Source organism: Salinibacillus aidingensis (assembly GCF_055393355.1).
In genome coordinates, this window is sequence record NZ_AP043759.1 from 969,279 (window position 1) to 1,199,964 (window position 230,686).

Consider the following 230,686-nt stretch of genomic DNA (forward strand, 5'->3'; position numbering starts at 1 on the left):
TATCATGAAGCTTTGGGCGATTTCCATCAGACGCTCCTCAAAAGTAGGGTCCCCGTTTTTACTTAGAAGGGTTTGAAACATAAATTGGTTTCTTGTGATATATTCCAGCAGTTTTTGTGTCATCTGCAGGGACTCCTCGTCAATGGTAAAGCTGTAGCTGTTTAAGTATTCACTTAAATCCTCAATGATTTCCTCTTCTATTTTTTCCATTAAATCATAATGATCGGAATAGTGAGTGTAGAATGTCGAACGATTAATATCTGCTATTTCGCAGATTTCTTTTACAGTAATGGAAGCTATCGGTTTTTCAGCCAGTAATGAAATAAAGCTTTCCTTTAATACTTTACGTGTATATTTTTTTCGACGGTCCAATTTTTCACTCATCGTTTTAGCCCCTTTTGAATCATTTTTCGTGAAATACAACACAAATGAAAAATGTGTTGAATAGCTGACGGAATTTATAAAACTGTTTGTTGATTATCCAACACACTGTCTATTATAATATTAAAATGGATAAAGGGGATATTGCAAGAGAGGATGAGGCCTTATTGATTTGTCAGCAAGAATAATTAAACATAAAAAACCTATTGTCATCGTGTTTATTTTCGTTGCGCTCATTAGTACAATTGCACAGTTCACTGTATCTGTGAATTACAATATGGTTGATTATTTGCCGGATGATACGCCTTCTATGGAGTCCATGGATGTTATGGAAGAAGAATTTGATGATCCGATTGCAAACGCCAGAGTGATGGTCCGTGATGTTTCCTTAACAGAAGCCCTGGACTATAAAGAAAAACTGGAAGCCATTGATGGTGTATCAAATGTCAGCTGGCTGGATGATGCCATAGATGTAAAAACACCAATTGAAATGGCCGATCCGGATACAGTTGAATCTTATTATAAAAATAAAAATGCGCTATTTTCGATTCACGTCCGTGAAGGGGATGAAGTCGCCGTTACGGATGAAATATACCAATTGATTGGTGAAGAAAATGCCATTACAGGAGAAGCGGTTGATACCGCAACATCACAGAAAATGGCTGGTCAGGAGTCACTAAATGCAGCCTTAATCTTAGTTCCGATTATCATCATTATTTTAATTGTATCCACAAACTCCTGGATGGAACCGTTATTCTTCTTAACAGCGATCGGAATTTCTGTGTTAATCAACTTAGGCACAAATATTTTTATTGGGGAAATTTCATTTGTTACCCAGTCTGTAGCACCTATTCTGCAGCTGGCTGTATCCCTGGACTATGCCATTTTCTTACTGCATAGTTTTTCCGATTATCGAAAACAGGTGTCCAATCCAAATGAGGCAATGCAACTAGCTGTTAAACAATCATTTCCGGCCATTGCAGCCAGTGCATCCACAACATTCTTTGGATTTATTGCCCTGACTTTTATGGATTTCGGAATTGGTGCAGACTTAGGGCTTAACCTGGTAAAAGGAATCGCACTAAGTTTTATCAGTGTCATCCTGTTTCTGCCTGCATTTACTCTGATGTTTTATAAGTGGATTGACCGTACCCAGCATAAGCCTATTGTTCCGGAATTAAAAAACATTGGGAAATGGGTTATGAAATTCAGAATTCCGAGTTTCATTTTATTGTTACTCTTGATTGTCCCTGCATTTTTAGCTCAGGGCCAAACCAACTTTATTTATGGTACAGGGGAGCAGCCTGAAAACACACGTGCTGGTGCAGACGCGGCAGCTATTCAGGAAGAGTTTGGGAAAAACACACAAATGGTTGTTCTTGTTCCAAGAGGAGATATGGCAAAGGAAGAAGAACTCGTTCAGCATTTAGAGGGCCTTCCGAATGTGTCAAGTGTCGTTTCCTATGTGAATACGGTCAGCTCGGCCATTCCACCGCAATATCTGGAGGAGTCAACAACAGAGCAATTTTACTCGGATCACTATGCTCGAATCATTCTGAACACTGAAACGGATTCTGAAGGGGACGAAGCCTTTACATTAGTAGAGGAGGTTCGGAATACGACAGAATCCTACTACGATGAGGTCCATTTACTTGGAGAGAGTGTGACCCTGTATGATATGAAGAATACGGTTGAACAGGATAATACCGTAGTAAATTTGTTGACCGTTATTACGATAGCCGTTGTTTTACTCGTCACATTCAAATCGATTTCCATTCCAGTCGTCCTGTTGTTAACTATACAATCAGCTGTCTGGTTAAACCTGTCTGTTCCTTACTTTATGGATACACCACTGGTTTATGTGGGATATTTGATTGTCAGTACGGTACAGCTGGCGGCGACGGTTGACTATGGAATCCTGTTTACAGAGAATTATGTGAAAAACCGTCGGGAAATGCCGGCCATGAAGGCTATTAAGAAGACCATTGATGGAAAGATTTTTGCGATCTTTATTTCCGCATCCATTCTTTCCAGTGTCGGGTTTATATTATCCTTCACATCAACAAATCCAATTGTGTCATCGATCGGATTACTGCTAGGCAGAGGTGCGCTCCTTGCGTTTCTTATGGTCGTGTTCGTTCTGCCGGCTATGCTGGTGCTGTTCGATCGGGTCATTAGAAAAACAACATTCAGAGCAAATTTTGATAAGGGAGAGGAATGATGATGAAATTAAAACGGTTTACGGCCATATCTATGGCGTTTCTCCTGATTTTACCGACAACACTTGCTTCAGCAACATCAGGCGATTCTTCTTCAGATAATAACAGGGAAGCAAAAGCTGGCACCTATTCTGAGAAAAGTGAGGTTGTCTATGCTAATTTAAGTGCGAATGGTGAACAGGAAGAAATATATGTGGTCAACAACTTTTCCGTTGATCAGCATGGAAATTTGACAGATCATGGTCCATATACAAGTGTGGAAAATTTAACGAATTTAAAAGAGATTCATCTGGACGGTAACAAGGTTGAGTTTGAAGCAACAGAAGATCAGTTTTATTACCAGGGAAATTTAAATGAAAAGCCTCTGCCATGGGATATCAATATTTCCTATAAATTAGACGGAAAAAAGGTTAACCCTGAAGACATTTTAGGTGAGGATGGAAAACTTGCCATTCATATTGAAACAAAGAAAAATGAGAAGGCCGACTCTGTCTTTTTCGAAAACTATATGCTGCAAATTTCGCTTCCATTAGACTCGGAAATCTATCAGAATATCAAAACAGAAAACGGCATGATTGCGAATGCCGGGAAAAACAAGCAAGTGACTTTCACAGTAATGCCGGGTAAGGAAGAAAGCTTTGTGGTGAAAGCTGATGTTACTGATTTAGAAATGGCCGGCATCGAAATAACGGGGATGCCATCCTCAATGTCCATTGAAGAACCCGATTCAGGTGAAATGACAGAGGATATGAAATCACTATCTGATGCCACAGCTGAAATTAATGATGGTGTTGCCGATCTGAATGATGGAATTTCAGAATTAAATGAAGGTGCTGCCAGTCTGCAGGATGGTTCGGCTGAGTATAAAAAAGGCATTAAAGAGCTGGATAGTGGCTCGTCTGATATGATTAAAGGATCAGAAGAGATTAAAAATGCTCTGAATCAGATGAGTAAGTCATTAGAGAGCGGTTCTGGTGAGGATAATTCCGCCAACTTAAATGAATTAAAGTCCGGACTTCAGCAAATTGCTGGAGGATTGGAAGAAACCGAAACCGGATTGTCACAGACGAATCAGCTGCTGGGCCAATTAATTGGAAATATTCCAGACTATGATATTAGTAAAGCAGAGATTGCTGAGTTGAATAGAAGTAATGCAGATTCTCAAGTTATTAATCAACTGGTCGAAACTTATAAGGCAGCTCAAACGGTTCGAACCATGTACTTTGAGGGTAATGGGGAGAAGCAGCCAGCTATAGGTCCGTCTATAGAAAAAACGGTTAAATCATTACAAAAGCTAAAAGATGAAATAGATGGTATCGTGAAGAGCCTGGAAAATTCAGATATGAATAAATCCATGCAAGAATTGCAGCAAGGATTAAGTCAACTATCATCAAATTATAAAGAGTTCCATTCCGGTCTGATTGAATACACAGGTGGTGTGTCCGAATTATCTACTTCATATGGTGAATTGCACGGGGGCATCACAGATTTAACAGATGGAACCAGTGAATTGGAAAATGGCGTGAGTGAGCTTCATGAAGGAACATCTGAACTCGCTGAATCAACACGTGATTTGCCTGACGAAATGCAAAACGAAATTGACAGCATGATGAATGAATACGATAAATCAGATTTTGATCCTGTATCCTTTGTTTCACCTAAGAATGAAAAAGTAAGCAACGTTCAGTTTGTTATCAAAACAGAAAGTATTAAAAAAGATGACGATGAACAGGAAAACGAACAAGAGGAACAGGAAGAAGAAAAGGGATTCTGGGATCGCCTGTTAGATTTATTCAGATAAGAAAAAAGCCCCTGTATTTTAATAGGAATACAGGGGCTTTTGTATCTAGTATTTATCATTCGACAAAATTCGGGTCGTGACAGGCACCTTGACTTTTTTTATTTTTCCTGCAATAATAGTGAAAATTACATATTGGTACCTTTAAGAGCAGTCCAGTGAGGCTGACAAGGGCGTCGGATAATTGGAATAGTGGGTGAAGTCTATTCTTTCGCAGGCATAAGTATGCGTTTATGTTTACCTGTGCATACCTGTGCATACCTGTACCCATCGGAAAAGCTCCTTGTCAGATAATGGCAGGGAGCTTTTTTTATGGCCATTATTAAAAAGGATTTATATTCTAGTTGTCCGATTACATGGTACCAATTCTACTAAATCATTTAGGAGGAATTGGTTATGAAACAAACAGATCATGAATTTTCATTACAGGCAGTGCCTGGCAATCAGCGTAATGGATTTTGGAAGATGTTTGTCGTGATGCTGGGATTTACATTTTTCTCCGCCAGCATGCTGTCAGGTGGTGAACTTGGAGCAGGACTCACAATGGAGCAGTTTATTTGGATTGTTTTAGCCGGAAATTTAATTCTGGGACTTTATACAGGTGCACTCGCCTATATTGCGGCGAAAACTGGTTTATCCACCCATTTATTGGCCCGCTATGCTTTTGGTGAAAAAGGGTCTTATCTAGCGTCTTTTCTGCTAGGTGGAACACAGGTTGGCTGGTTTGGGGTAGGGCTTGCGATGTTTGCCGTTCCTGTACAAAGAGTAACAGGTCTTGAAATGTGGCCGATTATAATCATGGCCGGTTTGGTTATGACAGCATCTGCTTATTATGGAATGAAGGCTCTGGCCATTTTAAGTTTTGCAGCGGTTCCGGCCATTACCATTTTGGGAAGTCTCTCTGTGTTTAAAGCCGTAGATACAGTGGGAGGAGTCGCCGGCCTGATGCAATATGAACCGGCTGAGACGATTAGTCTGGCGGCTGCCCTTACGATTTGTGTGGGCTCCTTCGCAAGCGGAGGAACTTTAACCCCTGATTTTGCCCGTTTTGCAAAAACACGACGTTCTGCGGTTATTACCACTTTAATTGCATTTTTTATCGGAAACACGCTGATGTTTACCTTTGGAGCCATCGGGGCAATGGCAACCGGGTTTTCGGATATTTCTGAAGTCATGTTCACACAGGGACTTATCGTTGCGGCCATCATTGTATTGGGATTAAACATCTGGACGACAAATGATAACTCATTATATGCCTCAGGGCTGGGCTTTTCAAACATTACAAAAATCAAAAAAAGCAAGGTAGTTATCTTTAATGGCATCACAGGTACGATATTTGCTCTTTGGCTATATAACAATTTTGTGGGATGGTTAACGTTGCTCGGGGGAGCATTACCGCCGATTGGAGCTATACTCCTTGCTGACTTTTTTCTCTTAAACAAAGGAAAGTATGACTCATTCGAAAAGATGACTTTTAAAACCGTCAATTGGCCAGCCATTATTGCCTGGGGATCAGGTTTTGCTGCAGCACAATTATTGCCGGGAATTCCCCCTCTGAATGGAATGATCGGATCCGTCATCATTTATGCTGGATTATCTATTTTAATAGAGAAGGTAAACCAAACAGCTTCATCAAATGTAAAAAAAGGTGGCCTGAAATATGATTATTAAAAATGCTAAGCTACGAGGAAAAGAAGGTCAATGGCAGCTTATCCTGGAAAATGGATTCATTAAAACGATAACGCAAGAAATAGTGGATAATCAAAATCATCAAATAATCAATGCGGGTGGAAGGCTCGTTCTTCCGCCTTTCATCGAACCGCATATCCATTTAGATACGACCTTAACAGCGGGTGAACCAAAATGGAATAAAAGTGGAACACTATTTGAAGGAATTGAAACCTGGGCTGAAAGAAAAAGGACTTTGAACGTTGAGGATGTAAAAATCAGGGCCGAAAAAGCTCTGAAATGGCAAGTCGCTCAAGGGATTCAGCATGTTCGTACTCATGTGGATGTAACCGATCCGGACTTAACCGCCCTGAAAGCTCTTTTGGAAGTCAAAGAGGAAATGAAAGACTTTGTGGATTTACAGCTGGTGGCTTTTCCCCAGGAAGGAATTTTATCGTATCAGAATGGGAAACAACTCCTGGAAGAGGCACTTAAAATGGGCGCCGATGTGGTTGGAGGTATACCACACTATGAATTTACCAGGGAATATGGTGTTGAATCATTGAAGATTGCTTTTCAGTTGGCTGAAAAATACCATCGCCTGATAGATATTCACTGTGATGAAATTGATGACGAACAATCCCGTTTTGTTGAGACAGTAGCAGCAGAGGCCCACCGGTATGGACTGGGAAGCCGGGTGACAGCCAGTCATACGACAGCTATGCACTCTTATAATGATGCTTATACTTCAAAACTTTTCAGACTCCTTAAGCTGTCGAATATGAACTTTGTTGCCAATCCTCTGGTGAATATCCACTTGCAGGGGCGGTTTGAATCCTATCCAAAGCGCCGAGGAATCACAAGAGTGAAGGAAATGCAGGAAGCAGGTATAAATGTGTGCTTTGGTCATGATGATATATTTGATCCCTGGTATCCTCTTGGGACGGGGAATATGCTGCAAGTGCTTCACATGGGCATTCATGTGACGCAATTAATGGGGTATCAGCAGATTGTGGATGCTATGGACCTCATTACCAGCAATAGTGCTAGGACGTTAAATATTGAGGACCAGTACGGTATAGAGGAAGGAAAGCCTGCAAACCTGATTGTATTGGATGCTGGAAATGAATATGAAGCCATTCGAAAACAGGCAACAGTTCGTTATTCAATCCGAAATGGAAAACTCATCGCTGAGACTAAACCGAGTGACAGCAGACTAATACTGGAGAATAATGAGGAAAAAGTAACGTTTTCAAAATAAGCATATTCTTATAATGAAGAGGCTGGGATAAAGTACCTGGGCAGGCTTAAGCACCAATCTATTGTTTTTCCGAAAACACTCATGTCCCAGCCTCTTCAATTTTTCATAGAGCGTTCTTTTTGTAATCTATTAAATATTCCAGCACTTCTTCCAAAGATAGTCTGTGGATTTGATAGACTGTCAAGTTTTCAGTCTGTAATACAGCCTCTATGCTAGCTCTGTGATTGGTAACAATTTGCGGTGGGGAAGTTTCAAGCTTCAAAACATTAGGGTGGTGTTTCAGGTTATCTGATAACTCCGAAACCCAAATTCTTGCCCAGCTTTCATAGATGTCATCTTTATTAAAGGAATGAACGATCTTACCTGATTCCAACACCTTAATCTCATCACAAAGCTGATGAACTTCGTCAATGGTATGTGTAGCCAGAATTACACTTTTCTCTTCATGCTCCATAAACGTAAGAATATCTTCTTTCATTTTTCTTCGTGAAACAATATCTACTCCTGCTGTTGGTTCATCTAACAGAAGCAGGGATGGATGGTGACATAGAGAAAGAATAAAATCAATTTTTTTCTTTGTACCCTTTGAACATTTTTCATATTTTTCATCCAGATCAATGTCGTACCGTCTGCTTAGCTGTTCAAATTGCTCATGATCCCAGGCTGGATACCAGCGGGAAATCAGCTTTGCCAGTTTTCTTATTGTTAAAAAATGATACCCACTCAGCAGTTCACCTGCGTAACCGACTTGCTTCTTCCATTCGTCCTCATTTTTTGACCAGTCCTTTCCGAAAACTTTCCCTTGTCCGGAGTCCTTTTTTAAAACCTTCATCAGCAAACGAAAAAATGTTGTTTTTCCTGAGCCATTAGCACCCACCAGTCCGGTTATCGATCCTTGTTCAACCGTCAAGTTCAGTGGACCAATCTTAAACTTCCTAAAACTTCTGGATAAATCTTTTACTTCTAAGGCATGCATCATAATCCCCCATTGTTAAATGTTTTGTTTACGATATTTGAAAAAATAACGTTCAATTCCTCACTCGAACAGCCCATTTGTTTTCCCTGCTGAACCACCTTTTCAAATGCATCATGAAGAATCTGTTGTCGGGACTGACTTATTTGATTATTTTTTATTTCACGGACAAAAGTCCCTTTACCTTGAATCGTCTGAATGAAGCCATTCATTTCTAAATTTTGATATGCCCGTCTGGTGGTAATAACACTGCAGCCCAAGTCACTTGCTAAAGCCCTTATGGAAGGAAGTGGGGTCCCAGGAGGAAGCTTACCTCCCACGATAAGTGTTTTGATTTGCGTTTCGACTTGATAATATATAGGTTCTCTGCTTTCATTGGATACTTGGATAGGTATCCTCATAGGAGAGGACACTCCCTTCTACAAGAAATCTTTTTTTGCCATTCGTTGTTGCAGTAATCGGTTCCAGCCATAACAGCTTGTTATCCCGACAGTCATTGACAATAAAGCTACAGGCCATCCGACTGTTTTTACTAATCCGACGATATTCTCTGCAATTCCACTTGAGAAATATTGATAAAAAAGGATTACAGCGATAACGATGATGGCTGCATAAATGAACGGAATGATATGAAGGGTTTTTCCACTGGTGCCGTATTCCAGAAAGGGGCTCAAACCACCTACTGCAAGCATGAATCCAAACCACACAATCATTAATAGAATCAGTTCAGAAATTGTGAATAGGGTTAAAACGTTATCCGGTATCACAGCAATTAGGACACCTATGCTTCCAAAAAATGCAAAGGACATCGTTAACAAAGTCAAAATCATAAATATGGTCCGACTTAATGTTAATACGGAAAGCGTAATGGGTAAGGTACGAAGCGCTGCCATTCGCTTTAAGTATGGATTTTCCTTTGCTGATTTATAGCTTAAATAAGGTTTGGACATGAAAAGTGAACTGAAAGCGGGGGCAGTACCAATAATCATAAAGTCAAGTAAATAAGGTGTTACCGAAGTGGATCTAATATTTATAATGATATTATCAGAATTCGCGAAGAAGCCCCCAAGAGCAAAGCCAAGTATACTGCTTGCCAGAAATGTAATAAAAACTGCTGTTATATTCTGTTTGTATTCATTTGTGGCGAGCCAGATTGCATCCTTCAACAACGTTCATCACCTCTCTTTTATTCGGCTGGTTGAAATACATTAATAAGACCACGGTCCTCAAGATTTAAAAAGTCGATACCGTATAGGAGTAACACTGTAAAAGCAATACTCCATGTTGTAATACTTGCTGATGTCCAAATGAAGGCCTTCTTCTTTGTAGCTCCTAATGTCATGCTGATTAATGCGGTTAAATGACTGCCAACGAATAAAGGACCAAGCATAGCTAATCCAGGCAAACCGTATTTCTTCCATATATTTTGGGCTCTCACGGAACGTTTGCTTTCTCCTTTGTCTTTATCTTCCCGGCGTCTTTTTCGCCATGATTTTATTTGATGCACAAACATGATAACCAGAAACACCGTTACAATATTTCCGGTTAATCCGAGTAGCATAACAGATGTAATGGATAGTCCGGCTATGGAAGCAATTGGTATGACGCCAAAGGCTTCAAAAAACGGAATAGCAGATAAAATAAATACAAGAGTATATGCCCAAAGCAATTTCACTGATATTTCCCCCTTTAACTGTTAAGGTGTATATATTTATATATACAGTATAACAATAAAAAAATCAACCGAAATTAATAAAAATTCTGAAAAATATGTTAACCTCATGGCTAAAGTGAGGAAGGTTCAAGTGGAAAAGAAGGAGGGATTGATTTTTGGAGAATATTATAGGGCTGTTACTCGGCGGATTAAATTATCAGTTGCTTTAAATATGGAAAGGAAAAAAGGAAACATCTGCAATCATGCAGATGCTTCATCATTCTTATGCTTGATAAATTCTCCCCGATCCGCTGCATCAGGTGGACGTTCGAGCCATTCTTGGTTAATCATGATATTTGCTCCGTCCTCAGCAAATTGACCAATCTTAGCCAACTGCCTGGAATATTCTGATGTAATATCCCAGCACATAGACATGGAGATGGCTGCTCCATAATTTATGGATGTCCTCCTCTTTTATAGGTATTTTTTACAGTTTAAATTGCCATTATCCATCCAAATAAGAAGCAAAAAACATTAAAACATGAAAGCTATTGTGGCCAAAAAAATTCTATAAAAATAGTCATTGACATCTCTACAGAAGGGGAGTAGATTTTACTAGTAATAACAAATCAATCTCATATTTTACTTCTATTGAGGGGACGGTTCTTTTGTTTATGTATCGAAAAATAAATCTATCAGCTGCTCAAAGTATTGCGTTATTTTATGTCTTTGCAGTTATGGTATCGATTAGTTTGCTCAGTTTACCATTTGCCTTAAAACCCGGGGTAAATTGGAGCTTTGTAGATCTCCTTTTTACAGCAGTTAGTGCGGTAAGTGTTACTGGGCTTTCCGTTGTATCCATTGTTGACACATTAAGTACACCAGGAATCTTTATTTTGTTGTTTATCCTGCAGTTTGGCGGAATTGGAATTATGACCTTGGGCACTTTTTTGTGGTTATTAATAGGGAAAAAGATCGGGCTTAAAGAAAGACAGCTTATAAAAACAGATCAGAACCAGTCTACATTTTCAGGTCTGGTTAATCTGATGAAACAAATACTGCTCCTCATCTTAATGATTGAAATGTTTGGTGCTATTATATTAGGAACTTATTTTCTTACCTATTTTGATACATGGCAGGAAGCTTATTTACAGGGGCTGTTTGCTTCAGTCAGTGCTACAACAAATGCTGGATTTGATATTACTGGAAGCTCCCTGGTTCCTTTTGCTCAGGATTATTTTGTTCAGTTTATAAATATTATTTTATTAACACTGGGAGCAATAGGGTTTCCGGTACTCATCGAACTAAAGGAATATATAAGAAATAGAGATCGGAACTACGGATCTCACTTTTCCCTGTATACGAAATTAACAACCGTTACCTTTTTTTCATTAATGGTTGTAGGTACAGTTATGATTATACTGTTTGAATTTAATCATTTCTTTGCAGGGAAAAGCTGGCATGAGTCTTTTTTCTATGCATTTTTTCAGTCATCCACAACTAGGAATGGCGGATTATCCACCATGGATGTCAGTCAGTTTTCTAATGCGACATTATTGGGAATATGCTTTTTAATGTTTATCGGGGCTTCTCCCAGTTCAGTTGGAGGTGGGATAAGAACAACGACTTTTGCTGTCATTGTATTGATGATTATCTCATTTGCGAGGGGACAAAAAGGATTAAAAGTATTTAAACGGGAGGTACATGAAGAAGATATCAGAAAGTCAGTTGTTGTCACTTTTCTGGCTTTAACATTGTGCTTTACAGCAATCATGATACTGGCAAAAACGGAAAATTTTACTATGATGCAGATCCTGTTTGAAGTAAGCTCTGCATTTGGTACGACCGGTTTGTCCATGGGTATAACTCCTGAATTAAGTATGATTGGTAAAATTGTGATTATCGCATTGATGTTTTTAGGGAGAATTGGCATTTTAACATTCTTATTTTTATTTAGTAGAAGTAAACGGGAGGCAGCATACCATTATCCAAAAGAACCACTGATTGTTGGATAATCAAGAAGGGGGATAAGGAGAAAGAGGTATGTATCCATAAACATTTATGGTTGCATGCCTTTTTACATTTAAAGATTGGCACCTTATCCGATTAAGTTGATATTCCTTTCTAATACTCTTATTTTTTCATTTCATAGCTAGCGTGATGTTCAATATCCGTACTCTATATGAAATAATGCAGAAATTTTTTGAAAACTGGGGAAATAACCGTTTAAATATTCTAAATTCTGTACATGCTAGGTAAAAATAAAAAAATTAAGAGGTGTTTGAATTGAAAAAATCTATGTTTCTCAGTTTCCTGGGAATATTTGTTGTCCTGGGAATTGTCGTTATAGTAAATGTAATGAATAATGAACAGACGAATGATAATGCAGAAACGGATGGACAGACTCAGACTGAGGATCCGTATAATCAGGATGCTGTTGAAGTGTCAGAGGAATCAATTGAGGTTACGGCCACCGATGATGGCAAAATAACAGCCAATAACTTATTTATTCCATGGACGATTAACAAAAACGGAGGAACCTTCTATCTGAGTCAGCGGGAAGGATCTGTTATTGAAATTAACGGGGAATTAGGTCTGGTAGAAGTGCAGGATGTTCAAGTATCCGAGAATATTCTTCATGAAGGACAAGGTGGATTTCTTGGCTTTGCACTCGATCCGAACTTTAAGGAGACAAACAGGGCGTATGCCTACCATACCTACTCTAAAAATGGAGAGGTTCTAAATCGCATTGTCTCTTTAACATTAAAAGATAACACTTGGGAGGAAGAAAATGTTCTTCTGGAAAACATCCCTGGTGGAGAAGTAAATAATGGCGGAAGACTGAAAATTGGTCCGGATGGCTTTCTTTATGCAACTACTGGAGATACAGGACAGGCGGAGTTAGCACAGAATCTGGACAATTTGGCAGGGAAAATCTTACGGATGAATCTAGAAGGAGAAGTTCCACAGGATAATCCATTTGAGAATTCGTACGTCTATTCCTATGGTCATCGAAATTCTCAGGGACTTGCCTGGGATGAACAAGGAAATCTTTATAGCTCTGAGCATGGTGAAGATGGCCATGATGAGATTAACCTGATTGAAGCAGGTCAGAATTATGGATGGCCGGAAATTACTGGAAATGAGGAAGAATCCGGGATGAAGGCACCTGTTGCTCATTCAGGTGAAGATACCTGGGCACCAGCCGGAATGGCCTATTCTGATGGTCGACTATATGTAGCATCTTTGGCAGGCAAGCAGATATTCACCTATGACATCGAAAGCAGTGAAACGACTGAATTCTATGACGAAGCAGGTAGACTGCGCGATGTACTGGTTGAAAATGGAAGTATCTTTACGATAACTAGCAATAATGACCAATATGGTGAACCAACAGCCAAAGATGACCGATTATTACAGCTTTCCTTAACCAAAGAGGTTTCCGCTGATTAATGAAACGATGAAAAGGGAAAAGGTAATCGCCCCTATAAGGGAACGATTACCTTTTTTCGTCTGGCTCCAGCGCCCGGCGACTAGCGAGACTTCCTTCACCTCCGTCCGATAAGTCAACATCGACTCACACAGTTCGTCGTGTTTCCTTTTCCGCGTGTTAACTGGCTGTAAGACCCCTGTTAGAAATAAGTGAGGGTCAACAGCCCGTAGACACCCGATTTGTTCAACTAACAATCAGTGGGGGATGCCCCCCACTGATTGAAGTTTCACTTTATCTCCTCCGGCTCAGTCCAGTCCGTACGTCGCTAATAAGAAAAGCGGAGGCGACCGTTTAGGCCCGACGGCATAAGCAGAATATCCGGAGTGGCCGCTTTTTGGCCATGTAGGGTATTCTGCTTATGACCGCTTGGGCTTGGGAGCCGCAGCTGGACAGAGAAAAGCGGAGGCGACTGTTCAGGTCATGCGGGATAAGACGAAGTCATGTAGTGGCATGGGTTTGGCCACGGAATGGCTTTGGCTTATATCCGCCTTGACCTAGGAGCCGCAGCTGGACAAGAAAAGCGGAGGCGCCCGTTTAGGCCCGACAACTTAAGCAGAATATCCGTAGTGGCTGCTTTTTGGCCATGTAGGGTATTCTGCTTATGACCGCTTGGGGGCCTGGGAGGAGCAGCTGGATAAACGGGCGCTTCCGCCTTTGTTCATTCCTTATTGGCTAGTTTTTCCATAATATAATCGGAAAGGACATTGATTTCATCCTCGGATAATGTACCTCCAAATGGTGGCATGCCTCCACTTCCGTTTTTGATTTGCTCAATTAGCTTTTCCCGATCCTTTGTGATGTCACTATTTTTGATGCTTGGACCGTTATGACCACCTGCTCCCTGATCTCCATGACAGGATAAGCAGTTGTTTTCATAAATGGTACGTCCCTGATCCAGAGAGGCATTGCCTTCATCCTGAGTTTCGGTTGAATCCTGCTCCTCATGTTCTTCATGCTCTTCACGTTTCTCGGCTAAAGGAGACGTATTGATTTCTTCCTTTGGGATGTCCTCTGCCGAATTGTACTGGCCTTCCAGGGAAAACGTATAAATTTTATCTCCATGTTTTGTACCAGCCAGGGAATTTCCTGCGGAGAATATAGAAATATATTGTTTTCCGTCAATTTCATACGTAATAGGTGGCGCATTTGCACCTGCGTCTGTTTTGAACTCCCATAAATGATCTCCTGTTTTTGCATCGTAGGCAATGATTCGTCCGTCATTGTGACCGACAAATACAAGGTTTCCTTTCGTTGTTAGAACACCACTGTAGGCAATGGTGTCCCAGTTTTTCTGCCATACGATTTTATTGGTTTTAATATCAATGGCTGTGACAGTACTTCGCATTGGCGAGTTTTCAACAGGCTGCCATACACTGCCCAAATACTCTTTTCCCTGTTCATAGGTGTTTTCTTCATCATCGGCATAGTGAGCGTAAGAAAAATAGTTGTCATTCCCAAGAACATAAAAATACTCTGTATTCGGATTGTAAGCGGACGGCGGCCAGTTTCCACCACCTTGAGGCGATGGTTTTACAGTCATTGGTTCGTCCCAGAATGGTGTAAATAACTTCCCATATTTCCCATCAAATTCTTCTGGTAAATCATTTTTTACGTCTTCTTCAGTCACTTCCTGTGGAACAAAATTATCTCCTTTAGGAAATGGCTGAGTAGGGGATGTTTTTTGTTTATCCAGTTGCGGAACCTCTTTCTCATCAATCCCTATCAGAGGCTCACCGCTTGTTCGGTCAAGAATATATACCCATCCGGTTTTACCGGCCTGTGCAATTCCTTTTTTCATTTCGCCATCCATTTCCACATCAAATAAAACAACCGGATTTGCTGCATCTAAATCCCAGATATCATGGTGAACCTCCTGAAAGTGCCAGTTACGTTCACCAGTATCTGCATCAAGTGCAACCACTGAGTTGGCAAAGAGATTATCCCCCTCACGATTACTTCCATCTAAGTCAGGGGATGTATTTCCGGTTGAAAAGTAAATCTGTCCTAATTCCGGATCTATCGCTGGTGTTTGCCAAACAGGTGCCCCGCCGGTAAGCCAGCTGTTATTGTCCTGTGGCCAGGTTTCGTGGCCTTCTTCGCCAGGGCCGGGAATGGTATAGGTTCTCCAAATTTGTCTGCCCATTTCTGCATCATACGCTGCAACATAACCCCGAATACCATATTCTCCACCTGCAATTCCTGTATAGACTTTCCCATCATAGTAGAGTGGGGCACTTGCAATGGTATGGCCTTTTTCCCATTCATCCACTTCTGTTTCCCATACTACTTCACCGGTTTTCTGGTCTAAAGCCACTAGCCTTGAGTCCAATAGTCCAACAAATACCTTTCCTTCACCTATGGCCACACCTCTACTGGTCCATCCGCAGCACACAGTATCCAGACCATCCGCAAGCTCAGGCTGGAACTCCCAGATGATTTCACCGGTTTTGGCGTTTATGGCCTGTACATCATTTGCTCCTGTAATATTGAACATGACTCCATCATAGACGATTGGAGTTGACTCACCTGAATATTTAAACTTGAAGCCTGAGCCCATGCTTGTTACCCATTCAGCCTTCAGGTCAGCAACATTGGAAGCATTAATTTGATCCAGCTGTGAATAGCGTCCATTGGAAATATTTCCTCCATTTGTAATCCAGTTTGCAGATGGAGGAGAAGTTAATTGTTCCGCAGAAAATTTGGGAGATACTTTTCCCGGATAATCCATATGCTGAAAGGATTGATGTTCCGCTTCAAATTGAGTTTTTTTGTCTTTTTCTTCATTACTGTCTTTCTGTTGCTCTTCTTGATTATTCTGATCATCAGGTTTTTTTGCGACATCGTCCGGGCCGGTGAATTGACTAATGATAACAATGGCAATGATAACAGCAGCCAATACCGCAACACCTGTAATGATCCAGGTATGTCGTTTCATTCTGCGAAGCTCCTTTCCTAATATAATCAAGTTTTCTTCAGTTGTAATTTACCCGAATATGAATAAATTACCCAAAATGTTATGGAAAGGGGAAGATAAAGAAATTTCAGGAAAATGGAGGTGCGGGGAGACTAAAATCAGAGGAATTACCCAGGTTCGCTCAAAAATAGGGATTATGAATAGCTAAATGCAGAGACAACTTATCTATAGTATTCGAGGCCGGAACATCCCAGCCTCATAACCTTATTTTCCAAATTCATTTAATCGTTCATAGGTTTTACGGAGAAAGCGATAAAACAATTCTTCTGTTGGCAATAATTTGCGTTGTGCCGGATAGATGACACCTACAGAACGTGTTAAATTCGGGTCTGCTATCGGTACAACAACGGTTGAACGTGGAGTGTTATCCACCATGGTCATTTCAGGCATCAACGCTACACCTAACCCTGCTGCCACAAGTCCCTTTAATGCATCAATATCCTTTCCTTCAACACCTATGTCAGGTGTGAAGCCTACATTATCACAGGCATCCATGACCTGCTTACGAAAGACAAATCCTTCCGGCAGAATAACAAAAGAATCCTCTTTAAGTTCCTGTAACATAATGGAGGAACGGCTGGCTAACCGATGATTCATAGGAAGAAGAGCTACAATCTTTTCACTGAACAATGTAGTCCCTTTAATTTTTTCTGATTGTTCCCGTTTAGGCATAGGTGCAATCATGGCCAGATTAAAGGTCCCATTAATGACACCATCCATTAATTCGGAATAGAGACCATTACTCATTTGAAATTTTGCCTCAGGATAGTACCGGCGAAATGCAAAAATAATGGAAGGAACGATATAAGCAGCCATACTAATAGGAAAAGCAATTCGTACTGTGCCTCTTTCAGGATTTAAGTATTCCTTGACCTCCCGTTTTGCTTCCTCCATCATATTCATGACCTGCTTCATCCGCTCTAAAAAAACCTCGCCGATAGGAGTTAATTTAACACGTCTTCCTTCTCGTATAAAAAGCTGAACACCCAGTTCATTTTCAAGATTAAAGATTTGTCTGCTGACTGAAGATTGAGCAACATGCAGGGCATTCGCTGCGTCGGTAACATGCTCTCTTTCAGCAACTTCCATAAAATACTTAATTTGACGGTGTTCCATTTCTATTCACCTCATTTAATGCGTTTAATGCATTAATTTCATCTATTATTAATATTGAAGCTATCATTTAATTAATTATAAAATGAAAACATGACAATAAAAAGAGATTATCTAAATTTTTAAATAAGTTACAGGGGTGGATGTTCATGAAAACCATGGAGGATGTGAAGGATATACAGAAACAAAACGTCAGGGATTATGTACAGCAAGTATACCATAGAGTAGAGAAACGAAATGAGTATGAACCGGAATTTTTGCAGGCCGTTAAAGAAGTATTTGATTCGTTGCTGCCTGTGCTTGTGAAAAATCCAACATACATTAATAAGGGAATCCTGGAAAGAATAGTTGAACCTGAGCGTTTCGTGTTCTTTCGTGTCCCGTGGCTGGATGACAAGGGAAATGTAAGAGTGAATCGGGGCTTTCGGGTTCAGTTTAATAGTGCTCTTGGACCATACAAAGGCGGTTTACGGTTCCATCCTTCCGTCAATACGAGTATTATCAAATTCTTAGGCTTTGAACAGATTTTCAAAAATGCATTAACAGGGCAGCCCATTGGTGGAGGAAAAGGTGGATCTGATTTTGATCCAAAAGGGAAATCTGACGATGAAATTATGAGGTTCTGTCAAAGCTTTATGATAGAGTTAAGTAAACATATAGGACCAGATATCGACGTACCTGCCGGGGATATAGGTGTTGGTGCCCGGGAGATTGGCTACATGTTCGGTCAGTATAAGAGAATGCGCGGAGCCTTTGAAGCAGGTGTTCTCACTGGAAAAGGTCTGGATTATGGAGGAAGTCTCGGACGCACAGAAGCAACCGGTTACGGTACGGTTTATTTTGTAGAAGAAATGCTGAAGGATAAAGGGTACGAGTTCGAGGGAAGCACAGTAGTTGTGTCCGGTTCCGGAAATGTATCCATCTACGCCATGGAAAAGGCAATGGAGTTTGGTGCGAAAGTCGTTGCCTGCAGTGACTCCAGTGGCTATATTTATGATCAGAACGGAATAAACCTTGACACCATTAAGCAGTTAAAAGAAGTTGAAAACAAACGAATTTATGAATATAAAAATGAACATCCGGATGCCGTGTTTGTAGAGGGATGTTCAGGTATATGGTCCATCCCTTGTGATATTGCTCTGCCATGTGCTACTCAAAATGAACTAGACCGGGAATCTGCGGAGCTGTTAATTTCCAACGGAGTTAAGGCAGTTGGAGAAGGAGCAAATATGCCGTCAACCCAAGACGCTATTGATTTATTTATTGATAACGACGTCTTATTTGCTCCTGCAAAGGCAGCGAATGCCGGTGGAGTATCTGTGTCTGCGCTTGAAATGGCACAAAACAGCACGAGAATCATGTGGACCAGGGAAGACGTGGATAGCAAACTTCATGAAATAATGAAAAATATTTACCAGGATAGCATCCAGGCGGCAGAAGAGTACGGCGACCCCGGCAACCTGGTAAAGGGCGCAAATATTGCTGGCTTTATAAAGGTGGCCGATGCCATGGTCAGCCAGGGTGTGGTTTAAAAGAGATTGATAAGCGTTTCGATGAAGCATTAGGTCAGATTACGACCTAATGCTTTTTAATCATTTGCTGCTGGTTTCCATTACGTGCCACTTTTTACTTGAATGAGTGTGAACGTTAAGTTTTTTAGCGAAGGTTTCTGCGCTAGATTGGTCAAGAAAGATTTTGTAGGACGGACTGGTTGTATCTTTAAGGATTTCTGTTTTTCCATTTATTTCTCTTGCAATGACGTACATAATGGATCAACCCCTTATTTATAAGTCAACTCCATATTTTCCTAATATTATATCGTAAGGTCGAAGTTTTTGGATTACAGTTTGGTTAAGATTTTGTTTCAGATTATTGCTATATGTTAAAAACATATATGAAACCCGCTCAGATAAATTTTCGAGCGGGTTTGTTCATTCTTTATTTAAGAAAATCTGGTTCAAGGAAGGCTGGATTTGGGTATTTGTAGAAGCCTTCTCCTGTTTCCACACCAAGCTTTCCTTTATCAAGATATTCTTCTTTCAGGAATTTTGCGAGCTTTTCATACATAGGATCGCCGGTTTTATTGGCTTTGTCCTTTACAACATTATAGGCAGTAGTAATTCCAACAATATCTAATATTGCAAAGGGTCCATTTGGTGCACCAGTGGCTATCATCCATGTTTTATCGATGGTTTCCACATCAGCTACATCGTTCACAAGCAGTTTTTCGGCGGCATCCAATAATGGTACAAGCAGAGAGTTTAAAATATAGCCTGGTTGCTCTTTATGTAATGGCAGGGCTACCATGCCAATGGATTTGGCAAATTCGATCACATCTTTAAATACACCTTCATCCGTACCAGGATGCTTCATAACCTCAGCCGTATTATTTTTCCATATCTCATTAGCAAAATGAAGCGCCAGAAACTTCTCAGGACGACCGGTTGCTTCGGCGAACTGGCTCGGCAGTAGTGTGGAAGAGTTCGTCGCAAAAATCGTTTTTTCCGGTGCGGCTTTTCCTAACTTATTGTAGAATTCTGTTTTAATTTCAATAACCTCAGGCACTGCTTCAATGACAAAATCGGCATTTTCCACCGCCTTTTCCAGGTCTGAATGAAAAGATATACGGCTATAAGCTTGATTCACTTCTTGCTCAGTAGCCTTTAAATCTTTTTGATAACGGGTCTTTAGCTTTTCAATTCTTTCTTTTGCTTTTTCAACAGCTTCCTGATTCATGTCGTAAACGGATACATGAAATCCTTTAAATGCTGTCTGATAGGCAATTTGGCTCCCTAATACGCCGCTGCCTGCGACTGTGACGTTTTGATAGTTCACGTAAATTCCCCCTGTTGTATATTTTTTCTTGGACTGTTTATTTGTGATGGAAGTTTCACTTTATGTCAGTCAATATTCATTATATATGTATTCTGAGAAAACAGGAAGGAAAATGTTTTTAATATAGTAAAAGCTCAGGGTTAGTGGCGGCAGAAACTAAAAAAATTGCATAAAAGAAAAGCTGAGGCGTAAATCCTGAGTGGATTTTTACCTCAGCTTTCTATTAATAAATTCCCGGGAACCATCCAGGCGTATTTGTGATAATATTCCATAAAGGATCAGGTACGACTAATTCTTCCTGATGATTTTTATTGAGTTCAGTTATAATTTCTTCTTCTTTCCCCTCTGAAATTTTTTGAACCCAGTCAGGATCAATAATCAGTTCACGGCCAAGCGCAAGAAGGGGGACGCCAGTCTGAAGAGCCTGTATAGCATCGTCTGCAGAGTAGATGGATCCTACTCCAATGAGAGGGACACGGTGATTGATGACTTCCAATAAGTATGCAATTCGTGACTTATTATGGTCCTCTACTCCTCGTCTTGGTTCGGACCGGAAATCCGTTAGCGACACATGTAAATAATCCAATCCCTGATCTGACAGCTTATCAACGAAGGCCAGTGTATCATCCATCGTAATTCCATGTGTTTCCGGCTCCTCAGGAGAAAAACGATACCCTGTAATAAAGGAAGAGTCAGCGTGTTCATGAACTACCCGTTTCACTTCCTGGATAACCTCTAAAGGAAAAGTCATTCGCTTTTCAAGGGATCCACCAAAGCGATCTTCCCGACGATTGGAATGAGGGGAGAAGAATTGCTGCAGTAAATAACCATTTGCTCCATGGATTTCAACACCGTCAAAACCAGCTTCTATGGCACGACGAGTGGTTTCACCGAACGCTTTTATAATTTCCTCCACTTCTGATTCCTTTAACGCACGTGGAATTGGATGATCATCCCCTTCTGCAGGAATGTCACTGGCACTCACCACATCTTTGTTGGGGACCAGATAGGTAGGACACATTCTGCCGCCATGGAAAATCTGAAGAACAGGTTTAGCTCCTTGCTCCTTAATTCCATTTGCGAGCTTTCGGAGACTTGGAATCATTTCATCACTGTCGGCACCGAATTCACCAGGAAATCCTTTTCCGTTTGGTGTAACATATGTACAAGCTGTAACCACCATGCTTACACCACTGGAACGCCGTGCATAGTAATTCACTTCAGCATCGGTAACGGTTCCATCTGAATTTGATGAAAAATTGGTCATAGGGGCCATAATGATTCGGTTTTTCAACTCAGAACCATTGGGGAGTGTGTATGTGTCAAACAGTTTTTCATATTTTGGATTCATATAGACGTTCCTCCTTAAATAAGTTACGAAAGATATCTTAAATGAAGAAAACAGGGAATGTACATTATTTTGCTTTACAAATCGGGAATTACTACAAAAGTCCCGTAAATCTTGTTAATATTCAGACATGGGTTTAAAATAGGTAAAACTTTAACTACCCTACAGAATGTTAAGTCATGCCCAATGAATCACATGCGGATATTGAAGTGGTGAGCGGTACAGAAGTGAGAGTTTGACAGTCTGAGCATAGGAAAAAGGTTGGTCAGTATGCATAAAATAAATCTGAAAAAATTAATCGTGCTCATCTTCCTGCTATTTTTTCTTTTCCTTTGTTTTACCGGCTACAGTATCTGGAGTTTTAGCAGGAAGGATCAAACAGCCCCTGCCGATGCAGCTATTGTGCTGGGGGCTGCGGCATGGGGAGAGAAACCATCACCGGTTCTGCAGGGAAGAATAGACCACGCCATTTCCCTTTATGAGCAGGAATATGTAAATAAAATTATATTTACAGGCGGTCAAGCTGAAGGGGCTTCCTATGCAGAATCAGAAGTAGCGAGAGACTATGCAGTTCCCCATGGCATCCCGGAGAAGGATATTTTAATTGAAACACAATCTGAAATAACTGAGGACAATCTGATTTATGCGGCAAAAATTGCTCAGGAAAATGGTTTGGAAAGCTTCCTGATTGTGAGTGATCCTCTGCATATGAAAAGAGCAATGCTAATGGCGGAGCAAACGGGGCTTGACGCTAACTCTTCGCCAGCAGAGAACTCAGCGTACGAGACACTTGAGAGTAAAATCCCCTTCTTTTTCAGAGAATTATTTTTTTATTCCGGATATATTGTAAGTTTACCGTTCAGGCATATTTTATCACGCATTAACTGGCCGTAATACCCCACTTCAAGTCTTGAGGGTAACCCAACATGGCTAAGTGGGGATAAACGGCCAGTAAATTCCTAATAAGTTCAACTAACCATCAGTGGGGCATGGAGTAACCCCCCACTGATGGAAGTTTCACTTTATAAACAATAGAGATTGGACAGGGGGGATTCAATGAATAGAGTTCTTGCGCTTGCAGGATCTGTTATCTTTTTTGCCATAGCCTTTTCCATTTATTCTTATGTTCCTGAGTCCCAGCGTGAGCCTAATGTATATTACTTTGGATTTTTTGAGACATTTGTCTTTGTGATGATTTATTCGGGTCCTGTTTATTTGATCGCAGGTTTACCGGTATCACTTCTAATTGATCAGCTGTTGAAGAAAATAAAGGGAAGATTGCCCTATTTGCCGCGCATGACGATGTATTCTATCGCTGGGATTATAATTGGTTTTTTATTCCATATATGGATGACAAAAAATCATATCGGTTCACTATCGCTTGTTATCCGCCCACTAATATACGGGTTTACCGCTGCGAATATCTTTCTTCATTTATTATTGTTGATTTCGTGGTATAGAAAATAAGGATATTCTTAGAAGGTAAATAATAATTAGGCTGCTGCGCGTTCATATAATGGTTGCTGATGTTCATCGTGGGTATTAGACCTAGTGGAAATGGGATGAAAAGTAAAACGCAAATGAAGAGGTATGCAAATTCATCAACCGAATTCGCATACCTCTTTTAATTGGAGTACTTTCTCATATGATTATGAATGAGTGAATGACCCTTCAAAGATTGATTCTTTTATTGGACGTCGATCAGATGGCTGCTCACGATCCTGTAAATCTGCAGGCAGCGTGCTTTTATCTCCCTGATATCCAATGGCTAGAAGTGCCTGGATGTCATATTCATCAGGGATATTTAATACTTCTCTGGCTTTATCTTTATGAAAACCGCCCATTGGATGGGTAATAAGTCCTTTTCGGGCTGCCTCTAAAGCGAGGAATCCCCATGCTGCACCTGCATCAAATGCGTGTGAACCATCCTGTTTATCTGAGATGATGACGGTGAGGACAGGTGCTGTTTTACACCATTTTAAATTCCCCTCCATAATAAAGGAATGAAATTTATCCCGATCTTCCTGATTACGAGCAACGATAAAGCGCCACGGCTGCATATTCATAGCAGATGGAGCCCAGCGAGCAGCCTCAAACAGACTCATTAACACTTCTTCAGGCACTTCTTTCTCTAAAAAGGAACGAGGAGACCACCGATCTAAGTAGATAGGATCAATATCGTAATCGGCCTTCCGTTGATACTTCATATCTGTAGTACTCATCACTTAACCTCCTGCTTACAATAATTCCAGTAATAGTATAGGGAATATATGCTTCGGTTTCAAAGTTTCTGTTTCGGGACTGTCCCGCTGTACGTTAAAGCGTTAACTCTTTAATGCTTTAATGCTTTAAATCGGAGCGGGACAGTCCCTGAGAAAATTCCAATACATTCCCGTTGACATTTTTGGTGAAAACTATTAGTATACATAAAGTGACTTTTGAGTCAGATAGTTTGACTGCCTGGTCTGGAGGGGTTTGATGCTTAAAAAAAATGAGCTCATGAATCGGGCCATTCAGCTGTTTTCCGAAAAGGGATTTTATCAGACATCTGTACAGGAAATTGCTGAAGCAACCGGAATTTCAAAGGGTGCATTTTACAAGTATTTTGATACGAAAGAAAGCTTACTGATTGAGATACTAAAGCTGCAGTATGAAAACATGATAAAGCAAGCATCCTCTATGAGTCAGCTTGAAGGAATGACCAGGAGAGAAGCCTTTATTGAAAATATGAGTCATGAATTAGAGCAGTGGATCAATAATCGGGATTTTTTCACAGTATTATTCAAAAACTTCCCTCCAAATGAAAACAAACAAGTGTCTGAAATTATGAGTAAGCTGAAATCATCGCTGGTGAACCTGCACCGGGAGACGTTAATAGACACTTATGGAGAAAAAATAGAGCCATTTATAACGGATATCGTTATTATTTTTGAAGGGATTTTGAAGGAATATATCATAACCGTGATTTTAAGGGAAAAATCTGTTGATGTATACCAGTTGGCTTCTTTTATTGCGACAGTTATGGATTCAATTGTTAACTCTCTTCCTTATACAGAACCGGTGTTAACAGATTATCTGAATCCGGCTAATCCAAAGGAACGTATTTTGGACTGTTTAGACATGATTGAAGATAAATTGAATAATACTAACAACATCACAACAGATAAGGAAAAACTTTTAAAGGCAGTTCAAAGGTTAAGAAAAGAAATGAAAACAACAGAGCCACAGCAATTTTTATTAGAAGCACTTATCTCCTATTTAAATAATGAAGAAATCCTCAAAAAAGAGGTTGATGTACTGGACCGCCTGTATAAAAGGCTGGTTCAGGATGAATAAAATATAATTGGCACGGTCAGTTTAATTGACCCACGTTTGTACGAAACACATTAGATTGAGGTTGGAAAGAAGGGTAATAACTTATGAGTGAACAGGAACATACAGAACAAACAGAAAAAGACTATAATAAATGGGTCATTATGATTGTGTTGCTTTCAGGAGCCTTTGTAGCTATCCTGAACCAAACGTTATTGGCAACAGCTTTACCAAAGATAGCTGCTGATCTGGAACTTCCTTATAGTGTTGCTCAGTGGCTGCAGTCCATCTTTATGCTGGTTAATGGGATCATGATTCCTATAACAGCTTTTTTAATTGGTCATTTCACAACAAGGAGATTATTTATTTCGGCGCTTGGATCGTTTGCCATTGGTACGATAATTTGTTCGATTGCACCGAACTTTACAATCCTTATGGTAGGCCGTATCTTTCAGGCTGCAGCAGCAGGTATTATTATGCCGCTTATGCAAACCATTCTGTTCCTGACTTTTCCACGTAACAAGCGGGGAACAGCGATGGGGATGTTTGGTTTAGTTATTGCGTTTGCGCCTGCAATTGGACCAACTCTTTCAGGATGGATGGTTGAACATTTTCCATGGAGAAGTTTATTTTATTTAATCTTACCTATCATCCTGATTGACATTTTAATTGCTTACTTTGTTCTAAAAAACGTGACAAAGCGAACTTTTCCAAAACTGGATCCATTATCAATTGTCTTATCTACATTTGGTTTTGGAGGCTTGCTTTACGGATTCAGTGTGGCTGGTGGAGAAGAAGGCTGGGCAAATATGAATGTCTACATCTCCCTGGCTGTCGGAGCAATTACTTTAACCTGGTTTATTTTAAGACAGTTAAAACTGGAAGAGCCTATTCTTGAATTCAGAGTCTTTCAGTATAAAATTTTCACATTGACAACTGTTTTGGGTATGGTTGTCTTTCTTGCCATGATAGGTTCCATGGTTGTCTTACCGCTATTGATGCAGGATATGCTAGGATTTACGGCCTTTGAATCAGGGCTGGCACTCTTGCCGGGGGCTGCCACGATGGGGTTAATGAACCCTGTTACAGGTAGGCTGTTCGATAAATTCGGTGCCAAATGGCTATCCATTGTCGGCTTAACCATCTTAGTTATTACGACATTTATGTTTGCAACCATGACTACAGAAACGACATTTGCCTATATTGCCGGATTAAATGCGGTAAGAATGCTTGGAATTGCAATGGTCATGATGCCGGTAACAACTGCAGGCTTAAATGAATTGCCTCTGGACATCATTTCGCATGGTACAGCGATGAACAACACCATGCGACAGGCTGCAGGTGCAATGGGAACCGCACTCATGGTAACGGTTATGTCGAATACCACCATTGAATCCCAGGGAGTACAGGGGGCGATACACGGGGTTAACATGACCTTTATCGTAGCCGGTGTATTTGCTCTCATTGGGCTTATCCTAACCTTCTTTATAAAACACAGACGACCAGAAGAAGAATAATGGGGACTGTCCCGCTCTCCGCTAACGCGCTAACGCGTTAAAGCGGTGCGGGACAGTCCCTATTTCTTTATAATCCCCCATTTCCATTCGGCGCAATTTCCTTTATAGTTATAGACAAGTTTATTCAACGACAAGGGGGATTTGGAGATGGTCCTTGAACTTAAAGGGGTTTCGTTAAAACGTAATGGCAAGTGGATTCTTGAGGACATAAACTGGAGTATTGAAGCAGGTGAACACTGGGTATTATATGGATTGAACGGAGCCGGAAAAACAGCTTTATTGAACTTGTTAAACGCTTACTATTTTCCAACAACGGGAAGGATGAAGGTTCTCGGCAAGGAGTTTGGAACGGATCCACTTGCTGAGCATTTACGTACAAGAATAGGATTTGTATCTTCCTCTCTTCAGCAGAAGTTTTATCCGGGAGATAACGCTTTTGAGGTTGTACTAAGTGGCTCTTTTGCGTCTATTGGTCTTTATGAAACACCCACAGATGAGATGAGACAGAAGGCCATTTCCCTTTTAAAGGAAATGGGATGTCTGGATTATGCCAATCAGACCTATCATACCCTGTCCCAGGGGGAACGACAGCGTGTTTTAATTGCCAGAGCATTAATGGCTGATCCTGAACTTTTGATTTTGGATGAACCAACGAGTGGTCTGGATTTCATAGCAAGAGAGCAGCTATTAGAAGTGATTGAAAACCTAGTTGACAAACAGAATGGTCCAGCTATTATATACGTAACCCATCGATCGGATGAAGTTTTGCCTGTATTTTATAAAACCCTGCTGCTGAAAAAGGGGAGAGTTTTTTCTTCAGGGTATACAACAGACTTGTTCAAGGACGAGGGTTTATCCGATTTTTTCGAGATTCCTGTGCATGTTCATTGGCATGAAGGTCGGCCTGTCCTTTCCAAAAAAGAAAATATAACATCCCGACATTAAGGAGAGAGGTATATTGAGGCGTATAGGAATTATAGGTTCAAGCGGCTCTGGAAAATCAACATTGGCAAGGAATCTCGGGGAAATTTTGCATATTGATGTGTACCACCTTGACCAATTATTCTGGAAGCCGGGCTGGGTATTAGCGACTCTCGATGAACAGAAACAAATTCAGCATGAGTTAACGAGTCAGGAAAATTGGATCATAGATGGAACGTATTCAAGCACGATGGATATTCGTCTGAAACAGGCGGACACGATCATTTTCTTAGATTTGCCGAGACTGCTATGTGTGTATCGGGTCGTAAAACGGCGAATTCAATATCGAAACCAGACACGTCCGGACATGGGAGAAGACTGTGAGGAAAAACTAGACTGGGCGTTTTTAAGCTACGTTTGGAATTTTCCCAAAACCAAAAAGCCGAGGATTCAAAACTATTTACAGAATAGGAAAGCGAATCAAGACGTTATCGTTCTATCCTCACTAAGAGAGATCAGAATTTTTTTGGAAAAAATCAGAAAGACTGTGCAGAACCGATGAAAACAGTGGTTATCTAAGGTGATGAAAACAGAGAGCACCGTCTTTAAACTCATCACCACCCCCATTTTAATTTGACATTATTTTATATTACGTTATCATTAAGATTGTTAAGAAAAAATTTAATTTATTGAATAGGGTTAACGGAGGTTATTTATATTGGATACACCCCAGGACAAGAGGGTAAATGAAACTCGAAAATACTGAGGGTGTGTGATTCAATCTATATCAGGAAAATGGACTTGTTCCGATCGTCAGGAAGAGTTAAGAGCTTTTATCAGAGAAACCAATGATACAGGAAAAATTAGACAAGGGGAGTTTTCATTACATGTTTTTTAAAAAACGTATTCTGTTTATCACAGCAATCATTTTTGCAATGCTATTAAGTGCTTGTGGAGAAGGAACGACTGAAGAATCTTCATCAAATGCTAAAGAAAAGAGCAGTTCAGACAAGCCTGCCATTGAAATGGGACAAATCAACTGGGCAGAAAATGTTGCCGTAACGAATATGTGGAAAGCTATTCTGGAAGATAAAGGATATGACGTGAATTTTAATTTAGTAGACATGGGTGCACAAATGTCTGCGTTATCAGCCGGGGAACTGGATGTGAACTTGGAAATCTGGTTACCTGTTCAGGACGCTAAGTATTTAGAGGAATATCAGGATGAAGTGAATTTCTCTGAAGAAACCTGGTATGATAAGGCGAAAGTCGGACTGGTTGTACCAAGCTATATGGAAGATGTCAATAGCATTAAGGATTTAAACAATCATAAAAAAGCCCTTGAAGGTGAAATTACCGGATTTGATCCTGGTGCAGGTACAATGATGGTAACCAAGGATGTTATTAAAGAATATAACCTCGATTATGAGCTGATGCCAAGCTCTGAACCAGCGATGTTAACGGCACTAAATGAAGCTGTTGAGAAAAAAGAGCCTATTGTTGTTCCATTATGGAGCCCGCACAGTATCTTTTCTCAGCTGGATCTGAAATATTTAGAAGATTCTAAGAAGGTCTATGGTGGCGTGGAAAAAATCCATCATGCAACCCGTCAAGGCTTTGCAGAGGATTACCCTAAAGTAAGCAAATGGCTGAAAAACTGGAAGATGGATGACCAGGCCATTGGAGAATTAATGACAGCTGTCAAAGAAGCTAAAGAGCAAGGGAAAGAGCCTATAGACGGTGCAGAAAAATGGGTGAATGAAAACCAGGACTTAATTAATGAATGGATCAAGTAATCAACCAGAAAAACTGCACCGGGAATCATCCTGGTAACCCTATTTAAAAAAAACAGAAAGTCCCGTGGTCTATCAATAACGGGGTGACACATTCATCGATTTCGTGTTCACAGATATGGCCACGGGACTGTATTTAACCATCCCGTTCATCTACTTAGAAAACGAATCCCTCCATTACATTCATCAACGAAAACGAGACGTATTTAATTAAAATATCTTCTTTTGCTTTGACAAACATGGAAATCCATGTTAAATTAATTTTGTTCTAAACATTAAATTTTTTCTTAACAAATTTAATTAATTGAATCTAACTCATTGCATTGTTATATTGTAACAATATGGGTGGAAGTCTGATAAAATCGCGTGTCCTGCTGTTAGCCCTCCATGAGAATGCCCTATTCAGCAAAGGAAGAGACTTACAGCATGTCATGCAGTTTAAAAGGAGGGAATGAGATGGAAACAAAATTACAATTCATTGGTGGTGAATGGGTACCAGCTCTCTCTAAAGAAACAAGAGAAATCATTAACCCATTTAACCAGGAAGTGATAGCCGTTGCTGCTGAAGGTAATGAAAAGGATGCAAAGGAAGCAATTAAAGCAGCACGTAAAGCTTTTGACCAGGGAGATTGGTCCAACACTTCAGCATCCGATCGTGGCGAAATTGTAATGAACATCGCAAATCTCATTAAAAGAGACAGAGAAGAACTGGCAAGACTGGAATCCCTTGATACAGGAAAAACCGTCGAAGAAAGTCGTGGCGATATGGACGATATTGCCGGCGTTTTCCGTTACTTTGCAGAAATTGCGGATAAAGATGGTGGTGAACTGATCGATTCCCCGCTCCCAAATTCAAATAGTAAAGTAGTAAAAGAGCCAGTAGGAGTCTGCGGACAGATTACACCATGGAATTATCCATTATTACAGGCATCCTGGAAGTTGGCGCCAGCACTGGCCGCAGGTAACACGCTCGTTATGAAGCCAAGTGAAATTACCCCGCTTACAACCGTAAAAGTATTTGAACTAATGGATGAAGCCGGAGTACCAAAAGGAGTAGCTAACCTAGTGCTCGGAGCTGGTGCTACTGTAGGTGCTGAGCTGTCATCAAATACAGATGTAGATCTCATCTCCTTTACAGGTGGAATCGAAACCGGTAAGAATATCATGAAGGCAGCAAGCGTAAATGTGAAAAAACTGGCGCTTGAGCTGGGTGGCAAAAATCCAAATGTCATTTTTGCTGATGCCGATTTCGAAACGGCTGTTGACCAGGCTCTAAATGGAGTGTTCTTCCACGCAGGTCAAATCTGCTCGGCTGGCACAAGGATTATCGTTGAAGATAAAATTCATGATCAATTTGTAGATGCCCTTGTAAAACGAGTCGCCAATATTCGTCTGGGCAGCGGGTTTGATGAAAACACTCAAATGGGTCCTTTAATTTCCAAGGAACATCTAAGTAAAGTTATGGATTATGTGGAAAAGGGTAAAAAGGAAGGAGCCACAGTTGCTGTTGGTGGAAAACAACCGGAAGATCCGGAGCTGCAAGACGGATTTTTCTACTTACCAACCGTTCTTACCGACTGCACCACCGATATGAGTGTTGTCCAGAATGAAGGATTTGGTCCTGTTATTACCATAGAAAAATTCTCGAGTGAAGAAGAAGCAATTCAACTCGCAAATGATTCCATTTATGGTTTAGCAGGTGGTGTCTGGACATCTGATATTGCCAAGGCCGAACGATGCGTAGCAAAAATGCGCATGGGCACCGTATGGATTAATGACTTTAACTTATACTTCCCACACGCACCATGGGGCGGCTTCAAACAATCAGGCATCGGCCGCGAATTAGGAAAGCCCGGATTAGATGAATACCAGGAAACTAAACATATTTTCCATAACCTCAAACCAGAGCCAATGAACTGGTTTTAGATGATTTATGGAAATAGATTAGATAAAGCCTATCAGACACATTAGCTGTGTTTGATAGGCTTTTTTATGAGAATGGGGGGGATGATGGGTGATTTATGTGGGGATTGATGATGAATCAGCCGAGAGCGGAGTAGTTTCGGCAGATTCAAGAGGGAATTGCAGGTGAATCGGCCGAGAGAGGTGTGGTCACGGCAGATTCAAGTGGCAATTGAAAGTGAATCGGCGGAGAGAAAGCACATCCCGGCTGATCCAAGTAAATGTCGTGAATTTCTATAACTCCCTTAATCTATTAAAAACTAAATATCCAAAGAAAACCATCTGCCATGCCCCTCTGTTTCTCCAATCATTTGCCGATTCTTTTCACCATTTAAAACATAGTCCAAATGAAGATAGTGGTCTTGAATATTATTATATAGGTGAAAAATGTCGCGCTCTTCACCAATCTTTGAAATCACATTCAGTAGTTTTTCCTTTGATTCATATGAAAATTGGTTTGCAACGTGTGTATGGAAAACGCCAATAACAGTATCATTTGGAATTCTTTTCATGATTTCAGGCAGTAAATCCACACCATCTCCTTCAATAAGTTCTAAATGATTCTTATTGACAACTTGAGATGCAGCTTCAAAAAGTTTTCTTCGTTCTTCATGCTCCGGCCAGATGAGTGCTTTCAGCCATAGCTTATCTTCATCATTTGATAGTCTGTTGATATGTAAATCTACACCAATCCGTTTTACAACGGGCGGACTACTGGACAGTAAAAAGGGGATGGCTCCTCTGACTTTGGAATCAATATGAACTTCAGCCTGTGGATTTCCATATACCTGGGTCGTTCCATATGAATAGCTATATTGATCCCACAACAATTGAATTCCGGCACTCGTCCCAATTTCAATAAAGGCTAAGGGCTTTTTTGTTTTTTCATACATATAGCAAAAGCATGGGTATAAATAGGCGCATCGTCTCACTTCATTGGTCTGTACGTTTTTGTTTTGAAGAATTGACTTGATTTCCTTGCTGTGTTTCAAACAGAAATCCTTAAAATGAGTAAAACTTTGGGTGATGTCATCTTTGGGGTGGTCCGCTATGCTAGCATAAAAGTTTCTAAGTGGGTGTTTCTGTCCCTTAAATAATAGATATTGAACAGCGGCGAAAAGTAAATTTGGTATTGGCTGGCCATTCTTTGCATGAGTACATAATTCGAGAATTTGTTCATCATCAGCAATTTTCAAAGATAACTTTTCATATAATTCAGATGAACCGTGACATTGTTCAGCAAAATTCATAAATCTTGCGGCTATGGAAGAATCCAAAATTATACACCACCTTTAAAATAATATGAACTATAACTGCTGTAAATTGAGTTCTTTGTTAATTTTTCTCACCATACACTCAGCAAACTTTTTTAACAAATTAGGATCAAAATCCTCACCTGAGTTTTGTCCTGTATATTGATTTAAAGCCTTAGAAATTAACTGGTCATAGGGAGTTGACACAAGAGAAATCGCCCATTCACCTCCTTCTTTTTTGGAAGCAATGGCATTCTCTTTTAAATAGTAGAGGGTGCGGCAAAGATTTAATGAATAATAAACTGGATCTTCTGTTATTTTCATAGAAACTTTGTCAATATCCTGTAATAGGGAATGGGTGAAATGTCTCTTTTCGACTTTAGGTATTTCAGAAATACTCGCTCCATAGAGAGTTATTCCTCTATGTTTGGTGACAACAAGGTGTGCCGCTAAATCCGGGTCCAGCTCATTTTCGGATAAATAATCCGGATTTTCCTGATATAACGGTTTGTGGAGTTTTGAATAATGCAGCTCAAAAGGTGTCGGGTACTTAAAATCCTGAAGATGATTGTGTGCGATAATGCTCATTTCAACTTTAATTTCCGGATAGGTTTTCTCCAGTTGCAGTATTTCCTGGATAAGTTTCTTTTTCTTATTTTGCGAAATCTTTTCATGTATGACTATAAGGATGTCGATATCACTTTTTCCTGGCTGATAACAGCCCATAGCCAAAGAACCGTGTAAGTATATACCTATAAGATTGGTTTGCAAATGAGTTTGATAGATTTGAATGAACTGGTTTAAAAAGGATTGAACATACATGTGTATTTCCTCCCCCCCTTATCATTTTCATTAAGGTGCTATTACTCTGTCACTTCCCGTTGATTCATGGAACCTTTAAAAAGATACCGAATCCCTTTACCTGCCAAAGGTTCGTCCTTGTACCTCGGAATCACATGAAAATGGGCATGAAAAATATGCTGTCCACCCACTTCGCCACAGTTCTACCCCAGGTTATATCCTTGAGGCTGGTGATTTCGATCCAGATAATCCTTCACGTCCTGAAGAAGATCATACGTCGCCATCCATTCTTCCTTCGTTAAATCAAAAACGGTTTCACGATGTTGCCTCGGGACAATTAACCCTGCACCTTCCAGTTGACATCCTTTCGTTTGCACATCTTCCAACTGTACAAACATACAATACTCATTACTCATAATGACCCGCTGCTTAGGCTCCAGCTCAGGATAACAAAAAACACACATTGAAAATCCTCCTTTGGGACTGTCCCCACATGCTTTAAAGCGATAAAGCGTGTGGGGACTTTTCTCGAATATAATAATAGTCTAATATAAAGCTATGTGAATGAAAAATAGAAAGCGAATGTAATCCAGGAGGTTGAAAGTTCTAGCTATTAAAAGGGAGGTATCCTTATGATCTATGAGTTTAAACAAATGACACAGGAGCAGGCAGAACAAATCGCTTACAACTGGCATTATGAAGGGATTTATTCCTTTTACGATATTGAAGCAGATAAGGAGGATATGGAAGAATTTCTGGATTCTGAACAGCGGGGCCAATCCATGTTTGCGGTAACTGGAAATAATGAATTAACAGGCTTCTTCAGTATTAACCAGGTAAACAACGATACCATTGATATTGGATTGGGATTGCGCCCCGATATTACTGGCAAAGGTTATGGTTTAACATTCCTGAAAGAAGGGCTAAGCTTTGCAGAAAAGAATTATAATCCTGGAATGATTACTCTATCGGTCGCCACCTTCAATCAGCGTGCAATTAAAGTGTATAAAAGGGCAGGTTTTACAGAGGCTGGAACATTTATTCAGAATACGAATGGTGGACAGTATGAATTTCTCAGGATGGTATATAAGTGTTAGAATTTTTGTCCATTAATCATTGCTCTCCTTCAGCCGCATAATAAAACGAGTTAGCCAGTATGCAATCAGTACAATCCCCATATCGATAAGAAATACATAAAATTGATTCATCCCTTTATTAAAGGATATAAGGCCCATATATTTCTCCAGCGTTGCAAAGCCAAAAGCAAATATGGCACTGGCAATAGCTATGTACAAATAATAATTTTTATTATGGTTAACACAATATTGATATACGAGCATAAAACCCACAGGTAGAACGGCGGCATTCAGACTTAAAGCAAAAGGCAACAATGGAAGTAGAAAATAATGATGAACAAAGTGAGAGGTAGATCCTAAAATGGTATCCGTATAACCCCATAGCATATGAACCGTAAACCCAAAAAACAGGATTTCAAAAATTCGTGTGCGATCGATGGATAAGAATAAGATGATTAAAGGTACCACCAGCATGGCTGCAACAAACCAGAATTGCCACGTATCAAAATAAGAATATTGCTTCCAATATTCAATAAGAGTGGAATTTAATTTTTCATCTGTTTCATATATAAGAGTCCAATATTCCTGAAATTTCATGTTTGATATCCTCCAGATTATATATCCTAATCTTATTTTTCTTAATAATCCCTTATTTATTCAGTGAAATCATCCTGACAGACATTTTTCTTATGACATAGCTATCATGCACACTACAAAAGGTGCAGCATGATTTATTTTTATTAGGTTAGGATAATATGCAGATAGAAACTCAGAGGCACAAGTCATGAAACCAACAGGAGTCTTATGTTACTCTACAGGAGATAATGAAGTTGCATAACAAAGGAGAGAAATACATGGCTAATCTGAACATTCCATTGTCTGTTTTAAACCTTGCCCCAATTCGACAAGGGAAGGATGAAAAGGGAGCCATCGATGATATGGTTGACCTTGCTCAGGCAACAGAAAGCATGGGTTATAGACGTTATTGGATCGCCGAGCATCATAATACAAAAACCCTTGTAAGCTCAGCAACCACGCTTTTAATGAAACATACATTAGAAAATACAAACAATATCCGGGTTGGATCTGGTGGGGTCATGCTACCGAATCACTCACCATTGGTTGTCGCTGAACAATTTGGAACGATGGAAACCATTTATCCGAACCGTCTTGATTTAGGTCTGGGACGCGCCCCTGGGACAGATATGCTTACGGCGAGTGCCCTTAGACGTTCACAGAGTGATACCGTTAACTCCTTTCCCAAGGATGTGCAATCCCTGCTTACATACTTTGGTCCGGAAGAAAATCAGGGTTTTGTTAAAGCCCATTTAGCGATTGGCACAAACATTCCAATATATATTTTAGGATCATCACCGGACTCTGCGGTGTTAGCGGCAAGATTGGGGCTTCCGTATGTATTTGCTGCCCATTTTGCTCCAAGATATTTAGAGGATGCCATTAGTATATACCGGGACCAGTTCGAGCCATCGGAATACCTGGATCAACCGTATATGATGGTTTGCCTGAATGTGATTGCCGCTGAAACAGACGAGGAAGCTAAATTGGAATCGACAACGATGGAACAGTTTTTCCTCAATGTTGTCCGGGGCTCACAAAACTTTTTAAGTCCGCCGGTTAAAAATATGGATGATCTGTGGAGTCCACAGGAAAAAGCCGCCGCTTCGTCCATGTCGAGTGTCACTCTTTTAGGAAGCAAGGATTCCATCAGAGACCAGTTAACCAGCTTTCAGGAAAAGTATGATGTTGATGAGCTGATGGTTGTTTCCTACATTTATGATACGGATAAACAAAAACGGTCCTACGAAATTTTAAAAGAGGTAGTAGATGAGAGCTGAACATGAGCTTGTCATGATAAAAGATCGGCATAAATGTCGATCTTTTTTTCGTTGAATAAGATGCCTGATTTGGTGATTTTTATTTAAAAATTCAAAAAATGCATAGTCAACCTCCAATATTTATGTTAACTTATATCAATAAAAGGTTAACAATTAGGAGGCGTTTTTATATGGAGAATGTTAATCCGAAACTAAGAGCCGTTGTGATTTGTGGTTTGTTCGCAGCTATTACCGCTATTTTAGCTCAGGTAGAGGTACCTTTACCTATCGTTCCCATAAGTGGACAAACCTTAGCTGTAGGATTGACGGCAACGATAATTGGAAGTAAGTTTGGTGCTGTTGCGATGATTTGTTATGCTTTATTAGGAGGCATTGGGCTGCCTGTCTTCGCGGGATTTAAAGGGGGAGCGCAAGTGTTAATCGGTCCAACAGGTGGATATATTTTTGGTTTTATTCTAACCGCTTATGTCACAGGATTAATTCTGGAAAAAACAACATTTAATTTATGGATGGCCATGATCGCGAATACAGTGGGAATGATGATTACTCTTTTGTTTGGCACCATTCAATTAAAAATTGTGCTGGACATGACATGGAATCAGGCGCTTGCAGCAGGGGTATATCCTTTTATTGCCGTCGGACTTATTAAAGCATTTCTGGCAAGCTGGCTTGGGATTACCGTCAGAAAACGTTTAGTTCAGGCTAGTTTAATCCATCAAGTTGATCATAGAGCAGCATGAAAGTAGGAGGGATTTAATTGGGCAACTGTAAATGGAGGAGAATCGCTGGATTAATCGGTTCTTTCTTACTCTTCATCTTTGGTACATATCAATTGGTACTGGATGGACCATCATTCATACCTATTTTATTTGCTATCAGTGGATTGGCAGGGTTTCTAGGAGGACTGCCTGGACCTGAGAGGCGCAGTTAGACCATACCCTGTGTCGAGAAGGTCCAGAACTTCCTGAACGAGCACTGGAGTGGGATCAACACTAAACGTTAACAGAGCCTGAAAATAGGATCTTTTAATATGAAGGTTGAATAAAGACATTATTCAGCCTTTTTTATAGTCCAGGAAATTATAAAATAAGCGATTTGTGGATAAGAAAAACAGGTAAGGCCACGTCCGCCTTTGTTCTTTGTAACCTATAATCAAGTATGTAAATATTGAATATAATATACTTATTACAATGTTCAACTTAAAAAGAAAGGGATGTTTGTTATCGACTTTATCATATTTTTCTTATTCGCAGTTTTTGGATGGATCGCATTAATGGGACTAAGTCATACAGAGAAAAAATGGCTGGGTGGATTTGGCGGATTTTTAGCTATTGTGTTTATCGTTGTTAGTCAAATCATTAAGTTTCAAACAGACTATTTTACGGAAAGCAGTTTTGGAAATGCAGAACCCGTTGGCCAATGGGTGGTTCCCGGTTTTATCGTTTTAGGCATTTATCTTCTTGGGTTGATTAATTATCGACTGATTAAAGCCGCAGTAAAAGCAAAATCGTGGCAACGTTGGGGTCTTGTTGTGCTGGATATTGTTGTTACAATCATCTATCTATGGGCCGGAAGTGTTACATTGTTTTTTGTGGGATTTAGCTATTTTCCATTTGCACCTTAATTTTTTGCAAAAGTAATTAGAAAATTATGTTAATATTGTGGCTGATATGCTTCTATATGTGTTTACCATCATGTCATACTTGAAATGCTTATGGCTGGTGTGCACTTTATATATAAAAAATAATATTATAAATGAACAGTCTATACCTTATTGGATGGTTAATCGTTCCCTTATCTGTACATACTTTAACTGCACTAAAAATGGAAAATGAGGGTCCAAATTGAAAACCATCAGAAATTGGGCGAAAAAACTAAAGCAAAGAATTATGGTTCTATACTTTTCCTGTAAGGATCAAAGAATCCCCTGGTATGCAAAGCTTTTTACAGCATGTGTAGTTGGCTTTGCTTTCAGTCCAATAGATTTAATCCCAGACTTTATTCCGATACTTGGCTTATTGGATGATCTCATTTTAGTCCCATTGGGAATAAAAGCAGCTATAGGGATGATCCCTGAACAAGTCCTTCAGGATAGCGAGGCAAAGGTAAAAGCAATGCAGGGAAGTACTAAACCTAAACCCGGAAATTGGGTTGCAGGTCTTATTGTTATATTGATATGGCTATTAATTCTTAATTGGATTATTTTGGAGTTATTTGTTAGTTAAAAAGAGGATTAGAAGGGAGAGGATGTATATTTGAAACAATTGAAGATTATAAATTACAGCTGTTCATATGCGCAGAGATTTACTGGAAAGCTTTACTTAGACTGCTGGGCAGGTAATCAAAAACTAAGAGTCTATTATCCTGCTCAAGGACTTACATATTTAGGGTATTTTCCTGAAAAGGATTATTCTATCAGTGTGTTTACTTCCACAGATTGTAAGAAATTAGATGGAGGTGACAATGGTGGGGATTGATTTTCATAACGATAGGAATCGTTTTAAATACGCCTTCCGTCATGTGGATTCTTTATGGATGGATTTAGTCAAAAGTCTAGTTCCAATCGAGAATACTTCAAGTGCCGCCGATATTGGCTGTGGAGGGGGAATCTATACTAAGGCACTTTTGAAGCTCGGAGTGAACTCTGTAACGGGTGTGGATTTTTCTCTCGCTATGATTGAAGGGGCAAAAGAAGCTTCCAAAGGTTATCAAAATTTATCCTTTCAGCATGGGAGTGCGTACGAATCGGGGTTGAAGAGAAATGCCTATGATTTGGTTTTGGAGCGGGCCCTTATTCATCATATAAAGGATCTTTATTCCTGTTTTCAGGAAGCCTATCAACTCTTGAATAATGGGGGGAATTTAATTGTACAGGACCGGACACCTGAAGACTGCTTACTACCTGGCAGTCAGGATCATGTTAGGGGATATTTCTTTGATTGCTATCTAAAATTAAAAGATATTGAATTAAAGCGCAGATATACAAGTACATTTGTCACAGAAAATCTTAAAAGGGCAGGCTTTAAAGAAATCGAAGAAGTGACATTATGGGAGACGAGAAGAGTCTATGAAACCAAACATGAATTATTAAATGACATTAAAAATCGAACAGGACGAAGTATTTTGTTTGAATTAGAAAATGATGAATTAAAGTCCCTAATCGACTATATGGATAAGTCATTGCCTATGAATAAAAAAATTACAGAAAAAGACCGTTGGACCATTTGGAAAGCCGTTAAATAAGAAAATGGTTCTTGTGAGGAGCACGAGAAAAATAGGAATGAGTCTCATATGGGGCCATCCAGATTAATCCCCAAATCTCGAATCATCAATATGAATCTCATTAAATATATAAATTTATCGGAATATTTGTTAAAATATATGGAAAATGATGTTAAAATAATTTTGTGTATGATTATAACTATACCGAATCAGTGAACAACTATTTGATTTTCAACCGTATGGAATAGATTATGGTATAAAATTCCGGACTTTTCGGAGCTGATCAAGTGAAGAAGCAATCAAATCTAATCTTTAGAAATCAAACATTTTTCCGGCTTTGGATGGCACAGAGCGGAAGTAGTCTGGGTGACTGGTTTAATCACGTGGCTTTAGCGGCGACCACACTTCGTTTAACTCAATCACCAACAGCAATGGGACTTGTACTGATATGTCGGGACCTTCCCCAGGTAACGTTATCTTTTTTGGCTGGTCCTTTCGTAGACCGATTTTCTAAGCGAATGATCATGTACATATCTGATTTCATACGTGCTGTTGTTGCTGTAATGTTTATCTGGGCAGCTTTAGAACAGCAGATGTGGGCCTTTTATCTGGGTTCAGTCCTTATGGGAGTCGCAAGTAGTGTCTTCGGACCTGCTAGAAACGCGGCGATTCCAGCTGTTGTTGCTGAGAAGGATATCACAGCTGCAAATTCGTTAACTGTTGCTACATCTGGAGTACTTTCCGTTGTGGGGGCTGCATTTGGGGGTCTGGTTTCAGCTGTTCAGCCAGCACTTGCTTTTGCCGTTAATGCACTTAGCTATATTTGGTCGGCTGGATGGGTTTTGGCAACAAAATGGAAGGAAGGAATAAAAAAGAATAATCAAGGATCATCACCTTCTTATTTTAGAGAATTGAGTGAGGGCTTTGGTATTTTAAAAGAAAATCGTTTAATCATGGCTCTGATTTGTACAAGTGTAGCCTTCGCAATTATGTCAGGCCCTTACTTTGTCATGATTCCTGTATTGGGTGATCTTACATATAATCTTGGAGGAATTGGGATAGGATTGCTATATGTTGCGGATGGGTTGGCATTTATTCTATCTGCAATGTTTGTGGGACGGGTTGTAGGAAGTCAGGTGAAGTCTGCCCACAGATGGTATGGCTGGGGATTTTTCATTCAGGCTGTATTTTTTGTTGCCTTCGCTTTTTCGACAAATGTCTGGACGGGAATGATTTTTATCTTTTTATCCCAATTAGGAGCGGGTATTTTATTGACATTAGGGACCACTATTTTGCAGATGACGGTTTCATCTGAAGTACTTGGAAGGATCTTTGCAATTGATCACACGGTGGATTCAGGTATAAAGCAGCTTTCTTTACTCATTTCAGGTCCCGCTATCTCCTTACTCGGTTCGCCTGTTGTTGGAATTATTGTGGGGCTGATTGGCAGTCTTGCAGGTGTCGCATGGTGGTATGTGAGCTATCGGGAAAGAAGGAATGTTGCATATCGATAAACTCACAGGAAATGGCTGGCGGGTGATTTCAAAAGAAGAATTAGAAAAGATGTAAGAATGGATATTGTTACAGGTTATGAAGATACAAATTCTATGAATCTAGTCATTTGTTAAAGGTGATACATATGAAAACATTCCCTGAAAATATTAAGTTTTGCTATCCTTGGCGCAGCTACCAGGCAGAGGTGCTTGAGCATTTAGACCATCACCTGGAAAATAAGCACCTTCATCTGGTTGCCCCGCCTGGTTCCGGGAAAACGGTTCTGGGCTTGGAGGTCATGCTTCGCTTAAATAAACCTACCTTCATTGTGGCACCAACCATTGCGATTCGAAATCAATGGGTGGATCGATTTACGGAGCTGTTTTTACAAGCAGACGAACAACCAGACTGGATGACCACAGATATTAAAAATCCCCAATTTATTACAGTGACTACTTATCAGGGTTTACACAGCCTATTTAAAGAAGACAACGAGAAAGAAGAAGAGCAAGACCATATTGATGATGAAGAAGCAGAAGAAGAGCCTGCACTGGAGCTTACCGAAAAAGAAAAAGCACAGCAACGCCTGTTTGAACAAAACTATCAAACCTTAGTTTTGGATGAAGCTCATCATTTACGTACCAGCTGGTGGAAAACGGCAATGGCCTTCCGTGACGAACTTAACGATCCATCCATTGTGGCTTTAACGGCGACACCTCCCTATGACGTGGGCCAGTCAGAATGGGATAAATATATTCAGTTATGTGGTCCTATTGATGAGGAAATTGAAGTGGCAGCTTTAGTTAAAGAGGGTGACTTGTGCCCGCATCAGGATTACTTATGGATGTCCATGCCGGCGAAAAAGGAACGGGAGCCTATCGAAACCTTCCATGAAGAAGCGGAAAATCTCCGAGAAAGCCTGCTGCATAACCAGTCCTTCCGGGAGCTTATTGAAACCCACCCATGGATGCAGTCCGGGGAATATGTAGAGGAGAAACTCAGCCATTATCGTTATTTTATCAGTATGATGGTGTATTTAAAGGAAGTCGGAAGTGATGCCTGGGAGCTTCCGTTTCAGCTTATTGACGAAAAAGCTAAGCATTTACCTTCGTTTGACTTAGAATGGGCAGAGGAATTATTGACTTCCATGCTGTACCGGGATGAGCTGGTCAATGAAAAAGAGGAGCCCTTGAAAGGGATTAAAAAACAGCTGTCCGGAATGAAGGCTTTAGAGCATCGTAAGGTTAAGCTGCGAGCCACCCGTAAAATGGAGAGAACATTATTGCACAGCACATCTAAGCTGGATAGCATTAATCAGATTGTTTCCTTGGAAAAACAGGCACAGGGGGATGACCTCCGATTAGTGGTGCTCGCTGATTATATTTATGCCGGTGACTTGCCTAAGAATCCGGATGAGGAGCAGCCGTTAATCCGGCTTGGCGTTGTGCCTGTTTTTGAAAACATACGTAGAGAGCTGGGGAACCGGTGCAAGCTTGGTGTTTTAACAGGCTCCGTCGTGATTGTACCCAAAAAGGTCGTTTCTCTATTACAGGAACAGGACTTACAATTTCAAACGGAGCCCCTGGTACATGCTGATCAATATGTAAAAGTCGAGGTACAGGGGGCATCCAGACAACATATGGTAAGCGCAATTACCGAAATTTTTTCGAGTGGAGGAATTGATGTTCTGGTAGGAACAACTGCACTGCTTGGGGAAGGGTGGGATGCACCAAGTGTGAACACGCTTGTTCTGGCCTCCTATGTGGGGACCTTTATGCTGACGAATCAGATGCGAGGCCGTGCCATCCGGACAGAACGAGGGAATGACGAGAAGGCAGCTAACATCTGGCATTTAGTTTGTATGGATCCATATGGTCCGGATGGTGGTTATGATTTTAAATCGCTTAGACGTCGCTTTCGTTCCTTAACGGGTCTGGATGAGGAACTTCCGTTAATTGTCACTGGACTTGAGCGCTTAAGGCTTCCGGACACGACATTTAACCAGAATCAAATCTCGCTCATTAATCATGAAATGAGCAAACGGGCAACGAATCGTAAGCGTCTGTTTGACCGTTGGGAAGAGGCTGTACAAAAAGGAGAGAAAAAACGGGAGGAATTTCAAACCGATACATCCTATGTGCCGAAGCCGTTTGTGTTTAGAAATACAGTGAAATCATTACTCATTATAAGCGCATTTGTATTTTTTAATATGGCTCGTGCAATTGGAGAATACGGATACTATCGGGATGCCTGGGAGCTGGTCGTTCCATTATTTATTGGACTGGGCCTGGGAGCCATTTTTTCTGCTCCGTTTTTATGGAAAGCAATGAAAATTTTCATCTTTAATCCGTCGATTGAGTCAAGTATGAAGCAGGTGGGAAAGGCTGTCTATCACACCCTTTATGATATCGGGCGAATCCAGACCTCTCCCGCTCACAATAAAATAAATGCGGAAAAAAATGAATGGGGAGAAATTGTCTGTTATCTGGAGAAAGGCACGACCCATGAACAGAAATTGTTTTTGCAAAGTGTTCAGGAGCTTGTTGATCCGATTGATAATCCCCGCTACATCATCCACCGAACATCAGGAAAAAGGTTTTGGATTCGGCATGATTATCATGCGGTACCGGAAGAAATAGGCCGGAAAAAGGAATATGCACAAAAACTGTTAGAACAGTGGAAAAAACGAATCGGGGAAGCGGAACTGATTTATACACGTACACCAGAAGGAAGAAAAATACTATTAAAAGCCCGGATGCGTGCGATGTCAGGGCAGTTTGTGAAGCGGTCGGAGCGAAAAAGTGTGTGGAGATAAAGGCTTAGATTTTAATCTCTTTAAGGAAAAAAGAATACATGGGGTGTTATTGTGGAATCTTTAATAGATTTGCTTATCATTATCATTTTTTATACCCTGATTATTCCAGCCTGTGTCCTGCTTCATGAATTGGGTCATGCATTCGGTGTTGTTTTATTTAGTAAGAAACGGGCGACGGTTTATCTCGGGCACAACAGGAAAGGAAAAGAAACATTCAGAGTCGGAAGGATCTCCTTTTGTATTAAATGGTCTTCGGTTGGATTTTGTGGCTGGGAGCATAAGGAAGCTTCCGTTTTTCAACGGGTCATGGTATTTGGAGGAGGGCCCCTGGTTTCTTTTGTTTTATTTTCCCTGTTTTTTATACTTACTTTTCATCATACTCTTCACGAAGATTTTAACCTTTTATGTAACGGAATATGGATTTTTAATCTCATTAATTTTGCAGTCACTGCATTTCCCTTCATATATCCAAAATGGTGGGGACCCTATGCAGGACTTCCATCTGATGGATATCAAATCTATCAGACATTGAAAAGAGCAGAACCTATTCAATAAAGACCTTATTTCCGTAAAACTCTTGATCAAGAATAGCATTAAATTCACTATGCATGACTCGCCGAATAAATGCAAAGTCTGAGAGTAAGCAACCTTGTGAAACGTTTCTCATCGCCCGGCCTTCTGATATAATAGTAAGGTTAACTTTGTTTTGTATGAGAAAGAAGTGACAAACATGACTGAACAAACACCAAGGAATTCTGAACTCCTATCGGTTATGAAACAAGCGTTAAAGGTCAATAAAAAGCCATTTCCATGGGTGAAGGCTTTTTCGGCAGGCCTGGCAGCATCTCTTCCTATCTTGATTGGGCTGTTAGCTGGCCATTTGGACTATGGCTTGATTGCGGCAATGGGAGGCTTTACGTATTTATACGTATTCGATGTACCCTATGCCCAAAAAGCGAAGAAACTCCTATTTGTTATTTTGGGACTGACTCTGGTTACGGCACTGGGGACACTGGTTGCTCCTTATCCGCTTGCGATTGCGTTAGTTATGGGGCTAATCGGCGCTACAGCAATTTTTATTTTTGGTGCTCTCCGTATAGCCGGTCCGTCGGCTATTTTTTTCGTACTGGTATTTGCCATGACTACTGGAATGCCTGTACAGCCTGAAGATGCTCTCTTGCGGGCAGGACTCGTTTTTTCCAGTGGGATACTGTCGTTTATGATTGCCATGCTTGGCTGGTTCTTTAACCCACATGGACCAGAAACGAATGTTGTCAAAAGACTTTATGAAGAATTGGCATCATTCCTTGAATCTGTAGGAACGAAAACCTTTAATGAAGCAAAACATCGTGTTATGTCTGCTTTGAGAGAAGCGGATAACTCCCTTGCAGCAGGGTACATTCCCTGGCGAAAAACCGATTATTTCAAGCGTTTATACTTATTAAATAGTCAGGCTCATCAAATATTTCTGTACATTGTTGAAAACTTTTCGGACGATCATCGGGAGCTGCAGCCTGAATTAGCGAAATCCGTTCACCACATTGCAAAGACTTTAGATCAGAAAAATCCAATGGTTCAGGATTATAAAAATCTCCGGCAATCATCGGATAAAAATGATGAAAAAATTGAATTATTGCTGGAGCGAATTTATGATGCCGACGCAATTATGAATGAACCAGCAAGCCGAATTGATCAGGACATCCCTGTCAACAAGCAATCCATCCGTCAAGTATTGGGTGGGGGCTTTGATAAAAATTCCATAGTATTTATTACAGCCCTGCGATTTGGGTTTGTGACCATTATTGCAGCAATCATTGCCTATGAATTCGGTTTTGCGAGATCCTACTGGGTGCCATTATCCTCTGTAGCGGTAATGTCCGGTTTTTCCATTGTTGCCACCTATCATCGTGGGATCCAACGGGCTTTCGGGACATTCGTGGGGATTTTGATTGCCAGTCTCATTCTGTCTATTCATCCCTCCGGCTATTTGATCGCTTTATTGGTGTTGATTCTGACCTTTATCACAGAGCTGTTTATCGTGAAAAATTACGGTCTGGCAGCACTGTTTTTCACTCCTAATGCACTTCTAATGGCAGAAAGTACAAGTCAGGGGGGCTTTAGCTTTTCGTATTTTGCTTCGGCAAGAATCATTGATGTCATCATCGGAAGCTTAATTGGTCTGATTGGTGTCTGGATGATGGGAAGAAAATCTGCATCGAGCAGACTTCCTCATTTAATTACGAAAACCATTCGCAGTCAATCGCAATTATTACTGGCTTTATTTTCGAATCAGGGAAAAGGATTTGATGCAACGCAGAGTCGGGAACTTCGAAAAATGCGCACCAATCTTAACAATTTAAATATTTTATATAATACAGCGGCCGGGGAAGTGCCTGTAGATCGAAAAGCACTGGATTATTACTGGTCTGTCCTTTATTCCATGAATAGCTTGAGTTATCTTCTGGAAAATTGTGCTACAGACAATCGGCCCGAACTTTCAGATGAAACACTTTCTCAGCTGTTGTATGTCTGCGAATCCATGGCTAATGCAGCCAGTCGAAAACGCATCCCGACGTTAAAAGAGGTACCTCATATAGAAAAATTCCCAAGTATACAGAAGGAACTCATTGCTTTACAAAAATCATTGCGCAATGAAGCTTCCATCTAGCTCAGATGCATCTCTGCCAGTTTAGAGATGCATTTTTTAATTTTAAAGAGGTGTGTGGAAAGGATAATGCGAATATACTCTTGAATAGGTAATGAGTAAGGATAGGAGGTAAAACCATGCTGAATGTGTATGAAAAGGAAGAGGTAACCTGTGTGGAGGCTGTCATTGAAAACTCTAAAGTAAAAGTGGGGAAGGTCTTTTTGTTCTTAGTTGATGGAATGTTAGTAGATACTGGACCTCAATCTATAGAGTCGGAATTACTTGGTTTTCTGAAAAAGCAATCCTTTGATTTTGTCACGTTAACCCATTCCCATGAGGATCATTCCGGTTTAGCGCCGTGGATCCAGCAACACCGAAACGTTCCTATTTATATTCATGAAAAAGGAATTCCGATATGCCGACAGTCCAGCCCGTATCCGGAGTATCGTAAAATGGCCTGGGGATTCAGGGATGCTTTCAGGGCCCTGCCACTTGAAAATACCATTCAGTCACGCAGTCATGAATGGGAGGTTATCTATACTCCCGGTCATGCAGAAGACCACGTTTCACTGTTACATAAAGAAACCGGACGATTATTTACCGGGGATTTATTTGTTTCACCAAAAACAAAAGTAATCATGGAGAGTGAATCGATTCCGACGATTGTGAATTCGCTCCGTAAACTGCTGACCTATGATTTCCAATCTATTTTTTGCAGTCATTCAGGGTACTTTGAAAATGGGAAAGAAATGTTGAAGAAGAAGATAGATTATCTTGAAGACTTAAGGGAAAGAGTGATAGATTTACATAGACGAGGGATGTCTGTTGCAGAAATTAAACAAGAGCTGTTTCCCAAACCCTATCCGATTATAAAGACTTCCGGTGGAGAATGGGATTCCAGGCACATCATTTCCTCGATTTTGTCAGCTGAAGATTCATGGTAAATCGCAATTACGTTAACATGTCAGGAGAGTTTTAAGTGCGGAACAGAACGTATAAACGAATATGGCCGGTTTTCATCATACTTGCTATTGTCGTACCACTTATCTATTATACGCAACAGCCGGATGAAGTATATGGGAATGATCGAGCGTCCATTGTTAAGGTTATCCATTCTATTGAAGGGTATGAAAAGAAATCGATTGAAGTTCTGGATATTAAGGATAAAGGGAAACAAAGACTGGTGGGTTTCCTATCTGACAATCAGCCAGGCTATATGAGGTTCACAAGAAATCCAGAGGGGAATTATGAGTGGGATCATATCGAAGTTGATCGGCAGGATTCCTTCCATATGTTTCTTCCAGTGACTTCGCATCAAACGGAACAAATGATGTTTGTCATGAATCATCATAATGAAGTGGCAAAAATGACGATCGAAATCAATGGTCAGCAACATGAACTGGAGTTTCCAGCGAATCAGACTGCAGTAAAGTGGATGGACCTGCCTGAGTCCTCGGACGGTAGCTATTCCTTTCAACATTTTAAGTACTACGATAAAGAAGGAAATCTGCTGGAGGATTTATAACAACACGAACAGATAATTTTACATAGGATGGTTGGCGATGATTTTCTAAAATTGGAGTGATATCTGTGTCCAAACCCATTTATTATATCGTGATCATAGGTTTTCTGTTCATTGCAGGATGTACCAGCAATCAAGGGAGTGACAATGAGGAAATTGCCGCAACGGTCAGAGGAGAAGAGATTCCCTTAGAGGAAATGCAGTTTCTTTATAAAAATGAACAGATTCCTGATAAGATTGAAGGGACCATAAAAGCAAAACTAGCCATGCAGGAAGTTAAAAAGATGGGTCTTGATATTTCGAGTAAAGTTCAGGAGAGAATGGAGAATCTCCCAGAGCTTCCGCCAAAGGATACTAATCACGCAAGAACAGAATCTGAAAGAGCATTTTACGATTCACAAGCGGAAAAACTTGGCATGGAACCGGAAGAATACTATAAACAGTATCAACAAAAAATGTCTGAAATGAGCGTAGCAGTAATGACCTACATAGAAGAAAAGCTTGGGGAACCATGGGATGATACAGAAGAAAATCAACAATATACGAAACAAGCGAATCAACTATTGGATGACCTTGTAACAGAACATGAAGAAGAGATTCAAATCTTCATCGATCATAACTAACTAGTGAATTGGGGGATTCAAATGTTCAGGAAAATATTCGTATTCGTCATCATACTCGTCTTTTTCATTACCGGCTGTTCCAATGAAGATCCAGATATGTATGAAGTAAGCCGGTCAGATATGACAGAAAAGCTGGTCAATATCAATTTTGACTATCAATTGCCGGCAAAATTACCTTTTGAAGTTCAAAGCATTCAGGCCAATCGTCCTCCAACAGATCAGGCGATGTTCAGTTTAGCCTTTTATGGTCCGGATGGAGAATATCTATTTCTGGATGTATCCAATTCAGAGATAAAGCAAAAATCGGAAAATAATATGGAAGAAGTGAAAATCGGCGATAAAAAGGGATCCTATTTGGAAAATGATCAGGGAGCAAAGATTCTTTTCTGGAAAACGAATGGAGTTTCCTATCAGTTATCCTTAAAAGAGTCTGAAGAACAGCAAGGATACACGAAGGAAGATTTGGTTCATATTGCTAGGAGTTTTGAGTAAAAAGAGAACAGGTTATCTATCACATTTGATGGAATACAAAAATATACGTAATTGAGCAGTCCAATGAGAATATCAAGGGCTGCTTTTTTTAATAGAAGAGGAATTTTGTGTAATGTCTCGAATATTGTCATAGGAAGAGCAGGTTGCAACTTTATATCGTGAAAAGGAGAAAATTCAGTTGGACAAGATAAAAAATATAACGATTCCGAACAATTCCAGAATCATCGTTATCTCTGATATTCATGGAGAAATAGAACTTTTTAAAGAGCTGTTAAAGAAGGTACATTTCAATAAGGAAGATTACTTAATTATTAATGGTGACCTTTGTGAAAAAGGCAGTAACAGTGAAGCGGTTGTAAAATATATTATGGAACTTTCCTCAAAAAGCTTGAAAGTTCATGTGACAGAAGGCAATTGTGATACTTTGGCTGAAGATCTTTTAGATGGAAATCCCGATTTAATAGAATACTTATATCATCGACCTCATTCTATTTTAAATGAATGGCTTGATCAGCTTGGTATGTCATTGAATGAACGATTGAATATTCAGGAAGTAAAGGAATTATTAACAAAGCATTTTTCTGAAGAAATGAAATGGCTAACAAATTTACCAACAGCTATTGAGACAGACCGGTATATATTTGTTCATGCCGGATTAGAAGATAAAAAGGATTGGAAGAACACAAAACGGGATAATGCCATTACGATGTCTTCTTTTTTAGAGAAAACACATAGCACAGACAAATATGTGATCGTGGGGCATTGGCCTGTTGTGAATTATTCATCAGACACCCCGTCTCATAACCCTATCATAGACGAAAAGAAGAAAATCATAGCAATCGATGGTGGGAATGTTATCAAAGAAACAGGACAATTAAATGCATTAATCATTGAAAGAACTGTCGATGCAGAGTCATTTTCATACGTTTATGCTGATCCTTTTCCCACATGTAAGGTCGTAAAAGATTTTTGTAAAGATCCCAGAATGAAAGGATCTATTGAATATCCATTCTATGAAATTATTCCTTTAGAGGAAAACAATGACTTCACTTTATGTGAACAGACTGAGACAAACAGGCAAGTCTATGTTAAAAATGAATATATTAGCCGGAATAAAAAAGGACGTTCTACGGTTAAAACAGATGTATCATGCACACAAATCAATGTAAACGCAGGTGACATCGTGTCAGTGATAGATGATACGTGTTCAGCCTATGTCCTAATTAAAAAAGATGGTAAAGTTGGCTGGGTTGCGAAAGAGTGTATTCGTTAAAATCAAACACAACTGTTAATCCAATAGTCATAGTAAAAATAACTAAATGACATATGGCTGCTGAAGATAACGTTCGATAAACTCGGCTAATCCATCGTCTTCATGATGTCCTGTAACAAAGTCAGCAGTTGCTTTAACCTCTTCTCCAGCGTTTGCCATTGCTGCCCCAATACCGACGTGACGAAGCATTTCTATATCATTGGGGCCGTCTCCTATGGCTGCAACTTCATGTGGATGAATTCGAAGCAGATCTAGAATGGATTTAATACCTGACCATTTGGAAACGTTAGGAGCTACCATTTCAAAGCCGTCGCTCCAATTAATCACTTTTGCTTCCTCTTTAAATAAAGCCGATAATTCAGGACTGGGTGCTCCTGTTTTAACGCTATATTTTAGAACATCCTGATAATTTGCATGTCTTAAATCACCGATGTAGCGTGGTGGCATTTGCCCAACTTTTGTCCAATGATCCACTTCTTTATCTGTATTCTTACAATAAAGCCCATTTGCTGTATGGATCAAAACGTTATATGCGTTTTCCGCTGTCAGTTGATGAAATCGTTCCTCGTTTACCTGCAGGGTGTGAGTTTTCACGGCCTTCCCTGTTTCTGCATCATGAATGGCTGCACCATTCAGGCAGATCATCGGAGTTCGTAATCCCATTTCTTTATGGTAGGGAGCGGTTATTTCATAGTGTCGACCAGTGGCCAGAAAAACCTTCACTCCCTGATTAATGAGCCTGTTTATTGCTACTCTGTTTCGACGGGAAATGATATTTGAGGAGTTTAGAAGTGTTCCATCCATATCAATAAATATCGCACGTACATTCATTTTTATTGCCTCCTTATTTGTTGGTAAATCAACCATATCATCTGAATATTAAGGAGTGGTTAACTCAATGTTCAGATTGGATGAAGTATTTGAAAGCGAGTAAGTTTTATGGGAGGATGTGTTTAAATGAGGCTGGTTTAGTTGTACAGATAATATAATGGTGCAGATATTTTTTAGAAAAAGGAGTAATCTTATGAGCACGGATGATGAAATTCGCTGGAGACAGATATTTGATAATTATGAGAAAGCATTTCGGGAGTTAAAAAAGCATAAAGATACGGCATTTGATAGTAAACTTCAAAAAGCAGGTTATATTCATTATTTTGAAGTAGCGCTGGAATTTGCGGAGAAGGTGATGTATGCCTATTTAGATGCAAAAGGTCATTCCGCAGACACACCACGTAAAGCTGTGAAGGAATTATCGAAGCTCGATATCATTCAAAATCCGCAAGTCTGGTTCAAAGCACAGAACCGCAGGAAGTTACCTTTGTTCATACACAAAAATGATAAGCTATTTGATGAACTCATCATTGATATCGAGGGTACATATCTTCCGGAGTTGGAATTATTTTGGGAAACTTTAAATGAGATAAAATGATGATTCACCAATTATATTTAAGGTATCATTAGTAAAATTAATGTATTTAAGAAGAAGCTGGCGGGAGTCTATTACTCCTGCCAATTTTATTTCTTAATAAGTGAAACCACTGTCTAAGATATTCCTATGTTATTTAAATAGTTTAATGTTAACTTTTGGAGGATTTTGGATAAGTTAGTCGAATAACTTCCTATATATTAGATAGGAAATTTTACTTCCTGGGTAATCAGTCTTGAGACTTAGGATAATTCCTTCCTTTGAATGTTTCATTTGTATAATCAGGAAGTAACAATGGAGATAGAAAATAAAGAAGGTGAGTGTTTCCATTGTGGACTTTATTCAAAAATGGTAATTTCACACGATTATTTATTGGCCGTTTAATCACAAACGCAGGGGACAGCTTGTATGCAGTAGCAGCAATGTGGTTAGTCCATCAGTTGGGAGGTTCGACGTTCCATACAGGCCTCGCTGGATTTTTAACGATGCTACCCACGTCACTCCAATTTCTGGTGGGACCTCTGGTGGATCGCTGGGAGCTAAAGAAGACACTTATTGTGACACAGGTTATTGAACTATTGTTTATTCTGTTAATTCCGGTATTTTATTATGCAGGGATACTTAATGTTACGGTTGTCCTTGTTGTGATGCCTATCGTTGCTTTTGCAAGTCAGTTTTCGTTTCCAGCTGAACGGGCAGCCCTGCCAAGTATTCTGGAACCAGATGAGCTTGTTAAAGGAAATTCGGCATTTTCATTCGCTTATCAAGGATTGGATCTGGTTTTCAGTGGATTAGCAGGGATATTGGTAGCGATGTTCGGAGCGGTTACTTTGTATCTGATAGATTCGTTAACATTTGCAATAGCTGTTTTACTGTTTGCTACACTTCAATTTCCTGGAAAACAGAAAACCCATGAACCAAAAATGAGTGTGAGGGAAAACGTTAAAAAATACGGAAGGGACCTTAAGGAAGGCTTTCGTTTTGTAATGGGATCTATTATTGCAAAATTTTTCATCGGAGCTGTTGGGGCTAATTTTACGTTTGGTGCGGCAATGGCTGTCCTGCCTGCTTATGCAGACGTAAGAGGGGACGCTTCGTTCTATGGATATATGATGGCTGCACTTTCTGGTGGATTTCTTGTTGGTGCACTTTTATCACCGTATGCAGAAAAATTTTCATTTGGAAAGATGGGGATTGCCGCCTATAGCTTAAGTGCCTTTTCATGGGTGGCGTCTGTATTCGTTCCCTGGAACATCCTGAGCATCATGTTATTCGGGGCGGCAACGATCCCGATTGGAGTAACTGAAGTGCTTCTTGCTGCGGTTATTCAGCGCATTGTGCCACAGCGTTTACTGGCACGGACATTCTCGGTGATGACGAGCGTTTCCACATCTGCAATGCCACTTGGAGCATTGATTGGCGGTGCAGTGGGTGCAAAGATTGGAAGTGTAGCTACTTTCGGTGCAGCCGCTTTCGGTATACTGCTTGTTTCAGTAGTATGGTTTTTAGTTAAAGACCTGCGGGAGTTGCCAAAGTCAAACGAAATTGATCCCGGGAAATACGGATTGAGCGAACAAAATGAAGCGGGAGTATGATGCAAAGATATATAAAGGAGTGCAGAACTTATATGCCCTTACGTAAAAAAGAAAAAATGGCTACTATGATAGGAATGATTTTTTTCATCCTTTTTATAGCAGGTTTGGTATTGGGTATTTACTTTTTGGGGTTCGCCGGGATTTTTGAATTACTCGGTGTTCAATATCATTCAATTTGGTCTTTGTTTGTTTTTGCAGTTTGTTTCTTTATGGCTGGTTTTATCATTGAATTATTTTCCAAGCCAATTTTTGAAAGGTCCACCCGGAATGTGTCGGGAAAAATAAAACTGGTTTTTATACAGATCTGTTTTGAATCTGTATCTAACTGGCTCGTTCTATTCACCGTTGATGAGTTTATGCAAAAAATTAATCTTTCTTCTAAAACAGAGTTGCTGATTGCTCTATTTGTTTCAGTATTTGAAATTATACTTGAGAATAATAATGACGATGATGGAAATAAAAAGAATCCAATTTGATTCATAAACAAATTGGATTTTTTCTATTCAATACGGTGACATTAAAATATATCAGCAAGTGAAAACCTCCAATCATTTTAAACTTTTTGGAAGTTAAATAGCGGAAACCACTTTGATTCTATATTTAGGACACATTATATTATTAGGATAATTTTATTTTGAGGTATAGGTTATAATTTGAGATATTTTGAAATTTGTGAAGTGTTATGATCATATGTGAAAATTAATGTAGTTTCGTCTTAGAGGGTTCAAAGGCTCTACATACAGAGATTTATACGCTTTAAAGCACTATATTTGGATTTGTATACCATTATTTTCAGAGAGATTGTTTCTGGAATGAACCAATCTATACAAATCGAATATTATTCTGGTGCTTCAAGAAGAAACTAAGGAGGAGAAATAGAATGATCAGAAAGCTTCTATGGGTAACGCTAACATTCGCTTTAGCAGTTACGTTAACAGCATGTGGAGGAAATGAAAGTCAAGATCAGAACCAGGGTCAGAGTGATGATACAAATAATGAAAGCACTTCCGTTGGTGAAAAACTTGAATACACGATTACCGGAATTGATCCAGGTGCAGGTATCATGGGCCAGGCTGAAGATGCATTAAAAGAATATAGCCTTGATAACTGGGAGATTCAATCAAGTTCCGGTGCGGCCATGACGGCGGCATTAGAGAAAGCAATTGATGAAAAGAAACCAATCATTGTCACAGGATGGATCCCACATTGGAAATTTATGCGCTTCGACCTGAAAATGCTGGATGATCCCAAGGGTGTTTTTGGAGGAGAAGAACAAATTAACACCCTTGTACGAAAAGGATTAGAAGAGGATATGCCTGGTGCGTATAAATTCTTTGATCAGTTCAACTGGGAGCCGGAGCACTTACAAGATGTAATGCTGAGCATTGAAGAAGGAAAAGAAGAACAAAAAGCAGCTGAAGAGTGGGTTAAGGAGCACGAAGATCTGGTTAGTACGTGGACGGAAGGTGTAGAATCTGGAAATGGCAAGGAAATTAAGATGACTTATGTTTCCTGGTCCGATGTCATTGCCAGCTCCAATGTTGTAAAATACGTACTGGAAAATAAGTTAGATTATAATGTTGAATTAGTTCTGGTGGAGCCAGGCCCAATGTTTGCCAGTGTTGCAGAAGGTGATGCAGATGCAATGATTGGTGCATGGTTGCCTTCCACACATAAGTCTTATCTGGAACAGTATAAAGAAGACCTGGTAGATTTAGGAGTTAACCTGACAGGTACACGAAATGGTCTTGTTGTTCCTTCCTATATGGATATTGATTCCATTGAGGACTTAAAAGCTGAATAACACTTCTACTGGAATGATAAATAAAATCCGCAAACGTGCTTGTTTGCGGATTTTTTCGATTTATAAGGGTTATTCATCCAGAATAAGTTTAACGCTATTCAGTTTGAAGTATTGTAAATGTTATAGTGGAAATATCATGAAATAATGAATAGGGAAGGAGAATTGAAAATGGATGTTAAATTCCCAATTGGCCAGTTGGAAGTTCCGGAGAAAATAACACTGGAAAATATTCAGGAATGGGTAAAGCAAATCGAAACGTACACGGAACGATTAAGAGAAACGGTTGACTCATTAAGTGATGAGGAATTAAGCAAAACGTACCGGGATGGAAGCTGGAACGTTCGACAACTGGTTCACCATATTGCTGATTCTCAGTTGAATATGTATCAGCGTTTGAAGCTTGCTCTAACTGATGAGAGTCCAACCGTACCCGCATTTGATCAGGATAAGTGGGCTGTTCAACCGGATACAGAGCTTCCTGTTGAAAGTTCGATTAAAATGCTGGAAGGTATAAATGAGCGCATCGTATCTTTAGGTCACCGTTTAGCGGAAGAGGAATTAAATCGATTTTTTGTTCATCAGACAAACGGTGACATAACCGTGGGAACAAAAGTGGCAAAATTAGCCTGGCATGAAGAGCATCACTTAGCCCATATAAAAATCGCATTATCAAAATAGTAAAATGAAGCGGGCTCAAATTATAAGATTGTATCCCATTTGACTCCAAGCACTTGTTTTGAATCCCTCCTGAATTTATGCTAAAAATTAAAGTGTGAATAAAAATAAGCATGTGACACATATTATTTGTGTTACATACTTACCAGGGAGGTATAAAAATGGCAAAAAAAATACTTATGGTAGTAACCAATCATACAACGATTTCCGATGATCATAAAACAGGACTTTGGCTCGAGGAGTTTGCAGTCCCTTACTTAGTGTTTAAAGAAAAAGGATACGATGTAAAAGTGACCAGTATTGCAGGTGGCGAAGTAGCATTGGATCCAAACAGTATTGAAGAAAGAGCGGAATGGAAAGAAGCAGAAGAAGAACTGAAAAATACTGCAAAGCTGACAAAAGATGATGCAGACGGCTTTGACGCCATTTTCCTGCCAGGTGGCCATGGAACAATGTTTGATTTTCCTGACAACGAAACGCTGCTGTATGTTCTCCAGCGTTTTGCGGAGAAAGGAAAAGTTATTGGTTCTGTCTGTCACGGACCAGCAGGATTAGTGAATGCGACCTATGCAGATGGAACACCTATCGTGAAAGGGAAAAAGGTTTCTGCCTTTACGGATGATGAGGAAAGAGAAATGCAATTAGACCAGCATATGCCTTTCCTATTAGAAACCAAACTGCGTGAAAAAGGTGCCAATTTTGAGGGTGCAGAAAAATGGACCGATCATTCAGTGAAAGACGGCAATTTAGTCACAGGCCAAAACCCGCAATCCAGTAAAAGTACGGCGGAAAAAGTAGTAGACGCATTAGAAGCATAATCAGGGATATATTGGTTTCACAGAAAGCATAGAAAAGAAAATGACTGCAAGCCTAAAGCGCGTGAATGGATCTTTTATCCATTCACGTGTTTTTTATCTTATTGACAATTGGCACCATTCCTGTAAAATGATGGCCAACCAAGTTGAAGAATACTAAGGGAGAAAATAATGATGGATAAGGTGAAGAATCATTGTAATTGGGGGTGTCTTAGAAATGACCAATTTTATAAGAAAATCTTTTATACTTCTTTTTTCTGCTTTCATATTTCACATCGTCTTAAAATTCAATGATTGGCTGAATGTTAACTTTGGAAATCTATCAATCTTCATTCTTATTATGACAGCATTTACGGCTGCTGTTATATGGACAGCTCTTCAACTGGATAAATGGCTGGCAGCACGGCGGTTTCAGATTCTGATTAAATCTATAGTGAACAGCTTAATCATCCTGTTTTTTATTTATCAATTATTTACTCCTTACTTCTATACAGATCAATACTTACAAACAGCAGGATTGGAACAAATCGAGACGTATTACCAGCTTTCAAACGAAGAACTGACAGACCAGGATCGAAGCAGGATGGCTGAGTCCTCTCTGGTTGAAGGTATGGCTTTTGCCACACTGACTACGAATCATTATCCGAAACAACCATTAAAAGATGTGAAGCCGATGGATCTTCAGCGGAGCTATTATCACTATGATATGATTGTTGAATTGAAGCAGAAGAATGCTCAAACGAAGGTTTACCAATTTACATTTGCAAGGGAAGAGGGTAAGTTTAAAATCAAGGGGATCACACAGTTAAAGGCTGAAGAATGAAAATATCAACTCAAAACCATTTAGTGATCGGGCAAAAGGAGGATACATATGGCCAAACATAAGATTTATTCAATGAGTGTCGCAAGCGTCTATCCCCATTATATTAAGAAGGCGGAGAAAAAAGGACGTACGAAAGCAGAAGTCGATGAAATTATCCGCTGGCTGACAGGATATAGCCAGAAAGAACTCGAAGCGGAACTGGAAAAACAGACGGACTTTGAAACTTTCTTTAAGGAAGCCCCCCAATTGAATCCTTCACAGGCTTTCATCAAAGGTGTAATCTGCGGTGTCCGAGTAGAGGATATAGATGAACCCACAATGCAGGAAATTCGCTATCTGGACAAGCTGATTGATGAATTAGCAAAAGGAAAAGCGATGGAGAAAATCCTGCGGGAATCTTAAGTAAAGAACTACTTCTCGTCGTCTGCAGAGGTCAATGAAAGGATAAGATAAACCGACAAAATAGTGCATAAAAAGTCGGACTAAACGTTTCGATTCCTGCTATTCTATTGATGAAAGGAGGTCATTAAGTGGATTTGCTTAAGAGCATGAATGATGCAATGAGCTATATCGAGGCTAACCTTACTAAAGAAATAGACTTTAAAGAGGTGGCAAGGATTGCTCAATGTTCTGAATATCATTTTAAAAGAATGTTTTCATTTCTTGCCGGTATCACATTATCAGAATATATTCGCAGCAGACGACTGAGTTTGGCCGCATTTGAGCTTACAAATACTAATCTAAAAATCATTGATATTGCGGTTGAATTTGGATACAATTCACCAGACTCTTTTGCCAGAGCTTTTCAAAATCTACATGGTGTAACGCCATTAGAAGCAAGAAACAATGGACAGCAATTAAAAGCCTTTCCACCCATGACCTTCCAATTATCAAGTAACTGAGGGACCCGAAATTTTGTCGATTAAAACGAATGACTTGACTTCACCATCTGTAAAAAGTGAAATTTGGATTCCGGTTTTGAAAAATAGTTAAAGATAGGAAGCATGAAAAAAGGTACTTGGACTTCATTCCAAGCACCTTTTTTTAACATAGGAAAAGGTGGAGAACTTCCCGCCCCTTATTTTTCCTGATCTTCTTTAGTTGGCCCCATAACGCCTGGAACATTTAATCCTGCCTGGCGCAGAAGCACCGTCATTTGACCGCGATGATGGGTCTGGTGGTCAATTAAAGTACGCAGCAGTGCGCCACGTGGAGTTGGCGTACCATGGGCGTCCACTTCTTCCACGATTTGTTCGTCTGTTAGTTCTTCCGCCTGACGCTGAATGCTTTCTGCAACGTTTTTATATGTATCAGCGATGGTGCTTGCCTTGTCTGGTACCTTATTTGGATCACCGGAAATATTGATATCGAACCCAACCAGTCCCCCAAAATAAGCAGGCGCAGTTGCCAGGTGCCATCCAAGCCATCCTAATGTATTATGACCTTCTACAATCGCCTGGTCCAATGTTTCATCGGTTAGAGATTCAAGCACTTTCATCGTACCTTTTGATGCTTTTGACCATTCAGCTGCAAAATCCTCAGCTTTACGATACATGGAATCACTCCTCTATTATTTTTGATATCATTGTAACATGTGGAGATAGAGAATTAAAAAATACGAAACTATGGGTGTGATCAGGTGTTTTATGCCATGATTTTATTTATTATTGCAGGAATAGCTGAAATCGGTGGAGGTTATTTGATTTGGTTATGGTTTAGAGAAGGAAAGCCATTTTACTGGGGAATTGGTGGTGGCCTGTCACTAGCCTTGTACGGCGTAATCGCTACGTTTCAAACCTTTCCTTCTTTTGGGCGCGTTTATGCAGCATACGGAGGTGTCTTTATCATCCTGTCTGTTTTATGGGGATGGGGAATTGATAAGAAAACTCCGGATATGTATGACTGGGTTGGGGCAGGGATTTGTCTCATCGGAGTTTCTGTGATGCTTTTTGCCCCGCGGCAATGATGGCTAAAAAAGTTTCATTATAATTTAGGATACATCATCTTAAAAAAGCGCTATCAAAAATAGCGCTTTTAAATAGGAAAGGTTATGTTGTGGTTATTTTTTCAAAGCTGGTGACAACTTCCAAAAATTTATCTTTATATTTAGTCAGATCGGACACTTTGTCTATGTTATATGTATTTCTATCTTTATCATTAAATTGGACGTATTTTTTATTTTGATCTAACCCCAATCTACAAACCCATCTTCTAATATTATTATCTAACAGGATATTAAAATAGCTTTTGTTATCTCTGTAAAATATTCGTTCTTCATCTATTAGCTCAGAAAGGATGAGTTGGACAATTGTGTACCCTTGAATTTCCTCTTCAGTTGTAATGATACCGTCATCTTCGTCTTCTGATTCTTTCCCTTCCTCTTCAATTACGTTTTCTTTATCTTGGTCATTTGAAGTGGAATCCAAAGCAGCATTTAGCTTTTCATTTACCAATTCGTTAATAAATTGCTTTAGAGATTTTTTTACAACTGGTGTAAATTGATTGATAACATTCTTGGTTTTTCTTCCATCATACACATTATTGAGAATATATGTTATGAAGTCTTCAGTTGGCTCTTCCCAAATTTCATATAAGAAGGATTTGATTTTGTTGGTGTACTTCAAATCGGATGCTGTGCTGAAAATATTCTCAAGATCAAAACTGTCTTTTTTAAATTTAGCCAACTCAGTAACTTGGCCATCTTTAAAATCTAAAATATTAAATTCAAAAAACGGAGAAGTATCCATCTTATTTTGTTCGTCAAGATCAGTGTAAAACCTGTATAAAATTCCGTTAGTTAGAATAGAAAATTTGGCTGAGGATGTTCCAAAATACCTAAATAATTGAGAGTCATGTTTATTTAATTTTTCTGTTATAGCTTTAGCTTCGATCAAAATAATCGGATTTCCCTCATCCATTATTGCATAGTCAACCTTTTCTCCCTTTTTAATCCCTACGTCTGTTATATACTCGGGTGTAAATTCCTCTGGATTAAAAACATCATAACCAAGGAGCTGAAAAAATGGCATTATTATACTTGTTTTTGTAGCTTCTTCGGTTGAAATAGAATCCTTCATCTTCTCTACTCTCTTTGACAATGAAACCAAACTTCCTTTGAAATCAGACATCCTTTGTTCTCCCCTTTTATTAAATAATATTAAAACACACCTTTAAAGGTACTAACGAAACAAATTATAGTGGGATTAACATCTGGAGTGTCGGCTGTTTAATGTCATGTATATTAGAATTAATTTACAATTATACTGCTATTTTGATGAGCTTTAAGTGTAGGGGATGTTGTGAGAGAAGGAAAAAAGCTTATTTTATTGAATAGTATAGTATTAGAATAATAATTCAATTTAAATGGGGGAATTGATTTGGAAATCTACTTAGACCATGTAAGAGCGAATGTGTCGGACTTACAGAGATCGATTCAATGGTATGAGGACACCCTGGGTTTTAAAGTCACAGGTCATTGGCCACCTGAAAATCCGAATTATGCACATTTTGAAACTGAAAAAGGAGCTATTTTTGCCATAATGGAGCATGAGGAAAATCCTTCCCGGGGGCGATTTAATTTTAAGGTGGAGAATGTAGACGCCTTCTGGGAGGAACTTAAAGATAAGGTTGAAGTTGTGGAGGAATTATTCAACACACCATATGGCAGTAGAAAATTTACCATTAAAGATATTGACGGAAATGAGCTTGGGTTTGTACAGGTATAAAATAGAACAATAAATATGGAAAAGAGGAAGCTTCAATATGAAAATCATAACCGTTACAGGATTCATTGTAATTTTCTTGGTTTACATATTTGTCGATCAATATCTGCTTAAAAGAATACTTGGTGTAAAAACAAAGAAGTTCTGGTTATTTTCTAAGGATAGAAAAGTATTTGCGATTGTTATAGATGTGATAATCCTTATCCTTTTTGTGATAAGCTATTGGACTTTAAATAGTGGTGAAAATGTCATGCAATATTCAGCGATTGTTAGAACAAGTCCTATGTTTGGTTTATTCTTTCTGTTGTTTGTTAACCGTGGTATTGAGGAAAGATTAGTCAATCCTGCTGAGAAAGCCTACTACCGTGATTGGCTGGGTGCATTGCTTATTTTGTCAGCATTTTTCGTACTATCAATCTTTGAATAGCCTTGGAACGGAGGGATGAGATGTATATCAGTTTTAAGTCAGTCTTCGTTTCTTTTATTGGTACATCAATAGGTGTAATTCTATTTACGATTCTAAAAGGACTATGGACTGATTCTTATGACTGGGATCAATGTATAGCGATGATCATAGGCGGTCTAATCGCTCACGTTTTGCTAACAACGTTGATTTACTGGCAAGGTAAAAAGAATGCCGGGAACGATGATTAGTTATTTTTTTAGAAAGAACAGGCCCGCCAGCAGCTAATGAAAGTGCATCATTTACATGCAAGGATTGACGAACCTCACAGACAGCGTTATGATTTCTCTTATGAAGTTTTAAGTCTGCGAATAGATTTATAGAGTAAGGAGAAATCATCATTGTCCAGTTTTAATCATCAGTTTTTATATTCTATTATTATCATCGCATTAGGTTATTTATTGAAGCGGACGAATTTTATCAAAGAACGGGACGGCGAGGGGCTCTCCCGCATTATATTTAATTTAACGCTGCCTGCACTTATTCTTGTGAGTTTTCATGATATTACCCTGGATACATCTTTGGTTTTACTGATTATTATAGGTCTGGTTTACGGACTGATTATGGGTGCGGTGGGTATTTTTATTTTCCGGAAACAGGAACAAACGACAAAGGGTATGCTTACCATGATGGTGCCGGGATTTAATATTGGTCTTTTTGCTTATCCTCTGGTCGAAGGAATCTGGGGAAGCAAAGGAATCCAGTATTTTGGTATGTTTGATATGGGAAATGCCTTTATTGTCTTTGGTCTTATCTATGTCATTGGTGCGTATTATTCAGATTCGTCCTCGTCACTGGATGTCAGGACGATTTCCAGACAAATGACCCAGTCGATTCCTTTTATGACCTTTATTGTTACCATTTTCATCAGTTTGGCCAGCATCCCGCTCCCGGAAGCACTGATCGAAACGGCGAATATTATTTCCGTGGCCAATATGCCATTGTCCTTACTGCTATTGGGGATTTATCTGAACTTCACGTTTGAGAAAGGATACCTGAAGCTGATTATGCAGTATATGGCCGTTCGGTATCTCATCGGAATCGTGGCTGGCGCAGGATTATTTATCCTCTTGCCATTTAATGACATGTTCAAATATACAGTGTTAATTGGACTTATCCTTCCATCGTCCATGTCTGCACTCCCGTATGCCGTGGAGTTTAACTATGATCGACGGTTTGTAGGCACTGTGACAAATATGACCATTATTATCAGCTTTCTATTGATGTGGCTGATTGCAAATTTTGTGATTTAAAAAACAGAACAATATCTACTGTTGTTACATTTAAATGGTTTACCTCCTTTATTTGCGGATGTTTGTTTCATTTTATTTAGAATTCTACTGCACCTGAATATAAGTGGGGACAGAGGGAAGTATATACCCTGGAAGGAGGTAATACCATTATGAAACAAGATGATATTGAAACTCTATGGGAGTTAATTAAAAATGTAGATACGGCAATGTTGACTACAGCTACTGAAGAAGGACTTGTTTCTCGTCCTATGAGAACCCAGGAAGTAGAGTTTGATGGAGACTTATGGTTTTTCACTAAAAAAGAGACGGATAAATATGATGAAATATTACATAATCAAGATGTTAATGTAGCATATGCAGGTAAATCCTATGTTTCCGTCCGTGGAAAAGCGGAAATCGTTGAAGATTTAGACAAGAAAAAGGAAATGTGGAGCAAAGTACACGAGAAAATTATGCAAACTTCTTATGATGATCCGAACATTATCCTGATAAAGGTAAAAGTGGAAGCAGCCGAATACTGGGAAGAAGGAAATTTCATAAAGAAGGCTGTCTTCTACTATAACCGTATGACAGGGCAAAATTCTAAAACTACAGATATTAATGAAACGATTGAATTCAATAATTAACATCAAAATGGGTTGTCTGTTTATAGGACAATCCAAATTATTTGTTAGATCACTGAATGGAACAGGTAATAAAGTGAGACTTCTTGTTGAGGTATTTCTTCAATAATTTTAAGTAAACGTTCCTTGGCTGTATTCATATTGAATTCATCCTTCTTAACGATTTTCTAGGTTTAAAATAATCTTAAAGATAAGCCTACGTTGGTTGAATAATATCTACTAATTATTTTTAGAACAATGAAAAGTACCAATTAGCATTAACACAGCCATAGAGAACCCAACTGTAAAAACAGGTATAGTTATAAGTCTTGAGTAAATTATACCCATTGTCCCTAACATTCCTGACAAAATAAACCAGTAAATGAATTTTGTGTCTTTGGTTTCTTTTGTGTTAATTACTGCATCCAACACAACCAATACATAAAATCCAGGATAAAACATCGCAAATTCATAATTCACTACGGCTAATGCTTCCTTGTGTAATCCATTCATATCTAAATAGAGTGCCTGATTTATATGGGATAGACGATTTATAAAATGTTCTATAATTAAAAATGTGATGGCTTTAATATATTGAAGATTTAATAACTGACCAAGCCCTGGCATCACTATACTTATTAAAGCAGTTCTTATTCTCATGTTTATCACCTATAATAGCTTACCCTACAAGGATAGAACATACATTTTTTTACATTGCTGCCTCTTTAATTTAAAAGAAATATTATTCATCGATATACATCACGCTTTCATTTTTTATTATTTGTTCCTTCTATTTATCGCTTACTAACTGGCGGTAAGACCCCCTTATAAAAATAAGAAATCAGTGGGGATCCCCCACTGATTGAAGTTTCACTTTGTCTCCTCCGGCTCAGTCCAGTCCGTCGTCGCTAATAGTACAGCTGGATAAACGGGCACTTCCACCTTTGTTCATTACTGTACCCTGTACCATGCAAACCATCCATCTTCCTTGCTTTTTGCTAAAAACAGCTGACCATTTGCAGCATTTTCACTTTTTCCTTCCCAAAGTGGAAAGTGCAGCTTTACTAACCATGATTGTTCCGTCACATCTTCCCCGCAGGCTTGTTTCGCCTGGTTATAATATTCTTCATTTTGCTGATCATTTTCAACAGCTTCAGCAAAAGGCAGAGCTGAAGTCACTTCCCATTTGGAGAAGTAATTTCCATAGTCATTTTCCCCATATGTATCCGGTACAATATTGTTCAGTGCTTCACTCAGCTCGTCCTGATCATCTATTTTCGTATTCAGCAGATTCTTTGTACTCGGACAATGAACATCCGATTCTGCACTTAATTGTACGGGGAAAATGAGAAGGAATGTAATGATACATATCAAAACTGTTTTTTTCCTCATAAAATCACCTCACTATTACTCTTCCTAATCATGTTTAAATTATTCACTTTTCGGACTATCCTTTTTTGTGAACTTAGCGAGCGGCATGAATCGTCGTTTAAGAAAAAAAGTTTTAATCGATAATGACTTCAGAATTACCTTATTAAATTTAAAAAAATATTCCAAAATATTACAGAAAGATGTATAATGGTATTTGGATTTTCATACTTTGCATGAGATTTTGAAGGGAGGAATGATGTGAGGTATTTAGTCCTCTTGTTGGCAGGGCTTGTGTTAGGTGTGATCCTTCGTTTTATCGAAACGAGAAGTGTGTTTTTAAAGCAGTGGATGAGAAGGGTACTGAATTATTTATTCCTTGTGTCACTCATTACAATCATAGTTGGATATGGAATATTCCTTAATGTATATCTACTGGATGCAGGACTTTTTATTTTTATCCCAGCATTTGCTGTATTTCTTGTTAGACAGACGTTTATTTATGTTAAAAGGAAAAGGTGAGCGCTCTCTTAAATGTTGAAGAATCAATTGACATAAGTTCATTTAAAACATAACTCTCGGAGGTTTTACTATTAGAAAGAAAAAATGGCTGGCAGTTGTCCTAATAATAGGAGTACTAGTATTGAGCTTTCAGGTGTATTTAACCATTCAGAAGAAAACACAATTAAAAAAGGACACAATTAACTATTTAGTTGAAAAAGGATATGACGAGGAAACTGATATAAAAGAAATTGAGGTTGTGAAACTCCTGGAATTAAACGAGGATGATGAAGCCGTACATAATGGCAAATACCAAGCTGTTGTAAATTTTAAGGATGTACCGGAGACAGCCTATTTTTATACTTATAAAAAAGATACGAAGGACATTATCCGGATTGACACGGTTGATGAGGGATTAGATTAACTTATGAGGATGGTGATGTTATTTATGTGCTGAAGGAGGAATGGGACTCAGTCATGGGAAAGCTCGCTCATAAACCAAAAGTAATGGTGCTGGGAACTTTTCATATGAGAAATACACCAGACATACACCATGTCGAAGTGAATGATCTAATTGAAGAACATTACATCAAAAAACATCATGAAATGTATTTGCAGGTTTCACGGATTGGAAAAGGAACAGAATATGTTGGAATCGATTGGGTTCGCTGGTGGTATCAGCGGAATCTCATTATCTACTCCAATATTGCAAAACTTGCTCAATCTTCATCGGATCGTATTCTTTTAATTATAGGAGCTGGACATGCGTATATACTATCTCAACTTTTAGCGGATAGCGGGTTGTTTGAGGTTATACCTGTGAATAAATACTTGAAATAACTGATTCTAAAAGGGGTTGATTAAATGGAGATTCAGGTACATGAATGGGGGGACAAGGAAAGTCGAACACTGGTATTGCTCCATGGGATGGGAAGCACAGGCTTGAATTTTAGTGAATGGACCCAGCATTTGAAAGAAGATTTTCATATTGTGGCATTGGATTTACCTGGACATGGACGTACGCATCCTTTTCCTGACGAAGAAGATTATCATCCGAGCTATATAGCAAATCAATTGGGTAAACAAATAAAAAAGGCTGAAAAATCCGGAGTCATCCTTGTGGGGCATTCCTGGGGCGCACATTTAGCTTTATATATAGCCAAAGCCTTTCCTGAACTGGTGGACGGTGTTGTTTTACTTGATGGGGGCTATTTGCAAATAGATAAAATATCCAAATTAGAGGATGAATTAGAACAGGTGGAAAAGGTTTATAATCAGGTTCGTTTTCCTTCATGGGAAGCTTTCATCGAGGCAGAAAAGAGTGAAACCAATCATTGGTCTGATGAACTGGAAAAAGCAGCAAAAGCCCAAATGACAGAAAGAGATGGAGAGGTTCGCCTGGCAGCAAGTGTTCCAACAACACGTGGCATCATAAAAGGGATTTTTTCTGAGCCCACTCGTGATGTCTTTTCCTGTATAGATTGTCCAGTGTTGCTACTTATAAGCACCATACCGGAAGAATTGGAGGAGCTTAGAAGAGAAGCCATAGGGGAAATGAAACAAAAAATGATGAATCTCAACTCCATTGCCATTCCTGATACAACCCATAACATCTATGTTGACGCACCTGAGGACGTGGCGGATAAACTGATTACCTGGGTGAGGGACGAACTTACAAAGGGAAAGGTGTGAATACGAATCAGAGAAGGTAGTAAAATAGGAATAGGATTAGTGGTGGATTCCTGGAACCTCAATCCAAATAAAGGTAGACGAGGCAGTTGCAATTAAATTAGTATGAGGAAGGTTCTAAGACACGAGCAAATTTGGTCTTATGCAACAAAAAAAGGAGAGACAGAAAATGAAAAAAACAAGTTATGTCCTTTTGATAGTATTGCTAACTTTTCTAACGGCATGTTCATCTAATGACGAAGCAGATAATAACGGAGAAAACAAAACTCAAACAGAAGAGTCTGCAAATACGGATGAACAGAAGTCAACTAATGAAGAAGGAAAAGTTGATGTTGATAAAAATTTGCTTAGTGTTGAAGTAACATTGCCAGCTTCAATGTTTGAAAATCAAGACCCCGAAGAAGTTATTGCAAGTGCAGAAGAGGACGGAATAAAGGTGACCGAGAATGACGATGGTTCTTATACTTATAAGATGTCTAAAGCCAAACATAAAGAAATGATGGCGGAAATGGGTACCGAAGTCAAAAATACGGTTGATGAAATGGTATCAAGCGGTGATTATACATCAATTAAAGACATTACTTATAACAATGATTTTTCGGAATTTACAATGGTTGTAGAACGAGAAGCTTACGAAAACAGCATGGATGCATTTGCCGCTATGGGATTGGGAATGTCCGGAATGATGTACCAGTTATTTGACGGTGCTGATCCTGACGAATATTCGGTAGCGATTTCTTTAAAAGATGAAGCGAGCGGAGAAGTTTTTAATCAAGTTAAGTATCCTGAAGCATTGGAAGAAACTGAATAGTTAATTCCAGAGTCTTAAGCGCTATGAATATTCATAGCGCTAAGTTTTTGGTCGGTACATTTGTTGAGAATACGAATAAGAATCTTTTATGATAAAATATGTTGATAGTGAAGCACAGGAAAAAATTCGCTATTAAAAGGGGGAATGATTGAATGGAACATGTGCAGTACCAAAAACCATATGCTAAGTTATTTATTGCTTTTTTTAGTGCATTAATGATTGCGTTCGTTGGATTCTATGCGGGTCAGTATGTACCACCTGCCTATTTCTTACCACTTATATTTGTTGAATTAGGACTAATTATAGCTATGATTTTCCTACGTAGAAAGAAAGCAATTGGTTATCCCCTAATGTTTACATTTATGTTTGTTTCAGGGTGCACCTTGTATCCAGCCATCGCCATGTATATATCCCAATTAGGTGCAGAAACAGTTGGGAAGGCCATTGTTATAACGGCTTTATCTTTCGCCGGAATCGCTTTATATACAGTCATAAGCAAACATGATTTCCGGTTCATGGGTGGCTTCCTATTCATTTCCCTGTTTGTATTAATTGGCCTGGGAATTGCGAATATATTCGTACCATTTGGGGGTCAAATGGACCTGATTTATTCAGGGTTCGGTATTCTAGTTTTTGTAGGATACACGCTTTATGACTTCAGTCGATTGACGCATGAAGGATTCACGGATGAGGATATCCCAATGATTATCGTATCTATTTACCTCGATTTCGTTAATTTACTGTTGTTTGTTTTACGTTTTTTAAATAGAGATTAAATAATCAGGGACTGTCCCTCACCGCGTTAACGCGTTAAAGTGGTAAGGGACAGTCCCTAGCTAAAGGAGCCTAGTATGAATAAGCAAAATGTAACTGTAAATGATTTAGTTCAAGCCGCAACCAAATTTCGTGATGATCGGGATTGGAGACAATTCCATAACCCCAAAGATTTAGCAATTTCCCTGTCATTGGAAGCAAGTGAGCTGCTGGAAAATTTCCAGTGGAAGGATAGTGCAAAATCCATGGAGGAGAATGAAGAAAATATATATGAAGAATTAGCGGATGTGCTCATTTATTCTCTGATGCTTTCGGATGTTTTAGATGTTGATTTGAATGAGATCGTGTTAAACAAATTAGAGAAGAATGCCCGGAAGTATCCTGTGGAGAAGGCGAGAGGGACGGAGAAGAAGTATACGGAATTATAATTAGGGACTGTCCCGCACTACTTTAACGCGTTAAAGTAGTGCGGGACAGTCCCCTTTTATTGGAAGAAGTATACTAATTGATAATGGTTAATAAATTCTGGGATTTTAGTTATAATTAGATTGATGTAATTATGTTTGAGCATGTAAATGAGGTGAAAGGATACATGTCAGAATACACGTTTGATTTTTTACAGGAATTAGATCCTGAACTAGTACAAATCGGTCGGAGTATTGAAAATATATTTTATGATGATCCTCATGGAGTTTTGGTAAAAAGCAGGTTATTTGCCGAACATATGACTAAGACCATTGCTTCATTGGAAAATCTAGATCATATTAAATCGTGGAAACAAGTGGATAGAATTGCTTATTTGGATCGTGAAGGTTTATTTACAAAGGAAGTTGCACAATCCTTTGATATGATTCGTTATATTGGAAATCGTGCTGCCCATGCAGATGGTAAAGGAGATCTTGAAAAGGCTTTAAAAGTGCATAAGAACCTGTTTAAAATATCTGTTTGGTTTGCGGAAGTGTATGGAAGTTATGATTTCAAAACTCCAGAATATCAAAACCCTCCTATGCGCAAAACAGAGGGACTTGACACGAACCAAATTACAAAACTGATTGAATCAACATTATCAAAGCAATTATCCTCATTTTTTAAACAGCAAGCGATAGATGAAGGTTTTGTAACGGATGATAAACCTGGAACCAATCAAAAGGAATTAGTAGAAGAACAACAGGGTAATCCTCAAGAAGAAGAACCACCAAGAGAAGAAGAGGAACAGCATGATACAGCAGATCAACCTGAAGAAGGTCCTAGAACATTATACGGAAGTGAACTCCTCTTCCAGCTATCTAAATTGAAGGAGTCTTCTCAGGAAGCTATTGAAGGATCAGAAGCCTTTAGTTCCTTTAAAAAATATTTACACGTCGAGCGTCCTATACAAAATGACCTTGAACACATCTTAAGAACAAAAGTGAATGAACAGAGTAGTCAATTGATCTTCCTTTGTGGAAGTGTGGGGGATGGTAAGTCTCACTTGTTAGCCTACATGAATGAAACCTATCCAGATTTAATGGCTAATTTTAAGGTCCATAACGATGCTACAGAGAGCTTTGACCCTCATAAAAATTCTTTAGATACGCTCGCGGAAGTGTTGGAGCCATTTTCTGATGCAAATATTGATAAAACGAACGAAAAACGAATTCTAGCGATTAATTTAGGGGTACTACATAATTTCTTAGAGTCCTCCTATGTAAAGGAAAGTTATACAAAACTTGCTTCGTTTATTTCTGAATCAAAAATCTTTGAGACCGATTATGTATCAGAGAACTACATGGATGACCATTTTAATTTAATTAGTTTTTCTGACTATCATCCATATGAATTAACAAAGGAAGGCCCAGAGTCCTCCTATTTTATGAATATATTTGAAAAAATTGTTCAACCAACGGATGATAACCCATTCTACAGAGCATTTAACCGTGACCAAGCAGAAGGCATAATGGGGCCTTATATGACGAACTATAAATTGCTCCAGCAAAAAACGGTCAGGCAAAAGCTTTCTCAATTATTAATTAAAGCTATTGTTCAACACAAATATATTCTTTCAACACGTACATTGCTTAATTTTGTTCATGATATTTTGATTCCTTCTAATTTAGAAGAGCACTTGACCTCTACATCTGTCATTGAGGAAACACAAGCTTTGTTACCAAATATGTTGTTTAATAGTTCGGATCGATCTCCGTTACTCAAAGTAATTTCCTATGTTGATCCTATTCATACACGTTCAGAGATGATCGATCAGATGTTAATTGAGCTAAATAATTCAACCGATATCTCAAAAGTGTTTCAAAAGAATATAAGTCAAGAGGGGTTAAAAGACTGGGTCGATGCCCTATCCGATTTAGGCCCATTTTATGAGCTAACAAAAGCGACAAGACAGGTGTTAAATACATCCTTGATCCGTTTTTGTTACTTCTTGTCTGATGAAATGGAAGAGATATTCAAAAATAAAACCTACAATGATTTTATGCATTATTTATATGCCTTCAACCTAGGGATTCCTGCAGGCCTTAAAGGGATATATCAAGAAACGGAAGATGCTATCTTTGCCTGGAAGGGAAGTCCTAAGGGGAATGATCAATATATTTATTATGAAGAATCAATGGGCTCCATGAATATTGCTCAAACCTTAGAATTGAAAAGGTATACGAATCATTTAGTCAAGCGAGACCAAGACGTTTTTTATCGATTTAAGGATACCTTACTTATCGGATTTCAAAATCAACATAAAACAGAGTATGCATTGCTTGAAATTGACTATCCATTATATGAAACCATGGTGAAAGTTCTAAATGGTTATCGTCCAAATAAAAAGGATAAAGAAGATGCGATTCAATTTTTAGAATTTGTAGAGAAACTGATGCAAATAGGTAAAAAGGAAGATGAAATGGTAATTCATGATTTAACGGAAGATTTATTATTCAAGCTTGAATATGATGCTGAATTTGAAGAATTTACGTTTAAGAGGGAGTAAGTCATGGGATATACAGAGGAATTGAAAGCCTTACGCAAATCGTTAAGAATAAAAGAGGATAAAAAAGGGTTAACACACACGATTAATAAAAAGTGTCCAATCTTTCCATTTCCAACTCGTAACCCAGAGCGTGCGAAATTTTCTAGAGGCTTTGAAGGTGTTACAGGGGAATTTGCCCGTATCGTGAGTGGAAATGTATTAGACCAAGAAATCGAAATGGAATCGGTCATTAAAAAAATAAGTGATACGGTGAATCCTGATGAGAAGGATTTACCTTACTTTAATCGCTTGATTCGAATGTTTTTATCAGATGACCTACAAACCATGAAAATATTTCATCCGCACATCTATCAATATCTTCCTTTGACATCTGGGAAAGAAGCAAAAGGTGAAACCAATATAGCCATATTTATTCGTGATGTACTCTTACAGAATGAGCAATATATCCAGGAGTTTTTCACGAAATCAGAAACTGATCACCTTATGTCTAAATTGATACTAGATCAGCTTGACTATTTAAAGGAAAAGAGTCATACAAAACGTTATCACATTATGATGCCAATGATTTCTGACCTTTTTGAAGAGGATATCAAATTCCTTATGCAGCATAAGGATTACTTTATTGAAAATATTAATATGTTTTTAGCGTATTATTATTTCTTCTATATTACCCAGCTCACATTAAAGCTGAATCAAACGAAGAAAGCAGACTTTCATTCGGTAAATGAGGTTGTTTATACCCTCGATTGGGAAGGAGCCAGTAAAAGTCGTATTGGATATGAACGAGGGTATCAACGTATTAAAGATGCAGCTAAAAATATATTGGTTCATAATAACTGTTTAGAACATTTGAATTTTCTTCTTGATACTACAACGGCTAAAAGCTATGAAGGAATACGAGAAATCTTCCAGGATCTTTCTGAGGAGGAAAAACAGGATTTCCTAAATGTATTAAAAACATGGATAGGAGAGTATCGATATCATGTATCGCTACTTCCCTTAGAAACATTAGCGGATGATTTTGATGGCCTTGTAGACCAGCTGTTTTTAAGCCTAGATGAAGGTGTGCCAAAAGAAACGAAGACCCGTTTTGCTTTATCTATTGAAGAAATCGGGAAAAGATATTTCCTGAAGACACGTGGGGTACTCGGCTACATGCTTAATATATCCCAGGATTTTCTATTATTATTAACCACAATAAGTGTGAAAGATGAACGCAAATCTTTAAAAGATGTCTTTCGTGAATTTGAGAAGAGAGGCGTGTTTTTTGACCGCCATTCTCAAGATGAGGTTGTACAACTATTTGATAAACTAAATCTTTTGGATAAAAAGAGTGATAGTGGGGATGCACAATATGTTAAACCAGTTCTATAATTATCTCTCAGAAAAACTAATTGCTTTCTTTGAAGATCAATCGTTATCAGGAGGAGAAAGGTTTTATCTGCAATTTGATGACGAGAATCAAGTTCGCCAATTTTATGATGCTCTAGGAAAGCATGATTATGCGGACAGTTTCATTTATCAGCATGAACATGGTTCCCCTTATGAAACATTTGGGTTAAAAATTGGAGAAGTTACCGTAGTCGTTGCAGCAACCGTTAATCATGTAACTCCTGACTTTTTAGTAACCCTCCGTAATAAGGTAGGGGAACAGCAAGAAGACTGGGAAAATACAGCGTTATTAAGTATTTGTCATGAAACTCTAGATAGTATTCGTGGGGGAAGCAGTGACCTTCAAAAGGAAGGAATGCCCTTTCATGTAAAATCAATCACTAATACGTTAAAGCAGGAAATTGAAAATTCAAGTCTGTCCAAAACGGAAAAGGAAATCGCTAAGTTTCACCTGAATAAAAAGCTAGAAGACATTATCCTACAGCCGGCCTTGGTAGATTTTGCAGAGGTCCTCGGGTTACTATCACAAGGAAGTATTGAGAAGAAGGACTATCCATCATTAGGTCTTTTTTATGATGAACAGTTAGACCAATATACTCCGTCCCAAGTAAGAAAAAGGCTGGAGGAAAACCATAGTTATTTTGAAAAGGTACAACACATACATGAATACGAAAATTTGGAACAGCAACTTGAAAAGAGCTTTGATGATAAAGGTGTGACGCAACTCAAGAAGGATGACTGGCAAGCCTTAGATTATTCCTTTGTAAAAGAATCAAATGAACGGTTAATTGAAGAGGACAAGAAGGTTTTAGAATATATTGAAATGGTGGATAAACAAACAAAGGAAGGACTTGTTTTTTGGGAAAAACCAATACGGGATACAAAAGCAGGTAATCGTAAACGACACATCATTATTTTTAATCCAGAACGAAAAGAAGAGATCAACCTTCAATTCTCTTTTGATGAGTTTTTAAAGCAGGAGTTTATAAAAAATAAGACAAAGGCTCACGTTGAAAAATCCGGGAAAAAGTTAAACGTACAATTATTTCATGATGCGGGAAATACGACATTCTACAAATTTACCTATCAACACAAAAACCAAACAAAATCGACCTATGACTTTCAAATTGCTATTGTTGAATGTCCCCCTACATTTTTAGAGCCTATTCAAACGCTATATGAAGTGAAACAGAATGAAAAAAGGATTATTATACATGGCGAAGGGAACAACGTATTCATTGGTCAAGATCAACAAAATGCCAATGAATACGACGTAGAAGAGCCAGATGAAGTCATTGAGTTAGCTTCAGAAGAGGAAGGAATTGAAATCTCTGAAGCATCAGCGGCTTGGTCAGATGATTCTCTCAAGTTTACGATCAAAATCAATGAATATACGCTTCCATTTAAAATTAAAGACCAACTTACGAGAACACCAGCTGTATTAGGGAAACAAATATGGAAAATGAAACGTGAAAGGAAGGCTCACTTCACATTTGAGAATGATCAACTTCAGCAAGGAACTTTGGTTTACCATCCACGTGAAGAATTCAAGCGTTATTTACAATTAGAAAAAATGTGGATGAATCAAGGAATGCACTTTGCGAAGCTTGGTTCTACAGGTTTAGAAGCAGAATACTTGAATATCCCAAGTAAACTTAAGGATGCTTATGAACACCTGTTAGATTTATATCGTTCAAAACATTTATTGCCAAGCTTAGCTTATTTAGAAGATCAGCTTCTTGAGCAATCGAAAAAGTATGTAGATATTTATAATTCGTGTGTGCGTGCTGTTGAGGAAAACTCTATCTTGACAAAGGAAGAGAAGAATATCTTTAAACTTGGAACGATAGAGGAAGCAAATCGGATTTACTTAACACCTCTACATCCATTAAATGTAGCCTATCAAATCGCGTTCCATGAGCAAATAAGTGGAGAGCAGTTAGAGCATCACATCTTAGATCGGTTAAGACCAAACAATCTCCTTCCTTATGTATTTGGAAATCAGGATGAGCTCTATCGCCCTATTATCCAGCATCATGCAAGTGAGTGGGTTGTTTATGAGCCATTAAAAAATGTGACGGTCGGGGAATCGAATGCCTATTTGGCCAATGTTGTAGAAGAAAAGCTGCAACAGTTTGTGGAGCACTTTAGCTATTTATTTTTAACTGGTTCAAACTCACCATTTAAAATAAATGTTATCAATATTACGAATGATGAGGAGGTCCTTAGAGGGATTTTCTATTTTGTAAAGAAACGGATCGAAAAATATGGGCCCCATCAAGTCATTCCATTAGACATTGCATTGTATCAGGAAAACGATTATGTCAGTGCGTTTGAAACCTTCTCATTATATGATGATGTGGAATCCATAGAAGAAAGATTTGATATATCCTTAGAGTCTAAAAAGCTTGATCCAGCTGATATGCTTCGTTTTGTACGAGAAAATATTCGTTATTACAAACTAAAAGACACAGAAGACTACAACTATGCCCATATATCCTTTTACAAAATGATATCTCAGGATAGTTATGCTAAAGATAATATACAGGAAATGGAAACTGGATTATCCTTACATGGACTACTTTCCTCTGTGACGTCTGCTACGGGCAGACAGGATTATCGAACAGGGTTTGGAATAAAAAATGTACTCGAGCCGGAAAATCAACTGATTGAAACGGCCTACTGCTTAAATGAACTTGCTAGTAACTTGGAAAATGAAGGAAGCAGCCCATATCGAAAGAACGAAGCCATCGTGACTCGCACAACTTCCTTTAAAGAAGAGACGTTAGATGCTTTGTACGATTCATCTTATTGGGTTACATTTATTGATCCTAATGTCGATCTAGACTTCTTTCAAAGATCAGAGCGTGATTTGCTCATTATCCATTATAGTGATCAGTATTCGTATGATCAGTATGATGCCATTACCGTTACAGACAAATCCTCGCAATATCGAAAAGTCATTAAGCAATATTTAGAGGATGAATATATAAAGGCAGAGGATGATCAAATCAATTTAGCTATAAGGGCCTTCAACGCGGTGAATGGAGAATGGCTTTTAAGAATTATTGGAAGTAAGGCGCAATTCTCACGAGAGAAATTAAGCATTATTTCGGCCTTAAAATATGCATTAAGCTTTTTAGACCACGAGCGTATTATTTGGATACCTATATCGTTAGAAGAAATTCTAAGGGTAGCAGGTGTGGTTAACCTAACGAAAAGTGCTGGAATCTTTTCAGCAAAAAATCTTGGGGTTAAAGGTTCGACAAGTGACGATCTCCTACTAATCGGACTTGAAATAACAGAGGATCAAAAAGTGTATTTTCATTACTATCCTGTAGAAGTAAAGGTTGGTTTAAACCAATCTTCAACGATTGCTAAGGCTAAAGAACAGATTTCAACTACTCGCAGCTTATTGGATGAGCAACTAAAAGAGGTCGATGAAAATGGTGATAAAATCTTTAAAAATGCGTTCTTTAGAAATTTCTTTGTTCAATTATTCTTAGCCAATGCCCAAAAATTCCTAGCTAATGGTCTGTGGCCAGAGAAAAACTTTGAGGATATTGAGAAGGTGAAGGATATTCTCCTCAACGATAGCTATCAAGTAGGTAACCATTTACGCCCTAATATTGGCGATGGGATGGTACTTTCTTTCAAGAATGAAGCAACGTGGAGATCAGCAAAAATCGAGGATCGTTCATTGCTGTTACAGCTTTCTGAAGAGGACGCATATTCAGGTGTGATTGAAGAGGTTGAAACCATCAAGTCGAGAATTCATCAAGGAAAAACAGATATAAATACGAATATTTTATTGGCTAATAACTATGGCCAGACTCCTCAGGCCACAGAACATGCAGAGCCAGTAACAGACGAAAAGAAAGAACCTGAAACGAAACAACCAAATGAGAAAGAGCTGTCAAAAGAAAAAACTGAAAAAGAGAAAAAGCCAGTGCCTGATAACGAGGATCCAGTTCAACCAAACCCCGAGGAGGAAAAGGATGAGCAGCCAGTAGACCTAGAAGATGTTCGTGTATTATTAGGAACTGTCGAAGGATCCAAGCACAAAGTCTACTGGGAATATGGCCATAAAGATTTAGCTAATCGGCATATTCTTATTTCAGGGAAATCTGGACAAGGAAAAACCTACTTTATGCAGTGTATGCTGATGGAACTGGCAGCGAATAATGTTTCAAGTATTATTTTTGATTACACAGGCGGTTTTAAGAAGTCTAAGCTAGAACCTGAGTTTAAGGAATTTTTAGGAGATAAGCTTGAACAAATTTTAGTAGCTAGAGACAACTTTCCAATAAATCCTTTTAAACGAAATGAGAAAGAATTGGATGAGGACGAATTTATTGAAGAAGATTTTGCTGATGTAGCTGATCGTATGAAAAGTGTATTTGCGGCTATTTACACAGATTTAGGCATTCAGCAGCTCAATGCTATTTATCAAGCCATTGTTAAAGGTATGCAGAAGCATGGAGATAGCATGAACCTAGAACTACTTCGACAAGAATTAGAGGAAGATAACTCAGGTTCAGCTAAAACTGCATTATCCCAATTAAATCCTATGATTGATAAGAATCCATTTGATAGCTCCCATGATTTTAATTGGGGAAAGCTTGAAGAAGATAAAGGAAAAGTTTTGGTGATTCAACTGACTGGCTTTGCAAGTGATGTCCAAAAAATGATTACAGAGTTTATCCTATGGGATTTATGGCATTATAAGCTTCAGCATGGAGATCAGACGATTCCAATGCCAGTTGTTCTAGATGAGGCACAGAATCTTGATCATAGTGAAAAATCCCCAAGTGCCAAAATCCTAACAGAAGGAAGAAAGTTTGGCTGGTCTGGCTGGTATGCGACACAATTCTTGAAAGGTCAACTGAATACAGATGAAATTGCACGTTTACAAAACTCAAGCCAGAAAATATATTTCTTACCACCAGAAAACGAAATCTCTACGGTGGCATCCAACCTTTCTCATGACAACGCATCAAAGCGAGAATGGGAAAGACGATTGGCTGCTCTTAATAAAGCGCAGTGTGTATCCTATGGACCAATGCTAGGTAAAGATGGTTCATTAAGACAAAGTGAGCCGGTTATTGTTAATATTTCTTCTTTAGAAGAGCGGATTAGGTTGTTGGGGGAGAAGGAAAATTGATAAAAGCCTTTTAAGTAATGGAAGGAGTGCTAATTGTTAGCACTCCCCTCCTTTTACATTCAATTCAAATTTTAAGAGAACGCTATATCTAATAAACATCACTCACTACTTGTTAAATATTGATACAGCTTATAATCAATACTCTTCTCCATAACCATATTCATGCACACAACAGGTTTATAGCTATCCTCCATTTTTGTTTGTTTTATTGTATCCTGATCTATATCTGCTTTACCTAAATAATAGAAGTCTTTCCCCTCGTCATCATCCTTCTTAACAAAAATGTGAACATCAATGTTATTCTCTTTTGCTTGAATAATCTCTTGTACTTCCTTTGATTTTAATGTGCGATTACTTCTTGTGAACCACCTGAGTATATCCTGATTAACAAATTCATCACCATAATCAACGCTAGAATCAACATCTTCATCTTTGTGATAGGTGATAAATATAGGGGTGGTTTGATATTTTGTTTTATAACCATACATCGTTCCCTTTTCATCATTCTCCCAATTTAGTAATCTACAGACATCTTTTCTTGAATACTTTTGATATAGAGTAAGTGGCTGTTCACTAATGTAGGTTCTGTTCTTCAATTTAGCACTTTCTATAATATCTGCGACAAATATCTTAAAATAATTATTCTCATTTAGACTCTTACGAACGTATGGATTGAAATAAAAGTTGTTATTATCGTCTAAAATAATAACAGGTTGGTTGCCATATTTATTTTGATCAACAGAAGTGAAAAATGACAAATTAAAGATTCTTTTTACTGATTGCAGTGTTGCTTCATTAACATAACAATTTTCACGCTCTAATTGATTGATATATTCTTTTTTAGAAATCGTGTCCTGCTTAAAAAGCAAGTCTAATAATATGATTTCATGCTTTCTTTTCCCATTTAAGACTTCTTGTGAGAGCATAGTTAGTACTTGGTTTTCGTACTGTGTGAAAGAAGGAAGCTCTTCTCGCATTTTTATCAAAAACTTATAGTAGTTTTCGAATTTTTCGATAAGTACTAAAGGATCAATTGAATGGTTGGTAATAAAGTCATATAAATAAGGTACTCGTCCAATTTTATTTTTTAATTCGCTATATGAATCTTGTAAAATTTTTATAGAATTAAGTGTGCTATTTTTGATAGATTTGAAAATTTGTTTTTGAGCAATTTCCTCAAAGTTAACCGTGGAAACTCCTTTTATATAACTTGTATCATTCAAACGTCTTCGAATATTATCTTTGTTTTGTGATTGGTCGCCAGACAGTGCAATAGGAATTAAATAGTTATTTTTGTAATTACCGATGAAATCAATGATAGTTACAAAGTCTTTTGACTCATGCTTACGCAGACCTCTTCCTAATTGCTGGACAAAAACAATGCTGGATTGGGTCTGTCTTAACATAACGACTTGGTTTATACTTGGTATATCAATTCCCTCGTTAAAAATATCAACAGTTAAAATATAATCTAATACTCCATTTTCTAATCGATTTACTTGATTCATTCTTTCTTCTTGCGAATGATCTCCAGTTAATGCAACGGTGTTGTAACCCTTTTGATTCAATGATTTAGAGAGTTCTTTAGCCTCATCTTTTCGACTACAAAATATTAAACCTTTAACCTCTTCGCCCGAATGTCCATAATACTCGATTTTATCAATAATATGATTAACTCGCTCCTCTGTTACAAGTTTTGCTAAAGAGGCTGTATCATCTAGAAGTTCACCATTTAATTCAAAATCAGTTACCCCAAAGTAATGAAAAGGACAAAGCATATCTTCCTCGAGAGCTTCTTGTAAACGAATTTCATAAGCAATATTATAGTTGAACAACTCGTAAATATTAAAATCATCTGTACGTTCAGGAGTAGCCGTCATCCCAAGCAGAAACTCAGGAGAAAAGTAATCAATGACTTTTAGATAAGACTGTGCTCCTGCTTTATGAACCTCATCAATTAAAATGTAATCAAATTCGTCTTTTTGAAACCTTCTTAAGTTATCGTCTTTTGAAATACTCTGTATTGTTGCAAATAAATACTTTGCATTTGTTTGTTTATTAGAACCGGATAGAATTCCAAAGTCTTTGTCAGGACCTCCCATTACTCTTTGGAAATCAGATTTTGCTTTTTCTAATATTTGTTCCCGATGAACAATGAATAGCATCCTGTTTGGTCTATATCTTCTGACATCAAATGCAGAAAGATAAGTCTTTCCAGTACCAGTTGCTGAGATAACTAATCCTTTATTCTCTTTAGACTCTCGTAGAGCCTGAATTTGTTTTAATGCCATTTCTTGCATTTTATTTGGTGTGATCTTAATGGAGTCTTTTAGTGCATTTTGTTCATATTCAGAAGGAAACTCTATTACATTTTCTACAAGTCTTTGATCTGAATTTTGATTATATCTTTTTTCGTATTGTAAAATCCAATGCTCTGTTAATGGTTCTGCGTCTTCCCAAATTTCTTCAAATTGATTTTTAAAGTGATGTATGATCTCACCATTCTCATGAGATGTCAATTTTACGTTCCATTCATAATTTTGCTTTAGGGCATGTGCAGTTAAGTTAGAGCTTCCAACTATTAAGGAGTAATACGTATGATTATCAAAAATATATCCTTTAGAATGAAAGCCTTTAGTAGTAGTTAACCTAACTTCCACATTTGTTATTTTTAGTAGTTCTTTAAAAACTTTAGGTTGATTAAAATATAAGAATGTCGAGGTTAAAATTCGACCATTTACACCTTTCCTTTTTAGATCATATAAATGGGACTTAAGAGTAGCTAACCCACTATCGGTAATAAATGCAACAGAAAAAAGAAAGGATTTACATCGATCTAATTCTTCTAAGAGGGAAGGGAGGACCTGTTGTTTCTGCTTCGAATCATTGACTAACAATTCTGGCTTGTATCGGTCATACTTGTTGTGTTTATAGTTTATAAATCCTTTATGTAAAGAGGCTTCTAAATTTTCCAGAAATCCTGACATATAAACACCCTATCTAATAGTTTATTTTGGCTATATTTTAATATTTTACCATTTTTGTTTCAAATCAAAATAATAAGCTACTCACTTTTTGCTGGTGAATAGCTATTTTTAAAGTTAATCTATCGTAATGGTGTTTTATTTGATAATTTTTCTATAGCTGGAATGTCAGCAGGTGCCCAATCTAACTCAGGTAATTTTTCGGGTATCAGCCATTTAATCTCCTTATGTTCAGTTAATGTTGGCTCCTTATCCAAAAGTTTACAATAAAAGGTGGTTAAATGAACAATGCCAAAATCATATTCATAAACGGTTTGATCTATTTGTTCACCTATCTCTATTTCGCAACGCATTTCTTCCTGTATTTCTCGTTTCAGCGCTTCTTGAGTTGTTTCTCCTTCTTCAATTTTACCTCCTGGAAATTCCCATTTTAGAGGTAATGATTTTTCAGGTCCTCTTTGTGCACAAAGAATTTTCCCATTTTTAACTAAAACCGCTCCAACTACGTATATATCTTTTTTCATACTTGGCCTCCTATTAAATGTTCGATAACTATACTCTAACATATTTGAAAGGATAAGGTTTATAGGGAGGAGGAGAAGAGTGCTTTCATAAAAAATAACGATATATCAATAATTTTTTATTTGATTTACATATAACTCTGTATTCGTCATGATAATTACAACTTTTCCTAAATACGTAAATGAGCCACAAATGTGTTTTGTACCTTCCCACAAAAAAACATAAAATATAAAACTTTAATATTAGATTCCTGTACATATAATCCTGAAGTTGGTTTCGCTATAATAATGCTTAACGAAAAAATCATTCGAACAGGATATCTTCTATAAAACGTTCAGGACATTTAATTTTTCAGTTTGAAGGAGGGTAATCTTTTTATCATTAACTTTTGTAACCGCTTACGAAGTTGTGAAAAGTTTTAAAAGGGGAGTGAATGTATGTACAGAACCATGGATGGAGAAGAGATCTTTATTATTGATGCCCATATTGCTTTGTGGGATGCAAGTAAGGAAAATCAGTTGAATGTACATGGACAGCAATTTATTGACTGTTTTTATGATTATCAGACGAGTCTGAGTCCTCAGGAATTTTGGTGGGATAAAGAAGATTTTTTAAAGTACAGTGAAGATCGTTTGATTAAGGATGTATTTCATAAAGGGTACGCGGATATGGCAATTTTCCAGCCTGTTTTGCTGAAGGAATTCTATAAAAACGGGTTTGGGGACATAGAAAATAGTCAAAAGCTGACTCAGACTTATCCGAATCGACTTATTTGTAATGATACCTTTGATCCGCGTCATGGGAAACGTGGCTTAGAAGAGTTAGAGAAGTCGAATGAACGCTACAGTCTCAAGGGTGTAAAGCTGTATACTGCTGATTGGTATGGTGATTCCAAGGGATATAAACTTTCCGATGACTCAACCTACCGTTACTTAGAAAAGTGCCAGGAATTAGGAATTAAAAATATCCACATTCATAAAGGACCTACGATTACTCCACTTAATCGTGATGCGTTTGATGTAGCAGATGTTGATGACGCAGCAACCTCATTTCCAGAATTGAACTTCATTGTTGAACATTTAGGTTTACCTCGATTAGAAGACTTCTGCTGGATTGCAACCCAGGAAAAAAACGTATATGGCGGTTTATCCGTGGCTATGCCGTTTATTTATGCACGTCCGAGATATTTTGCAGAGATTATGGGTGAATTACTCTTCTGGTTAGATGAAGACCGGATCATTTTTGGTAGTGACTATGCAATCTGGGAACCTGGCTGGTTAATTGAGAAGTTTATGGAGTTTGAGCTTCCAGAGGATATTAAACAAGAAACAGGTGCTGAATTAAATTTAGATGTGAAGAAGAAAATTTTGGCGGGCAATGCTGCACGTTTGTACGACATTGATATTGAGGCACAAAAAGGAAAGATTAATAATGACAGGCTTGCTCAAGAAATGAATCTATCAAGTGTTTAATTCGATTTTCCAGTTGAGAGGATGTTGGTATGTCAAAAAAGCAGGACGTAATGGAAAAGCTGGATAAAGTCTACGATCCCGAGCTTGATCAGCCTTTAACAGATTTAGATTTTATTGATGATATAACCATTGAAGGATCTGATGTTGAGGTAAAATTTCGGCTTCCGACTTATTGGTGCTCCCCAAACTTTGCCTATATTATGGCTGAGGATATTAAGGAGTATGTTTCAGAAATTGATTGGGTTAAAGAGGCGCGGGTGACACTGGATGATCACTGTGCATCTGATGAAATTAATCATGGAGTCGCACAGGGGAAGCAATTTAGCCAATCTTTTGAGGGCCAGACTACTGGAGATCTGGATGAATTGAGAAAAACCTTTCGAATAAAGGCTTTTTATTCAAGACAGGATCGATTCGTTCGTCATCTGTTGAACAAGGGATTTTCTAAAGAAGAACTTGTTCGATTGACGCTGCAGGAGTTGGAAGATATCACACTTTCTGAGGAAGGAATCCATTTACGTGACAAATACTTACAGAAAAAGAAGGAATTAAATCATCCCGGGACTTGTATAAATGCAATAACGGATCCCGAGGGGAATGCCATTACCATAGATGATTTATCAGATTACTTATTAGGAATAAAGACCACCAGGTTAAGTATGGAGTTTAACGGACATTACTGCAGAGGTCTTTTGGAAGCTCGTTACCATTTAGAGAAGACAAATTAAGATGTGCTGATTAGTGCTTCATGCATTAATAATAAATTTAAGGAAAGGTGATAGAATGAGTAAAAATGTATTGATTATTACGGGAGATGCTGTAGAAGCTTTAGAGGTTTTTTACCCTTATTACCGCTGTGTAGAGGAAGGAATTGACTGTACGATTGCTTCACCAGTTAAGAAAAAGCTTCAAACAGTGGTTCATGATTTTCTGCCGGAAATGGACACATTTACAGAAAAATGGGCGTATAAAATTGATTCTCATGCAGCAGTGGAGGATGTAAACCCAGCTGATTACGATGGATTAATCATACCAGGCGGTCGCGCGCCGGAATACATTCGGATGGATAAGAAGGTTCAGGAGATTGCTGCACATTTCCTGTCTGAAGATAAGCCAGTCGGTGTCATCTGTCATGGACAACTCGTTTTGACCCCGATAAGAGAGCATGTAAAGGGACGTGAATTAACAGCTTATTCAGCATGTCAACCAGAAGTGGAAGCTGCAGGAGCAACCTATATCAATGAACTCATACATGTAGATAAAAACATTGTATCTGGTCATGCATGGCCTGAGCTTCCTTTATTCATGCGCGAATTCTTTAAGATTTTAGGCGTTACAGAAGGTGTGAAAGCATAGGAGAGGTGCCTGTCACCACCCGAAAAATCTTGTTTCACAAAATGTCTCACAGAAGGTCGGCAATCTATTCTAGTGATTTTCACAAGATACATCTTCCATAAAGAATCTTCATTGAAGATTCATAAAGTAGCCCCTCAAGGCAGCAGAACACCGAGGGGCTATTTTTTATTTTCACTTCAAATAAATCCGAACCTGATGACGGATTACAATCATTTGAAGTTTTTATCCGTATTCATGCAGGCAGGATTTTCCGTTTTTTTGTTCAAATAGATAAGATACAGACTTAAACGGAGGTGAATCTATGCAGCTTCTCCCTGAACTTGCCAATAAAATCATCTATGAAGTTCGTGTCATCCTGAACGAAAATCTGATTGTGGTAAATAAAAATGGTACGATTGTGGCCTCGACCGATGAAAGTCGAATTGGTAGCTTTCATGAAGGAGCAAGAAACGTAGTCAAGACTGGCGAGAAATTGTATATCACACCTGAACGAGTAAAGGAATTAAAAGGCACAAAGCCAGGCATTAATTTACCTGTGAAGTTTGATCATAAGGTTATTGGGGTTATCGGAATTACTGGTAATCCAGAGGAAGTTGAACCTTATGCTGATTTGCTGAGGAAAATGACAGAATTAATCATTCAGGAATCCTATCATTTGGAACAAAAAGAGTGGGAGAAAAGAGGTCTGGAAGCCTATTTTTATGAATGGATTTTTGCCAGGGAAGTTGATGAAGATTTCATCCATAGAGGGCAGATGTTGGGAATATCAATTGGAAATCCTTATATGTGTATTTTGATTCAGGTACATACAGAAAATGAGATTCCGGAACTTCATATGGAATCAAATGTCTTGAATTGGTTTCAAAGTCAGTTTCCGAAAGGTGGGGAAGATTTTCTTATCCGCTGGGGAAAAGGAAGATTTTTATTAGTGAAAAATAAAACTCCTGAAGTGAAAAAGGAATTTTTAACGTATCATTTTGATCGATGGCGGCGTTATTTTCTAAACCATTATAAATGTGTGCTTTCATTTGGAGTCAGCAAGTCCGTCGCTAAATTATACATCAATCAAGTATATACAGAGGCAGAGAAGGCTTTACAGGCTGCCGGAAAAAGTGGGGAAATTTTATTTTATGAAGATTTACAATTGGATATTATTCTTTCCGAAGCCTGTGAGCAGGCACAAGAGGAATTCGTATCCAGGACACTCCAAAATGTATTAAATAATGATGAATTACAGGATACCCTTGTAGCTTATTTACTTCAAAATCAATCGATAAAAGAAACCTCAAAAAAATTACACATACACACCAATACCCTACATTACCGACTTAAGCAAATCACCGAACTTACAGGGCTCGACCCGAAAAACACAAAAGGGGCCACATTGTTTTATGTGGCACTTCATATTATTGGAAAAGTATAGAATGTTTACCCAGCATGTTCCTTGTTGCGATATTCATAAGCTTCAAGTAAATAATCAACAATATGGACCGCTCTCATTTGGTGAGCCATTCTTTCCTTTTCAATGCCCATTTTCATTTGCAAAAGGCATCCCGGGTTTGCCGTAACAATGACATTTGCTTGGGTTTCCTGTGTCCGCTTCATTTTATAGTCTAATATTTGCATAGACATTTCGGTTTGCACCAGATTATAGATTCCGGCAGATCCACAGCATCGACTGGCATCTTTCATTTCTACATAATCGGCACCTTGAATACTCTGAAGCAATTGTCTTGGTTCCATGAATGTGTGCTGCCCATTTTTTAAATGACAGGAATCCTGATAAGTGACGACTTGCTGGGGGAGTTCCAATGGCTGCTTATGAAAACCCAATTCAATCAACAGACTGGAAATATCTTTTATTTTACGATCAAAGGATGCTGCTCGATCCTTCCAGTCCTCTTCATTCTTTAAAAGGTGATGATAGTCGTTTAAAAAAGCTCCACACCCACCGGCATTGGTAATGATATAATCAACATTAAGATGCTCAAAGGCTTCAATGTTTTTCTTAGCCATTTCTTTTGCCTGCTGTTTTTCTCCGCTATGACCATGGAGCGCACCGCAGCAAATCTGATTATTAGGAATAACAACTTCACACCCGGCGTATTGTAAAAGTTTGATGGTTGATTGATTGGTAGATAAAAAGAGAGAGTCCATTAAACACCCTGTAAAAAAAGCCACTCTTTTCTTATTGCTGGATAGAGGCATGAGAACTTCATATCGATCCTTAGCCGTTTTCATCTTTGGTACCATAGGAAGGGATTTTTCCATAAGCCTGAATGCAGATGGGAGAATTTTTGTTAATTTAAATTTATGTACGAGCTTTTGGATTTTGAACTTTTGATAGAATCGTAGTAGCCCCGCTAATCTTCTTAAACGCTTTGGCTTGGGAAACAGGCCTTTAAAAGCGATTTTTCTTATCATTCTTTTGAGGAGCGGTGTTTTTTGGTTTTGATAAATAATATCCCTTGCTTCTTCCAGTAATTGACCGTATTGAACTCCTGATGGACATACAGGTTCACAGGCCCGACAGCCAAGGCACATATCAAGAGATTTTTTTACTTCTTCATCTGGTTCAATGTCGCCATCCACGACTCCTTTCATTAATGCGATGCGTCCCCTTGGAGAATGGGCTTCATCCTCTCCGGTCTCAATATAGGTGGGACAGCTCGGCAGGCAAAACCCGCACTTCATGCAGTTTAGAAGTTCGTCATAGTCCATTCTCTGCTGGAACTCTTCCTGAATTCTAGCTTTCTCCTGCGTATTCACGATTGATCACCACTCTTTTTTGATTATGATTGATAAACATCTTACCAGGGTTCATGATCTGATTAGGGTCCAGGGCAAATTTTAGCTGTTTCATCGCATTTAAGCCTGTGTCTCCTAATTTCAAATGAAGGTATGGAGATTTCATAGCTCCAACTCCGTGTTCTCCTGTAATGGTTCCACCTAATTCAATAGCTTTCATAAAAATTTCCTCAAAGGCTTTTTCCACGCGTTCAATTTCTGCTTCGTTTCGGACATCTGTGAGGCAAGTAGGATGTAAATTTCCATCTCCGGCATGGCCAAACGTACAAATGTTCAGGTTATACTTTTTTGCGATAGTGTTAATAGCTTTGACCATATTCGCGATTTCAGATCGAGGTACAGTAGCATCTTCAAGGATAGTGGTAGGTTTTAAACGGGAAAGAGCAGAAAGAGCTGCACGTCTGGCTGTAGTGAGTGCCTCAGCCTCTTCGTTTGTTTGAGCAATGGTAACGTCAAATGCTTGATTTTCCTTACAAATGGAGGATATGTCGTGAATGTCTTTCTCAACTTTATGGGGGTCTCCATCTTGTTCAATGAGCAATACAGCTTTTGCGTGCGTCGGTAAACCAACCTTCGAAAAATCCTCAACCACTTTAATGGTAGGCTGATCTAAAAATTCGAGTGTGGCAGGAATGATTTTATGGGCAATAATTGCAGAGACGGCTTCAGCAGCCATTTGGATATCTTCAAATAAAGCAAGGGCTGTCTTTTTTGTTTGTGGAAGAGGCAAGAGCTTTAATGTTGCTTCGGTAATAATGCCGAGTGTACCTTCTGATCCAACTAACAGGCGTGTTAAGTCATATCCGGCAACGTCCTTTGCTAATTTGCCTCCTGTACGAATAATATCTCCATTTGGAAGGACAGCCTCTAACCCAAGAACATAATCCCTGGTAACCCCATATTTTAAACCCCGCAGGCCTCCGGAGTTTTCATTGATATTTCCGCCGATTTGCGAGACTTTTAGTGAGCCTGGGTCTGGTGGATAAAAAAGCCCTCTTTCTTCCACTTGGTTGATAATTTCCTGTGTAATTACGCCTGGTTGTGTCGTAATGGTTAAATTCTCCTCATCAATCTCAAGAATTTTGTTCATGTTTTTCAGCAGCAGGACAATACCGCCTTCCAATGGCGTTGTACCCGCGCTGAGGTTGGTCCCTGATCCCCGGGGCACAAGCGGAATTTTATAATGATTACATATCTTTACGATTTGTGAAATCTCATCTGTATTGTTTGGAGCTACAACAGCATCCGGCATGGACTGAAACTGCGGGGTTGCGTCATAGGAGTATACAAGTTTATGGGTGTAGGAGTCCTGATAATTGTGTTCTCCTACAATTCTCAATAATTCCTGTTTGACTTTATCAGGTAACATGAAATGACTCCTTTGTTTATCATAGTACTTTTATTGTATTAAATAGGGGCAGGGATATTAATGTGTGATTGTACAGAAATGGAGATACAGGGGAGAAGTTTTTTTGTACTTTTACCTAAGAAATAAGATTCGTATAGCTTGGATAAAAAAACCCGCTATTCTTTAACTCAGAAGAAAAAGTTAAATAATAGCGAGTTTGCGTGTGAAACATTCCGTGAAACAAGATTTCTCGGGGAGTGACAGGTACCTTACGAAATCAACTTCAGCCCAACCGCCGAAGACAAAATCATGGTAATAAACAATATTCGCTTCCATTCCCGGGGCTCCCCATAGATGAGCATTCCCATTACAGTTGACCCCACAGTTCCGATTCCTGTCCAGACGCCGTAAACGGTAGCCATTGATAAGGTTCGCATGGCAAACCCCAGGAGTGTCAGACTAAGGCCAAAGGTAACGATAAGAATCACTAATGCATCCCACTTTTTCATGGCTAATCGCTTTAAATTAAGTACGCCTATGACTTCACAAATTCCTGCTATAATAATTGCTAACCATGCCATTTATGCTGTCTCCTTTGTTTCTGAAGATTCATTTGGTTCATTTGAGATTTGTTTTAACCCAATCACTCCAATGAGAAGAGTACTGATTAATAGGATCTTTAATAGATTAAAAGGTTCCCCGTATACAATAATTTCCACCAGCACTGTTCCGGCTGTTCCAAGACCCGCAAATACAGCGTAAAGCGTTCCTACAGGGAGGCGTTTTGCGGAAAGTGGTAAAAGGACAAACGTTGTTATAATGGCAATGATGGTAAACGTCCATTCGACTGTATTTCCTGAATGTTTAAGTCCGGCCACCCAGAATACTTCGAAACAGGAGGCTAATAGGACGTAAATCCAGTATCTGTTCATGTGCGTCACTCCTTATCAGATGATGCTAACCCTCGCCAATAAATCGGAAAGGAGACATTAACTCGTTCAAAAAATTCGTTTTTTCCGGTAAACAGAAGCTCGATGACGACTCCATCTACCAGCGTTATATAAGCGAGAGCAGCCTGGTAACTGTCTACGCCGGTAAGCTCACCATTTTTATGGTGATGTTTCATGAGTTTGACCAAAAGCCGCTGCATTCGGGCAATAAAGGCATTCACGATTTTTGAGACTTCCCCTCTAAAGTGCCAGGGTGGGAAAAAGCACATTCTTAATAATAGTTTTGCTGTATCAGATTGATAGAATCTATCCTCAATATAATCAAAAAATCCCAGTAATTTTTCTTTGATCGACTTTTGCCCGGATGATTGAAAATAGGAGAGGATATTTCTTCTTTCCAGACGAAAAACATACCTTACAACAGTAAGGAACAAGTCGTCCTTACCCTTATAATGGGAGTAAATAGTTGATTTTTTAATTCCTGTTTCCTTGGCAATTTCGCTTAAGGAAGCACCCTCATACCCATGCCTGGCAAAATGGGAAAGGGCAACATTACGAATTTTTTCTGAACTCACTTATTTCACCTACCTACCGTTCGGTCGCTTTATTTTCTCACAGGATATTTATAAAGTCAATGTGCTTGTTTTAGAGGTTTACAGGGGAGAATTTGGTTTTGATGAAGAAGAATTTTTATAGATTCCGAGAGTCCAAAGATTGAATGATTGCGGGACGATGGAACCTACGGAAGCAGGGAATGTCACCATAGCTGTTTTCGATGATACATGCGGAAATTTAATTCAGATTGCACAGATGAACGCTTGACGAATGTAAGGCAGCCCGGCAGCAATTCCACATTGGCGCTGTGAAACATTTTGTGAAACAAGATTATTCGGGTGGTGACAGGCACCCATCCGAGTGTGTAGAGATATTGGTCAATAGTTTGTTGATCAAAAATATATGTCTCATGATACGTCTGCCATCTGAAATATTATTATTTGGGAGATGAAGCATATGCATGAGGAAACGAGATTACCTCAAAACGGAAAGGAATTTGCACTGTTTTTAGCCATTATTTCAATAATCTCAGTGAATATTATCGCGCCTATTATTATGGGATTTGAATTTGGTTTTCACAAAGAGGTTTACTTTGAGACTTTGCAGGTTCTTCCGTTTGTATGGATAAGTGTTATTTTGCTGGTAACTCTTGTGGCAAATCCAATAGTGAATGAACTGTTACCAAAGTTTGTGGGACCTAAAGAGGGATTTAATGCGAGGGTATTATTTAATATCTTATTTAGTGTAACCATCTTGTCCATTTTACTTACAGTTATTGGATCCTGGATCGGATTGGGAGAAATTAGTTTAGAGCCGATCCAAACATTCTTTTATTCCTGGCCACGTAACTTTTTCATTGCATTTTGGGTGGAAGCCTTAATTGCTCAGCCAGCAGCAAGATTTGTCATGAAAAAATTACATGCAAGTCAATCCGTAAATAAAACAGCAAATGCGTAATGCTTCAGTTCGAATGACACAAGTAAACTGCTTCGCTATGATATATGTATTCATCAAAAAACCGCTATCTAAATCGATAGCGGTTTTTTTGATGCGGCGGCCCGTGAAACATTTTGTGAAACAAGATTTTTCGGGGCGTGACAGGCACCTAAACAGCCTGATCATCCTGTTTCTCGGTTTTATTAATAATCGATGTTCCAACAAGGTCGCCGGTAACGTTGAGTGCTGTACAGCCCATGCCTACCAGGGCGTCAATGGCTGTTAACAGGGCAACGGCTTCCATGGATAGGCCTAATTGCGCAAATACTGTAGCAATCATAACAATACCTGCTCCTGGTACACCTGCTGTACCGATGGATACGAGTGTTCCTAACACGACAATTTGTAGCATGTCCGGGAAGCTTAAGGTTTCACCCATAACGTTGGCAGCAAATACTGCAGAAATAGCGATTCGGATGGCAGCCCCATCCATGTTAACCGTGGCTCCAAAAGGCAGGCTGAACCCGTATAAACTTTTGGATAGCCCTAAGTTTCTGGCTGCATTCAGTGTAAGAGGAAGGGTACCTGAACTGCTTTGAGTAACAAAAGCAGTGATCATCGGTGTACGTGCCTGTTTGAAAAATTCACCTATTCGAACGTTAAACAGCTTCATGAAGATGATATAAATGACAAGCATACCTAATAAAGCAAGATACAAGACAAGGACCATGCTTCCCAATTCCTCCAGCGTATTCAGTCCCTGACTGCCGACTGTATTTGCAATGATCGCGAAAATTCCAATCGGTACATACTGCAGAATCGCCTTCATAATTGTTAAGGTAGCTTCGTTCAATCCATTTACAACCTTATATACCTGCTCTCCCAGCTCACTGTAATCTTTGGTTGAGCGTAAGTAGGAAATCGCAATACCAAAGGCAAGTGCTGTGAAGATGATTCCAAGCAAGTTCATCTCACTAAATGCTGTCACGATATTTTCAGGTACAATGTTTAAAAGTACGCTGATAAACCCGGGATTTTCCGGTGTTTCAAATTCCTCAGTTGGAAGAGTCATGCCTGTTCCAGGATTGAATAGGCTGGCCACTGCTAAGCCAATAGCAATCGCGAAGGCAGATGTAATCACATAATAAAGAAAAACCTTTCCGCCCATTCTGCCTAAATCCCCGATTTTAGTCTGATTGACCCCGACTATAAGGGTAAATAAAATAAGTGGAATAATTAAAAACTTAAGCAAGCGAAGTAACAGGTCTCCGAATGGGGACAGCACGGCCGCATCCGGTCCAAAGATGAAACCGACAATAATACCAAGTATAAGTGCAACTGTAATCTTTAAAATAAGGGATGCTTCGATATATCCCCGCCATATTGCTTTCATCTTTCAATCTCCTTTCTAAAATTATTTATTCCTATAAGTTTACTAGGAATTATAGATTTCTATGAAAATATAAGGTAAAAAAAGAAGAATGTCAAAACTTTTGCTTTTTTGTCCATAACCATTTATTTACCTTACATCAAGAGCTTCTAAACATGCACGATGTTTGTTTCATGGAAAAAACACCATGCGAGGGTTTCACATGGTGCTTTCCAGACTTAACAAAATGTATCTTTAGGTTTTGGCACGGATAAACCGAATAAAGGTCTAAGATACAGAGCAACAAAGGTTCCTCCCAGGGCTAAAACACCCCAGATATATCCGTGAAGACTGAAGGATGCAATTCCACCGAAGTAAGCTCCGATATTACATCCAAAGGCCAGACGTGCACCGTAGCCTAACAGAATTCCTCCAATGATAGAGGCCACTACATTTCCTGGGCGTAGTTTTGAAAACTTAAACAGACCGCCTGCTGCGGATGCAAGAAAGGCACCCAGGATGACACCAAGATTTAATACAGTAGTAGAATCTGCAAAAATAGAAGATTCAAGAGCAGCGGCATTTGCACCCTGCCAGTATCCCCAGCTGGCTACGTCAATTCCAAAGAACTGGGCTGCTTTAGATCCCCATAAAGCGAACGCTGACGTTACACCCCATGGTGCACCGCGTGTCATAAGTGTTAAGGCATTAAGCACGGCTAACACAATTGCAGCTGTAAACAGGGGCCAGGAACCTCGGAATATTCGCTTCCACCCTTTTTCACTAGGTAATGGAGGCATTTTGGGCGGACGTTTCTTCTTTTCCACTCTTAAAGTAATCCATGAGATTAGTCCGAATAAAGCGATCGAAACAATCCAGGCGCCACCATATCCAAGTCCTGTTGTCGTAGCTAATGATACAGGTTCAAATGCCGGCATTTCTTCTGTCCAGAATGGCAGATGATAGGCTCCTAGAGTTGATCCAACAATAAAGAATAATAGCGTAATAAACATAACAGAACGCCCGCCACCGACGGCATAAAGTGTACCAGACGCACATCCGCCCCCAAGCTGCATTCCAATACCAAATAGGAATGCACCGACGATAAGACTGACGCCAACGGGGGAAACGTAGCCTGAAACCTCATCACCAAAGAATGAAAATCCAAAGGCCAGGATAGGAGCAAATAGCGTAACGGCAACCCCCAGCATAACCATATGTGCACGTAAAGCCTGCCCATTTCCAACAGACATCAGCCTGCGGAAGGCGGAAGTAAAACCAAATCGTGCATGAAAGAGGGTATAGCCAAGCAGCAGTCCAATGACCAGCAGTAGTGGCTGTGCTCCATTTTGTGTCATCATGAGATAGATTAGTAACACAGCTCCAACCAGCAGTCCTCCAATGATTAATGGGGTTTGAGGCTTATTTAACGTTGACTGGTGCTTTTGCACGGGTTCAACCTTGTCTTGTTGTGTTTGAATATTTGCAGTTGCCATTTAAAAAACACCCTTTTCTTATGAGTTTGGTTGGTTTAATTCTGATTTACTTTATTTATAATACTCACATGTCAGCAACATGTCAAAGGAAAAATTTTAAGGACAGAGGAGCAGGCCGGGAATCCCTTATTAAGGGAGTGGCCTGTCCTTCTGTCCTGAATTTTAAGATTGGGCAAATTTTTTTATTTGCTCTTCAGGAATATATCCAATGGAACGATCTGCTTCCTCACCGTCTTTGACCAGGACAAGTGTCGGGATACTCTGAACCTTGAATTCATTTGCCAGGTCTGATGCCTGATCAACATCTACAGAGTAAAAGTCAACACTGTCCAGTTCATCAGCTGCTTTTGAGACCACCGGCCCCAGCATACGGCAGGCTGGTCACCAGTCGGCGGTAAATTGAAAAACAGCCGGCTTGTCCATACTCTTAATAAGGTTCTGATACTCTTCGGATGTAATGGCTTTAACCACCTTTTAACCCTCCTTCTCTTTTTATTCATGTCTAATTTTCCCTGCAGATGCTAAATATATCCTGAATCAATGAAATATTGAATCACCTTCCTCAATTCATCAAAATTCAACGTTTTGTCCAATACGATTTCCGGTTATTTTTAATATACTATATGGAATCTCTTTAATAGAAGGGGGTGTATGGAATGAAACTCTATTTAGATCCCGGGCATGGCGGAACTGATCCAGGAGCTCAGGGGAATGGGTTGGATGAAAAGCATATCGTACTGGACATTGCTCGCAGAATTCGAAATATTTTAACCGATGAATATGAAAATGTGACGATTCGTATGAGTCGTACGGATGATCGAACAGTGAGTTTGAATCAGAGGACCAATGACGCTAATGAATGGGGCGCCGATTATTATCTGTCTATCCACTGTAATGCCTTTAATGGCTCTGCCAATGGCTATGAGGATTATATTCACAGTAGTTTATCCGACTCTTCCCAGACTGCTGAATATCAGGACATTATGCACGAGGAAATAACGAAGGTGAATCAATTAAGAGATCGGGGTCAGAAAAAAGCTAACTTTCATGTGCTGCGGGAAACGACGATGTCTGCACTGCTCACGGAAAATGGCTTTATTGACAATGAAGATGATGCAAATTTACTGCGTGATCCATCCTACCGTCAAACCGTTGCCCGCGGACATGTCAATGGGTTGGTGAGGGCCTTTAACCTGGAGCGGAAACAGGATCCAGGAGGTACCCTTTATAAAGTCATCGCTGGATCATTTCAATCAAGAGATAACGCAAGAAGCCGTGCGAATGTTTTACGGTCAAGAGGGATAGAAGCCTTTATTACTACAGTAACAATCTCTGGTACCCAATGGTATCGTGTTCAGGCCGGTTCTTTTTCTAACCGGCAAAATGCAGAAAGGCGTCTGCAGGAGGTGCGGAATGCCGGAGTTCCTGATGCATTTATTGTGACAGAAAATGTAGGCAGCGATAACGGGGACACCGATAACGGGGACAGTCCCCAGCCTGATCCCCAGCCAACAGGATATCGGATTACAGGGGTAACCTATCTTTCCCCTGAATTAATGAACCAATACGTTAGAGGCATAAACGGCAATGCCATTGAAATTGCAGGTTACTATTTAACGTTTGGAGAATATTATGGCATCCGTGGAGATATTGCTTTTGCCCAGGCGATGCATGAAACAGACTTTTTACGCTTTACCGGAATTGTGGAGCCGGAACAAAATAACTTCTGTGGTTTAGGTGCAACCGGACCAGACAACCCGGGAGCAAGCTTTGATACACCAAGAGAAGGGGTAATGGCTCATATTCAGCATCTGTATGCTTATGCGACGACGAAGCCATTACCTGAGGATTATCCTCTTGTCGATCCCCGCTTTGACTTGGTGACCCGGGGATCTGCATCAACCTGGACGGGATTAAATGGCAAATGGGCCGTTCCTGGAAATGGTTATGGCCAATCGATTCTGGACATCTATGAACGTATGATCAACTCGAGTATTGATAACCTGGAGGATGTACGTCAAAATGTCAGGGAAGCATAACCTTTAACCCGGGCCGTCACCATCCAGTTTTGTCCGACTTTAAAAATAGGTCAGTCATCCCTTAAAGTGGAATGGCTGACCTTTTTAATAACTGATTTAAGATAAAGGAGCTTCTTTACCATGATGGGCAAGCCCTGCAGCATTAATGAAGAAAATATAGACTGGATAAAGAATCAGCAATGCTAAAATCATGAAGCCGGTACCAGGGCCAGGTTCATCTCCTCCATAGGTAATAGGAAATATAGACGCAAAAAGAAATACATAGAGAACATGATAGGGGAACCATAGGATTACAGACCAGAAGCTCGATTTGCGTCCATTTACCCACTTTTTCGTTAGAATGAAAAGACCAATAGTACCCGAGATCAACGTCATCAAACTCATGACGCCAATGATGATCACCATTTGGTCAATATTTACCTTTGTCAGCCTGCTCAGACGATATAGATTGACCATCAGTTCAATTGGGACGAATAATAGGAAGGCATAAATCGCACTGATTGCGTTTAATTTTACGAAAAAGCTCATAGCAAATCCCCTATTTTGGCTTTTTTATATCATAACATGGGAGAATTATATTTTCCGAATCTGTTTATCAATCAGCATACGTTGGTATAATAATAGAAAAGGATTCAATCATTGAGAGGATGTGTAATAATGGCGGTTACTTATGAAAACTTTCGGGGAGATACTTATTATTTGCACAGCAGAAAAACGAAAAAAGGATAATAGATGATTTATTTTGCGCTGGATCCCATATACTCATTTACACTATAAAAATGCCTGAAACATTTATGTGTAAAAGCTAAATTATGGTAAAAAGAGAGAAGGTACTCTATCATAAATGTATGCTTACCACGGCAGATACATTTAGACTTGTATGTGGGAAATGGAAATGAATATAAACAGATAATCCAGCATAACGTTACTTTTTCTTATTTGGCAAAAATTCGATAACAAACCATGCAATTACAATTCCAACTACAGTTTCTAAAATGTTCCACTTCCATTCAATTGTGTTAGTAAAAATGTAATCAAATATACAAAGCAAAAAATACAAAACTAAAACTAAGATGATTCGTGTTTTATTATTCATAAAAATCCTCTTTCAGTATTTTATCCAATATTATACATTAAGTGAATATAAAATTAAATCAATATATGCACTCAGCAATCGACAGCTCGGTGATATATAAATTTCAATCATTATAGAGGAGCAGGAACCTGGATTGTTCCTGCTCCTCTTCACTTTAACGCTTTAAAGCGGTGAGGGACAGTCCCTCGATTGGTTATAGGTACTCCTCAAACCACTCCGCCATTTCATTTAGCCGGTCTATTCTTAACTTTGGCTTTCCGCTTCTGGACAGTTCGTGATCGGATTCCGGAAAACGGACAAATTTTACTGGCTTATGCTGGTGTTTCAAGGCAACATACATTTGCTCACCTTGTTCGATTGGGCAGCGGTGATCCTCTTCACCGTGAATAATGAGCAATGGTGTTTCCACCTCATTAACGTAACGGATAGGGGAGTGCTTCCACAGCTTGTCAGGTTCATCGAGCTTGTCCGTCTTCAATTCCCACTCCGTAAAGAAGTAGCCGATATCACTTACACCATAGAAGCTGAACCAGTTACTTATCGAACGCTGAGTGGCTGCGGCTTTGAACCGATGGGTGTGTCCTACAATCCAATTGGTCATAAAGCCGCCATAGCTGCCGCCGGTAACACCAAGGCGCTCATGATCAACCCAATTAAATTTTTCAACTACGTAATCCACCGCATCCATGATATCCTCATAATCTTTCCCACCGTAATCTCCTCTGACAGCATCCACAAATTCCTGACCATAGCCGTGACTGCCACGAGGATTCATGAAAAGTACCCCATAGCCTTTTTCCGCAAATACCTGAAATTCATGCATAAAGGAGTTAGAGTACATCATATGCGGTCCCCCATGAATCTCAACAATCAGCGGATATTTTTTGCCTTCCTCAAAATCTACAGGCTTCATCAGCCATCCCTGTAAGGAAAGGCCATCACGTGCTGTGAAATTAATTTCGTCAGGGAGGGAAACCTGCTTATCTAATAACCAATGTTGATTGGCTTCCGTTAAGCGAGTTTCCTTTCTGCTATCCAAAGAAACATGATAGAGGTCACACGGAATTTGCGGATCACTGACTCCAATCACCGCTTGTCTGCGATGTTGATCAAGTCCAAAAGCATAAATCTGACGTTTGCCGCCAGCCACAGTAGTTATGCGTTGGTCCAAACCAATGTGATAGAGGTGTGTATTTCCCCGTTCACTCGCAAGCACATATAGCCCATCATCATTCGCTGTCCATACCGCACCCGGACTTCCTGCACCTGTAGCCAAGTCATTAATAGCCACATCGTTGACTTCTGTATCCCAATCTCCGGTCAGACAGATAAGTTCCTTGGAGTGGAGATCAAGTGTCCAGACCCTGGTCAAAGTTGCTCCTTTATATTCCATATTGTGCCCCAGTATAGAAAGCTTTTTGCCATCATGAGAATAATTGGGGGCTGTATACATTCCTTCACTGTTCGTTAGTTTCGTTAAAATCTTGCTGTTAAGGTCAAGCTCATAAATATCGGAAATCATCGTGAAGTCAGGGTCTTCAGAACGATTGGCGGAAAAGGCAACCCGCTTTCCATCAGGGGAGAAGGCAGCATTGTTATGATGATAGCTTCCCTCTGTAAGCTGTGTTTTTTCACCGGTTTCCAAATCTATGAAAACGAGCTGTGAAAACTTTTCCTCAAGCAGCCCCTGGCCATTTGCTTTATATTTTAATCTTGTTGTGATGTAAGGCTCAGGTTCCTTTTCCTGTTCTTTGGACGCCTTTGCATCAGACTCTGTTTCCTCGATGGATTGATTCTCTTTTAGGCTTGTCGTACATAGAATGGAGCGGCCATCGGGTGACCATACTGGCTGACTGGCACCATTTTTGAAAAACGTAACCTGTTGGGCCTCACCACCATGAAAGGAAATTTTCCAAATCTGATTTGTACCGGACCGATTGGATGTAAACAGAATCGTCTTCCCATCCGGTGACCATCGTGGACTCGTATCCCTGTTGTCACCCTGTGTAAAGGGAATCAGCTCCCTGGTTTGTATGTTCATCACATACAAAGAAGATTGATAGTCTTTCTGTTTATGAATTGTACGCTTCACAAAAACCACCCAATTGCCATCAGGTGACACCTGAGGATCGGAAATAAAGGAAAATTTTAATAAATCGTTGACTGTAATTCCACTTTTACTCATTCATTTCCCACCTTTACGTATGTAATTGCCTGGTGAATTCAAAAAATTCATTCCCTTTCTGTTATACACTAGTTCTATAGTCACCACAACTATTTTTAATCATGTGAAATTAAAGAGTACTTTTTTAAATTATGAAACTTGAATCTATGTAAAACGTACTTTATTAAAAGGGTGGAAAATCTTACAATATTTAATAACACCACTGTACAGGGGGGCAAAAATTGAGGAATTGGTGGAAAGGCAGGAAGGAAGTTATGAGGAAAAGGAAGAAGAACCATGATCACCGTTTTCGGGACTATGTTTTTGATTTTCTCAGCTGGATTCCGGAGCTTATCGTCCTGCCCATTCGATTTATTATTTGGATTGTCAGGGGAATTGGAAAATTGATAGGTGACTTTTTTTAATCCTGGATTATAATGTTAAATACTAAAACGAGCGAATAAAACATACCGAAAAAGTAAGAAGCAGGGGCATAATACCAACATCTTTAATTCGTGAAACACTGTAGATAAATTGCTTTTTGAATTAAGAAAGTCATAAATGATATTGGGGTGATGTTTTGACATTGTTTATTCTTTTTACACTAATTTTATTTTTTGATGGAGCAGCTATCCATTTTCACAGGACTGGTAAGATCGCTTTATGGTTATCTGGAATAGTGATGGGCGTACTTTCCCCAATATTGGGATATTCTTTCGTTTTTGTGTTTTGGCAACTCAGTAAAACTTTCGACCCTTCCTCTACACACGAAGGTGCAGCGTATGCAGGTGTATTTATATTTTTGGGATTGTTAGCTAATGCTATTATTTTTTTCATTATCGGTTTAATTATAAAAATCATTAACCACTTTAAGTCTAATAAAATTAATGTCTAATTACCAAGATGATAAGATGTGCTGGTCAAAAATCATTCTCTTAGGAATTAGTATCATATTAACTTGTGAAGAATCGTGGCGTCGGATCCCGGGTTCATCTTGTGGGTTTTGAATATCTTATTGTGCTGATGGGAGTTGTGCTTTCCTTTGTCGGTTTTCAAAAGTGGAATAAAATGAGACAGAAATTGCATGATAAGTATATGTACATATGTTGGTTTCATGTTATAATATATATAGAATTGCATACGATAGAAATGCCGTCCCATGCTGGTAACATGGAACGGTCGTACAATAGACCAACCCCATCACGAGGGGGGAGGCACTATGAAGGGAATAACCTCTCACGGCCCTGCTAAAGCACATGAGGGGTTATTTTTTATTGTCGGACATGATGATGGCAATTAACGTGCCAAAAGCGATCATTAAGGTCATCGCATCGGTCATATCCATAGGCATCACCCCCTCCCTGGGAGACCCTCTTCAGGGCAAAAGGTGTGCCGTCCCCTCATGTGAAGCTTGTCTATTGTATTTTTTATTATAGCATAATCGAACATATGTTTCCATTTTGTTTAAGGAATTAGTCTTTTTCGACTAGATGTGAATAAATGAAAGGGAAAGGCCATCACCATGCAATGATATGTTATAGTGCCTATGGAACAGACAAAAAAAGGAAAGTGCGGGAGAAAAAAATGGAAGAAAAATCCAGATGGAAAGGCTTTGTTTTAGTTGTTTTAGGCGCTCTCTTTTGGGGAGTGGGCGGGACGGTTGCTCAGCGTTTGTTTCAGGAGGATCATATCCCTGTAGAATGGCTGGTATCCGTACGATTAGTTATAGCTGGACTAATCATGATTTTTATCGCACTGTTTACCAACAGTCGGGACCGAACGTTTCGGATTTGGACCCATAAAAAGGCAGCTATTCAATTGATTATTTTTGGCATTTTCGGGATGCTGGCCGTCCAATTTACATACATGGCTTCAATTAATGATGGGAATGCAGCGGTTGCCACTCTTTTGCAGTATCTAGCGCCGGTTTACATTATTATTTATCTGGTTATAACGAAGGCGAACAGGCTCAAAAAGAATGACCTTATCGCGGTTTGTCTGGCTATTATCGGTACCTTTTTATTGCTTACGAATGGATCATTTCAGGAGTTATCCGTGCCGTTATCCGCTGTTATATGGGGGTTTTTATCAGGAATTGCTCTGATGTTTTATACGCTTTATGCGAATCAGTTATTACAAAAATGGGGATCTCTGAATGTCATCGGATGGGCAATGATTGTTGGCGGAGCGGCACTTGGGCTGTTTTATCCACCCTGGAATATTGATATGAGCGGCTGGACCGTGGAGACAGTTTTCTTTCTTATATTTGTTATTTTGTTTGGCACGATGTTCTCATTCTGGTTTTATCTTGAAAGTTTAAAATATCTATACCCACAGGAAACGAGTTTACTAGGGAGTGTTGAACCACTGGCAGCGATAGTTACGTCTGTCGTGTGGCTGCATATCCCATTCGGAATCTATCAGGTTATGGGAACAGCCCTGATTCTGGTTATGGTAGTGGTCGTATCGATGCCGGAGAAAAAGCGGACAGTTCATGTCGTCCATTAATTTTCATACATAATGGTTTTACTTGATTAGGTTCATAGATTTATAAAGAAAACCACAGGAAAGAGTAGTTCAGTTGTGGAGTACATAACAACATGTATTTCAAAATGGACTACTTTTTTATGCTGTAGGAAATTATCGACCCATTTACATAATAAATACTTTAGGATTTGCTGTTAAAATTGGAATTATGTGTTAATGTAATGGTGAAACATGAAGGAGAAATATGCTTATTCAACTCTCCCGCTTAGAACCGTCAACAGGAAATAAATTATTATTCTTCTTCCACGAAACTGTACGTTAGATAAAGGATGAGGTGAAGTTATGAATTTTATTTACTCATTAGATCCGTTTGTTATGCAACTAATAATCATTCCTTTTATCGTTATTGGTTTAGGGGTTTTGCTGGCTGCTGTCACAAAGAAAATCTTTATCGGTCCTTTAGCAACACTAATTCTTAACTTACTGTATGAAGTCTGCTATTCAATGTATTTTTACCCGGACTCGGAACTGATCTTCAGTTCCTGGAATATTATTTTCCCTCTTTTATCCTTAGTCTTTTCGGCAATTTTTGTATGGGTTAGAAAGTCAAATACGGAAATAGAGATTGAGGATTAAGTGACATGTTACTTTTGAAATGAACAAGCAGGAGAGCTCAATAACGAGGGAGAGGCGTGTTGAAAATAAGAAAAGCCTCAAGAATTATTAGGAATACTTGCGGGGATCGCCAGTTGTATTCTATGGTTTGTACTTAAACCGACTGAATATGAGCAATGATAAACACATTTTTTTCACTAGCACTTCCAGCAATTGTTGCAATTATAGCTTCTAACGCCATATAATTTCTTAATGTTGATAGCATTTCTATGGTCACTGCTAATTAGCTTATATATGGTGCTTACACCAGGCTGTTTTGCTCTTTTTGGTATTACTTGTGTTTGTTATTTAATAAGTTTTTATTTTATTATTATTAGACAGGAAAAGAGACAAACAGGATAAACTTATATCAAACTAAAGCAGCTAATAGAATATATGATTCCAATAGCTGTTTAAGTTAACGAGGGGGAGAAAGGCTTGCTTACATACAAAATTGATGAAGAAGTTTCTTTAAGATTATTTAAGGAAGATGATGCAGAAGAATTTTACAATTTAACCATTGAATCAAAACCATATTTAAAACAATGGCTTGGTTGGCTTGATTATATAAAGAGTGTTGAAGATTCTGCCAATAACATAAAGGCAAGACTTAAAGGGTTTGTAGAAAATGGTGGTTATCCCAAGTCGTTTGCTATCATTTATAGAGGTGAAATCGCTGGTACGATTGGATTTAATGAATTAAATAAAGCTAACCGAATTGGTGTTATTGGTTACTGGTTAGGTGAAAGATTTCAATGTAAAGGTATAATGTCAAAGGCGTTTAAAACTGTGATAGATTATGGTTTTAAGGAACTTGAGTTAAATCGAATTGAAGTTAGTGTCGCAGTTGAAAACCAAAAAAGCAAGGCATTACCTGAACGATTTGGTTTTACAAGAGAAGGTAAAATTAGACAAGCGGAATGGCTTTATGACCATTATGTTGACCATAATATTTACGGACTTTTATCTGAAGAATGGAAGTAAAAATTCTAACTTTTGGTGGTAACCCCCAAAAGTTAGAATTTTTGTTTACTGTTTATACTGATAAATATGTTTCGAAATGTATGCTAATCTATATGCTATTTCTATTGTTAGTAGAAATATTTCTCAAACGAATGTTATTAAAATATGGGGTTAAATTCTATTATAAGGCTATGGGTTTACCCATTGTCCTACACAGTCAATTCAATAAGATTTCCCTCTGAATCCTCAATGACACTTTCATAATACCCATCTCAGTTACCGCTTTTGTTCTTTAATTAAACATTGTCTCCACGATTTTGCTGATGTGAATTTCGGTTGTATTGAACAGTAGAATGTCAAGATCGTCATCCTTTAGTATCATGGGAAGCTCTGTACAGCCGAGAATGATTCCTTCAACGTTTTTCTCATCGATCATTCTGTTTATGATATCGATATAGTCTGCCTTTGTCTGTTCATTGACAATTCCGTTTTCCAATTCCTTTACAATTTTCTCATGGATATAGCTCTGTTCGGATGCTGTTGGAACGACAATGGTTTTGTCATTCTCTGAAAAGGGGGTCTTAAAAAAGTCATGCTCCATTGTAAATTTCGTTCCCAGCAGACCTATCCTCTGCAGGCCTTTTTCCTGAACCGCCTGATACGTTTCCTCAACAATGCTTATCATCGGAATCTGTACTCTTTCTTGTACCTGGTCAAATACAATATGAGGTGTGTTGGCAGAGATTGCCGCATAGTCCGCACCGATTTGTTCCAGCTTTTTAACTGCATCTGTGAGGTAGTCTGTGAGTCCATTGATTTGGTTGGAGTCAATCAACTCGAATACTTTGTACATATTAATACTGTTAATCAGAAATTCAGGCAAATCCTCCTTAGTTCCAACCCTTTCCTGATACTTCGAAATAATCTTCTGATAGTACTCTACGGTAGATTCAGGTCCTAATCCGCCAATTAATCCGAGTTTTTTCATTTGTTTTTCCTCCTTAATCTTATTTTAACATATTGGAATAGTCAGACTTTGATTTTGACCGGGAAAGGCTGTATGGTTAAACCAAAGTTTCTGCAGGGAAAGGAGTACCTTTATGAAAATTATTGTCACGGGAGACACTCATATTTCCGGAAAAAATAAACCGCTCCCTCATCGATTGCTTACTGCCTGTGAAGAAGCAGATCTGATTATCCATACTGGAGATTGGAAGTCCCCTGAGATTTATCAGACGTTAAGGGAATACGCGGAGGTTAAAGGAGTTTACGGGAATGTCGATGGGGAGGAAATTACGGATCAATTTCCTATCAAGGACAGGTTAGATGTAAAGGGCTATAAAATCGGTATTGTTCACGGTCATGGAGAGAAAAAGACAACGGAAAAGCGGGCCATTGAAGCTTTTCAGGAAGATATGCCGGATATTTTAATTTTTGGCCACTCGCACATTCCGCTCATCCGGTATTTTAAAAAGACATTGCTGATGAACCCGGGGTCACCTACCGATAAACGAAAACTGCCTTTTTATTCATTCGGAGTTTTGGAGATTGGGGAAGAACTGCGGACAGAGATTGTTTATTTTAAATAGACGGCCTGTGTGAGACCGCAAAAAGAATTTCATAGATGAAATAGTGAAGAGGGGTATGGAGGACGGTCTATTGTTCTCATGCTGGTTTATCGCTATAATAGATTCAGGTTTATTTTAATTTTCTGAACATAATGGAGGCGAGTTAATGATTGAATTTCCAAAACCAGATATTGAACAATACTTAAGATCCTCTGCGATCACTCATTTTGCGGTAAGTCCGGATGAATCATCGCTGGTATTTAACACGAATCTAAGTGGTGAAATGAATCTATGGAAGTTGGATTTGCCGAATCAATTTCCCTATCAGGTATCCTTCCACAATGAAAATAGCCAATTTGTTGCTTATGACCCGGAAAATCGCTATTTGCTTACGGGAATTGACCATGATGGGGATGAAAACTTCCAGATTTATGCTTTACCGATAAATGGTGGTGTTCCACAGCCTGTTGTGACAGGTGAAAGTGATGAAAAGTTCTATTTTAGCCATTTATCAGAGGATGGAGAGCATCTTTACTATACAACGAATAAGGGGAATCCTAATTATTTAAATCTTCGCAGACGCAATCTGAATACGAAAGAGGATGTACAGCTTTTTAATGGGGAGGAGGCTCCTGTTGAACTGGAGGCGGTAAGCCCTGATGAGGAAACCTTTGTCTATCTTCAGGCTTATGCGAATACCTATCAAATACTTTATTTACATACAAACGAGGAAAGCATGCCTCTGACACCTGATCCAAAAATAGTCCATGTGGCATCAGGCCCGGTTTTTACAGATAACGAAACCATTTATTTCGTTACAAACTATCAATCTGAATTTTCCTATTTGGCTGCTTTTGATTTAAAAGCGAAAACCTTTAAAGAGGTACTCAAATTTGATGAACGGGAAATCAGTGACCTTATTTATCACAAAGCGTCCAAAACCCTTTATCTTGTGACGGAGCATGGAGTTGCAGATGAGCTTTATGCCTATGATATAGAGGCAGGTGAAGTCGAGGAGATTGATATTCCGATTGATACCATTGATCAGCTGAAAGCAGCGAAAAGCGGAAATCTTTATCTGTTGGGAAACAGTGCTGTGGAACCGTCTAATATTTATAAAAGAGATGCTGGCGGTGACTGGACACCGTTAACGAATAATCGGGTTATGGGTATGAGTTCTGACGACTTGGTGGATCCGGAAATTGTCACCTATAAATCCTACGATGATACGCCGATTGAATCATTGTTATTTAAGGCAAAACCAGAAGTGGCCAATGGGTATACGGTATTCTGGCCCCATGGAGGTCCGCAATCTTCAGAAAGGAAGTCGTATCGTTCCTACTTCCAGTTTCTCGCGGGAATCGGTTATAACGTCTTTGCACCTAATTTTCGCGGAAGTACCGGTTATGGAGCAGAGTTTGTAAAGCTGGTTGAACAGGATTGGGGGCATGGACCGCGTCTGGATTGTGTGGAAGGTATTGAGTGGCTGTTAAAAAATGGCTATACAGACCAGGAGCATCTTTTCCTGTTAGGAGGAAGCTATGGAGGGTATATGTCTCTGTTACTGGCCGGCCGCCATCCTGAGTATTTCCGTGCAGTTGTTGATGTCTGTGGTCCCAGTGATTTGTTCAGCTTCTACAATTCTGTACCAGAAGACTGGAAGCCGATTATGAAGCTGTGGCTGGGTGATCCGGAAAAGGATAAAGATCGGTTTATTAAGGATTCTCCCATTACTTATTTAGACCAGATGACAAAGCCGATGTTCATTATCCAGGGGGCCAATGATCCGAGGGTCGTGAAAAAAGAGTCCGATCAAATGGTAGAAGCGTTGAGAGACAAAGGTGTGGAAGTAGAGTACTTCGTGATGGAAAACGAAGGACACGGCTTTTCCAAAAAAGAAAACGAAATCAAAGCCTTTCGTAAAATCGCCGAATTCTTTGACAAATATCAATAAGGATTTTTCGGGTGGTGCCTGTCACCACCCGAAAAATCTTGTTTCACAAATTGTTTCACAAACTAATGTCCATCGTTTTTCCTCGTTCATTTGTCGGTGGATTTTGAGTCTTTCAGCTTAATTGCTTCCTCAAATCCTCTCCTGTTTTAGTTCATAGGATAGATTTTTTCAATGGAAAACGATAATACCTGGGAAGATGTTAGGGATTATGTATCATTTTATTTTATAAATATAGCGAATGTGCTAGTTTTCCTAATAGATTAATCCAGGCGGTAAATCCTGGAAACCCCTCCTTCCGTTAGCCTTTTGACAATTTTCTCATCCCTTAAAGACCTGAAGGTGTAGTACTTTTGTAGATGGCTGAAGGGTCTCCGGAAAGGTACAAAACTACTAATTTTTTACAAAAGCATTTCTGCAGTCAAAATATGACAAAATTTCATGCAGATTTTTACTATACTAGAATTAACTTCATAGACTTTTCACAATAACTCGCCTGCAGCTCTAGAGCCTACATGTTTAAAAATTCGTAGGGAAGGAGGGATGAACAGGGAGTTTTTTTGTTTTTCATCAGGAATAGTCAGGATATTAAAAAAAGGAGGAGATTTTTTGCTGAAAAAGAAACGTCGGCGAACAAGGACTTTTAGTATGGTCGCCTCTGCATTGATGGTATTTTCACTCGTCGCACCGAGTATGACCTATGCTGAGAGTGCAGCAAAGAACAACAAAATTCATGAATCAGCGAAGAATACCCAGCAGGTGGCGGAAGCAAAAGTCAGTGATCGGCTGCACAAGCAGTTTAGTGATCAAAAGCAAGTGACGTATCTGGTTAAGTTTAAGGAAAAGACGGATACGAAACAGGTTGCCCAGGATGCAAGGAAGAAGGCACAATCGAACAATCTATCAGCAACGAAAGCAGAATTCACTCAGCGCTCTGCCGTGATTTCTGCACTAAAAGCAACAGCCCAGCAATCTCAGCAGAATGTAAAAGCTTATCTTCAAAAAGAATTGGAAAAGGGCAGTGCAAAGGAAGTCCATTCTTATCATATTGTTAATGGAATGGCTGTTACGTCCACTAAAGAGGTTGCGGAAAAGATTGCTTCGTTTGAAGAGGTTGAAAAGCTTCTGCCAAATGAAACCCGTCAATTGCTGACACCTGTGGATACGAAGGTGAAAAACAATCCTGAATCTGAATTGACCAATGTAGAATGGAATGTTGAACGCGTTGGTGCACCAGAAGTTTGGGAAGATGGAATTGATGGTACTGGATCCGTTGTAGCCAACATTGATACAGGGGTTCAATGGGATCACCCGGCCCTTCAGAATAACTATCGTGGCTATGATGCGGATACCGGTGAAGCAAGTCATGATTACAACTGGTTTGATGCGACAGCAGGAGAAAGTGAGCCTTATGATGATCAGGGCCACGGAACTCACGTAATGGGTACGATGGTTGGAAATGAACCGGATGGATCCAATCAGGTTGGTGTTGCACCTGGGGCTAAGTTTATTGCTGTTAAGGCATTTACGGCTGCTGGTGGAACAGACGCGGATTTATTAGAAGCAGCAGAATGGATTATGGCTCCAACAGATTCTGAAGGAAATGCACGTGCCGACCTTGCTCCAGATGTTGTCAATAACTCCTGGGGTGGCGGACCTGGTTTGGATGAATGGTATCGTGATGTCGTGACGAACTGGAGAGCTGCTGGTATTTTCCCTACCTTTTCAGCAGGGAATACGAGCTTAACGAATCCAGGTGGTCCAGGGTCTGTTGCTACACCAGCAAATTATCCTGAATCTTTTGCGGTAGGTGCTACAGACAGCAGTGACAATCTTGCAGGATTTTCTCTGCGCGGACCTTCACCATATGACGAAATTAAGCCTGAAATTTCAGCACCTGGGGTAAACATTCGCTCTTCTGTTCCAGGCGATGGCTATGATGGCACCTATAGTGGTACGTCCATGGCTTCCCCTGCTGTATCAGGCGCTGTAGCGTTGCTTCGTCAAGTGGATAGCAGTATTACCGTAGATGAATTGGAAGAAGTGCTGATCAATTCAGCTATTCCAATGACCGATGATGAATATTCAGAGTCTCCGAATAATGGATATGGACACGGTTTGTTAAATGCATATGACGCTGTTGCTCTTCTGGACAACGGTCTTGGAACAATCAAAGGTACGGTTACCAAACATGGGGAAGATAACGTTGCACCAACCATAGAACATACAGCTCCAGAAGAAACGTATGAAGGAATGGATCTTCCTTTGAATATTCATGTGGAAGATGATATTAGTATCGCTTCTGTTTTACTTGAATATCAAAATGCCAATGGTGAATGGGTATCTGTTGAAGCAGGCCGTACATCCGGAGATTACAAGTCTGCAGATTACACAGCTGCCATTCCAGGTGACCAAATTAATGGTGATTCACTCACTTATAAATGGACGGTTGAAGACTTTGGAGAAAACACTACGGAAAGTGACACGTATACCGTAGACGTTCTTCCTGGTATTTCCCTTGGTTATTCCGAGGATTTTGAAGGCACTCAGCCAGCAGGATGGTCTGTATTTGGTGAAAACAGCTCCTGGGAGTGGGGCACACCTGAATCAGGACCAGGAAATGCTGCGTCTGGTGAAAATGTATATGCGACGAACCTTGCAGGTGATTACGATAGTGACATGAATGCAACACTTATGATGCCACCGATTGATTTACCAGAAGGAGAGGCTTACCTTCAATTTAATCAGTGGCACGATTTAGAGCAGTATTCATCAGGAACGGCCTATGACTTTGGCCATGTCTTTATTTCTACCGATCAGGAAGAGTGGACGCAAATCCTGCAAGTTACAGGTACCACCAGTGATTGGGAAGAAGCAGAAGTAGATCTTTCTGAGTACAGTGGTCAAAGAGTCTATATCGGCTTTAACGTTACAACTGACGGTAGTGTTACCCGTGAAGGCTGGTATATTGATGACGTGGCATTGTCTGATACGTCTAATGGAAATCAGGCATCGCTTCATAAGAAGAAAGGAAACAACGGAAAAACAAAAGGTAAGAATAAAGGGAGAAAGAATGGAAATGCATTCGGGTTTATGAATGGCTTAGGTGTCATGAAGTCGAGCCCTAGTGCAGGTCTAAAAGAAAAGGTAAACCCAGCTGATATTCAGCCGAATTTACCTAAAGAAGATCCTCCTGCCCAAGAGGACTATGTTAATCCTAACTTATTGCCTATGCAGGCGCAAGTGAGCGTACTTGAAAGCGGCCGTTCAGTGACAACTGATCCGGCTACAGGAGAGTATTCGATAAGCCATGCTGCCGGAGAATTTACATTAAAAGCAGAGTCCTATGGCTATGAATCACAGGAGCAAAGTGTAACGCTTGAAGCTGATAGTGAAGCTGTAGCAGATTTTACACTTGAAGAAGTTGATCAGTTTACTGCAACAGGAAAAGTTACCGATCAGGCTACAGGTGAGCCGGTTGAAGGTGCGACCGTTCTTTTAGCTGAGGATGCAAACGTTGCACCCGTTGCAACAGACGAAAATGGGGAGTTCTCCATTACTGGTTATGAAGGCTCCTATACCTTAAAAATCATGGCCCCTGATTATTACAGTAAGGATGTTAGCATTGATCTGACAGAAGATGTTCAGGTAAATGCTGAGCTTGAGCCACTGTACACCTATCCTGGCGGGGAGATTGGCTATGATGACGGCACTGCCGAAAATGCAAGAGCTTTTTATGATGCCGGGAATGCCTGGGCTGTAAAAATGTCTCTTCCAGAGGGCAAGGATCAGGGTGTTGTCACAGACGGTGTGTTCCGTTTCTGGAATGAGGAATGGCCACAGCCGGGTGGAACGGAATTTGCTGTTGAAATCTGGGATGCCAATGGTGAAGAAGGTTTACCTGGTGAAAAGATTGCCGGTCCGATTGAAGCAGAGGCGCTTCGTAATGGTGAATGGACAGTTGTGGATTTAAGAGAGCACAATATTTTTGTAGATGGGGATTTCTACATGGTCTATGTACAAACCCATCCAAACCCTGACACTCCAGGACTGGCTACGGACGAAAGCAGCGAGCATGCCGGACGAAGCTTTCAGCGAGTGGCTGGGGAATGGTCACCATCTCCAACGTCAGAAGGAAACTATATGATCCGTGCCCGTGTAAGCTATGAGGTTGAAGATCCTCAAATTACCTCACCGGAAGCTGGACTCATTACCAGTGATGAAGAGGTAACGGTAACTGGTACAGCTTCACCAACGACAGAAGTTGAACTGACGAATAATGGAGAAGCTGCAGGAACTATTGAAGTAGGAGAATCCGGTGAATTTGACATTCCTGTTGAACTTACCGAGGGTGAAAATGTATTAAAAGCAGTATCCAAACTTGATGGAGCTGTGACTGGTGAGTCTGAAGAAGTTTCCGTCACATTGGATACGACAAGCCCTGAGCTTACCATTGACAGTCCTGAGGATGAGTCGAAATCCAATCGTGAAACAGTAACGGTTGAAGGTACAGTCAATGATGCGAATCTTGATTGGGTAAAAGTCAATGGAAGTGAAGCTAATATTTCAGATGACGGCACGTACTCCAAGCGAGTTTTACTCGATAATGGGGAAAATGAAATTGAAGTGGTTGCTCAGGATTTAGCAGGAAATCAAACGACTGAAACGATTACGCTTGATGTTGACTTTACAGCTCCTGAAATCAGTAATCTTCTGCCTGAGGAAGACCATGAACTGAAAGCTGGAGAAAGCGTGCGTATCGAATTTGACAGTGAGACTGATTTGGATGCAACGTTTGTCATCCATATGCCACTCACCAATGCACGTAATCAAGTATCCAACGCAACTGAGCTTCCTATGATGGAAATGTCTGATGGCCACTATGTTGGCTACTGGACCGCCACAAGCAATCTTAAAGCAGAAGGTGCAGTCATCGAAGTAAAAGCAGTAGATGACCACGGAAACGAAACAAGAAAGAAAGCAGACGGGAAGCTTTATATTAATTAAGGTGGTGCCGCCGCGGGTAGTGCCTGTCACCACCCGAATAATCTTGTTTCACAGATTGTTTCACAGAACCCCTGACATCTCACGCACGGTGTCGGGGGTTTTTCTATATTCATTCGCTGATAAAAGTACACTATAATTTACAATTTGTGGAATGTTGGGCAAACCTCTTGATTATCAGCACAATTCGTCGATAATTATAAAGAGTGAAAATGATATAAAGCAGAAAACCGATAAGGGCAAACTTATTGAAAAATAAGGACGCAAAACTAAGGGCCTAAAGCTTACGAGCTATGGCAGCCTGGTTGCCGAAGAACTGGTCATAACAGACGAGCCTTTTTCTTTGGCTGGTCTTTTTTCATGTTATCTACCTTTTTGTCCTTATTGGATGCTGATCTTGTTACGAACAAAAGTCATTAAGCAGCAATCTATGAGTAAGGAAGAGGCGCAAATGAGTGTAATTTTACTAGCAGACGATTCAGCTTTTATGAGAAATTGGCTGAAACAAATTATTCAGCAGCACGGGTCTCATGAGTTTGTAGAAGCCAAGGATGGACAGGAAGCTGTTACAGTTTTTCAGGCTGTCCGTCCTGATATGGTCATTATGGACATGGTTATGCCCGTGAAAAATGGACTTGAAACTCTGTCTGAGATCATGAGTTTTGATTCAACAGCCAAAGTCATTATATGTTCATCGCTTGGGACACAATCAAATGTCATGGATGCCATCCAGTCAGGAGCAAAGGATTTCATTGTAAAGCCTTATTTTAAAAATTTGGGAGAAATTATAGACAAACATCTCGGAACAGCCACCACTTCAACTGAATAAAATTCCAGAATCGCTGGCTGCTTTGATATTTCATACCCATGTTTGCTATAATATAAAATTGGCTCGCCTGATAATCAGGAGAGAGCGGGCAGGGAGAGGGCTATTTAAATTAGACAGGTCGATAAAATGAATAAATGGATGAACAACTTTTTTCAGCTCGACAAGTATGAAACTACACTGAAGAGAGAAGTTATGGCAGGTTTGATTGGTTACTTTGCGATTGTTTATATCATTGCTGTAAACTCTCTCATACTTTCAGAGGCCGGAATACCACTGGAAGCAGCAATTCTGGCGACGATTTTCATTTCCTTTGCGGGCTGTTTTCTTATGGGATTCTGGGCCAATATGCCAATTCTTCTCGTTCCAGGTATGGGAGTAAATGCTTTATTTTCCTATACTATGGTTCAATCGATGGGGCTTTCCTGGCCTGAAGCTTTAGCTGTTGTACTGGTTTCAGGGTTAATATTTGTATTCATTGCATTTTCCAGTTTTGCGAAAACGTTGAGTGAATCGATTCCCCAATCCCTGAAGGAAGCCATTACAGTTGGTCTTGGACTCTTTTTAATGCTCATTGGACTAGAAAAGGGTGGGATTGTAGAAAAGGGTACAAATTCGATTGTGGCACTTGGGGATTTAGGTAATCCAGCTGTGCTTGCGACCGTACTGACTTTTTTGATTGCCATCATTTTGTTCATAAGGAATGTACCCGGCAACTTTCTTATAACTGTTGTAGTAGGAACCTTTATCGCATGGGCATTTGGTTTACTGGATGCACAGAGTAATAACACCAGTCAGCTATCCATTCGTGAATACATGAATGTTTTCGGTTCGATGTCTTTTGACCGTTTATTCTCCATAACCTTCTGGATAGCGGTGTTTTCCTTAACGATGGTATTGGTTTTTGAAAACGTAGGATTAGTACACGGACATGCGAATTTTATTAATCGCCCGGATGGATTTTCAAGGGCATTTCAGGCAACATCCGTTTCGGCTATGTTATCTGGCTTGTTCGGAACCAGTCCTACTGTTGCAACAGTTGAAAGTTCAGCAAGCATGGCAGCAGGTGGCCGAACAGGAATTACGGCGATTACGACCGGCTTTCTGTTTTTGCTGTCCATCTTTTTTATTCCGGTCATTAAGCTGATTCCAAGCAGTGCCATTGCCCCCATTTTAATTATTATTGGCGGATTAATGCTCCAGAATATTCGAAACCTGAATCTCAAGGATATGAGTGAAAGTTTTCCAGCCTTCCTGATTATTGCCCTGATTCCATTCACGTATAGTATTGCGGATGGGATGGCAGCCGGATTTATTTTATATCCAATCTTAAAAGTCGGGATAGGCCGGGCACGAGAGGTTTCGTTTACACTGTATATTATTGCGTCACTGTTTTTAGTGAACTTTGTGGTTCATGTGATTGGCTGAACGTGGATTATTAATTAATTGATTAAGGGGTACAATCCATTATTGCGATTGTACTCTTTTTTGTGTATTCATGGGAAATTCCTGGACAGTAGAAGCTTACTATGCTTACCCAATCATCATCTTATTTTGTTATAATCAATCATCTATTAATTCCTCCATATATGTTAAAATTTTTATAAAGGAGGGTAGGATATGTTCAATATTTTTAGTATTATCCTTATCATTGCCGGAGTTATACTGTTAACTTTTTTTCTAAGTATTATGATTAAAAATAAAAAGATTTTGGTGGTTGTTGAAGCATTGATTATCTTTGGACTGATATTCAGTGTTTATCAAATGCAGTATACTAGTTTTAAAGCTCTCTATTCAGAAGAAATATTTACTGATAGCACCGTAGTAGAGGAAGTCCGAATTACCTTATATAAACCACCCAAAGAGCGCGGTTTATCTGAAATTGACAGGCAAATTACAATCAAAGATTCACAAGTTATAGAGGATATATTGAATGATTTTTCAGGAGTGGAACTAAAGAAAGATCGTGATTCTGCGGGATTATTTAAAGAGTTTGGAATAAGACTCCTTATAACAAGGGAAGCGAAGGAGGATTACTATCTCTCTGATTACCATGGTTTTCGTGTGAATGAAAATTACCTGGGTACTTATGAAATTATTAACGAAACGAACCATTTGAAAACCATTTTATCTATAATGGAAAACACAAAGTAGATCAATTTATAGTGGAATCGATTTTCTTCCTTTATGTTGGATATAAGAAAATATGCTCAAAAGAGGGTCTGTTCTAGAAATCACTCACTTTTTTACCGTTGACACTTTCAGAAAATTCATCATATAATACGGTCAGCAGTTAGATTGTTATACTGGCTGTTTTTTTGTATAAAATTTTTTTGTAAGCGTATTCAAGTATGGAGGTGTACATATGCTGCAAAACCTTCCTGATAAAATCTATTTAAAGGATGTAGGGCCAAGGGATGGATTACAGAACGAAGAGACTTGGATTGAAACAGAAGACAAAGTGACGATGATTGATAAACTGGCTCAATCAGGATTAAAAGAAATTGAAATTTCCTCTTTTGTCCATCCGAAATGGATTCCGGCTTTATCTGATGCGAGAGAGGTTGCCAGACAAATTCAGCGTTATCCTGATGTGAATTATTCAGCGCTGGTTCCTAATCAGAAAGGACTGGAGCATGCACTTGAAGCAGATCTCGATGGAATTTCCGTATTTATGTCTGCAAGTGAAACCCATAATCAGAAAAATATCAACAAGACGATTGATGAGACGTATCCAGTTCTGCGTGACGTCATCGAAGTGGCTAAGCAGGAGAATAAGGTGGTCACCGGCTACGTTTCAACGGTGTTTGATTGCCCTTTTGAAGGAAGAACTAAACCAGAGCAGGTGATCCCTGTTTGTGAACAATTACTGGAGTCAGGTGCTGATTATCTATCGCTTGGAGACACCATTGGATCAGCCGTTCCATCACAGGTGGAAGCTTTACTTGATGAATTATTGAAGCGTTACCCTGAGGAAAAGCTGATTATGCACTTCCATGATACAAGAGGAATGGCGATGGCAAATCTATTAACCTCTCTTAATTATGGGATAACACATTTTGATAGTTCCGTAGGCGGGCTGGGTGGCTGTCCATATGCGCCTGGTGCAGCGGGGAATGTTGCAACGGAGGATGTTCTGTATTTATTCCATGGCCTAGGAATAGAGACAGGTATCTCAATGGATCATCTTTTGGATACAGCCGAATTTATTCAGAGTAAATTAGGGAAGCGGCTGCCAAGTAAATCCCTTACTCATCAATTAAGCAGAAATTAAAATTTATTATGCCGATATAAAAGCAGGGATTCAGCCATGCTGGAGGGAGATAATCGGTGAACAGCGAAATGACTAAATGTTTCTGAATGAAAAAGAACGAAATCATCAGGATTCCGTTCTTTTTTCATGCTACTCATCCTCAGTCTCCACTTCATTTTCATCATAGGAAATCCAGTCACTGAAGCTTCCCGGGTAGAGTTTAACATTATGGAATCCGGCCATTTTTAAAGCCATAATATTCGGAGTAGCGGAGACACCGGACCCGCAGGAAACCATAATTTCCTTATCTTTCGGGAGGCTGGCAAAGTGCTGACTCAGATCATCCGGATCCTTCCATCGTCCATCCTCGCTTAAAACGTCCTTATAAAAGTAGTTTATGGCTCCAGGAATGTGTCCGGCTTTTTTATATAAGGGTTCATTTTTGCCCAGATAGCGGTCTTTGGAGCGGGAGTCAATTAAAATCGCCGAGTCCTCCTGGAGCTTTTCTTTGACCTGATGAATATCTACTACTTCATCTGCTCTCGGCTTTGGAATAAAGGTTTTCCTTTCAGCAACGGGCTGTTTCGTCGTTATTTCATAGCCCTTTTCCTGCCAGCGTTCTAATCCACCGTCCAGAACATAGACGCTTTCGTGTCCTAAATAATGAAGGAGCCACCAGCATCTCCCTGAAAACATTTCATTACCCTGGTCATAGACGATGACGGTTGTATGTTGATCAATGCCGATATTTCCAATCTTTTGAGCAAACTCATTAATGTCCGGCAGAGGATGATTTCCGCCGTGCTCTGTTTTTTCACCGGCTAAATCCTTATTCAAGTCTAAGTAAAACGCTTGGGGAATATGGCCTTTGAGGTATGCTGCTCTGCCTGCACCCGGATTCGTTAACTCAAACCGTGTATCGACAATGACCATCTCATCGGAAGCATCCATTTTTGTTTTTAACTCATCGACAGATATTAGAAATGACAATCCTATCCCTCCAAATGACGTAGGTTTATCACGGATGAACTGGCCGTAATATCCCCACTTCAAGTCTTGAGGGTACCCCAAAAAGACTATGTGGGGATAAACGGCCAGTAGATTCCTGATAAGTTCAACTAACCATCAGTGGGGGATGGAGAAAAGTCCCACTAATGGAAGTTTCACTTTATGTTTATTCTAAATGAAAACGGTGAAAATGAATAGTTGTAAAAAAGGATGAAAGAAGGTCATCATTCCTTTATAATAGATTTCAACAAGAATATCGTCGGGAGAGATGAAATTGGTAACCATAAAAGAAATAGCAGAAATGGCGCAAGTATCTAGATCAACCGTTTCCCGAGTGCTGAATGACTCTGGATATGTCAGTGAGGAAGCAAGAGAAAAGGTAGAACAGGTCATAGAGGAAACCGGTTATGTTCCAAGTCAGTATGCGAAATCCTTACGTACAAAAAGGACAAAAGTCATTGGAGTCATTCTGCCGACTATACAGACCGAGACCCCGAGCAGAATTGTAACGGGCCTTGGCAAAGAATTGGAGGAGCACGGATACCAGATTCTCTTAGCCAATACCAATCACGACAAGGAGAAGGAGCTGGAATACCTGGATCTGTTAAAAGTTCGTCAAGTGGACGGAATTGTACTGATTGCCACGAACACGGCACCTAATTTAATAGAGAAAATCAAAGAATTACCCATCCCGGTCGTTATGATTGGCCAGGAAGCAGAGAATGTCATGTATGTTTCCTATAACGATTATGATGCAGCCCGTACACTTACATCCTTATTTATTCAAAAAGGTCATAAGAAAATTGGATTTATCGGAGTGGATGAATCCGACAAGGCTGTAGGGATTTTACGTAAACAGGGATATTATGATGAAATGCAGGCACACGGTTTACCTGTGGAAGAGAACTGGGTGCAAAAGGCAGTCTTCAATATAGATTCCGGTTATGATGCCATGAAGAAGATTCATACCTCAGAAGGCGTCCTTCCATCTGCTGTGTTTGCGGTAACAGATCGGCTGGCTATTGGAGCAATGAGTTATCTGAAACAGGAGGGGTTACGTATTCCTGAGGATGTAGCGGTAGCTGGGATTGGGGCTTCGGAAATTTCCCAGTACATTCATCCGAAACTCACAACCATCGATTATCAGAATGAAAAAGCTGGAGAGGAAGCAGCAAAACAGTTGTTATCCTGTATTCACTCAAAAAAAGTGAAAGAAAAAATGATCTTAGACTATAGACTAATAGAGAGAGATAGTGTATGATAGTACCTGAAATCGATTCCATGATTTATTTTTGAATAATGTGGAATCGATTCCACCCAAAAGAATACTTTTAAAGGAATAAAAAAATATTTTTATACAATGTGGGATCGATTCCACAAATAAAGGAGTGTACATCATATGTCTGATAACAAGAAAATTGCAGAAGAGCTGATTGAGGCCGTTGGCGGTACAGACAATATTCAATCTGTTACTCATTGTGCCACTCGTCTGCGCTTTATCATTCAGGATGAAGATAAAGTTGAAAAAGAAAAGGTGGAAGATATTGATAAGGTCAAAGGGGCCTTTTTTAATTCGGGACAATACCAGGTCATTTTTGGGACAGGTCTTGTGAACCGAATTTATGAAGAAGTCGCAAAATTTGATTTGAAAACGGCTTCCAAAGATGAACAAAAGCAAGAAGCTGCTGAACAAAATGGTAATCGTTTACAACGGGCTATCCGTACATTTGGCGACGTATTTGTTCCGATTATTCCTGTTCTGGTTGCAACCGGTTTATTTATGGGATTGCGCGGGCTGTTTGTACAGGAAAAGATTCTGGCCTTCTTCGGTTTGACCCCTGAGGATATTCCGGCGGATTTGCTGCTATATACGGAAATTCTGACTGATACGGCCTTTATCTTCCTGCCGGCTCTGGTTGCCTGGTCAACATTTAAAGTGTTTGGCGGAACTCCAATCATTGGTATCGTACTTGGGTTGATGCTTGTCAGTCCTTCACTTCCAAATGCCTGGGGTGTAGCTGAAGGTGCGGACCCGATTATGTTCTTTGGTTTTATCCCTGTTGTTGGGTATCAGGGTGCTGTTCTTCCTGCCTTCATAGCCGGTATTATTGGTGCAAAACTGGAAAAATCCATTCGAAAACGAGTGCCGGAAGCGTTAGATCTTATTTTAACACCGTTCCTTACATTGTTAGTGATGAGTATCCTGGCTCTATTTGCGATTGGACCTGTATTCCATACCGTTGAAAACTATATTCTTGATATTGTTCTGGCTCTACTTGAGCTTCCGTTTGGTTTAGCCGGTTTAATCCTTGGTTTCTTAAACCAGATTATCGTTATTACAGGTGTTCACCACATCTTCAACTTACTTGAAATTCAATTACTTGAGAACCTTGGGGAAAATCCGTTTAATGCGATTGTTACGTCTGCGATAGCGGCTCAGGGTGGAGCAGCCTTAGCTGTTGGATTGAAAACGAAAAATAAAAAGTTAAAGGCTTTAGCTATGCCATCGTCCGTATCTGCGTTTCTGGGTATTACGGAACCAGCCATCTTTGGTGTCAATTTACGCTATGGAAAGCCGTTCCTAATGGCGCTTATCGGTGGTGCAGCAGGTGGTTTTGTTGCATCCATTACAAACCTTGCCGGAACGGGGATGTCCATTACGGTTATCCCGGGAACCCTCCTTTATCTCAATGAACAGATCTTCCTGTATCTGCTCGTTAACATTATCGGAATTGCCGTAGCATTCGGTTTGACATGGATGTTTGGCTATTCAGACGAAAAACAGCTTAAAGAATAAATAACGATAAAGGAGCTTTTTATGCATCAGGAATTGAACAATCTCAAAAGGAAAGCACATGAACATGCAGAAGCTTATAAACATGTAGTTGCAGACGATCCCTATCGTCTGCACTACCACCTTATGCCACCTGTTGGGTTGTTAAATGATCCAAACGGTTTTATTTATTTTAAGGGAAAGTATCATATCTTTTATCAGTGGAATCCATTTGAAACGGCACACGGGGCCAAGTTCTGGGGACATTATATCTCTGAAGACCTTGTACATTGGGACAAGGCCCCCGCAGCTCTTGCTCCTGATCAGTGGTACGACAAAAACGGCTGTTACTCAGGCAGTGCAGTGGTTTCCGATGGAGAACTCTATTTATTTTATACTGGAAATGTAAAGGATGAAGCCGGAAATCGGGAATCCTATCAATGTCTGGCAACCTCCCATGATGGCATTCATTTTGAGAAAAAGGGCCCGGTCATTCACGTTCCACCTGGATATACCGCTCATTTTCGCGATCCAAAGGTGTTTCGTCATGAAAATAAATGGTATATGGTCATTGGTGCCCAGACCGAAGCAGAAGAGGGAGTTGTCGTACTTTATTCTTCAGAGGATTTATTAAATTGGAGTTTTCTGGGTCCTATAACTGGCAGCAGACAGAATCAACTTGGGGACTTTGGTTATATGTGGGAATGTCCGGATTTATTTCCTCTTGGGGACAAAGATGTGCTGATCGTTTCACCTCAAGGATTAGCTCCACAGGGATTTAAGTATCAGAACGTATTTCAGACGGGTTATTTTGCCGGTGAGGTTGATTACCAAAATGTTCGTTACCAGCACGGAGACTTTACAGAGTTGGACAAAGGGTTTGATTTCTATGCCCCGCAAACCACATTAGCATCCGATGGTCGCCGTCTGCTGTTTGGCTGGATGGGAAATTCAGAAGAAGGAGATGCTCGCCAGCCAACGCATGAACACGAATGGATTCATGCGTTAACCCTTCCCCGTGAGCTGGAATGGAAGGATGGAAGACTGTACCAGAAGCCGGTACGTGAGCTGAAACATTTAAGAAAGGACAACATCGAAAGGAAAGATGTTACTTTTGAGAGTGCGAATCCAGTTTCGTTTGACGGGATAAACGGAAATGTTTTTGAGCTTGAAGTATCTATTATTGATTGGAATGCACGCAGTTTCAGCATTAAAATTGGTAAAGCTGTAAAAATACGTTATGATACAATGGAAGGGATTCTATCATTGGAAAGAGAAGGATTCACCCCTGATAAGGAAATGGAATCAAGAAAATGCTATCTTGAGAATCTTCATCATTTGCAGATATACAAAGACACATCTTCCGTAGAGGTTTTTGTGAACCATGGCGAAGAAGTATTTACTGCACGTATTTTTGATGAGCCGGACGCACAATCGCTTGTTTTCCAGTCTGACGGCCAATTAACCGCAAGCCTGAATAAATGGAACCTCGAGAGAATCACAGAATTTTAAATAGTGGAGTGGTTAGATGTTAGGGAAATTTTTTAAAAAGAAGAATCAAGCTTCAGAAAATGCTGAGGTAAAAGATATTACGATTTTAGCACCAGTGTCAGGAGAACGGGTATCCCTTGAGGACGTTCCGGATCCTGTTTTTTCACAAAAAATGATGGGAGAAGGTGCGGCCATTCAGCCTAAAGAAGGCAAGATTTATGCACCTGTAAATGCGGATGTTATTCAGGTATTTCCGACTAAGCACGCGATTGGTCTGAAAGCCAATAATGGTGCAGAAATTCTGATTCATGTCGGCCTTGAAACAGTAGGGCTTGAAGGAGAAGGCTTTACTGCAAAGGTCAAAGAGGGCGACAAGGTCAAACAAGGGGATCTCCTAATGGAATTTGACATCGATATCATTAAGGAAAAAGCGAAGGATACCGTGACACCGGTGATTATCACGAATACTGACGATATGAGCGAAATTACCGTAGATGATACAGCTAAAGAACTGACTGCAGGTGAACATCCGCTGCTTAGAGTCAGTAAATAACCGCGTACTTCGCTGGAGTACAGCAGTGTCAGTTAAGGAGGAGAGGCGCATGTTGATTGGCGGCATAGAGGCTGGTGGAACAAAATTCGTATGTGCTGTCGGGGATGAAAACGGCAATATAAAAAATAAAACAACATTTCCTACAGAGGATCCAGATCAGACGCTTGAAAATGTAGAGAAATTTTTTAAACAATATGAGATCCAGGCGCTCGGTGTTGGTACATTCGGGCCGGTGGATCTGGATGCTAAAAGCAATACGTATGGGACGATACAGAAAACCCCTAAAATCAATTGGCAGTACTATCCTTTTTTACAAAGACTGAAGGAAATCTTCTCGATCCCGATTGCCATGGATACAGATGTCAATGCTGCATGTCTGGGTGAATTTACGTATGGAGCTGCCCGGAATGCGGATTCAAGTCTGTATATTACGGTAGGAACTGGAATCGGTGCAGGACTGGTGCAGCACGGCCGAATATTTCAGGGGAAAAATCATTCAGAAATGGGCCATATTCTCATTCCAAGACATCCGGATGATGACTTTAAAGGGAACTGCCCCAGTCACGGCACTTGTTTTGAAGGACTCGCATCAGGTCCTGCGATTGAAAAACGCTATGGGAAAAAGGGGCATCTGCTGGCTGAAGAGGCCCATGTTTGGGAGCTTGAAGCCTTCTACTTAGCCCAAGCCATTATGAGTTACTATGTTATCCTGTCACCAGAGAAAATCATTCTTGGTGGCGGCGTCATGAAGCAGGAAAAATTATATCCAATGGTCCAGAACAAATTTATGGATTTATTAAATGGATATTTAGAAGTGAAAAATGTAAAGAATCTGATTGTAGCTCCGGAACTCGATGATGAGCAGGGCGTCATTGGATCTGTTATGTTAGGGCTTAAAGCTTTGGAAATGAAGGCATAAGCCGTCGTGAATTTAGGAAAATTCGTTGTCCCAATCGTGGAATAGAATATTGACCGAACGGAAGCCGCCTGGAAATCCAGGTGGTTTTTTTATATGTATAATGAACGTGGGTAAACAGGAATAAGGCCGTAATATCAAGGGGAATTTATCTCGCTTTGAAGTTTATACTAAAGTATAGTTTTTCTTTCCGGTTATGTATGGTACCTTTTTATCATACAAATAGACAGAGCTTCATGAGTCAGTTGCACATCAGGGGGAATGGGGAGGTTGAAGATGAGAAAGGATGAGCTGGATAAAGAGTGGGTCACACTAATGGTTGAGGCGAAACAGATAGGTCTGACCATTGATGAGATTCGGGATTACTTTACAGACAAAGGTGCAGAAAAAAAGTTAGAAGCGAAAAAAAACGGTCTGAGGGTATAAGCACTAATTTGCTTTTAACAATTATACCATGCATTTGAAAACAGGGATTGGTAAGGGGCCAATTCCTTTTTGTTTTGTATAGATCAAAAAAGTTTCTATGCCGGCACCTCCACTCATTATTCATTAAAACGCCAATGGTACTAAGAAATTTCTCAAGGGAAAATATATGAATATGAATAAAAGTGTAATTTTGTCGATAGATGAATCGTCTTATACGTGAGTATGGCAATTGGGAGGAGAAGACTTTGACACATGAGGATACATTGACAACCTGGTTTCATCATTACAGTGATGATGTTTATAACTTTCTGATTTATTATGTGGGACACGGGGATGTGGAGGATATGGTTCAGGAGGTATTCATCAAGGCCCTGAATCATATAGATACCTTTAAACACGAGTCCAAGCCGAAAACGTGGCTCTTTAGTATTGCCCGTAATGTTGCGATTGATCATATGCGAAAAAAGAAGAGGAATCGCAATAAGGAATCGAAATTAATCCAACATAAACAAACCGTAAATGAGAAGTCCCCAGAAGACATTTATCAGTTAAGTGAAACCAGAAAAGAAGTTTACCAGGCGATGCGATGCCTGAAAAAGAATTATTATGAAGTCCTCCTGTTGCGCGGTATTCAGGAATTATCTGTAGAAGAGACAGCTGGAGTATTAGATTGGAGTCAGAACAAAGTAAAAGTGACATTTCACCGTGCAATGAAAGCCTTAAAGAAGCAATTGGGAGGGGTAACATGAGAAAAGATGAGCTATGGGATGAGTTAGGGTCATTTCCAAAGGACCAGCAGATAAACGGGCAAGTGAAACAGGAAATGCTGCAAAATCTTCAATCTGAAGCTTTACAAAAGAAACAGCAGCGCATAAAGCCTTCGAAGCCGCGTAAGCCTGGAATGGTGTTAAAAAGAGTATCCATCAGTTTTGTAAGCCTGGCTGTTTTATTCATTGCAGGAACCTTTTTATTCAGTGAAATTCAAATGAACCAGCAAACGACACCCCAACAGAATGAGGACGGAAAACAGGATACAATGCAAATGCAGGATGCTGACCAGGGAGAACAGGCAAAGACGCCGGAGCCATTGGAAAAAGAGGATGCGCTTCGGATCTTAAGGGAATTTAAATCAACATTTAATGAACTTTATCATCAACGTAGTGGGGATGACCAAAAGGTGACAGGTATCCAATCACTTGAGGAAGTGAAGAAAAAGCTGGAAACGATGATGTCAGCTGACCTGGCTCAATGGTTTACGGAATCCTATTTCCGTGAACAAAATGGAGAAGTGTATGTCGTTGCCATGGATGGGCCAACATGGCTTCAGGAGGATATCCCCTTTGATTTGGAAAAGATAAGTAACACAGAGTATAAGGTGCATCAGGAAAGAGACAACGAGCAATTAGGGCACCGGATCATGACCTATGTTCTTGTCTATGATGAAAATCGCTGGATTGTTGACCGAATAGAAAGTGAAAATCTGGACCAATAAAAAAATAGACACGAATGACTTTCTCTACAGAGGAGCCATTCGTGTTTTTTATTGTCTAGGAAATTATAAAATTACGAATTTGTAGATAAAAAATCATGAGAGGCCACGTCCGGCTCCAGCGCCCAGCGACTAGCGTGACTTCCCTCACCTCCGTCCGATAAGTCAACATTGACTCACGCTGTTCATCGTGTTTCCTTTATCTCCTCCGGCAGATTTACATATTGGTTAGTAAATCTTATCCCCGTTAAAAATGGAATTTTTCACGACGACATAATCAACATGTCGAATGGATTTTAATTCCTTGCCTCCAGCATAGGAGATGGAGGATTGCAGGTCCTGTTCCATTTCATTCAGTGTATCCTGTAGCGGGCCTTTGTAATCGACATACATTTTTTTGCCCTCAACGTTCCTTTTTTCTCCTTTTTGAAACTCGGAAGCGGAGCCAAAATATTCTTTATAAAGCTTTCCGTCCTTTTCAACGGTTTCTCCAGGTGACTCTTCATGGCCGGCAAAGAGAGAGCCAATCATGACCATAGTTGCACCAAAACGGATAGATTTGGCGATATCCCCGTGAGTACGGATTCCTCCGTCCGCAATGATGGGCTTACTAGCTGCCTTTTCACACCAGCGTAAAGCGGCCAGCTGCCAGCCTCCAGTACCAAAGCCAGTTTTAATTTTGGTTATACAAACTTTTCCTGGGCCAATCCCGACTTTTGTAGCATCTGCGCCGGCATTTTCCAGTTCTCTGACGGCTTCAGGTGTTCCCACATTTCCGGCAATCACAAAACTGTCCGGTAAGTGCTTCTTAATGTGCTGAATCATTTCAATAACAGCGTTGGAGTGACCGTGGGCAATATCAATGGTGATAAATTCAGGTATCAATCCTTCAGTAGCTAATTGTTCAACAAATTGATATTCCTCTTCTTTCACACCGACACTGATCGATGCAATCCTGCCATTTGCCTGCATGTCCTTTACAAAATCACGACGGGTTTCAGGTTCGAAGCGATGCATAATATAGAAATAACCGTTTTCGGCTAAATAACGGGCAATTCTTTCATCAATAATGGTTTGCATATTCGCAGGTACCACTGGAAGTTTAAATGTATATCCTCCAAGTTTTACAGATGTATCGCATTCTGTTCGGCTTTTTACGATACATTTTGCTGGAATTAACTGAATATCTTCATAATCGAATACGTTTTCCATTGTCATCCCCCTAAAAGACGAACGAATTTATATAGTGCAATTAAAATGTTCGCCTATATGAATTTACAATAAATTTTAGTGAATGTCAAAGTTTTTTGATATCTTTATTGATTTTCAGTCTGAACTTGTTGTTATAATAGGTTTAATTATTTTCTAACACGAATTTTTAAAGGGGATAGGTAAATATGAAGTTTTCCGGGAAAATGAATCATTTTCAGACGTCTATTTTTAATGAACTGGCAGACTATCAAAAACAAAAGATAAATGCAGGCTGCGAAATGATAGATTTGAGTATTGGCAGTCCGGATCTTCCGCCACCTGAATTTGTCAGGGAGGAATTAGCCGGAAATGTAAAAGATCCTTCCCAGTACGGTTATACATTGACAGGGACCGATGATTTTCTTCAGGCGACAGTGGATTACTACAAGGAGCGGTATGGTGTATGTCTGGATGCAAAAGAAGAGGCCCTAATGGTCATGGGGTCACAGGACGGCCTTGTTCATTTGCCCCTGACCATTACCGACCCTGGGGATTTGATTTTAGTACCCGATCCTGGCTATACGGCTTATGAAACAGGGGTTTCCTTAGCTGAGGCCACTCCCTATAAAATGCCATTGAAAGAGGAAAATCATTTTTTGCCTGATTTGGACGCCATCCCTGAGGAGGTCAGGAAAAAGGCAAAGCTGATGATTTTGAATTTCCCCGGGAATCCTATTCCTGCCCTGGCCTCACGGGAATTTTTCGAAAAAGTAGTCGAGTTTGCCAAAACCTATAAAATAACGATTCTACATGACTTTGCCTACTCCGAATTGTATTATGAGGAGAAGCCAATCAGCTTTTTATCAATTGAAGGTGCAAGGGATGTAGGGATTGAATTCAACTCTTTATCAAAAAGTTTTAATATGGCCGGCTGCCGGATTGGCTATGTGGTTGGAAATTCTGAAATTATTGAAGCCTTGAGCCGCCTGAAATCAAACCTGGATTATGGGGTATTTTTGCCAATCCAAAAAGCGGCGGTAAAGGCTTTGCGGAATTCCGCACAGTTCAGTGATGATTTACGAATGATCTATCAGGAGCGTCGTGACCAGTTTGTGAATGGATTGCATCAGGCAGGCTGGAGTGTTGAAAGTCCGAAAGCATCTATGTTTGTATGGGCCAAGGTCCCACATGGAATAGATTCCGAATCATTTGCCTATCAATTAATGGATGAAGCCGGAATCGTTGTCGTTCCTGGCCAGGCCTTTGGCGAAGAAGGAGAAGGCTATGTTCGTATTGCACTTACCCAGGATAAAGACACACTGCGGCGCGCGGCCGAAAAAGTGAAGGAAAGCGGCTTATTTTTATCACGCATTAACTGGCCGTAATGCCCCCACCTCAAGTCTTGAGGGTAACCCATCAAGGCTAAGTGGGGATAAACGGCCAGTAAATTCCTGATAAGTTCAACTAACCAAAAACCCTTGCTGATGGAAGTTTCACTTTATCTGAGTCAGCCGGCCGCTAAAAAAATAGAAGCATACGTCTGTCTGTCTTTTCGTTTTCGTGTAAAATGGAATCATATACAGATTAATGACGCTAAGAACAAAGGAATAGATTTGCATAACATCAGGAGTCATTGCAACTGAGGGAAAAAGTAGGTGATCTGAATGTGGTCATGGCATCCGGTCCAGCTGTCTCTTTTTGTGGCAACCATTGCCGCAGTTATAACATTTATCCTCGCCATTTACGCTGCATACGGGATGATACGGAAACAGAGAAGAGGAAAGGCACTGGTCGAAACATTATTTTTTATGCCGCTGGTACTGCCGCCGAGTGTGGTTGGCTTTCTTCTGCTTATCGTGTTTGGGGATCAGGGGCCTTTTGGAAAACTATTGGAATGGCTGGGAAGTGATGGGGTTGTATTTACTCCTACAGCCGCTATTATCGCAGCAGGTGTTGTTGCCTTTCCATTAATGTACCAATCTTTGAAAACCGGTTTTCAGTCTGTTGATTCCAACATTTTGGGGGCTGCTAAAGTGGACGGGGCTTCGGAATGGACGCTTTTAACCCATATCATCATCCCAATGTCTTCAAGGTCATTATTAACAGCCCTGATTCTTGGCTTCACCCGTGGATTCGGCGAGTTCGGGGCAACATTAATGTTTGCGGGTAATATTCCGGGAAAAACACAAACCATTCCGACCGCCATCTATTTTGCCATAGAATCGGGCCAAAATCAGCTTGCATGGTCGTATGTCTGGATCAGCATTGGATTTTCGTTCCTTTTACTCCTGCTGGCAAATCGAGTAAGAGCCTAGCTTTGCTAAGTTTTTTCATCGAAGCATATTTTTTCCTTTTCATCAAAAGATAAAAACAGACAGAATTAGAGTATGGAATCATAAAGGATGGTAGGCTGTGCAAATAAAAATTGAATGGACTTATACAACAGCTAAAGGAACGGAAGTATTTTTTCAATCAGAGAACATGACGGTAGAAAAAGCTGTGCTGGTAGCAGAGGATATAGAAAAGACAGGCCGGGCCAAGCATGTACATTTTATCGATCATCAGGAGAGCTCATGGAAACTGAAGGAATTAAAGAAGTACATGGAGGGCATTCAGACAGAACCTCACAATGTTACGGTTTATTTTGATGGTGGCTTTGATCGGGAATCCAGGCATTCAGGATTGGGCTGTGCCATTTATTATGATCAGAATGGGAAATCCTATCGTTTGCGAAAAAATGCTGCTGTAGATGAGCTGAAAACGAACAATGAAGCGGAATATGCTGCCCTTCATTTAGCGTTACAGGAGTTGGAGTTTTTAGGCGTCCATCATTTACCGGTCACATTTATCGGGGATTCCCAGGTTGTGATCAATCAACTGAAAGATGAATGGCCCTGCTTTGAAGAGGAGCTTTCCAGGTGGATGGACCGGATTGAAGAAAAAACACACACCCTCGGAATCCAGCCTGACTATCAGCTTGTCGGCAGAAAAAAGAATCAGGAGGCAGACCATCTCGCTTCACAGGCTTTGAAGAATATTGAAATTATGAGCACCATCGAATTAGATGCTGAATAGATTGTGGGGCAAAAACATACCAGATTGCAAAGGCTTGTTCCGGTAACATCTTTACAAACTGCTGACATTTGTTAGCAGTTTGTTTGTTTTCCTTAGATGGATTGAATTTTGTTAGGTCTGGATTAATATTTGCGGTGAATCGGTGGATATTGTTATGTATATCGATGGATTGTGATTTGCCAGGTTGATAGCTGCAGTGAATAGGTGGATAAATCCAGGAAATCGGCGGATAGAATCACCAGATCGATGGATACACCCACGAAACAGACCGATAACACCATCAATCCCCATCACCTAAACCGGTCCCAGTTGAATTTCCCCCATATATTTCACAAAAACAAAATATGAAAGTTCTGAAAATAGTGGTAAAATAATACCAGAGATACATCATCTGTGTCCGTTGCAGCTACTACATAATGAACGCGGGAATCAGGTAGACTTTTTAAATGCAGATGGGTGTATCTCAAATTCAGTTAGGGGGAATGGAAGGATGTTAAAGAAGTTTGCTTCGGATGCGTTGGGTTTATCTGATATTGGAAAGATTATTGAGCCCAAAGATTATGACAAAACGGATGCGGATGATTATGTTCGTCATGAGGACGATGAGAAGATCTACTTTCTTATTAAAACAAAAGCGGATGAGTACTGCTTTACCAATTTGGCGTTCATCCATGTGGACGGTGAAAACGCGGTATCTTCCAAGCGGACGCTTCGGCGTTATCCCTATTTTCAGTATCAGATTTCGAATGTGCTCCTGGAAACAGCGGGGCGTGTTGATTTAGATATTGAAATTAAATTCTCGCTTGGGAATCAGGATTTCAGCATCGATGTAGATAAAAATCAGCTGGAGCAGTTAAATGATCTTTATAAGGCATTAGTGTACATTTCTGAGGCTACTCAGGAAAACAAAATCATGTTAAAAATGAGTGAACAGAGTCTTGATAAGGCTGTAAATGTTCTGCAAAACTCCCGTACAAACGATGCCAACCTGGCTGATCAATTCAAACAAATTACGGAATATGGATTTTCCTGGCTCCATTCCAATCATGAAAAATTCCACCAGAAAGACTTTGGAGACGTGTTTGAAAAGTATATTAATCAATAAGCTAAGACCCGGCCTGATTTGGGCTGGGTTTTCTTTATTCACTAAACAGGTTCGTTAAAATAAATTTTCACCCCGGGAAGGACACTTGAAAAACAAAGAAGGGTTTTATAAAATCATATTTTGAAATGTTTTTTCAGAACGTCATACCTCTTTAAAATAATTCAATCTGAAAATTGTACATAAAGGAGAGAGATACTGTGGGTCCCGCGGTTATGGGTATCAGCTTGTTAGTGTTTATGGCAGCTGCGATCATGCTCGTCGTGTATTTATTTAAACGGAAATCATTAAAAAATGTTAAGCATCTTTTTTTAGTCGGCTTGGCCTTGTTTATTTTCAGTCTGTTTTTACCAGGACCAACGGAGGAATCGACTTCTCCTGATAAAAAGAATGAAGATGAAAATGTAGAGGAGAAGGAAGAAACTGATCAAACAAAAGATGATAAAGAGCGCGAGGAAGAAAAGGATAAAGATAAGGAGTCTGCGGATAAAAGTTCGGATGCAGACGAGAAAGACAAAAAATCAAATCAAGAGAAAAACCAGGACAAAACAAACGGAAACAGTGAAGGAAAGGTGAACAATGATCCTGAAACAGGGGATTCGTCTGGTTCGTCACAGACATCGGATAAACCATCTCCCAATTCAAATTTGGAATCAGCCCGTGTTACGAGGGTAGTTGATGGAGATACAATTGAGATTCAATATAAGGGAAAAACAGAAGATGTCCGCCTTCTGTTAGTAGATACACCGGAGACCGTTCACCCAAGTAAACCTGTTCAGCCATATGGGCCTGAAGCCAGCTCCTTTGCAAAGAAGGCTTTATCCGGAAAACAGGTCCAGGTTGAATTTGATGGACCAAAGCGGGATCACTATGACAGGCTGCTTGCCTACATCTGGGTTGATGGAAAAATGTTTAACCAGCTGCTTCTTGAAAAAGGCCTTGCACGGCTCGCTTACGTATATGATCCGCCATATACTCATTATGACGCTTATGTAAAAGCGCAAACGAAGGCTGTGAATGCCAATCGGGGAATCTGGAGTATTAATGGCTATGTAACAGAGGAAGGCTTTAATGATTCAGCGTCAGGAAACTCTTCGGATGGCGGCTCGAGCTCCGGGTCCGGTTCGGGTTCGAGCGGTTCTGATTCCGGCAGCTCCGGCTCTGGATCAGGAGAGGTCATTTACGATCCTGATGGCCCGGACCGCGACTGCGGAGATTTCGACACTCATAATCAGGCACAAAACTTTTTCGAGGCAGCCGGTGGACCGAACAGCGATCCACACCGCTTGGACAGGGATGGCAACGGCCTCGCCTGTGAAAGCCTGCCATAGTTTGGGACTGTCCCCACATCCTTTAAAGTGTTAAAGGATGTGGGGATTTTTATTGTGTTGACGGATTCCTGGGCTGTGGTGGCGGATGGATCGGCATGAGAGATGGATTCCCTGTATTTTTTGACCGATAAATCCTGAATTTTAATTGATAAATTCCAAATTCAGACGGAAATCACCACCAAAATGACAGATAAAATCCGGAGCGACTGATAAATGGCATAAAATGATGGATGAATCCTGGTTTTTGCCCGATAACCTCAGGAATTAGAGCGATGCCCGCATTCACCTGATTGGTTAAAATCCTTGATTGACTAGTATTCCACCGATATAGCATTAGCCCTCAAAATAATGGGCAAAAAAGTTAAGCTGTTCGTCTGAAAAAGTTGGGTATGCTATAATAATTAGGAAAATTCAAATAAATATCCTAAAATATTAAATTTGAACATTCAAAAAATGGTGAGGAGTAAGTCTGCGTGCGCAGGCGCTGGTGGACGATAGCCATGTATCGATTTTTGTGCATTTAATATATTCTGACTGGGGGAGAGGTCATGACAACAATAGGTTTCATCCGGCATGGCATAACAGAGTGGAATGTGACGGGCAGGGCTCAGGGAATCTCGGATGTTCCTCTGAATGAGACTGGAAAACGTCAGGCTTTAAAGGCAGGAAAAAGACTTTCGAGGGAAGAAAAATGGGATATGATCATAACCAGTGATTTGTCCAGGGCGATAGAGACGGGTTCAATCATTGGAAGGGAGATAAAAGTCCCTATTCATCACTATGATCCAAGAATCCGGGAGAAAAACTGCGGGGAGGTTGAAGGAACAACTGAGGAGGAAAGGTTGCAGAAATGGGGCCGTAACTGGCGTGAATTGGGTCTTGGCATGGAGACAGATGATGAAATAGCAAAAAGAGGGACAGAATTTGTGGAGGAGATTTCTGCTGCATACAGAGGAAAGCGAATCCTCGTTGTCAGTCATGGATTGTTGCTTGGACTCACCTTAAAGAGACTTCTTCCCAATCAATGGGAAAAGCCGGAATTGGAACATACATCGGTTACGATATTAGAATATAAGGATGATAAGTGGGACTGCTCTTTGTATAACTGTACAAAGCATTTGAATGACACTCACACTCATACGATCTGAATTTATCATAGCCAACCAAAAAGGTTAACCTTGGGAACAGAGTTAACCTTTTTTTGCTGGTTCATATAAGTTATTTCATCCGAATGACAATTTTCCCTTTCGCATGGTGAGTCTCGCTTAATTTATGAGCTTCTTTAATCCCCTCTTCAGAAAAAGGAAATTCATGGCCAACTACAGGTTTTACCTTGCCTGCTTCTATGAGTTTTCCTAATTGATCAAGCTGTTCTCCGTCAGGCTCAAGCCAGAGAAAACCAGCTTTTATATTCCGGGCTTTCGCTTTTTCCTCATCGGGATTGCCAGCTATTGAAACCAGCTTACCCCCATCTTTCAGCACTTGAAAGCTCTTATCCATGATTTCACCGCCGAGGGTGTCCACCACAATATCATAGTCATGAAGGATATCCTCGAAGTTTTGCTCTTTATAATTAATGAACTCATCAACGCCTAGTTCCGTTAAAAGGTCCTCGTTTTTCCCGCTTGCCGTAGAAGCGACATAGGCACCAAAATGCTTGGCAATTTGAATGGCAAAGCTTCCGACTCCTCCAGCCCCTGCATGAATAAGGACTTTGTTCCCTTTATTGATATTTGAGAAATCGACAAGGCACTGCCAGGCAGTTAGTCCGGTTAAGGGTACGGAAGCAGCCTCTTTAAAATCGAGGTTTTTTGGTTTGGGTGCAAGTAAATGCTCATCAACGACTGTATACTCAGCGTATGTACCTTTTGCGGTTGTGTCCGGGCGGGCGAATACTTCATCTCCAATCTGAAATTTTGTCACTTTCGAACCTGTTTCTGTGATTACTCCAGCTGCATCCCAGCCTAAAATAACTGGAAATTCAAATGGCAGCCCTTCCTTCAGGTAACCCTCTCTCACTTTCCAATCAATTGGATTAATGGAAGTAGCATACATCTCCACTAGTACCTGGTGTTCCCCGATTTCCGGTTTAGGAATTTCTTTCATTTTTAATTGATTTCTTCCGCCATATTCTTCAATAACCACTGCTTTCATGAATGTTAACCTCCTGTTGATATAGATACTGATAAAGTATAAGGTTATTTTTTATATTATATGCTATCTTATACGATTGCTAGTCAGCAAATCATTCGCTATCCAATTCATTTTAGTGAGAATGTCTACCAATTAATCATAATAAAATGGATTATTGGTTAATGGAGGGATCATTTGTAAAAATACATAAGACCTTCGAATCATTTTTATAAACCGATTGTATAACAGACTCTTAAAAGAACTATTACAGGAAAATGGATTATTGAAACAAGAATAATAATCTGTTATATTTTAAAATGTTTAAATTATGAAACAAGAAGGGGTTGAGCGTGTGAAACGGAAAATTTTAGCGGTGACGTTCTTCATCGGTCTTTTGATTTTGACTGCATGTGGAAATACGGAAGGGGAAAGTAATGGAGGCGAAGAAGAAAAATCAGAGCCTTCAAATAAATGGGAAGAAATTCAGGAAGCTGGTGAGATTGTCGTTGGGACGTCAGGAACATTGTATCCTGCATCCTATTATCCTGAGGACTCCGATAAGATCACTGGTTATGATGTGGAAATCGTCAAAGAGATGGCCAAGCGTCTTGATTTAAATGTTTCTTTTGAAATTATGGGAATTGACTCTATGCTATCTTCAGTGGATAGTGGCAGAATTGATTTAGTCGCAAATGACATTGAAATTACTGATGAACGCCAAAAGAATTTTGCTTTCAGTGAGCCATATAAGTATTCCTATGCAACAATGATTGTCAGGGAAGATGATTTATCCGGTATACAAACACTGGAGGATTTGGAAGGGAAAATAGCTGGCGGTGGTGCTACAACCGTATTCAGTCAAATTGCCAAGCATTTCGGAGCTGAAATAAAAACCTACACAAATGTTACAAATGATGTATATTTACGGGATGTTGAAAATGGACGTACAGATTTAGTTATGAATGATTATTACCTACAAAGTCTGGCGTTAGAGGCGCTGCCGGAAATTGATGTAACCCTGCATCCTGACCTGCGTTTCCATCCATCAGAGCAGGCCCTGGTCATGCAAAAAGATGCCGAGGTTTTCCATGAGAAAATCAATCAGGTTTTGACGGAAATGCGTGAGGATGGAACGTTAAAAGAGCTTTCAGAGCAGTTCTTTGGTGGAAAAGATGCGTCAACACCTCCTGACAAAGAGATTAAAGAAATTGAAGGACTTGACCTATAGGTGATTTTTCATGATGGAAATTAATATCACTGAATTTGATGTCAGTAACCTTTTTGATCCGAAGTTGGCGATAGACAGCCTTCCTTTTGTTTTGGGAGGGCTGCCGATGACCATTGCCGTTTCCTTTGTTGCTATGGGTATTGGTTTAATCCTTGGGTTGTTTCTTGCATTGGGGAGAAACTCTAAAACTATTCTTTTAAGATGGCCGGTGCGTCTCTATATTTCCTTTATGCGGGGAACCCCCATTATTGTCTTTCTGTTTATTTTATATAATGGGCTTCCGTATGCAGGAATTGAATTATCCGCCTATATGGCAGCCATTATCGGTTTTGGATTAAACAGTGCGGCATACATAGCGGAAATTAATCGGGCTTCGTTAAACAGTGTGCCATCCGGACAGTGGGAATCCGCCCAGGCCTTAGGTTTAACAAAATGGAAAACGCTGGGGTCTATTATTCTTCCGCAGGCAACGCGGATTGCCCTGCCCCCATTGACGAATGTCTTTCTGGACTTAGTAAAGGCAAGTTCTCTGGCCGCAGTCATTACGGTCCCCGAGCTATTCCAAAAGGCACAAATTGTGGGTGGCAGGACATATGATCATATGACGATGTATGTTCTGATTGCTCTTATTTACTGGTCATTATGTATCGTTATTTCTGCCTTTCAGGAACGGCTGGAAAAGCGTTTTAGCCGGTATATCCAAACCTGATTTTAAAACCCGGAATATACAGGTTATTTCAAACTTGTTTATTCCGGGTCTTTATTTGGTTCATCGTAATTGTGTTACTTTTTATGTTTAAAAGATTAGATTTATATCGATAGAAAGCGTATACTGGAACATAGAAAAGACATATTTTGCAACATAGGAGGTATTTACATGGCATTTGTCATTACAAGCCCGTGTCAGGAGGAGAAAGCAGGAGAGTGCGTAGAAGTCTGTCCTGTCGAATGTATTGAAGAAGGTAAGGATCAATTTTACATAGACCCGGATATTTGCATCGACTGCGGTGCCTGTGTAGCTGTCTGTCCTGTTGATGCAATTGTGGAAGAGTTTGATATGACACCTGACCAAGAGGTTTATTTAAAGAAAGCGGAAGAATTTTTTGCAAACCGGTAAAATTGTATAAATTGGAGTGAAGGAGTGTGTCTTCCCAGTGGAGATACACTCTTTTTTAAGCAGGTATATTCAATTCTCTGTTGAAATAATGATAGAGAAATAGATGTATAAAGAGGTGTTATGAAGATGACAAAGCCAATAGAGTTAGATCCTAAAACAAGTCTGATTGATTTGTACGACTTAAACCTGGAGAAGCGGACAGGTTCTTTTGTTTTGCATGATGAGAAACTGACAATTATTGAAACGAGTGCCAGTCCTTCCGTTCCCCATCTCTTAGAGGGGCTGAAAGAATTGGACATTGAACCTGAGGAAGTGAACTATATCATTGTGACCCATATTCATCTTGATCATGCAGGCGGGGCTGGGGTTTTTCTGGAAAAGTGCCCAAATGCTACTGTTGTGGTCCATCCGAAAGGCAAACGACATCTTGCTAATCCCTCCAGATTAATAGCGGGGGCGAAGATGGTATATGGAGATTTGTTTGAACAGTTGTTTGACCCTATTGTTCCTGTACCTGAGGACAGACTGATGGTGAAGGAGGATGGGGAAACCCTTCAGATTGGGAAAAATCGTACGTTAACGTTTTATGATACACCTGGGCACGCCAAACACCATTTTTCCATCCACGATTCCTACAACAATGGAATATTTACCGGCGATACAATCGGTATACTCTACCCGAAAACACCATTAGAATTTATACTCCCGACAACTTCTCCCAATCAGTTCGACCCTGCAGCTATGATGAACTCCCTTGAAAAAATAGAAAAGCTTGATGTTGATGCGATAAATTTTGGGCATTATGGTCAATCGGCAAACCCGCAGCATGTATATGAACAGATGCGCTACTGGCTTCCGAAGTTTATGGAAATTGGTGAACAGATTTATTCTGATCTGGCTGATGCCCCTGATAAAGAAAAGGGAGGAGCTGTAGCGGAGGGATTGCTGAATGAAATAGGTCAATACCTGGATGAACAGGGACTTTCCCGGGATCATGAAGTATATCAGTACTTAAATATGGATATGCAGGTCTGTGCGATGGGGATTGTGGACTATTTAAAGAAAAAATCATAAATGAATAAAGAAGAGCCCAAAGCCAATTACGGATTGGGCTTTTTTACGTTTAATCCTTCTATTATCCTCATAAAAATTTCATTCACATCGATTATTGTAAGTAGAGCAATTTTTTGTTCTGTAAAATGTGTGAAGTGTATAGATTTTATTATGGCACAATGTGTGTACAGCGAGGGATTAAAATGACAATTGAGGAACAGTTGATTAATAAAACGTATTATCAGACGTTTATGGATGGCGTCCAAAATGTGCATCCCATTAAAGTACTGGGAGAAATGTATTTAAATGAGCATAAAAGTGACATTCCGGAGCTGTCCGCTATTCGATTTGCTCAGGGAGAGGTTTATTATCTTAATGATGACTACGAATCAGCGATCCTGAAGTGGGAAAATGTTTCGAATGAACTGCAGCCATGGGCACAAAAAAATCTTGGCGATGCCCATTTTGAACTTGGATTACTGCCGATTGCAGAGGAATACTATAAAGCTGTTGAAACAGATTCAAATGGGTTAAAGTCAGAGATTCTATTGCAGCTATTTTCATTATACATACAGCTGAATCAGTTAGACAAAGCCATGGATACGATTAAAAAGGCGGTTGAGCTGGATCCGGATTATCCTGATGTGACGGATATGGCCAGAGCATTTTTTGAAGAACGTAAGGAATGGAAGGAGGCCCTTCATCTTGCTGTAAATGAGGCTTTGCGAACAGAGTCTTTATATTGGTTTGAAATCATTGAAGGGTATGCAGAAGCCGGGCATACGATCGCTTTTGAGCCTCATTATTTTACAGAAGTGTTAAAAACCCTTTATTCCATTCAGCTGGCTAGGTTTGAAAGTCTGACGGCCGCATTATGGAAAAGTTACAAGCAAACCGATTTTTACTTTTCCTGGCTGATGGAAATGAACAAATGGCTGCTGAATATGGAAAAGGGTCAAAATCATATGTGGCGCACGCTATCGCCTTTATACAAAGAGAGCTTTTTGAAGCTGCTGGAGGGTACTTATTTCATTAAGGACTTATCTCCTTTACTACCAAACTACTTAACGAACTGGATACATCTGTCCACACCTTCAGATGATCTATTCGCAGGTTCAGCCGTTCTCGCCTGGAATGAGATGTTTCCGGCTGACATTGATGATACAGTCGTTCGACGGGCTGAGCACAGGGTGAGTGAATCCCCTGACTATGAAAATGTTTTAGATGAGTGTCTTCAGCTTTTCGAAACCTTGCTGAACTGGGCACAGGATAAAGGAGTAGCCCTGGATGCTCGTGCAGAGAAGCTCGTCCAGCAATTGGCAGATTTAAACGAGCACCGTTTGATGATTTGGGGTACATCAGTTGAGGGGAGAAGAACCGTTGTCAACCAGTTTCTTCAACAGGAGCTTATCGGGGAAACCGCCTCTGCTACTGTTTTTGTAAGGGATGCTGAGGATACCAATATTCAGATCATTACTGAAGATAAGGTGCAAAATATAGAAAATCTGGAAGACAATCAGGAGCAAGCACAAAGTCAAATAGCGATGGTCGATTACCAGGTACCGGCACCATTTTTGAATACCCATCATCTGGCTTTGATTTATCCCGGAACTGCAAAACATAAGGAAATGCTGCCTTATCTTCAGGTTGCGGACAGTTTACTATTCACAATAGATATTGATTCACCCCTTACCCCCGAGGAATTGGATATGGCCGTAACACTTGCGGAAGAGGTGCCGGAACTTGCGATTCACTTCCTTCTTTCAAGTGAACATGGACATCGCATTCATAATCAGGAAATAAAAACGAAAACCATATCAAGAATTCATACGTACTTTCCAAATGCCAGGATATTGAACGATTTCAGTCAGGAAACAGGGGTAGAGGAAATGTCTTCCTTCATAAGGATGATCACCCATGAAGAAAACAGAAAAGAAAAACGTACGAGAAAACTCCTGCACTTTGTGAAACAAACCATTACCTATCTGCTTGATCAACAAGTAGAAATGGAAAGTTCCCTGATGGACGAAATGAAATGGAACAATGAAACCCGTGCCAAAATTAATGATGCCCTTAAAAAGGTGAACCATATTGAAGATACGAAAATAAAGAATATGAAAGATAGCTATCGGAAAATGAAGGAGAATATACGTCAAAAGCTTGAATCCAGGATTCCGGAATTATTAAGAAACAGTTCTGAGATCGTGGATGAAGATTCCAATTTTGAAAATATCCATGATGAAGTGAATGCTGAAATGAATAAACGAGTTGTGTATTATGTGAAGGATGAAATTTTACCTGCCTTTCATAGAGACCTGCAAGGATGGATTAGGGATAATGAAGAGGATTTTAAGAATCTTCAGGATGATTTAGATGAACTAAGTGAGGACCTTAACCGTCAATTTTTTGAGCAAAAGATTTCGCTAAATGGTGATTTTAAAATCCTTCAAGACTGGAAACGGGATATCCATCGAATGACAAGAGGAAGTTTACAGATTGAAAACCGGAATATATTGAAACGGTCGGCTTCTTCACAGATTTTATGGAAGGGCGCAGGAAAGCTGTTTGATGTGATCAGACAGGATAAGGAAAAGCTTGAGGCAAGATTTAAGAATTCTATTGAAAGTAAGGATTACAGCGGGACGGTTAAGGCGATCTCAGACGAGTTCATGCAGCAGTTTGAACTGTTTGAGCATTCTCTGGATTGGGATGTGGGAACATTTTTTACTCAGCCCTATGAAGTACTAAATGAAGCCTTAACGGAAACTCAAGAGCTGATCGAAAGAACGAATGAGGAGCTTAACAATATGAGAAAAAATCCGGAGACCTATCGTGATCCTCTTACATTGTTTAAATTACGTGTTCTTCAGTTTGAATGGCTGACAAATCGAAGCCGTTACAGAAGCATGTAATCATAAACGTATCTAAAACAACCGCTTCATATCTTTGGCTGTCAAAAATAAACCATGGGCGGACCTGATGTTGATCCGCACATTTTTCAGGTTTTCTTCCTCAATTCATTTTTAATATATCCCAAAAATTCATGCGCTTTTTTCTTGGGGGCTTTCGTTAATAAACTAACGATCAAAAATAAGAGGCTGGAAATGAGTAGCCCCCATATTCCTGAAGCGAGTCCAAAAGGAGTTGTTTGTGAAACTTCGAGCATGATAACCAAAAAACTACCTGCGATTACACTTGTTAGTACCCCGGCAGCAGTTCCTTTGCTCCAGAAAAAGGTGCCGATGATTGCTGGAACGACAACCAGTAGTCCGGCCGAGGATGATACAGACAATACTGCAATCAGGTTCAATTCCATTTGTGCAAATAAAAAGGCAAGGACTGCGATTACTGGTATAACCAATTTCCCGATTCGAAGCTGCATCTGGTCACTTGTGTTTTTCTTCACATTCCCATACACATCACGAGCAAATAAAGACGATAATGTGAGGAGTATGGAATCTATTGTTGAAATGGCTGCTGCCATAATTCCGACCATCACGATCACACCTAAAACAGGTGGAACTAGGTCAGAGGATAAAAGCGTTGGTGTAGCTAAGTCTGCGTTTGATAAATCAGGAAATTGGAGGCTTGCCGTAAAACCCCAAATGACTGAAACTAACGTGTAAATCAATCCGAACCCTAAAAATCCCATTAACATCGTACGGAGACTTTTGAGGGATGCCGGCATAAACAGACGCTGACTGACCTGTGGATTCGATAGACTGAAGAAAAACCACGGGATCGTTAATCCTAAAAAGGTAGTGAAACTGAAGTAGCCGTTTCCTGGAACAGTCAACAGTTCGCTGCGTTCTGTTTCAAGAGTATGAAAGAAGCCGTCAAAACCACCTAAACGATTGATAATGATAAGCACAACGATGGTTGATGTGATGACCATAAACAAGGCCTGCAGAGCATCTGTCCAAGCAACAGAACGGATTCCGGCAATATAGGAATAAACAATCGCTAACAAAGTTGCGATCACGACACCTGTAGTAAAAGGAATGGCATTATTCGTCACACCTTGTAACAAGTAGCCGACACCGGATAATTGAACGGCGCTGTAAGGTATTAAGAAGAGACAGCTTGACAGGGAAACGACAACAGCAACCAGTTTGTTCTGATAACGATCGCCTAACATTTCCGAGGGGGTAACGTACCCGTATTTTTTCCCTGCTAACCAGAATCTTGGTCCAAAAAATGCAACTAAAGATACGCCGATCAGATAGATGAGTTCAAACCCTAATGCTCCGACGCCACCGTTATATGTAAGACCGGCTAAACCAACCAGCATAAATGCGCTGTAGGTGGTAGCACTATAGCTTAGTGCAGAAACAAACCCGTTTAATTTTCGATTACCAAGGAAGTAGCTGTCCATGGTGGTCTGTTTTCCTCGCCTTGATAAAAAAGCAATGAATAACGCCAGAATAATGTAGATGACGATAGCTGACCATACATAAGTCGTTGTCATGGTTATTTACCCCAATCCTTTGTAATAAAATAGTTCACCCCAATGATGACAATCGTTAATCCTGTCCATAGCAGAAAACTTCCATACCAGGCTGACACATTAGTGAATATTGTATAAGGAAGAATGTAGGCCAGTAACACAGTTATTAAAATAACCAGGGCCCATTTTCGCTCTGAGGACGCCATGTGTAATCACCTCCCAGTACGTTGAAATATTTCCAGGCTGCTGCCACCCTCCATTATAGAATAAAGTGACAATATTTTGAACAGTGCGATGGGTTATTTCCTCCTTTTTAAGAAAGGCAAAGAACTTCCTGAAAAATGGTTCAAATCAATTGAAGTGACCTTGTAAACGTGATAACATATCCAATAATTTATTACGTATTAACCGGCCGTAATACCCCCACTTCAAGACTTCAGGGTACCCCAACAAGACTAAGTGGGGATAAACGGCCAGTTAATTCCTGATAAGTTCAACTAACCATCAGTGGTGATGGAGAAAGCCCCTACTGATGGAAGTTTCACTTTATAGAAAGGGGATGTTCATGATGCGATATGTGACCTTACAAATGATTTATGAGCATCCAATTGCGCAAAAATATGTGAGACGTGCGGGAATGGCCCATGCGATATCTGTATCCTCCCATGCGTTCAATCTGGCTCATAAATACGATGCAAATCCGGATTGGGCTGCAAAAGCCGGATTTTTGCATGATATTGGCCATTATACATGGTTTCGTAATGGAGAATGGGATTATGAATTATATCGGGACTGTGATATACACCCTATTAAAGGGGCTGAGCGTGCACACAAACTACTGGTTCGGTTAGGAGAAGATAAAAAGGCAGCAAAAGAGATTTCCCATGCCATTTTATTTCACACGGAATCAGCACTGCCAGAAGGTCAATTTGAGTTAAATTCTTTACAGAAAGTTGTGCACCTGGCAGACGAAAAGGATAAGCAGCCCGGCGATTTGCATCATTACCGAAATATCAATCAGGAAAAAGAACGGCAGCTGATTAAAACACTGGATGAGAAAATTGATCTGGATTCAGGAAACTATACTGAGAAAATTTCCATTGGCATAGATAATGAAAGCTAAGAACAAGTTGCAGGCGAGGGTCTGCCTTTTTATGGCCGCCAGCTGCATAAATGGCGCTGTCGCTTGTGGTTTATAGGCAGGTAAATTGACTGGGGAATAGAGGAATCTTACAATTGAAAGTGGATGATAGATGCATTTTAGCTATCACCACATCATACGTTAACGAAAAGGAGTGGACCACTTATGGGTAAAAAAGTAGCCGTTTTACTTACAAATATGTTTGAGGATGTGGAATATACAGAGCCTGCAAAAGCATTGAGAGAAGCAGGTCATGAGCTAACGGTTATTGAAAAGGAAAAAGGAACCTCTGTAACCGGGAAACAAGGAGAAGCAAAAGTGGAAATTGATGCTTCTATTGATGATGTGAAGCCTGAAGATTTTGATGCCTTATTAATACCAGGGGGCTTTTCACCGGATATATTACGTGACGATGAGCGGTTTGTTACCTTCAGTAAACACTTTATGGATGAAAAGAAGCCGGTTTTCGCAATATGTCATGGTCCCCAGCTATTGATTACGGCGAAAACCCTTGATGGACGTAAAGCGACTGGATACAAGTCTATTCAAGTTGATCTTGAAAATGCAGGTGTAAACTTCGTGGATGAAGAAGTTGTTGTATGCTGTAACCAGCTGGTAACCAGCCGTCAGCCGGATGATATTCCAGCATTTAACCGAGAAGCACTTAAGGTTCTTGAAAGTGAATAATTGTTAAAGTATAGATCCCCCGGGAGTTTTTCTTCCGGGGGAATTTTTTGCTCTTTATTTCATTGCCTCTGTGTAAATATATTTTTCCAAAATAGTTATTTTCGCCATTGCATACAATTGAAACAGGACTATTAATATATAAAAATGTATTTTAATTCCAAACTAATAGTAAAAAATTATTGTGTAATTTCACAAATCTGTCATTGACTGTGACTACAGATATAGATTATGATACTTTTTGTGTCTTTTTTGAAAATTTATTCCATTAAAAAATAGCGTTGCCATAGGTTCAAATATTTTCCTATAAACCACAGTCCATTATAATTGTGGATTTTGGATATCATCTGCCATAAAGGTAGAATTTTTTCTTTTTAAGGATTTTTATATTTTCAAATCGCACAAAATTTAGATATCGGCTAACGAACAGCTGAAGAATGGTAGAGGTGAAAATAATGAGTAAAAGATTTCAAATTAAAAAGTTACGAACCAAAATTTTGCTTGGTTTTTCATTAATTATGCTATTGGTTCTCGTTTTAGCGGGGTTCAATATATATTCGACTTACCAATCTAATCAGGAAATTGATGAAATTATGGAAGAGCAAATGACTTTATTAATTGCAGATGAAAAGATTGCTTTTAACATGGCAGAGAGAACTGCATTAATTCGTGGGTTTTTGTTATATGAAGATGAGCAATATAGAGAGCGTTTTGATTCATACATAGAAGAAAGTATTACATTAGAAAATCGGGTGTTGGAGTTATCTGATTCCGAAAAGGCAAAAGAATTGATTGATCAAAAAATTGAATGGGGAACCTTAACAGATAAGGTTTTTAAGGAGTACGACAATGGCAACAAACAAGCTGCAATGAACATTATGAGCGAGGAGGTTCAGCCGCTTGCACGGGAGCTGATGGACGGTTTCGAAACACTGGCGAATAATCGTGAGGAAGTTATTCAGAATAAGGGTGAGCAGATTCAGGCCAATGGTGAGCAAATGGCCACCTTAGGATTGATTGTCGCTGGAATCATTGTCATTGTTGGAGTTCTGGCTGCATTCATTACAGCCCGGAAGATTACGAATCCAATAAAGCTCGTTGTGGATAGGATGCAGACTATAACTGACAGAGACTTAAGCCATGAAGATTTAAATAATCCATATAAGGATGAAATTGGCCAGCTGATTGAAGCTACGAACCAAATGAATGGACAGACAAGGGAGTTACTGCAAAAAATCAATGAGGTTTCAGGAACAGTTACGTCGCATAGTGAAGAACTCTCCCAATCGGCAAATGAAGTGAAAAATGGTTCAGAGCAGATTGCAAGTACGATGGAAGAAATTGCTTCAGGCTCAGAAAGTCAGGCCAACAAAGCCAGTGAACTTGCTTCCCATTCAAATTCCTTTACTGGAAAAGTACAGGAAGCCTATTCCAACGGTGAAAAAATCCATAATTCTTCTAACGAAATTTTGAAAATGACCGTCGATGGACAAAAACTGATGGAGCAATCCGTGGAAGAAATGTCCAATATCGATCAAATTGTTAAAGAAGCCGTAGAAAAAGTAGACGGATTGGATACGAAATCAAAACAAATTTCTAAATTGGTGACGGTTATTCAGGATGTAGCCGAGCAAACGAATTTATTAGCTTTAAATGCTGCTATCGAAGCCGCTCGTGCTGGCGAACATGGAAAAGGATTCGCCGTAGTAGCAGATGAAGTAAGGAAACTCGCTGAACAAGTAGCCCATTCGGTAACGGAGATCACAGGTATCGTTGATGGGATACAAACAGAAACAACAAATGTGGTGGAAGCTTTAGAAAATGGATACTCTGAGGTTGAAAATGGAACAACACAGATTCAAAGAACAGGGGAAACGTTAGAAAACATTAACCATTCAGTGGAAGAAATGGTTCAAAGTATAGAAACCGTGTCCCAACATCTGTCACAAATCGCTGGGACGAGTGATGACATGAACGCTTCCATTTCAGAGATTGCTTCTGTATCAGAGGAGACAGCTGCTGGTGTGGAACAGACCTCAGCATCTGCCCAGCAAACGAATAGTTCAATGGATGAAATATCGGCAAGCTCTATGGAACTATCAAAATTGGCGGAAGAATTAAACGGTCTGGTCAACCAGTTTAAGCTGTAAAATAGCTAATTATTCTATGGAAAGGGGATTTTTGGCTTTCTTCCCATGATTCCACCGAACTATTTAAGAAGGATTCTTGTTAATATAGAATATATCATTCGGAGGTGACATCATGAGAATTGCATTATTAAAAGAACCGTCTTTAATGAGAGATATATTAGTGCATGAGTTAAAAAGCCTCTTTCCAACAATTGAATTTACGGCTTATGGGCCTGAAGATCAGGAAACATTACAAAATGATTATGAAAGTATAACCTTATTAATTATAGATTTAGACACGAATATGGATGAATCCACAATCATTGATTTCTATAAAAGTCAGAATATAAAAATCGCCGTCTGGTTTTCAACATTAGATAATCCGGACCTTTTTAATCTATTAAAGTTAAATCTGAATGGGTACTTTTTTAATGGTATGGAAAAAGAGGAGCTGACGTATGCAATCCAGACAATCATTAATGGGAAGCGATATGTCCATCCTGAAATTAACCAGATCTTTTTAAATGATTATTCCCGTCTTCATAATCATGCTAAGCCCCGTCCTGTTGGAGTCCTTTCAAAGCGCGAATGGGAAGTGCTTGAACTGCTTACAAAAGGATACAAAAATCAGGAAATAGCAAAATTTTTATTTATCACAGAAAAAACGGTTAAAATTTATGTAAGTTCTATCTTAAGAACCTTGGAAGTGGAGGACCGTACCAATGCTGTTCTGACGGCGATTAGAAACAAGTGGTTTGTGCTTTAGAAACCTTGCATACAGCTTGGAGTAGACTGAAAATTACGGATTTTCATTTTGGAAAATTTTTATCTTCAGAATTCTAAATACTTCCCTATTGTATGACGATATAACTAGTATACATGTTTCATATACACATCGAAAAAGGCAAACTTTCCGAAAGGTTAGGACGCAAAGCTCAGGGTCTAATATTCTTTTGGGGTTATGAACTGAAAGAATGATGATTGCCAGGCTGCCAAGTATTATCTTTTTGGCTATTCAACGTTTGTGAGTAGCCTTTTTTTATGAAAATTTTAGTGGAAAAGAAAGTAGGTAAAGTTATGACGACAACGGATGCGAAGAGTACTGAATCTGTAACAAACATCCTGAATGGCACGATACAATCGGTCAGGAGCGTGATTCCTTTAAATATAGATATCGGTACACCTCAATTACACGAGGAACCTTTAGAGTTGGAATTTGGAGTACTGATTGGGATTACCGGAGAAATAAAAGGATCACTTGTCTTAGCGGGATCGGCATCACTTTTTGGCTCTTTAGGAGAGAGTATGTATGGAATGAGTTTAGAAGGGGAAATGCTTTCATCGTTTAGTGGAGAACTGGGGAATATGATTGCAGGCGGAATGTCCACCAATGCAGAAGAGTCAGGGACACATACAGATATAACCTCTCCAACGATAATGGAAGGAGACACCTCTTTAAAAGGCTTTAGAAAAGGGCTCCAGATACCGATACTAATAAATGAGTCAGAAGAATTTACGATTTATTTACTGCTTGATTCTTAGAATAGGTTGATTATCATCTGGTTAGGAGGAGTGAAATGGATACAAATCAATATATTGAAGTGTTTTTAGACGAAAGTCGTGAACACTTACAAGCAATCAATGATCATCTGCTCGAACTGGAGAAAGAGTCTGAGGATACGACTATCGTAGGAGAAATTTTCCGTTCGGCACATACACTTAAAGGCATGGCTGGAACGATGGGGTATGAAGACATATCATCGTTAACCCACAAAATGGAAAACGTTCTGGATTTAATTCGCAATCATCAGCTTGCTGTGGCAACAGATCTAATAGATATCCTATTCAGCTGCCTGGAAACATTAGAAGAAATGGTAGAGTCTATTGCCTCAGGCGGGGACGGAAAAAAGGATGTCTCCCAATTAGTTCATCAACTGGAAGCCATTGAGAAAGGTGAGCAGCCTGAAACATCAAATGGAGATCAAGAAGCAACAGGTACAGCCGATACGCTGGAGAATCTGGAAATTGATGAATACCAAAAAACCGTTATTGATCAGGCCAGAGATCAGGGTTATCATGCTTTTCAAATAACCGTTACCCTTAATGAGGATTGTATGCTGAAACAGGCTCGTGTTTTCATGGTCTTTGAGGTCCTGGAGGATTCAGGTGAAGTCATCAAGACCTCCCCTTCTGTTGAAGAGTTGGAAGAAGAGGATTTTAATGACCAGTTTTCTGTCGTTCTTTTAACACAGGAAACCCTGGACAGTGTTAAAGATAAAATTATGAAAATATCTGAGATTAAACAGGTTGAAGGTACACCCTTGGAAGACTCTCATGTACATATGCCAAATGATGAAAAGAAAGAGATTCATAGAGAAAATGAACCTCAGGAAAAACAGAAAGAGGTAAAAGAAGAACAGAAGCAACAACAGTCGCCGAAACGGCAAACGCAGTCCAAATCAATAAGAGTCAATATTGACCGTATCGACCATTTAATGAACCTGTTTGAGGAAGTCGTTATTGATCGGGGCCGTTTGGAGGAGTTATCCAGCAAAATCGGTCATAGTGAGCTGATCGAAACAGTTGAACATATGTCTAGGGTATCTAAGGATATGCAAAATATGATGCTAACGATGCGTATGGTGCCAATCGAGCAGGTGTTTAATCGATTCCCTCGTATGATTCGCGGTCTTTCCAAAGATCTGGATAAAAAGATTGAACTTGAAATCAGTGGAGCCGAGACTGAATTAGATCGTACGGTTATCGATGAAATTGGAGATCCATTGGTTCATTTAATTCGAAATTCAGTGGATCATGGTATTGAATCTCCTCAGGAACGCCGGGAAAAAGGTAAGACGGAGGAGGGACATCTTCAGCTCAAGGCATACCATAATGGCAACCATGTTTACATAGAAATTGAAGATGATGGTGCCGGAATTAACCGGGATAAAGTTGTGGAAAAAGCAATCAAAAACGGTATTGTAACAGAAGAAGAGGCTGAAAAGCTATCTGATGAAGAAGTCTATCCTTTAATCTTTTCCTCAGGTTTTAGTACGGCAGAACAGGTCTCAGATATATCCGGACGTGGGGTAGGCCTGGATGTTGTGAAAAATACCATTGAGTCCTTGGGTGGACAAATCTTTACTACATCTGTTCCTGACAATGGCAGTAAATTTACGATTCAGCTTCCATTAACCCTGTCGATTCTTTCGGCAATGCTGGTCAATGTGGAGCGTGAAACCTATGCGATTCCGCTCTCATTTATCGAAGAGACGGTTATGCTTAAACCTGAAGAAAAGATGTCGGTAAATGGACAGGCTGTTATGGACTTTAGAGGAAAAGTGGTACCTCTTGTATCGATCCAGGAAGTCTTTGAAGTACCCGGAACAGAAGAAACAGAACAAAACGGAAATCAGGATGAAGCCATTGTTGTTGTGAAAAAGGGAGATAAGCTGACCGGATTAATTGTTGATCATTTTATGGGACAAAAAGAGGTCGTACTTAAATCACTTGGAAATTACTTTAAAGATGTGTTTGCCATTTCCGGAGCTACAATCCTTGGTGATGGAAGCATTTCACTCATTATTGATCCAAATGCATTAATTAAATGATAGAAGGAGGATGGTCACATTATGAATGAACCATCTAAGGTCATTGTTTTTCAATTAAATGAAGAACAATATGGTGTGGATATACAGCAAGTACTATCGATTGAAAAATTAACGGAAATTACAAAAGTTCCGAAGACGTCAGATTTTATTAAAGGAATCATCAATATCCGTGGGGAGATTACTCCAATTATAGATTTAAAGGATCGTCTGCAAATTGGGGAAACCGAATATACGAATGACACCCGTGTTCTAATTGTGCAATTAAAGGATATTCAAGTCGGTTTAATTGTTGATACTGCGTCAGATGTGATTGATATTTCAGATGCATCGATTGATCCTCCGCCCAAAGTAATAGGTGGAGTGTCGGACAACTTTATTATTGGCGTTGCAAAATTAACAGAACGCTTATTAATTTTACTGGATTTAGAACATGTTTTAAATCTGGATGAAATGAATGAAATCAAATCCGTTACAGATGAAGCATAGAGGAAGGAGAATACTGATATGGCAACCGTTTTAGTAACAGATGATGCTGCGTTTATGCGTATGCAGCTTAAAGATATTTTAACAAAGCAGGGGCACGAGGTCGTAGGAGAAGCTTCCAATGGTAAGGAAGCGATTGATCAATATTCTGAACTGCAACCTGATCTGGTAACTATGGATATCACCATGCCGGAGATGGATGGAGTGGCTGCTGTAAAAGAAATTAAAAAAATGAACCCGGATGCGACAGTTGTTATGTGTTCAGCCATGGGACAGCAGGGAATGGTCATTGAAGCTATTAAAGCAGGAGCAAAAGATTTTATTGTAAAACCTTTCACCTTCGAACGAATACAAGAAGCACTGGCCAAAGTTTTATAGATTAACTAAACTTCAGGGGGAAACTGACATGCTAAATAAGCTTAAGTTTAAAAATTTAAATATAGGTTGGAAGTATGGAGCTGTGCTAATCATTGTGTTCATTTTGTTCGGTGCGATGACCAGTGTGGTGTCCGTTCTTTTAACAAATACCGGAAATAATATCGAGGCCCTGGAGCGAAGAGGAGACCGAGCCATTAGTGTAACCCAAATGGGGTCACTTACCCGTTCAAAAGGAATTCGGGTTGCGCGTTTTGCTCAAACGGGTGATGACGTACTAGTTGAAGAATATGAAGACCGGCGGGAACAATTTAATACATTAGAAACAGAAATTCGTCCAAAAATGGATACACCCGAATTAGAAAAACTTTTTAATCAGATTGTAGAAAATGATAAAGAATTAAATGCCCTCTTTACTGAAGAAATGGTACAAGCGGAGAGACAAAACGACAAGACGGAAATGCAATCTCTGGCTAGAGATGCGGATACTGTCCGATCAGAAACAGTTGATCTTCTTCAGGAACTGCGTACGGTTGTGAATGAAGAACGAGCCTTAGCTGTGGAAGAAGCAAAAGCAAGTCAGGAACTAACTCTTATCGTGCTGATTTCATCGATGATTGGAGCGGTCGTGATTGGAGGATTGATTGTCTTCTTCATTAGTCGTGCCGTTTCCCGCAACTTGAATAAAGTTGTCCATGTTAACAATATGGTAGCTGAAGGAAACCTGGCCATTGACGCGATTGATTACGATGGTCGTGATGAAATTGGTAAACTAGCTGAATCCACCAACGCTATGGGTAGAAATCTAAAAGACATTGTAGAAAAAATTTCCGAGATTTCTGAAACGGTAAGCAGCCAAAGTGAAGAACTCACTCAGTCAGCCAATGAGGTAAAAGAAGGATCCGAACAAATCTCCTCCACTATGCAGGAGCTGGCATCCGGTTCTGAGTCACAGTCCAATAATGCCAGTGAGCTCTCTTCCAATGCCTCGTCATTCGTAGCCAGTGTGGAAGAAGCCAATGCAAATGGTGAACATGCATATAAATCTTCCAATGAAGTTATGCAAATGACAGGTGAAGGACAACAATTAATGGAACAGTCTGTAGAGCAAATGACCACCATCGATCATATTGTCCAGGATGCCGTGAAAAAAGTACAGGGATTGGATCAGCAGTCCAAAGAAATTTCAAAGCTTGTGGTCGTTATTAAAGATGTGGCAGAGCAGACCAACCTACTAGCTTTAAATGCAGCCATCGAAGCGGCTCGTGCAGGTGAACAAGGCCGAGGTTTTGCGGTTGTGGCCGACGAAGTAAGAAAGCTGGCAGAACAAGTGGCAGACTCTGTTACAGATATTACAGACATCGTAGGCAATATCCAGAAAGAATCCTCCAATGTAGTTGATTCCTTGCAGAATGGATACTCAGAGGTGGAAAAAGGGACAAGTCAAATTAAAACTACAGGAGAGACCTTTGATAAAATTAATTCAGCTGTAAGCGACATGGCAACAAATATTAAGACGGTAACGGATAAACTTTCAACAATGTCCAGTACAAGTCAGGAAATGAGCTCATCCATTGAGGAAATAGCCTCCATTTCAGAAGAATCTGCAGCAGGCGTTGAGGAAACATCAGCTTCTGCAGAACAGACAAGCACTTCAATGGAAGAAGTGGCAAAAAGCTCCGAAGACCTGGCCAAGCTTGCCGAAGAGCTGAATGAATTAATTCGTCATTTCAAGTTATAAGATTTGAGTAAACATGGGGATGCTGGTTGATTGAATAGATGATTCCCAATATGAAATGGTGAAGCATAGGAGTCGAAAACATGGATAACTTTCAAAACAATACGTTTCATGACGTTATTGAACAGCAATTGTTTTTTCATCACTTTCAGCCCATTATGGATATACAGAAACATAAGATTATTGGATATGAAGGTTTATTACGTTCCAACTATATTCAGAACCCGGAAACCTTATTTAATACGGCTATCGAAACGAATCGATTATTTGAACTGGACACGGCGTCTATCATCAAGGCTATTCAGACCTTTGATGAAATGCTGGTGGATCAAGTTTCCGACGTTTATGTATTTTTAAATGTATACCCATCAACACTTTTGTCTCGGACGTTTTTGTCTTTATTAAAAGGAGCTTTTCCAGATGGGATTCGGTCAGACGTTCATATGGTATTGGAAATAAATGAGTCAGAGCTGATTCATAATGTTCCTTTATTTAATGAAACACTCACAAAATTACAATCGTTTGGCTTTTACATCGCACTGGATGATGTCGGGAAAGGTGCTTCTACCTTTAAAAGAATCATTGAATTAAATCCGGATTTTATTAAATTGGATAAGTATTTTGCCAGGGATCTTCATCAATCCCCAAATAAACAGGAAATGATTCGTTTTTTCTCTAATTATTGTAAAAAACAGGAGATTAAGCTTGTTTTAGAGGGGCTTGAAACCCGAGATGAACTGGAAACGGCAAAAATGTTAGGTATCACCCTGGGACAAGGATACTTTCTTGGGAAACCGAATCAGCTTGAAATTTATCTTTAACAGGATTAATAGGAAACCTTCCATACGATGGTATGGAAGGTTTTTTTCGAATTTATCAGGACTTCATTGTAAATAAACAACTTCATTGAATATATAAGCATTTCATTATATACTAATACAGGCTTAAAGGAGGTGTTGATAAATGATGGAGAGAACGGCTATAGATCTGGAGAGTGTCGCCAATGTATTCAAGCTGCTGGGGGATAAAACCCGCTTAACAATGGCTAAGATCCTTGATGAGGATGAATGCTGTGTTTGTGAGTTTGTGGAAATTTTTCAGATGAGTCAGCCTGCGATTAGTCAGCACCTTCGAAAATTGAGAGATGCTGGGGTGGTAAAGGAAGAACGAAGAGGACAGTGGATTTATTATTCTTTAAATCAGGCAAGTAATCTTTACCCTTTTGTCAAACAAATACTTCAGACCCTGCCAGATCAGGGGGATAAGCTAAGGGTGCTTGATAAAAGCGGAGCAAGGATTACTTGTTGCTAACAGGAGGTCTTATGTTTGTCTTTATCCGTTATAATAGCGATTCTGATATTTCTGGCAACATTAATTTTAGTCATCTGGCAGCCTAAAGGACTATCCATCGGCTGGTCAGCTATCGGTGGAGCAGTTCTTGCCTTACTTGCCGGTGTGGTTGGCTTTCAGGATGTCGTTGAAGTAACAGAGATTGTCTGGAATGCTACTTTAGCCTTTGTTGCTATCATTTTAATTTCTTTAATTTTAGATGAAATTGGATTCTTTGAATGGGCGGCTTTACATATGGCGAGAGCGGCCAAAGGTCATGGAGTCCGTATGTTTGTTTATGTAAGTATCTTAGGTGCCCTGGTTGCAGCCTTTTTCGCGAATGATGGTGCGGCACTTATTTTAACGCCTATTGTGTTAGCTATGGTACGGAACTTGAATTTTAAAGAAAAAATGATTTTTCCTTTTATCATGGCGAGTGGATTTATTGCTGATACCACTTCACTGCCACTGGTGGTAAGTAACCTTGTAAATATTGTTTCGGCGGACTTTTTTAATATTGGATTTGCAGAATATGCATCGAGAATGATTATTCCGAACCTGTTCTCATTAGTGGCTACCATTACGGTTTTATTTATTTATTTCCGAAAAAGTATCCCGCGAAGCTATGACTGGTCCCAGCTGAAGGAACCCAAAGAAGCTATACAGGACGAAAAACTGTTCCGTATTTCCTGGTATATTCTTGGTGTTCTTTTAATTGGGTATTTTGTAAGTGAATTTATTCAGCTGCCTGTTTCGATTGTGGCCGGTGGCGTTGCCGTCATCTTCTTATGGCTGGCGAAGAATAGTCAGGCGGTGAATACAAAAGCTGTTGTTAAAGGGGCGCCTTGGGACATTGTCTTTTTCTCCATTGGGATGTATGTTGTGGTCTATGGTTTGCGGAATGCCGGCCTGACGGACTTATTAGCCGGTCTGATTCAGGCAAGTGCTGAACAGGGATTGTTCGTGGCTACCATCGTGATGGGCTATCTCGCGGCAATTCTGTCGTCGATTATGAACAACATGCCAACAGTGATGATTGATGCCCTGGCTATTGCTGAAACCAGTACATCAGGTGTCCTGCGTGAAGCACTTGTCTACGCGAATGTGATCGGTTCTGACCTCGGACCAAAAATTACACCAATAGGTTCCCTTGCAACGTTATTGTGGCTACACGTATTATCACAGAAAGGTGTAAAAATTTCCTGGGGAACCTATTTTAAGACCGGTATAATTCTGACTGTACCTATTTTATTCATTACTCTTATAGGACTCTATATTACGCTACTGCTGTTATAACTCACAGACAGCCTGTGAAACATTTTGTGAAACAAGAAAATTCGGGTGGTGACAGGCACCAGAAGGAGCGATCTTATGTCTAAAAAAACGATTTATTTCTTATGTACAGGAAATTCTTGCAGGAGTCAGATGGCTGAAGGCTGGGCGAAAAAGCATTTGGGGGATGATTGGCAGGTAAAAAGTGCGGGCATTGAAGCTCACGGACTGAATCCCAATGCGGTCAAAGCTATGGAGGAAGCAGGAATCGATATTTCTGATCAAAAATCAGAAACCATTGATCTCGAGCTCTTAAACAACGCGGATATGGTGGTTACGCTATGCGGAGATGCCAATGACCGCTGTCCGACTACACCTTCCCATGTGAAACGGGAGCATTGGGGCTTTGATGATCCGGCTAAGGCTGAAGGTACTGATGGGGAGAAATGGCAGGTTTTTCAGCGTGTCAGAGATGAAATTGGAGAACGTATTAAACGTTTTTCCGTGACAGGTGAATAATTAGAAGATTACAGCTGATCATTGTTGAATGATCAGCCCTTTTATTTTGAATTGTTTCTGGATTTTGTTAACAATGAAAATATAAACTAATTTCAGTGGAAAAAATCAAAATTTGCCGAATGAGGAGTAATTCAATGATTACCTTTCAAAATGTAAGTAAGACTTACGCGGACGGAACGCATGCCGTAGAGAATATTGAGCTCAGTATTAAAGAGGGCGAGTTTTTCGTTATTATCGGCCCCAGCGGTTCAGGTAAGACGACAACCCTCAAAATGATCAATCGACTAATCCCATTAACTGAAGGAACCATATACATTCAGGGGAAAAGAATCAGTGATTATGATATTCACGAACTAAGGTGGAATATTGGCTATGTTCTGCAGCAAATTGCCCTGTTTCCACATATGACGATTGGTGAAAATATAGCTGTTGTTCCTGAGCTGAAAAAATGGGATGAGGATAAAATTTCGCAGCGCATAGAGGAACTGATGCAAATGGTCGGTCTCGATCCAGCCATTTATCGAAATCGTAAGCCAGGAGAATTATCAGGAGGTGAACAGCAGAGAGTCGGAGTGATCCGGGCACTGGCTGCTGATCCTGATTTCATTTTAATGGATGAACCCTTTAGTGCGCTTGATCCGATTACGAGAGAAAAGCTGCAGGATGATATCCTAAACGTTCAGCAAAACATTAAGAAAACCGTTGTGTTTGTCACTCATGATATGCAGGAGGCCTTACAGCTTGGTGACCGGATTTGTGTTATGCGTGATGGAAAAGTTGAACAGGTGGGATCACCGGACGAACTCTTACATAATCCTGCCAATGAGTTTATCGAAAGCTTTGTGGGGACGAATAGTCCTTTTGAAAATCAGAAAGTAGACCTTGAGAACCTGATTACCCCTGCATCTGAACAGAAGCAGGAAATCAAATATACATTACCTGCAAAAGCAACCCTTCAGCAGATTTTTGACGGTTTATCCAGGGTGGATCATCTGCATGTAGAAAAAGATAAGCAGGTGATTGGTACCGTGAATCGCCGGCAAATCTTCGGCTATCTGGCAAATCAAGGCAAGGAAAGAAGGCAGCAGTATGGAACCATGGATTGATGTTTTTCAGAAAAGACAAGGAGAGCTTTTTAGTGCATTTATTGAACATATCCAAATTTCTTTTATTTCCTTATTTTTTGCGGTCATCATTGCGGTACCGCTTGGTGTCTACTTAACACGTAAAGAACGAATAGCGGAATCAATTATTGGGGTAACGGCTGTCCTTCAGACGATTCCTTCCCTGGCTTTACTAGGCTTACTTATCCCGCTTGTAGGGATTGGGAAATTTCCTGCAATCATTGCCCTTGTAGCCTATGCCCTGCTGCCGATATTGCGAAATACATACACAGGCATAAAAGACATTGATCCATCCCTTCTTGAAGCTGCAACTGCGATGGGCATGAATTCAGTGAAAAAGCTGCGAAAGGTTGAGCTTCCTCTGGCGATGCCTGTAATCATGGCGGGAATCCGTACAGGAATGGTGCTCATTGTAGGAACTGCCACCCTGGCCGCTTTAATTGGTGCAGGCGGGTTAGGTGATATTATTCTGCTTGGAATTGACCGGAATGATTCTTATCTTATTGTTTTAGGGGCTATTCCAGCAGCTCTTTTAGCTATTTTATTTGATGTGTTATTGCGGAAAATGGAGAAGCTTTCTTTTCGTAACATTTTCAGGACAACCGGTGCGCTGGTGATCATTGCTGCATTGTTCATTGCGACGCCTTCTTTACTGAAAGATGATCAGGAAACTATTGTTATCGGTGGCAAACTGGGAGCAGAGCCGGAGATTTTAATTAACATGTATAAACAGCTGATTGAAGAAGAAACAGATCTGCGTGTGGAGCTTGAACCTGGCTTAGGCAAGACCTCTTTTGTTTTCAATGCCTTAAAGACAGGAGAAATCGATATTTATCCGGAATTTACCGGAACAGCGATTGTACAGTTTCTCAACGAACAGGCCGTCAGTAGAGATGAGCAGGAAGTGTATGAGCAGGCGAAAAAGGGTTTGAAGGAACAGTTTAATATGGTGTTCCTGGAACCTATGGCTTATAACAATACCTATGCATTAGCGATGCCTAAAAAAATTGCGGAAAATCAAGGCGTACAGACCATATCAGATTTGGAGCCCATAGTGGAGGAAATGACCGCAGGATTTACCCTCGAGTTTAATGATCGAGAGGATGGTTACAAAGGGATACAAGATTTATACGGAATAAACTTTGGTGAAGTCATCACTATGGAGCCACAGCTTCGTTACAATGCCATAGAGTCCGGTGATATCCAATTAGTCGATGCCTATTCTACAGACAGTGAAATCCGTCAATATCATTTAAGAGTGTTGGAAGATGATAAAAATCTGTTTCCGCCTTATCAGGGAGCCCCATTACTCCGGGCAGAAACGATTGACAAGTATCCCGAAATTAAAACCGCATTAAATCAGCTTGGTGGAAACATCACGGATGACCAGATGCGGGAAATGAATTATCGTTTAAATGTTGAAGGCTTAAGTGCTGAAGAGGTGGCACGGGAATTCTTAGAGAGAGAAGGATTGTTAGGAAAATGATACGCAAAAACATTACGGGCCTTTGATGACAAATGGACAGGATTGCCCTATTTCAGCAAGAATTAAACACGAACCCTTCATCAAAATATGGTAGAATAAAGAAAAAAGGGAGCAATAGCGCTCTCTTTTTCTAGTGAATTCCAAAAATACGGCCCATAAAAAATAAAGAAGATGATACTAACAGGAGGATCAGACATGTACAAGGAACCCATCTTTTTAAAACCCGTTTTTCAGGAACGCATCTGGGGCGGGCAAAAATTAAGGACAGAATATGGCTATCAAATTCCAAGTGAACAGACAGGAGAAGCCTGGGTGATTTCTGCTCATCCAAATGGCCCAAGCATTATTCAAAATGGTCCATTGCAGGGACACACTCTAAAGGAAGCTTGGGAAAATCACGCAGAGTTATTTAATAAACGCTCCAGCAGACATGAGGCCTATCCATTATTAGTGAAAATTTTAGATGCTAATGCTGACTTATCTGTTCAGGTCCACCCGGATGACAGCTATGCCCGGGAAGTGGAAGGGGAGCCCTATGGCAAAACAGAGTGCTGGTATGTTCTGAGTGCTGAAGAGAATAGTGAAATTATTTTTGGGCATCATGCCAAAACCCGTGAGCAATTGGAGCAGATGATGGATCAAGGGGAGTGGAACGATTTACTGCAGCGTGTGAAAGTGAAACAGGGAGATTTTATCTATGTTCCAAGCGGGACCCTTCATGCCATCGGAAAGGGAATCGTTATTTTGGAAACCCAGCAAAGCTCTGACATTACGTATCGTGTGTATGATTATGATCGCACGGATGATCAGGGAAATAAACGGGAGCTTCATTTAGACAGAGCCAAACAGGTAACAAAGGTTCCTCATAAACCCGTGGACTTTAGCCGGGACAAAAGGGTCGTTGATGATTTAACCATCACCAGTCTTGCAGAGGCTCAGTACTTTGCCGTTTCTCATTGGCACCTGAATGGCCGCACGATGCAAAAGCTGGACAAAGACTTTCTGCAGGTAAGTGTCATCGAGGGAAATGCGGAAATAACGGTCGAAGGAAAGACCTATGAAGCCAATAAAGGCACACATTTTATTCTGCCTTATGGGATTGAGGAGTATGAATTAACTGGTAATGCAGAACTTATCGTTTCCTGGACGTAACAGAATATCATCGTAAATGGCTTGTCCTTGGATACAGGGCTGTGAATACCTATGTCAAAACCTTTGGAGGGGAGAGTTTTGCATATTGATACCCAATCATTAAATGATGAATGGAAGCTTTATAAATTGGTGAATGACCATGGTATGGAAGTGCATGTTTTAAACTTTGGCGGAATCATTAAAAAAATTCTGGTTCCGGATAAAGAAGGTAAGTTTGAAAATGTGGTCTTAGGCTATCAGGATATTGAGCAATATGAGCATAATTCAACTTTTTCAGGTGCAATGATTGGCCCTGTAGCCGGAAGAATTAAAGGGGCTTCCTTTCAACTCAATGGACATACATATCATTTGGAAGCCAATAACGGGAGCCATCATCTTCATGGGGGATCCAGCGGTTTTCACAGTCTGATATGGAAGGCTCAGCCCTTTGAAACTGCAGATGAGGCTGGTGTCCATCTCTTTCATGTACGTGAAGATGGGGATGGAGGTTATCCGGGTCAGGTAAAGGCAGAGGTAACGTATACCTTAACGAACGACAACGAGCTGATTCTCAATTACAAGGCGGTTACGGATCAACTGACACCTATTGCCTTGACCAATCACTCCTACTTTAACCTGAGTGGAAATGCAAAGGACACCATTCATGATCATCAGGTCACCATTCAAAGTCACAGATTCGTGGAGCTTGATAAGGAATTAATTCCGACCGGAAGAATACTTAAGGTGGAAAATACCCCCTTTGATTTTTGCAGAGGTCGATATTTGAGGGATGGAATCCATAGTAACCATGAGCAGAATAGAATCGCAGGGAACGGCTATGACCATTATTTTCTGTTTGATGAGAGTGAGCCAATCAAAGTAGTCATGAAAGATCCACGCAGCGGTCGTATTCTGTCAGTTAAATCGGATGAGCCAGGAATGATCATGTATACGGGCAATCACCTACCGGAAGGGCTGAAGTTAGCGGAAGGAACGATGAAAAAGTATTCAGGTGTCTGCTTTGAAACCCAAAGCTCACCTGCATCATTACATGAAAAAGGGTTTCCAAGTGTTTTTTTAAAGCCTGAAGAAACCTATCAAAAACGAACGGTTTTTCAGTTCGATACTGAGAAATAAAGAGACCGGGACATAACTAATTCGCTTTGTCATAAACCGAAAGAAGGGATAGCTTAGCAAAGTATATTTCCTTAGCGGCGGTTCCTGCACCTAACATAATTCCGATTTATTTTAGCGAAAACACTTTTGTCCCAGTCTCTTTTCTTTAAGAATTTTTATGTTCTTCTTCCTGTGCACCCCACCAGGATACATTTTTCAATCCTGGTATATTTGAAACATGGAATTGCGGATCTTTTCCTGCTTTCTTCTGTTTTATATAGTCATTTAACACGGCCATCGCAATTTTGCCTAATAGCAGAATAGCAATCAAGTTTACAACAGCCATCATAGCCATAAATAAGTCTGCCATATTCCAGACAATATCAATGGAGGCTCTGGAACCGAGGAACACCATAGCTAATACAGCAAATCGATAAATGTTCCGAAAAGGACCGGCAGTTTTCATGAAGTCGATATTGGTTTCGCCATAGTAATAATTTCCAATAAGTGAACTAAAGGCGAATAAGAAAATGGTAAGGGCGATGAAAATGGTTGCCCAGTTTCCGATTTGCGCACTAAAGGCTACCTGTGTTAACTGTATGCCATCCTCCGTTACACTCGCAAAGTCTTCATAAAGCAGAATGATAAAGGCTGTGAAGCTGCAGATGACGATCGTATCAAAAAAGACGGCCAGGGATTGAACCAGTCCCTGTTTTGCGGGATGACTTACGCCGGCTGTAGCCGCTGCATTAGGCGCACTCCCCATACCGGCTTCGTTGGAGAAAAGCCCCCGCTTAATTCCCTGCATAAGGGCAATACCCATTCCCCCACCGACAAACTGTTCGATGCCAAACGCATGCTGAAAGATCATCGTGAAAATTCTCGGGATTTCCGAAATATTCATTAATACGACGATAAAGGATACAGCAATATAAATCACCGCCATAATCGGGACAATGGTTCCTGATACAATGGCAATTCGCTTAATACCTCCAAATATGATGAAACCTGCCAGAACCACTAATATGATTCCAGTCCATGTACGGTCGATATTAAAGGCCTGTTCGACAGCCATAGAAATGGTGTTGGCCTGAACGGCGTTAAAAATCAGACCAAACGTGATGGTGATAAGAATAGAAAATAAAACAGCCATCCATTTTTGACCCAGTGCCCGTTCAATGTAATAAGCCGGCCCTCCATGAAATCCATCTTCATCCGGAACTTTATAAACCTGAGCAAGCGTGCTTTCAATAAAAGCAGTTGCCATACCGATTAAAGCAACCCCCCACATCCAGAACACAGCTCCAGGTCCACCAATGGCAACAGCCAATGCCACACCAGCTAAGTTTCCTGTTCCTACACGGGATGCAATACTTATACTAAAAGCCTGAAATGCGTTTATCCCTCGTTTTCCACTTTGTTCTACAGCTTCTTCTCCTATTACCCCAAACATGTTTTTAAAGAGGCGAAATTGGACAAAACGACTGCGAAACGTGAAATAAATTCCTGCGCCAATTAATAAATAAATAAGAATATAATCCCAGAAAATCGTATTCCCCAAATCGATAATACTGCTTAATATATTTTCTAACGTTTCCATCCTGGTGTACTCCTTTCCACTTTACCTTTATAAGTTTACGTATGAATTCGTATGAACGGTTATGACATCATGTATTGCACAGGTGCTGAAGGGTGTAAAACTGGAGAAAGATGGGTGTTAATATGTAACAGAATGCTCCAATTATATCGAAAATCAAAGGACTTGTATATTTTAAAGTAATGAAAATGTTCAGTGTCAAGAGAGTATACCTTAAGTGATAGCCTTTGCAGGTACGCAGGTTTCCATACTTTAAAGGGTTAGGTGTTATCTGTCTGTTTAAATATCAAAAAAATCAAAATTTTGTATGAAGGGTTGTTTTTGTCAATCAGCATGCTATACTGTACCTATCAATTCAATAAGCTTTTCATATAAATGCAGGAATACGGCCTGCAAGTCTCTACCGATTTACCGTAAATAAATCGACTATGGAAAGCAGGGAACGGAAAAACGTGTAGCAATCAGGTTTTTTATAACCTTAATGAGCTGAAACTGTCCGATTTCCTTGTTTTCATATGTCGATGAAACAAGGGAGTCGGGCAGTTTTTTCATTAATTACTAATTCAGGGTTGGGCTTGAAAATTGAATATGGGGTTTTTCATATAATCGCGGGAATATGGCCTGCAAGTTTCTACCGATCTACCGTAAATAGATCGACTATGAAAAGCAATGGGACGGTAAGGATACCAATATATCCTTACCTGTACAATTTGAGTTGATTGAATGACTCGAAATGATTGCTTCTTCATGGATTTGGTGGAGATCGTCATTTCGAGTTTTTTTCTTAGTAAGGAGGATTCATATGAGGCGATTACAGGAAAGAATTTTGCGTGATGGAAGGGTTTTGTCCAGTACGGTATTGAAAGTTGACTCATTTTTAAATCATCAGATTGATCCGGAACTCATGAAAGAAATGGGAGAGACTTTTGCTCATCGATTTAGGGAGAAGGGGATTACCAAGGTTGTGACGTTGGAGTCTTCAGGGATTGCTCCTGCAGCGATGACAGCCCTGGAGCTTGGTGTTCCTGCTGTATTTGCCAGAAAAAGAAAATCTCTGACACTGGCAGATGATCTGTATTCAGCGGAGGTTTATTCGTATACGAAACAGGAGAGAAATCAAATTTCCATATCCAGGGACTTCCTTTCCTCAGGAGATCAGGTTTTACTCATTGATGATTTCTTAGCGAATGGTCAGGCTGTGCTTGGGCTAAGTGAGATTGTAAAGCAGGCGGATGCCACCCTTGCCGGAGTTGGTATTGTCATTGAAAAAGGATTTCAGGATGGAGGACGCATGCTGAGAGAAAAAGGCATACATATTGAATCTTTAGCTATTATTGATTCTTTATCCGATCAGAAAATACGATTTCAGAAGGAGGATGTAACGGTATGAAAACGGCAGCGTTAAGTTTCCAGCATCTATTGGCGATGTACTCAGGGGCGATTTTAGTTCCACTCATAGTCGGAGAGGCTTTAGGATTAACATCGGAGCAGCTGACTTATTTAGTGGCTATCGATATACTAATGTGCGGGGTTGCTACCATTTTACAAGTGTTAAATAATCGTATTTTTGGAATTGGTCTTCCTGTAGTGCTTGGATGTACGTTTACGGCAGTAGGTCCGATGATTGCTATTGGAGGTCAATATGGTGTTTCTGCTGTATATGGGGCCATTCTTGCTTCAGGGGCCATCGTTGTTTTTATTAGCGGGTTCTTTGGAAAGTTAGTTCGTTTTTTTCCGCCGGTTGTAACAGGAACGGTAGTCACGATTATAGGTCTTACTTTAATTCCCACAGCCATAAATAATATGGGCGGTGGAGAAGGAGCAAGTGATTTTGGCTCCATTTCCAATATTTCTCTAGCATTCGGCACCTTGATCTTTATTGTTCTGTTGTACCGTTTTACAAAGGGATTTATCCGGTCTATCTCAATTTTATTAGGGTTAGGAGCAGGTACGCTGGCAGGAATCGTAATGGGAAAGGTCGATTTTTCTGCCGTAGGAGAGGCATCTGTTTTTCATATGGTTGAGCCATTTTATTTCGGAACCCCGACATTTCAGTGGTCAGCGATTTTAACCATGGTACTGGTCGCCATTGTTTCCCTGGTTGAATCCACAGGGGTATACTTTGCCTTAAGTGATATGACAGATCAAAAGTTAACGGAAAAGGATTTATCAAAAGGATACCGGGCTGAAGGGCTGGCAATCCTATTAGGCGGGATTTTCAACGCCTTTCCTTATACGGCTTTTTCTCAGAATGTAGGATTAATGCAAATGACAGGGGTTAAATCGAGAAAAGTTATTCTTTTAACTGGAATTATGCTGGTTACGCTTGGTTTTGTACCGAAAATTGCAGCTATAACTACGATTATTCCTACCTCTGTGTTAGGTGGCGCCATGGTTGCCATGTTCGGTATGGTTATTTCCCAGGGAATTAAAATGCTGAGCCGGGTCATCCCTGATTCCCCTGAAAACTCTATGATTGTTGCCTGTTCAGTTGGAATGGGATTAGGCGTTACTGTTGTACCTGAATTGTTTTCTCAACTGCCGCAAAGCATTCAGATTTTAACAAGCAATGGAATCGTGGCTGGCAGTGTGACGGCTATTATTCTGAACATATTGTTTAACATGCTGCCTTCCAGGAAATCCTCCAAGGTAATCACCGAACAGGAAGCACAATCAGCATAAGGAACTGATCATTCAGCAGGTTTATACCTGAACACTCATTCATAAAGAAATCGTCTGGATCTCCAGGCGATTTTGTGTTTGTGCAGAGAAATAGGTTATTCTATGGATAGTAAATCAGACGGATAAGTCCAGTTCAAGCATATTTATGAAGGCTTAAAACGTTTCGCTTCGTCAATGTTTTACAGGCAGCCTAAAGGACATTCAAGTCACGCTTCTTTGGTTGGATGTTCTTCATGAATGGTTTTTGATCCATACACCGTACGAATGACGCCTAAGTTATGTTATAGTAACGTTAGAAAAAAGGTAAAGTAGGTGTAATGGATGCTGTTTTCATTGATACAATCAGATGATGTCTGGATTCTCTGGGCCTTTTTAGCCGGCTGGGCAGCTGTGAGTATTTATCTTGAGCAGAAATATGCCTGGGCATCGAAGGTATCAGGTGCCATTATCGCTCTTGTGGGTGCTATGCTTTTAGCCAATTTAAATGTCATTCCGATTGAATCACCGGTTTATGACACCGTCTGGAATTATGTTGTTCCTCTGGCGATACCACTCCTTCTGTTTCAGTCGAACTTGTTACGGATATGGAAAGAGAGCAGAAGACTTTTATTTATGTTTTTCCTTAGTGCAATTGGAACGGTTGCAGGGGCAGTCATCGGCTTTTTCTTATTAAAGGATTTTATCCCGGCTCTGGACGAAATTGCCGGAATGATGACAGGTTCTTATATAGGAGGAAGTGTGAATCTGGCCGCATTATCGGCAAAATTTGATACTCCGTCAGAGCTTATTTCATCGGCCGTTGTTGCCGATAATATGATGATGGCTCTCTATTTCCTTGTATTAATGGTCATTCCGGCGTTGAAGTTTTTCAGGAAGCATTTTAAAACGCCTCACGTAAATGAAGTAGAAGAATGGAGTGGCAATGAAGAGGGGAATCTGGCTGCCGCCTATTGGAAAGGAAAAGAGATTTCGTTACAGGATATTGGAATTGCTGTCGGGACTGCATTTACGTTAGTTGCCATCTCGTTCACATTAGCCGATTGGTTTGCAGGTGTGATTCCAGCAGGTGAACAGGAATCTTTTCTATTTAATGCTTTAAATGGATTATTCGGGGATCCTTACTTAATGCTAACGACCATTACTGTACTGGCGGTCACCGTTTTCTCCGGATTTTTTGAAAAAATTAACGGAGCTCAGGAAATCGGCACTTATTTAATTTATATATTCTTTGTCGTCATCGGTGTACCGGCTTCCCTGCCACTTATTCTGCAAAATGCACCGCTGTTATTTGTATTGGTGTTCATTATGGTTGGCCTGAATATGATCATCTCTTTTGCTCTAGGGAAGATGTTTAAGTTTAACCTGGAGGATGTGATTGTTGCCAGTAATGCCAACATTGGCGGTCCGACAACCGCAGCAGCGATGGCCATTTCCAAAGGCTGGAGTAAGCTGGTGGCACCTATATTGATTGTAGGTACTCTCGGTTATATTATTGGAAATTATATCGGCTCGGTGATTGGCTTTTGGTTTAGCACCTTTTAATAGAATGTTTAACAGAGCGTGGAGAGCAGGGAACTGCTTATCACGCTCTCTTTATTTGAGACTGTTTACAATTGGAATCCTCGTTGAAAAGGGATTTTTGTAACGAAGCCATCCATATAACGAATGGTTCCTGTCCATTCGACAATACCTAAGCTTTTTAGAACTTGATTATACGCTGGAACTAAAATAAACTAAAATTACAGAATATTCAGCAAGTAATGTCCTCAAAATGGTTTGAAGGAGTGTATTGTTCTTGAGGTTAAATACGAATGTCAATGAGGGATTAAGTCAAATGCTGGAGAGGGCAAGGCGAAACACATTAGGAGACTTACTTGCGCGTACGAGAGAGAGGATGCCGGATAAGTTTGCTTTAGCGTATCGGGATCAGCGCTTAAATTACGAGGAAATGGATGATCTGGTTAATCAGACGGCCCGTGCTTTTTTAGAGGACGGGATGAAAAAAGGGGATATGATTACCGTCATGTCCAGAAACAGCCTCGATTTTGTGATTGCTAATTTTGCTTTGGCCCGCATTGGTGCGGTCATGATTCCGATTAACTATATGCTGACAACGGACGATGTCGCGTATATTCTTGATCATGCCGGGGTTAGCGGTTTTATTGCTTCCGAGGAATATGCTCCTGTTTTAGACCAGTCAGCGGGATACCTGGAAATTAAATTTCGTTATTTAATGGATGTTCCTGAATCAAGCGAAATTTCAACACAGCTATCAGGATGGACACCTCTTTCCACAGCACGAAAGGACCAGTCGGCAGAATTTATTGATGAAAATATTGAGGATGACGATCTTGCTCATGTCCTTTATACGAGCGGTACAGAATCCCGGCCAAAAGGGGTAATGCTGACACATAAAAGTCTTATAAGTGAATATGTCAGCTGCATTGTTGACGGAGACATGGCTGAACAGGATGTTTTTGTCCATGCTTTGCCTCTTTATCATAGTGCCCAGCTTCATTGCTTCCTGGGACCAAGTATTTATCTTGGGGCAAGTGGCATTATTCTGGACGGAGCCAATCCTGAGGTCATGCTTGAGACGGTTGAAAAAGAGGGGGCTACACAGTTATTCTGCCCGCCAACTGTCTGGATTGCTCTCCTTCGTCACCCTGATTTTGATAGCCGGGATTTATCCTCTTTGGAAAAATGCTATTATGGAGCTGCGATTATGCCACGGGAAGTACTTAAAGAGCTTTCAGAGCGTCTCCCTAAAGCGCGGTTCTGGAATTTTTACGGCCAGACAGAGGTAGCTCCCCTTGCAACGGCGCTTCAACCGGAAGATCAGCTTCGTAAATTAGGCTCAGCAGGAAAACCAAGCCTTAATATGCAAACTAAAATCGTTGATGATAATGATGAAGAAGTACCAAGGGGAGAGATGGGTGAAATTGTCCATCGAACCCCACACGCCATGAAAGGCTACCTTTACGATCCGGAGAAAACGGCAGAAGCCTTTAAAAATGGCTGGTTTCACAGTGGTGATTTAGGAGTAATGGATGAGGACGGGTACATAACCATTGTGGATCGGAAAAAGGATATGATTAAAACCGGTGGCGTCAATGTGTCGAGCCGGGAAGTTGAAGAAGCGATTTATCAGATGGATGGCATTTCCGAAGTGGCTGTGATCGGAATTTCAGATGCATATTGGATTGAAGCTGTCACAGCTGTTATTGTACCAAAGTATAATGCCGACGTAACTGAGGAGAACGTCATCGAATTCTGTAAAGATCATTTATCTGCATTTAAAGTTCCGAAGCATGTAGCATTTAAAGAAGAACTACCGAAAAATCCGAGTGGAAAAGTTCTGAAGCGAACTTTAAGGGAGGAATTCGAACACTTAAGCAGGAAGTAAAAAACGATAAATGTTAATACAAAATCCCGTATCACTTTTATATAAGTGGTACGGGATTTTTCGTTCGTTCATTAGGAATCCTTTTCGACTTAACATTGATCATGGAAGAAAAACAAATCATTTCAAATCGCATTTTTTCATTCATACCATGCTTTTTTTGGTCTGGTGTCAGGGTATCCGTGCTGATTGCGATAGGCTTTCCGTTCTTTCGTAAAATCAAACCAGCTTCTGTCACTATGGGGGTTTTGGGCGTAGAAAATTAAGCAGCGAATCTGGTCTTCCACACAAGGATCTGTCCAAACCCCCAATTGCTGTTCAAGCAGATCAAACAATTTTCCGCCATCCTTATCCTTTAATGTATGTAAATCATAAATTTCAAGGTCATCCACTATCTTTTCTGCCAGCGCAGGCCCAATCGAAGGTGCTTCCTGAAAGCGTGCCATAGCAATGATCTTTCTTGCTCTAATTATAGATGCCCCCATCACCTGTGCTAACTCGTCGGGGCTGGAATCTTTTATATTGCTGATTTTGATTCCTGCTTTTCTCAGCCTGTTCTTTTCGTCAGAGAGTAATGAAAGCTTAGGTGCAGCCAATTTAAACATCTCCTTTTAAAGCATTTCTTTAATAATACATTCTGTTATTCTTTAAGAAACCCTTTTTCAGGAACAATAGATAAAGTACATGAAGGATCCAGGAGTATGTGTAATGGGGAGTATTAATAGGGATCTTACCATACCCATGAATCAGATGCCAAAACAAGGAGAGGAGGTTTCGTAAGGGGATAATCGTATGATTGTTGCCCTGGAGCTAATCCTGAACGATGCCCGGATTTGGGTTGACCATCATAAAAAATTAATTGAAAATAGTGATATCATTTAATTGCAACAAAGTAATAGTAAGTAAGGAAGTTAAACGTTTCCTGCAGGGTCAATAACGTAAGATTTTTAAAGGAGTTAATGTATGTATACCTATATGAGATGGGGATTAAGCGCCTCCATAACCTTATATGCCTTATTACACTTCATAACGTATTTCTATCCTAGTGAATTTTTATTACATATCGAAGCAGTCAGCGGTCTGTTTCTGTTTGTATTGGCTGCCCTGCTGCTATCATTTACAAAATTTAAATTGCCTTTATTTCTTGTCGGAACAGGTCTGATCATTCTCATTTTATCTGACACTTCCATTATTGATGGCCTTCGTAATGGAATGATATTAATGCGAGATATCATTGGACTTCTGGTTATCATTCCGATGATCAGCTGGGTATTAAATACCGAGCCTTATATTGAAAGCATCATGCGTGCCAGCTATCGGTTTATTAACACAAGCCGGAAAATGTATATCGGAATTGCTTCCTTTACTCAGGTGATTGCCTACTTTTTATTATTTGGCTCCATTCCGATGATGTATCAATTTGTAAATAAAATGATCGGGAATCACCATGGAGAGCCTCTGGAACGGTTTAAAGGAACGGCTTTGGTACGTTCCTTTGCTCTTTCTACCATATGGGTCGTCACGATTCCCAGCTTTATTTATGCTGTAGAAGCACTGGATGCCTCTTTATGGCTTTCAATCATTCAGGGATTTTTTATTTCCCTATGTGGATTGACGGTAGCTGTCCTCTTTTCATACTTTGAAGAAAAGAAATATGGGGTGCATTTAACGGAAATCATCAATAAGGAAATGAAAGATACCCTCCACGAAACACCAGAATATGAGCAGGCAAATAAAACCGGGGAATTCATGATTCTATTTATCACACTTTTTGGCTCTATTTTTATACTCCATGAGCTCTGGTCTGTTGATTTAATGGTAATAGTTCCTTTAGTGGTTATCGTGTGGACGTTTGCCTATTTTATTGTAAAAAAACGTACCGGAAAACTTGCTGATGAAGCTAAAACATACTTTAGCAAGGGAGTTGTCAATCAATCCTATCAATTCAGTGTCATGCTTGGTGCTGGTATGATGATCTACAGCTTAAACCAGACCGGTTTTGAAGATGCGGTTATATTTGGTGTCGAGTTTATTCAGGAATCCCTGCCCGGCATGAACTTTCTTTATTTTCTTCCTTTTATTGTGATCATCCTGGGTTTCTTAGGTTTAGGACCATTAACAGTTATGGTTCTTGTGGCTGGCATCCTTCAGAATATATCCCTTCCCTATCCACCTGAGATTATTGTTCTGGCCATTACTTCAGGAAGTGTGGTATCAATTTTGATATCCCCATTACTGATGCCTAACATTATCTTAAGTGGACAAAATGGAATGAGCGGATTTAAGAACGGGATCCAGTTTAATCTTGCATATGCCATTGTGTTCTATATTTTGGTTCAAATATATATCCAGACGATGGTTCTTATCTGGTTTTAAAGGAATGAGTAAATAAAAAACTTAAATAAAGTAAACAAATGTATAATAATTGAAAAGGCTTATACATAATCTAAAAAAGAAATTAGATGTATAAGCCTTTTAGTGTATTTGGAAAATATGATGTAGATAATTAATGGTTTATATCCGCCTTGACCTAGGAGCCGCAGCTGGACAAAGAAAAGCGGAGGCGACTGTTCAGGGTCAATTGCATAAGCAGATTATGCTTATGAGGGTTTGGGTCTGGAAACAGTAGTTATGAGTACTGGAAAAAATTACAGAAGAAAATGTATTGTGCCAGGTACGTAATCATGGTATATTAATTTTTGTCGTTAAAAAACGACATCGCAAAGGAACAAAGGAACTACAAATTAATTACCAGACATTTACTATTGTTAATACATGTTCTTCTATGGTAAATTTAATTTTGTCGCTTTTAAAAGTGTTATTCTTTTTTTGGTAATAATTTGTTGTTGAAGTGATAAGATGATTCATGATAAATTAATAGTCGTCGCTGCAAAAACAGCAAATGTAATTCTTTATTTTATAATTACCTATTGAAATGAATCATTAAGCATGTTATATTATTATTTGTCGCTTTAAACGGCGAACAAAACAAACTAAAAAAGTTATTGACTTTCATTTGATAACTTGATATACTAATTAAGTTGCTTTAAAGGCAACTGGCTTCGAACTTTGAAAACTGAACAAAACAACCAGTACGTCAATTCGCTATTTAAATAGCATTTTGAATATGAGCATTTATGGATTTTAACATCCAAACTTATTGGAGAGTTTGATCCTGGCTCAGGACGAACGCTGGCGGCGTGCCTAATACATGCAAGTCGAGCGCGTGAAACAAGTTGATTCCTTCGGGATGAAACTTGTGGAACGAGCGGCGGACGGGTGAGTAACACGTGGGCAACCTGCCTGTAAGATCGGGATAACTCCGGGAAACCGGGGCTAATACCGGATAACACCTCCGCTGCATGGTCGGAAGTTGAAAGACGGCTTTTATGCTGTCACTTACAGATGGGCCCGCGGCGCATTAGCTAGTTGGTGAGGTAAGAGCTCACCAAGGCAACGATGCGTAGCCGACCTGAGAGGGTGATCGGCCACACTGGGACTGAGACACGGCCCAGACTCCTACGGGAGGCAGCAGTAGGGAATCTTCCGCAATGGACGAAAGTCTGACGGAGCAACGCCGCGTGAGTGATGAAGGTCTTCGGATCGTAAAGCTCTGTTGTCAGGGAAGAACAAGTACAAGAGGAACTGCTTGTACCTTGACGGTACCTGACCAGAAAGCCACGGCTAACTACGTGCCAGCAGCCGCGGTAATACGTAGGTGGCAAGCGTTGTCCGGAATTATTGGGCGTAAAGCGCGCGCAGGCGGTTTCTTAAGTCTGATGTGAAAGCCCACGGCTTAACCGTGGAGGGTCATTGGAAACTGGGAGGCTTGAGTGCAGGAGAGGAGAGTGGAATTCCACGTGTAGCGGTGAAATGCGTAGATATGTGGAGGAACACCAGTGGCGAAGGCGACTCTCTGGCCTGTAACTGACGCTGAGGCGCGAAAGCGTGGGGAGCGAACAGGATTAGATACCCTGGTAGTCCACGCCGTAAACGTTGAGTGCTAGGTGTTAGGGGGTTTCCGCCCCTTAGTGCTGAAGTTAACGCATTAAGCACTCCGCCTGGGGAGTACGGCCGCAAGGCTGAAACTCAAAGGAATTGACGGGGGCCCGCACAAGCGGTGGAGCATGTGGTTTAATTCGAAGCAACGCGAAGAACCTTACCAGGTCTTGACATCCTCTGCTACCTCTAGAGATAGAGGGTTCCCTTCGGGGACAGAGTGACAGGTGGTGCATGGTTGTCGTCAGCTCGTGTCGTGAGATGTTGGGTTAAGTCCCGCAACGAGCGCAACCCTTGACCTTAGTTGCCAGCATTTAGTTGGGCACTCTAGGGTGACTGCCGGTGACAAACCGGAGGAAGGTGGGGATGACGTCAAATCATCATGCCCCTTATGACCTGGGCTACACACGTGCTACAATGGATGGTACAAAGGGCAGCGAAGCCGCGAGGTGAAGCTAATCCCATAAAACCATTCTCAGTTCGGATTGCAGGCTGCAACTCGCCTGTATGAAGCCGGAATCGCTAGTAATCGCGGATCAGCATGCCGCGGTGAATACGTTCCCGGGCCTTGTACACACCGCCCGTCACACCACGAGAGTTGGCAACACCCGAAGTCGGTGGGGTAACCTTTTGGAGCCAGCCGCCTAAGGTGGGGCCAATGATTGGGGTGAAGTCGTAACAAGGTAGCCGTATCGGAAGGTGCGGCTGGATCACCTCCTTTCTAAGGAAGATAAGGTCACTTCGTGACCAAAAAAGAGCGTACTCGGTTGTTTTGTTTAGTTTTGAAGGATCGAAGGATTCTTCAGAGGAACTTCTGCTAAATTCGTCACGTCCTGTGACAACGTAGAAGCCTGCACGTCCATGTGCAATGAGCACCTTGAAAACTAGATAAGAAAGAAATCAAGAGCAGACAACGGACAATATTGTCCGTGTGCGTTATAAGTTAAGTGAATAAGAGCGCACGGTGAATGCCTTGGCACTAGGAGCCGATGAAGGACGGGACAAACACCGATATGCTTCGGGGAGCTGTAAGTAAGCTTTGATCCGGAGATTTCCGAATGGGGAAACCCGCTGTCCGTAATGGGGCAGTATCCTTATCTGAATCCATAGGGTAAGGAAGGTAACCCGGGGAACTGAAACATCTCAGTACCCGGAGGAAGAGAAAGCAAACGCGATTTCCTAAGTAGCGGCGAGCGAACGGGAAACAGCCCAAACCAGAAGGCTTGCCTTCTGGGGTTGTAGGACACTCCATACGGAGTTACCAAGAAATCAGGTAGATGAAATGGTCTGGAAAGACCTGCCGAAGAAGGTAACAGCCCTGTAATTCAAACCTGGTTTCCTCCGGAGTGGATCCTGAGTACGGCGGAACACGTGAAATTCCGTCGGAATCCGGGAGGACCATCTCCCAAGGCTAAATACTCCCTAGTGACCGATAGCGAACCAGTACCGTGAGGGAAAGGTGAAAAGCACCCCGGGAGGGGAGTGAAAGAGAACCTGAAACCGTGTGCTTACAAGTAGTTGGAGCCCGTTAATGGGTGACAGCGTGCCTTTTGTAGAATGAACCGGCGAGTTTCGATCTCATGCAAGGTTAAGCAGAAGATGTGGAGCCGCAGCGAAAGCGAGTCTGAACAGGGCGTATGAGTATGAGGTCGCAGACCCGAAACCGTGTGACCTACCCATGTCCAGGGTGAAGGTAAGGTAACACTTACTGGAGGCCCGAACCCACGTACGTTGAAAAGTGCGGGGATGAGGTGTGGGTAGCGGTGAAATGCCAATCGAACACGGAGATAGCTGGTTCTCTCCGAAATAGCTTTAGGGCTAGCCTCAAGAATCGAGTTTTGGAGGTAGAGCACTGATTGGACTAGGGGCCCTCATCGGGTTACCGAATTCAGTCAAACTCCGAATGCCAACAACTTGAGCTTGGGAGTCAGACTATGGGTGATAAGGTTCATAGTCGAGAGGGAAACAGCCCAGACCGCCAGCTAAGGTCCCTAAGTATACGTTAAGTGGAAAAGGATGTGGAGTTGCTTAGACAACCAGGATGTTGGCTTAGAAGCAGCCATCATTTAAAGAGTGCGTAATAGCTCACTGGTCGAGTGACTCTGCGCCGAAAATATACCGGGGCTAAACGTATCACCGAAGCTGCGGATTGTACCGTTGGTACAATGGTAGGAGAGCGTTCTAAGCGCAGCGAAGTCCGATCGGAAGAACGGGTGGAGCGCTTAGAAGTGAGAATGCCGGTATGAGTAGCGAAAGACAAGTGAGAATCTTGTCCACCGAAAGCCTAAGGTTTCCTGAGGAAGGCTCGTCCGCTCAGGGTTAGTCGGGACCTAAGCCGAGGCCGAAAGGCGTAGGCGATGGAAAACAGGTTGACATTCCTGTACCACCTTTCATCCGTTTGAGCAATGGGGTGACGCAGGAGGATAAGGAAGCGTGCTGATGGATATGCACGTCCAAGCAGTGAGAGTGATGAGCAGGCAAATCCGCTCATCGTAAGCTCGGGCTGTGATGGGGAGGGAAATAGAGTACCGAAGTTCCTGATTTCACACTGCCAAGAAAAGCCTCTCGTGAGGATGAGGGTGCCCGTACCGCAAACCGACACAGGTAGGCGAGGAGAGAATCCTAAGGTGAGCGGGATAACTCTCGTTAAGGAACTCGGCAAAATGACCCCGTAACTTCGGGAGAAGGGGTGCTCGTTCAGGCTTCGGTCTGGATGAGCCGCAGTGAAAAGGCCCAAGCGACTGTTTATCAAAAACACAGGTCTCTGCGAAGCCGAAAGGCGAAGTATAGGGGCTGACACCTGCCCGGTGCTGGAAGGTTAAGAGGATGAGTTAGCCCTTCGGGCGAAGCTCTGAATCGAAGCCCCAGTAAACGGCGGCCGTAACTATAACGGTCCTAAGGTAGCGAAATTCCTTGTCGGGTAAGTTCCGACCCGCACGAAAGGTGCAACGACTTGGGCACTGTCTCAACGAGAGACCCGGTGAAATTATACTATGCGTGAAGATGCGCATTACCCGCGACAGGACGGAAAGACCCCGTGGAGCTTTACTGTAGCCTGATATTGAATGTTGGTACAGCTTGTACAGGATAGGTGGGAGCCATCGAAACCGGAGCGCTAGCTTCGGTGGAGGCGCCGGTGGGATACCACCCTGGCTGTACGGACATTCTAACCCAGAACCGTGATCCGGTTCGGAGACAGTGTCAGGTGGGCAGTTTGACTGGGGCGGTCGCCTCCTAAAGAGTAACGGAGGCGCCCAAAGGTTCCCTCAGAATGGTTGGAAATCATTCGCAGAGTGTAAAGGCAGAAGGGAGCTTGACTGCGAGACCTACAAGTCGAGCAGGGACGAAAGTCGGGCTTAGTGATCCGGCGGTACCGAATGGAAGGGCCGTCGCTCAACGGATAAAAGCTACCCCGGGGATAACAGGCTTATCTCCCCCAAGAGTCCACATCGACGGGGAGGTTTGGCACCTCGATGTCGGCTCATCGCATCCTGGGGCTGTAGTCGGTCCCAAGGGTTGGGCTGTTCGCCCATTAAAGCGGTACGCGAGCTGGGTTCAGAACGTCGTGAGACAGTTCGGTCCCTATCCGTCGTGGGCGTTGGAAATTTGAGAGGAGCTGTCCTTAGTACGAGAGGACCGGGATGGACACACCGCTGGTGTACCAGTTGTTCCGCCAGGAGCACGGCTGGGTAGCTACGTGTGGAAGGGATAAGTGCTGAAAGCATCTAAGCATGAAGCCCCCCTCAAGATGAGATTTCCCATCATTTTAAATGAGTAAGATTCCTCAGAGACGATGAGGTAGATAGGTCCGAGGTGGAAGCGTGGTGACACGTGCAGCTGACGGATACTAATCAATCGAGGACTTAACTTATACGAAAAGCGCAGGCGACTGTTCAGGTCATGCGGGATAAGACGAAGACATGGAGTGGCATGGTTTTGGCCACGGAATGGCTTTGGCTTATATCCGCCTTGACCTAGGAGCCGGAGCTGGACAATACGAAAAGCGCAGACGGACTACTAGCCAATAACTGCTCACATGATTGCCTTTCTTATCTAGTTTTGAAGGTGCTAGTCACCTGAAATGAATAATGATAAGGAAGTTCTGCTAAGAGCGCTCATGTCATATGATCAAAGCAGAACGACCATGCCAAAGTCCAGTGGCGATGGCGGAGAGGTCATACCTGTTCCCATTCCGAACACAGTAGTTAAGCTCTCCAGCGCCGATGGTAGTTGGGGTTCTTCCCCTGCGAGAGTAGGACGCTGCTGGGCAATTAAAAAATCCTTAGAATCAATATGATTCTAAGGATTTTTTATCGGTTTAGATAGGATGACTATTCTATTCAAAATCAATCAATTATAAATCACCAAATGTTCAGTTTTAACCTACCCCTGAATACTCGATAATCATACTAAATTCTTACAATAATCTAATGCTACAATCTTGAAACGAGAACAATCTATAAATAATTTTTCCTATTGAAAGCGAATACATATGATGATAAAATTTGTATTAACATTCAGATAATATAGACATTTCGTAACGGATGCAGATTCCTTAACGAGTTTGTACCCCGTACGGAAGATGCTATGGTCCGGAGCGTGACAAGCGTGTACGATAAACAGACGTGTTATATTGTAGGGGAAGCTAAATCACCAGGGAATAACCCAATCATGAAGAACTATCACAGCTTTTTTGTCGGGTTTGTGGTAGATTCAAAAAATCATCGAATTATTGATGCAGAGTGTACCTCTATATTGGATATTACCTCAAGATTTATCCAAAGCATCTTCGTTGGTCAAAGTATATTCGATGAAGAGGGAGTCGCTGAGGAAATTCGTACACGTTATTATGGTTCATCTCAAAAGGCTTTAATTGTAGCTTATAAACAAGCACAACTAAAATATAAGGAATCCCTGGAAGTATAGGGAGGCTATTTTATCTTACTATTACGTGGATAAAACCCAGCCAACTTGAATTTTTTCTTGTTGGTTGGGTTTTTTATATGCATCAAAAACAAGTTTAAAGGGAGGAATGCACTTATGATTGATACTGGCTTTTTATACTTGGGAGTCATAATTGGCATGGCAGGTTTGGTAGCTTACCTGGAAACAAGTACCAAGAACAAATTTTTTAAGTTTGTACCGGGAATTGTCCTTATCTATTTTGGTGGTGCTCTATTAAAAACAACTGGTGTTATTGGGGCATCTGAGGAGGTTGATTCAACCTACAGTAATGTGCGTAATGCATTATTACCTATGTTGATTTTATTAATGCTATTAAACTGTGATTTACGAAAACTCGTAAAGCTGGGACCTAAGATGCTTATTGGTTACGTAGCAGCTTCTCTTAGTATTGTAGCTGGCTTTGTCATTACGTTTTTAATTTTCCGTGGACTTTATGCTCCTGAGACATGGCAGGCATTTGGTGCACTGGCAGGTAGTTGGACTGGTGGTTCAGCCAATATGGTTATCATCCAAGGGATATTAGAAGTACCTGAAAATATATTTGGTTATGCATTAATTATGGATACTGTTAACTATTCAACTTGGGTTATGATCATGTTCTGGCTTGTTCCATTTGCAGCACTGTTTAATAAATGGGTAAAGGCTGATACTTCCCATCTGGATGAAGTTACAGCGGATTTAAAGGAAGAACATGAGGAAAACAAGGGGAAATCCATATCATTTGTCCATTTGATGGGGTTAATATCACTCGCAATCTTTATTTCATCTCTGGCAGCCTTTATTGCCGAACTTCTCCCTGAATTTGGAACAGTGGTCAATGCCACTACCTGGACGATATTTATCGTATCAATCGTGGGTATTTTATTAGCCATGACTAAAATTTCTAAAGTTCCAGGTTCTTTGGATGTAGCAAACGTTTTTCTTTATATCGTGATTGCTTTAATTGCATCTCGCGCTGATTTTTCTCAACTGTTCCAAGCACCAATATACATCGTTTCTGGTTTTGTGATTTTAGCGATCCATGGTCTTCTTATGATGTTGATTGCTAAGTTATTCAAGTTGGATCTGTTCACACTGGGAGTTTCCAGTCTGGCCAATATCGGTGGAATGGCATCAGCTCCATTACTTGCTGGGGCTTACCATAGATCGTTAATTCCAATTGGTGTATTGATGGCGTTAGGTGGGTCGTTCCTGGGTACTTACTATGGATTGTTAGTAGCCAAACTTCTATCATTCTTGTAAGAGAGGAGATTAATACTTGGAAATGGAAATTATAGACTTACATTATGAAAAACGGCCAATTAAATTAAAACAGCCATTTATTACAGCACTTCGAAAGGTGACACAAATTGATGTAGTTGATGTATGTATTGAATTGAAGAATGGAATAAGGGGCAGGGGCTCTGCAGCCTCGACTCTCAAAATAACAGGTGAGTCGCTGGATGGAATACAAGAAATCATAAATCAAGCGTTAAAGCCAGCTGTGGTACATCAGGGTATTCAACAACTAACACATGTAATAACAGACATGGAAAAAAGCTGTGTGGGAAATTCGAGTGCAAAAGCAGCCGTTGAAATTGCCTTATACGATGCTTATTGTCAATATTATGATATTCCTTTATATAGTCTTCTTGGGGGTCAAATTCATTCCCTCGAAACCGATATGACAGTGAGTATTGACCAACCGGAAATGATGCAGAAAGAAGCTTTGAAGCGAGTGTCTGAGGGATTCGCTATCTTAAAATTGAAGGTAGGGAATGATGAAAAACTGGATTTCAAGCGTATCCAGCGAATATATGAAGCTGTTGGGGATGATATTTTATTACGTTTAGATGCCAATCAAGGATGGAGTAAAAAACAAGCTGTAAACATCATTCGGCAGTTAGAGCAGGATCAAATGGGCATTGAGCTCATCGAACAGCCTGTTCCTGCCGGGGATATAGAAGGTCTGAAATATATTCGGGATAGAGTGACAACTCCTATTATGGCTGATGAAAGTGTATTCTCACCAGCAGATGCCTTTCGTCTTTTAGAGATGGAGGCTGTAGATATGCTGAATATTAAATTGATGAAGATGGGTGGTATAAGACATGCATGGCAAATTGCGGATTTAAGTGAAGCAGCAGGGATTCCCTGTATGATTGGAAGTATGATGGAGTCAGTGGTATCTGTCACCGCAGCAGCTCATCTTGCGGCAGCCCATCCAAATATTACTCATTACGATCTGGATGCCCCACTGTGGATGTCTAATGAACCTGTTAAGGGAGGGATGACGTTCGAAGGGAGAAAAATCAAATTACCGGAAGCTTCTGGTATCGGTATCCAAACATAATCTTTTCGGAGGTGTGGTGTAATGAAACAGTTTTGTCAAACATGTCTTGCAGGTTTAATGTCTGTATTCGTTATGTTTGGGTTTAGTATTTCTGAAGAGGTTCAAGCTGAGGAAACAGGGCAGACAGCATATGTAGATGTTTCAGTGGCTACTCTCTGGTCAGAACCTAACGAAACAAGACCGGTTGATGCTCCATCTATAGGTAACCCGGTAGACATGTGGGAATGGACGACAGGCATGTCTTATGAACAAAAACTCTGGCTTGTAGGAAATCTCCAAACCCAGGCTTTGTATGGGCAGGAAGTAACGATTCTTGAAGAACAGGGAGATTGGGTCAAGGTAGCGGTACACGGACAGCCAACACCTAAAAATGATTTAGGTTATCCTGCCTGGATGCCAAAAAGTCAATTAGCAAATGATGCAAGCTTTTCTACCCTAAAGGACATTAAAGAATTTGCCCAAGTAACAGATCCAACTGCATGGCTATTTGAGGATAAACATCGAAGTGATAAATTCAAGGAAATCAGTTTTAACACGAGACTGCCTGTAGTTGCTGAAACAAAAGATGCCATCCTGGTAGCAACGCCTAGTGACGGGAAAAAGTGGATGTCACCTGATGCCGTTTCCATTTATTCTTCACAAGAGGATATTGAGAAACCAGATGGACAGAATTTAGTGGATACAGGACTTAAATTCTTAGGTTTACCTTATTTATGGGCTGGAACATCTGGCTTTGGTTTTGATTGTTCCGGCTTTACTCATACGATATTTAAAGCTCATGGTATTACGATTCCCAGAGATTCTTCCGTACAGGCCACCCATGGTACACCAGTAGAGAGAGATGATCTCCAAAAGGGGGATTTACTGTTTTTTGCCTATAATGAAGGTGAAGGAAGGGTGCATCATGTCGGAATGTATATGGGTAACGGTAAAATGATCCATTCACCAAATACAGCAAGTACTGTAGAAATCATTGATGTTTTTGAGTCTGACTACTATTCTTCTGAGTATGCCGGAGCTAGAAGGTATATTGATTGAAACATATAATTAAGGATGCATGAAATATTCATGTGTCCTTTTTCTTTTTCTTGCTTACCTTTTTAATATCAGCCTCAAATCGCTATGAGATATGTTAAAGTATTTATATGTAGTAGCAGATTTTGATGTATGGAAAAAGGGAGGAAACGGCTTTGCATCCATATTTCCTTATGATTTTTGTAGTATTGATGTATGCGGGGAACATCCTGACGGGTAAAGCCATTAATGAATTACCACCATTCACCATTGCGTTTTTTCGCTTATTAGTGGCATTTATAGTTATATTTCCTATTGGGTATAAAAGTGCCAGGGAATACACCGGCACCTTTCTGGAATATAAGAAACCCTTTTTAGTGATGACCTTAACCGGGATAACTTTTTTTAATACGTTTATTTATGGATCATTACAATTCACTACCGCTTCAAAAGTATCCATATTGGAAACCGTCATTCCTGTTGCGACTGTTATATTAAGCGCCATTTTCCTGAAAGAGCATTTGGGAAAGGTTCAATGGCTGGGGATTGTTTTATCCTTTGTTGGGGCACTGTGGGTGGTTATGGGTGGAAAAATAAGTACCCTTACAGGCCTGAACTGGAACATTGGTGATGCCATCATGATAGGGGCCATTTTTAGCTGGGCGATTTATTCTATTTTTGTCAAAAGGTATATGCATCAATTTCCTGCTTATGGTGCTCTTTTGGTGATGACGGGGATTTCGGTTATTGTATTATTTCCTCTGGTGATGCTGGAGTGGATGCTCACGGGAATTCCTGATCTTGCCCATGCAAATTTATGGTCGGGCTTATTATATCTGGGAATTTTCCCTTCGTTTATTGCATTGCTTTGTTATAATCGTGCTGTTGATCAGCTTGGTGCTTCGCAGGCTTCCATATTTTTAAATTTTCTGCCGGTCGTCACCATGACAGGCGCTTTTTTATGGCTGGGTGAACGAATCACATTTATGCAGGCAGCAGGTGCTCTGGTTGTTATCACGGGTGTCATCCTGACTACTCAGGTGAAAAAGAACATCAGCGTAAACGTAAAGGAACAGGCAGAAGGGGATCGACCAGCATTTAACAAGTGAAATTGTTAGACCATCCCTTTTTTGGTTATCCTATTATTGGGTGATAAAAATGAAGGCGACAGATTTTGAACAAAAGCGTTTTGATAAAGCGTTGGATGAAATCATTGATTTATTTAATAATATTGAAAATGATGTACCTATTATTCAATACAGTGATGATGTTGTTGAAAGTATAGAAAAAGCGAAGAAAAAATATGGGGAAGACACGATGAATGAACGTATTAATAATGTCGTAGGAGAAATGCTTTCGTGGCTGGATTTGGAGGATGTGGAACTGGAAGAAACTGTTGATGATGATACTGAAGGTGAAAACGAGGATAAAACATAAAAAGATGTTGTCCTCGTTTTTTTTTTTATCTTTTCGACTTGCCTCATTTATGTTAGGATACATTTAATTTAACTGAAATTCTTTCTACTAAACTACTTGAAGGTAAAGTCCACATTTTAAAGGGAGTTGTGTACGATGAATCCAATTCTGCTTGATTTTCCCCATGAGTTTGAGACCGAACGCTTATTCATTCGAATGCCTGAACCTGGTGACGGAAAGACGGTTTACCCGGCGATTCAGGCATCCATAAATGAGTTGAAACAATGGTTGCCATTTGCCCAGAATAAACAGAGTGAGGAAGAAACAGAAATTAATATACGGGAAGCATATACAAAATTTTTACGGCGTGAGGATTTACGACTGCATATCTTTCTTAAGGAAACTGGAGAATTTGTGGGTTCTTCAGGCTTACATAACATCGATTGGGATATCCCTAAATTTGAAATTGGTTACTGGGTGCATACACATCACAGTGGCAGAGGTTATGTAAGAGAAGCTGTAGAGGGAATTACTAATTTGGCTTTTCGGGAGTTGAAAGCTAGGCGTATAGAAATCCAATGTGATGCTAAAAATCATAAAAGCCGTGCAATTCCCGAGAGATTAGATTTTAAACTGGAGGGAATTCTCAGGAATGATGAATTATCTGTTGATGGAAAAAGTCTTAGAGACACATGTATTTATTCAAAAATTAAACCATGAATAGAATCATAGAAAAAGCGTAACAGCTCATCACTGTTACGCTTTTTAAAGTTCTTATTGCGGTGGCTCGGTACCAAACCATTTTTTATAAATTTCAGCATAGGTGCCATTCTCCTTTAAGGTAGCCAATGCCTCATTCACCGGCTTAACCAGATCAGATCCTTTTGGAAAAGCAATACCATAGGGTTCACCCTGTAAAAGATCCCCAACGGTTTTCAGGCCTGTATCAGGGTTTTCTTTAATGTAATACTGTGCATTTGGCAAGTCATATAGAACGGCATCTAAACGGCCGCGTTGAAGATCCTGATAAGCCGTTACGATTTCAGGGAATGCTGAGACTTCAGCATCTGTATTTTCATTTAAGTAAATTTCACTCGTGGCACCGGTCTGAGCACCCACTTTCAGGCCATCGACATCATCGATGGATTGGATATCGGAGTCTTCCGGTACAACTAAAATGAGGCCTGAATCTAAGTATTTATCGGAAAAATCAATTTCCTGTTTCCGTTCTTCCGTTATGGAAATTCCGGAAATGGCCATAGGGTATTTACCTGTACGCATTCCGCCCAGCACACCATCAAACTCCATGGTTTCAAATTCAACGGTAAAGCCGGCTTCTTCGGCTATGGCGTTCATTAGGTCGATATCAAAGCCTTCCATTTCACCTGTCTCTGTATTCATAAATTCAAATGGGTGGAAATTTGGCTCGGTCGCTACAACATAGTGATGATCCTCCCCATCAGTTGAATCCTTATCACCGCCGGCCCCGGATCCATTTGAAGTTTCACTGGTACCACAGGCAGTGATCAATAGTATACCTAAGATAAAAACAAAGATTAAAAGTAAGCTTCTCTTCATGCTTACACTCCCCCCTGTATTTAAATAGATACCAACTATTATTCATATTCCCTTTAAAAAATGCCAAATTAAAAAAATATATGTAAGTTTTTCAGTAAATCATAAATTTCAATTGCGTGAAATTATACAGGATTTAGGATTTTATATATGCTTATTAGTCGTTTTCCTTAAAAAAATCACCTGAAATGGAATGATTTTATAAATTTGTATGAAACTATAGGAGGGTTTTGTCTTTGTCAGGAAAAGCTAATGAATGGATTTTTCCTGAAATATTGAAATATAGCGGTTCATAATAAAAAGCGGATGAATGAGGAACATCCGTAAACAGATATGATTCCCATACTGCAATCACTCATAAAGGAGAGGAATTCAGTAATGAAAGGCACGTTAGTTAAGGTTATAGCTGGTGGAATCATCCTGTCTTCCATTCCTCAAATGGGAGTACATGATCCTAAAGTAAAAGCGTCCGTAAGCACTGTTCCAGCCACAGTGAGTTTAACTGAGGATGACTTCACTCTCATTTCACAAAAGGTTTCTTCATCTGGAAGAAAGGAAACAGATTTGGAAGAGATCCAGAAGAATCTCCAGAAGTTAGGATACTACGCTGTACAAACCATGACAGGGAGCTATGATAGTCCGACAAAAGAAGCGATTCGGGATTTTCAAAGTGACTATGGATTAAACATTACAGGTACGGCAAATCAGGAAACTAGAAAAGCGATCGAACATGCAGTTGTTAAGCAGGAGCTGATTACAGATACGAAAAATTATTTGGGCGTTCCTTATGTGTGGGGAGGAACCACACCGTCCGGCTTTGATTGTTCAGGATTTGTATATTATATGTTTAATAAACATGGAGTGGATATGCCGCGGGACACATCAGCCGGGCTTTATACAAAGGGTGAGTTTGTTTCACAGCCTGAATTACAGCCTGGCGATTTAGTTTTTTATTCAGTAGATTCGGACAAGGTTACCCATGTCGGGTTTTATATCGGAAATAACGAATGGATTTCAGCGACAAGCTCTAAAGGGATTGCTATTTATTCCCTGGACAATTCTTATTGGTCTGATTATTACGAAGGAGCAAAAAGAATATATTAGTCATGAAAAAGGGGGAATCTCACCCCTATTTAATCATCGTTTGAAAAAGTTTGGGAAAATAAGGACATGAGCTCCTGATGTGCACGCTGAAAGTTTTGGTAAGCCTGTTCGCCTAAATACAGAGGATCGCGTTCAAAGAGGTTTTCAAAGGTCACTTCTCTGGCGACTTCCAATGAGCATATACGAGTGTTCATGACGAGTTTCATATAGGCTTTAAAATAGGCGATGCTTGGTGTGCCAGAACGGTTTAATTTCATTGTTTTTCACTCCTTAAATATAGTATAAGGAGTGAAAGCCGTTTTCACAATGATAACGTAAAAAACAGAGGGTGAAAGGACTGATCCAGAAAAATTCAGGATCAGTCCTTTTCGGTTTACTCCTGCTGTTTGGTTTTCCTGTCCGGAAATAAAAGACTGAAAAGGATGCCGAAAAAGCCTGCGATAAAGAAAGTAGAGAAGCGGGATGTGATGATACTGTCAAGAGGAGTGCTGATCCACAAAACTGTGAAAACAAATCCTGAAATGATCGTTGCGATAACTCCTGTACTTGAATAACGTTTCCAGAAAAAGGTCATAAGAATAGCGGGAGATAATGTACCGCCGACACCAGCCCATGCCCAGCTGACAATTAAGTAAACCAATGATTCTGAGGTCAGCGCGATAAGCATCCCTACAATTCCTGATACAAGTACGGTTATTCTGGAAACTTTTAATAGCTGCTGATCAGTGAGCTTAAGTCCAAGAGCCTTGTGAATAATATCTTCACTGACCGAACTTGTGACCACCATCAATTGGGAGTTCGCCGTAGTAATGATGGCAGCTAAAATTCCAGCAAGAAGTAAGCCCGCAATCCACGGAGGCATTAAGTCCAAAATCATGGTAGGTAAAATGGTTTCTACATCAGCAAAGCTTCCCTGGCTGTACATGGCAATCGCTGCAAGCCCAATGAGGAAGGCACCCGTGTAGGCTAAAATGGTCCAGATAATCGCTACATTTCTCGCCTGTTTTGCTTCTTTTTCGTTTTTTAAGGCCATAAAACGGGCGCTTAACTGCGGCTGTCCGCCTAAGTATCCAAAAAACCAGGAAAAGTTATTAAAAAATAAAATCCCTAAGGCAAAACCTGTGGTGCCACCAAACCAGGAATTAAAAGAATCCCCGGCGGTTACCAGTGATTGACTGATAGACAGGTCATTTGTGGAAACATAGATTAGAGCAATAATAGGAAGGACGCAGAGAGTGATTAACATCATGAGGCTTTGGATCATATCCGTCCATACAACAGAAAGAAATCCTCCAAAAAAGGCAATTCCAAGGACAACAATTGTGGCTAAAAGAATCCCCAGAGTATGGTCCATATTGAAGGAGGTAAAGAACAGCTTTCCTGCTCCTGCAAGCTGTGCACCTACATAAAACATAAAAAAGCCTGCAATTAAAATACTTGCTATCCAGCGAATCATATTGGCTTTTTCACCAAAATTGCTGGCTAAGTAATCAGGTAAGGTCAAAACCCCATGCTTATCGGTTTCATCCATAAACCGTCTGGCTAAAAAGATCCATGCAAAGATGATCCCGACAGCAATCCCAATGGCTACCCAAATTCCGGCCAGTCCGGTCGTAAACACAAAGCCGGTAAACCCGAGTAAGAGCCAGGCAGATTCCCCTGTAGCTCGTTCAGAAAAGGCCAGAGCCCAGCCCGGGAGTTTCTTTCCACCCAACAAGTATACGGAGTGATTCATCTTTGTACGACTTGTGTAATACGCAATACCAATCATGACAACAAAGTACAAAATGAACTCTGTGAGAATAATGGAATTCATATTTCACCCTCCTCATCAAGTTTTTAGCATACGTTATGAGTAAGCGCTTACATTTTAAAGTTTAAAAAATCATACACTCAATTCACGTATGCATTTATCGTTTCATATATATGAGAGGTTGTTTGCTAATCATGCATACATTTTTTACTAATGCTTGGTGAGAGCTTAATCACCGCTGCGGGAATATACTTCGCTTTCAATAGCTTTATAAAAAGGTGTTTACCTAATTAGTAAACACCTTAAAGACTTGCTATTTTCTTTTGCTCATTCTGCCGATTAGAAAGGCTCCGGCTGCTATTCCGAGGATGGTATTTGTTTTTTTGTTAAATACTTGTTTAGCCACCAGTTGAATGTTCTGAGGGCGTTCTGCTAATCGTCTCATAAAATATCCATACCAGTCTGTGCCAAAGGGGACATAGGTACAGAAGTTATAGCCTTCATTTGTAAGCCGGAGCTGCAGATCATTCCGGAAACCGTAAAGCATTTGAAATTCAAACTTTTCTTTAGGGATGTTGTACTTGGCTGTGAAGTTTTTGACATGGTTAATAATCCGATGGTCATGAGTGGCAATGGATGTGAATTTTCCGTGTTTCAAATGATATTCAATAAGACTGATTAAATTTTGATCAATTTCTTCCTTATCCTGATAGGCAACATCCTCAGACTCTTTATAAGCTCCTTTTACCAGGCGTAAGCGGTAGTCCTTATATTTTTCTATATAGTCCTGTGCTTCGTAAAAATAAGACTGAATTACCGTTCCTATATTCGTATAATCCTGTGAAAGCCTGTCGATAAGCTGGAAGGCTGAATGGAGATGATTGTAATCCTCCATATCAAAATTAACAAAAATACCGTATTGATCGGCCTTTCTTACGATTTCTCTTAAATTTTCCAGACAAAACTGTTTATCAATATCCTGACCTAATTGCGTTGGTTTTAAAGAAATGTGTGCGTCGACATGATGGGTATGAATCGCTTCAATGACTTCTAAGATTTCATTTTTTGCTTGGATTGCTGACTCTTTTTCAGAAACAAATTCACCTAAGCTGTCAATCGTGCAGGAAATTCCCTTCGCATTCAGCTGTTTTACGCTTTCAATCATTTCTTCCACATTTGTTCCAGCTACGACAGACTGAGCCCCTAATTTCAGGCCATACTTTTTTGCAAGCGCATTCATAATTTTGTTTTCTGACAGACCAATAAAAAAGTTTCTTAGATTCATAGCGCATCCCTCTGTTTGTATGGTTTTCTTTATTATAACACAAATTTGTAATTTAAAGTTAATTTAAAAAATTATGAAAAGGGATCAGATAGGCTCTTTCACCATTTTGATAAAAGCCGCCCCGTTCATTCACTGGACGTTTATCCATACAATAAAATGAAGTAAATTCATGACATAATTGATAGATCAGGAGGGATAGGAGTGGTCGCTGTAAAATCATCTGATCGCAATCCACAGGGAAAACCTAAATTATTTTTGCAGTCCATCGGCAATGAGTCTGTAAACCAACATTTATTTTGTCACAATATGGAAGAGGAGGAGCGTGAAAATCAAAGAAAGGAAATCCATCATTTGAAGAAGTCGATTAAGAACTATCACCATCTTTTACAGCAAATAGCTGGAAATGTTTTCTCTTTAAGAAGAACATTAAATCATTCCGTAAAAGATCACATCAAGTTACAAAATGAAGTAGGTCAGCTTACAGAGCTTGAGGAAAGGACAAAAAAAGACTTTTCCAGAAAATTAACGCAGCTCATTCGAAAGCAGCAACTAAATGAGCACCATTTTTTGGATCGTTTTGAGCGAAATGAAAAAATGAATGATCGGCTGCAGGAACAGCTTCAGGAACAGAAATCGAGCCAGCAGGTGATGAGACGAGAACACAGAAAAAAATATCAGGAAATGGATCATTCCTTACAGCACCTTAAACAGCATGAGAAAAGGATGTGGGGGGAAATGGAGCTCGTCAATCAACAGATCCAGGATATTAATACAGAGGTGCAGGACTATCAAAATCAAACAGATCATCGGCTCCAATCCTATGATGAAAGGCTTCAGGAAATTGATGATTTGTATAAGGACGAACATCCCTATGTTCAATTATTAAAATCACTGCCCCCGAATTATCCAGTTCGCCGTCTGTTCGTAAATGGGACTATTATACCTGTATCTCATTTTGTTCGTTATGATCCAATTAAAAGAATGGCGTATTTTAATAATGATAACCAGGTTAAAACGATAGATTCAGAGAACATTGAAGGGATTATATTTTAAACCATCAGAGAATCCAAGACATAGCGTATTTGCATATATTCTGAAAAGGCTGTGAGGTTGCAGCCTGTTTTTTGTTCTTCTGTTTTTGACAGGTTTAGACGTATATTCCTTTATTTACATCAGGCAAAATCTTTTTCTTATAAGCTTAGATTAAGTAAACTACTAGAGTAATTAAAGTTTATTAGATGAGGGATAAATGTTGAAACAAGTATATACAGACATATTTCAATATAGAGGAAGTCATTATGATTTTGGCTATCAGCAAGGGGAATGGTTAAAGCATTCTCCAATTTTATCGAAAAGAGAAAAGCAGCTCGGGTCTAAAAAAGAGCGTCATTTTAAGATTGACCAGGATCAGGTGATTTCGGCAATCAAAACTTTTATTCCGGGAGTTTTGGAAGAAATTTATGGTCTTGCTGATGCTCTGGAAATGAACATGGAGGAGGCTCTCCGTGAATTTGGTGGCTATTATTTAGAATATGGAAAGAGCGGTTGTTCAATTTTTACCGGGAAGGATTATCTGATCCGTAATTACGACAGTCATCCGGTTTCCTATGAAGGAAGGTATATGCTGTATCAGCCGACAGATGGTGGCTATGCGACACTTGGTCCTGCGATGCAAATTACCGGACGTATGGATGGTATGAATGAAAAAGGACTGGTGATGGGCTATAATTTTGTTCATCGAAAAAAGGGTGAGGATGGCTTTATTTGCAATATGATTGGTCGAATCATTTTAGAAACCTGTGCGAATGTGGAGGAGGGGATTCAAGTTTTAAAGGAGCTCCCACATCGCCACTCGTTTAATTATGTATTGCTGGATTCTACAGGGAAACGTGTTGTGGTTGAGGCCTCTCCCAGAAGCGTATCCTATCGGAAATCAAATATAAGCACCAATCATTTTGAATTAATAACGGAGGAAAATCGGTACCGCACCGATGAGTCCCGGGAAAGAAAAATGAACATCCTTTCAAAGGGAGAAGAGCTGGAAGATGGTTATCAGGCCTTCAGAATGATGAATGATTCAGATCAAGGAGTTTTTTCCTCCAAATATGATGCATGGGCAGGTACGCTTCACACAGCTGCTTATTTTCCCGAAGACATGAAGGCAGCCTTTGCCATAGGGGCGGATCGTTACCCTGTGATTTTTGATTTCTCTAAATGGTTAAAGGGAGAAAGAGTAAATGTGAAAAAAGTTAAAGGTCAACTGGAGCCGGATATACCCTTTCTAAATATGCATGAGTAAGTCATTATTGATTGATTTCCCGCAAAGAACGTTTTACAATGAAACTATATAATCAAATACATTCTACTAGGGGAGCCTGTGTGGCAGGCTGAGAAAAAAGCGTGAAGACTTTTTGACCCTCAGGACCTGATCTGGATCATGCCAGCGTAGGGAAGTAGCTTCTTTATAAGTATACTGACAGACAAACCAGGTCCATAGTGGCCTGTTTTTTTTATGGATAAAAATTACGCGTGGCTCCCTGAATATTAAGGAGGAAAAGGAATGTTTGAAAAGCTTACAAGTTTAAGAGAGAAACAGCCTTTAGTCCATAATATTACAAATGTTGTGGTGACCAATTTTACGGCTAATGGTCTGTATGCTCTGGGGGCTTCTCCAGTTATGGCTTATGCAAAAGAGGAAGTCGCAGAAATGGCCCGGATATCCGGATCCGTGGTATTAAATATTGGAACCTTAACGAAAGATCAGGTCGATGCCATGCTGATTGCAGGTAAATCCGCAAACGATCATGGAGTACCAGTTGTGCTGGATCCTGTTGGTGCGGGTGCAACAACATATCGTACCCAAACAGCAAAAAGAATATTAGAAGAGATTGATGTCACCCTTGTTCGTGGGAATGCTGGTGAAATTTCCAATATAGCAGGCGAACAGATAAGGATGAAAGGTGTAGATGGAGGAGATACCGAAGCCAACACGATTGAATTAGCACAGAAGGCAGCCCAATTATTTGAATGTACAGTGGTGATTACAGGGGAAACAGATGTAATTTCAGATGGGAAGGGAACCTGTACCGTTTTAAATGGTGACCCGCTGCTTACTCAAGTGACCGGAACAGGGTGCTTATTATCATCTGTTCTTGGTGCATTCCTTGCTGTTGACGGGGATATTGTCGGAACTGCTACTGCCGGTGTTTCTTTTTATGGAATTGCGGCAGAGAAAGCAGCTGAAAAATGTGCCTGGAATGAACCTGGACGCTTTCAAATGGAATTCTTAAATGAACTGGCTAAACTTACAGAGAGTGATGAATCCTTAGCAAAAATACAACATCTGACAGAGGAGGGACACCATGAACGTATCTAAAGCCTTAACCATTGCGGGTTCTGATAGTGGAGGGGGAGCAGGTATACAGGCTGATTTGAAAACATTCCAGGAACTAGGTGTATATGGAATGTCTGCATTAACAGCAGTAACTGCTCAAAATACGTTAGGAGTACAGGGGGTATATCCGGTTTCCATTGAAGGAATCAACGATCAAATCGATGCCATTGGTCAGGATCTTGGAACGAATGCTGTAAAAACAGGCATGCTTCATTCAAGCGAAGTGATTGAAGCGGTGAGTGAAAAAATTATGGAGTATCAATTCCCGAATCTTGTTGTTGATCCAGTGATGGTAGCCAAAGGCGGTGCAAAGCTGTTACAGGATGAAGCCGTGGAAACATTGGTCAATAGGCTGATTCCTTTAGCCGCTGTTGTTACGCCAAATTTGCCGGAAGCTGAAATCATTACCAACCGTAAAATTCAATCGTTGGATGACAAAAAGGAAGCAGCCCGACAAATCATTGAATCAGGGGCCGTATCGGTTGTGATGAAGGGTGGTCATGAAGAGACTGCTGAAGTTACCGATTTATTTTATGATGGGGAAACCTTTTTGGAGCTTACATCCCCAAGAATCAATACCCGGCATACCCACGGAACGGGATGCACGTTCTCATCCGCTATAGCAGCAGAGCTTGCCAGAGGAAATGATTTAGACAAAGCTGTCATTCAGGCAAAATCATTTATTCGGGCAGCCATCGAACATCCTTTAGAAATTGGAGCAGGTCACGGTCCGACCAATCATTGGGCCTATAAGCAGCAGATAAGAGGTGTGCAGCCATGAAACAGCAGAAGATTGAAGAGCATCTATCCTTATATTTTATTATGGGAAGTGCGAATTGTGGGAATCGCGATCCTGTCGATGTGCTGAAACAGGCGATCGACGGAGGGATTACACTCTTTCAATATCGTGAAAAAGGGGAAGCTGCACTTAAAGACAGGGAAAAATACCGACTGGCAGAAAAGCTCCAAAGGGTTTGTGCAGATGCAGAAATTCCCTTTATGGTTAATGATGATGTGGAACTTGCGATTGAATTAGATGCAGATGGGGTCCATGTAGGTCAGGATGATGAAGCGGCAAGGTTTGTTCGCAGGAGAATGGGGAATAAAATTTTAGGTGTCTCAGCCCATACAATAGATGAAGCCCACCAGGCCATTCATGATGGGGCAGATTATCTGGGAATAGGGCCGATTTTTCCAACCGCATCCAAAGCTGATGCCAAGAAGGCTCAGGGCCCAGAGTTGATTAAACATTTCCGTAATCAGGAAATAAACGTACCCATTGTGGGAATTGGCGGCATAACATCAGCAAATGCGCAAGAGGTTATTGAAGCGGGAGCAGATGGTGTATCTGTCATATCAGCAATAGCAGGAGCTGAAAATATCCAAAAGGCAACGGAGGAGCTTAAAACAAAGCTTCGATAAAAAATTAAAGAGGTTGGGACATTAGTCTTCCGCTTTGTCATAAACCAAATGACAGGCTACCCTAGCGAAGTATATTTCCGTAGCGGTAGATTTCTACACCTATCATAATTCGGATTTTTCTTTAGTGAAAAAACTTTTGTCCCAGCCTCTTCTTATAAAGTGATGGAGGAGTTCCGGGTTTAAGAGGGTACATTTTCTTCAATATAAGGGACAGATTTTTTTTCATCTGCTGAGGAAAGAAAGGCTTGTAAGGCTTCTGCATTCTTTTCTGCTTCCTGATACCCCTGGATGTAAAGCTGTTCAAGCTTTTGATGACTCTTTTCAATACGACTGGCTGCCAGAGGTGCTTCAGGCTGCATTATAAATACCTTATTTTGTTTCTCCATCTCTCTTAACTGATGCATGGTCTGATTGTAAAGAATATGACGATTCTGTAAGAGATTTCTTAATTCAGGTTTGTCTTTAAAAAGACGTTTGTATAGCCAATTCAGCTTTGTAGCTTTTTTGGTATAGCCTTTATTTCTTGTAAGAATCACAACATGTTTTTTCATGCCACGATCGATGAGAGGTTGAATAGGAATAGGGTTTGATACCCCGCCATCCATAAGATCCAATCCTTCATAATGGACACTTTGGGAGAGAACAGGCAGTGAACAGGAAGCTCGAATAATTGTAAATAAATCCTCTTTCTCATTAAATGAATCATAATATAAAGGCTTTCCTGTATTAATGTCTGTGGTTCCAATAATAAATTGTGATTTTGCCTGGGTAAAGGCCTCAAAATCCAAAGGTACAATCTTGTTGGGGACTTTATCAAATATATACTCCATATTAAATAATTCTCTCTTTTGGAACATGCGTTTAAAAGAAATGGACTCAGGATTTTTTCCTAACTCCTTCAGAATTTTATAATTGCGATCTCTTTGTCCGGTTATGTATGAGCTTCCGATTAAAGCTCCTGCTGATGCAGTAGCTACATAGGGAAATTCGATGTTTTTATCCATAAAAAAGTCCAGCACCCCAACTGTATAGGCACATCTCATGCCTCCACCTTCTAGCATAAGTCCAGTATGATGTTCCAAAGCGCACACTTCCTTATTCCAAAATTAATGAAAAAATGTCAGTCTCTATTAGTCTATCAAAATTACAGGAAATACTCTAGTTCAGGGCCTTTTGCTCATAAATATGATTATTGGATATTTTTGAAGTAATATTCTGATTTCGTAAAATGAAAAACCCATATACTTCATTCAATGTAAGGAATGCTAAATTATGACGGAATTATACAAATTGACTTATACGTAAATCAAAACAGGAAGTGGCGACCATAAGTCAATGGGGCAGAGCCTGGTCCCTGTCTGCTAATTTCCCCAGTATAGCCCTCGTTTACCATCCATTCCCGCTATCTTTTCTACTAAAATCGTCATATAATCAATTTGTGAGAGAAAATAAGCGAGGCTGACTTGCAGAAATGTAAGTTCGTAAAGCTGGTGAGACTAAGGTAAGTGTGAACTATGCCTCCTGGCTGCCTACGAACATCGATTGCAAGTATTGAAGTCTTTCATATTATTTTTTCACAAAATAATATTTTAGGAGGAAATTCAATGCTTAATAAATTTAAAAAATTAGCTCCAGTTGTGATGGTTGGTATTTTGGCTTTTGGAAATTCAGTGTTTGCAGCAACCACAGAAACGAGTACACAATTAGATAGTGGAAGCTTGGATGTGACAAGCTTACCTGCGACAGCATCCTTTGATACAAAAACGTTAACAGGAACAACCGATGAACTAACTACAACTTTTACTTCTCCATTAACCCTTAAAGATGCTCGAGGCACAGGTGCTGGGTGGATTCTTCAGGCATCAGCTGCTCAATTAACGGATAACACAGCCGATACTCTTGGGAAACCACTTCCATTTGAATCTCTGTCTCTAACATTAGATCAGTCAAACTTGACAGCTGCAGTAAATTCAGGATCATCTGTTGAGAATGTAGCGGTAAACGCAGGAACTCATACTTTAGATAATAGTGATTCTTCAAAGGTTGATTTAGTAGAAGCCCTACCTGATTATGGAATGGGTACGTATGACCTGAATTTTAATACGGATGCTTTAAAGTTATCCTTGAATCCTGGAACAACTTATAAAGGTACGTATACAACAACGATTAACTGGAACCTGCAGGCATCAGGTCCAAGTCTGTAAAATTGAATATTTTAAGTATCCCTTTAAACAACCATGAGAAATCATGGTTGTTTTTATTTTTTTGGGAAAGCTATCTTAGATGAGGTGATGAGTTTGAAGCGGCAAATATTCATGATTATTTTTATATTTATGATTATTTTTCCCATTGTTGCTCAGGCCGATTCTGCCCCAATCACGGTAGAGCCGATTTTGCCTGATCAGCAGAAGCAGGGAGTGAAGGGTTATTATCATTTAGAGCTTAATGAAGGGAGACGGGTGCAGCTCCAGGTTCAGGTATCCAATCAAACGGATCAGCCTGTTACTGTATTACTTACCCCTCTAAATGCATATTCGAACCCGGCGAAATCAACGGGGATTCAGTACAACGAACAAGATACAGAAAGACATCAGCTGCTAAATAAGTCATTGTCCATGAAGAAGCATCTTCAGCAGAAAGAAGTGGACATGAAGGCTAACGAGACGAAATCTGTACCCTTTACCGTGGATTTATCAGGGGTTCATGAGGGACAATGGTTAGGGGCCATACAGGTTTCAACCATAGATCAAGCCGACAATACACAGACTATGACAGAGAATGAGACGAATGTGGTGATTAAACATCAATTTACCTATACCATCCCGATAGAGATTGATTTTAACCAAGTACCAGAAACGGATTTTTCCTTTGGGGATGTACGCTTTGATTACCCGGCAGGTGGTACGGAGCTTCTTATTGAAATGCAGAACCCCACAACAGGAATCGTCAGAGATATTAGTGTTACCTACAGACTTGAGGCTGCAAGTGGAGAAGTTTTATTAGATGGAGGTATGGAATCATTCGGCTTGGTACCTAATACGTCGGCCGCCGTTCCAATTAAGTGGGATCGCTCTCCATTAGGACCTGGGGAATACACATTATTTCTGGAAGCTGTATATGATGGGAAAAAAATAACCGATGAAAAGGAGCTTGTCATCAATCGGAAAGAATCAGAAAAAATGGAAGAAAGCATAGATGCTGATGAAGAAGAAACGAATACTTTTTCTATACCTATGTGGGTAATTATAGTTCTTGGACTACTTTTAGCGGTTATATTCGTATTTCTCGGCGTATGGATAGGAAGGAGAAGAGCAGATTAAAGTTGGTGTCGATGGAATGGACCACTTTTTAACATAATAACCAGAAATCAGGGAGATACTAATTGCAGGAATTTCCATTTAGTTATATCAGTACAATTTTTGAAAGAAGTGATCTCCTTGCATTTTTTGCTTATCTCATGGCTGCTATATTTAAATATAAAAGCAAGAAGCTGGCGTTGCTTAGGAAAGGTGTATCCCAGCCTTATTTATGTGACCATATTTAATGGGCTATATTATTTTCTGTGCAAAAATTACCTGTTGTGGGATTTAAAAGACAAATATTTAAGTACGGGGACACTTCGGAAAATCCATATATTTTTGATTAATCCTTTAATGGTTCTGTATTTTTTGGCCCGTGTTCCTGGAAACCTTTTTATGAAAGGGATATATATTGCAAAAAAATCCATACAATCCCTGATGGTGGAATGGGTCGGTAATAAGCTGAAAATGATTTATTTTGATCATGGCTGGAACTTTGGCTGGTCGATGATGATCTATGCGAAAATGTATACGTTTAGTCTGCTGATACTTCGAAGGCCGTTATTAACTACTATACTCTCGATTTTTACAACTATCTGCTTTCTATTGACGTTTAATGTTCCTATACCGATTCAGATCAAACTTCGCCAATTTATGAAGCGACTGCTCAGATTTTATAAGGTCAATCGCCAGTTTGTCTTGGCAGTTTTAACGGTTATTATGACTCTTTTAGCGCTGGTGAGAGGGAGAAGGAAAATGAATATTTTCTTCTGGATATTATATACCATCGGACGTATGTTTTTTCTTCCTGTTTATACAGAAAAGGTGGCGTGGAAGCAGTGAATTCTAGAGTGCTTTTTGATACAGGAAAGAGAATATCACGGTGTTGACAGAATACTGACGGGGGTATATGATGTTCGTACACTGTTTTTCAATCCATTGATGAAGCAGGGATTGGCAAATGGTTGTTGATTTTGTATGATAATATTAGAAACTTGAATAATTAAAGGATGCATCCCTTCGTTCATTATAGAAACGTGCTGAAGATTGGAAAGGGGAAATATCAGTGGAATATGACACACAGACAAAGAACCGGATGAAACGAATTGAAGGACAAGTCCGGGGATTATTAAAAATGATGGAAGAAGAAAAAGAATGCCGGGATGTTGTGACGCAAATGTCCGCGGTTAGAAATGCCCTTGACCGAACAGCTGCATTAATAGTCAGTAAGAATCTTGAGCAGTGTATTCGGGAGGAAAAAGATAGCGAAGAGAATTCTGAGGATCTTATAAAGGAAGCTGTAAACCTGCTTGTAAAAAGCAGATAAAGTGAGACTTCCATCAGTGGGGGGGGGTTCTCATCCCTCACTGATGGTTAGTTGAACTTATCAGGAATTTACTGACCGTTTATCCCCCACTTAGCCTTGCTGGGTTACCCTCAAGACTAAGTGGGGGATTACGGCCAGTTAATACGTGATAAATAGATGGGTTGACATTTTAAAATCAGTATATTACCCTTTCTTACAGGGTAAACAAAAGATGTTAACCCTATTTTTTATAGAGTTACAAATACCCCTACCTGTATATGTATTATACAATTGGATGTGCATTAGTCCCATCAACCATGTTGGAAATAGGGGTATATGAAACTAATAGAGTATGGAGGTTATCAACATGAAGGAAATTCAACCAAAGGAACTGGCAAAAAAATTAAGATCAGATGAGGACGTCAATGTTATTGATGTTCGTGAAGATGATGAGGTTGCACAAGGAAAAATCCCTGGTGCAAAACATATTCCGCTGGGTCAAATTCCAGATCGTTTAAATGAGCTGGATAAAAATGAACATTACTACATGGTCTGTCGTTCTGGAGGCAGAAGTGGCAGAGCCTGTGAAATTTTGAAATCTGAAGGCTTTGATGTAACAAATATGAGCGGCGGAATGCTTGCCTGGGAAGATGAAACGGAATAATTAAGGAGGTTCATAAATGACTATACAAGCAAATGAAACCTTAGATGCAACAGGATTATCATGCCCGATGCCGATTGTGAAAACGAAAAAGGCGATTACGAATCTTGGGCCTGGCCAAGTCATTGAAGTTCAGGCTACGGATAAAGGCTCCACTGCCGATATGAAGGCATGGGCAGATAATACAGGTCATCATTACCTCGGAACTACTGAAGAAGGCGATGTACTTAAACACTACATTCGGAAGGCCAGTGAGTCTGAATCGAAAGAAGAAACAAAGCATGAAGATGTAGTGGATTTGGAAAATCTTCGCCAAAAGGTAGAAGGTGATGAAAAAATTTCAATCATCGATGTTCGGGAGCCTGCTGAATATGCTTTTGGTCATATTCCGGGAGCTAAAAACATCCCATTGGATCAGCTTGAGGAACATATCGATGAAATGGATCCTGAAGAGGACCTGCACATCATCTGCCGTACAGGGAATCGCAGTGATCTGGCAGCACAGAAGCTTGCAGAAAAAGGTTTTAAATCCGTGAAAAATGTAGTACCGGGCATGTCCAGCTGGGAAGGCCCAACTGAAAAAAATCAAGACTAATATTTAGGAGGAGATTTATTATGGCAAACACAAAAATCGCGATTATTGCAGCAAACGGAGGACTTTTCGACGCTTATAAGGTATTTAATATTGCATCTGTAGGAGCAGCTTCTGACGCAGAGGTAGGAATATTCTTCACATTTGAAGGTCTGAATTTAATTCACAAGGATGCACACAAGAACCTTCCATTACCTGAAGGAAAAGAACACTTCCAGGAAGGATTCAAAAATGCCAATGTACCTTCCATTGAAGAACTAGTGAGCATGGCGCAGGAAATGAACGTTAAAATGATAGGCTGTCAAATGACGATGGACGTTATGAACCTTGATAAGGATCAATTTGTCGATGGTGTAGAAGTAGGCGGAGCAGCTTCATTTATTGATTTCGCTAAAGATGCTGACATGACACTTACATTCTAAAAAAGGGGGAAATGGAATTGTCAAAATCAATCACAACGAAAGAACTTGCCCAAAAAATCGCAAATCATGAAAAAACGATGATTTTGGATGTGCGAAATACCGATGAATTTGATAATTGGAAAGTAGAAGGCGGCAACGTAGAGGTAATCAATGAACCCTATTTCAATTTATTAGATGGAGTGGAACCTGTTGCTGACAAATTGGATAAAGATCAGGAAATCATTGTCCTATGTGCTAAGGGTGGCTCTTCTGAAATGGTTGCCGATATGATGGAAGAAGAAGGATTTACAAATGTATACAGTCTTGAGGGCGGAATGAAGGCCTGGAGTGAACACTTAGAACCAGTCAAGATTGCTGATTTAAACGATGGAGGTGCTCTATACCAATTTGTTCGTCTTGGTAAGGGCTGCCTATCCTACTTTGTAGAATCGAATGGCGAAGCGGCCATCATTGATTCCAACCGTATGACGGATATTTATGAAAACTTCGCGAAGGAAAAAGGTGTGGAAATCAAGCATGTTCTGGATACCCACCTGCACGCAGACCATATTTCAGGTGGCCGTAAGCTGGCGGATAACGCAGGTGCAACCTATTATCTTCCACCTAAGGACGCAACGGAAGTAACCTTTGACTACACACCACTTGAAGAAGGAAACGATATTACAGTTGGAAATACAACTGTGAAGGTTCAGCCGTTATATTCTCCAGGTCATACAATGGGAAGTACATCTTTCATTATTGATGATCAGTACCTTCTGACTGGAGATATTCTATTCGTGAGATCTATTGGTCGTCCGGACCTTGCAGGACTTGCAGATGATTGGGTGGGCGATCTTCGTGAAACCCTATATTCACGTTACAAAGAACTATCCGATGACTTAATTGTTCTTCCTGCTCACTACTCCTTTGCGGAAGAACTTGGTGAAGGTGGTCAGGTATCCGCAAGACTAGGCGATCTGTATGATCAAAATTCAGGCTTAAACGTGGATGATGAAGAAGAATTCCGTAAGATGGTGACAGAAAATCTGCCGCCACAGCCTAATGACTATGAAGATATTCGAAAAACCAATATGGGTAAAATCAGTCCTGAATTAGAAAGACAAAAAGAAATGGAGACGGGACCAAACCGTTGTGCCGTTGAAGGCTAAATGATAGGAGGAGAAACAATGGAAGCAGCAAAAGTATTAGATGCAAAAGGTCTATCCTGTCCAATGCCAATCGTTAAAACGAAAAAGGCGATTGAAGAATTGGAGGCTGGGGAAATTTTAGAGGTTCATGCGACAGATAAAGGTGCTAAAAATGATCTGACCGCATGGGCTAAGTCCGGCAGTCATGAAATTGTTGATAGTACCGAAGAAGATGATGTTCTGAAGTTCTGGATTAAAAAAGGTTAATAGGTTTTGGGAAGATATTAATGCTAAATAGCAATTATAGAAGGTGCATTATAGCCGCTGCGGAAATATACTTCGCTTTCACCCAAGGGCACAAGTGCGACATCTACTCAAACTCCCTTTGGTCATTTTCGTAGTGTCTTCTTTGCCGTGGGCGGCTGGTGAGCCTCCTCGTGCTATCGCACTGCGGGGTCTCACCTAGGCCTTCCTCCCACAGGAGTCTACGTATATTTCCTCCGCTAATACGTGGTTTTATAAAATCTCTTTCTCAAAACTAAAAATAAGCGGTGATTCTCAATATTGAAATAGGTATCATTACTGATAACAATTGAAATAGGAGATAGGGGGCAGACGATGGAATACAGTATACTCTTCATGATTACCCTATTTTTAATTGGCTTTGCCGGTTCCTTTTTATCCGGAATGGTAGGAATTGGTGGGTCCATTATTAAATATCCAATGCTTTTATATATTCCTGGATTGCTCGGATTTGCAGCCTTTACAGCACATGAGGTTTCAGGAATAAGTGCGATTCAGGTATTGTTTGCTATGATTGCTGGTGTATGGGCCTATCGAAAAGGCGGCTATTTAAACAAACAGCTCATTATTTATATGGGTGTAAGTATTTTAATCGGGAGTTTTATCGGTGGATATGGCTCTCAATTTATGAGTCAGGACGGAATTAACTTTGTCTATGGAATCCTTGCTACGGTTGCAGCCATTATGATGTTTATTCCGAAAAAAGGTGTCGATGATATTCCTCTGGATGAGGTGACCTTTAATAAGTGGTTAGCTGCAGGAGCCGCATTTATTGTAGGTGTAGGAGCCGGTATTGTTGGAGCGGCTGGGGCATTTATTCTTGTGCCAATCATGCTTGTGGTTTTTAAAATCCCAACGAGAATGACCATTGCCTCTTCATTAGCGATTACCTTTATCTCATCAATTGGTTCCACAGCTGGTAAAATTTTAACAGGCCAGATCCTGTTTATCCCTGCTATTATTATGATTATCGCAAGCCTTATCGCTTCACCACTCGGTGCAAAAGCGGGTCAAAAAATGAACACAAAAGTTCTGCAGGGGATTTTAGCTGTACTTATTCTCGGAACAGCGATTAAAATCTGGGCTGACTTTTTCTAATCGAATATTAAAGGGAGAGGAATTATGGATATGATTCAATGGATATTACTCATCTTATTAGCGTTTCTTTTGATTAATCGTTTTATGCCTGTGAAAGGAATTACCAATATTGCTTCACAGCAGGCGAAGGATAAATTTAAGGATAAAAATGTTCAATTTGTTGATGTTCGTACGCCTGGCGAATATAAGGCCAATCATAAAAAGCCATTTAAAAATATTCCACTGCAGCAGCTTTCAGGTCGAGTGAGTGAACTTGATCCTGATAAAGAAGTGGTTGTGGTTTGTCAAAGCGGAATGAGAAGTATGAAAGCCGCTAAAATGCTTAAGAAAAAAGGTTTCAATAAGATTAGCAATGTTAAAGGCGGTATGGGTGCCTGGGTATAATAACCGAATGAATCACTCGCTAACTCCAAGTAACTTAGAGCTTGGGGTTATTTTTTTATGGTTTTGAGGCGGAGCAGAGGGTGGCGTGCTGGATTTCATGAGGGCTGGTGGGACGGATTCAATCTGATTGGCTGATTTATCAATCAGATTACGGGTTTTATCGGTCATTTTGCACATGATTCACGTCTGGATTGAAATTTATACGTTAGGGCTTGGTTGTTGCTGGGATTTATCTGTCGCTTGGTTTTTTTTATAAGTCAGTATAAGGATTATATCGGTCTGTTTGTGATGGATATCCGTATGTGTGAGATGTTTATCGGTCAATTTACACGTTTTATCCATTTGCCACCGGGGTATCCGTCGTTTTTCTTACAACCATGTCAATTCCAGGCAGTTATCCGTCAAAATGAGATGTTTATCTGTCAAAAATGCTCATCTATCAGTTTAACTTCATTCAAACAAAAAGCCCAACCCCAGCAAGAGGTTGGGCTTTCATTTTTAATTGTCCGCTTCCAGATGATCGTCCAGAAACTGCATCCGATCATTAAATAAGGTTGGATAGGATAAATATCCAAGCAGAATACTTGTGACAACCGCCGTGGTTAGCAGAAGGAATAAGATAAGCAGCTGAAACATGACGGCCTGAACGGGATCGGCCCCGGCGATAATCTGACCGCTCATCATTCCGGGCAATTGGACGAGGCCGATGGTTTTCTGGCTTTCAATGGTTGGAATGGTACTAGCTTTTATGGATGTTACCAGCTGCCTGTGAATGGCTTGTTTAGGCGTTCCACCCAAAGATAAGATCAGCTCGGTCTGATCCTGCTGGTTAGTGATCTCAGACGTGAAACGATTTAAAAACAGGATCGCCAGCACCATGGAGTTTCCAATCACCATTCCGCTAATAGGAATGATGTATTGAGCCGTTGCCGGGGTTATATCCAGCCCCAATAAAATGCCCTGGGTTAATAGTTCAATGAAAATAAATGTGACGACAAGCTTCCAGATGATTCCTTTAATAGAAGCACCTTTTCTCTGGGCATTGTGTGTAGCTGCTGTAATCATAAGAGCAATCATGAGCAAAATATAGATCATATGCTCAGAATCAAAAACAAATTGAAGCACATATCCAACCGCCAGCAATTGAATGATGGATCGAATGGCGGCGATGATTGTATCTTTCTCCAGCCCCAGGTTAAAGGTTTTTGATAATAAAAGGGGAATGACAACAAAAATGAGCGTAATCGATAAAGTTAAGTAAGTCATTCAATTTCCCCCTTTACAAAGTGCTGTACAGCAGAATTACGGGGGTGATTGAGTAAATCGCTGGGGCCGGTTTCAACGACCTTGCCCTCCATCATCACCCATGTATAATGACCAACATCCAGGGCCTGCTGCAAGTTATGAGTGATCCAGATAATGGTGGTATGGTAAACTTCATTAATTCTCGCGATCAGTTTTTCAATATCTTCCTGGGATACACGGTCAAGTGATGACGTGATTTCATCAAGCAGTAAAATCTCCGGCTGATTGACAAGGGTTCGGGCGATGGAAAGCTTCTGCTGCTGTCCGCCTGATAGATCCTTTGTATTCCGATGTAAATAATCCTCGGGCAGACCGACTAATTTGAGTAACTCCTTTGCCCGATCTTCAGACAATTGCTGTTCCTGCAGTTCTAAGGGTAAATTCAGATTATCATAAGCATTCCCTTTAATCATCGGTGCACTTTGCAGGGCGATGCCAACCTTTTGACGCAGATGAACAGGGTTGTAGTTTTTTATATGCCGGTCCAAAATATAGATATCTCCATTATCCGGTGATTTCAGTCCGTTACATAGCGTGAATAATGTGGACTTACCAGCACCGGACGGCCCGACTAACGTAGTGATTTTTCCTTCAGGGAATGATCCGGTGATGTCTTTTAAAATATGTAATCCATCATCAGAGTAATTCACTTGTTCAAATCGTATAGCCGTATTATCCGCGGACATGGATTCATCACTCACTTTAGAGGTTTATTTTTCATTATTCTTTCCTTATTTTATGGAATGCTATTCCTGTATTCAAGATGATTGCTCAGACCTGAACAAAATCCCGGGGGCTTTCGACTGATAGAGTTTTTGTTATTTACTATGTATAGAAAAGGCAGGGGACAATATCTTTACCCTGCCTGGTATTACAGGTTCATTCGTGAAAAGGATAAAGGAAAACCACGAATGAAATGAACTTAATGAACTTACTTACTATATACGGAGGAATACGTTTTCCAGCCACCATCAAGGTTTTTCGCCTGGAAGCCGTTATTTTGTAGAATTTGCGTTGCTACGTATCACGAAGTCCAACCTGACAGTTTACATAAAGGGTTTCATCTTTTGACAGCTCATCCAGACGATTACGTAATTCATCGAGTGGGATGTTCATGGCTCCATTAATATAACCATTCTCCAGCAACGAAAAGAGCCTATGAAATAAATGATGTTTTGACAGGCTCATAAAAAAGTTTGCTGAAACAAGGAAACCTCTTTGTTAAATATTCATTAACTTACGCAGTTCACTGTCATTTACAACCAAGTCCTGAACGGTATATTGCTGCAGGACCTCCCAGAATGCCCTCATTGCCTCATGCAGGGTATGCTTAAGCTTACATGCCGGCGATATGACACAGTGATCGGCTCCTTTGTCAAAGCATTCAAGTAAGGCGAAGTCATTTTCCATATAGCGTACGACCGTTCCAACATTGATTTCATTTGCTGGTTTGGCCAGGCGGATTCCACCGTTACGACCCCGAACCGTTTCCAGTAATTCTATCTTATTTAATTCATAGACAATTTTTCTAAGATGATGATCGGATATATGAAAAGTCTGAGAGATTTCTTTTATACTTGATAACTCATTTTCTTCTTTGGCTGCACAGAAAATGAGGACTCGCAGGGCATAATCGGTGTACTTTTTGAGCTGCATACATGATTCTCCTTATTTAATTGCTTCACAATATTGTAACACAAATCCGGCTTAACCCTATTGAGATAGTGCTTATATTAATAATAAAATAAAAGGTTTATTCAAAATACATCTTTTTTGAAAAGGGGAGTGCTTTGATTGAATACAGAAACGGCAACAGGATTAGATAAGCAAACGAAGGAAATTGTTAAATCAACGGTTCCTGTATTAGAAGAACGAGGAACAGAAATTACAAAGCGTTTTTATGAGCGAATGTTTGAAAATCACCCTGAATTAAAAAATATTTTTAATCAGACCAATCAACGAAAAGGCGACCAATCGAAAGCATTAGCAAACATGGTATATGCAGCTGCACTACATATTGATAATCTGGAAGAAATTTTGCCGGCTGTTCAGCCTGTTGCCCATAAGCACAAAAGTTTAAATATAAAACCTGAGCATTATCCTATTGTGGGTGAAAACCTGTTAATGGCGATTCGGGAAGTATTAGGGGAAGAAGTAGCTACGGATGAGGTGCTTGCTGCCTGGGAAAAGGCTTATGGCGAGATTGCCAATGTATTTATTTCCATTGAAGATCAAATGTATCAGGAGGATGAGAATCAGCCTGGTGGATGGACCGGCTTCCGAAACTTTAAAGTGAAGCAAAAGGTGAAAGAGAGTGATGTGATTACATCCTTCTATCTGGAGCCTGCAGATAACCATCCATTCCCACCTTTTAAACCTGGACAATATATAACAGTAAAAGCTGACATTGAGGGAGAAGCTTATACCCACCGTCGTCAGTACAGTTTATCGATTGCTCCTAATGAAGGGGTTTATCGTATCAGTGTCAAAAGGGAAGAAGCTCTTGATGAAAATCCGGATGGCGTGGTATCAAACTATTTACACGATCATGTAGAAGAAGGAGATATCATTCCGATTAGTGCTCCTTCAGGTGATTTTGTTCTTGATACAGATGATCAGCGCCCGCTTGTTCTTCTTAGTGGTGGCGTCGGTTTGACACCAATGATGAGTATGCTGGAAAGTGTAGTAGAATGGCAGCCGGAACGCGAAGTTATTTTTATACACGCAGCAAGATCCGGTAAATTCCATGCGATGAGAGATCGTGTACGTTCCATTGATCGGGATTATAAACAGGTAACCACCTATTTTGTCTATGATAGTCCTGAAGAGGAAGATGAAGGCAAATATGATAAAAAGGGTTATGTGGATTATGAGTGGTTGAAATCTGTTGTTCCTACCAATGATGCTGCCTTTTATTTCTGCGGACCTAAAGGGTTTATGAAGGCTATTTACCAAAGTCTTACTCAGTATGAAGTGTCTGAAGAGGACATACATTTTGAAATCTTCGGCCCTCAGACTGATATTACAAATTAATCATGTCATTATATAAGCGCTGGGACAAATGACTGATTTGTCTCAGCGTTTTTTTGGTTTACAAAAGCAGAGATTCTTTTAAAAGAATTTCTGAATTCCTACTTGACTTATCTGAATTATTGCAATAAACTGTTAGTTAAAATTAAATAAATTCTTATCCAGAGAAGTGGAGGGACCTGGCCCTGTGAAGCTTCAGCAACCTCTGACATGGTCAGAAAGGTGCTAAATCCAGCGAGTTTCATCTCGGGAGATAAGAGTGGATCGTGCACATACACCCTCTTTTCTCCATTCAGAGAAAAGGGGGTTTTCTAATGGTAAGATGCATTGACTTATAACAGAATTCGAAAACTAACGACTTCAGGAAAGGGTGAAAGAGCACATGAGTAAAATTGTTTTATTATCAGGCAGTCCTTCTAACCCTTCACGTTCAGATAGGGTTGTGAGCTACTTAGGACAGTTACTGGAACAGGAAAATTTCTCAGTTTCCTCTGTTTCGGTTCGTGATTTTTCTTCGGAAGATCTGTTTCAGGGTCGATATGACAGCGTTGATATTCAGCAGCTCACAGCACTCATTCAAAATGCAAAAGGCGTCATTGTGGGTTCGCCGGTCTATAAGGGGGCCTACTCCGGTGTTTTAAAAGCTCTGTTGGACCTGCTGCCACAGGATGTCTTTCAATCCACCCCTGTTCTGCCGGTAATGACAGGGGGCAGTGCCGGACATCTGTTAGCGCTGGAATACAGTTTAAAGCCTGTTTTGGCAACTTTAAAAGCACATAACCTAAAAGGGCTTTATTTTTTAGATCATCAGATTAATAAGTATCAGGAGCTCCCGATTGTAGATGAGGAGATCCTGTTGCGGTCGAAAAAACAATTAAACTATTTTGTTGAAATTATCAAGCGGGATACGACTATTACGGCCTATTCTTCATAGGGGAAAACTGAAAAAACAGGAGGATTTTATGATGAATAAACGTATCTATTTAAATGCGTTTGACATGAGCTGTGCTGGTCATCAGTCACCTGGACTCTGGACTCATCCTGATGATGAATCCCACCGGTATAAGGATAAGGAATACTGGATCGAACTTGCCAAGTTATTGGAAAGAGGGAGATTTGACGGTGTCTTTCTGGCCGATGTCCTCGGTCCGTATGACGTTTATCAGGGCTCACGGGATGCTGCGGTTCGACAGGGCGCACAAACACCGGTCAATGATCCGATGCTTGTGGTTCCTTTAATGGCAGCTGTCACAGAGCATTTAGGTTTTGCGGTTACGGCATCGGTCACTCATGAACATCCCTATCCTTTTGCCAGGAAAATGTCTACCTTAGATCATCTGACAAATGGACGTGTGGGCTGGAACATTGTGACCTCGTATTTAAGAAGTGCAGCGGTGAATATGGGAATGGAAAATCAGATTAAACACGACGAACGGTATGATATTGCAGGGGATTTTTTGCAGGTGTGTTATAAGCTTTGGGAGGCAAGCTGGGAGGATGAGGCAGTCCGTCTTGATAAAGAAGAAGGCGTGTTTGCAGATCCTGATAAAGTTCATGATATCCACCATCAGGGAAAATATTTTCAGGTGCCGGGTGCTCATTTAAGTGAACCTTCACCGCAGCGGACTCCCGTGTTATATCAGGCAGGTGCATCGAAAAAAGGAAGAGCGTTTGCTTCCAGGAATGCAGAGCTTGTTTTTATAGGAGCCCCGACCCTTAAAGCAGCCAAAAAAACAGTTGAAAGAATAAGAGGGGAGGTGAAAGAAGCAGGGCGCGCTCCTGAAGAAGTCAAAATCCTGCCGATGTTTACGCCGATTGTCGGTAAAACAGAGGATGAAGCCTGGACTAAATTCCGGGAGTACCAGGATCATATCAGTCACGAAGGTGCCCTCGCACTATTTGGTGGATGGACTGGAATTGATTTATCTGAATACGATTCGGATCAGGTGCTGGAATATATTGAAAATGATGCCATTCAATCTATGGTCGAGAGTTTTACCAAAATTGATCCCGATAAGCAATGGACCGTTGAGGAAATCAAAAACTTCATCGGCATCGGTGGAATGGGGGCATTTACGGTTGGATCACCGGAACAGGTTGCAGATACGATGGAAGAGTGGGTGAGAGAAGCGGGTGTGGATGGCTTTAATATTGCGTATGCGATCACCCCTGGGACGTTTAAGGATTTTGTGGAGTATGTGGTTCCGATTTTACAGGAAAGAGGACTCGTTCAGAAAGAATATAAAGGGGAGACCTTTCGTGATCGGATCTTTCATCAGGGCAATCAGTTGCCAGCCCATCATCCAGGGAAAAATACAACATCTGTACTTGTATAAAGGTGGGAGGATTCCTGTGCTTGCATGCGGGAATCCTCTTTTTATCATGGAGAAGAGCGGATACACAGAAGCGAATTCTACATCAAATTCCACCAATATTTTATTAAATTTTCTAATAACATTGAAATGTATAAAAATTTACTATATTATATAAAAATACATATTTAAAAGGGGTGAATAAGTTGAAGATTTTAGAGAGGATTAGTCAATTTGCGGGGAATACGTTTGCGATTTGGGTCATTCTTTTCGGTATAATAAGTTTCTTTTTTCCAGAAGGGTTTACGTGGATTGCCCCGCACATTGCTTTATTACTGGGAATCATTATGTTTGGTATGGGCCTGACGCTGAAATTGGAGGATTTTAAAGGTGTCCTGAAGGCTCCAAAAAGTGTATTATTTGCGGTTCTGGGTCAATATACAATTATGCCACTGCTTGCATTCGGACTTGCATCAGCGTTTCAGGTTCCGGCTGAGGTAGCAGCAGGAATTATTTTAGTAGGCTGTTGTCCGGGTGGAACAGCTTCGAACGTCATGACCTTTCTGGCAAAGGGAAATACAGCTCTGTCCGTTTCGGTAACCGCCGTTTCTACGTTGCTGGCACCAATCCTTACTCCGGCACTGACATTGCTATTTGCCAGTCAATGGCTGCCTGTGTCGTTTATGGACATGTTCATTTCCATTGTTCAAATCGTCCTCGTACCCATTGTTTTAGGAATTATTGTACGCCTTCTATTTTCCAGACAAGTGGAAAAAAGCATTGCCGTGCTCCCGCTCGTTTCAGTTATTGGTATTGTTGCCGTGGCATCTGCTGTCGTCGCAGTCAATACAGAAGCCATTGTAACTACAGGGCTGTTAATCTTCAGCATCGTCGTCCTGCACAATGTTCTTGGGCTTATGATTGGTTACTTGCTGGGTAAATTGCTAAAACTTGACTTCAGTGATCAAAAAGCCGTTTCCATTGAAGTTGGCATGCAAAACTCAGGACTTGGTGCTACACTCGCGCAGTTACATTTTGCTCCTATTGCAGCGGTCCCAAGTGCTCTGTTCAGCGTGTGGCATAACATTTCCGGACCAATCCTGGCCACATGGTGGGGGAAGAAGAGTGAGGAGGAATCTTTGTCTGAACGTAAGACTGAAGTACCAGGCTAAATAAATTGTATTTTAAATCAATGAGGATCGTCCTGATGGATAGGCGATCCTCATTTTTTGTAGTGAAGGGAATTACAGACCTTTTTCTGGTCCCATCAGGAAGGATGACTCTTTAGAGTGGAATGGTTTACCACCATCCACCTCCAAAGCCTCCATACCCATAACCACCGCCGTTACCATAGCTTCCGTATCCACCGCCATAGCCACTGGCACCGACGATGATCAGGAGAATAAAGAGAACAACAATTAACGCAAAGCCAGTTCCATAGCCTCCTTGACTCACTCAAAAACACCTCCTTTGCACCAGTTACGATATCCTATGTTCACATGATGTTTGTTGTATAGATACCTGGACTAAGAAGGAGTCTTATTCCGCATTTGTCACAGGTTTATAAGTAAAAAACTTACAATAATTATGAAAACGATTGCATTTTTAAGAATATTCATGAATCAAACCAAATAACTATAGTACACAAAGGGGGTGGACAAATCAGTACGTACTTAAATGAATGATTAACTGAAGAAAATCTGAATAAGGAGGGAAATGGAATGAGTGATAAGCAGCTAAGTCAGAAACAGCGGGAGTATTGGAAAAAGAACATACGATTAATTGTGACTTTACTTATCATTTGGGCTTCCGTTTCACTTGTTGCAGCCATCATCCTGGCCGAGCCGCTAAGCAATGTTTACTTCTTTGATGTGCCATTATCTTTTTGGTTTGCCCATCAAGGGTCTATTGTTGTGTTTATTTTCCTGGTCTTTACCTATGCTATTCGAATGGACCGACTTGACAAGAAATACGGTGTGGAAGAAGTCATCCTTACCGAAAAGAAGGATTCAAAGGGGGATGAGTCATGAATTTAGATGTGGAAGTCATTACCCTGACCCTGGTTCTAATAACTTTTGCGATTTACATTTACATCGGCTGGTGGGCAAAGGTTAAAGACACAAGCAGCTTTTTTGTTGCCGGTAAAGAGATCCCTGCTGTAGCTAATGGGGCTGCAATCGCAGCTGATTGGATGTCAGCAGCATCCTTTATTTCCATGGCTGGCCTTATTTCATTCTTAGGGTATGATGGAACGATCTATTTAATGGGGTGGACAGGTGGATATGTACTGCTTGCCCTGTTATTGGCACCATACTTAAGGAAGTTTGGCCGTTATACTGTTCCTGATTTTATTGGGGACCGATATTATTCCAATAAAACGAGAGCGGTTGCCGCAATAGCTACGATTTTCATTTCATTAACCTATGTAGCCGGACAAATGCGTGGTGTAGGAATTGTATTCAGCCGCTATTTACAGGTGGATATTACAATCGGTGTCATCATCGGAATGGCGATTGTTGCTTTCTTCGCTGTACTGGGTGGTATGAAAGGAATTACTTGGACACAGGTTATTCAATACTTTGTTTTAATTATAGCCATTATTATTCCAGCAGCTGCTATTTCCCTGCAATTAACAGGTATTCCTGTTCCTCAATTAGGCTTAACATTCTCCGATATTGCTGAACGATTAAGTACACTTCAGGTTGAACTTGGTATGGATGAATACCTGGCTCCCTTCCAGAATATGTCTGGGCTGAATGTGTTTGCTGTAACACTTGCACTTATGCTGGGTACGGCGGGGCTTCCTCACGTCATTGTCCGATTCTACACGGTTAAAGACGTTCGTTCCGCGCGCTGGTCTGCCGGATGGGCGTTAATCTTTATTGCCCTGCTTTATACAGTTGCACCAGCCATAGGGGTGTTTGCTAAATACAATTTAATTAACACTTTTAATGATGCGCCCATAACTGAGGTTCGTGATATTAGCTGGGTAAGCAAGTGGGAAGAAACCGGTCTGTTGGGCTTAAATGATAAAAATGGAGACGGAATGCTGAACTTTACAGAAGAGGGCTCACCAGCAAATGAGGTAACGATAGACCCGGATATCATTGTATTATCTACCCCGGAAGTAGCTGAACTATCTCCATTTATTATTGCACTGGTCGCCGCCGGTGGTCTGGCTGCAGCCTTGTCGACAGCCTCAGGTTTGCTTCTGGCCATGTCCAGTGCGGTTTCACATGACTTGTACTACCGGATTTTCAGACCGCAAGCAAGTGAAAAGCAGCGGCTGAAAATCGGACGGATTATGATTTTCCTGGCCGTTATCGTTGCGGGCTATTTCGGTATAAATCCACCCGGGTTTGTAGGAGAAGTGGTGGCATTTGCCTTTGGTTTAGGGGCTGCCAGTCTGTTCCCGGCGATATTACTTGGAATATTTGATAAACGCATGAACCGGGAAGGGGCCACATGGGGGATAGCCATTGGTTTATCCTTTACCCTTACCATGATTTTACTGATGAGATCCGTTCAGGTATTTGGTACGGAAACTCAGATTTTGGATAGCTTCTTAGGGATCGATGCACTCGGAATTGGAGTGGTCGGAGCGATTTTAAACTTTGTTGTTTCTTTTGTCATCTCCAGAATGACGCAGGCCCCACCAAAAGAGATTTCAGATATGGTTGAGGAGATTCGGGTACCAAAAGTATCGGAATCAGGTGAAAAGTAAAAAGAGTCTATTCCTTTTCCTGTTTTGCAGGGGAGGAATAGACTCTGCCTTTTTTAACATTTTGAAAGAAAGGAGGATATAATCATGCTCATTCTATTTTTTCTGACCATTTTAATAGCATTTTATCTGTTTCACCCACATCTGAACATTCTGGCCGTTAAAAAGGTGCTCGGAATTACCTTGTTTGTGGAATTATTTTATTTAATTGGACATTATATGTCAGGCTGGCCCTTTCCAACCCCTGTGGTGATTCTGCAAATCTTAATTGTTGTCGCCACAGGTGTAGCTATAGGCGTGCTTTTCTCAAGAATCTGGCCCTTGCCTGATAAAAAAGGCTTTGAACGAATTGCACGTACCCTTCTGATTATGATACCCGCATTAGGAATTGGGATAGGGATGCAATTACTGCTTCAGGGGCAATATGCCACCCAAGCACTCTACCTTATTTTTGCCCTGTCTGCCTGGCTGGGTTCAGGTCACTTCATACGTGAAACAGCCCAGTCATAGGCTGATAGATTCATAGAAAGGAGCAGATCGATATGAAAACCTCATTAACTCCACTGGATTGGAAAAGAAGAGCCGTGAAGTATTATCCGGAAAAAATTGCGGTGATTGATGACAGGAAAACATTTACGTATCGGGAATTTACCGAACGTACGGATCAATTATCCAAAGCCTTGCATCAAGCTGGTATTCAAAAAGGAGATCATGTGGCGGTCATGCTTCCGAATACTCATTATATGCTTGAGTGCTTTTATGGAATCAGTCAGCTGGGAGCTGCGATGGTCCCGTTGAATTACCGTCTGTCGGCAGAGGATTTGGAGTACATTATTCAGCACAGTGATGCAAGGATGTTAATTGTAGATGAGGAATTTTCCGGTCCGATTGAACAGATTGTTTCCAGCCTTTCTTTGGAGAAAATCATTATTGTCTCGGTAGAAGGCTTTCACACCTCCTTAAATGGAACCGATTATGAAGCGTTTATAAGTGAAATTCCTTCAGATGCAACACTTCCGGAAGTGGACATCGATGAAAATCAGCTGCTGACGGTAAACTATACAAGCGGTACCACTTCCAAGCCTAAGGGTGTGATGCTTACACATCGGGCCAATTATATCAATGCCGCGAATTTTATGTATCATCTTGATGTGAAGAATGAGGATGTATACCTTCATACCCTCCCAATGTTTCATGCAAACGGGTGGGGAGGTGTCTGGGCGATAACCGGAGCGGGTGCTACACATGTGTTTCTGCGCAAGGTTGATCCGCCTTACATTTTAGAGTTGTTTGAAAAAGAACACATTACCTTGCTGTGTGGAGCTCCGACCGTTATTAATGTGCTGGTGAATGAGCCAAAAGCTAAGGAGGCGAACATTCCGACAAAGCCTCGTATGGCTACAGCCGGTGCACCGCCGGCAGCTGCATTAATTCATAAAGCCCAGGAGATACTTGGCCTAAACATGATTCATGTGTATGGCCTGACAGAAACCTCACCCTTTATTTTATATTGCGAATGGAAAAAGGAATTTGACACTAAAACTCCTGATGAACAGGCAGTGATTAAGGCAAGACAGGGCATTGAGCTTGCCTTTAATGGTGAAACAAAGGTGATACGACAGGATGGAGAGGAAGTGAAATGGGACGGACAGGAGCTCGGTGAAATTGTCACCAGGGGAAATGTGGTGATGGAAGGCTATTACAAGAACCCTGAAAAAACGAAAGAAGCGTTGAAAGATGGCTGGTTTCATACAGGCGATCTGGCCGTCACTCATCCGGATGGGTATATTGAAATCCGGGATCGGGCAAAGGATATGATTATTTCGGGAGGGGAAAACATTTCCTCCACGGAAGTTGAAGGGGTTCTCTATAAGCATCCTGAAGTACGGGAAGCAGCAGTGATTGCTATTCCGCATGAAAAGTGGGGAGAGGTCCCAAAGGCAATGGTCGTCTTACAGCCGGAAGCAGATGTTACAGAAGATGACATCATTACTTACTGCAGAGAAAATATGGCCCATTTCAAAGCCCCGAAAAAAGTACAGTTTGTCGAATCTTTGCCAAAAACAGCGACTGGAAAATTGCAAAAATACCGCCTGCGTGAAATGCACTGGGAAGGGGATAAAAAGGTGAATTAAGCAGCGAAAGCTATACAGGTATACGATGAAAAGGTGTTTCCTATTGAACAGGGAACATCTTTTTATCACGCATTAACTGTCTGTAATACCCCCACTGATGGTTAGTTGAACTTTATATTACAATGATTCGCTGGTTCAGCATCCAAATATAAACAACAGCGAATCATTAACAGTGTTCTTTATGGTTTGATAGAATAAGAGGAAGGAAAAGGAGGATCCTTATGTGGAATAAGCTAAAAGGTTTGTTTAAACCGAAAACATGTGCGATCTGTAAAAACAAAGCTGAGCAGCCTGCGATTTATTATAATGATGAGGGGGAAAAGGTATTTGTCTGTTTTAAATGCGTACCTTACGCGGAAAGAAGAGCTTTCCGCAAAGGCTGAAGGAGGTTACGTATGAAGCTCTTCCAGAACCTCACCGATTTTTTTATCATGAATCACCAGATCGGCATAGGAATCAAATGGTGTTTCATCCCGATTAACAATCACTAATTTTGCTCCGTGATCTTTAGCGATTAAAGGAAATTGATTCGCCGGGGTGACAGAAAGAGAGGAGCCCAGAACGATAAATAGTTCCGCTTTTTCAGCTTCCTCATAGGCGAACTGAAACGCCTCCTGAGGTAATGACTCACCAAACAGAACAATGGAAGGGCGTAAAATTCCCTCGCATGCAACACAATAGTAATCCTCGGCAACATATTCCTCACTGCTGTATTCTCTGCCACAGGATTGACAATGGAGCTTTTGAAGAGTTCCATGCAATTCAGCAACCTGGGTGGAGCCTGCCTCCTGATGAAATCCATCAACATTTTGGGTAATAATGGACTTTACCTTTCCCTGCTGTTCCCACTCAGCCAGTATGTAATGTCCTTTATGCGGATGATATTCCTTTACTCCAAGAACCCGCTGCCGATAAAACTCAATAAACTCTTCCACGTTGTCATTCAGGGCATTTGTGTTGGCGATTTGGCTTGGATCCTTTTGCTTCCACAGCCCGCTGGAGGAACGAAAATCAGGCAGTCCACTTTCTGTTGACATCCCTGCTCCTGTAAAAACGACTGTATACCTGGATTCCTGCAGCCATTCTTTTAAAATCATGCTTTACCCACCTTTTTCATATAGTGTTTTTTATAAGGGTACAAAAATATCCTAATATAAAAGGGAGGTCTGTTCAAATGGCATAAACTTAAATACATGGCACCAGGTCTGCATAGTAAAATCGGTCCCTGCCACTAAACAAATCCTTTTGGACGGTTAATGTTTCATCAGGGCGAAAGCGAATTTTGTGCTTGAAGAGTGGACCATCAAATACAAATGTGTGAAATTCACCATTTTCGCCGCATGGATCCACGTGTGACGGAAGGTCGTTCAAAAATGAGCGGTTGATCACTCTTCCTGTAAATGCTGAATCAAGCTGTTGTCCATCTGTACAGGTGACTATCGTTTGATAGCCTTCATTAAGAAATTCATTGATTAATCGCCGAGTATCTTCTCCCCAAATAGGAAAGACAGGCTGGATGGTAGTATCCTTCAGCATGGTTTCCCTGTATTTTCTAATATCTTCAAGTCGAATATCTCCAAACATCATATGTGTTACATCATCCATGATAAGCTCCTGTATCATCCTGCTCATTATTTTTTCATATGTGTCATTTGAACAATTTTTCGGGATGTAAACCTTTTGCAGAGGGATGTTTAATGCAGAGGCCTGTTCATCCAGCAGGGCTTCCCGGACTCCATGCATGGTGGTGCGTTCATTGTCCTCTGTAATGGTCGTAACAAGGCAGCATACATCCCACTCATTAGATGCTATGATTCTATTTAAGGCAAGGATAGAGTCCTTGCCACCACTGAAGGATATTGCGATTTTCTTTTTCAAAGTATTCACCTCAAAAGGCACAAATGATGTTTTTTTAATAGATTAATTTTATAAGAGGTAAAAAGTAGGAAGGAAGGAAAAAAGGAGCGGGAGAAAGCGGAATTCACAGAAAGACTTCACTTAAAGTTAAGTGAGGTCTTTTCTAAATGAGCTTCTGTTTTTGCAGAAATTCCACAATCATGTCTTTGTTGGATATTAGTAATCGGCCATTATCGTTGGGGATTACCTTATTCCCCTTACAGGTTGGGCAGGTTTCTTTCTTGATTTCCTCTTCGTATTTGTCACGGGCAATGGCCATTGCCTGATCAAATGTTGGGTATAACAGTTCCAGGTCCTCTAAAATTTCGCGAAACCGATCCGAAAACACTTCCACATAGCCTTTCCCGTTACAGTGATGACAGGTTTCCTCTAAGTTCAGAAACAAATTTTTCTGTTTTCGCATCATCTGTTTCATTCACTCCCTCCATTCGAAAAGTATTCCTAACACCTTATGAAAAATGAAAAACAAAAATAACAAATAGTGGAAAAGATTAGATTAATATTTGGAGTCCTGGTACCTTACTGATTGGATAAAAAGTGTGAAGTTTTGCTGAGTTGAGTAGTTATCATTAACGCTGGAGAATAACTGGTGAATTTAATTGTACCAAAAATAAGAAAATTTGGCAATATGAAGACAAGTCTGTTTATTTCTCTGTATTAAAGAACAATATTTAGATTTGATTGTCCATTCTGAAAGGGTAACGGTGGGTAGAATGAATTAAAATTGGAAAGATAAAAATACGTTTTACAGGAGGAAACGAAAAATATAGATGCCTCGCTGAATCAGGAGGACCAGATTGTCTTTGCCTGAATCATCCATAATATGGATCAATTGGTAAACATTTATCCCATATAAAAGAGCTTAAAAGTAGTAAATGGAGTCTGGTTATGTCATAATCTTTTTTTGTATATAGAGGGATTCCATAACATTGAGGAGCTGCAAGAATGATTACAAATCTGAAAAATGCTAAATACTTAGATGTTATTTTTAATAGTATTTCGGATATGGTCTTTTTAGTGTCGGTTGGTAAGGATCAATCCTTCCGTTACGTAACGGTGAATCAGCAGGTCATGAATCTGCTTAAGTTTCCAAAGGATTACAATGGTAAAAGAATAGAGGAAATCATGCCTGAAACATCAGCAGAAAAGATTACGGGGAAATATAAGGAGGCTATACAAAATCAGGAAACCATATCCTATGAAACGCCGCTGAAATTTCCCTTAGACGAAAATAAGGCTGAAGTCAGGCAGGGGTGGGTAGAGTCGAATGTTACCCCGATCTTTAACGAGGAGGGCAATTGTGAGCATGTCATTGCCATCACCCGGGAAATTACCAACAGAAAAAATCAGGAAAAAGAATTAAGACGAACAAAGGAAGAACTGGAAAAGGTTTTTAATCATGTAGCAGATGCGGTATTTATGTTTGATGAGAACGGAGAGTACCTGGCTGTGAATCCGGCCTTTACAACCATGTTTGGGTGGACAAGGGATGATGTTTTTTATAATCCCGAAGTGACTATTATTCCTGAAAACCAGAAGGCGGAACTGGATAACCTTTTCCGACGCTTAAAGCAGGGGGAGGTTATTGATGCCAATCGTTCCCAGAGGAAAACCAAGGACGGCAGTGTCATCGAAGTCCTGTCCTCCTATTCTCCTATCATGGAAGACGGTACGATGATTGGAGGAGTGGCTGTATATAAGGATGTGGCAAAAATTATTGAATTAAAGGATCAACTGAAAGAATCGGAAAACCGGTATCAGATGATTGTGGAACATTCCAATGATATGATTAGAGTCGTTAATCGTGACGGCTACATCCAATATGCTTCCCCTGCCCATCAGGATATTTTAGGGATTCACCCTGACTTTTTTGCGGGGAAATCCTATCTTTCCTTTATTCACCTTGAAGATATGGCTAAAGTGCAAAATGCTTTTTCAATGATTATAGAAAATAAGCAAAGTATTAAGTTTGAATATCGGCGTCTGAATAAAGATGGAGAGTATGTCTGGGTTGATACGCGTGGGGGGCCTGTTCTCAGTGCTTCTGGAGAAGTTGACCAGGTTGTGTTTATTTCAAGAGATATATCCAATCAGAAGGAGAAAGAAAAGGAATTAATGAATATGGCGCTGTTCGATGAATTAACAGGACTGCCAAATCGCACCTTTTTCCATCACCAGGTTGAAATTGCGATGAATACAACGAAGCGGAAAGGAACGATTACAGCCGTCCTTATGTTAGACAGTGATAATTTTAAAGAGATTAACGATAGGTACGGACATGATACAGGGGATAAAGTGATTAAAGAGGTTGCGAGACGGGTACAGAATTCGGTCCGTGACACGGATACGGTTTCGAGAATGGGTGGAGATGAATTCCAAGTCGTTCTTCCTGACCTTGAAGATAAAGAGGACGCAATAAGAGTCAGTGAACGTATTCGGAAGGAAATGAAGCAGCCCTTTGAGGTTTCGGCCAGTGGAGATGCGATTACCACAACAGTGAGTATTGGGATTTCCTATTATCACGGAGAGGAAAAAACGTATGAGAAACTCCTCAAGGAAGCAGATAATGCCCTTTACAAATCAAAGGAATCGGGCAGAAACCAATGGGCCGTTTACGAAAAAGAACGCTAGAAAATTTTAAAGCAAAAATACTTTCATAACTGAATAAATAACGCGATACGGTCAGTTTCCACATATTTAAGGGGGACTGACTTTTTTGTATTTTTATACCGGATACTGTTCGACAGATTTCCAATATCCATATAAAATATAAGATAGATGGCTATGGGCAGGAGGTTCTGGTCGTGGAGTTTTTTACAGCCTTAAAAAACAGCTTCTTACTACCTGAGAAAAAAGCGTTGTTTCGGTTAAATCGTATTTCCATGCGTAATACCATTGTTTATATCAGTGTGATTCTATTTCTCCTCTTTATTCCGGATGTCTTACAAATGATTATTCATTTTGAGGATGCAGAGATTCCAAGGAGCATGTATGCACTTCAATTAATTGTCATATATCCTTTTTTAATCATTTTTTTAGCCGTATCAGGGATTTCGCTGCTGGCGGGTGTTTCGTATCTGATCAAGGTGCTGTTTAGACGGAGACTGGCATATCAGCAGCTTTGGAAAATGACGGCTTTTGCACTGACCATACCTTTACTTTTACACGTTTTATTAAAGTATACGGTAGAATATACGTTCATGATTAATGGGGCTCCATTGCTGGTGCTGTATCTCATCATGTACAGGATGATTATGGTTTATCCTCAAAGGCGCAGGGAATAATTAGAATAGTTGTTATTATTTAAAAATCATGATATTTTTATTATTGGAAGACTTCAATATGGAGTTTTATAAGATGTACATTTGTTACATAAAAGGGATATCTACGGTGTTACAGATAGATTTCCTGAAAGAATATAGATTCTTTTACGTCTAAGAATGGGGGAATTGAAAATGGCATTTGTCATTACTGCACCTTGTAAAGAGGAAAAGTCCGGGGAATGTGTAGAAGTGTGCCCGGTGGATTGTATAGAAGAAGGAAAGGACATGTTTTATATAGATCCGGATATCTGCATTGATTGCGGAGCCTGTGAAGCTGTATGTCCAGTCGAAGCTATCTATCATGAGGATGATATGCTGGACGAGGATGTCCCATATCTGGAAGCTGCCAGAGAATTTTTTGCGAATAAGTAAGCAGGATTAGGAAAAACTCCCGTCAGGTAAAAGCGGGAGTTTTTTGTCTGTTGGTAATTAGTAAAATAACCGCAAAGGAGCTCTTAACCATGAAGGAAATCTACAGTGATATCATTCAGTTTCGCGGGTCCCATTATGATTATGGACGAATGCAGGGGGAGCAATTAAAGAATTCTTTAATCGTAAAAAATCGGGAACGGCAATGGAAGGTGAGAAGACCACGATTTTCCGTTGATGAACAGGAAGCGAGGGATGCCATTCGCCGCTTTGCTCCTGGCATCTGGGAGGAAATCATTGGTCTGCAGGATGCTTTGGAATGGCCGATAGAACGTGTGTTAATGGAATTCAGTGGTTATCGCTTGCCATACGCTCGTTCGGGCTGTTCGATTTTGACAGGGGAAAATTATTTTATTCGTAATTATGATTATCATCCGAAGACTTATGAGGGCCGGTATGCACTCTATCAGCCAACGGATCATGGCTATGCGACGGCGGGTCCTCAGCAGAAAATTACAGGGCGTCCGGATGGAATCAATGAAAAAGGCCTGGTATTAGGTTATAACTTCATGCATCGAAAAAAGCCGGGAGAAGGGTTCATCTGTCATATGATTGGCCGGATGGTACTTGAAAATTGCGCCAATATAGAAGAAGCTGTGGCTATGTTAAAGGAAATCCCACACCGCCATTCCTTTAGCTATATTGCCTATGATCAGGGTGGACAGGCCTTTGTTGTCGAGGCATCCCCGAGAGGAACAGAGGTGCGTCAATCCACGGTCTGTACGAACCATTTTGAAATGATGAAACAGGAAAATCGTCATCACCTGGTTGACTCCTATAAGCGTTTAGAGGCAATGGAGCAGGGGAAATCAACCATTCAGAATTCCTATGATGCTTTCCGTCTGCTGAACGATACGGATAGGGGAGTTTTCTCAAAACAATATAAAAACTGGGCGGGTACCATTCATACCTCAGCCTACTTTCCAAAAGAAAAGAAAGCGTGGTTTGCTTTGGGCGGTGATCAGGAGCCGGCAGAAATAGACTTTGGAGATTGGGTATCGGGAAATGATCTGAACATGGACCGCATTTATGGGGAAGTAGATACAGATCTTCCTTTTGTTCACATGGATGAAAATGCCACCTGGTTTAAGTAAGAAATAAAAAACCTGCAGGACCTTAATGAAGTCCTGCAGGTTTTTTATAACGGGTTCGGTTGTGAAGTACAAGATGTAAAATAACAACCCTTTTATCATTCCAATTAAAGTAAAGGGCACGATTGTTGAACAAGCGGTGCGGTAATATCTTTTTTGTTATTACATAAAATAGGCTTTAAGGGAGAATTGTTGTGCAAAGGAAGATTATTGATAAGTTCAGGTATTATTCCTTTGTCATCAAAGTGAGAGTGAAATTGCTTTGTTCCACAAACGAGGGCTTTAGTTGAAGAAGAAGCCATTTAAATTCATAGGAAAAGGAGCTTGATTGTCCAAGCTCCTTTTTATTGTGTTAAATTTACTGTTAATTTATATGTCATTTTCAGTGTTAATTTATATGTCATTTTCAGTGTTAATTCCTAACCATTTAAGGGTCTATTCACATTGTTTTTAGTGTTTTGCACTCCAAAACCGAACCCGTTAGGTTTTTCATTGAGTGCTTTTTTTGAAATTACTTCCTGAGACGTCTGCTACATTTTCAATGGCGATGAGCGCTTCAGGATCAATGTCATTTGCAATGCTTCGAACGATTGACAATTCAATACGGGTGACAACGGTGTAAATGATCTTTTTGGGATCATTTGTATAAACCCCTTCTCCATGAAAAAAGGTGATTCCACGCCCCAACTGCTGAATGAGTGAATCTGCCAATTCATCCGGAACGTCGGAAATAATCGTTACAGACTTGAGCTCCTCCATACCTTCAACAACGACATCAATCATTTTAAAGGCGATGTAATAAGTAATGATGGAATACATAGCCGTTTCCCAGCTGAAGACAAGTAAAGCAGCCAAAATAAAAATGAAAAAATTCATAATCATAACCAGCTGTCCTACAGATACCGGGCGTTCCTTACTGAATAAAATCGCGATAATTTCCGTTCCATCCAGTGCCCCGCCGGTACGAATCACCAGTCCGACGCCTGTTCCAAGAATCACCGCGCCGACAATCGTGGCTAAGAATAAGTCGTCCGTAACAGGCTCGAATTGATGCATAATGGCCGTGAAAATCGAGAGGACAACAATCCCATACAGTGTATGCATCGTAAATTTCCTTCCCATGCGGCGAAAGCCAATCAATAAAAAAGGAATATTAAATAAAATGATAAACACACTCATCTGATAATTGGTAATCGCACCTGCAATAATCGATAGTCCGATGACTCCACCGTCCAAAATGTCATTGGGAACGAGAAATAATTCCAGACCTATACTTGCAATGATGGCTCCAATGGTGATCATAAAGATTTGCATAATCTCTTTAAGGACTTTTTTTCTTCTGATTTTGGACAACAGAATCAGCCTTTCCTTCAAGTTGATGACCTCATACAGTACATATCATAACCATTCGCTTATAAATCATAATCGAAAGGTGAAGAGGACTGATCAGGATGACGGCCATAGAGACAGGTGCTGCAGACAAGATGTTTCTCATAATGTATACTCAAATTAACGATGAAACCTTTAGTTCTTATATGGCAGGTGTTAAAAGATGGAAAATGAATTTGTAGTAGGATGGGGTACACTAGCCTTGATTAATGCCGGGCTGGCGCAAGGAAAAAATCGTACGGGTCTAAACTGGTTTTTACTATCGTTATTCCTCGGTCCTTTAGCAACTTTTATCCTGTTATTTGTGGAGAAAAGGGAGGATTAGAATAGGCAAAAAAAGCGGAAGCACACGCTTGTCCAGCTGCGGCTCCTAGGTCAAGGCGGATATAAGCCAAAGCCATTGCGTGGCCAAAACCATGCCACTCCATGTCTTCGTCTTATCCCGCATGACCTGATCAGTCGCCTCCGCTCTTCTAATGTCCAGCTGCGGCTCCCAGGCCCAAGCGGTCATAAGCAGAATACCCTCCATGGCCAAAAGCGGCCACTCCGGATATTCTGCTTATGCCGTCGGGCCTAAACGGCCGCCTCCGCTTTTCCGAATTTACCTTGCTATTTCCACACATCTTCAGCAATCTGAATGACATGACGGAGCTTATTCCATTGTTCTTCCTCTGTGAGCAGGTTTCCTTCTTCTGTCGATGCAAACCCGCATTGTGGACTCAGACACAATTGGTCAAGGTTTACATATTTACCTGCCTGTTCAATTCTGCGTTTTACGTCGTCTGCTTCCTCAAGCTTACCGGATTTTGATGTAATCAGTCCAAGTACCAACTTTAAATCATTGCGGTGGACAAAACGCAGGGGATCAAATCCTCCTGAACGTTCATCGTCATATTCTAAAAATAGCCCATCAACATCGAGTCCGCCAAAAATCGTTTCAGAGGCGGCATCATAGCTTCCAGATGAAGCCCAGGTGGACTGGAAATTGCCACGGCAAATGTGCATGGTAATCTGTAGGTCATCCGGGCGATTTGCGATGGAATTATTAATGGTTTTGGCGAAGTACTTTTGTAATTCCTCAGGTTCCTGACCACGTGAGCGAATCATTTCACGGCCTTTTTCATTAAAAAACAGGGACCATGACGTATCATCCAGCTGTAAATAACGGCAGCCAGCATCGTAGAAGGCCTGAATCGCTTTCTGATAAGCTTTGGTTAAATCCGTTAATAAAGCGTCGTCATCCTTGTAAAAATGGGTGTTATTTTTTCCCCTGAACCAAAGCATATTTGGGCTTGGAATCGTCATTTTGGCGGTGTGGCTGCCGGCCAGACTATGTACGTATTTATAATGGTCAAGCATTGGATGATCACTGAAATCGATGCTGTCAGTAATTTTTACGCCGTGAGCTTTTGTTTTGGTTCCATGGAACTGAATGCCTTCTCCCGTATTATAGCCCTCTACACCATCCAGACCTTCAAGGAAGTCAAAATGCCACCAGGCCCGGCGGAATTCTCCATCCGTTACGGCCTGTAAGCCAATTTCCTTCTGCTTTTCTACAATCCGTGCGATTTCCTGGTCTTCAATCTCTTTCAAACGTTCGGCGCTTATTTCACCTTTTTCCTTTTGAATTCGTCCCTGTTTAATTCGCTCGGACCTTAATAGACTGCCGACGTGATCAGCCCGAAATGGAGGGTTTACCCTTGTTTTTGATTGTGTTATTTGACTTTGAACCATGAAAATCCCTTCTTTCATAAAATTTAATAAAAAAGAGCCTTCATAAGAAGAAGGCTCTTTTTGTCAACGGAACATTCTTCTTATCTTTAAGGTATTCTACTACCTTACTGGAATTAGCACCGGGCCTGTTACAGGCTGGTTGCTGAGGTGTCATCGGGCCAGTCCCTCAACCTCTCTGGATAAGAAAAGTACGTTATGGAGTTGTCTTAAGAACTTTCTATCAATATATAATAAATGATTCAGAAAGGCAACACTTTATAAAAAATTTCCACAAAAAGCACCAGGAGCGGAGTCGTTTGAAAATAAACAATAGTAAATAAAAAAGCACCATTCTTTTTTTCTGGCCAAAAAAAAGTTATCATCTATAAGGAGTACTTTTTCATTTAGGTAAATCAGCTGTTTACAGGTGGACAAACAGGGGTGTTGCCGATGAATATGAATGGTTTTTCCACCGCAGGCTAAAAACGAGTGTATAATAGAGGAGTTGAGCGTATGCAAATTGACAGGATGGGGTTTTTGTATGACTAAAGGAAATAAAAAGCATAACCATGAACCGCAGAATATAGAAGTATGGGAAGATCTTGTACATATAAAGGATTTAGGGCTTGCCCTTCTTATCTGTGGGGCTGGAGCATTGGGAGGATATTTTCTTGCTCCAAACAATGCCTCTGAACCTTTATTTTATGGACTGGCAGGTGCCGTGCTTGGATTTATCATCAGCAGTTTTATTATTAAACCAAAACGTACATTTGAAGAGATAAGGGAAGAGGATCAATGATGGATATTAGTTTAATTTTACAGATGGTGCTCGTTGCTGGAATTGCATCTGTACTCTATACATTAATCGGAGTGGCACCTGGTACAGATGAAACAGCTGTCTTAGCACCCGTAACTCTTGTTTTAGTTCTGGCTGGATTTGAACCTGTGATTATTTTAACGTTCTTCATGGCAGCGATTGTAGCCAAGAAATTAACTGATTCGATTCCGGTTGCTGTTGCCGGTATTCCAGGCGGGGTGATGTCGGCACCAATGGTAGAACATGCCCTCGTCTTGAAGAAACACGGACTGGCGGATACCAGTATTAGAAAAATGGCTTCCGGCTCGGTGATTGGAACGATTGTATCGATTCCTATCAGTTTTGCTTTGGCAAATGTTCTTTCCGAATTTTCGGAGGTTATTAAGGAGTATACCGATCCCATTTTCTTTTTTGGAGCTATCTTTTTAGCCTTAATGACTAAAAATAAGTGGCTTGCCTTAGTATCTATATTGCCGCTTGCTCTGTTAATTCAAGGGCTGCGTCACTTATATTGGGGAGTCGGGATTGTTCCTGAGGATACGACGGTATTTATCTCCTTTTTCTTAGGAATTACTATTGGTCCTGTGATATTAACCCTATTTGAATTGTTAAATGGTGACTTACGTTCAAAATTAACGCGTCACGATACAAAGAAGATTTCCTTTAAAATCAGCAAAAAAATTAAGGGGTTTCCGAATCCGTTTCGTATTCTGACAAAAAATGAGACGGTTTCAAGCTTCTTTTCTTCCATATTAGGTGTGGGGACCTTTTTCTTAAGTCCTGTGGGTATGACCATTATGATTGGTGAGGTTGTGGCAAGTAAGATTAAGGATCCGGTCAAAAAGGCTGCACGTGCCATTTCATCGATGGATGCTTTAACAAATGCGGCTTATATTAGCGGGACTTTAATTCCACTAATTGCACTTGGCATTCCATTATCGCCAACAGCTATTGGACCTGGACATGCACTGTTTAATGCACCACCAGTTTTTACACAGGACCATAATTTGCATCATATCTTATCAATGTCTGAATTTTTTTGGGCGACAATTATTGGTGCCGGAATTGCGATTTTGATTACGTATTTTGTAACGGTGAAGTATGCGGTGCAGATTTGCCGCTTTGTCTTTAAGCGTATTCCGCATGAGGCGATGCTGGGCTTGTTTTTCGGGCTGGTTCTTCTCCTCGCCTATATGGATGCAGGCTGGCTGAATGTTGCCGGAGTTCTGCTTATTGGACTGGTTGCAGGCGTCCTTAACCGGTTAGGCGTCAACTACGGTGTTCAGTTTATGACATTATATGCAGCACCATTTATTGTTAATACGTTATTTTAAAAACAGAATTGATTGAATAGAAGTGGGGGATGTTTATGCGTTCATCTTCTCAAATAAAGGGAGAGGGAACTGCCCATAGTAAACTCATCTTAATTGGAGAACATTCAGTTGTATATGGGGAGCCGGCGATTGCTCTTCCATTTCCATTACTTATGGTAAAATCAACGGTACAAGAAGGTGCTGGTGAAATTACCATATCCAGTGACTTTTATAATGGCCCGCTCGGTACGATTCCGGACCGGTTGGAGGGCATTGCTGTATGTATTCGTGAATCGTTAAAATTCTTAGCCAAACCGGCAAAAGATATACATTTTACAATCAAATCCATGATTCCGATTGGTCGTGGTCTGGGTTCAAGTGCGGCCATTGCTACCTCGGTCGTACGCAGCCTTTTTTCTTATTTTGAAAAGACATTATCACACCAGATGTTAATGTATCTGGTTGATATTGCTGAAAAATACGCCCATGGGAATCCAAGTGGAATTGATATGGAATGTGTGTCACGAGATGTCCCTATTTGGTTTAAGAAAGGGGAGGCCATTCAGCCGATCGAAATGGGAGTACCATTGAATCTGGTTGTGGCTGATTCAGGCCGAATTGGAGATACACGGGCAGCAGTAACAGCGGTTCGGGAAAAATATGAAAAGCATTACCAGAAAGCCAAGCAATCGATTAAATATATTGGTGACATGACGCGTAAGGCAAAATCCATTTTAGCCGGAGAACGCCCGGAAAAATTAGGCGGACTGTTGAACAAAGCCCAGGAGGAATTAATGAAGCTTGGCGTCAGTGATGGGAACCTGAATGAGCTCGTCACCTGTGCCCGGAATGCCGGTGCATTGGGAGCAAAATTAACAGGTGGCGGACGCGGGGGCTGTATCGTAGCCCTGGCTAAAAATATGGAGGATGCTGAGCGTATTTCCGATTCCCTGAAAGCAGCTGGGGCAAAGGATACATGGTTTTTCACCCTGGGAATGTCCCAATCCGCATCGATGAATGAAGCAAGCAGAGGAGATTTAATATGAAGGCGGTAGCGAAAGCACATACAAACATTGCCCTTATTAAGTATTGGGGTAAGCGAAATGATGAACTGATTTTACCGATGAATAACAGTCTGTCTCTCACATTGGATCATTTTTATACGACCACGGAAGTTCAGTTTGATGAGGCTTTACAAACAGATACGTTTATTTTTAACGGGGAGACCGCCAGCGATTCAGAGTCTGCCAAAATTTCCAGCTATCTGGACCGAATCAGACAATTTGCCGGTGTACAGATGTATGCAGCCGTTCGTTCGGTGAATCATGTTCCGACATCAGCAGGTTTTGCTTCGTCTGCATCAGGGTTTGCCGCTTTGGCTGCAGCTTCAACTAAGGCACTGGGTCTTGATTTGGACAGGAAAACCCTCTCCATCCTTGCCCGTCAAGGATCAGGATCTGCGTGCCGTTCCGTTTTTGGAGGATTTGCCGAATGGGAAAAAGGAAGCCGGACTGATGGTTCCGATTCCTATGCCGTGCCGATTATGAGTAAAACGGAGTGGGATGTCCGTGTATTGTCCGTGCTGCTGGAATCAAACGAAAAGCCGATCTCCAGCCGTAAAGGGATGAAGCGTACAGTGGAGACCTCTCCGTTTTATTCAGGGTGGCTTGAAGCAGTTGACCATGAATTAAAAGAAATAAAAACAGCGATACGAACGAAAGACTTTGAGCGGTTAGGAAAGGTCGCCGAAGCCAATGCATTAAAAATGCACGCAACGATGCTGGGCTCCCATCCGCCATTTACCTATTGGCAGAGTAGTACAATGGCTGTCATGGAAGAAGTACAGCATCTGAGAGATAAAGGAATACAGGCTTATTATACGATTGATGCAGGACCTAACGTAAAAATTCTGTGTCTTCCGGAAGACGAGCAGAAGATACGGGATGAGCTGGAAAATCTGGAAATGGTGAAAGGCATATACGGCTGTCGACCTGGTCCCGGTATTGAATATAAAGAGAAACTTCCATCACTGGGGGATTCTCCATCCCCCAGTGATGGTTAGTTGAACTTATCAGGAATTTACCGGACGTTTATCCCCACTTAGTCTTGTTGGGTTACCCTCAAGACTTGAAGAAGGGATAATACGGCCAGTTCATGCGTGATAAAGATCGATTGTAGTTGTAAAAAAGCCTGGTCTTAAAGTGATCTGAAAGAGAGGGAATTCCATTGCCCATCAAGATAAAAGTCCCGGGAAAATTAATGATAGCAGGTGAATATGCCGTACTGGAACCGAATCAGTATGCCATCGTAGCCGCTGTCAACCGCTATGTTTATGCAGAAATCACACCAAGTAATCAATATAAATTTTCCCTTCCTGATTTAGGCTTTGAAACGGTTTCGTGGGTATCCAATTCCCATTCAATTGAATTCAGTGAAACCGATGAAAAATTACGGTTTGTTCAAAATACGATTATGGCTGTGAAGGATTATCTGAATGAAGCATCCATACACCTTTCTCCCTTCCATCTAACGGTTACAAGTGAGCTCGATGATCCCTCGGGTAAAAAATACGGCCTTGGTTCCAGTGCCGCCGTTGTTGTTTCTGTGGTATCGTCCATTTTAGCGCTGGCCCAAAAGCAGACGGATGCCTTTCACGTAAATAAGGATTTGATTTTTAAGCTTGCCACGCTTGCCCATGTTAAGACGCAGGGGAGCGGATCCGGAGCTGATGTAGCTGCATCAACCTATGGGGGATGGCTCGAGTATTCTGCTTTTCAGGCAGACTGGCTCCTTGATCAAATGCAGCAGACCTCTGTCAGGGCTCTGGTTGATCAGCCATGGCCGTATTTATCCATTCGCTCTATAAATCCGCCCGATGGACTTCGCCTCTGTACCGGGTGGACCGGAAAAGCGGCTTCAACAGGGCCGATGATCAAACAGCTGAAGCATGGACAGCAGGAACATCGAAACATTTACCATACCTTCGTGGAAGAAAGCCATGAGGCGGTAAAAGGACTGGTCAGAGGTTTTGACGAAAATGACCTTCCATTGTCCTTACAGAGTTTAAAGAAAAATCGCGCCATCCTTGTAAAATTAGGAAAAGAAGTGGGTATGCTAATAGAAACACCAATATTGGCAAGTTTATCCGAGTTAGCGGAGCAAATAGGAGGAAGTGGTAAATCCTCTGGTGCAGGTGGCGGAGATTGTGGCATCGCGTTTGTTCGCTCACAGCGTCAGGTTGAAGAGTTATGGGAAGCCTGGAGAGAAGCAGGGATTGAACCTTTAAATCTGGATGTTGACCACGATGGAAGCACCTGGCACGAGTAAGCCGATTTACCTCTCTTGCTGGTGAAACCGACTTTTTCTGCAAGGAGGAAGCGACATGGATAACATTGAGGTCAGGATTACCCGTCAGGATCATCCTGAGTCAGAGCCCTATGAAGAAACGTTTTCCATTCCTTATCGATCCAATATGAACATTATTTCTGTTCTGATGGAAATCCGGCAAAATCCGGTGACAAAGGATGGGAAGCAAACCACTCCTGTGCAATGGGATATGAATTGTTTAGAGGAGGTTTGCGGGGCCTGCTCCATGCTGATTAATGGCAAGCCCAGACAGGCCTGTTCAACATTGGTTGACCAGCTGGAGCAGCCGATTACCCTTGCCCCAATGACTACCTTTCCGGTTATAAGGGATTTATTTATCGACCGTGGGAAAATGTTTGATGCGTTAAAGCGTGTAAAGGCATGGATTCCGATTGATGGAACCTATGACATTGGTCCGGGTCCACGCATGAATGAAAATACCCGACAATGGGCCTATGAGTTATCCAAATGCTTCACGTGTGGGGTTTGTCTTGAAGCCTGTCCAAACGTGAACGAAAAAACTGACTTTTTAGGACCTTTCGTATTTGCACAGATTCGTCTGAAAAATGTACATCCCACAGGCGAAATGAATAAAGAAGAGCGTTTGGAAGCCTTTATGGGAGAAGGTGGACTTGAAGAATGCGGAAACTCGCAAAATTGTGTTCAATCCTGTCCTAAAGGAATTCCACTGACTACATCCATTGCAGCCATCAACAGAGAAGCTACGGTGCAGTCGTTTAAAAGCTTTTTTGGGTAAGCGGCTGTCTCCTGATTTCTAATGATATTAAAAAGAAATGGGGTAAAATTTTCACTCCTTTTAGGGAAGTAATCCAATTGGTATGGTTGACATTTTTTCTTTTATGATTTATGATTTTTCTAACAATTTTATATAGGAATCTTATCCAGAGAGGTGGAGGGAAATGGCCCTTGGAAGCCTCGGCAGCAGGTTCTTTTTTGAAAGAATACTGTGCCAAATCCATCAAGTCAGTGTGCTTGAAAGATAAGAGGACGAGTCGATTACAGTGGTTTCAACTCTCTTCTTATTGGAAGAGAGTTTTTTCTTATCCAGCAAATCATAAAAAAAGCTATTTGTGGATTAGAAAACAAGAGAGGCCACGTCCGGCTCCAGCGCCCAGCGACTAGCGTGACTTCCTTCACCTCCGTCCGATAAGTCAACATCGACTCACGCTGTTCGTCGTGTTTCCTTTATCTCCTACGGTTCAGTTCAGTCCGTACGTCGCTAAACGGGCGCTTCCGCCTTTGATTTTTTACATAACAACACAACAGGGAGTGGAGAACATGAAATATGGATTCTGGTTACCGATTTTTGGAGGCTGGCTTCGAAATGTAAAGGATGAACAGATGCCGCCTACCTATGATTATGCAAAAGAAGTGATTCAGTCAGCAGAGAAGTGGGGATATGATACAACCTTAATCGCTGAGTTATATTTAAATGATATTAAAGGAATTGAGCACGATTCACTGGAAGCCTGGACGACAGCTGCGGCATTGGCTGCTGTGACGGAAAAAATCGAAATTATGACGGCTGTCCGGCCAGGGTTTCATCATCCGGCAGTGACCGCAAAACAGGCGGCCAATATTGATCACATCAGTAAGGGGCGTTTTACGTTAAATATCGTGTCCGGCTGGTGGGAAGGGGAGTCCAGACAATACGGCGGGGCTTTCACGAGACACGATGAACGCTATGACCGGACAACTGAATTTCTTGATATTCTTAAAGGAATGTGGACGGAAGATTCGTTTTCCTATAATGGGGACTTCTATCAGGTAGAGGATGCGAAACTGGCCCCTAAACCTGTGCAAAAGCCGAACCCTGTCCTTTATGCAGGGGGAGAGAGTGAAAAAGGCAAGCAGGTGATTTCCTCAGCCTGCGATGCGTATGTCATGCATGGAGGAACGGTAGATGAGGTCGCCAGTAAAATTCAGGATATGAAAAATCGCAGAACAGCAGCAGGGAAGGAGCCCTTGCAATCATTTGGGATGGCAGCATATGTCATTTGCCGGGATACTGAAGAAGAGGCACTGAAGGAACTGGAACGGATTACGACCGTTGAGGATATGAGCGGATATGCAGGCTTTAAAGATTTCACTTCCAAATCCGAGCTTGAGCAAAGGATTCAGTTGCAGGATTATTCGGTTTCCAATCGTGGGTTACGGCCTAATCTTGTCGGAACTCCTGATCAGATTGCCGAGAGAATTTTAGAATACGAGCAAGCCGGAGTAGACTTACTGTTATTACAGTGTTCACCGCA

The 230,686-nt window shown here is 40.4% G+C and carries 213 protein-coding genes, 3 rRNA genes, 5 pseudogenes and 8 riboswitches (2 of these 229 only partly in view); of the genes and pseudogenes, 164 read left to right on the top strand and 57 right to left on the bottom strand.

Annotation, left to right across the window (positions count from 1 at the left end; genetic code table 11):
• Window positions 1-384 carry the 5' portion of a TetR/AcrR family transcriptional regulator gene (locus tag ACZ5OK_RS05455; protein ID WP_343839952.1) on the bottom strand. It extends 183 nt beyond the left edge of the window, so 384 of the gene's 567 nt are visible here — the first part of the coding sequence; its start codon is at window positions 382-384; the stop codon falls past the left edge of the window.
• A 274-nt stretch (window positions 385-658) separates the two neighbouring features.
• Here ACZ5OK_RS05455 and ACZ5OK_RS05460 point away from each other — a divergent pair, with 274 nt between their 5' ends.
• The 4 genes from ACZ5OK_RS05460 to ACZ5OK_RS05475 all read left to right on the top strand — a co-directional run bounded on the left by ACZ5OK_RS05460 (window position 659) and on the right by ACZ5OK_RS05475 (window position 7,327).
• A complete protein-coding gene (locus tag ACZ5OK_RS05460; protein ID WP_343840317.1) occupies window positions 659-2,602 on the top strand; it encodes an efflux RND transporter permease subunit in 1,944 nt (647 codons plus the stop codon).
• A complete protein-coding gene (locus ACZ5OK_RS05465; protein ID WP_464758555.1) occupies window positions 2,599-4,401 on the top strand; it encodes a YhgE/Pip domain-containing protein in 1,803 nt (600 codons plus the stop codon). Before ACZ5OK_RS05460 ends, ACZ5OK_RS05465 begins: the two co-directional genes overlap by 4 nt.
• Before the next feature lie 393 nt (window positions 4,402-4,794).
• Window positions 4,795-6,069, top strand: a complete 1,275-nt coding sequence (codB, locus tag ACZ5OK_RS05470) for a cytosine permease (protein ID WP_343839954.1) — start codon at window positions 4,795-4,797, stop codon at window positions 6,067-6,069.
• Window positions 6,059-7,327, top strand: coding sequence for a cytosine deaminase (locus ACZ5OK_RS05475; RefSeq protein WP_343839956.1), 1,269 nt, complete (start codon window positions 6,059-6,061; stop codon window positions 7,325-7,327). Before codB ends, ACZ5OK_RS05475 begins: the two co-directional genes overlap by 11 nt.
• Before the next feature lie 103 nt (window positions 7,328-7,430).
• On the opposite strand, the gene ACZ5OK_RS05480 is transcribed toward ACZ5OK_RS05475, so the two are convergent.
• The 5 genes from ACZ5OK_RS05480 to ACZ5OK_RS05500 form a co-directional block, all read right to left on the bottom strand.
• Window positions 7,431-8,306: an ABC transporter ATP-binding protein gene (locus tag ACZ5OK_RS05480; RefSeq protein ID WP_464758557.1), complete on the bottom strand. Its 876-nt coding sequence runs from the start codon at window positions 8,304-8,306 to the stop codon at window positions 7,431-7,433.
• Window positions 8,303-8,701: a GntR family transcriptional regulator gene (locus tag ACZ5OK_RS05485; protein ID WP_343839959.1), complete on the bottom strand. Its 399-nt coding sequence runs from the start codon at window positions 8,699-8,701 to the stop codon at window positions 8,303-8,305. The genes ACZ5OK_RS05480 and ACZ5OK_RS05485 overlap by 4 nt, the downstream gene beginning before the upstream one ends.
• An 18-nt stretch (window positions 8,702-8,719) precedes the next feature.
• Window positions 8,720-9,469 carry a hypothetical protein gene (locus tag ACZ5OK_RS05490; protein WP_343839961.1) on the bottom strand — a complete coding sequence of 250 codons (750 nt, stop codon included), beginning with the start codon at window positions 9,467-9,469 and terminating at the stop codon, window positions 8,720-8,722.
• Window positions 9,470-9,486: 17 nt separating this feature from the next.
• Complete coding sequence (locus ACZ5OK_RS05495) at window positions 9,487-9,975, bottom strand: small multi-drug export protein (RefSeq protein ID WP_343839963.1); 489 nt, start codon at window positions 9,973-9,975, stop codon at window positions 9,487-9,489.
• Window positions 9,976-10,215: 240 nt separating this feature from the next.
• The gene (locus ACZ5OK_RS05500; protein WP_343840320.1) at window positions 10,216-10,413 is read right to left on the bottom strand and encodes a DUF3231 family protein; all 198 of its coding nucleotides are present in this window, start codon (window positions 10,411-10,413) and stop codon (window positions 10,216-10,218) included.
• 215 nt (window positions 10,414-10,628) lie between these two features.
• Between ACZ5OK_RS05500 and ACZ5OK_RS05505 the strand changes: the two genes are divergently transcribed.
• Entirely contained in the window at window positions 10,629-11,969 is a 1,341-nt protein-coding gene (locus tag ACZ5OK_RS05505; protein WP_343840322.1) for a TrkH family potassium uptake protein, read from the top strand.
• Between the two features lie 262 nt (window positions 11,970-12,231).
• Window positions 12,232-13,407 (top strand): PQQ-dependent sugar dehydrogenase, encoded by a 1,176-nt coding sequence (locus ACZ5OK_RS05510; protein WP_343839965.1) that lies wholly within the window; start codon window positions 12,232-12,234, stop codon window positions 13,405-13,407.
• A gap of 698 nt (window positions 13,408-14,105) precedes the next feature.
• Here the strand turns inward: ACZ5OK_RS05510 and ACZ5OK_RS05515 are convergent.
• Both ACZ5OK_RS05515 and ACZ5OK_RS05520 read right to left on the bottom strand, forming a co-directional pair.
• A complete protein-coding gene (locus ACZ5OK_RS05515) occupies window positions 14,106-16,382 on the bottom strand; it encodes an outer membrane protein assembly factor BamB family protein (RefSeq protein WP_343839967.1) in 2,277 nt (758 codons plus the stop codon).
• Window positions 16,383-16,625: 243 nt separating this feature from the next.
• Entirely contained in the window at window positions 16,626-17,537 is a 912-nt protein-coding gene (locus ACZ5OK_RS05520) for a LysR family transcriptional regulator (RefSeq protein WP_343839969.1), read from the bottom strand.
• Window positions 17,538-17,683: 146 nt separating this feature from the next.
• Here ACZ5OK_RS05520 and gdhA point away from each other — a divergent pair, with 146 nt between their 5' ends.
• Complete coding sequence (gene gdhA / locus ACZ5OK_RS05525) at window positions 17,684-19,066, top strand: NADP-specific glutamate dehydrogenase (protein ID WP_343839971.1); 1,383 nt, start codon at window positions 17,684-17,686, stop codon at window positions 19,064-19,066.
• Window positions 19,067-19,472: 406 nt separating this feature from the next.
• Here the strand turns inward: gdhA and ACZ5OK_RS05530 are convergent, their stop codons facing one another.
• Together ACZ5OK_RS05530 and ACZ5OK_RS05535 are read right to left on the bottom strand one after the other, a co-directional pair.
• Window positions 19,473-20,417 carry a 3-hydroxyacyl-CoA dehydrogenase gene (locus ACZ5OK_RS05530; RefSeq protein ID WP_343840325.1) on the bottom strand — a complete coding sequence of 315 codons (945 nt, stop codon included), beginning with the start codon at window positions 20,415-20,417 and terminating at the stop codon, window positions 19,473-19,475.
• A gap of 175 nt (window positions 20,418-20,592) precedes the next feature.
• Complete coding sequence (locus ACZ5OK_RS05535) at window positions 20,593-21,720, bottom strand: NADH-dependent flavin oxidoreductase (RefSeq protein ID WP_343839973.1); 1,128 nt, start codon at window positions 21,718-21,720, stop codon at window positions 20,593-20,595.
• Between the two features lie 267 nt (window positions 21,721-21,987).
• Between ACZ5OK_RS05535 and ACZ5OK_RS05540 the strand changes: the two genes are divergently transcribed.
• Window positions 21,988-22,611, top strand: coding sequence for a YdcF family protein (locus ACZ5OK_RS05540; protein ID WP_343839975.1), 624 nt, complete (start codon window positions 21,988-21,990; stop codon window positions 22,609-22,611).
• A gap of 162 nt (window positions 22,612-22,773) precedes the next feature.
• Entirely contained in the window at window positions 22,774-23,184 is a 411-nt protein-coding gene (locus ACZ5OK_RS05545) for a hypothetical protein (protein ID WP_343839976.1), read from the top strand.
• Between the two features lie 182 nt (window positions 23,185-23,366).
• On the opposite strand, the gene ACZ5OK_RS05550 is transcribed toward ACZ5OK_RS05545, so the two are convergent.
• A complete protein-coding gene (locus tag ACZ5OK_RS05550; RefSeq protein ID WP_343839977.1) occupies window positions 23,367-23,939 on the bottom strand; it encodes a nitroreductase family protein in 573 nt (190 codons plus the stop codon).
• Window positions 23,940-24,195: 256 nt separating this feature from the next.
• Between ACZ5OK_RS05550 and ACZ5OK_RS05555 the strand changes: the two genes are divergently transcribed.
• The 6 genes from ACZ5OK_RS05555 (at window position 24,196) to betB (ending at window position 31,186) form a co-directional block, all read left to right on the top strand.
• Window positions 24,196-25,053: a TetR/AcrR family transcriptional regulator gene (locus ACZ5OK_RS05555; RefSeq protein WP_343839978.1), complete on the top strand. Its 858-nt coding sequence runs from the start codon at window positions 24,196-24,198 to the stop codon at window positions 25,051-25,053.
• Between the two features lie 83 nt (window positions 25,054-25,136).
• Window positions 25,137-26,546 carry an MDR family MFS transporter gene (locus tag ACZ5OK_RS05560; RefSeq protein ID WP_343839980.1) on the top strand — a complete coding sequence of 470 codons (1,410 nt, stop codon included), beginning with the start codon at window positions 25,137-25,139 and terminating at the stop codon, window positions 26,544-26,546.
• A gap of 147 nt (window positions 26,547-26,693) precedes the next feature.
• Window positions 26,694-27,491 carry an ABC transporter ATP-binding protein gene (locus tag ACZ5OK_RS05565; protein WP_343839981.1) on the top strand — a complete coding sequence of 266 codons (798 nt, stop codon included), beginning with the start codon at window positions 26,694-26,696 and terminating at the stop codon, window positions 27,489-27,491.
• 13 nt (window positions 27,492-27,504) lie between these two features.
• The gene (locus tag ACZ5OK_RS05570) at window positions 27,505-28,029 is read left to right on the top strand and encodes a DNA topology modulation protein (protein ID WP_343839983.1); all 525 of its coding nucleotides are present in this window, start codon (window positions 27,505-27,507) and stop codon (window positions 28,027-28,029) included.
• A 325-nt stretch (window positions 28,030-28,354) separates the two neighbouring features.
• Window positions 28,355-29,263 (top strand): glycine betaine ABC transporter substrate-binding protein, encoded by a 909-nt coding sequence (locus ACZ5OK_RS05575; protein ID WP_343839987.1) that lies wholly within the window; start codon window positions 28,355-28,357, stop codon window positions 29,261-29,263.
• 453 nt (window positions 29,264-29,716) lie between these two features.
• Entirely contained in the window at window positions 29,717-31,186 is a 1,470-nt protein-coding gene (gene betB / locus ACZ5OK_RS05580; RefSeq protein WP_343839989.1) for a betaine-aldehyde dehydrogenase, read from the top strand.
• A 296-nt stretch (window positions 31,187-31,482) separates the two neighbouring features.
• Here betB and ACZ5OK_RS05585 read toward each other — a convergent pair whose 3' ends face one another.
• The 3 genes and pseudogenes from ACZ5OK_RS05585 to ACZ5OK_RS05595 form a co-directional block, all read right to left on the bottom strand.
• Complete coding sequence (locus tag ACZ5OK_RS05585) at window positions 31,483-32,505, bottom strand: DUF2332 domain-containing protein (RefSeq protein WP_425542211.1); 1,023 nt, start codon at window positions 32,503-32,505, stop codon at window positions 31,483-31,485.
• A 24-nt stretch (window positions 32,506-32,529) separates the two neighbouring features.
• Entirely contained in the window at window positions 32,530-33,297 is a 768-nt protein-coding gene (locus ACZ5OK_RS05590) for an aminoglycoside adenylyltransferase domain-containing protein (protein ID WP_343839991.1), read from the bottom strand.
• 41 nt (window positions 33,298-33,338) lie between these two features.
• Window positions 33,339-33,740 (bottom strand): annotated as a pseudogene (locus tag ACZ5OK_RS05595) (HIT family protein).
• A gap of 168 nt (window positions 33,741-33,908) precedes the next feature.
• On the opposite strand from ACZ5OK_RS05595, the gene ACZ5OK_RS05600 reads away from it, so the two are divergent.
• Entirely contained in the window at window positions 33,909-34,373 is a 465-nt protein-coding gene (locus tag ACZ5OK_RS05600) for a GNAT family N-acetyltransferase (protein WP_343839993.1), read from the top strand.
• A 12-nt stretch (window positions 34,374-34,385) separates the two neighbouring features.
• Here the strand turns inward: ACZ5OK_RS05600 and ACZ5OK_RS05605 are convergent, their stop codons facing one another.
• Window positions 34,386-34,949 carry a hypothetical protein gene (locus tag ACZ5OK_RS05605; RefSeq protein WP_343839995.1) on the bottom strand — a complete coding sequence of 188 codons (564 nt, stop codon included), beginning with the start codon at window positions 34,947-34,949 and terminating at the stop codon, window positions 34,386-34,388.
• A gap of 257 nt (window positions 34,950-35,206) precedes the next feature.
• Here ACZ5OK_RS05605 and ACZ5OK_RS05610 point away from each other — a divergent pair, with 257 nt between their 5' ends.
• From ACZ5OK_RS05610 to ACZ5OK_RS05685, 16 genes are all read left to right on the top strand, one after another.
• Window positions 35,207-36,208, top strand: coding sequence for an LLM class flavin-dependent oxidoreductase (locus ACZ5OK_RS05610; RefSeq protein WP_343839998.1), 1,002 nt, complete (start codon window positions 35,207-35,209; stop codon window positions 36,206-36,208).
• Between the two features lie 170 nt (window positions 36,209-36,378).
• Complete coding sequence (locus tag ACZ5OK_RS05615; RefSeq protein ID WP_343840000.1) at window positions 36,379-36,948, top strand: biotin transporter BioY; 570 nt, start codon at window positions 36,379-36,381, stop codon at window positions 36,946-36,948.
• Window positions 36,949-36,965: 17 nt separating this feature from the next.
• Entirely contained in the window at window positions 36,966-37,139 is a 174-nt protein-coding gene (locus ACZ5OK_RS05620) for a hypothetical protein (protein ID WP_343840001.1), read from the top strand.
• A 342-nt stretch (window positions 37,140-37,481) separates the two neighbouring features.
• Complete coding sequence (locus ACZ5OK_RS05625) at window positions 37,482-37,832, top strand: hypothetical protein (protein ID WP_464758563.1); 351 nt, start codon at window positions 37,482-37,484, stop codon at window positions 37,830-37,832.
• A gap of 220 nt (window positions 37,833-38,052) precedes the next feature.
• Complete coding sequence (locus ACZ5OK_RS05630) at window positions 38,053-38,433, top strand: YkvA family protein (protein ID WP_343840005.1); 381 nt, start codon at window positions 38,053-38,055, stop codon at window positions 38,431-38,433.
• A 30-nt stretch (window positions 38,434-38,463) separates the two neighbouring features.
• Complete coding sequence (locus ACZ5OK_RS05635) at window positions 38,464-38,685, top strand: hypothetical protein (protein ID WP_343840007.1); 222 nt, start codon at window positions 38,464-38,466, stop codon at window positions 38,683-38,685.
• Complete coding sequence (locus ACZ5OK_RS05640) at window positions 38,675-39,451, top strand: class I SAM-dependent methyltransferase (RefSeq protein ID WP_343840009.1); 777 nt, start codon at window positions 38,675-38,677, stop codon at window positions 39,449-39,451. The genes ACZ5OK_RS05635 and ACZ5OK_RS05640 overlap by 11 nt, the downstream gene beginning before the upstream one ends.
• Before the next feature lie 266 nt (window positions 39,452-39,717).
• A complete protein-coding gene (locus ACZ5OK_RS05645; RefSeq protein WP_343840011.1) occupies window positions 39,718-40,944 on the top strand; it encodes an MFS transporter in 1,227 nt (408 codons plus the stop codon).
• A 125-nt stretch (window positions 40,945-41,069) separates the two neighbouring features.
• Window positions 41,070-43,739 (top strand): DEAD/DEAH box helicase family protein, encoded by a 2,670-nt coding sequence (locus tag ACZ5OK_RS05650; RefSeq protein ID WP_343840013.1) that lies wholly within the window; start codon window positions 41,070-41,072, stop codon window positions 43,737-43,739.
• 51 nt (window positions 43,740-43,790) lie between these two features.
• The gene (locus ACZ5OK_RS05655; protein ID WP_343840015.1) at window positions 43,791-44,294 is read left to right on the top strand and encodes a site-2 protease family protein; all 504 of its coding nucleotides are present in this window, start codon (window positions 43,791-43,793) and stop codon (window positions 44,292-44,294) included.
• 175 nt (window positions 44,295-44,469) lie between these two features.
• Entirely contained in the window at window positions 44,470-46,407 is a 1,938-nt protein-coding gene (locus ACZ5OK_RS05660) for an FUSC family protein (RefSeq protein ID WP_343840017.1), read from the top strand.
• 116 nt (window positions 46,408-46,523) lie between these two features.
• Window positions 46,524-47,330 (top strand): MBL fold metallo-hydrolase, encoded by an 807-nt coding sequence (locus ACZ5OK_RS05665; RefSeq protein WP_343840019.1) that lies wholly within the window; start codon window positions 46,524-46,526, stop codon window positions 47,328-47,330.
• A 35-nt stretch (window positions 47,331-47,365) separates the two neighbouring features.
• Window positions 47,366-47,911, top strand: a complete 546-nt coding sequence (locus tag ACZ5OK_RS05670) for a hypothetical protein (protein ID WP_343840021.1) — start codon at window positions 47,366-47,368, stop codon at window positions 47,909-47,911.
• A gap of 65 nt (window positions 47,912-47,976) precedes the next feature.
• A complete protein-coding gene (locus tag ACZ5OK_RS05675; protein ID WP_343840023.1) occupies window positions 47,977-48,531 on the top strand; it encodes a hypothetical protein in 555 nt (184 codons plus the stop codon).
• A 21-nt stretch (window positions 48,532-48,552) separates the two neighbouring features.
• Window positions 48,553-49,023 (top strand): DUF4367 domain-containing protein, encoded by a 471-nt coding sequence (locus ACZ5OK_RS05680; RefSeq protein ID WP_343840025.1) that lies wholly within the window; start codon window positions 48,553-48,555, stop codon window positions 49,021-49,023.
• Window positions 49,024-49,201: 178 nt separating this feature from the next.
• A complete protein-coding gene (locus ACZ5OK_RS05685; RefSeq protein WP_343840027.1) occupies window positions 49,202-50,296 on the top strand; it encodes a metallophosphoesterase in 1,095 nt (364 codons plus the stop codon).
• Window positions 50,297-50,338: 42 nt separating this feature from the next.
• On the opposite strand, the gene ACZ5OK_RS05690 is transcribed toward ACZ5OK_RS05685, so the two are convergent.
• Window positions 50,339-51,127, bottom strand: a complete 789-nt coding sequence (locus ACZ5OK_RS05690) for an HAD family hydrolase (protein WP_343840030.1) — start codon at window positions 51,125-51,127, stop codon at window positions 50,339-50,341.
• Window positions 51,128-51,320: 193 nt separating this feature from the next.
• On the opposite strand from ACZ5OK_RS05690, the gene ACZ5OK_RS05695 reads away from it, so the two are divergent.
• The 9 genes and pseudogenes from ACZ5OK_RS05695 to ACZ5OK_RS05735 form a co-directional block, all read left to right on the top strand.
• On the top strand, window positions 51,321-51,725 hold the full coding sequence (locus ACZ5OK_RS05695; RefSeq protein ID WP_343840032.1) for a nucleotidyltransferase substrate binding protein: 405 nt from the start codon (window positions 51,321-51,323) through the stop codon (window positions 51,723-51,725).
• A gap of 326 nt (window positions 51,726-52,051) precedes the next feature.
• Complete coding sequence (locus ACZ5OK_RS05700; RefSeq protein WP_343840034.1) at window positions 52,052-53,317, top strand: MFS transporter; 1,266 nt, start codon at window positions 52,052-52,054, stop codon at window positions 53,315-53,317.
• Window positions 53,314-53,793 (top strand): regulatory YrvL family protein, encoded by a 480-nt coding sequence (locus ACZ5OK_RS05705; protein WP_343840036.1) that lies wholly within the window; start codon window positions 53,314-53,316, stop codon window positions 53,791-53,793. The genes ACZ5OK_RS05700 and ACZ5OK_RS05705 overlap by 4 nt, the downstream gene beginning before the upstream one ends.
• A gap of 404 nt (window positions 53,794-54,197) precedes the next feature.
• Window positions 54,198-55,121, top strand: a complete 924-nt coding sequence (locus ACZ5OK_RS05710; protein ID WP_343840038.1) for a glycine betaine ABC transporter substrate-binding protein — start codon at window positions 54,198-54,200, stop codon at window positions 55,119-55,121.
• 168 nt (window positions 55,122-55,289) lie between these two features.
• Window positions 55,290-55,799, top strand: coding sequence for a YfiT family bacillithiol transferase (locus ACZ5OK_RS05715; protein WP_343840040.1), 510 nt, complete (start codon window positions 55,290-55,292; stop codon window positions 55,797-55,799).
• A gap of 158 nt (window positions 55,800-55,957) precedes the next feature.
• Window positions 55,958-56,614 carry a type 1 glutamine amidotransferase domain-containing protein gene (locus ACZ5OK_RS05720; RefSeq protein WP_343840042.1) on the top strand — a complete coding sequence of 219 codons (657 nt, stop codon included), beginning with the start codon at window positions 55,958-55,960 and terminating at the stop codon, window positions 56,612-56,614.
• Between the two features lie 337 nt (window positions 56,615-56,951).
• A complete protein-coding gene (locus ACZ5OK_RS05725; RefSeq protein WP_343840043.1) occupies window positions 56,952-57,434 on the top strand; it encodes a hypothetical protein in 483 nt (160 codons plus the stop codon).
• A gap of 48 nt (window positions 57,435-57,482) precedes the next feature.
• On the top strand, window positions 57,483-57,836 hold the full coding sequence (locus ACZ5OK_RS05730; protein ID WP_343840044.1) for a DUF2200 domain-containing protein: 354 nt from the start codon (window positions 57,483-57,485) through the stop codon (window positions 57,834-57,836).
• 128 nt (window positions 57,837-57,964) lie between these two features.
• Window positions 57,965-58,327, top strand: a pseudogene (locus tag ACZ5OK_RS05735) (helix-turn-helix transcriptional regulator); the annotation flags it as partial.
• 185 nt (window positions 58,328-58,512) lie between these two features.
• On the opposite strand, the gene ACZ5OK_RS05740 reads toward ACZ5OK_RS05735, so the two are convergent.
• The gene (locus ACZ5OK_RS05740; RefSeq protein WP_343840046.1) at window positions 58,513-58,989 is read right to left on the bottom strand and encodes a DinB family protein; all 477 of its coding nucleotides are present in this window, start codon (window positions 58,987-58,989) and stop codon (window positions 58,513-58,515) included.
• A 96-nt stretch (window positions 58,990-59,085) separates the two neighbouring features.
• On the opposite strand from ACZ5OK_RS05740, the gene ACZ5OK_RS05745 reads away from it, so the two are divergent.
• Entirely contained in the window at window positions 59,086-59,400 is a 315-nt protein-coding gene (locus tag ACZ5OK_RS05745) for a YnfA family protein (protein ID WP_343840048.1), read from the top strand.
• Between the two features lie 82 nt (window positions 59,401-59,482).
• Here ACZ5OK_RS05745 and ACZ5OK_RS05750 read toward each other — a convergent pair whose 3' ends face one another.
• Entirely contained in the window at window positions 59,483-60,562 is a 1,080-nt protein-coding gene (locus tag ACZ5OK_RS05750) for a type I restriction endonuclease (protein WP_343840050.1), read from the bottom strand.
• Between the two features lie 249 nt (window positions 60,563-60,811).
• Between ACZ5OK_RS05750 and ACZ5OK_RS05755 the strand changes: the two genes are divergently transcribed.
• From ACZ5OK_RS05755 to ACZ5OK_RS05770, 4 genes are all read left to right on the top strand, one after another.
• Window positions 60,812-61,159 carry a VOC family protein gene (locus ACZ5OK_RS05755; RefSeq protein WP_343840051.1) on the top strand — a complete coding sequence of 116 codons (348 nt, stop codon included), beginning with the start codon at window positions 60,812-60,814 and terminating at the stop codon, window positions 61,157-61,159.
• 37 nt (window positions 61,160-61,196) lie between these two features.
• Complete coding sequence (locus tag ACZ5OK_RS05760) at window positions 61,197-61,583, top strand: DUF4181 domain-containing protein (RefSeq protein WP_343840052.1); 387 nt, start codon at window positions 61,197-61,199, stop codon at window positions 61,581-61,583.
• Window positions 61,584-61,960: 377 nt separating this feature from the next.
• The gene (locus ACZ5OK_RS05765; RefSeq protein ID WP_343840053.1) at window positions 61,961-62,872 is read left to right on the top strand and encodes an AEC family transporter; all 912 of its coding nucleotides are present in this window, start codon (window positions 61,961-61,963) and stop codon (window positions 62,870-62,872) included.
• 149 nt (window positions 62,873-63,021) lie between these two features.
• Window positions 63,022-63,498, top strand: a complete 477-nt coding sequence (locus ACZ5OK_RS05770) for a pyridoxamine 5'-phosphate oxidase family protein (protein WP_343840055.1) — start codon at window positions 63,022-63,024, stop codon at window positions 63,496-63,498.
• A gap of 216 nt (window positions 63,499-63,714) precedes the next feature.
• Here the strand turns inward: ACZ5OK_RS05770 and ACZ5OK_RS05775 are convergent, their stop codons facing one another.
• Complete coding sequence (locus tag ACZ5OK_RS05775) at window positions 63,715-64,134, bottom strand: hypothetical protein (protein ID WP_343840056.1); 420 nt, start codon at window positions 64,132-64,134, stop codon at window positions 63,715-63,717.
• A gap of 291 nt (window positions 64,135-64,425) precedes the next feature.
• Complete coding sequence (locus ACZ5OK_RS05780) at window positions 64,426-64,866, bottom strand: hypothetical protein (RefSeq protein ID WP_343840057.1); 441 nt, start codon at window positions 64,864-64,866, stop codon at window positions 64,426-64,428.
• A gap of 237 nt (window positions 64,867-65,103) precedes the next feature.
• Here ACZ5OK_RS05780 and ACZ5OK_RS05785 point away from each other — a divergent pair, with 237 nt between their 5' ends.
• From ACZ5OK_RS05785 to dptH, 10 genes are all read left to right on the top strand, one after another.
• Window positions 65,104-65,364, top strand: coding sequence for a hypothetical protein (locus ACZ5OK_RS05785; RefSeq protein ID WP_343840058.1), 261 nt, complete (start codon window positions 65,104-65,106; stop codon window positions 65,362-65,364).
• Between the two features lie 121 nt (window positions 65,365-65,485).
• A complete protein-coding gene (locus ACZ5OK_RS05790; protein ID WP_343840060.1) occupies window positions 65,486-65,767 on the top strand; it encodes a hypothetical protein in 282 nt (93 codons plus the stop codon).
• Between the two features lie 26 nt (window positions 65,768-65,793).
• Entirely contained in the window at window positions 65,794-66,183 is a 390-nt protein-coding gene (locus tag ACZ5OK_RS05795) for a DUF5694 domain-containing protein (protein ID WP_343840062.1), read from the top strand.
• Between the two features lie 24 nt (window positions 66,184-66,207).
• On the top strand, window positions 66,208-67,035 hold the full coding sequence (locus ACZ5OK_RS05800; RefSeq protein ID WP_343840064.1) for an alpha/beta fold hydrolase: 828 nt from the start codon (window positions 66,208-66,210) through the stop codon (window positions 67,033-67,035).
• Window positions 67,036-67,201: 166 nt separating this feature from the next.
• Window positions 67,202-67,843: a hypothetical protein gene (locus ACZ5OK_RS05805; RefSeq protein WP_343840066.1), complete on the top strand. Its 642-nt coding sequence runs from the start codon at window positions 67,202-67,204 to the stop codon at window positions 67,841-67,843.
• A gap of 152 nt (window positions 67,844-67,995) precedes the next feature.
• Window positions 67,996-68,619: a Bax inhibitor-1/YccA family protein gene (locus ACZ5OK_RS05810; protein WP_343840068.1), complete on the top strand. Its 624-nt coding sequence runs from the start codon at window positions 67,996-67,998 to the stop codon at window positions 68,617-68,619.
• Window positions 68,620-68,694: 75 nt separating this feature from the next.
• Entirely contained in the window at window positions 68,695-69,045 is a 351-nt protein-coding gene (locus ACZ5OK_RS05815) for a nucleotide pyrophosphohydrolase (RefSeq protein ID WP_343840070.1), read from the top strand.
• Between the two features lie 164 nt (window positions 69,046-69,209).
• Entirely contained in the window at window positions 69,210-71,591 is a 2,382-nt protein-coding gene (gene dptF, locus ACZ5OK_RS05820; protein ID WP_343840072.1) for a DNA phosphorothioation-dependent restriction protein DptF, read from the top strand.
• Between the two features lie 3 nt (window positions 71,592-71,594).
• A complete protein-coding gene (dptG, locus tag ACZ5OK_RS05825) occupies window positions 71,595-72,965 on the top strand; it encodes a DNA phosphorothioation-dependent restriction protein DptG (protein ID WP_343840074.1) in 1,371 nt (456 codons plus the stop codon).
• Entirely contained in the window at window positions 72,946-78,147 is a 5,202-nt protein-coding gene (gene dptH / locus ACZ5OK_RS05830) for a DNA phosphorothioation-dependent restriction protein DptH (RefSeq protein WP_343840076.1), read from the top strand. Before dptG ends, dptH begins: the two co-directional genes overlap by 20 nt.
• 98 nt (window positions 78,148-78,245) lie before the next feature.
• Here the strand turns inward: dptH and ACZ5OK_RS05835 are convergent, their stop codons facing one another.
• Window positions 78,246-81,134: a DEAD/DEAH box helicase gene (locus ACZ5OK_RS05835; protein ID WP_343840078.1), complete on the bottom strand. Its 2,889-nt coding sequence runs from the start codon at window positions 81,132-81,134 to the stop codon at window positions 78,246-78,248.
• A 119-nt stretch (window positions 81,135-81,253) separates the two neighbouring features.
• Window positions 81,254-81,655, bottom strand: a complete 402-nt coding sequence (locus tag ACZ5OK_RS05840; protein WP_343840080.1) for a (deoxy)nucleoside triphosphate pyrophosphohydrolase — start codon at window positions 81,653-81,655, stop codon at window positions 81,254-81,256.
• A gap of 435 nt (window positions 81,656-82,090) precedes the next feature.
• Here ACZ5OK_RS05840 and ACZ5OK_RS05845 point away from each other — a divergent pair, with 435 nt between their 5' ends.
• From ACZ5OK_RS05845 to ACZ5OK_RS05860, 4 genes are all read left to right on the top strand, one after another.
• Entirely contained in the window at window positions 82,091-83,125 is a 1,035-nt protein-coding gene (locus tag ACZ5OK_RS05845; protein WP_343840082.1) for an amidohydrolase family protein, read from the top strand.
• 29 nt (window positions 83,126-83,154) lie between these two features.
• Window positions 83,155-83,853: an iron-sulfur cluster assembly protein gene (locus ACZ5OK_RS05850; RefSeq protein WP_343840084.1), complete on the top strand. Its 699-nt coding sequence runs from the start codon at window positions 83,155-83,157 to the stop codon at window positions 83,851-83,853.
• Between the two features lie 55 nt (window positions 83,854-83,908).
• Window positions 83,909-84,481, top strand: a complete 573-nt coding sequence (locus ACZ5OK_RS05855) for a DJ-1/PfpI family protein (protein WP_343840086.1) — start codon at window positions 83,909-83,911, stop codon at window positions 84,479-84,481.
• Between the two features lie 301 nt (window positions 84,482-84,782).
• Entirely contained in the window at window positions 84,783-85,904 is a 1,122-nt protein-coding gene (locus ACZ5OK_RS05860) for a CdaR family transcriptional regulator (protein WP_343840088.1), read from the top strand.
• A 5-nt stretch (window positions 85,905-85,909) separates the two neighbouring features.
• Here ACZ5OK_RS05860 and ACZ5OK_RS05865 read toward each other — a convergent pair whose 3' ends face one another.
• The 5 genes from ACZ5OK_RS05865 to ACZ5OK_RS05885 form a co-directional block, all read right to left on the bottom strand.
• Window positions 85,910-87,250, bottom strand: coding sequence for a (Fe-S)-binding protein (locus tag ACZ5OK_RS05865; protein ID WP_425542205.1), 1,341 nt, complete (start codon window positions 87,248-87,250; stop codon window positions 85,910-85,912).
• Window positions 87,228-88,658: a glycolate oxidase subunit GlcD gene (gene glcD, locus ACZ5OK_RS05870; RefSeq protein ID WP_343840090.1), complete on the bottom strand. Its 1,431-nt coding sequence runs from the start codon at window positions 88,656-88,658 to the stop codon at window positions 87,228-87,230. Before glcD ends, ACZ5OK_RS05865 begins: the two co-directional genes overlap by 23 nt.
• 248 nt (window positions 88,659-88,906) lie before the next feature.
• Entirely contained in the window at window positions 88,907-89,218 is a 312-nt protein-coding gene (locus ACZ5OK_RS05875) for a DMT family transporter (protein WP_343840092.1), read from the bottom strand.
• Window positions 89,219-89,569, bottom strand: a complete 351-nt coding sequence (locus tag ACZ5OK_RS05880; RefSeq protein WP_343840094.1) for a DMT family transporter — start codon at window positions 89,567-89,569, stop codon at window positions 89,219-89,221.
• Between the two features lie 5 nt (window positions 89,570-89,574).
• On the bottom strand, window positions 89,575-90,162 hold the full coding sequence (locus ACZ5OK_RS05885; protein ID WP_343840095.1) for a TetR/AcrR family transcriptional regulator: 588 nt from the start codon (window positions 90,160-90,162) through the stop codon (window positions 89,575-89,577).
• Window positions 90,163-90,316: 154 nt separating this feature from the next.
• On the opposite strand from ACZ5OK_RS05885, the pseudogene ACZ5OK_RS05890 reads away from it, so the two are divergent.
• Window positions 90,317-90,409, top strand: a pseudogene (locus ACZ5OK_RS05890) (VOC family protein); the annotation flags it as partial.
• 189 nt (window positions 90,410-90,598) lie between these two features.
• Complete coding sequence (locus tag ACZ5OK_RS05895) at window positions 90,599-91,099, top strand: hypothetical protein (protein WP_343840096.1); 501 nt, start codon at window positions 90,599-90,601, stop codon at window positions 91,097-91,099.
• 148 nt (window positions 91,100-91,247) lie between these two features.
• On the opposite strand, the gene ACZ5OK_RS05900 is transcribed toward ACZ5OK_RS05895, so the two are convergent.
• From ACZ5OK_RS05900 to ACZ5OK_RS05910, 3 genes are all read right to left on the bottom strand, one after another.
• On the bottom strand, window positions 91,248-92,471 hold the full coding sequence (locus ACZ5OK_RS05900) for a dicarboxylate/amino acid:cation symporter (protein WP_343840098.1): 1,224 nt from the start codon (window positions 92,469-92,471) through the stop codon (window positions 91,248-91,250).
• A gap of 215 nt (window positions 92,472-92,686) precedes the next feature.
• A complete protein-coding gene (locus tag ACZ5OK_RS05905; RefSeq protein WP_343840099.1) occupies window positions 92,687-93,943 on the bottom strand; it encodes a YeeE/YedE family protein in 1,257 nt (418 codons plus the stop codon).
• 162 nt (window positions 93,944-94,105) lie between these two features.
• The gene (locus tag ACZ5OK_RS05910) at window positions 94,106-94,312 is read right to left on the bottom strand and encodes a thioredoxin family protein (RefSeq protein ID WP_343840100.1); all 207 of its coding nucleotides are present in this window, start codon (window positions 94,310-94,312) and stop codon (window positions 94,106-94,108) included.
• Between the two features lie 287 nt (window positions 94,313-94,599).
• On the opposite strand from ACZ5OK_RS05910, the gene ACZ5OK_RS05915 reads away from it, so the two are divergent.
• A complete protein-coding gene (locus ACZ5OK_RS05915) occupies window positions 94,600-95,982 on the top strand; it encodes an N-acetylmuramoyl-L-alanine amidase (RefSeq protein ID WP_343840101.1) in 1,383 nt (460 codons plus the stop codon).
• Between the two features lie 96 nt (window positions 95,983-96,078).
• Here the strand turns inward: ACZ5OK_RS05915 and ACZ5OK_RS05920 are convergent, their stop codons facing one another.
• A complete protein-coding gene (locus ACZ5OK_RS05920; RefSeq protein WP_343840102.1) occupies window positions 96,079-96,510 on the bottom strand; it encodes a hypothetical protein in 432 nt (143 codons plus the stop codon).
• Between the two features lie 761 nt (window positions 96,511-97,271).
• Window positions 97,272-99,263 carry a S9 family peptidase gene (locus tag ACZ5OK_RS05925; protein ID WP_343840103.1) on the bottom strand — a complete coding sequence of 664 codons (1,992 nt, stop codon included), beginning with the start codon at window positions 99,261-99,263 and terminating at the stop codon, window positions 97,272-97,274.
• A gap of 221 nt (window positions 99,264-99,484) precedes the next feature.
• On the opposite strand from ACZ5OK_RS05925, the gene ACZ5OK_RS05930 reads away from it, so the two are divergent.
• The 5 genes from ACZ5OK_RS05930 to ACZ5OK_RS05950 all read left to right on the top strand — a co-directional run bounded on the left by ACZ5OK_RS05930 (window position 99,485) and on the right by ACZ5OK_RS05950 (window position 103,367).
• On the top strand, window positions 99,485-99,667 hold the full coding sequence (locus ACZ5OK_RS05930) for a hypothetical protein (RefSeq protein WP_343840105.1): 183 nt from the start codon (window positions 99,485-99,487) through the stop codon (window positions 99,665-99,667).
• Window positions 99,668-99,828: 161 nt separating this feature from the next.
• Window positions 99,829-100,137: a hypothetical protein gene (locus tag ACZ5OK_RS05935; protein ID WP_464758578.1), complete on the top strand. Its 309-nt coding sequence runs from the start codon at window positions 99,829-99,831 to the stop codon at window positions 100,135-100,137.
• A gap of 689 nt (window positions 100,138-100,826) precedes the next feature.
• Entirely contained in the window at window positions 100,827-101,750 is a 924-nt protein-coding gene (locus ACZ5OK_RS05940; RefSeq protein ID WP_343840109.1) for a DMT family transporter, read from the top strand.
• A 321-nt stretch (window positions 101,751-102,071) separates the two neighbouring features.
• Window positions 102,072-102,365 (top strand): hypothetical protein, encoded by a 294-nt coding sequence (locus ACZ5OK_RS05945; RefSeq protein WP_343840111.1) that lies wholly within the window; start codon window positions 102,072-102,074, stop codon window positions 102,363-102,365.
• Window positions 102,366-102,821: 456 nt separating this feature from the next.
• On the top strand, window positions 102,822-103,367 hold the full coding sequence (locus ACZ5OK_RS05950; RefSeq protein ID WP_343840113.1) for a GNAT family N-acetyltransferase: 546 nt from the start codon (window positions 102,822-102,824) through the stop codon (window positions 103,365-103,367).
• Between the two features lie 271 nt (window positions 103,368-103,638).
• Here ACZ5OK_RS05950 and ACZ5OK_RS05955 read toward each other — a convergent pair whose 3' ends face one another.
• Window positions 103,639-104,334 carry an aspartate/glutamate racemase family protein gene (locus ACZ5OK_RS05955; RefSeq protein WP_343840115.1) on the bottom strand — a complete coding sequence of 232 codons (696 nt, stop codon included), beginning with the start codon at window positions 104,332-104,334 and terminating at the stop codon, window positions 103,639-103,641.
• 112 nt (window positions 104,335-104,446) lie between these two features.
• Between ACZ5OK_RS05955 and ACZ5OK_RS05960 the strand changes: the two genes are divergently transcribed.
• The 7 genes from ACZ5OK_RS05960 to ACZ5OK_RS05990 all read left to right on the top strand — a co-directional run bounded on the left by ACZ5OK_RS05960 (window position 104,447) and on the right by ACZ5OK_RS05990 (window position 115,969).
• Window positions 104,447-104,935 carry a metallophosphoesterase family protein gene (locus tag ACZ5OK_RS05960; RefSeq protein ID WP_343840117.1) on the top strand — a complete coding sequence of 163 codons (489 nt, stop codon included), beginning with the start codon at window positions 104,447-104,449 and terminating at the stop codon, window positions 104,933-104,935.
• Between the two features lie 145 nt (window positions 104,936-105,080).
• Complete coding sequence (locus ACZ5OK_RS05965; RefSeq protein ID WP_343840119.1) at window positions 105,081-106,868, top strand: S9 family peptidase; 1,788 nt, start codon at window positions 105,081-105,083, stop codon at window positions 106,866-106,868.
• Window positions 106,869-107,477: 609 nt separating this feature from the next.
• A complete protein-coding gene (locus ACZ5OK_RS05970; RefSeq protein ID WP_425542212.1) occupies window positions 107,478-111,872 on the top strand; it encodes a S8 family serine peptidase in 4,395 nt (1,464 codons plus the stop codon).
• Window positions 111,873-112,097: 225 nt separating this feature from the next.
• A riboswitch (cyclic di-GMP riboswitch) is annotated at window positions 112,098-112,182 on the top strand.
• A gap of 84 nt (window positions 112,183-112,266) precedes the next feature.
• A complete protein-coding gene (locus ACZ5OK_RS05975; RefSeq protein WP_343840121.1) occupies window positions 112,267-112,698 on the top strand; it encodes a response regulator in 432 nt (143 codons plus the stop codon).
• A gap of 126 nt (window positions 112,699-112,824) precedes the next feature.
• Window positions 112,825-114,123 carry an NCS2 family permease gene (locus ACZ5OK_RS05980; protein ID WP_343840123.1) on the top strand — a complete coding sequence of 433 codons (1,299 nt, stop codon included), beginning with the start codon at window positions 112,825-112,827 and terminating at the stop codon, window positions 114,121-114,123.
• A 192-nt stretch (window positions 114,124-114,315) separates the two neighbouring features.
• Window positions 114,316-114,849, top strand: coding sequence for a hypothetical protein (locus tag ACZ5OK_RS05985; RefSeq protein WP_343840125.1), 534 nt, complete (start codon window positions 114,316-114,318; stop codon window positions 114,847-114,849).
• A gap of 214 nt (window positions 114,850-115,063) precedes the next feature.
• Entirely contained in the window at window positions 115,064-115,969 is a 906-nt protein-coding gene (locus tag ACZ5OK_RS05990) for a hydroxymethylglutaryl-CoA lyase (protein ID WP_343840335.1), read from the top strand.
• A gap of 129 nt (window positions 115,970-116,098) precedes the next feature.
• Here the strand turns inward: ACZ5OK_RS05990 and ACZ5OK_RS05995 are convergent, their stop codons facing one another.
• The gene (locus ACZ5OK_RS05995) at window positions 116,099-116,938 is read right to left on the bottom strand and encodes a sulfurtransferase (protein ID WP_343840127.1); all 840 of its coding nucleotides are present in this window, start codon (window positions 116,936-116,938) and stop codon (window positions 116,099-116,101) included.
• Window positions 116,939-117,230: 292 nt separating this feature from the next.
• Between ACZ5OK_RS05995 and ACZ5OK_RS06000 the strand changes: the two genes are divergently transcribed.
• The 8 genes from ACZ5OK_RS06000 (at window position 117,231) to ACZ5OK_RS06035 (ending at window position 124,607) form a co-directional block, all read left to right on the top strand.
• Complete coding sequence (locus ACZ5OK_RS06000; RefSeq protein WP_343840129.1) at window positions 117,231-118,217, top strand: LacI family DNA-binding transcriptional regulator; 987 nt, start codon at window positions 117,231-117,233, stop codon at window positions 118,215-118,217.
• 138 nt (window positions 118,218-118,355) lie between these two features.
• Window positions 118,356-119,753, top strand: coding sequence for a sucrose-specific PTS transporter subunit IIBC (locus tag ACZ5OK_RS06005; RefSeq protein WP_343840131.1), 1,398 nt, complete (start codon window positions 118,356-118,358; stop codon window positions 119,751-119,753).
• 21 nt (window positions 119,754-119,774) lie between these two features.
• The gene (locus tag ACZ5OK_RS06010; RefSeq protein WP_343840133.1) at window positions 119,775-121,241 is read left to right on the top strand and encodes a glycoside hydrolase family 32 protein; all 1,467 of its coding nucleotides are present in this window, start codon (window positions 119,775-119,777) and stop codon (window positions 121,239-121,241) included.
• A 16-nt stretch (window positions 121,242-121,257) separates the two neighbouring features.
• A complete protein-coding gene (locus tag ACZ5OK_RS06015; RefSeq protein WP_343840134.1) occupies window positions 121,258-121,773 on the top strand; it encodes a PTS sugar transporter subunit IIA in 516 nt (171 codons plus the stop codon).
• A gap of 52 nt (window positions 121,774-121,825) precedes the next feature.
• Window positions 121,826-122,692 (top strand): ROK family protein, encoded by an 867-nt coding sequence (locus tag ACZ5OK_RS06020; protein WP_343840338.1) that lies wholly within the window; start codon window positions 121,826-121,828, stop codon window positions 122,690-122,692.
• 273 nt (window positions 122,693-122,965) lie between these two features.
• A complete protein-coding gene (locus ACZ5OK_RS06025) occupies window positions 122,966-123,115 on the top strand; it encodes an anti-repressor SinI family protein (RefSeq protein WP_343840135.1) in 150 nt (49 codons plus the stop codon).
• Between the two features lie 245 nt (window positions 123,116-123,360).
• Window positions 123,361-123,864 carry an RNA polymerase sigma factor gene (locus ACZ5OK_RS06030; RefSeq protein WP_343840137.1) on the top strand — a complete coding sequence of 168 codons (504 nt, stop codon included), beginning with the start codon at window positions 123,361-123,363 and terminating at the stop codon, window positions 123,862-123,864.
• On the top strand, window positions 123,861-124,607 hold the full coding sequence (locus ACZ5OK_RS06035) for a hypothetical protein (RefSeq protein WP_343840140.1): 747 nt from the start codon (window positions 123,861-123,863) through the stop codon (window positions 124,605-124,607). The genes ACZ5OK_RS06030 and ACZ5OK_RS06035 overlap by 4 nt, the downstream gene beginning before the upstream one ends.
• Window positions 124,608-124,832: 225 nt before the next feature.
• On the opposite strand, the gene guaC is transcribed toward ACZ5OK_RS06035, so the two are convergent.
• Complete coding sequence (gene guaC, locus ACZ5OK_RS06040; RefSeq protein ID WP_343840142.1) at window positions 124,833-125,816, bottom strand: GMP reductase; 984 nt, start codon at window positions 125,814-125,816, stop codon at window positions 124,833-124,835.
• Window positions 125,817-126,001: 185 nt separating this feature from the next.
• Here guaC and ACZ5OK_RS06045 point away from each other — a divergent pair, with 185 nt between their 5' ends.
• The 3 genes from ACZ5OK_RS06045 to ACZ5OK_RS06055 all read left to right on the top strand — a co-directional run bounded on the left by ACZ5OK_RS06045 (window position 126,002) and on the right by ACZ5OK_RS06055 (window position 128,870).
• A complete protein-coding gene (locus ACZ5OK_RS06045) occupies window positions 126,002-127,180 on the top strand; it encodes an LL-diaminopimelate aminotransferase (RefSeq protein WP_343840145.1) in 1,179 nt (392 codons plus the stop codon).
• A 279-nt stretch (window positions 127,181-127,459) separates the two neighbouring features.
• The gene (modB, locus tag ACZ5OK_RS06050; RefSeq protein ID WP_343840148.1) at window positions 127,460-128,110 is read left to right on the top strand and encodes a molybdate ABC transporter permease subunit; all 651 of its coding nucleotides are present in this window, start codon (window positions 127,460-127,462) and stop codon (window positions 128,108-128,110) included.
• 97 nt (window positions 128,111-128,207) lie between these two features.
• On the top strand, window positions 128,208-128,870 hold the full coding sequence (locus ACZ5OK_RS06055; protein ID WP_343840151.1) for a ribonuclease H family protein: 663 nt from the start codon (window positions 128,208-128,210) through the stop codon (window positions 128,868-128,870).
• A gap of 152 nt (window positions 128,871-129,022) precedes the next feature.
• Here ACZ5OK_RS06055 and ACZ5OK_RS06060 read toward each other — a convergent pair whose 3' ends face one another.
• Window positions 129,023-129,154, bottom strand: a complete 132-nt coding sequence (locus tag ACZ5OK_RS06060) for a hypothetical protein (RefSeq protein WP_343840153.1) — start codon at window positions 129,152-129,154, stop codon at window positions 129,023-129,025.
• A 206-nt stretch (window positions 129,155-129,360) separates the two neighbouring features.
• Between ACZ5OK_RS06060 and ACZ5OK_RS06065 the strand changes: the two genes are divergently transcribed.
• From ACZ5OK_RS06065 to ACZ5OK_RS06075, 3 genes are all read left to right on the top strand, one after another.
• Window positions 129,361-129,975 carry a PH domain-containing protein gene (locus tag ACZ5OK_RS06065; protein ID WP_343840154.1) on the top strand — a complete coding sequence of 205 codons (615 nt, stop codon included), beginning with the start codon at window positions 129,361-129,363 and terminating at the stop codon, window positions 129,973-129,975.
• A gap of 212 nt (window positions 129,976-130,187) precedes the next feature.
• Complete coding sequence (locus ACZ5OK_RS06070) at window positions 130,188-131,303, top strand: thermonuclease family protein (protein WP_343840156.1); 1,116 nt, start codon at window positions 130,188-130,190, stop codon at window positions 131,301-131,303.
• Between the two features lie 548 nt (window positions 131,304-131,851).
• Entirely contained in the window at window positions 131,852-132,451 is a 600-nt protein-coding gene (locus ACZ5OK_RS06075; protein ID WP_343840159.1) for a histidine phosphatase family protein, read from the top strand.
• Between the two features lie 70 nt (window positions 132,452-132,521).
• Here ACZ5OK_RS06075 and ACZ5OK_RS06080 read toward each other — a convergent pair whose 3' ends face one another.
• Window positions 132,522-133,457: an NADP-dependent oxidoreductase gene (locus ACZ5OK_RS06080; protein WP_343840162.1), complete on the bottom strand. Its 936-nt coding sequence runs from the start codon at window positions 133,455-133,457 to the stop codon at window positions 132,522-132,524.
• A 331-nt stretch (window positions 133,458-133,788) separates the two neighbouring features.
• On the opposite strand from ACZ5OK_RS06080, the gene ACZ5OK_RS06085 reads away from it, so the two are divergent.
• The 5 genes from ACZ5OK_RS06085 to ACZ5OK_RS06105 all read left to right on the top strand — a co-directional run bounded on the left by ACZ5OK_RS06085 (window position 133,789) and on the right by ACZ5OK_RS06105 (window position 139,746).
• Window positions 133,789-134,664, top strand: a complete 876-nt coding sequence (locus ACZ5OK_RS06085) for a transporter substrate-binding domain-containing protein (protein ID WP_343840164.1) — start codon at window positions 133,789-133,791, stop codon at window positions 134,662-134,664.
• Between the two features lie 10 nt (window positions 134,665-134,674).
• Window positions 134,675-135,373, top strand: coding sequence for an amino acid ABC transporter permease (locus ACZ5OK_RS06090; protein ID WP_343840168.1), 699 nt, complete (start codon window positions 134,675-134,677; stop codon window positions 135,371-135,373).
• A 168-nt stretch (window positions 135,374-135,541) separates the two neighbouring features.
• Window positions 135,542-135,781 (top strand): DUF362 domain-containing protein, encoded by a 240-nt coding sequence (locus ACZ5OK_RS06095; RefSeq protein ID WP_044160513.1) that lies wholly within the window; start codon window positions 135,542-135,544, stop codon window positions 135,779-135,781.
• A gap of 126 nt (window positions 135,782-135,907) precedes the next feature.
• Window positions 135,908-136,855: an MBL fold metallo-hydrolase gene (locus ACZ5OK_RS06100; protein ID WP_343840174.1), complete on the top strand. Its 948-nt coding sequence runs from the start codon at window positions 135,908-135,910 to the stop codon at window positions 136,853-136,855.
• A gap of 182 nt (window positions 136,856-137,037) precedes the next feature.
• Window positions 137,038-139,746 carry a GTP-binding protein gene (locus ACZ5OK_RS06105; protein ID WP_343840177.1) on the top strand — a complete coding sequence of 903 codons (2,709 nt, stop codon included), beginning with the start codon at window positions 137,038-137,040 and terminating at the stop codon, window positions 139,744-139,746.
• Window positions 139,747-139,832: 86 nt separating this feature from the next.
• Here the strand turns inward: ACZ5OK_RS06105 and ACZ5OK_RS06110 are convergent, their stop codons facing one another.
• Together ACZ5OK_RS06110 and ACZ5OK_RS06115 are read right to left on the bottom strand one after the other, a co-directional pair.
• Complete coding sequence (locus tag ACZ5OK_RS06110; RefSeq protein WP_343840180.1) at window positions 139,833-141,302, bottom strand: sodium:solute symporter family protein; 1,470 nt, start codon at window positions 141,300-141,302, stop codon at window positions 139,833-139,835.
• Between the two features lie 2 nt (window positions 141,303-141,304).
• Window positions 141,305-141,487 carry a hypothetical protein gene (locus ACZ5OK_RS06115; RefSeq protein WP_343840183.1) on the bottom strand — a complete coding sequence of 61 codons (183 nt, stop codon included), beginning with the start codon at window positions 141,485-141,487 and terminating at the stop codon, window positions 141,305-141,307.
• Window positions 141,488-141,849: 362 nt separating this feature from the next.
• Here ACZ5OK_RS06115 and ACZ5OK_RS06120 point away from each other — a divergent pair, with 362 nt between their 5' ends.
• From ACZ5OK_RS06120 to ACZ5OK_RS06200, 17 genes are all read left to right on the top strand, one after another.
• Window positions 141,850-142,404, top strand: a complete 555-nt coding sequence (locus tag ACZ5OK_RS06120) for an HD domain-containing protein (RefSeq protein ID WP_343840186.1) — start codon at window positions 141,850-141,852, stop codon at window positions 142,402-142,404.
• A gap of 183 nt (window positions 142,405-142,587) precedes the next feature.
• On the top strand, window positions 142,588-143,109 hold the full coding sequence (locus tag ACZ5OK_RS06125; protein ID WP_343840189.1) for a type 1 glutamine amidotransferase domain-containing protein: 522 nt from the start codon (window positions 142,588-142,590) through the stop codon (window positions 143,107-143,109).
• Window positions 143,110-143,561: 452 nt separating this feature from the next.
• A complete protein-coding gene (locus tag ACZ5OK_RS06130) occupies window positions 143,562-145,256 on the top strand; it encodes a methyl-accepting chemotaxis protein (RefSeq protein WP_343840191.1) in 1,695 nt (564 codons plus the stop codon).
• A 112-nt stretch (window positions 145,257-145,368) separates the two neighbouring features.
• The gene (locus tag ACZ5OK_RS06135) at window positions 145,369-146,001 is read left to right on the top strand and encodes a response regulator transcription factor (protein ID WP_343840194.1); all 633 of its coding nucleotides are present in this window, start codon (window positions 145,369-145,371) and stop codon (window positions 145,999-146,001) included.
• A 127-nt stretch (window positions 146,002-146,128) separates the two neighbouring features.
• A riboswitch (cyclic di-GMP riboswitch) is annotated at window positions 146,129-146,232 on the top strand.
• A 44-nt stretch (window positions 146,233-146,276) separates the two neighbouring features.
• Window positions 146,277-146,777 (top strand): chemotaxis protein CheX, encoded by a 501-nt coding sequence (locus tag ACZ5OK_RS06140; RefSeq protein WP_343840196.1) that lies wholly within the window; start codon window positions 146,277-146,279, stop codon window positions 146,775-146,777.
• A 35-nt stretch (window positions 146,778-146,812) separates the two neighbouring features.
• Complete coding sequence (locus ACZ5OK_RS06145; RefSeq protein ID WP_343840198.1) at window positions 146,813-148,846, top strand: chemotaxis protein CheA; 2,034 nt, start codon at window positions 146,813-146,815, stop codon at window positions 148,844-148,846.
• 21 nt (window positions 148,847-148,867) lie between these two features.
• Window positions 148,868-149,332 carry a chemotaxis protein CheW gene (locus ACZ5OK_RS06150; protein WP_044160493.1) on the top strand — a complete coding sequence of 155 codons (465 nt, stop codon included), beginning with the start codon at window positions 148,868-148,870 and terminating at the stop codon, window positions 149,330-149,332.
• A gap of 18 nt (window positions 149,333-149,350) precedes the next feature.
• The gene (locus ACZ5OK_RS06155) at window positions 149,351-149,707 is read left to right on the top strand and encodes a response regulator (RefSeq protein WP_343840202.1); all 357 of its coding nucleotides are present in this window, start codon (window positions 149,351-149,353) and stop codon (window positions 149,705-149,707) included.
• Between the two features lie 28 nt (window positions 149,708-149,735).
• Window positions 149,736-151,445, top strand: a complete 1,710-nt coding sequence (locus ACZ5OK_RS06160; RefSeq protein ID WP_343840205.1) for a methyl-accepting chemotaxis protein — start codon at window positions 149,736-149,738, stop codon at window positions 151,443-151,445.
• Window positions 151,446-151,525: 80 nt separating this feature from the next.
• Entirely contained in the window at window positions 151,526-152,263 is a 738-nt protein-coding gene (locus ACZ5OK_RS06165) for an EAL domain-containing protein (RefSeq protein ID WP_343840207.1), read from the top strand.
• A 145-nt stretch (window positions 152,264-152,408) separates the two neighbouring features.
• A complete protein-coding gene (locus ACZ5OK_RS06170) occupies window positions 152,409-152,753 on the top strand; it encodes an ArsR/SmtB family transcription factor (protein ID WP_343840341.1) in 345 nt (114 codons plus the stop codon).
• A gap of 15 nt (window positions 152,754-152,768) precedes the next feature.
• Window positions 152,769-154,067 carry an arsenic transporter gene (locus ACZ5OK_RS06175; RefSeq protein WP_343840209.1) on the top strand — a complete coding sequence of 433 codons (1,299 nt, stop codon included), beginning with the start codon at window positions 152,769-152,771 and terminating at the stop codon, window positions 154,065-154,067.
• A 75-nt stretch (window positions 154,068-154,142) separates the two neighbouring features.
• On the top strand, window positions 154,143-154,562 hold the full coding sequence (gene arsC / locus ACZ5OK_RS06180; RefSeq protein ID WP_343840211.1) for an arsenate reductase (thioredoxin): 420 nt from the start codon (window positions 154,143-154,145) through the stop codon (window positions 154,560-154,562).
• A gap of 134 nt (window positions 154,563-154,696) precedes the next feature.
• Window positions 154,697-155,668 carry an ABC transporter ATP-binding protein gene (locus ACZ5OK_RS06185; protein WP_343840214.1) on the top strand — a complete coding sequence of 324 codons (972 nt, stop codon included), beginning with the start codon at window positions 154,697-154,699 and terminating at the stop codon, window positions 155,666-155,668.
• Window positions 155,652-157,172 (top strand): osmoprotectant update ABC transporter permease/substrate-binding subunit OpuFB, encoded by a 1,521-nt coding sequence (gene opuFB / locus ACZ5OK_RS06190; protein ID WP_343840217.1) that lies wholly within the window; start codon window positions 155,652-155,654, stop codon window positions 157,170-157,172. The genes ACZ5OK_RS06185 and opuFB overlap by 17 nt, the downstream gene beginning before the upstream one ends.
• 195 nt (window positions 157,173-157,367) lie before the next feature.
• Complete coding sequence (gene manA / locus ACZ5OK_RS06195) at window positions 157,368-158,324, top strand: mannose-6-phosphate isomerase, class I (protein ID WP_343840220.1); 957 nt, start codon at window positions 157,368-157,370, stop codon at window positions 158,322-158,324.
• Between the two features lie 78 nt (window positions 158,325-158,402).
• On the top strand, window positions 158,403-159,440 hold the full coding sequence (locus tag ACZ5OK_RS06200) for an aldose epimerase family protein (protein WP_343840222.1): 1,038 nt from the start codon (window positions 158,403-158,405) through the stop codon (window positions 159,438-159,440).
• Between the two features lie 145 nt (window positions 159,441-159,585).
• On the opposite strand, the gene ACZ5OK_RS06205 is transcribed toward ACZ5OK_RS06200, so the two are convergent.
• The gene (locus ACZ5OK_RS06205; RefSeq protein ID WP_343840225.1) at window positions 159,586-161,019 is read right to left on the bottom strand and encodes an alanine/glycine:cation symporter family protein; all 1,434 of its coding nucleotides are present in this window, start codon (window positions 161,017-161,019) and stop codon (window positions 159,586-159,588) included.
• A gap of 344 nt (window positions 161,020-161,363) precedes the next feature.
• A riboswitch (purine riboswitch) is annotated at window positions 161,364-161,465 on the top strand.
• Window positions 161,466-161,594: 129 nt separating this feature from the next.
• A riboswitch (purine riboswitch) is annotated at window positions 161,595-161,696 on the top strand.
• A gap of 122 nt (window positions 161,697-161,818) precedes the next feature.
• Between ACZ5OK_RS06205 and ACZ5OK_RS06210 the strand changes: the two genes are divergently transcribed.
• From ACZ5OK_RS06210 to ACZ5OK_RS06225, 4 genes are all read left to right on the top strand, one after another.
• Window positions 161,819-162,406, top strand: coding sequence for a xanthine phosphoribosyltransferase (locus tag ACZ5OK_RS06210; RefSeq protein WP_343840228.1), 588 nt, complete (start codon window positions 161,819-161,821; stop codon window positions 162,404-162,406).
• Window positions 162,403-163,698 carry a nucleobase:cation symporter-2 family protein gene (locus tag ACZ5OK_RS06215; RefSeq protein ID WP_343840231.1) on the top strand — a complete coding sequence of 432 codons (1,296 nt, stop codon included), beginning with the start codon at window positions 162,403-162,405 and terminating at the stop codon, window positions 163,696-163,698. The genes ACZ5OK_RS06210 and ACZ5OK_RS06215 overlap by 4 nt, the downstream gene beginning before the upstream one ends.
• 321 nt (window positions 163,699-164,019) lie before the next feature.
• A complete protein-coding gene (locus tag ACZ5OK_RS06220) occupies window positions 164,020-165,240 on the top strand; it encodes a DUF819 family protein (RefSeq protein WP_343840235.1) in 1,221 nt (406 codons plus the stop codon).
• 292 nt (window positions 165,241-165,532) lie between these two features.
• Window positions 165,533-167,104 carry an acyl-CoA synthetase gene (locus tag ACZ5OK_RS06225; protein ID WP_343840343.1) on the top strand — a complete coding sequence of 524 codons (1,572 nt, stop codon included), beginning with the start codon at window positions 165,533-165,535 and terminating at the stop codon, window positions 167,102-167,104.
• A 137-nt stretch (window positions 167,105-167,241) separates the two neighbouring features.
• On the opposite strand, the gene ACZ5OK_RS06230 is transcribed toward ACZ5OK_RS06225, so the two are convergent.
• Window positions 167,242-167,697, bottom strand: a complete 456-nt coding sequence (locus ACZ5OK_RS06230) for a helix-hairpin-helix domain-containing protein (protein ID WP_343840238.1) — start codon at window positions 167,695-167,697, stop codon at window positions 167,242-167,244.
• Between the two features lie 367 nt (window positions 167,698-168,064).
• On the opposite strand from ACZ5OK_RS06230, the gene ACZ5OK_RS06235 reads away from it, so the two are divergent.
• The 11 genes from ACZ5OK_RS06235 (at window position 168,065) to ACZ5OK_RS06285 (ending at window position 181,547) form a co-directional block, all read left to right on the top strand.
• Window positions 168,065-169,477: a hypothetical protein gene (locus ACZ5OK_RS06235; RefSeq protein WP_343840241.1), complete on the top strand. Its 1,413-nt coding sequence runs from the start codon at window positions 168,065-168,067 to the stop codon at window positions 169,475-169,477.
• 781 nt (window positions 169,478-170,258) lie between these two features.
• Window positions 170,259-171,821: ribosomal RNA gene (locus ACZ5OK_RS06240) — 16S ribosomal RNA — on the top strand.
• A 220-nt stretch (window positions 171,822-172,041) separates the two neighbouring features.
• Window positions 172,042-174,971: ribosomal RNA gene (locus tag ACZ5OK_RS06245) — 23S ribosomal RNA — on the top strand.
• Window positions 174,972-175,253: 282 nt separating this feature from the next.
• A 5S ribosomal RNA gene (rrf, locus tag ACZ5OK_RS06250) occupies window positions 175,254-175,369 on the top strand.
• Together the 16S, 23S and 5S rRNA genes form the textbook arrangement of a ribosomal RNA operon.
• 318 nt (window positions 175,370-175,687) lie before the next feature.
• Complete coding sequence (locus ACZ5OK_RS06255; protein ID WP_343843427.1) at window positions 175,688-176,026, top strand: DUF3870 domain-containing protein; 339 nt, start codon at window positions 175,688-175,690, stop codon at window positions 176,024-176,026.
• A gap of 114 nt (window positions 176,027-176,140) precedes the next feature.
• Window positions 176,141-177,307: a DUF819 family protein gene (locus tag ACZ5OK_RS06260; RefSeq protein WP_343843430.1), complete on the top strand. Its 1,167-nt coding sequence runs from the start codon at window positions 176,141-176,143 to the stop codon at window positions 177,305-177,307.
• 22 nt (window positions 177,308-177,329) lie between these two features.
• Complete coding sequence (locus ACZ5OK_RS06265; protein ID WP_343843663.1) at window positions 177,330-178,397, top strand: dipeptide epimerase; 1,068 nt, start codon at window positions 177,330-177,332, stop codon at window positions 178,395-178,397.
• A 21-nt stretch (window positions 178,398-178,418) separates the two neighbouring features.
• Entirely contained in the window at window positions 178,419-179,435 is a 1,017-nt protein-coding gene (locus ACZ5OK_RS06270) for a C40 family peptidase (protein WP_425542241.1), read from the top strand.
• Between the two features lie 170 nt (window positions 179,436-179,605).
• A complete protein-coding gene (locus ACZ5OK_RS06275) occupies window positions 179,606-180,520 on the top strand; it encodes a DMT family transporter (protein ID WP_343843433.1) in 915 nt (304 codons plus the stop codon).
• Between the two features lie 49 nt (window positions 180,521-180,569).
• Complete coding sequence (locus ACZ5OK_RS06280; RefSeq protein ID WP_343843436.1) at window positions 180,570-180,848, top strand: hypothetical protein; 279 nt, start codon at window positions 180,570-180,572, stop codon at window positions 180,846-180,848.
• A 135-nt stretch (window positions 180,849-180,983) separates the two neighbouring features.
• Complete coding sequence (locus ACZ5OK_RS06285; protein ID WP_343843438.1) at window positions 180,984-181,547, top strand: GNAT family N-acetyltransferase; 564 nt, start codon at window positions 180,984-180,986, stop codon at window positions 181,545-181,547.
• A 54-nt stretch (window positions 181,548-181,601) separates the two neighbouring features.
• Here ACZ5OK_RS06285 and ACZ5OK_RS06290 read toward each other — a convergent pair whose 3' ends face one another.
• Window positions 181,602-182,405, bottom strand: a complete 804-nt coding sequence (locus ACZ5OK_RS06290) for a transporter substrate-binding domain-containing protein (protein WP_343843441.1) — start codon at window positions 182,403-182,405, stop codon at window positions 181,602-181,604.
• Between the two features lie 375 nt (window positions 182,406-182,780).
• Between ACZ5OK_RS06290 and ACZ5OK_RS06295 the strand changes: the two genes are divergently transcribed.
• Window positions 182,781-183,506 (top strand): C40 family peptidase, encoded by a 726-nt coding sequence (locus ACZ5OK_RS06295; RefSeq protein ID WP_343843444.1) that lies wholly within the window; start codon window positions 182,781-182,783, stop codon window positions 183,504-183,506.
• Between the two features lie 29 nt (window positions 183,507-183,535).
• On the opposite strand, the gene ACZ5OK_RS06300 is transcribed toward ACZ5OK_RS06295, so the two are convergent.
• From ACZ5OK_RS06300 to ACZ5OK_RS06310, 3 genes are all read right to left on the bottom strand, one after another.
• The gene (locus tag ACZ5OK_RS06300; RefSeq protein WP_343843446.1) at window positions 183,536-183,763 is read right to left on the bottom strand and encodes a hypothetical protein; all 228 of its coding nucleotides are present in this window, start codon (window positions 183,761-183,763) and stop codon (window positions 183,536-183,538) included.
• 116 nt (window positions 183,764-183,879) lie between these two features.
• Window positions 183,880-185,322 (bottom strand): sodium/proline symporter, encoded by a 1,443-nt coding sequence (locus ACZ5OK_RS06305; protein ID WP_343843449.1) that lies wholly within the window; start codon window positions 185,320-185,322, stop codon window positions 183,880-183,882.
• A 250-nt stretch (window positions 185,323-185,572) separates the two neighbouring features.
• Entirely contained in the window at window positions 185,573-186,544 is a 972-nt protein-coding gene (locus tag ACZ5OK_RS06310) for a proline dehydrogenase family protein (RefSeq protein WP_343843452.1), read from the bottom strand.
• 201 nt (window positions 186,545-186,745) lie between these two features.
• Here ACZ5OK_RS06310 and ACZ5OK_RS06315 point away from each other — a divergent pair, with 201 nt between their 5' ends.
• The 5 genes from ACZ5OK_RS06315 to thiE all read left to right on the top strand — a co-directional run bounded on the left by ACZ5OK_RS06315 (window position 186,746) and on the right by thiE (window position 191,360).
• On the top strand, window positions 186,746-187,597 hold the full coding sequence (locus tag ACZ5OK_RS06315) for a hypothetical protein (RefSeq protein ID WP_343843455.1): 852 nt from the start codon (window positions 186,746-186,748) through the stop codon (window positions 187,595-187,597).
• A gap of 199 nt (window positions 187,598-187,796) precedes the next feature.
• The gene (locus ACZ5OK_RS06320) at window positions 187,797-188,843 is read left to right on the top strand and encodes a C45 family peptidase (protein ID WP_343843458.1); all 1,047 of its coding nucleotides are present in this window, start codon (window positions 187,797-187,799) and stop codon (window positions 188,841-188,843) included.
• A 58-nt stretch (window positions 188,844-188,901) separates the two neighbouring features.
• Window positions 188,902-189,013, top strand: a riboswitch (TPP riboswitch).
• A gap of 91 nt (window positions 189,014-189,104) precedes the next feature.
• A complete protein-coding gene (gene thiM / locus ACZ5OK_RS06325; RefSeq protein ID WP_343843461.1) occupies window positions 189,105-189,920 on the top strand; it encodes a hydroxyethylthiazole kinase in 816 nt (271 codons plus the stop codon).
• Window positions 189,907-190,719 (top strand): bifunctional hydroxymethylpyrimidine kinase/phosphomethylpyrimidine kinase, encoded by an 813-nt coding sequence (thiD, locus tag ACZ5OK_RS06330; protein ID WP_343843464.1) that lies wholly within the window; start codon window positions 189,907-189,909, stop codon window positions 190,717-190,719. The genes thiM and thiD overlap by 14 nt, the downstream gene beginning before the upstream one ends.
• The gene (thiE, locus tag ACZ5OK_RS06335) at window positions 190,716-191,360 is read left to right on the top strand and encodes a thiamine phosphate synthase (RefSeq protein ID WP_343843467.1); all 645 of its coding nucleotides are present in this window, start codon (window positions 190,716-190,718) and stop codon (window positions 191,358-191,360) included. Before thiD ends, thiE begins: the two co-directional genes overlap by 4 nt.
• A 179-nt stretch (window positions 191,361-191,539) precedes the next feature.
• Here the strand turns inward: thiE and ACZ5OK_RS06340 are convergent, their stop codons facing one another.
• Window positions 191,540-192,442 (bottom strand): patatin-like phospholipase family protein, encoded by a 903-nt coding sequence (locus ACZ5OK_RS06340; protein ID WP_343843470.1) that lies wholly within the window; start codon window positions 192,440-192,442, stop codon window positions 191,540-191,542.
• 522 nt (window positions 192,443-192,964) lie between these two features.
• Between ACZ5OK_RS06340 and ACZ5OK_RS06345 the strand changes: the two genes are divergently transcribed.
• From ACZ5OK_RS06345 to ACZ5OK_RS06395, 11 genes are all read left to right on the top strand, one after another.
• Window positions 192,965-193,564, top strand: a complete 600-nt coding sequence (locus ACZ5OK_RS06345; RefSeq protein ID WP_343843472.1) for a WxL domain-containing protein — start codon at window positions 192,965-192,967, stop codon at window positions 193,562-193,564.
• A 111-nt stretch (window positions 193,565-193,675) separates the two neighbouring features.
• Window positions 193,676-194,680, top strand: coding sequence for a WxL protein peptidoglycan domain-containing protein (locus ACZ5OK_RS06350; protein ID WP_343843475.1), 1,005 nt, complete (start codon window positions 193,676-193,678; stop codon window positions 194,678-194,680).
• Window positions 194,681-195,055: 375 nt separating this feature from the next.
• Window positions 195,056-195,502 (top strand): hypothetical protein, encoded by a 447-nt coding sequence (locus tag ACZ5OK_RS06355; RefSeq protein WP_343843477.1) that lies wholly within the window; start codon window positions 195,056-195,058, stop codon window positions 195,500-195,502.
• A gap of 223 nt (window positions 195,503-195,725) precedes the next feature.
• On the top strand, window positions 195,726-195,986 hold the full coding sequence (locus ACZ5OK_RS06360; protein ID WP_343843480.1) for a metal-sensitive transcriptional regulator: 261 nt from the start codon (window positions 195,726-195,728) through the stop codon (window positions 195,984-195,986).
• A 346-nt stretch (window positions 195,987-196,332) separates the two neighbouring features.
• A complete protein-coding gene (locus ACZ5OK_RS06365; protein WP_343843483.1) occupies window positions 196,333-196,629 on the top strand; it encodes a rhodanese-like domain-containing protein in 297 nt (98 codons plus the stop codon).
• Between the two features lie 16 nt (window positions 196,630-196,645).
• A complete protein-coding gene (locus ACZ5OK_RS06370) occupies window positions 196,646-197,221 on the top strand; it encodes a sulfurtransferase TusA family protein (RefSeq protein ID WP_343843486.1) in 576 nt (191 codons plus the stop codon).
• A 20-nt stretch (window positions 197,222-197,241) separates the two neighbouring features.
• The gene (locus ACZ5OK_RS06375; RefSeq protein WP_343843488.1) at window positions 197,242-197,640 is read left to right on the top strand and encodes a DsrE/DsrF/DrsH-like family protein; all 399 of its coding nucleotides are present in this window, start codon (window positions 197,242-197,244) and stop codon (window positions 197,638-197,640) included.
• Between the two features lie 17 nt (window positions 197,641-197,657).
• A complete protein-coding gene (locus tag ACZ5OK_RS06380) occupies window positions 197,658-198,788 on the top strand; it encodes an MBL fold metallo-hydrolase (protein WP_343843491.1) in 1,131 nt (376 codons plus the stop codon).
• An 18-nt stretch (window positions 198,789-198,806) separates the two neighbouring features.
• On the top strand, window positions 198,807-199,034 hold the full coding sequence (locus tag ACZ5OK_RS06385) for a sulfurtransferase TusA family protein (protein WP_343843493.1): 228 nt from the start codon (window positions 198,807-198,809) through the stop codon (window positions 199,032-199,034).
• Between the two features lie 351 nt (window positions 199,035-199,385).
• The gene (locus tag ACZ5OK_RS06390; protein WP_343843496.1) at window positions 199,386-200,168 is read left to right on the top strand and encodes a sulfite exporter TauE/SafE family protein; all 783 of its coding nucleotides are present in this window, start codon (window positions 199,386-199,388) and stop codon (window positions 200,166-200,168) included.
• A gap of 24 nt (window positions 200,169-200,192) precedes the next feature.
• Window positions 200,193-200,552, top strand: a complete 360-nt coding sequence (locus tag ACZ5OK_RS06395) for a rhodanese-like domain-containing protein (protein WP_343843498.1) — start codon at window positions 200,193-200,195, stop codon at window positions 200,550-200,552.
• 498 nt (window positions 200,553-201,050) lie between these two features.
• On the opposite strand, the gene ACZ5OK_RS06400 is transcribed toward ACZ5OK_RS06395, so the two are convergent.
• The 4 genes and pseudogenes from ACZ5OK_RS06400 to ACZ5OK_RS06415 form a co-directional block, all read right to left on the bottom strand.
• Entirely contained in the window at window positions 201,051-201,818 is a 768-nt protein-coding gene (locus tag ACZ5OK_RS06400; protein WP_343843500.1) for an ABC transporter permease, read from the bottom strand.
• Complete coding sequence (locus ACZ5OK_RS06405; protein ID WP_343843667.1) at window positions 201,815-202,543, bottom strand: ABC transporter ATP-binding protein; 729 nt, start codon at window positions 202,541-202,543, stop codon at window positions 201,815-201,817. Before ACZ5OK_RS06405 ends, ACZ5OK_RS06400 begins: the two co-directional genes overlap by 4 nt.
• A gap of 245 nt (window positions 202,544-202,788) precedes the next feature.
• Window positions 202,789-202,997 (bottom strand): annotated as a pseudogene (locus tag ACZ5OK_RS06410) (rhodanese-like domain-containing protein); the annotation flags it as partial.
• A gap of 81 nt (window positions 202,998-203,078) precedes the next feature.
• Window positions 203,079-203,513 (bottom strand): Rrf2 family transcriptional regulator, encoded by a 435-nt coding sequence (locus ACZ5OK_RS06415; RefSeq protein WP_343843503.1) that lies wholly within the window; start codon window positions 203,511-203,513, stop codon window positions 203,079-203,081.
• A 138-nt stretch (window positions 203,514-203,651) separates the two neighbouring features.
• On the opposite strand from ACZ5OK_RS06415, the gene hmpA reads away from it, so the two are divergent.
• From hmpA to ACZ5OK_RS06435, 4 genes are all read left to right on the top strand, one after another.
• Window positions 203,652-204,890: an NO-inducible flavohemoprotein gene (gene hmpA / locus ACZ5OK_RS06420; protein ID WP_343843506.1), complete on the top strand. Its 1,239-nt coding sequence runs from the start codon at window positions 203,652-203,654 to the stop codon at window positions 204,888-204,890.
• A gap of 151 nt (window positions 204,891-205,041) precedes the next feature.
• Window positions 205,042-205,147: riboswitch (SAM riboswitch) on the top strand.
• Window positions 205,148-205,269: 122 nt separating this feature from the next.
• Entirely contained in the window at window positions 205,270-205,821 is a 552-nt protein-coding gene (ssuE, locus tag ACZ5OK_RS06425) for an NADPH-dependent FMN reductase (RefSeq protein WP_343843509.1), read from the top strand.
• Between the two features lie 28 nt (window positions 205,822-205,849).
• On the top strand, window positions 205,850-207,223 hold the full coding sequence (locus tag ACZ5OK_RS06430; protein ID WP_343843512.1) for an LLM class flavin-dependent oxidoreductase: 1,374 nt from the start codon (window positions 205,850-205,852) through the stop codon (window positions 207,221-207,223).
• Window positions 207,224-207,405: 182 nt separating this feature from the next.
• A complete protein-coding gene (locus ACZ5OK_RS06435; protein ID WP_343843515.1) occupies window positions 207,406-208,371 on the top strand; it encodes a bile acid:sodium symporter family protein in 966 nt (321 codons plus the stop codon).
• Between the two features lie 205 nt (window positions 208,372-208,576).
• Here the strand turns inward: ACZ5OK_RS06435 and ACZ5OK_RS06440 are convergent.
• Window positions 208,577-208,654 (bottom strand): annotated as a pseudogene (locus ACZ5OK_RS06440) (YjcZ family sporulation protein); the annotation flags it as partial.
• A 266-nt stretch (window positions 208,655-208,920) separates the two neighbouring features.
• Here ACZ5OK_RS06440 and ACZ5OK_RS06445 point away from each other — a divergent pair.
• From ACZ5OK_RS06445 to ACZ5OK_RS06465, 5 genes are all read left to right on the top strand, one after another.
• Window positions 208,921-209,229 (top strand): DUF4212 domain-containing protein, encoded by a 309-nt coding sequence (locus ACZ5OK_RS06445; RefSeq protein ID WP_343843518.1) that lies wholly within the window; start codon window positions 208,921-208,923, stop codon window positions 209,227-209,229.
• Window positions 209,226-210,923: a sodium:solute symporter family protein gene (locus ACZ5OK_RS06450; protein WP_343843521.1), complete on the top strand. Its 1,698-nt coding sequence runs from the start codon at window positions 209,226-209,228 to the stop codon at window positions 210,921-210,923. Before ACZ5OK_RS06445 ends, ACZ5OK_RS06450 begins: the two co-directional genes overlap by 4 nt.
• Before the next feature lie 84 nt (window positions 210,924-211,007).
• Entirely contained in the window at window positions 211,008-211,430 is a 423-nt protein-coding gene (locus ACZ5OK_RS06455) for a hypothetical protein (RefSeq protein WP_343843524.1), read from the top strand.
• A gap of 32 nt (window positions 211,431-211,462) precedes the next feature.
• Window positions 211,463-213,055, top strand: coding sequence for a long-chain-fatty-acid--CoA ligase (locus ACZ5OK_RS06460; RefSeq protein ID WP_343843527.1), 1,593 nt, complete (start codon window positions 211,463-211,465; stop codon window positions 213,053-213,055).
• 221 nt (window positions 213,056-213,276) lie between these two features.
• A complete protein-coding gene (locus ACZ5OK_RS06465) occupies window positions 213,277-213,438 on the top strand; it encodes a hypothetical protein (RefSeq protein ID WP_343843530.1) in 162 nt (53 codons plus the stop codon).
• 6 nt (window positions 213,439-213,444) lie between these two features.
• Here the strand turns inward: ACZ5OK_RS06465 and ACZ5OK_RS06470 are convergent, their stop codons facing one another.
• The 3 genes from ACZ5OK_RS06470 to ACZ5OK_RS06480 form a co-directional block, all read right to left on the bottom strand.
• On the bottom strand, window positions 213,445-214,149 hold the full coding sequence (locus tag ACZ5OK_RS06470) for an NAD-dependent protein deacylase (RefSeq protein WP_343843670.1): 705 nt from the start codon (window positions 214,147-214,149) through the stop codon (window positions 213,445-213,447).
• Between the two features lie 91 nt (window positions 214,150-214,240).
• Window positions 214,241-214,933 carry a Dph6-related ATP pyrophosphatase gene (locus ACZ5OK_RS06475; RefSeq protein ID WP_343843533.1) on the bottom strand — a complete coding sequence of 231 codons (693 nt, stop codon included), beginning with the start codon at window positions 214,931-214,933 and terminating at the stop codon, window positions 214,241-214,243.
• Window positions 214,934-215,075: 142 nt separating this feature from the next.
• Window positions 215,076-215,387: a hypothetical protein gene (locus ACZ5OK_RS06480; protein WP_343843534.1), complete on the bottom strand. Its 312-nt coding sequence runs from the start codon at window positions 215,385-215,387 to the stop codon at window positions 215,076-215,078.
• Window positions 215,388-215,917: 530 nt separating this feature from the next.
• Between ACZ5OK_RS06480 and ACZ5OK_RS06485 the strand changes: the two genes are divergently transcribed.
• The 4 genes from ACZ5OK_RS06485 (at window position 215,918) to ACZ5OK_RS06500 (ending at window position 219,818) form a co-directional block, all read left to right on the top strand.
• Window positions 215,918-217,603: a diguanylate cyclase gene (locus tag ACZ5OK_RS06485; RefSeq protein WP_343843537.1), complete on the top strand. Its 1,686-nt coding sequence runs from the start codon at window positions 215,918-215,920 to the stop codon at window positions 217,601-217,603.
• Between the two features lie 173 nt (window positions 217,604-217,776).
• On the top strand, window positions 217,777-218,256 hold the full coding sequence (locus ACZ5OK_RS06490; RefSeq protein ID WP_343843539.1) for a DUF1189 family protein: 480 nt from the start codon (window positions 217,777-217,779) through the stop codon (window positions 218,254-218,256).
• 171 nt (window positions 218,257-218,427) lie between these two features.
• A complete protein-coding gene (locus ACZ5OK_RS06495; RefSeq protein WP_044156858.1) occupies window positions 218,428-218,667 on the top strand; it encodes an indolepyruvate ferredoxin oxidoreductase subunit alpha in 240 nt (79 codons plus the stop codon).
• An 89-nt stretch (window positions 218,668-218,756) separates the two neighbouring features.
• Complete coding sequence (locus ACZ5OK_RS06500) at window positions 218,757-219,818, top strand: C45 family peptidase (RefSeq protein ID WP_343843546.1); 1,062 nt, start codon at window positions 218,757-218,759, stop codon at window positions 219,816-219,818.
• A gap of 104 nt (window positions 219,819-219,922) precedes the next feature.
• On the opposite strand, the gene ACZ5OK_RS06505 is transcribed toward ACZ5OK_RS06500, so the two are convergent.
• Both ACZ5OK_RS06505 and ACZ5OK_RS06510 read right to left on the bottom strand, forming a co-directional pair.
• Window positions 219,923-220,117, bottom strand: a complete 195-nt coding sequence (locus ACZ5OK_RS06505; protein ID WP_464758596.1) for a hypothetical protein — start codon at window positions 220,115-220,117, stop codon at window positions 219,923-219,925.
• A gap of 187 nt (window positions 220,118-220,304) precedes the next feature.
• Complete coding sequence (locus ACZ5OK_RS06510) at window positions 220,305-221,129, bottom strand: YitT family protein (protein ID WP_425542242.1); 825 nt, start codon at window positions 221,127-221,129, stop codon at window positions 220,305-220,307.
• Between the two features lie 238 nt (window positions 221,130-221,367).
• Between ACZ5OK_RS06510 and ACZ5OK_RS06515 the strand changes: the two genes are divergently transcribed.
• Entirely contained in the window at window positions 221,368-221,529 is a 162-nt protein-coding gene (locus ACZ5OK_RS06515; RefSeq protein ID WP_343843548.1) for a hypothetical protein, read from the top strand.
• Between the two features lie 284 nt (window positions 221,530-221,813).
• Here ACZ5OK_RS06515 and ACZ5OK_RS06520 read toward each other — a convergent pair whose 3' ends face one another.
• Window positions 221,814-222,938, bottom strand: a complete 1,125-nt coding sequence (locus ACZ5OK_RS06520; RefSeq protein ID WP_343843551.1) for a 5-methyltetrahydropteroyltriglutamate--homocysteine S-methyltransferase — start codon at window positions 222,936-222,938, stop codon at window positions 221,814-221,816.
• 77 nt (window positions 222,939-223,015) lie between these two features.
• Window positions 223,016-223,124, bottom strand: a riboswitch (SAM riboswitch).
• A 334-nt stretch (window positions 223,125-223,458) separates the two neighbouring features.
• On the opposite strand from ACZ5OK_RS06520, the gene ACZ5OK_RS06525 reads away from it, so the two are divergent.
• The 7 genes from ACZ5OK_RS06525 to ACZ5OK_RS06555 all read left to right on the top strand — a co-directional run.
• Window positions 223,459-223,716, top strand: coding sequence for a hypothetical protein (locus ACZ5OK_RS06525; RefSeq protein ID WP_343843555.1), 258 nt, complete (start codon window positions 223,459-223,461; stop codon window positions 223,714-223,716).
• Complete coding sequence (locus tag ACZ5OK_RS06530; protein ID WP_343843558.1) at window positions 223,716-225,068, top strand: tripartite tricarboxylate transporter permease; 1,353 nt, start codon at window positions 223,716-223,718, stop codon at window positions 225,066-225,068. The genes ACZ5OK_RS06525 and ACZ5OK_RS06530 overlap by 1 nt, the downstream gene beginning before the upstream one ends.
• A gap of 35 nt (window positions 225,069-225,103) precedes the next feature.
• Window positions 225,104-226,093 carry a mevalonate kinase gene (mvk, locus tag ACZ5OK_RS06535; protein WP_343843560.1) on the top strand — a complete coding sequence of 330 codons (990 nt, stop codon included), beginning with the start codon at window positions 225,104-225,106 and terminating at the stop codon, window positions 226,091-226,093.
• Window positions 226,090-227,109: a diphosphomevalonate decarboxylase gene (gene mvaD, locus ACZ5OK_RS06540; RefSeq protein ID WP_343843563.1), complete on the top strand. Its 1,020-nt coding sequence runs from the start codon at window positions 226,090-226,092 to the stop codon at window positions 227,107-227,109. The genes mvk and mvaD overlap by 4 nt, the downstream gene beginning before the upstream one ends.
• A gap of 164 nt (window positions 227,110-227,273) precedes the next feature.
• Window positions 227,274-228,374 carry a phosphomevalonate kinase gene (locus tag ACZ5OK_RS06545; RefSeq protein WP_343843566.1) on the top strand — a complete coding sequence of 367 codons (1,101 nt, stop codon included), beginning with the start codon at window positions 227,274-227,276 and terminating at the stop codon, window positions 228,372-228,374.
• A 55-nt stretch (window positions 228,375-228,429) separates the two neighbouring features.
• A complete protein-coding gene (gene sdhB, locus ACZ5OK_RS06550; RefSeq protein WP_343843569.1) occupies window positions 228,430-229,170 on the top strand; it encodes a succinate dehydrogenase iron-sulfur subunit in 741 nt (246 codons plus the stop codon).
• Between the two features lie 138 nt (window positions 229,171-229,308).
• A riboswitch (SAM riboswitch) is annotated at window positions 229,309-229,420 on the top strand.
• Window positions 229,421-229,712: 292 nt separating this feature from the next.
• A protein-coding gene (locus tag ACZ5OK_RS06555; protein WP_343843572.1) for an LLM class flavin-dependent oxidoreductase crosses the window boundary here: on the top strand, window positions 229,713-230,686 show its 5' portion. The gene runs 76 nt beyond the window's last position; the window shows 974 of its 1,050 coding nt (coding positions 1-974); its start codon is at window positions 229,713-229,715; the stop codon falls past the right edge of the window.

Excerpts from the sequence above, each read along its gene's own strand:
- ACZ5OK_RS05460 (WP_343840317.1), top strand. The coding sequence starts at position 659 with ATGGTTGATTATTTGCCGGATGATACGCCTTCTATGGAGTCCATGGAT.
- ACZ5OK_RS05465 (WP_464758555.1), top strand. The coding sequence starts at position 2,599 with ATGATGATGAAATTAAAACGGTTTACGGCCATATCTATGGCGTTTCTC.
- codB (WP_343839954.1), top strand. The coding sequence starts at position 4,795 with ATGAAACAAACAGATCATGAATTTTCATTACAGGCAGTGCCTGGCAAT.
- ACZ5OK_RS05475 (WP_343839956.1), top strand. The coding sequence starts at position 6,059 with ATGATTATTAAAAATGCTAAGCTACGAGGAAAAGAAGGTCAATGGCAG.
- ACZ5OK_RS05480 (WP_464758557.1), bottom strand. The coding sequence starts at position 8,306 with ATGATGCATGCCTTAGAAGTAAAAGATTTATCCAGAAGTTTTAGGAAG.
- ACZ5OK_RS05485 (WP_343839959.1), bottom strand. The coding sequence starts at position 8,701 with ATGAGGATACCTATCCAAGTATCCAATGAAAGCAGAGAACCTATATAT.
- ACZ5OK_RS05505 (WP_343840322.1), top strand. The coding sequence starts at position 10,629 with ATGTATCGAAAAATAAATCTATCAGCTGCTCAAAGTATTGCGTTATTT.
- ACZ5OK_RS05515 (WP_343839967.1), bottom strand. The coding sequence starts at position 16,382 with ATGAAACGACATACCTGGATCATTACAGGTGTTGCGGTATTGGCTGCT.
- ACZ5OK_RS05520 (WP_343839969.1), bottom strand. The coding sequence starts at position 17,537 with ATGGAACACCGTCAAATTAAGTATTTTATGGAAGTTGCTGAAAGAGAG.
- gdhA (WP_343839971.1), top strand. The coding sequence starts at position 17,684 with ATGAAAACCATGGAGGATGTGAAGGATATACAGAAACAAAACGTCAGG.
- ACZ5OK_RS05535 (WP_343839973.1), bottom strand. The coding sequence starts at position 21,720 with ATGAATCCAAAATATGAAAAACTGTTTGACACATACACACTCCCCAAT.
- ACZ5OK_RS05540 (WP_343839975.1), top strand. The coding sequence starts at position 21,988 with ATGCATAAAATAAATCTGAAAAAATTAATCGTGCTCATCTTCCTGCTA.
- ACZ5OK_RS05545 (WP_343839976.1), top strand. The coding sequence starts at position 22,774 with ATGAATAGAGTTCTTGCGCTTGCAGGATCTGTTATCTTTTTTGCCATA.
- ACZ5OK_RS05550 (WP_343839977.1), bottom strand. The coding sequence starts at position 23,939 with ATGAGTACTACAGATATGAAGTATCAACGGAAGGCCGATTACGATATT.
- ACZ5OK_RS05555 (WP_343839978.1), top strand. The coding sequence starts at position 24,196 with ATGCTTAAAAAAAATGAGCTCATGAATCGGGCCATTCAGCTGTTTTCC.
- ACZ5OK_RS05560 (WP_343839980.1), top strand. The coding sequence starts at position 25,137 with ATGAGTGAACAGGAACATACAGAACAAACAGAAAAAGACTATAATAAA.
- ACZ5OK_RS05565 (WP_343839981.1), top strand. The coding sequence starts at position 26,694 with ATGGTCCTTGAACTTAAAGGGGTTTCGTTAAAACGTAATGGCAAGTGG.
- ACZ5OK_RS05575 (WP_343839987.1), top strand. The coding sequence starts at position 28,355 with ATGTTTTTTAAAAAACGTATTCTGTTTATCACAGCAATCATTTTTGCA.
- betB (WP_343839989.1), top strand. The coding sequence starts at position 29,717 with ATGGAAACAAAATTACAATTCATTGGTGGTGAATGGGTACCAGCTCTC.
- ACZ5OK_RS05590 (WP_343839991.1), bottom strand. The coding sequence starts at position 33,297 with ATGTATGTTCAATCCTTTTTAAACCAGTTCATTCAAATCTATCAAACT.
- ACZ5OK_RS05600 (WP_343839993.1), top strand. The coding sequence starts at position 33,909 with ATGATCTATGAGTTTAAACAAATGACACAGGAGCAGGCAGAACAAATC.
- ACZ5OK_RS05605 (WP_343839995.1), bottom strand. The coding sequence starts at position 34,949 with ATGAAATTTCAGGAATATTGGACTCTTATATATGAAACAGATGAAAAA.
- ACZ5OK_RS05610 (WP_343839998.1), top strand. The coding sequence starts at position 35,207 with ATGGCTAATCTGAACATTCCATTGTCTGTTTTAAACCTTGCCCCAATT.
- ACZ5OK_RS05615 (WP_343840000.1), top strand. The coding sequence starts at position 36,379 with ATGGAGAATGTTAATCCGAAACTAAGAGCCGTTGTGATTTGTGGTTTG.
- ACZ5OK_RS05625 (WP_464758563.1), top strand. The coding sequence starts at position 37,482 with ATGGGACTAAGTCATACAGAGAAAAAATGGCTGGGTGGATTTGGCGGA.
- ACZ5OK_RS05650 (WP_343840013.1), top strand. The coding sequence starts at position 41,070 with ATGAAAACATTCCCTGAAAATATTAAGTTTTGCTATCCTTGGCGCAGC.
- ACZ5OK_RS05660 (WP_343840017.1), top strand. The coding sequence starts at position 44,470 with ATGACTGAACAAACACCAAGGAATTCTGAACTCCTATCGGTTATGAAA.
- ACZ5OK_RS05665 (WP_343840019.1), top strand. The coding sequence starts at position 46,524 with ATGCTGAATGTGTATGAAAAGGAAGAGGTAACCTGTGTGGAGGCTGTC.
- ACZ5OK_RS05680 (WP_343840025.1), top strand. The coding sequence starts at position 48,553 with ATGTTCAGGAAAATATTCGTATTCGTCATCATACTCGTCTTTTTCATT.
- ACZ5OK_RS05690 (WP_343840030.1), bottom strand. The coding sequence starts at position 51,127 with ATGAATGTACGTGCGATATTTATTGATATGGATGGAACACTTCTAAAC.
- ACZ5OK_RS05695 (WP_343840032.1), top strand. The coding sequence starts at position 51,321 with ATGAGCACGGATGATGAAATTCGCTGGAGACAGATATTTGATAATTAT.
- ACZ5OK_RS05705 (WP_343840036.1), top strand. The coding sequence starts at position 53,314 with ATGATGCAAAGATATATAAAGGAGTGCAGAACTTATATGCCCTTACGT.
- ACZ5OK_RS05710 (WP_343840038.1), top strand. The coding sequence starts at position 54,198 with ATGATCAGAAAGCTTCTATGGGTAACGCTAACATTCGCTTTAGCAGTT.
- ACZ5OK_RS05715 (WP_343840040.1), top strand. The coding sequence starts at position 55,290 with ATGGATGTTAAATTCCCAATTGGCCAGTTGGAAGTTCCGGAGAAAATA.
- ACZ5OK_RS05720 (WP_343840042.1), top strand. The coding sequence starts at position 55,958 with ATGGCAAAAAAAATACTTATGGTAGTAACCAATCATACAACGATTTCC.
- ACZ5OK_RS05725 (WP_343840043.1), top strand. The coding sequence starts at position 56,952 with ATGACAGCATTTACGGCTGCTGTTATATGGACAGCTCTTCAACTGGAT.
- ACZ5OK_RS05730 (WP_343840044.1), top strand. The coding sequence starts at position 57,483 with ATGGCCAAACATAAGATTTATTCAATGAGTGTCGCAAGCGTCTATCCC.
- ACZ5OK_RS05740 (WP_343840046.1), bottom strand. The coding sequence starts at position 58,989 with ATGTATCGTAAAGCTGAGGATTTTGCAGCTGAATGGTCAAAAGCATCA.
- ACZ5OK_RS05745 (WP_343840048.1), top strand. The coding sequence starts at position 59,086 with ATGATTTTATTTATTATTGCAGGAATAGCTGAAATCGGTGGAGGTTAT.
- ACZ5OK_RS05750 (WP_343840050.1), bottom strand. The coding sequence starts at position 60,562 with ATGTCTGATTTCAAAGGAAGTTTGGTTTCATTGTCAAAGAGAGTAGAG.
- ACZ5OK_RS05760 (WP_343840052.1), top strand. The coding sequence starts at position 61,197 with ATGAAAATCATAACCGTTACAGGATTCATTGTAATTTTCTTGGTTTAC.
- ACZ5OK_RS05770 (WP_343840055.1), top strand. The coding sequence starts at position 63,022 with ATGAAACAAGATGATATTGAAACTCTATGGGAGTTAATTAAAAATGTA.
- ACZ5OK_RS05775 (WP_343840056.1), bottom strand. The coding sequence starts at position 64,134 with ATGAGAATAAGAACTGCTTTAATAAGTATAGTGATGCCAGGGCTTGGT.
- ACZ5OK_RS05780 (WP_343840057.1), bottom strand. The coding sequence starts at position 64,866 with ATGAGGAAAAAAACAGTTTTGATATGTATCATTACATTCCTTCTCATT.
- ACZ5OK_RS05800 (WP_343840064.1), top strand. The coding sequence starts at position 66,208 with ATGGAGATTCAGGTACATGAATGGGGGGACAAGGAAAGTCGAACACTG.
- ACZ5OK_RS05805 (WP_343840066.1), top strand. The coding sequence starts at position 67,202 with ATGAAAAAAACAAGTTATGTCCTTTTGATAGTATTGCTAACTTTTCTA.
- ACZ5OK_RS05810 (WP_343840068.1), top strand. The coding sequence starts at position 67,996 with ATGGAACATGTGCAGTACCAAAAACCATATGCTAAGTTATTTATTGCT.
- ACZ5OK_RS05815 (WP_343840070.1), top strand. The coding sequence starts at position 68,695 with ATGAATAAGCAAAATGTAACTGTAAATGATTTAGTTCAAGCCGCAACC.
- dptF (WP_343840072.1), top strand. The coding sequence starts at position 69,210 with ATGTCAGAATACACGTTTGATTTTTTACAGGAATTAGATCCTGAACTA.
- dptG (WP_343840074.1), top strand. The coding sequence starts at position 71,595 with ATGGGATATACAGAGGAATTGAAAGCCTTACGCAAATCGTTAAGAATA.
- dptH (WP_343840076.1), top strand. The coding sequence starts at position 72,946 with ATGTTAAACCAGTTCTATAATTATCTCTCAGAAAAACTAATTGCTTTC.
- ACZ5OK_RS05835 (WP_343840078.1), bottom strand. The coding sequence starts at position 81,134 with ATGTCAGGATTTCTGGAAAATTTAGAAGCCTCTTTACATAAAGGATTT.
- ACZ5OK_RS05840 (WP_343840080.1), bottom strand. The coding sequence starts at position 81,655 with ATGAAAAAAGATATATACGTAGTTGGAGCGGTTTTAGTTAAAAATGGG.
- ACZ5OK_RS05845 (WP_343840082.1), top strand. The coding sequence starts at position 82,091 with ATGTACAGAACCATGGATGGAGAAGAGATCTTTATTATTGATGCCCAT.
- ACZ5OK_RS05850 (WP_343840084.1), top strand. The coding sequence starts at position 83,155 with ATGTCAAAAAAGCAGGACGTAATGGAAAAGCTGGATAAAGTCTACGAT.
- ACZ5OK_RS05855 (WP_343840086.1), top strand. The coding sequence starts at position 83,909 with ATGAGTAAAAATGTATTGATTATTACGGGAGATGCTGTAGAAGCTTTA.
- ACZ5OK_RS05860 (WP_343840088.1), top strand. The coding sequence starts at position 84,783 with ATGCAGCTTCTCCCTGAACTTGCCAATAAAATCATCTATGAAGTTCGT.
- glcD (WP_343840090.1), bottom strand. The coding sequence starts at position 88,658 with ATGTTACCTGATAAAGTCAAACAGGAATTATTGAGAATTGTAGGAGAA.
- ACZ5OK_RS05875 (WP_343840092.1), bottom strand. The coding sequence starts at position 89,218 with ATGGCATGGTTAGCAATTATTATAGCAGGAATTTGTGAAGTCATAGGC.
- ACZ5OK_RS05880 (WP_343840094.1), bottom strand. The coding sequence starts at position 89,569 with ATGAACAGATACTGGATTTACGTCCTATTAGCCTCCTGTTTCGAAGTA.
- ACZ5OK_RS05895 (WP_343840096.1), top strand. The coding sequence starts at position 90,599 with ATGCATGAGGAAACGAGATTACCTCAAAACGGAAAGGAATTTGCACTG.
- ACZ5OK_RS05900 (WP_343840098.1), bottom strand. The coding sequence starts at position 92,471 with ATGAAAGCAATATGGCGGGGATATATCGAAGCATCCCTTATTTTAAAG.
- ACZ5OK_RS05905 (WP_343840099.1), bottom strand. The coding sequence starts at position 93,943 with ATGGCAACTGCAAATATTCAAACACAACAAGACAAGGTTGAACCCGTG.
- ACZ5OK_RS05910 (WP_343840100.1), bottom strand. The coding sequence starts at position 94,312 with ATGCTGGGGCCGGTGGTCTCAAAAGCAGCTGATGAACTGGACAGTGTT.
- ACZ5OK_RS05915 (WP_343840101.1), top strand. The coding sequence starts at position 94,600 with ATGAAACTCTATTTAGATCCCGGGCATGGCGGAACTGATCCAGGAGCT.
- ACZ5OK_RS05920 (WP_343840102.1), bottom strand. The coding sequence starts at position 96,510 with ATGAGCTTTTTCGTAAAATTAAACGCAATCAGTGCGATTTATGCCTTC.
- ACZ5OK_RS05925 (WP_343840103.1), bottom strand. The coding sequence starts at position 99,263 with ATGAGTAAAAGTGGAATTACAGTCAACGATTTATTAAAATTTTCCTTT.
- ACZ5OK_RS05940 (WP_343840109.1), top strand. The coding sequence starts at position 100,827 with ATGGAAGAAAAATCCAGATGGAAAGGCTTTGTTTTAGTTGTTTTAGGC.
- ACZ5OK_RS05945 (WP_343840111.1), top strand. The coding sequence starts at position 102,072 with ATGAATTTTATTTACTCATTAGATCCGTTTGTTATGCAACTAATAATC.
- ACZ5OK_RS05955 (WP_343840115.1), bottom strand. The coding sequence starts at position 104,334 with ATGAAAAAACTCGGATTAATTGGCGGATTAGGACCTGAATCTACCGTA.
- ACZ5OK_RS05960 (WP_343840117.1), top strand. The coding sequence starts at position 104,447 with ATGAAAATTATTGTCACGGGAGACACTCATATTTCCGGAAAAAATAAA.
- ACZ5OK_RS05965 (WP_343840119.1), top strand. The coding sequence starts at position 105,081 with ATGATTGAATTTCCAAAACCAGATATTGAACAATACTTAAGATCCTCT.
- ACZ5OK_RS05980 (WP_343840123.1), top strand. The coding sequence starts at position 112,825 with ATGAATAAATGGATGAACAACTTTTTTCAGCTCGACAAGTATGAAACT.
- ACZ5OK_RS05985 (WP_343840125.1), top strand. The coding sequence starts at position 114,316 with ATGTTCAATATTTTTAGTATTATCCTTATCATTGCCGGAGTTATACTG.
- ACZ5OK_RS06005 (WP_343840131.1), top strand. The coding sequence starts at position 118,356 with ATGTCTGATAACAAGAAAATTGCAGAAGAGCTGATTGAGGCCGTTGGC.
- ACZ5OK_RS06010 (WP_343840133.1), top strand. The coding sequence starts at position 119,775 with ATGCATCAGGAATTGAACAATCTCAAAAGGAAAGCACATGAACATGCA.
- ACZ5OK_RS06015 (WP_343840134.1), top strand. The coding sequence starts at position 121,258 with ATGTTAGGGAAATTTTTTAAAAAGAAGAATCAAGCTTCAGAAAATGCT.
- ACZ5OK_RS06025 (WP_343840135.1), top strand. The coding sequence starts at position 122,966 with ATGAGAAAGGATGAGCTGGATAAAGAGTGGGTCACACTAATGGTTGAG.
- ACZ5OK_RS06035 (WP_343840140.1), top strand. The coding sequence starts at position 123,861 with ATGAGAAAAGATGAGCTATGGGATGAGTTAGGGTCATTTCCAAAGGAC.
- guaC (WP_343840142.1), bottom strand. The coding sequence starts at position 125,816 with ATGGAAAACGTATTCGATTATGAAGATATTCAGTTAATTCCAGCAAAA.
- ACZ5OK_RS06045 (WP_343840145.1), top strand. The coding sequence starts at position 126,002 with ATGAAGTTTTCCGGGAAAATGAATCATTTTCAGACGTCTATTTTTAAT.
- modB (WP_343840148.1), top strand. The coding sequence starts at position 127,460 with ATGTGGTCATGGCATCCGGTCCAGCTGTCTCTTTTTGTGGCAACCATT.
- ACZ5OK_RS06065 (WP_343840154.1), top strand. The coding sequence starts at position 129,361 with ATGTTAAAGAAGTTTGCTTCGGATGCGTTGGGTTTATCTGATATTGGA.
- ACZ5OK_RS06070 (WP_343840156.1), top strand. The coding sequence starts at position 130,188 with ATGGGTATCAGCTTGTTAGTGTTTATGGCAGCTGCGATCATGCTCGTC.
- ACZ5OK_RS06075 (WP_343840159.1), top strand. The coding sequence starts at position 131,852 with ATGACAACAATAGGTTTCATCCGGCATGGCATAACAGAGTGGAATGTG.
- ACZ5OK_RS06080 (WP_343840162.1), bottom strand. The coding sequence starts at position 133,457 with ATGAAAGCAGTGGTTATTGAAGAATATGGCGGAAGAAATCAATTAAAA.
- ACZ5OK_RS06090 (WP_343840168.1), top strand. The coding sequence starts at position 134,675 with ATGATGGAAATTAATATCACTGAATTTGATGTCAGTAACCTTTTTGAT.
- ACZ5OK_RS06095 (WP_044160513.1), top strand. The coding sequence starts at position 135,542 with ATGGCATTTGTCATTACAAGCCCGTGTCAGGAGGAGAAAGCAGGAGAG.
- ACZ5OK_RS06100 (WP_343840174.1), top strand. The coding sequence starts at position 135,908 with ATGACAAAGCCAATAGAGTTAGATCCTAAAACAAGTCTGATTGATTTG.
- ACZ5OK_RS06105 (WP_343840177.1), top strand. The coding sequence starts at position 137,038 with ATGACAATTGAGGAACAGTTGATTAATAAAACGTATTATCAGACGTTT.
- ACZ5OK_RS06110 (WP_343840180.1), bottom strand. The coding sequence starts at position 141,302 with ATGACAACGACTTATGTATGGTCAGCTATCGTCATCTACATTATTCTG.
- ACZ5OK_RS06115 (WP_343840183.1), bottom strand. The coding sequence starts at position 141,487 with ATGGCGTCCTCAGAGCGAAAATGGGCCCTGGTTATTTTAATAACTGTG.
- ACZ5OK_RS06120 (WP_343840186.1), top strand. The coding sequence starts at position 141,850 with ATGCGATATGTGACCTTACAAATGATTTATGAGCATCCAATTGCGCAA.
- ACZ5OK_RS06125 (WP_343840189.1), top strand. The coding sequence starts at position 142,588 with ATGGGTAAAAAAGTAGCCGTTTTACTTACAAATATGTTTGAGGATGTG.
- ACZ5OK_RS06130 (WP_343840191.1), top strand. The coding sequence starts at position 143,562 with ATGAGTAAAAGATTTCAAATTAAAAAGTTACGAACCAAAATTTTGCTT.
- ACZ5OK_RS06135 (WP_343840194.1), top strand. The coding sequence starts at position 145,369 with ATGAGAATTGCATTATTAAAAGAACCGTCTTTAATGAGAGATATATTA.
- ACZ5OK_RS06140 (WP_343840196.1), top strand. The coding sequence starts at position 146,277 with ATGAAAATTTTAGTGGAAAAGAAAGTAGGTAAAGTTATGACGACAACG.
- ACZ5OK_RS06145 (WP_343840198.1), top strand. The coding sequence starts at position 146,813 with ATGGATACAAATCAATATATTGAAGTGTTTTTAGACGAAAGTCGTGAA.
- ACZ5OK_RS06150 (WP_044160493.1), top strand. The coding sequence starts at position 148,868 with ATGAATGAACCATCTAAGGTCATTGTTTTTCAATTAAATGAAGAACAA.
- ACZ5OK_RS06155 (WP_343840202.1), top strand. The coding sequence starts at position 149,351 with ATGGCAACCGTTTTAGTAACAGATGATGCTGCGTTTATGCGTATGCAG.
- ACZ5OK_RS06160 (WP_343840205.1), top strand. The coding sequence starts at position 149,736 with ATGCTAAATAAGCTTAAGTTTAAAAATTTAAATATAGGTTGGAAGTAT.
- ACZ5OK_RS06165 (WP_343840207.1), top strand. The coding sequence starts at position 151,526 with ATGGATAACTTTCAAAACAATACGTTTCATGACGTTATTGAACAGCAA.
- ACZ5OK_RS06170 (WP_343840341.1), top strand. The coding sequence starts at position 152,409 with ATGGAGAGAACGGCTATAGATCTGGAGAGTGTCGCCAATGTATTCAAG.
- arsC (WP_343840211.1), top strand. The coding sequence starts at position 154,143 with ATGTCTAAAAAAACGATTTATTTCTTATGTACAGGAAATTCTTGCAGG.
- ACZ5OK_RS06185 (WP_343840214.1), top strand. The coding sequence starts at position 154,697 with ATGATTACCTTTCAAAATGTAAGTAAGACTTACGCGGACGGAACGCAT.
- opuFB (WP_343840217.1), top strand. The coding sequence starts at position 155,652 with ATGGAACCATGGATTGATGTTTTTCAGAAAAGACAAGGAGAGCTTTTT.
- manA (WP_343840220.1), top strand. The coding sequence starts at position 157,368 with ATGTACAAGGAACCCATCTTTTTAAAACCCGTTTTTCAGGAACGCATC.
- ACZ5OK_RS06205 (WP_343840225.1), bottom strand. The coding sequence starts at position 161,019 with ATGGAAACGTTAGAAAATATATTAAGCAGTATTATCGATTTGGGGAAT.
- ACZ5OK_RS06210 (WP_343840228.1), top strand. The coding sequence starts at position 161,819 with ATGAGGCGATTACAGGAAAGAATTTTGCGTGATGGAAGGGTTTTGTCC.
- ACZ5OK_RS06215 (WP_343840231.1), top strand. The coding sequence starts at position 162,403 with ATGAAAACGGCAGCGTTAAGTTTCCAGCATCTATTGGCGATGTACTCA.
- ACZ5OK_RS06220 (WP_343840235.1), top strand. The coding sequence starts at position 164,020 with ATGCTGTTTTCATTGATACAATCAGATGATGTCTGGATTCTCTGGGCC.
- ACZ5OK_RS06225 (WP_343840343.1), top strand. The coding sequence starts at position 165,533 with ATGCTGGAGAGGGCAAGGCGAAACACATTAGGAGACTTACTTGCGCGT.
- ACZ5OK_RS06235 (WP_343840241.1), top strand. The coding sequence starts at position 168,065 with ATGTATACCTATATGAGATGGGGATTAAGCGCCTCCATAACCTTATAT.
- ACZ5OK_RS06255 (WP_343843427.1), top strand. The coding sequence starts at position 175,688 with ATGGTCCGGAGCGTGACAAGCGTGTACGATAAACAGACGTGTTATATT.
- ACZ5OK_RS06260 (WP_343843430.1), top strand. The coding sequence starts at position 176,141 with ATGATTGATACTGGCTTTTTATACTTGGGAGTCATAATTGGCATGGCA.
- ACZ5OK_RS06265 (WP_343843663.1), top strand. The coding sequence starts at position 177,330 with ATGGAAATTATAGACTTACATTATGAAAAACGGCCAATTAAATTAAAA.
- ACZ5OK_RS06270 (WP_425542241.1), top strand. The coding sequence starts at position 178,419 with ATGAAACAGTTTTGTCAAACATGTCTTGCAGGTTTAATGTCTGTATTC.
- ACZ5OK_RS06275 (WP_343843433.1), top strand. The coding sequence starts at position 179,606 with ATGATTTTTGTAGTATTGATGTATGCGGGGAACATCCTGACGGGTAAA.
- ACZ5OK_RS06280 (WP_343843436.1), top strand. The coding sequence starts at position 180,570 with ATGAAGGCGACAGATTTTGAACAAAAGCGTTTTGATAAAGCGTTGGAT.
- ACZ5OK_RS06285 (WP_343843438.1), top strand. The coding sequence starts at position 180,984 with ATGAATCCAATTCTGCTTGATTTTCCCCATGAGTTTGAGACCGAACGC.
- ACZ5OK_RS06290 (WP_343843441.1), bottom strand. The coding sequence starts at position 182,405 with ATGAAGAGAAGCTTACTTTTAATCTTTGTTTTTATCTTAGGTATACTA.
- ACZ5OK_RS06295 (WP_343843444.1), top strand. The coding sequence starts at position 182,781 with ATGAAAGGCACGTTAGTTAAGGTTATAGCTGGTGGAATCATCCTGTCT.
- ACZ5OK_RS06300 (WP_343843446.1), bottom strand. The coding sequence starts at position 183,763 with ATGAAATTAAACCGTTCTGGCACACCAAGCATCGCCTATTTTAAAGCC.
- ACZ5OK_RS06305 (WP_343843449.1), bottom strand. The coding sequence starts at position 185,322 with ATGAATTCCATTATTCTCACAGAGTTCATTTTGTACTTTGTTGTCATG.
- ACZ5OK_RS06310 (WP_343843452.1), bottom strand. The coding sequence starts at position 186,544 with ATGAATCTAAGAAACTTTTTTATTGGTCTGTCAGAAAACAAAATTATG.
- thiM (WP_343843461.1), top strand. The coding sequence starts at position 189,105 with ATGTTTGAAAAGCTTACAAGTTTAAGAGAGAAACAGCCTTTAGTCCAT.
- thiD (WP_343843464.1), top strand. The coding sequence starts at position 189,907 with ATGAACGTATCTAAAGCCTTAACCATTGCGGGTTCTGATAGTGGAGGG.
- thiE (WP_343843467.1), top strand. The coding sequence starts at position 190,716 with ATGAAACAGCAGAAGATTGAAGAGCATCTATCCTTATATTTTATTATG.
- ACZ5OK_RS06345 (WP_343843472.1), top strand. The coding sequence starts at position 192,965 with ATGCTTAATAAATTTAAAAAATTAGCTCCAGTTGTGATGGTTGGTATT.
- ACZ5OK_RS06350 (WP_343843475.1), top strand. The coding sequence starts at position 193,676 with ATGATTATTTTTATATTTATGATTATTTTTCCCATTGTTGCTCAGGCC.
- ACZ5OK_RS06355 (WP_343843477.1), top strand. The coding sequence starts at position 195,056 with ATGAAAGGGATATATATTGCAAAAAAATCCATACAATCCCTGATGGTG.
- ACZ5OK_RS06365 (WP_343843483.1), top strand. The coding sequence starts at position 196,333 with ATGAAGGAAATTCAACCAAAGGAACTGGCAAAAAAATTAAGATCAGAT.
- ACZ5OK_RS06370 (WP_343843486.1), top strand. The coding sequence starts at position 196,646 with ATGACTATACAAGCAAATGAAACCTTAGATGCAACAGGATTATCATGC.
- ACZ5OK_RS06375 (WP_343843488.1), top strand. The coding sequence starts at position 197,242 with ATGGCAAACACAAAAATCGCGATTATTGCAGCAAACGGAGGACTTTTC.
- ACZ5OK_RS06385 (WP_343843493.1), top strand. The coding sequence starts at position 198,807 with ATGGAAGCAGCAAAAGTATTAGATGCAAAAGGTCTATCCTGTCCAATG.
- ACZ5OK_RS06390 (WP_343843496.1), top strand. The coding sequence starts at position 199,386 with ATGGAATACAGTATACTCTTCATGATTACCCTATTTTTAATTGGCTTT.
- ACZ5OK_RS06395 (WP_343843498.1), top strand. The coding sequence starts at position 200,193 with ATGGATATGATTCAATGGATATTACTCATCTTATTAGCGTTTCTTTTG.
- ACZ5OK_RS06400 (WP_343843500.1), bottom strand. The coding sequence starts at position 201,818 with ATGACTTACTTAACTTTATCGATTACGCTCATTTTTGTTGTCATTCCC.
- ACZ5OK_RS06405 (WP_343843667.1), bottom strand. The coding sequence starts at position 202,543 with ATGTCCGCGGATAATACGGCTATACGATTTGAACAAGTGAATTACTCT.
- ACZ5OK_RS06415 (WP_343843503.1), bottom strand. The coding sequence starts at position 203,513 with ATGCAGCTCAAAAAGTACACCGATTATGCCCTGCGAGTCCTCATTTTC.
- ssuE (WP_343843509.1), top strand. The coding sequence starts at position 205,270 with ATGAGTAAAATTGTTTTATTATCAGGCAGTCCTTCTAACCCTTCACGT.
- ACZ5OK_RS06430 (WP_343843512.1), top strand. The coding sequence starts at position 205,850 with ATGATGAATAAACGTATCTATTTAAATGCGTTTGACATGAGCTGTGCT.
- ACZ5OK_RS06445 (WP_343843518.1), top strand. The coding sequence starts at position 208,921 with ATGAGTGATAAGCAGCTAAGTCAGAAACAGCGGGAGTATTGGAAAAAG.
- ACZ5OK_RS06450 (WP_343843521.1), top strand. The coding sequence starts at position 209,226 with ATGAATTTAGATGTGGAAGTCATTACCCTGACCCTGGTTCTAATAACT.
- ACZ5OK_RS06455 (WP_343843524.1), top strand. The coding sequence starts at position 211,008 with ATGCTCATTCTATTTTTTCTGACCATTTTAATAGCATTTTATCTGTTT.
- ACZ5OK_RS06460 (WP_343843527.1), top strand. The coding sequence starts at position 211,463 with ATGAAAACCTCATTAACTCCACTGGATTGGAAAAGAAGAGCCGTGAAG.
- ACZ5OK_RS06465 (WP_343843530.1), top strand. The coding sequence starts at position 213,277 with ATGTGGAATAAGCTAAAAGGTTTGTTTAAACCGAAAACATGTGCGATC.
- ACZ5OK_RS06480 (WP_343843534.1), bottom strand. The coding sequence starts at position 215,387 with ATGAAACAGATGATGCGAAAACAGAAAAATTTGTTTCTGAACTTAGAG.
- ACZ5OK_RS06485 (WP_343843537.1), top strand. The coding sequence starts at position 215,918 with ATGATTACAAATCTGAAAAATGCTAAATACTTAGATGTTATTTTTAAT.
- ACZ5OK_RS06495 (WP_044156858.1), top strand. The coding sequence starts at position 218,428 with ATGGCATTTGTCATTACTGCACCTTGTAAAGAGGAAAAGTCCGGGGAA.
- ACZ5OK_RS06500 (WP_343843546.1), top strand. The coding sequence starts at position 218,757 with ATGAAGGAAATCTACAGTGATATCATTCAGTTTCGCGGGTCCCATTAT.
- ACZ5OK_RS06505 (WP_464758596.1), bottom strand. The coding sequence starts at position 220,117 with ATGGCTTCTTCTTCAACTAAAGCCCTCGTTTGTGGAACAAAGCAATTT.
- ACZ5OK_RS06510 (WP_425542242.1), bottom strand. The coding sequence starts at position 221,129 with ATGCAAATCTTTATGATCACCATTGGAGCCATCATTGCAAGTATAGGT.
- ACZ5OK_RS06515 (WP_343843548.1), top strand. The coding sequence starts at position 221,368 with ATGGAAAATGAATTTGTAGTAGGATGGGGTACACTAGCCTTGATTAAT.
- ACZ5OK_RS06520 (WP_343843551.1), bottom strand. The coding sequence starts at position 222,938 with ATGGTTCAAAGTCAAATAACACAATCAAAAACAAGGGTAAACCCTCCA.
- ACZ5OK_RS06525 (WP_343843555.1), top strand. The coding sequence starts at position 223,459 with ATGACTAAAGGAAATAAAAAGCATAACCATGAACCGCAGAATATAGAA.
- ACZ5OK_RS06530 (WP_343843558.1), top strand. The coding sequence starts at position 223,716 with ATGGATATTAGTTTAATTTTACAGATGGTGCTCGTTGCTGGAATTGCA.
- mvk (WP_343843560.1), top strand. The coding sequence starts at position 225,104 with ATGCGTTCATCTTCTCAAATAAAGGGAGAGGGAACTGCCCATAGTAAA.
- mvaD (WP_343843563.1), top strand. The coding sequence starts at position 226,090 with ATGAAGGCGGTAGCGAAAGCACATACAAACATTGCCCTTATTAAGTAT.
- sdhB (WP_343843569.1), top strand. The coding sequence starts at position 228,430 with ATGGATAACATTGAGGTCAGGATTACCCGTCAGGATCATCCTGAGTCA.